Genomic DNA, 228,571 nt, shown 5'->3' with positions numbered 1-228,571 from the left:
GAGCGGTCGAGCTCGGGGCGCAGCGCCTCGATCAGTACGTCGCGCAGCACCGCGCGGGCGTCGTCGGTGGTGCGCACGCTGCGCGAGGCCATCTCCTCGCGCAGCCGCTTGACCACGGCGGCGGTGCTCGCGGTGCCGAGGTCGGCGAGCACCAGGGTGTCTTCTACCTCTTCCCACGAGTCGTCGTCGAGGTCGCCGCCGCCGAGCAGGCCGAGCAGGCTCTTGCCGACCGCGTTCTGGGAGCGGGACAGGCGGCCGCGCAGGCGGACGAGGCGGCCCGCGGTGGGGTCGATGTCTTCGAGGGGAATGGGGGCTTCGGCGCCGGCGGCGGTGTCGGGGGCGGCCGTCGCGGGCGGGGCCGCATCCGTTCCGCTCAGCGGGGCGGATGCTCCGGCCGGGGCCGCGCCCGTCTGAGGCGCACTCGTTGTGGTGGGAGCTGTGCCCGGCTCGGCCGAGGTCGATTCAGAAGACGCATTCTCCGACTCGGCGGGCGCGGTGCCGGATTCGGCGGGCGCGGTACCGGATTCAGCGGATGCGGTGCCGGATTCAGCCGGGGTAGTCGTACCCGTCGCTACGGACCCCGCGTCCGTTCCCGTCGGCGCGGCCGCCACGTCCGTGCTGGATTCGGTGTCCGGCACCTCGACGACGTCGGTCTCCGGCAGCGCGACATTCGTGATGCCGCGCTTCGGTGCGTCACGCGGGATGGCCGCGTCGTCACCGACGTGCGGCTGGCCGTCGGTGTCGGTCCGCTCGACCGGCTGCGGCTCCTTGGTCGCGGTGCCGCCCTGGGTGAAGCTGAAACCACCCGACGCCGAGTAACCACCGGACTTGTCGGTCAGTTCTTGGTCGGCGGGCGGCGGCGTCAGCGAGACCCGGGAGCGCTTGTACCGGACAAATCCGACAACAAGCACCACCAGCAGCAAGGCGGCGACGACGGCGATCAGGATCCAGGCTTCGGAACTCACGCGCCCATCCTTGCAGAACGAAGCGACCTGCTTTACCACGCCGCCCCGGGGCCGAGACACAACCCCCGAGATTTCTTGTCCTGCGGAACTTCTCGCACGGTGGCAATAGGATCGGCGACGTGACCGATCGAAACGTGCTTGGGGGGCCGCTGGAAGAGTGCGGCGCCGATCCTCTCACCGGCTTCTACCGGGACGGCTGCTGCAGCACCGGGCCGGAGGATCTCGGTAGCCACACCGTGTGCACCGTCGTCACGGCCGAATTCCTGGAACATCAGGCGTCCATCGGCAACGATCTCAGTACGCCGCGCCCGGAGAACAACTTCCCGGGCCTACAACCAGGAGACCGGTGGTGCGTGGTGGCCGTGCGATGGCTGCACGCGCATGAGGACGGTGTCGCCGCACCAGTGGTGCTGGCCGCAACGCACGAAAACGCCCTGGAAGTGATCTCGATGGACATCCTCCGCAAATACGCCGTCGACGTGCCCAACGACGTCAGCGACCTGTTGTAAACCGCCCATCCCCGGCGGCAGCCCGTGGCGCGAGCCGCGGCTGCCGACCGGCCCTGTCCACCCCCGCCCGTCTATGCCACGTCCAGTTTCGACCCCCGTCGCTTTTGCGCCATCCGATCTCCCCCTCGCACAATGAGATTCAGATCACTCTGCCGCCGCGCTCGTTGCCGTGAATTTGCATGTCCCTTAAGATCCGTGCCCACCGCGGGCGCCCAAACGGGTATCCCAGCCGCAGGCGCGGCAGTTGTCCACGGCTCATGCGCGCCGGGCGGCGGTGCGCTGGCGGTGCGCTTTCTGGCGGCAGGCCGCCGAGCAGTAGCGCGGGCGACGGCCGGTTCCGGTGTGCCGAACCGTCGAGTCGCAGACGGGGCAGTGCCGCTCGCCGGTTTCGTTACGTTCCGACAATTCGTTACGCGCATTGGCTTCCGCGACAGGATTCGTTATGCCCGGCGTGGCGCGCATGGCGTCGAGGACGATCGCGGCAGTGCGGTCGAGCTGCCCTTTGGACTGCTGAAGACGTTGGATGGCAACGCATCCGGTGAAGATGGCCAGCACATCGGACACCTCGATATCGGCGCGCACCGCGCCCTGGCGCTGCGCGGCCAGCAGCAGCGCACCCAACGCCCGATGGAAGCGCGCACCCGCGCTCATCAGCAAGGCGCGCGGCCAGCCGTCGTCGGATTGCACCAGTTCGCACAGCGCCTCGTTGCCGGGCGTCGACGCCACCACCTCGGTGCAGAAACCGAAGAACGCGGCACCGGGGTCGGGCGCGTCGAGGTGGTCGGCGGCGAGCTTGGCCAGCCGATCGACGCGCTGCTGCATAACCGCTTCCAGCAGATCGAATTTCGTCGGGAAGTGCCGATAGACGGTACCCGCGCCGACCCCGGCCCGACGGGCCACCTCGGCCAGCGACACCGAGGCGCCGTGCTCGGCGAACGCCCGCTGCGCGGCGGCAAGTACCAGTGCGCGATTTCGCCTGGCATCGGCTCGTGCCGCGGTGTTCGGCGCGGCGTCGACTGAAGCGGTCATTTCGTTACGGCCTTCCCTTGCCTGACCTGGTCAACCGGGTCATGGCACCCGTATGGTCGGAAATACGGGTTGTCCGACCCGATTCTATCGACAGAGAAGGCACGCATGTCCCCTCAGCACAACCTCGTCCTGGTCACCGGAGCCACCGGCAAGCAGGGCGGCGCGACCGCCCGCAGGCTGCTCGCGGATGGCCGGGCGGTGCGGGCGCTGGTCCGCGACCCACACGCACCCGCCGCGCGAACGTTGGCCGCCGCGGGCGCGGAACTAGCCGTCGGCGACTTCGACACCCCCGACACTTTGCCCGCCGCACTCGCCGGTGTCACAGCGCTTTTCGCGGTGCCACCGGCCGCGCACGGCCCGCGGGGCTGGGATGCCGACCTCGAGGCGCAACGCGGCGAGGCACTGGTCGACGCGGCCCGCCGAGCGGGCGTCGAACAGATCGTGTTCACCGGCATCGCCTCGTTCCACGGCGACGGCGACAACACCTGGGGCGCCAGTGGTAAGAACCGCATCGAGGCCGCCATCGCGGCCAGCGGCACCCGCTACACCCTGCTGCGCCCAGTCCGCTTTATGGAGAACTACCTGATGCGCGGCTTCCCGGTCGACGGCATCGTCGACGGCGTGCACCGGCATCTTTTCCCCGCCGATCAGCCGATGAAAGTCATTGCCCTGGCCGACATCGCCGCCATCGCCGCGCTGGCCTTCGCCGACCCGGATCGATTGCACGGCAAGACCCTCGAACTCGCGGGCGATGCCGTGACCCCCTCCAGCGCGGCCGAGGCGATCACCAACGCCACCGGCCACCCGGTCCACTACCAGGAACTCGACGAGGCGGCCGCCGCCGAACTCGGCGACTCGATCGCCCGCACCTGGCGCCTGATGCGCGCGACCGGCGGTTGGCGCGCCGACATCGCCGCCCTCCGCGAGATCCACCCCGCCTTGCGCACCTTCGACGCCTGGCTCGCCGAAACCGGTGCCGCCCAGATCAAGTCGTTGCTGGACAGCGACCAGGTCAGCGCGGCACCCTGACGCCACCCGCGCACCTGGCGGCGGGTGTGCGGCTCAGCTGGCGGCGGCACCCACCGGGGCCGTGTTCTGGCCGCGCAGACGCTGCGAGATGACCTGGGTGATGCCGTCGCCGCGCATGCTGACGCCGTAGAGGGCGTCGGCGATCTCCATGGTCGGCTTCTGGTGGGTGATGACGATCAGCTGGCTCTTCTCGCGCAGCTGCTCGAACAGGCCGATCAGGCGGCGCAGGTTGGTGTCGTCGAGCGCGGCCTCGACCTCGTCCATCACATAGAACGGGGACGGGCGGGCGCGGAAGATGGCCACCAGCAAGGCCACCGCGGTGAGCGACTTCTCGCCACCGGACAGCAGCGACAGCCGCTTGACCTTCTTGCCAGGCGGCCGCGCCTCCACCTCGATGCCGGTGGTGAGCATGTCGGACGGGTCGGTGAGGATCAGCCTGCCCTCGCCGCCGGGGAACAGCTTGGCGAAGACGCCGACGAACTCGCGCTCGACGTCCTCCCAGGCCTCGGTGAATACCTGCAGGATCCTGGCGTCCACCTCGGCGACCACGTCCAGCAGGTCCTTGCGCGCGCTCTTGACGTCTTCGAGCTGGGTGGCGAGGAAGTTGTAGCGCTCCTCGAGCGCGGCGAACTCTTCCAGCGCAAGGGGATTCACCTTGCCGAGGGTGGTGAGGTCCTTCTCGGCGCGTTTGGCGCGGCGTTCCTGGGTCGGCCGGTCGTAGGGCATCGGCGCGGGCGCGGTGACCTGTTCGCCGCGCTCCTTGGCCTGCTCGTACTCCTGCCATTCCAGGTCGGTCGGCGGCAACGGCACGTCGGGGCCGTACTCGGCGATCAGGTCGCTGAGCGCGATGCCGAACTGCTCGGAGATGGTCGTCTCGAGCTGCTCGATGCGCAGCGCCGCTTGGGCTTTCGCCACCTCGTCGCGATGCACCGCGTCGGTGAGCTGGGCAAGTTGGGTGGACAGCGCGCGCACCCGCTCCTTGACCTGCTCCACCTGGGCGGCGGCTTCGCCACGGCGGCGGACCAGGTCGTCGCGGCGGGCACCCGCCTCGGCGACCACCTTTTCCAGCTCCGCGGCAACGCGGGCACCGGATTCCGCCACTGCCGCAGCGACTTCGGCCGCCTTCTTACGCGAGGCCTGGGCCCGTTCGGCGCGGGCACGGGTCTCGCGTTCGGCGCGCGCGGCCCGGCGCAGCGAATCCGCCTTGCCACGAACGGATTCCGCGCGTTCCTCGGCGGTGCGCACCGAGAGCCGCGCCTCCACCTCCATCGACCGCGCCTCGGCCAGCGCGGCGGCGGCCTCTTCGCGCTCGCGGCCGGCGGTCTCGGTGCCCGCTGAGGTGCCGTCGGAGTCGATTTCGGTCTGTTCGAGTTCGGCGTTGCGCAGCCGGTCTTCGATTTCGGCGAGCGAGGTGAGCGATTCTTCCCGGCTCGCTTCGGTTTCCGTGCGCTGGGCGAGCAGTCGCTCGCTGTCGGCTTGCGCGGTGCGGGCCGTGTGGCCGAGCCTGCCGAGCCGGTCGTAGATGGCGACCAGGGACTGATCGGATTCGTGCAGCGCCAGCAGTGCCTGGTCGACGGCTTCCTTGCGATCGGCCTGCTCGGCGAGCGCGCCGGACAGTGCCGCCTCGAGTTCCTCGGCCCGGCGTTGCGCCGCGACCAGGTCGGTTTTGGCGCCGTCGATGTCGGCCTGGATCTCCAGCTGGCTCGGCGCGCGGTCGGATCCGCCGAGGAGCCAACCGGTTCCGGTGAGGTCGCCCTCGCGGGTGACCACCCGCAGGTCCGGCCGGGCCGCCACCACCGCCCTGGCCGCGGCCAGGTTGTCGGCGACGGCGATGCCCGCGGTCAACGCCGTGATCGCGCCGCGCACGCTGTCCGGGCACTCCACCACGTCGGCGAGCCAGCGCGCGGCATCCGGCAGCGAGCCGAGCTGCGGACGGCCGACACTCTCGGCACCGAATACCAGCGCGGCACGCCCGCCGTCGGCATCCTTCAACGCGCGGATGGCGTCGTGCGCCGACGCACCGGTGTCCGCCGCGACGGCATCGGCGAGCGGACCGAGCGCGGCGGCGACCGCGGCCTCGAACCCGCCGTGCACCCGCAACAGTCCGGACAGCGGTCCGAGCAGACCCTGCGATCGGTGCTCCACCAGCCAGGCGGCACCGTCGCGGCGGGCGAGTCCCATGCCGAGCGCCTCGATCCGCGCCGACAGCGACGCGACCCGCTTGCTCGCCTCGCGATCCTGTTCGCGCAGTTCGGTCACCCGCTGATCGGCCAGCGCGAGCGCCTGCGTCGCGTGCTCGTGCTGCGCGTCCAGGCCCGCCTCACCGGCGTCGAGTTCGCTGAGTTCGGTCTGCACCGTGTCGAATTCGGCCTGCGCGGCCTCGCCGCGCTGCCTGGCGTCGGCGATCGAGGTGGTCAGCCGGGAGATCTCGCCGTCGAAGGACTGTGCCCTGGTGCGCAGCGTGTCGACCTTGCCGACCAGCCGCGCCACGCCTTCGCGGCGATCCGCGATCGCGCGCACCGCGGCCAGGTGTGCCTGCTCGGCGGCCTTGGCGGCGTGCTCGCGTTCGCCCAGCGCGTCCCTGGCCGCTTCGAGGGTCTCGGTCGCGATCTCGACCGCCTCGCGCAGCTCGGCCTCCTCGGCCTCCACCCGCTCGGCCTCGGCCTCCAGCTGCTCCGGGTCGCGGCCGCTGCCGACCGGCGTTTCGGTGTGGAGGTGCCGGGCGCGATCCTGCGCGATCCGGATGGTCGCGTTGACCCGCTCGGCCAGCGCGGACAGCTGGAACCAGATCTGCGCGGCCGCCTCGGCGCTCGGCGTCAGCCGGGACAGCTGGAATTCCTGCTGCGCCAGTGCGGCATTGGCGGCGTCGAGTTCGCTGTGCACGTTGATGTGCTGCTCGCGGGCGTAGGCTTCCTTGCTCTGCTGGCTCTCCAGTTCGCCCCGGCGGGTCACCAGGTCGTCGGCCGCCAGGCGCATCCGCGCGTCACGCAGGTCGGCCTGCACGGTCTGCGCGCGCCGAGCCACCTCGGCCTGCCTGCCGAGCGGCTTGAGCTGGCGGCGCAGTTCGGTGGTGAGGTCGGTGAGGCGAGCCAGGTTGGCCTGCATGGCGTCCAGCTTGCGGACCGCCTTCTCTTTGCGCTTGCGGTGCTTGAGCACGCCCGCGGCCTCTTCGATGAACGCGCGCCGATCCTCCGGGCGCGATTCCAGAATGGCCGAGAGCTGACCCTGCCCGACGATGACGTGCATCTCGCGGCCGATGCCGGAGTCGCTGAGCAGTTCCTGCACATCCATCAGCCGGCAGGAGCTGCCGTTGATCTCGTATTCGCCGGCGCCGTCACGGAACATCCGCCGGGTGATGGACACCTCGGCGTAGTCGATCGGCAGCGCGCCGTCGGAGTTGTCGATGGTGAGGGTGACCTCGGCGCGGCCGAGCGGCGCGCGGCCCGCGGTGCCCGCGAAGATCACGTCCTGCATCTTGCCGCCGCGCAGCGCCTTCGCGCCCTGCTCGCCCATGACCCAGGTCAACGCGTCGACCACGTTGGACTTGCCGGACCCGTTCGGACCGACCACACACGTGATACCCGGCTCCAACCGCAGCGTCGTCGCGGACGCGAAGGACTTGAAGCCCTTCAACGTCAGGCTCTTGAGATGCAAGTTCGACGACCTTTCCGTGTTGGATCGGCGACCTTCGCCGCCCCACCGTGGTGACGCACGCTGCCTCTCGGCATGCCGAACGCTCACGTCACCGGTTCCGATGGGTGGCCTTCGCCGGTTCCGCGCGCCTACCCGTCGCGCATGCTCCCGTGTTCTGCCTGGTCAGCTGACGCGGGCGACCAGCCATGGTATCCGCCGAGTGTCGAATACCCCCGACGCGGGACGCCCAACGCGGACCGTATGGTGCTTCGGCGATACACGTAGGTTATCGAGTCATCCCGCGATATCGGGTATTTCGATGTGCCCGAGGTTTGCCGGACGCGTCGTCCTACTGTCTACCGCACCGGATCCGGCGCGGCGACCGACGCGCCCACCACACGCAGGACCATAGCGCGCCCAGACAGGGAACGTTGATGCCCGCAGGTAACGAACTCGAGACCTCAGCGGAACCTTTACACCAATAGACCGACGGACTCGCCGCACGCCCTGCCGCCCGGCGACGTCGCCGCATACGATCCAGTCTGATTCGCCAGCGGGAATGTTTGGAGCGCCACAGGATGCCAGCCCCAGCCGGGACCAGTACGGCGTTACGGCTTGCCCGAATCGCCGCGCTCGTGCTCGGCTGCCTGTTGTTTCTATACGCGTGTGAGAACAGCAAGAGTGCCTTGTTGGCGGACAAGTGGATCGAGGTCGCGATCGCGGGGGCGTTGTTGGCGGCCGGGCTCGGTGCGGCGTGGTTCGAGGTCAAGCTGACCGACTATCGCGAGTACGACGACGAGGAACCTCAGCCGGAGCGGGCGGGTATTCGCGGAGGTCCTGCGGACGGCCGCGGCAAAACCCATAGCCGCGAACGCAAAAGCCGATGGATACCGGCCGTGCTCCGCGCCGACGACGAACCCCACACCGGGGCGCACGAGTTCCTGGTCGAGTCCGAGGGCTGGTCGATGCGCGCGAAGATCGCGCGCTCCGGCGACCTCGTCTTCCACGGCCACGATCTGGGTGGCACCTACCCCGCCTACGAATGGATGTGGGTCTTCCACCCCGACACCTTCGCCGAGATCCGCGCCGCCCTCGGCGATGACGAGGGTGAGATCCTCGAACTGCTCGAAGAGGTTGTCCCGCAACTGGATCGGCACGGCCGCCACGACCCCGGCGCTTGGCTGCGCACCCACGACATCCCGGCGACCTATCGCGAGAAGGGCGTGAGCGCGACTCAGGAAACGCGCGAACTCCCGGTCATGCAACCCGGTCTCCCCCGTCCGACTCCTCGACGCGACGAGCCGGTTTCGGCGCGGTCGCACCGAAACGAGCTGCCGTCCAACCGCTCCCGTCGCGAACAGCGCAATGCCGACCTGCGGGACGAAGAGTCGGCCCCCATCCAGACTGCGCCCGCACGCTCGCGGCGAGATCCGGTCGCGCCCTCTAGATCCCGACACGAAGACGCGGAGCCGACGCGGTCGCCATACGACGAACCAGAACCCGCACGCGCACGACGAGATCCCCTCGCCCCCTCCAGATCCCGACACCAAGACCCCGAACCGACCCGGTCGACACACGACGAACCGGCACCCGCGCGCTGGCCTGTCGCCGCGCAAACACGCTGGTCGCCCGAAGACTTCGGGCCCGCGCGTTCACCGTATGAGGACGCCGCTGCTACCCCGACGCGCGATCAACCGGAACCGACACGCGCGCAGTGGCAATCCTCGGCACGCTCGTCGTATGAAGACTTCGGGCCTACCCAGTCACCGTATGAGCCCCCGGCTCAGACGGCGTGGGAGGACGAGCCCGCACCGCACCACGAGGACCCCGCACCGCATTGGCCGGTCCGGGACGAGAACACACGGCCTCCGCTCGAGCGCCGCAGACGGTCACAGTCGGCCCAGGACGATTCCGCACCCGCACAGTCGCCGCACGAGGACCCGGCTGACGCTTGGGCACGACGCCGCCGGCTCGATGCCATCCAGGCACAACTCGAGCAACCCTCGCTCGCCGCACCGGAGCAGCCGTCGCGGGCATATCGCAGGGAACCCGCACAGCCGCAGTATGATTCGCGGCACGGCGACCCCGATGAATTCCTGCCACGACAGCGCAGAGGCGGTTCGGCCGTGCCGCACGATTATGCGGAAGCTGGCCGATACGAGCATCTTTCACCGCCCCGGCAACGCTCCGAGCCGTCCTGGCCGGAGCGCTCCATGCCACGTCCGCGGCAGGCTCCGCGCGAACAGCCCGACGACTATCCCCGGTCATGGACCGACCAGCCCGCCGAGTACGACGAGTCGCCGCCCGCGCGCCGCCGCCGGTCGACCCCGCCGCCGAATGCCGCGGGCTCGGGCCGCCACGCGACATCGCACAGCGCTACGCCGCCTTGGCCGTAGGCGGTCGCGACCGCCGTCAGCCCATGTGACGTGAATACCGGCCGGACTCGAATCCGGTCAGCATCCGGAACACCAGCACCGCGCCCCACGGCCCGATCACCCAGATCGGCCACGGGTAGGTGAATTCGCCGACGCTCAGCGAGATCGCGCCCCAGATGAACAGGACGAGCACGCTCACGCCGAGCCAGCTCGAACCTTCGATCTTCTGCCAAATCGGCATGCGCGGACGCGAATCCGCCTTGCCCGCAGACTCTTTCGGCAGTTTGGGCAGATCCGACAGCACCAGCTGCAGATCGTCGGTGGTGGTGGTCGCGTACACCTGCGCGGTGCGCTGGTCGTACTCGGCGAGGTCGATCCGCCCATCCTCCATGTGCCTGGCGAGCAGGCGCACCACTTTCTCACGTTCGGCGTTCGAAGCGCGGGTACCAGTCGAGATTTCCATTGCAGTTCCCTGTCGACGGTTCCACCCTCCATAGTGGAATGTTCATCAAGAATGAACCCTCCATAGTGGAATGTCAACCCTGTGTGGTCCGACGGGCCCCGGCGCTGGTATCACCACACCGGACGCGGCAGTATGGACGATGCTCAGCGCGCGGGCGTCCAGGGTTCGCGTCGACGAAAACTCCTAGGAGGCATAGGTGTCGGAAACCGTGCGCGGTGTCATCGCCCGTAGCAAAGGCGCGCCGGTCGAGATCGTCGACGTGGTGATCCCCGATCCCGGCGCGCACGACGTGGTCGTGCGGGTACAGGCCTGCGGCGTCTGCCACACCGACCTGCACTATCGCGAGGGCGGCATCAACGACGAGTACCCATTCCTGCTCGGCCACGAGGCCGCGGGGATCGTGGAAACCGTCGGCGCCGCGGTCACCCATGTCGAGGTGGGCGATTTCGTCATCCTGAACTGGCGGGCCGTGTGTGGTGAATGCCGGGCCTGTAAGCGCGGTCGTCCCTGGTACTGCTTCGCGAGCAACAACGCGAGCAAGAAGATGACCCTCACCGACGGCACCGAACTGAGCCCGGCGCTCGGCATCGGCGCGTTCGCCGACAAGACGCTGGTACACGAAGGACAGTGCACCAAGGTCGATCCCGCGGCCGACCCCGCGGTCGCCGGGCTGCTCGGCTGCGGCGTGATGGCCGGCATCGGCGCGGCGATGAACACCGGCAACGTGTCCCGTGGCGACACCGTCGCGGTGCTCGGCTGCGGCGGTGTCGGCGACGCCGCCATCGCCGGCGCGCGGCTGGCCGGTGCGAAGACCATCATCGCGGTCGATCGGGACGCCCGGAAGCTGGCCTGGGCCACCGACTTCGGCGCGACCCATACCATCGACGCGACCAGCGAGGACGTGGTCGAGAAGATCCAGGAGTACACCGAGGGCTTCGGCGCCGACGTCGTCATCGAGGCGGTCGGCCGCCCGGAGACCTGGAAGCAGGCGTTCTACGCCCGCGACCTGGCGGGCACCGTGGTCCTGGTCGGCGTCCCCACGCCGGACATGACCCTCGAGCTGCCGCTGATCGACCTGTTCTCCCGCGGCGGCGCGCTGAAGTCCTCCTGGTACGGCGACTGCCTGCCCGAACGCGACTTCCCCACCCTGATCGACCTGCACCTGCAGGGTCGGCTGCCGCTGGAACGCTTTGTCACCGAACGCATTTCCCTCGACCAGGTGGAGGCGGCGTTCACCGCGATGCACGCGGGCGATGTGCTGCGTTCGGTGGTGGTCCTGTGAGAATCGACCGCGTCGTCACCTCCGGCACCTTCTCCCTCGACGGCGGCACCTGGGACGTCGACAACAACGTCTGGCTCATCGGCGACGACCACGACGTGCTCATCGTCGACGCCGCACACAACGCGGACGCGATCGCCGATGCGGTCGGCACCCGCAACGTCGTCGCCATCCTGTGCACCCACGGCCACAACGACCACGTCACCGTCGCACCGGAATTGAGCACCCGCCTCGACGCCCCCATCCTCCTGCACCCCGCCGACGACCCCTTCTGGCGGATGACTCACCCCGACGTCGACTACCGCTCCCTGGCCGACACGCCCCGAATCACCGTGGCCGACATCGACATCGACATCCTGCACACCCCCGGCCACTCCCCCGGCTCGGTCTCCCTGCACCTCCCCGAAGCCGCCGCCCTCTGCACCGGCGACACCCTGTTCTCCGGCGGCCCCGGCGCCACCGGCCGCTCCTACTCCGACTTCGACACCATCATCGCCTCGATCCGCACCCGCCTACTCACCCTCCCCGACGAAACAACCGTCCACACCGGCCACGGCGACACCACCACCATCGGCGTCGAAAAGCCTTCGCTGTCCGACTGGATCGCCCGCGGCCACTAAATCCCTTGCGGTCACGCGCGGTGCCGTTGCTATGGTGTCGATCGTGACTTCTCCAGAGGCGTCCAGACTCTAGCCACCTGTCGAACGACCAGGTGGCGTCTCTCGCCATGCGCGAAACGACCTGCCTGCCCGGTCGTTCGACCCCGCGTGTCGCCCGTACTGGGCGATATCAGCTCCGCCGCCTTCCGCTGCCGTGTGCCGGATGGGTGGCTCGGTGTCGAACAGAGTCTGGGAGTCTGTGTGCCTGTTGTCATTTTCGTGTTGGGTGTCGCCGTATTCGCGCAGGGGACATCGGAATTCATGCTGTCGGGCCTACTCCAGCCCATAGCGGCGGACGTCGGAGTTTCGCTCGGCTCAGCCGGGTTACTGACCTCGCTGTTCGCGGTCGGAATGGTTGTCGGCGCACCCTTGACCGCGATGGCCGCCAGACGCTGGCCTGCTCGGCACGCGCTGACCGGATGCTTGTCGTTGTTCATCGCCGCACACCTCGTCGGCGCGCTCACCACCACCTTCGCGGTCCTGCTCGGCACCCGGGTGGTCGCGGCGATAGCCAACGCCGGTTTTCTCGCGGTCGCCCTCGCCGCCCTACCCACCCTGGCAGGCCCACACCGCGTCGGCCGAGCCACCTCCATCATCCTGTCCGGCGTAACCCTCGCCTGCATCGCAGGCGTCCCCGCCGGCGCCTTCCTCGGTCAAACCCTCGGCTGGCGCTCAGCATTCTGGGCCGTCGTCGCCGTGAGTGTCCCTGCGCTGGTGAGCACTTGGCTCTTGGTTCGACCGGCCCCCGCGAAAACAGGCCCAGCGGACCTCCGGCTCGAGTGGAGCACGCTGGGTCTACCGCGCGTGCGAATAGCATCGATTCTCGGCGCCGTGGTGAACGCGGCAACGTTCGCCGCCTTCACGTATCTGGCGGTGATCACGACCACCGTCGCCGGGGCCGGGCCGGTATGGGTGCCGATCATGTTGGCGCTGTTCGGAATCGGATCTTTCCTCGGCGTCACGCTCAGCGGTCGCTATGCCGATCGTTATGCACACGTCATTCTCATGGCCGGATCGGTTGCGCTGCTGCCTATTTGGCTCACCGCGGCACTGATCGCGGGCTACCTGCCAGGTCTGCTGGTCATGGCAATCCTCGGCGGTGGCGTATCGTTCGCGGTCGGCTCCACCGTGATCGGCCGCATCGTCAGCACCGCGGCACCAACGGCCCCTCGGCTGAGCGGCGCCTTCGCCACAATGGCCTTCAACATCGGCGCCGCCCTCGGCCCGGCCATCGCAGGCCTGGCAATCAGCGCAACCGAAACAACCACAGCCGCACTATGGACCAGCGCGACGCTCGCAGGCACCGCATTCGTGATCGCCACCCTCAGCCGCCGCGACCGGACACCCGATCACCGCCTCGAGCAAGAAGCCAGCCCTCTCATCAACCCACACTGACCATGTGCCCATAGGTGGCACGTGGCCGTGGCAACATCGAGGAGCCCACTCGTCCAACCGGCGAATCAGCCCACGCGCAGTTGCTCGTCGCCGAAGTCGGCGACGAGCTTCAGCACCCCGCCGAGGGCGGATACGTACCGGTCCAGCACATCTCGGGTAGACACCTCGCCCTGTTCGATCTGCGACACTCGCGCCACGGATACGCCCATCTGCTCCGCGACCTGTTTCTGATTGAGGCCGCGGTGCTTACGCAGTTCCGCGAGCCGCCAGCCCCGGGCGCGATCCTGCAGCTTGTCGACGCCTTCCTCGAATGCTTCCGGCCCGCCCGCGGCGTCGATTGCGCGTTCGAGGTGTTCCGTATCGCGCCAGCGACGGTGTGTGGTCATCGGTGCAACTCCTCAGCTCGCTCGGACAAGTAAGCGTCGTACAGCCTTTCGGCTCGCGGTATCGCGTCCCGATACCACCGCTGCCACGCACCGGATTTGTCGCCTGCCACCAGCATGATGGCCGAGCGCCACGGGTCGAAGACGAACAGAATTCGGATCTCACTGTTGCCCGCGGACCCCGGCCGCAGCTCCTTCATATTCGCGATCCGCGATCCGGCGATGCTGTCCACGAGCGGCCTGCCCTGCGCGGGCCCCGTTCGCTCTAGCAGTAGGATCGCTTGGTTCACCAGCCTGTGTGTTGCGCGGTCGTTCTGCCATAACGCATCGAGGAACTGCTCCACCTCGTCGGTTATGAAGATCTCCCACTCGTCCATTGACGGTACCTCCCTAACGTCCGCGATTCAAGGATTTCCTTAAGACAGAATTGCTCGAGCGAATGCGGTCGCAGATTAGGTTGTGGGTCCGACAAGCAGTACTTGACCAGCAGCGTCGTATCGCGTCCGACGGATAGCGGCGAGAGGATGGCCGAGCGATGACGAGGTTAAGATGAGATCGACTCCAGCTGGATCACCCGCAGCCACTGCGAGGTCCGGAGCACGCGAGTGCTGTCGGCGAACAGGACTGTGGTCGGCGACATTGTCACCCCCACCGGTTATCGTGAAAGCCATGGCCGCCCCACACTCCGACCCGGCAAACACCCCCGTGCCCGCCGCGGAACCCGCAGCGCTGCGGGCAGCCCTCACCCCCGAACTACGTGCCGAATTCGACCGCGAATGGGATCTTGTCCTCGAACACGCCAAGGAATCCCACACCCTCGAATACATCCACGCGCTGCTCAACAAGTGGCAGCACACCGCCGTCATGGAGATCCGCGAGCCCGGCTCGTACCAGCGGATGCTCGACAAAGCCGCGCGGATCCAAGCCGACGGCGGCCGCTCGACGGATGTCTCCATCGACGACGTCCGCGTGCTACTGGCACACCGGTTGCAAGCAGGTTGAGGTAACACGCCGCGTGTACCTCATCGTCCCTGACACAGACACAACCGAACAGATCGCCGCACTTCCCACCGAGGTGCTGCGCGAGTTCGCCGAAATTCTCAGCGTCCTTCGAACTGACACCGTGGGCGGCCCAACCACAGAACGCCGACAACCCCGAGGGGGCGGTTCGGCGGTGGACATTCGGGCCCGCCCACGCCGGACAACTCGTCTATCTCATCGATGAGCGTGCGCGAGAGGTGCACCTTCTCATGGTGCAGTGGTTCGGCACCCTCGGCGACCTGTAACCGCCGGTTGGTCGACGCGGCCGACTACAGAATCGCGAAGGCTACTACCAAGCCGAGGGCGAAGTGGGCGGCGGCTACTACTAGGACTTCGGTGGTGTAGGTGTCGGCGTGGAGGGTGGCTCCGATGTCGATGCCGAGGGCTTTTTCGATGACGCGGACCGAGATCACCTGGGCGAGGATGCCGACGAGGCCGAAGATGAGGGCGGCGATGAGGCCTTCGGAGAGTTTGCCGCCGCCGCCTACCGCAAGGATGGCGAGGACCACGATGAAGGCCATGCTGATCATGCCCGCAGCGGCGACGATGATCGCGTTGGGCTTGCCCTGGACGACCAGTGCGCGCAGCTTGCCCGGGGTGGTCAGGTCGATGGCGTAGAACCCGACGAGCATCAGTGCCAGGCCGATGAGGGCGTAGAGGATGATCGCTCCCACACCCTCGCCGAGCGAGCTCCAGTACCCCGATTCGAGGGCGACTGCGGTCATCATGATCCTTCCGAGGAGGGTTGAGCGATGCGGTGCGGGACGAAGGCGGAGCCGTCGTCGGTGATCAGTCCGGCGGTTTCCCGGATGCCGAGCCCCGCGGCGGTGTCACCGACGATCCAAGCGCCGAGCACGGGGCGCATGTCATCGAATTCCGGTAGCGGATCGAGCAATTGGTAGACGTAGCCTTCTTCGCCGTAGACACCGCCGGTGGCCGTCTCCAGTCCAGCGCCGACAATGGTCATGTTGGCGCCCTCGCGGCCGAGCTTCGGCTTGCGGATGTATTCGGTGAGCTCGTTGGGCTGATCCAGGTAGGCGGGCAACAGATTCGGATGCCCCGGATACATTTCCCACAGGATCGCGAGGATGGCCTTGTTGCTGAGCAACGTCTTCCAGAGCGGTTCGATCCACATGGTCTGCGGCAGGCTGGCGACCACTCGCTTGCCGAAGTCGTCGTCGAGCGCCCACTCCCACGGGTAGAGCTTGAAGATCGCCTCGATCGGCGCCTCGGCCAGATCGACGAAACGGTCCAGCTCCGTATCGAATCCGACCTCTTCGATCGGCAGCGCGATGGTGTCGAACCCGGCCTCGGCCGCGGTCTCCTGCATGTAAGCGGTGGTGACGTTGTCCTCACCGGTGGCGTCGGCCCCCGACCAGCTGAAGTGCAGTTGCGCGGTCGGCAGGGTGTCGCGCAGCTCGGACCAGCGCTCGACGAGCTTCTCGTGCAACGAATTCCATTGATCGCCGCCCGGATACAATGCGGTCAGCCAGTGCCACTGCACGATCGCCGCCTCCAGCAGCGACGTCGGCGTATCCGCGTTGTACTCCAGCAGTTTCGCCGGGCGCCGCGCGTCGTAACGCAGGTCGAACCGGCCGTACACGTAAGGGTCGTTGCGCCGCCAGGATTCGGCGATCGGCCCCCAACTCCATTCGGGCAGACCGAAATCCTTGAACCGCTCGGTCAGCACGACCTGCTCGACCGCCTTCAGGCACATCGAGTGCAACAACTCGACATCGGCTTCCAGCGCGAGGATTTCGTCCATCTCGAACTCGTAATACACCGACTCGTCCCAGTACGGCCGTGGCTGACCGCTGGCGTCGCGGCCGGGCACGCCGTAGACGAGGCCCTGACTCTCGGTGATCTGCCGCCAATCCGGCCGGGGCGTACTGCGCACTCGCCGCACTACGATCCGCCGCCGGTGCTCTTGCTGCCGAGCCCGCCGCGCTGCACGGTGGTGCCGCTCTTCGTCTTGATCTCGGCGCTCTTGGGTTTGACGGTGGTGCCGCCCGTCGGCGGCTTGCCGATGGTCGGCGTGCCGCCGTAGTAATAGCGGTACTGTGGGCCGCCGCCGAGGATGATCAGGCCGGGTCCGATGCCGCCATCACTGACGAAGCCTTGACGGCCGTCGCCGCAGTAGCGGTCCTCGACGACGATCTCCTGACCGTTCTCGGTCTTCACACACGAGGCGGTGACCTTGTCGGGCGCGGTGAACGCCCGGTAGGCGAGGTACCCGCCGCCGACCAGCGCCGCGACCCCGACTATCGCGACCCCGCCGATCATCACCCGCTTGCGCGTGCGCTTCTTCGCCTCGCCTGCCGCGACGGCGGCTTGCTGCGCTTCTTCGGCCCGCTTGCGCGCCTTGTCCCTGGCCCGCGCCTCGGCCACCGTCGGCGGGCGCGGCTGGGTGATGCCTGGCTCTTGCCGCTGCACACTGCCGCGAGGCGGTGGAACCTCTTGCGGCGCTGAAGGTTCCGGAAAACCGGTAGGCAGTCCGGGCATAGGCGGTTGGGCTGGTGCGTCGGTACCCAGGGCGGCTGTATCGCCCGGCCCGAAGGCCGCCGTATCGCCCGGCCCGGGAGTGTTCGCCTCGTGCGCCCCGGCCGTGCTCGACGGTTGCTCCGCCGCGGCGGACTGCTCGTTCGGCTCGTGTCCCGGACGCTCGTCACCGGGATTGTGCGTGCTCACTGTCGAGTCCTCGTCCTATCCCGGCCCACCGCTACCCCTCCTCGAATCCGGTCAAATCACCCCGCGCGGGCTCCCAGCTTTCCACAACCAAGGTCACCCGACCAGGTGTGTCCCCGGAACCTAACAGTTCGAGCAACCGCTCGCAGTCGTCTCGCGGCCCCTCCGCGACCACGTGTACCCGCCCGTCGCGCGCGTTCGTGGCCTGCCCGGTCAACCCGAGTTCCAACGCACGCGACCGCGTCCACCAGCGGAATCCCACTCCCTGGACGCGGCCGTGCACCCACGCGCTCAACCGGACCAGCTCAGCGCCGTCGCCCATCAGGCTTCGATATCGAAGGACAAAGTCACCTTCGTCCCCGCCTGCAATGTCCGGCCCACCGTGCACGCCTTGTCGATGGCGCGCTGCACGGTAACCAGCAACCGCTCCCGCGCCTCCTGGTCCAATTCGCTGAGGTCGAGCTGGAACGTCTCGTCCAGCTGCGGGTACAGCTCGTTCTCCCGGTCCGCGTCACCGGACACCCGGATGGTCGCGTCGAAGGAGTCGCCGAGCTTGCGGGCGAGCGAGAAGTCCGCGCTCAACCCCGAGCAACCGGCCAGCGCGATCTTCAGCAACTCGCCGGGGGTGAAAGCGCCGGGCACGCCCTGCGAAGCGATCAATACCTCGGCGCCGCGCGAGCTGCGTCCGGTGTACGCCCGCGTTCCGGTGCGCTCGACCCATAGTTGGGTCGGTTGTGAAGCCGCGGTCGCGGGTGTCTGTTCAGCCATGGGTCGATCCTGCCAGTTCCGCCTCTCCGAGTCTTCAGGCCAGACTCGTGTGCCACGTGGGTTTCGTTGGCGACCGGCGGTAAAAATTGGGGTCGAGTCAGCCCGTACCCGGCGAGTTACCCATGTACTCCCGATATCAGTCGCTCTGTCGTGTCTTCAAAATCACTCCTGGAAGCGGTAACCCATCCCCGCCTCGGTCAGCAGGTGCTTGGGGTGCGAAGGATCGTCCTCGAGCTTGCGCCGCAACTGCGCCAAATACACACGCAGGTAATGGGTTTCGGTCGCGTACGACGGGCCCCACACCTCGCGCAGCAACTCCTTGCGCCCGACCAGCTTGCCTTTATTGCGCACCAGCATTTCGAGCATGCCCCACTCGGTGGGCGTGAGATGCACCGTCTCGTCGTTCTTGGTCACCTTCTTGGCGGCGAGATCGACGGTGAACGACGAGGTCACCACCACCGGGTCGGACGAATCGGTGTCGGCCGCGCCGCGCCGGACCGCGGCGCGCAGCCTGGCCAGCAGTTCGTCCATGCCGAACGGCTTGGTGACGTAGTCGTCGGCACCGGCGTCGAGCGCCTCGACCTTGTCCGCCGAGTCGGTGCGCGCCGAAAGCACGATCACCGGCGCCGACGTCCAGCCGCGCAACCCGGCAAGGACCTCGATGCCGTCGATGTCGGGCAACCCCAGGTCGAGGATCACCACGTCGGGGTGCTTGTCGGCGGCCGCACGCAGCGCGGCGCCGCCGGTGCCCGCGGTGATCACCTCGTAGCCGCGGACCGACAGATTGATCCGCAGCGCGCGCACGATCTGCGGTTCGTCGTCGACCACCAGCACCTTGATCGCCGGGGCATCCTGCTTCTTGTCGGTCATCACGGCTTCCTGTGCGGTCCGGGGCTGCGGTGCTCCCACTGTCGATGCATCCATCATCAGCTGCTCGCTTCCGTTTCGTCGGCAGGCAGGTCCACGATCATCGTCAATCCTCCGCCAGGGGTCGGTTCGGCGTGCACGGTGCCACCCATTGCCTCGACGAAACCGCGCACCACCGAGAGGCCGAGTCCGACACCGGTGGTGTTGTCGCGGTCGCCGAGCCGCTGGAACGGCTCGAAGAGTTGCTCCTCGGTGCCCGGCGGCACGCCGGGGCCGACGTCGACCACGGCGATGGAGATGCGGTCGCCCTCGCGTTCGGCGGTGACTCGTACTGGCGTGTCACGGGTCGCGTGCCGCAAGGCGTTGTCGATCAGGTTGGCAACGACCCGTTCCAGCAGCCCGGCGTCCGCACGCACCGAGACGTCGCCGACCTCGACCTTCACCCGATCCATCGCCGCGCGCCGCAACCCACGCGCGCCCATCCCGACACTGACCAGCGCCTGATGCACCACCTCGTCCATATACACCCGCTGCAGCTGTGGCTTCACCACGCCGACGGCCAGGCGGGACGAATCGAGCAGGTTTCCGACCAGCGCGGTCAACTGATCCACCGATTCCTCGATGGTTTCCAGCAATTCGGTGGTGTCCTCGGCGGAGAACTCGATGTCGTCGCTGCGCAGGCTGGACACGGCGGCCTTGGCCCCGGCCAGCGGCGTGCGCAGGTCGTGGCTGACCGCGGAGAGCAGCGCCCGGCGCAACCGGTCGGCCTCGAGCAACGCCGCGGCGGCGCTGGCCTCCTCGGCGAGCCTGGATTGACGGACCAGCCCGGCCGCCTGGTTGGCGACCGCGTTGAGCACCGGCCGGTCGGCGGCGGCCAGCGGCCGACCGGCCAGCAGCAGCAGACTCGACGCGTCGCCCGCCTGGATCACGGTCTCGGCGTCGGCGGCGCGCTTCGGTGCGTCAAGACCCACCGCGGCCACCACCACGTCGCCGCACAGCATGCTGACCGCGCGCAGACCGTAGGTCTCGCGGACCTGTTCCAGCAGATTGGGCAGGTCCGCGCCGTGCAGCACGGCACCGGCGAACAACGTCAGCAATTCGGCCTCCTGCGAGGCCCGGCGCGCCTGTCGCGTCTGCTTCGCGGCCGTATCGACCAGCGCCGCCACCGCGACCGCGACGAACAGCAACACCACCACGGTGACGAAACTGTCCGGCTCGGCAATGGTCAGGCTGTAGCGCGGATCGGCGAAGAACCAGTTCAGCAGCAGCCCGGACAGCAACGCCGAAAAGGCCGCGGGGACAACACCTCCGAGCAACGCGACGGCGACGACGCCGATGAAGAACACCGCGCTGAGACCGCCGAGCTGCAGGTAGCCGTCCAGGAACGCGACGCCGATTCCGCACACCGCGCTCGGCACCAGCACGGCCGCGAGCCAGGCCCTGATCGGCTGGCGCGGCATGAGCGAACCGCGGCGCAGGCCACGATGGGCTTCCTCGTGCGTGACCATGTGCACGTCGATCTTGCCCGACTGCTGCACCACCGTGGAGCCGATGCCCTCATCGACCATCCGCGCCCACCGGGAGCGGCGGGAGGTGCCGAGGACCAGCTGGGTCGCGTTCACCTCGCGGGCGAATTCCAGCAGCGCGGTCGGCACGTTGTCGCCGGTGATCGTGTGCAGCGAGGCATCCAGGCTGCCCGCCAGTTCGCGCAACCGGTTCAAGCGTTCGGTCGACACACCGGCCAAGCCGTCGCCGCGCACCACGTGCACCAGGACGAGTTCGGCGCTCGCCTTGCTCGCGATGCGACTGGCCCTGCGTACCACCGTCTCCGACTCCGGCCCCCCGGTCACCGCGACCACGACCCGCTCGCGGGCCTCCCACAGCTCGGTGATCTTGTGGTCGGCCCGGTATTTCGAGAGGGCGGCGTCGACCTGATCGGCCAGCCACAGCAGCGCCAATTCCCTTAGCGCGGTGAGGTTTCCGGGTCGGAAGTAGTTACGCAGCGCCGCATCCACCTTATCGGCCGCGTACACGTTGCCGTGGGACAGCCTGCGCCGCAAAGCTTCCGGCGTGAGGTCGACCAGCTCCACCTGATCCGCGCCGCGCACCACCGCGTCCGGCACGGTCTCGCGCTGCTGGATGCCGGTGATCTGCTCGACCACATCGTTGAGGCTTTCCAGATGCTGCACGTTGACCGTGGAGATCACGTCGATGCCGGCGTCGAGCAGTTGTTCGACATCCTGCCAACGCTTTTCGTTCGTACCACCCGGCGCGTTGGTGTGTGCCAACTCGTCGACGAGCGCCACGGCAGGCCGGCGGCGCAGTACCGCGTCGATGTCGAGTTCGGGCAGCTCGGTACCGCGGTACTCCACCAGCTTGGGTGGAATCCGCTCGATGCCCTCCAACAGGGCTGCTGTCTTGGCTCGCCCGTGTGTTTCCACTACCGCGGCAACCACGTCGCGGCCGCGCTCGAGCCGCCGGTGTGCCTCGCCGAGCATGGCGTAGGTCTTGCCGACTCCCGGCGCGGCGCCGAGGTAGATCCGGAGTTGGCCGCGTTTCACTCGTTCATCATTGCGCGTCGCGGGCGTCGAACCGAGCACCACGCGGCCGCACCGGCGCGGTGCGGCCGAAGCTCACGCATCGAGTACCCCCGGCTCCGTGCCGCGCAGACCACGGACGCGGTCGTCTTCGACGACTACGCGCGAGGTATCCAGCTCATCGCCCCGGGACCGCAGCGCGCGAATGAGCAGCGTGCAGCACACGAACCCGACAAGCAGGGCGACGGTGACAGCCGACATGACGTTCCCTTCTCCAACCGACTCGAACAACCGGTTGCGCTGGAATCGTCCGCCTGGCCGGCTCTCCACTACTACCCCCGTATCGGAAGATCACCTCGATCTTTACGGTGTGTTGACGGTATCGCCGCACTCTTTGACGGCATCCTTTCAGTTATCCCGAGCCGGGGTGTAAACGAAGCGCAAAGGCAAGCATTCGTCGCGCAAAGGAGTCGTAAGGAACCTCGGCTAGCGCCTTATCGAAGACTTGACTCGCCAAGGCGCGCTCCACAACACGAGCGCTTGATGGAGGTTGGTTGATCATGTCTGTCGTCGTGTTCGCGGTGCTTACCGTGGCGATCTTCGCCCTGCTGGGGCTGATCCAGCGAGGGGTGGAAAAGCTGTGATCGCGAACCTGATCGGTGTGGTTCTCGCCATCTCCGTCGCGGTGTACATGGTCGCGGCGCTGCTTTTCCCCGAGAGGTTCTAGGTGACCACGACTACGGCGGGGATCGCGTTCATCGCGTCCCTGATCATCGCGCTCGCCCTGGTGCATGTGCCGCTCGGCGATTACATGTTCCGGGTTTACAACAACACCAAGCACTCGCGTGCGGAGCGTGCCCTTTATAAGGCGATCGGCGTGCAGCCGGAAGTCGAACAGACCTGGGGCGTGTATGCCCGCAGTGTGCTGGCGTTCTCCGCGGTCAGCATTCTGTTCCTCTTCTTCTTGCAACTGGTCCAGGGCAAGCTGCCGCTGCACCTGAACGACCCCGGCACCGAGATGACCCCGGCGCTGGCCTGGAACACCGCGGTCAGCTTCGTGACGAACACGAACTGGCAGAACTACTCCGGTGAGTCGACCCAGGGACACCTGGTGCAGATGGCCGGGCTCGCGGTGCAGAACTTCGTCTCCGCGGCCGTCGGCATGGCCGTCGCGGTCGCGCTGGTGCGCGGCTTCGCCCGCAGGCACACCGGCGATCTCGGCAACTTCTGGGTGGACCTGGTGCGGGGAACCATCCGCATCCTGCTGCCGATCGCATTCGTCTTCGCGATCGTGCTGATCGCCGGCGGCGTGATCCAGAACTTCCACCTGCACGACCAGGTCGCGCAGACGCTGAACGGCACCGAGCAGACCATCACCGGCGGCCCGGTGGCCAGCCAGGAGGTGATCAAGGAGCTCGGCACCAACGGCGGCGGCTTCTACAACGCGAACTCCTCGCACCCGTTCGAGAACCCCACCACCTGGACCAACTGGCTCGAGATCTTCCTCATCCTGGTGATCAGCTTCTCGCTGCCGCGCACCTTCGGCCGGATGGTCGGCAGTAAGAAGCAGGGCGTGGCCATCGTCGCGGTGATGGGCACGATCGCGATCGTCAGCGTGACGTTGAGCAATATCTTCCAGCTCGCGCACCACGGCACCGTGCCGACCGCGATCGGCGCGTCCCTGGAAGGTGTCGAAACCCGTTTCGGCGTTGCCGATTCGGCGACCTTCTCCGGCGCGACCACGCTGACGTCCACCGGCGCCGTCGATTCGTTCCACGACTCGTACACCAGCCTCGGCGGCATGATGACGATGTTCAACATGCAGCTCGGCGAAGTCGCGCCGGGCGGAACGGGTTCCGGGCTCTACGGCATGCTCATCCTCGCGGTGATCACCGTCTTCGTCGCGGGCCTGATGGTCGGGCGTACACCGGAATACCTCGGCAAGAAGATCACCCCGCGCGAAATCAAGCTCGCCGCTTCCTATTTCCTGGTCAGTCCGCTGATCGTGTTGATAGGCACCGCGCTTGCGATGGCCATGCCGGGACAACGCGCCTCGATGGCGAACTCGGGACCACACGGCCTCTCGGAAGTGTTGTACGCCTTCACTTCCGCCGCCAACAACAACGGCTCCGCGTTCGCCGGCCTGTCCGGCAACACCGAGTGGTACAACACCGCGCTCGGCCTCGCGATGGTCTTCGGCCGGTTCCTGCCGATCATCTTCGTGCTCGCGCTCGCCGGTTCGCTGGCCAAGCAGGGCAACACCCCCGAGTCGATCGGCACGCTGCCGACGCACCGCCCGCAGTTCATCGGCATGGTCGTCGGCACCACCGTGATTCTGGTCGCGCTCACCTTCCTGCCCGCACTCGCGCTCGGGCCGCTCGCCGAAGGAATCCACTGAAATGACAACTCCCACTACCGAAGTCATTGTCCCGGACGAGTTCAACGAGTCCAAGCAGCAGCTGGCACAGCAGTCCGGCCGGGTCCCGCGCGGCGCGCTCGATCCGAAGATGCTGCTGACCTCGCTGCCCGATGCGGTACGCAAGCTCGACCCGCGCACCATGTGGCGCAACCCGGTGATGTTCATCGTCGAGATCGGCGCCGTCTGGTCGACGGTGCTCGCGATCAGCGATCCCACCTTCTTCGCCTGGGCGATCGTGGTGTGGTTGTGGCTCACCGTGATCTTCGCCAACCTCGCCGAGGCGGTGGCCGAGGGCCGCGGCAAGGCGCAGGCCGACACGCTGCGTAAGGCCAAGACCGACACCGTCGCACGGCGTTTGGTGGATTGGACGCCCGGCGGCCCGGTCGTCGAGGAGGGTGTCGCGGCACCGGAACTGCAGCGCGGCGATCATGTCGTGGTCGAGGCCGGACAGGTCGTCCCCGGCGACGGCGATGTCGTGGAAGGCATTGCCTCGGTGGACGAATCGGCGATCACCGGTGAATCCGCGCCGGTGATCCGGGAATCCGGTGGCGACCGCTCCGCGGTGACCGGCGGCACCACCGTGCTGTCGGACCGGATCGTCGTCAAGATCACCCAGGAGCCGGGCAAGAGCTTCATCGACAAGATGATCGCCCTGGTCGAGGGCGCGAGCAGGCAGAAGACGCCGAACGAGATCGCGCTCAACATCCTGCTCGCCTCGCTCACCATCATCTTCGTGTTCGCGGTGGTCACGCTGCAGCCGCTGGCGATCTTCGCCAAGGCGAACAACCCCGGGGTGCCGGACACTTCGGCGCTGGACGTCAACGGCATCACCGGGATCGTGATGGTGTCGCTGCTGGTGTGCCTCATCCCGACCACCATCGGCGCGCTGCTCTCCGCCATCGGCATCGCGGGCATGGACCGGCTCGTGCAGCGCAACGTGCTCGCCATGTCCGGGCGCGCGGTCGAGGCCGCCGGCGACGTGAACACGCTGCTGCTGGACAAGACCGGCACCATCACCCTCGGCAACCGGCAGGCCTCGGAATTCGTTCCGATACCGGGCATTTCGGCCGACGAGCTGGCCGACGCGGCCCAGCTGTCCAGCCTCGCCGACGAGACGCCCGAGGGTCGCTCGATCGTGGTCTATGCCAAGCAGGCGTTCAACAAGCGTGAGCGCACGCCTGGCGAGCTGAAGGGCGCGACCTGGGTGGAATTCACCGCACAGACCCGGATGTCGGGCGTCGACCTGCACGACGGGCACCAGCTGCGTAAGGGTGCGGCCAGCGCGGTCGTCGAATGGGTTCGCGCGCAAGGCGGCAACGTGCCGAGCGAGGTCGGCGTGACCGTCGACGGTGTCTCCGCCTCCGGTGGCACGCCGCTGGTCGTCGGCGAGGTCAGGGACGGCACCGCGCGGCTGCTCGGGGTCATCCACCTCAAAGACGTTGTCAAGCAGGGCATGCGGGAGCGCTTCGACGAGATGCGCCGGATGGGCATCCGCACCGTCATGATCACCGGCGACAATCCGTTGACCGCCAAGGCGATCGCCGATGAGGCCGGTGTGGACGACTTCCTCGCCGAGGCCACGCCGGAGGACAAGCTGGCGCTGATCAAGAAGGAGCAGGACGGCGGCAGGCTGGTCGCGATGACCGGTGACGGCACCAACGACGCACCGGCGCTGGCCCAGGCCGATGTGGGTGTCGCCATGAACACCGGCACCTCCGCGGCCAAAGAAGCGGGCAACATGGTGGATCTGGATTCCGATCCGACCAAGCTCATCGAGATCGTGGAGATCGGCAAGCAGCTGCTCATCACCCGCGGCGCGCTGACCACCTTCTCGATCGCCAACGACATCGCCAAGTACTTCGCGATCCTGCCCGCGCTGTTCATCGCGCTGTTCCCCGGGCTGGACGCGCTGAACATCATGCGGCTGCACAGCCCGCAGTCGGCGATCCTGTCCGCGGTCATCTTCAACGCGATCATCATCGTCGCGCTGATCCCGCTGTCGCTGCGCGGCGTGAACTACACGCCGTCCAACGCGTCGAAGTTGTTGAGCCGCAACCTGTTGATCTACGGCCTCGGCGGCATCATCGCGCCGTTCATCGGCATCAAGATCATCGACCTCGTCGTCCAACTCCTCCCTGGGATGTCCTGACATGCAGTTTTCAACTTGGATCCGGCAGCACTTCGCCGCGTTGCGTGCGCTGCTCGTGCTCACCGTGATCACCGGAATCGTCTATCCCCTAGCGGTTTTCGCGGTCGCTCAAATACCCGGCCTGCACGACAAGGCGGACGGCTCGCTGATCAAGGTCGATGGCAAGGTCGTCGGCTCCAGCCTGATCGGGCAGTCCTTCATCGATCCGGACGGCAAGGCGATGGTGCAATACTTCCAGAGCCGCCCGTCCGCCGCCGGCAGCACCGGCTACGACCCGATGGCCACCGCGGCCAGCAACCTCGGGCCCGAGAGCATCGTGGACACCCTCGACGCCGATCCGGCGAAGGTCAAGCTGAGCCTGCTGTCCACGGTGTGCGCCCGCAGCAAGGAGGCCGGCGACCGTGAGGGCGTCGATGGCGGCCGTCCGTTCTGCACGAAAGACGGTGTCGGCGCGGTGCTCTCGGTGATCGGGCCGCGCGACGCGGACGGTCAGGTCTCGCATCCCACCCGGGTGGTGAGCGTCAACCAGGCGTGCCCGGCGACGCCGTTCCTGGCCACCTACCACGGTGTCCAGGTCGACTGCGCCAAGCCGAGCGAGGACTACGCGGCCGGTCGGATCGTGCCGATCTTCGGCGACGCGTCCGTCGATACCCCGGTTCCCACCGACGCGGTCACCGCCAGCGGCAGCGGGCTGGACCCGCACATCTCACCCAGGTACGCGGACCTGCAGATCGCGCGAATCGCCAAGGCTCGCAATATCTCCGCGGATCAGGTGCGGGCACTCGTGGACGCGCACACCGGCGGCCGCACCCTCGGCTTCCTCGGTGAACCGCGCGTCAACGTGGTCCAGCTGAACCTCGACCTCGACCAGCGGTACCCATTCCCCGGCTGACCTGAAGCCCCAAGGAGCGCCGGTGACACATCGTCACCGGCCTCCGTCCATCGAGTGACAAACCATGGCGGGCCTTCGCGCTCGCGTTTCGCCGTCACCAGGTGCCACTGAATGAGAGTTCAGCCCTCTTCTTGCTTCTTCGGCTGAGGACCCAGGGGCAGCAACGGGGCGCGCGCTGTCAGGCAGAACGGGTGACCCGCCGGATCGAGCATCACCCGCCACTGATCCGGACCTGGCTGCACCTCGGCGAGGCGCGCACCCAATCGCACGGCTTCCGCCTGCGCGTCGTCCAGATCATCCACCTTGAGATCGAGATGGATGTGAATCGGTGTATCACCCCCAGGCCAGGTCGGCGGCCGATAGTTCGGCACCAGCAGCGCGCACAATGACCCACGCTCCGTGTGCACCACGGCCAAATCGTCTGCCCGATAAACGATCTCCCCTCCGAGCAAAGCGGCCCAGAAACCCGCCAGCTCTTCCTTGTCGGCACAGTTCAAGGTGATCAAACTCAACTGAGCGATAGCCACACGTCGATCGTACGACCGCGGCGCAGGGGCGCGACAAGGTTCGGCGCCGTCGAGTCCGCTCAGCGGACCGAACAGCCACGCTGGCCGGGCGGTGCTTCGCCGCCGCTGTGTCCCGTTCAGTAAGAGATCAGCGGTATTCGGGGTTTTCGAAGTCGAACCGGCAGCCGGCGTCCCATTCCGAGCGCTGGTTGCCGTGGGCGGGGATTCCGTCGGCGTCCTCGAGCATGCGGGCGAGGTGCAGGAGGTTCCAGGTCATGAAGGTGGTGTTGCGGTTGGTGAAGTCGTTGGCCGGGCCGCCGGAGTCCGGATCCAGGTAGGAGGGGCCGGGGCCGACCTCGCCGATCCAGCCCGCATCGGCCTGCGGCGGGATGGTGTAGCCGAGATGCTGGAGGCTATAGAGGACGTTCATGGCGCAGTGTTTGACGCCGTCCTCGTTACCGGTGATCAGGCAGCCGCCGACCCGGCCGTAGTAGGCGTATTGGCCGCAGTCGTTGAGGATCGAGGAATTGGCGTAGAGACGTTCGATGACCTGCTTGGTGACAGAACTGTTGTCGCCCAACCAGATCGGGCCCGCCAGCACCAGGATGTCGGCGTCCATGACCTGACGTTGCAGTGCGGGCCACGCATCGGTCGGCCAGCCGTGTTCGGTCATATCCGGCCACACGCCGAAGGCGATGTCGTGGTCGACCGCGCGAATGTGCGAGACCTGCACGCCGTTCTTCGCCATGATGCGGGCGCTGATATCGACGAGCCCCTGGGTGTTGCTCACCTCCGGCGACCGCTCGAGTGTGCAGTTGATGAACACTGCCCGCAGATCGTCGTAGCTGGTCATGGGGTACTCCTCGGTGTCGCGCCGCGCGGATTACGGGATCGGTGATGGCCGGTGCGTCGCAGCACCGCGGCGGCGACCACCAGCGTCCAGACCAGGATGAGGGCCACGGCGAGCCCGAGCGGGTAGTTCCGGTCGAGGACGCTCGGGTTGTCCGGCATGGCGTGCCCACGATCGAGCACGGGCAAAGCGATCGCGACCAACACGACCGTGCAAACCGCCCCGCAGGCCGTCGGTCCCCACCAGGTCCCGGGCAGGAGCTGCCGGGCGGTGGCACCGACGGCGGCGCACAGCGGCGCGAATACCCCGTCGTGCAACAGGATTCCACCGGCGAACCACAGGGCGATCGACCACACGTCGGCCCGGGGGAAGTCGAGCACCAGCGTGATTCCGTACCAGCCGAGCCACAGCCCGGCGAGCAGCAACAGGATTCGGATCGCGTTCATGGGCGTGCCTCGATCGTCGAAAGCCATTTCGTCTGCAGCACTCCGGGGCGACTCGGCGCGATGAGCCGGCATGGATAGCCGTGGTCGACATCGAGTGCCGCACCGTTCAGGGAGAGCGCGACCAGCGTGTCCGCATCGATGGCATGGCGGTGCGGCAACACCGAATTGGCATAGATGCCGCTGGTCTCCAGCGAACGGAATCGCACGTCTCCGCCCGGGTAGGGCCCGACGGCGGCGAGCAGATCGCGCAGTCGAACGCCCGTCCAGTCGGCGGACGCGCTCCACCCTTCCACGCAGGCGATCGGCAGCCGAGCATGCGTCTGCGGCATGGCCAGCAATTCGTCCCTGCTGAAACTGCGTTGCCGATCGCCGACCAGCACGCTCAGCCGGTAGTCGGAGGCTCGCGCCAGCTCGACCACCCCTGCGGCTTGCGCGGACCGGTTTACCGGAACCCCTTGTGGCCCTTCACCACTACGCGGCGCGAGCACGGCTGCCCAGCGCAGGAACGGCACGGTTTGACCCGCAACCGCCAAGCTCGCCGCGCCCGCGGAAACCCACGCCGCGGTCAGCACCGTACGTCGCGAAACATGACGCCGCGCAACGGCATCGGCACTGCTCTCCGTATCGACACCGGCCGTTTCCGAGTCGATCGGACGGCTCAAAGCGTCCCGAATCACCGGCAGTTTGACCGCCAAATGCACCGCCAGCGCACCGATCGCGACGAAGGCCACGGCGTAGTGAACGGGAGGGAAGAAGAACTTCCAAGGGTAGAACTGGGCGATGTTCAGGAGACCAGTGGACAGCTCGAAGAAGATCGCACCGACCAGCACGGCGATCGAGCCGCGCTCCAGCATGCGCAGCGGCGAGCCGATGACGGGCCGCTGGAACAGCTTCGGGTATACCGCCCACAGCTTCACCAGCAGTAGCGGAATCGCGGCTACGCCCGAAATGACGTGCAGGCCTTGGGTCAGGCGGTACAGCCACACGGGATGGACGGGCCACCAGAACCAGGTCGGCGGGTGTTGGATCCAGTGGCTCAGCAGTCCGGTGACGAAGCAGATCAGAATCGCCGAGCCGAGCGCGATCCCTACCCGGCTGGCCACCTCGGGCCCGCGCGCATCGGATCCGCGAAGCCACCGTGCCGCGAATGTCCGACCGCGCTCGATGGTTTCGTGCACGCTCATCGGACACCACCGGAAGCGACTGAGCGGCTCATGACGCGATCACCGCCTGCGAAGCGCGGCGGCGCAACCAGGCGATGTGCCTTCCGCCTACCTCGGCGGTGCTGAGCAACTGAAATCCGGTCGCGCGGGCAAGCTGTTCCGCGTGGTCGATCCCCACCGAGGCCCACGGAAACCAGGAGCCGACCCGCGACCGCGACTCCAGCCGAATCTGCCGGGTCACCGAACCACTTCCCGGAAGGCCGAATTCGACGATCGCCAGACCGTCGGGTGCCAGCAGATCGGCGGTGCGCGTGAGAATGCGCCCCGGATCGCCACCGATCCCGATATTGCCGTCGGCCAGCAGCGCGTACGACCAGCGCCCCGCTCCTGGCAAGGGCCCGAACAGATCCCGGCGTAACGCGGGCGCGCCACGAAACCTGGTGATGGCGACCGCCGTCGGCGAAATATCCACGCCGAGTGCCAGTACCCCGCGTTGCAGCAGAGCGGCGACCAATCGTCCCGGCCCGCAGCCGAGATCCACGGTCGGCCCGTCGCAACAGCTGGTGAGTGCGCGATCGGCACGACGATCGCCGACACCGGCGAGCCCTAGCCACCGTCTGGTCGGCAGCCGGTGCCTGGTGCCGTCCGCGGCACGCATCCAGCAGCGTTCCCCGGCCAGCGCACGATCGAAGATGTCGAAGTCCGCGCCGATCATCGGGCGACCGCCCCGTACCCGGGCCTACTGGCTACCGCACCGAGGCGGCGGCCGCCGTCGACGGCGCCGACCCGAGCCACGTAACCCGTTGTGTCCATGCCCGTCATCGCGATACCAACCCGCGCTCGTGTAGCCGGCGGAACGTCTCGGCGAAGCGCCCGCCGGATTCCGCTGCAACTCGGACAGCGTCAGCGAAGGTGTCGACATCGCTGAATTGCGGCAGTGAATTCACCCGATACCCGCAGTCCTGCAGCGCTTTCCGGGTCAGTTCTCCGGTTCGATCGGTGGACATCGGCACGTCGGCGAGTACGCGGGCAGGCTGTGCGGTCGGCAGTCCGAGCGCCCACCAGCCGCCGTCGTCGGCGGGCCCCAGCAGCGCCGTGTCACCGGCTGCGAGTTCGATTGCGGCCGCCGTCAGTACGTCCGGGCCGATCTGCGGGGTATCCATGCCGATTTGCAGGACCGGTGCACCGAGGCGAGCGGCGTCGGCATGGGCGTTGGCGAGCCGCGCACCGAACCCGTCACCGCGCTGCGGGATGACCTCGAATTCGCCTAGTGCGGTGGCCAATTCATGGCTGCACTCGGCGGCGGCGAGGTCACCGGTGAACGCGACGACTCGGTGGCAGACATCGCTGCGCAACACCGAGTCGAGGGTGTCGAGCAGTGCCGCGGCGGCCACCCGCGCGGCCTCCTGTGGCGTCAGCGGCGGGGTCAATCGCGTTTTCGCGAACCCGGCGATCGGCGCCTTCGCGATCACTAACAGTGTTGCCGGACAAGGGCTCATCGCAGCACCGCCAGGAAATCCTTGGTGGCCCGCGCTGTGCCGAGCCAGGAGCCGGACACCTTCGACACGCCCCCGGCCCGAGGCCGATAGGCGATGTCCCGCTCGACCACCTGCCACCCCGCGCCCGCGGCGCCGACGAGTAGTTCGAGTGGATATCCGGAACGCAGGTGCAACGGGCCGAGCGACAGCATCCGGCCGCGCCGCGCCACCCGCATCGCGCCGATATCGTGCACGGGCAGACCGTATTTGCGCCGCAGCCTGCGCGCGATGAGCAGATTGCCGAGGCGGGCGTGCCACGGCCAGACCCCGGCCCGGGTCGGGCGTCGGCGGCCCACCGCGAGATCGGCTCCGCCCCGGACCAATTCGACAAGGCCGGGCAGTTCGGCGGGATCCATCGATCCGTCGCCGTCGAGCACCGCGACCATCTCGGTGCGCGCCGCCGCGATGCCCGCTTGGACCGCGGCGCCGTAGCCCGGTCTGCTCTCCTGCACCACCGTGGCACCGCGGGCGCGGGCAACGGCGGCCGTCCCGTCGGTCGAGCCGTTGTCCACGACTAGCGCGTGGTACCCCGCCGGGATGGCGGCAAGGACTTCCGGCAACGCATCAGCTTCGTCTCGGCACGGAATCACCACGGTCACTCCGTCCGGATCACCCTGGGTTCGAGTCACGGCAATGACGCTAAGCCGTCGGACTCGCGATACGGCCGAAAAACCTGTGACGAAACAGTGACATCGTCAGAAAACACAGTCGGAACAGCGATAACCGGCCGACCGCCCACCTATCGTGATAGCCGTGCATGACGTCTCCGAGGTCGCGACCACTGATCCGCCGCGTGTCCGCAGCCGCGGCGACCTGATCGGCGCGGGCATCGCCGCCGCATTGGTCACCACGGCCTTTGTGGTGCCGCGAATTGCCAGCGAACAGTGGCGGAGCGCGCTCTATGCCGCCGCCGCGCCGATATTCGGTTCCTGGCTGCCGCACGTCGGTTGGGGCACCGGCCCCGCGATCGTCCTCGCGGCGCTCGTCGTCGTCCGCGGTCCCGCGTTGGCCCGGCGCCTACCGTGGCGGTCGTTGCTGGCGATCTCGTGGGTCACGGCGCTCGGCTGGACGTTCTCGCTGGCGATGATCGACGGCTGGCGGCGCGGATTCACCGCGCGGTTCAACGATCCCAACGAATACCTGCACGAGGTCGGCGGCGTGACCGACATCGGCGTGCTGCTGCGCGAATTCTCCGGCCGCATCCTCGATTTCCAGCCGGACTCCTGGACCACCCACGTGTCCGGGCATCCGCCGGGCGCACTGCTGTTCTTCGTGCTACTGGATCGCATCGGGCTCGGCGGCAGCGCCTGGGCGGGCTTGGCCTGCATGCTGATCGGCACCAGCGCGGTGGTCGCGGTCGCGGTCGCGCTGCGGGCGCTCGGCAACGAGGATCGAGCACGGGCCGCGCTACCGTTTCTGGCGCTGGCGCCCGCCGCCATCTGGATCGCCGTTTCCGCCGACGCGATGTTCGCCGGGGTCACGACGTGGGCGGTCGCGTTGCTCGCGCTCGCCGCCCGGCCGGGCGGCAGTTACGTCGCGGCGATCGCGGCGGGAGTGCTGTTCGGTTTCGGCAGCTACCTGAGTTACGGGTTGACGTTGATGGCGATCCCCGCGGCGGCGGTTCTGCTTGCGGGCCGGACCTTTCGGCCGCTGCTGCCCGCGCTGGCCGGCGCGCTGGTGGTGGTCGCGGCGTTCACCCTCGCCGGATTCTGGTGGCTGGACGGCTATCACCTGGTGGTCGAGCGCTACTACCAGGGCGTCGCCAAGAACCGGCCGTATTCGTATTGGTGGTGGGGCAATCTGGCCGCGACCGTCTGCGCGGTGGGCCTCGGCACCGCCGCGGCCCTGCATCGCGCGCTGTCGCCGCGCCTGCTGCGCGCCCTCGATCCGACGGCGCTGCTGGTTGCCGCGGGCGCGTGTGCGATCCTGGCCGCGGACCTCAGTGGGCTGAGTAAGGCCGAAACCGAACGCATCTGGTTACCGTTCGATATGTGGCTGCTCGCCGCGCCCGCTTTCCTGCCACGGTCCACCGTCCGCGGCTGGCTCGCGGTGCAGAGCATCGGAACGCTCGTGCTGGCTCACCTGCTCCTGACGAATTGGTGAAACGATGACCATCCTGATCGCCGACGACGATCCGGTTGTCCGGGACGTGGTGCGGCGCTACCTCGAACGAGACGGCTTGACCGTACGCGAAACCGCCGACGGCCCAGCGACTTTGGCGGCGCTCGCGGACTGCGGCGATCAGATCGAACTGGCCGTGCTCGACGTGATGATGCCCGCGCCGGACGGCATCGAGATCTGCCGCGCGATCCGCTCGGGGCCGCGCCCGCAGACCCCGGTCATCCTGCTCACCGCGCTCGGCGACGAGGACGACCGGGTGCTCGGTCTGGAGGCGGGCGCCGATGACTACGTCACCAAGCCGTTCAGTCCACGGGAGCTCGCATTGCGGGTCGCGTCGGTGCTGCGGCGCACCCAGGCGGTGCGCGAAGACGCCGCGCCGACGCTGCGCGACGGTGCGATCGAGGTGCGTCCCGCGTTCCGGCTCGCGCTGGTCGACGGCGAACCGGTGGACCTCACCCCACGCGAGTTCGATCTGCTGGTCTTCCTGCTCCAGCATCCGCAGCAGGTGTTCAGCCGCGAACAGCTGCTCGCCCAGGTGTGGGGCTGGGACTTCGGCGACCTGTCCACGGTCACCGTGCACATCAAGCGATTACGCGCGAAACTCGGCGCCCGCCACCGCATCGAGACGGTGTGGGGTCGCGGGTACGCGTGGGCGCGCACCGAACCGGGAAATGGAGCCGTCGATGCCTGAGGACACCACCCAGCTGATCCTGTACTCGCTGGCCTGCTCGGTGCCGGTGGTGTTGATCGGCGCGGTGATCCTGCGCGCCACCAGGAATCGCTCGGTGACCACGAGCATGGCTGTGCTGGTGTTGATTCCGACGCTGTCCACCCTCGCGGGCATCATCGGCGTCAGCGGCCTGATGTTCACCGAGCAACTCCAGCGCACCGCGGTGGTGCTCGGCATCGTCGCGGCGGTCACCGTGCCGGGAGCCGTCCTACTCGGCCGCGAACAGGCTCGAAAGATGGTCTGGGAGAAGCAGATCCGCGAGCAGGAGCGGGCGGCCGAGAAGTCCCGGCGCGAGCTGGTCGCCTGGGTGAGCCACGATCTGCGTACCCCGCTGGCGGGCATTCGCGCGATGGCCGAGGCCCTCTCGGACGGCGTGGTCAGCGGGCAGGCCGATGTGACGTCCTACGCCGAGCAGATCGGCATCGAGACCAACCGGCTGTCCCGCATGGTCGACGACCTGTTCGAGATGTCGAAGATCAACGCGGGCGCGCTGCGGCTCGAACTGGAACCGGTGGATCTGCGCGAGCTGATCGACGAGGTGCTCGCCGCGAACCGGCCGACCGCCGAACGTGCGCAGGTCGCGCTGCGGGCGGAGCAGCCGGACCGCCGAATCGTGGTGGCGGCCAACGATCAGGCGCTCGGCCGGGTGCTGACCAACCTGGTGTCCAATGCCATCGCGCACACACCGCCCGGCGGCGAGGTCGCCATCTCGGCGGGTGCCGCCGACGGTCAGGCGTGGGCCAGGGTCGACGACACCGGGCCCGGCATCGCCGAGGCGGATCTGCCGCGGATCTTCGAGGTCGCCTACCGCGGCACCGCGGCTCGTTCGCCGGTCGCCGCCGACGGCGTGCCCACCGGCAGCGGAATGGGTTTGGCGATCGCGGCCGGTCTGGTCGAGGCGCATCGCGGCGACATCACCGCCGAGAATCGGCCTACCGGTAGCCGTTTCGAGGTTCGCTTACCGCTGTCGGGTAATTGAGCGCGATCACAAGGTGGGCGCACAGACCCCCGCGCTACCGCGCAGCGGCGCGAAGGCGAACTCGGTCAGGCCGTCGACCGGATCCACCCGCGCCGCGAAACCCAGCGCGCGCCTGGCCTGGTCCGGATTCGCGACCACGTGGCGCACGTCGCCTGGGCGATAGCGCCCCGTCACCACCGGGTCCGGCCCGCCGCGCGCCGCCGCCAGCGTGACCGCGACCTCCCGGATGGTGATGGGACGTCCGGAGGAGACATTGAGCGGGACGAAGCCGGGCAGCGGCTGCTCCACCGCGGCGAGGTTGGCCGCGGCGATATCGGTGACATGCACGAAATCCCTTGTCTGCCCCCCATCTTCATACACCTGCGGCGCGTCTCCGGCTTCCAGCGCCGACCGGAAGATCGCCGCGACCCCGGAATAAGGTGTGTCCCTGGGCATATCGGCGCCGTAGACGTTGTGATAGCGCAGGGCGGTCACCGACGATCCGGTCACCGCCGCCCAGGCCGAAGCGTAATTCTCCTGTGCGAGTTTGCTTGCCGCGTACAGGCTGCGCGGGCGCAACGGCGCGTCCTCGTGCACGGAATCCCAGATGAGTATCTCGCCGCTATCCGGGCAGCGGTACTCGAACATTCCGGCGTCCAAGTCCTCGGTCCGGCGAACACCGACTTCGACTGCCCCGCAACGCTCGCCGCGATAGCGCCCCTCGCCGTACACGACCATCGAGGACGCGAGCACCAGCCTGCGGCATCCGGCACGATCCATCGCCGCCAGCAACACCGCGGTCCCGAAGTCGTTGTGACTCGCATAGGCGGGCGCGTCCTGCGCACTCACCCCATTGCCGACCACCGCCGCCTGATGACAGACGACGTCGACGCCGCGCAGCACCGTGTCCAGCGCCGCGCCGTCGCGAACGTCCACCCGCTCAACACCTTCAGGGGCCCGCGCGTCCGGCCCGTGTGCCGCGGACACCATCAGATCGAGCGAAATCACCTCGTGCCCGGCGTCGACCAGGTCGCGGCGGATGTGCGATCCGATGAACCCGGCCGCGCCGGTGAGCAGCACTCGCACGCCGATCACCCACGCTTCTTCGACTGCGGCCCGGCCGGGGCGACGATCACGACCACTTTCGCTCGAACTGGCGTCATACCCTGATCGTGCCTGGTCCGAGCCCACTCCAGGCCCGGCCACGCCGCAGCGTCAGACTTTCGTCATTCCTGCCTCGGGTGGTCAGGGCCCGGAATCGGTGTCAGCCGACTTCGGCGTGGCCGAAGTAGTAGGCCGAGGCGGCCAGGTATTGGCAGCATTCGGGGCCGTGGCCCGCGTGGGTGCTGCGGACGAATTGGGCGAGGTCCATGTCGAGATCCATGGGCTCGATCGTGCAGTCGCGGTGCTGTGTGCTCCACAGGTCCCGCATATCCAGCGATGTCTGCATGGTGCGCCTCCAGCCTGCGTTGTCTATCAGCCTGAAAAGCATGACCGAAATGCTTACATCGGTGGGGTACCCGATGCCGGGCTGTTCATACCAAGATCGCGCTCATCGGGTGATCAACTGCCAGTCGTCGGGTAGGCGGGCGGCGGTGACCTGCGCGCCTTCCACCTCCAGGTCGACGGTGATCGGGCCGAGGCGCAACGCGGACAACGTGATTCGGCCCCACTCCGGCGGCACCAGCGGGCGCACGGTGATGGTGCGGTTCGGCACGTCGGGGTCGAGGCCGAGGAACGCCCGCACCAGCAGCAGCGGCGCCGCACTCGCCCACGCCTGCGGCGAGCAGGAGGTGGGGTACGGCACCGGGGTCGGGAACCGCGCGCGCGGGAAGCCGCAGTACAGCTCGGGTAGTCTGCCGTCGAAAGCCGTTGCGGCGTCCAGCAATCCGGTGGCGAGCCGGGTCGCCAGGTCGACCGCGCCCGGCACGTGCCGGTAGCGCAGCAGCCCGGCCACCGCGATGGCGGTGTCGTGCGGCCACACCGAGCCGCAGTGGTAGCTCATCGGGTTATAGGCGCCCATATTCGAGGCGAGCGTACGCAATCCGAAACCGCTGTCCATCTCGGGGCCGGACAGTCGCTGCACCAGTTCGGCGGCGTGCGCGTCGCTGGCGATGCCGGACCAAAGACAGTGCGCCGCATTGCTTGTCAGCGCGTCGACGCGTCGCTTGCCCTTGTCGAGCGCGATGGCATACCAGCCGCGCTCGGGCAGCCAGAACTCTTCGCCGAACTTGCCGCGCAGCTGAGCGGCCTGATCACGCAGCTCCCCGGCCCGGTGCGAGTCGTCGAATGCCTCGGCGAGCTCGGCGCGGGCCAGCAGCGCGGCGTGCACGTAACCCTGCACCTCGCACAGCGCGATCGGCGCCTCGGTGACGTGGCCGTCCAGGTCGTTGACGCCGTCCCAGCTGTCCTTCCATCCCTGGTTGACCAGACCCCGATCGGTGGCCCGGCGGTACTCGACGAACCCGTCACCGTCGCGGTCGCCGTAATCCCTGATCCAGTCCAGCGCCGCGTCGGCGGCGGGCAGCAGCTCTCTGATCGCCTCCGAATCCGCGCCCCAACGATGACATTCGGCCAGCAGCATCACGAAAAGTGGTGTGGCATCGACGGTTCCGTAATAGATGTTGCCGCCCAACACCAATCCGCCCGCCGGGCCGCGGCGCATCTCGTGCATGATCCGCCCAGGCTCCTCCTCGGTGAGCGGATTAACCGTCTGCCCTTGCAGTTCGGCCAACTGCTGCAGCGTGCCGAGGGCGAGATCGACCTCGAGCGGTAGCGCCATCCACGCGGTCAGCAGGCTGTCGCGGCCGAACAGCGTCATGAACCAGGGCGCGCCCGCCGCGACGAACGGTCTGTTCTCGCCGGTGTCGTCATGAATCTGCAAAGCGCCCAGATCACTTTCGGTGCGCCGCAACACCTGACCGAGCTCCGGATGCGACGTGGCGACATCGGTCGCGGTGTGCCGCCAAGCGGCGATCTTGCGCCCGGGCGCGCTGACCCCGTAGTGCTCGCCCGGTGCCAGGGGCGCCTGAAATCGCTGGTTACCGAGGGTGGGCTGGGCGGTGATCTCGGTCTGCCAGATCTCGCCGACGGGTACCACCACACGCCACACTAAAGTGCCTGGCAATACCGTGGGTTCGACGGTCGCCGACACCGAGAGCCCGCGCGTCCGATCCGCCCGATCGTGGAACAGCAACTCGCCCTCGGCCACCGTCACCTCGGACCGGCCGTTTCCGGCGCGTCCCTCCTTGACCGCGAACAGGTCGACGAAGTCGGCGTCGACATGCAATTCGAGAGTGACCGCGGTGGGCTCGCGGCCCATGTTCTCCAGCGTGAGCACCTCGTGCATGCCGTCGGCGACGATCCGCTCGCGCACCACCAGCAGCGTGCTGTCGGCCAGCCCGGCCGTCGGTGGTCTTCGCAGCACGAACCGTGCCGCGAACGCCTCCGGACTGAGCACCGAAAGTGGTTCCGGCGGATGGCCGTCCACCAGCAGCTCCCATCGGGACACCACGCGCGCGTCCCGGAAGAAGAGTCCGTGCGGGCGGCCCGGCTCGACATCGCCGAGCCGGTTCGACAGGCAGAAGGTGCCGCCTTCCACCAGCGTCACCGCGCCCGCCCCACCGAAACCCGTTGGCTCACCGGAGTTCAGGGGGGCGGGGCTGAGCGCGGCGGTGGGATCCGCCGTCACGCGAGTCCGCTCGCCGCGGCCTGCATCGGCACGGCCTGATCCTCGTACCAACGGAATCCGGTCCGCTTCCGCGCCCGCATCAGCTTGCGGTAGATCTGCTCATAGCCACGACCCAGCGTGTCGGCGCCAAAATTTGCCTCGACGTGCGCGCGGCAGGCAGCTGGGTCCATGGTCTGCACCTCGGCGATGGCGGCGGTGAGTTCGGCCGGGTCGTCACATACGCGCCCGGTCACCCCGTCCACGATCACCTCCGACACCGCGCCGCCGCGCAACGCGACGACCGGGGTGCCGCACACCATGGACTCGATCATCACCATGCCGAAGGGTTCTTCCCAACGGATCGGGAACAGCAGGCACTTCGCTCCCGCCAACAGCTTTCGCTTCTCGGTGGCGTCGGCGAGGCCGAACACGTGATCCTGGTCGGTCAACAACGGGCGTACCTGCTCCTCGAAGTATTTGATCTCGGGCGGCTCGCTGCACTTGCCGGCAAGCACGAGCGGCATGCCCGCGGCGTGCGCGGACTCCAGCGCCAGATGCGGCGCCTTGCACTCGTTGAAGCGGCCGAGGAACAGCGCGTAGTCGTCCTTGTCGGCACGGTACGGCCACTCCTCGGGATGCAAAGCATTATGCACGCGCCCAGCCCAATTCAAATCCGAGGCCAGCTCTCGCTGCCGGTCACTGATCGCGACGAGCGAGACCTCATCGCCCATTTCCCGGTAGTACTCATAGCATTCGCCCTCGACCGGCCCGTGCACCGTCACCACGGTCGGCAAGCCAAGCCCCCTATACGCCGGCGCGTTCAGCGGGCCCGCGAAGGTGTGCTCGTGCACGATATCGATGCTGCCCGCGGCGGCCAGCTTCTCGATCGCCCGGCGCGCGCGGAGCGCGTGCAAGACCTCGGGGAACGGCTCGCCGAGCCGCTCGGGGCAGATCTGGTCCCACAGCGGAACGAACTTCGTCGCCTTGGTACCCGGCTCGCCCGCGCCGAGCAGCGTCACGTCGTGTCCTCTGGCCACCAGCGAATCGACCAGATCGGCGACGACGGCCTCGACACCTCCGTACGCCTTGGGCGGCACGTCGAAGTACGGCGGCACAACCATCGCGATCCGAAACCGGGAACCGCTGTGATCGATCGACAGCAAGTCCGACGTGGAAACCTGACCCGAACCCGACATGGGCAACTCGCTCATGACCCTCCTTCCAAAGGGCACACCGTGCAGGACACAACCATTTGCTTGGGCATAACCAATAGCAATTCGCAAGCTGGTGGCCGCCACGGCGGGGGGTGAAGCCGGTGCTGCACCGCCGGTCCGTCAGGCTTGGTTGGCCTGGTCGCTAGCCGCGCGATCAGGGGGGCCGCCAGTGATGTACCTCATTGGAGACTTCTCAAACCACGCAGTCGGATACGTTGCTGATCGATTGCCGAGATCGCCAGGTGGAGCGGCCTTTGCGAGTTTCAATCGAAGATGTCTACGGGACTGGATATCTACTCAGCCTTCGATAACGATCTTTCCGTCCTGACCGGGAACGACGAAAGTCAGCATGCGCTCGGCCTCGGCGCGCAGCTCCTCCGCGTCGGCCGAGGACAACGGATGCCACGGGGTAACCCGAATAGTGCTGTCGTCCAAAGACCACCGGCCGTGCACGAAACCGTCGACCAGGTACATCGGGACTCCGCCCGACGCCTCCTTGGCGATCCGCCGGTAATCCTCGTCGCTGATAATCCGGCGCCGATCCTTGTGGCCGAGTAGCGCATTGTCGAACGCGGGCAGGAAGCGCACGGGCACCGGCAGATTCGGGTCGGCCAGCGGAGCCTCCGGCAGGTCGAAGAGCACCCGATGCTGGTCGTCGGTGAAAACGCGTAGGCGGGTGCGCATCTCGTCGACCACCTCGGCGAGCCGGGTGACACCTGCCCATGCCTGCATGTCGGCGACGGTGGCCGGGCCGAACGCGGCCAGGTAGCGCAGGATCAGCGTCTCCGCGTGCGGTGTCGTCTCCATCGGCTCGCCGATCCACTCGTCGGCGAGGGCCACGGTGACCGAACGGTTGCGCCATTTGCCCCAGGCCCCGGTGACCGGGCTGTGCACCATGGGAACCAGCAGCTCGGCCGACTCGGCGAGCCTGCGCGGGTGCCTGCCCGGGAAGCGCTCGCCGAGCAGCGTTCCGAGATCGGCGCGGGACAGGATGCGCCCGGACAGCATTTCCCGGCCCGCGGCGGCGAGCTCGTCCAGATCGATGCCCTCGATCTCGTCGCGGTAGTACGCGGCCTGCAGCGCCGCGTGCACGACCGGGCGCACCGTGGGGCGCAGCCAGCGGAAGTCGTGCGCGTCGGCGAGGTGCACGGTGCGGCGGATCATGGCCGAGCGCACCAGCTTTCGTTCCCGCAGCAGCGCGGCCAAGTCGTCGTGCGCGAAGTCGGTGAGCCGGGTCCACATCCCCACATAGGGCCAATTCGGTTCTTGCCCCTGCACCGCGACCAGATGCCGCACCAGTTCCAACGGTGTCATCGCGACCCGCCGCGCCAGCATCTGACGCACCAGCAGGGTTCGGTTCAGCTCACGCAGCGATAGTTCCGTCATGCCTGACATCTTCGCCGATACCACCGACAGAACGGGGCCCTTCGACAGTCAGTCCGCATACGTATACGTACAATTAACCTATGTTCGATCCCATCACCCTGGCTGTCGGAGCCGGAATCCTCGGCGTCGGCTGGGCAGTCGGACGCTACGGCCACCGCGGCAACGCCGGCGGCAAGGCGATACGGAGCGTCGCGAAGTGCGGATGCGGGCACGACCTCGCCATCCACGACGCGCAGGCCGGCGAATGCCACGCCGAGGAGCGCCGCTCCATCGCCCCCGCCACCTGGGAATGGGTGCGCTGCCCCTGCCGCCGCTACACCGGCCCACTACCGGTCGAGGACTACTTCACTCGCCCGATGCTGCCCCCGACGGACTAACCCGGCCCACTTCCGACCGAAGGGGCCCTTCGGTCTGTCTGGTGGGATGAAGGGCACCTTCGGTCGGTTGGTTAGTCCGTGTCGGGCTGCATGCGGAGGGGGACGCCGATTCGGTTCCACAGGTTGATCATTGCGGTCACCGCGACCAGTCCGGCGGCGGCGCCTTCGTCGAAATGCTGCTCGACGGCGGCCCACACTTCGTCGCTCACGCCATGGTCGCCGAGCCTGGTCACCGCCTCGGCGTAGGCGAGGGCGGCGCGTTCGGCGTCGGTGTAGAGCGCCGATTCGCGCCAGGCGTTGAGTTGGAAGATGCGCTTTTCGGTTTCTCCGGCCAGCCTGGCATCGGTCGTGTGCAGGTCGATGCAGTACGCGCAGCCGTTGATCTGCGAGGCGCGGATCTTGACCAGTTCCCGGACCACCGGGTCCAGCGGGCCGCGGCGGATGGTGGCCTCGGCGGCGAACCACGCCTGGTACAACTCCGGTGCGACCTTCGCCAGCTTCATCCGTGACACGTCGTCGTCCTTTCCTCGGTCTTCTCCTACACCAGATGGACGAGACAAGCCTGGAAAGTGTGACGCGCGCTCACGAATCCGGCAGGCACCGGCCCGGGTCGGGCAGCTCCGCGCACGGCGCGTTACCGTGCGCGCGCAGCACGTCCTTGCCGGTCTGATCGACCAGGAAATGCAGGAAAGCCGCGGCCAGCGAATCACCGGGCAGCTCGCCGTAGCTGTAGCCGTATTCCACACCCCAGAACGGGTAGGTGCGATTGATCGCCGCGTCGCGGTTCGCGGTGACGCCGTTGATCGCGACGGTCGGCAGACCCGCGTCCGACGCCTCGGAGAACTCGGAATAGCCGATGGCGCCGGGGATTTCGCCGACCGCCTGCTGCATATCCTTGGTCACCTGAACGTCGCAGTGCGCCGCGCCCGAGGTCACCGTGCCCTTGATCGCGGTGCAGCTCACGTGCGGACGACCGGGCTGATCCGCGCCGAGTAGTCTGCGCTCGAACGTATTTCGGGTCCCGGATCCGGGGATCCGGTTCACCAGCACCACCGGCAGATCGGGACCGCCCACGTCGCGCCAGTTGCCGACCCGGCCCAGGTACAGGTCCCGGATCTGAGCTTCGGTCAGACTCCGCACGCCGACGTCGGTGTTGACGATCACGCTGAACAGCGACAGCGCCAGCGGGCGGTACAGCAGCGTGGGGTACCCGCTGCCCTTCGGCCCGTCAGTGATCGCCAGCAGCGCCGAATTGTCCTTGCCCTGCTCGGCGAGCCGGTCCAGCCCACGTTCGGTGCCCTCGAAGCCGAACGCGAATTGAGCTCCGGTGCACCGCTTCCCATACAGATCGGCCGCCTCCTGCACGACCGGCGCGAAGGCGGACGACCCGACAACGGTGAGCGTGCCCGAGACGCATTCCAGCGGGGTCGGCGCCGGCTCGAACGCCGCGACGACGAGTTGCACAGCGATCACCAGCACCAGGAAGATGGTCAGCCCCACCATCATTCGGGGAATGCCGGTCCGGCTTCTGGTTTCCAGGACGCGTCCGCCCTTGATGCCGCCGGTCAGCACCGGAACGGGATACTCCCCCGCGCCCTCGGAGCGCTGCAGGATGGCCAGGATCTTGTAGTGCTCACCACGATTCAACGGCACCTTGGGCAGATCGATGACGCCGATATGCCCGGCCATGTCCTCGCGCACCGCGATGCCGGAGTCACCGTCCAGGCTGTCGGCCAGGCCGGGATCGCTGAGTTCGGTCACCGCCATGCCGATCACCAGGCGCTGCGGGAAGCGCAGGTGCAGGCCGATCCGCGCCGGATCGGGCGCTTTGTAGTCGAGGGTGTCGATGGGGGTCGCGCCGCTGTTCTCGATGCGCACCAAGACAATCGAGAGATCCTTGAGATCCGGGCTCGCCCCGTCCAGCGCGGGCCGCAGCTGCGGCAGCACGCCGGGGAACACCGATTCGATCTCACCGGTGACGGGCGTGTCCATCTGCACGCGGTAGCCGAGGCGCTTGCGCCCGACGATCACGAACTCGTACAGGAACGCACCGATCGGCACCGCGATACCGATGAGCGCCAGCACGATTTCAATAGGAAAATCGCCCAACGGTCAACCCACCCCCACAAGATCTGTCTGACAGCCATTTTCAGCCGCGATCAGCCATGATCCCCAGAACGGCAGAACTATTCGGCAACAGTTAACCCGACGGCCATCACGCGCCGGGCGACTCGGTCCATGCCAGCAGGCCGGCCAGCGGCCAGGTGTTGATGACCCGTTCGGCCGCAACACCATTGGCGAGCGCGCGTTCGCAACCGTAGCCCTGCCAGTCCAATTGGCCGGGGGCGTGCGCGTCGGTGTCGATGGAGAAGTGGCAGTCCATCTCGACCGCGAGCTGGATCAAGCGGGACGGCGGGTCGCGGCGCTCCGGCCTGCTGTTGATCTCGACGGCGGTGCCGTAGGTCCGGCACGCCTCGAACACCATCTCCGCGTCGAAACTCGACTCGGGACGGGTGCCGCGCCCGCCCTCGACGAGCCGACCTGTGCAGTGGCCGAGCACGTCGACGTTGGGGTTGGCCACCGCGTAGACCATCCGCTTGGTCATCGCCGCGCTGTCCGCGCGCAGATGCGAGTGCACGCTCGCCACCACGATGTCGAGTTCGGCGAGTAGCTCGGCCTGCTGGTCGAGGGTGCCGTCGTCGAGGATGTCGACCTCGATGCCGGTGAGGATGCGGAACGGCGCCAGGCGGTCGTTGAGTTCGGCGACCACGTCGAGTTGTTTGCGCAGCCGGTCGGCGGACAGCCCGTTGGCGACGGTCAGGCGCGGCGAATGATCGGTGAGCGCACAGTATTCATGGCCGAGGGCGGCCGCGACACCCATCATCTCCGCGATCGGGCTGCCGCCGTCGGACCAGTCCGAGTGGGTGTGCAGGTCACCGCGCAGCCGCGCACGCAGCGATTTACCCGGTGCGCCGATCGGCTTGGCCGCGTTGCGCAGGTCGAGCAGCTGCTGTGGCAGCACGCCCGAATACGACTGTTCGATCACGCCGGCGGTCTTCGGCCCGATCCCGGCGATCTCGCGCCAGCTGCGCGCGGCCCGGTGCGCCGCGCGCTCCTCATCGGACAGCTCCGCGACGATATCGGCGGCCCGCCGGTATGCCTTGACCCGATACGTTTCGGCTCGCGAGCGTTCCAGCCAGAAGCCGATCTCGCGCAGCACCTCCACCGGACCCGGCGTTGTCGTCGGGTCCGCGGCGCTCGAATCGTCTTCCGCCACCGCGGCTAACGAATCCTGCTGTATTTCATGAAGGCCACTCCGTCGTCGAACACTCGGCTGGTGATCACCCGGAACTTGGCCGCATCCGGCAGCCGTGGGCCCGCGCCGAACAGCGACTTCCCGCGCCCGAGCAGCACCGGGTACAGCTTGAGGAAGATCTGATCGATCTCCGGCAGCAATTCCTGCGCCAGCTCACCGCCGCCGCAGAGCCAGATCCCGAGACCGTTGTCGCGCTTGAGTTCTCGCACCTTCGCCAGCGGGTCGGCGGCGATCAGCTCGACGTCGGGGTCGGGGTTCTCCGGCAGCGTCGTCGACACCACGTACTGCTTCAGGTGCGCGTACGGGCTCGAGGTGCCGGTACGTACGCCGAAATCGTGTGTCTTGCGCCCCATCAGCACGGTGTCGAAGTAGCGGTTGCGCTTGTCGATGCCGATCGACTCGCGCACCTTGGTCGGCAGCGTCTCTGGGTATTGCGCGGTGATCGCAGGCCCATGGTCGCCACCGACCGGGAAGAAATCGACCGATCCGTCCTCGGTGGCGATGTATCCGTCGATGGTCGACGCTACGTAATACGTGAGCTTGCGCATGTGTCCTTCCTCCACGGCCGGACCGACTTCCCGAACCGCCTACCTAGAAAGGTAGCTCGCGTCCGCTAACGACCGCGAGGCTTCGGCTGGCACCGCGGGCAAGAATACGAGGAACGATTCATGAACTTTTCCCGCTGCACCGGGGCGCCGCAGCGACGACACGGCTCGTCCTCGCGACCATAGACGGCGAGTGATCGTTCGAAGTAACCGGATTGGCCGTTGACGTTCACATACAGCGCGTCGAACGAGGTGCCGCCTGCCGTGAGCGCCTCCCCCATGACCGCGCCTACATCGGCGAGCAGGCCGCGTACCGCGGGGCGAGACAGGCCGGAGGCGATGCGGCTGCCGTGCAGCTTTGCGCGCCACAGGGATTCGTCGGCGTAGATATTGCCGATGCCGGAGATGACACTCTGATCGAGCAGCACGCGTTTGATCTCGGTCTGCTTGGCGCGCAGCGCGGTGACCACGGATTCGGCGTCGAAGCGCGGATCCAGCGGGTCGCGGGCGATGTGCGCGACAGGCTCGGGCACCAGGGTGCCGTCCATCTCGACCAGCGGCGCGAGCGCCCAGCCGCCGAACGTGCGCTGGTCGACGAAACGCAGCTGGGTGCCGTCATTCAGGGTCGCGCGGATGTGCGCGTGCTTCTCCAGCGGCGCGTCGGCGGGTTGCACGAGCAGCTGCCCGCTCATACCCAGGTGCACGACCAGCGCGGTGTCCGGCTCATCGAAGGTGAGCCAGAGATACTTGCCGCGCCGCTCGGCGGACTCGACTTTCCAGCCGGTCAGCCGCGCGGCGAGATCGGCGGAGCCCTCGAGGTGGCGCCGCACCGAGCGGGGATGGGTGATCGCGACCGATTCGATGACGCGACCGACCACGTGCTCGGCGACGCCGCGCCGGACGACCTCTACCTCCGGAAGTTCAGGCACGATCAGGATTCGGCGGTCAGCGCCTGGTAGGCGGTGCCCGCGGCCTTCTGCTCGGCTTCCTTCTTGGAGCGACCGACACCCTGCCCGTAGGCACGGCCGCCGACCACGGTGGTCGCGGTGAATTCCTTGTCGTGATCGGGGCCTGTCGAGGTGATCTCGTAGCTGGGCACACCGAGACCGCGTTCGGCGGTGAGTTCCTGCAGGCTGGTCTTCCAGTCGAGGCCGGCCCCCATCCGGGGTCCGCGCTCGAGCAGGTCGGCGAACAGCCGCAGCACCACCTCACGCGCGACGTCGATACCGTGCTCCAGGTGCACCGCACCGAGCAGCGACTCCATGCCGTCGGCGAGGATGCTCGGCTTGTCCCGGCCGCCGGTGAGCTCTTCGCCCTTACCGAGCAGCAGGTGCACGCCGAGACCACCCGCGCCGAGCTGACGCGCCACCTCGGCGAGCGCGTGCATGTTGACCACGCTCGCGCGCAACTTCGCCAGCTCGCCCTCGGACTTGTCCGGGTGCTCGTGGTAAAGCCGCTCGGTGATGCTCAGCCCGAGCACGGAGTCGCCGAGAAACTCCAGGCGCTCGTTGGTCGGCAGGCCGCCGTTCTCATATGCGTACGACCGGTGCGTCAGCGCCAGGCGCAGCAGATCCGGCTGCAGCTCGACGCCGAGCGCCGCGAGCAAGCTCGCGTGTCCATCGGACGAGTCGGGTTCGTCAATCACGTCGATACGACAGGTTGCACTGCTAGACAGCTGCTGTGACCTGACGGCCCTTGTACGTGCCGCAGGACGGGCACGCGATGTGCGGCAGGGTCTTCTCGCCGCAGGCGCGGTTCGGGCAGGTGATCAGGGTCGGCGCGGTGGCCTTCCACTGGCTGCGCCGCGACCTGGTGTTGGAACGGGACATCCGGCGCTTGGGAACGGCCACGACTACTTCTCCTCTGTCATATTGCTTGCCATTTCGGCTGACTGGTCTGCTGCTGTGGCCGCACCCTGGTCGGGGCTGCCGTTGCCGGGCGATGCAGTGGCGAATTTCGCCAGCCCGGCCCAGCGAGGGTCAAGTATCTCATGCGAGTGCTCAGATCCCGCAATCGCCATCCGGACGCCACATTCCGCGCACAGTCCGGCGCAGTCGGGCGTGCACAGCGGCTGCAGCGGGAGCTCGATGCCGATCGCGTCGATGATCACCGGTTCGAGGTCGATCGTGTCGTCGATCATGCGGTAGGAGTCGTCGTCATCGGTGGTCTGCTCGGTCGTGCTGTTCGGGTAGGCGAACAGCTCGGTGATGTGCACATTCACCGTGTCCGTGAACGGCTCGAGGCAGCGCGAGCACTCCCCCTCGATCGGCGCGCTCGCCGTTCCGATGACGAGCACACCCTCGGAGACCGCCTGCAGCTGCAGGCCGAGCTCGAGCTCGGCACCCACCGGGACCGCGATCAGATCGAGCCCGATCCGCTCGACAGTGCTGATGGTGCGCTGGAACTCACGCATCGTCCCGGCCCTGCGGCCGAGACTGCGGACGTCCAGCACGAAGGCCGCGTCGGGCTCTCGGCGCGCGACCGAGCCTTTACGCGAGGCGGAACTGGAACCGGCGGACATCACGAACTCACTTCGCTATCGAGGGGAATGGGCAACCACACCACGATACGCGAGGGTTCGCGTCGACCCAAATACAGCAGCCGGGGTCAGCGGCGGTAGTCGGCGGCGTAGTCGGGTGCGCCCGCGCCGGAGCGGAGCTGGTGGCGGCCGCGGCCGACGGTACGCAGGGTGTTGCTCAGGGTCTCCTCGAAGTCGGCGAGCTTGGAATCGACGTAGACGTCGCATTCCTCGCGCATCCGGTCGGACTCGCCGTGCGCGGCGTCGATCACCCTGGCGGATTCGGCGTGCGCGGCGCGCACCACCTCGGTCTGCGCGACCAGGCGGTCCCGCTCGGCCTCGCCCTCGGCGACCGAGCGCTCGTAGGAAGCCTTGCCCGCGTCGATCATGCGCTCGGATTCCAGGCGGGCCCGGCCGGTGACGGCCTCGAATTCGGCGTTGCCGTCGGCGACGACGCGGTCGGCCTCGGCCTGCGCGGTGCTGACGAGATGGTCGGCATGCGCGCTCGCCTCGGCGACCATCCGGTCGGCATGCGCCTTGGCGTCGGCGAGGATGCGGTCGGCCTCCTCGCGGGCGGCGCCGATGGTGTGTCCGGCCTGCTCGTTGGCACTGGTCACCGTGACGTCGGCGGCCGAGCGGGCATCCGAGACGATCTTGTCTCTGATGTCGAGCACGTCCTGGGCATCGTCGAGCTCGCCCGGGAGTGCGTCGCGCACGTCGTCGAGCAGTTCGAGCACGTCGCCGCGCGGCACGATGCAGCTGCGGGTGGGCGGAATGCCACGCGCCTCCTCGACGATGGCGACCAGCTCGTCGAGGGCTTCGAATACGCGATACATGCTGACTACCCCACTCTCCTACGACTCAATGGCGAACTGTCCGCCGAGACCAAGTGTGCCCCTCATCACGGCCTGTGCCGAGTCACCCTCCGGTGTGTCGGCACAGTGTCTTGTACGCCACACAAATCAAGTGGAGGATATGTCTCCGCTTCGTGTTATCGTCAATAGGAAGATCGACAAGGTCTTCATCCCGAGCGCGGCCCCCACCGGGACCGCGGGATTGTGGAAGCCAGAGGGAAGGGCTATCCGGTCCGCCGAGTGTTGACAGATCCCGACTGTGTGAAAGCGGGACCTATCAAGAGTCGGCGGGAAGGAAGCGATCACCGTCGCTGTTGTCCCACCGAAGGCTTGAGTTCGATCGGAAAAACAATGACTGTTCTGGATCTACAGAGATCGGCGGGAGTTAGCACCACCAGCTACTTCATGCCGTGGGTAGGCCCGTACCCGGTGCTCACCGCACCGCCGGCGCAGGCACGGTTCGAGCAGTTGATGACCTACCTGCGCGGCGACCGCGCCTTCGCCCAGCTGATTCGTTTCGCGCTGGTCGGTGGGTCCAGCAATATCGCCTACGTGCTGCTGTTCTTCGCCATGCACGGCATCGGCCCGCTGCTCGCCAACGTGGTCGGTTCGATCGTCAGCACGGTGATCGCCAACGAGCTGCACCGCCAGCTCACCTTCCACGCCAGCGGCCGGGTCGGCTGGTTCACCGCACAGTGGGAGGGCGGCGGCCTGGCCCTGGTCGGCCTCGCCATCACCACCGCGGGCCTGGCGGCACTGGACGTCTGGGCCCCGACCATCGGCGGCACCGCGGAGGCAACGGCCATCCTCGGCATCACCGCGGTCGTCGGTGGCATGCGCTTCCTAGCCCTGCGTGGCTTGGTTTTCTAAGCCTCGTCGAGTGAGGGGAATCAGCCCCGGTCCCAAATCCTTTGGGGCCGGGGCTGATTTGCGTCAGCTCACTGTGGAGCAGCACGCGACCGCAATGGTTCGCTACTCGACAACTGATCTCACGAGCACATGGGTAACTCACCGGGTACCGGCTAACCCCCGCCGACTATGACCGCCGGGCGCCAACGTCGCAGTCAACGCGCCTGAGTCTGGCCTGAATTCCCGGAGAGGCGGGCCAGCTCGGCCAGGCGAGTGAGCAGGCGCTTGTGCACGGACGGCGGGAGCATGTCGGTGACGTCGCCGCCGAAGGTCGCCACCTCCTTGACCAGTGAGCTGGACAGGAAGCTGAGGGCGGGGTTGGTGGCGATGAAGAAGGTGTCGACGCCGGAGAGCTTCTTGTTCATCTGGGCCATCTGCATCTCGTAGCCGAAGTCGGTCGCGTCGCGCAGGCCCTTCACGATGGCCGTGATGCCCTGCTCCCTGGCGAAGTCGACCGTCAGGCCATACCAGGACTCCACCCGGATGTTGGGCAGGTGTGCGGTCGCCTCGCGCAGCATCTCCATGCGCTCGTCGACGGTGAACATGCCCTGCTTGTTCTTGTTGATATTGACGGTGACAACGACCTCGTCGAACTGGGCCGAGGCCCGCGCGAAGACGTCGATGTGTCCGTTGGTCACGGGGTCGAAGGACCCGGGACACAGTGCTCCTGCCATGGTCAGACGCTATCGTGCGGCCGGGTCCCGCGGCACGGAGGGTGCGCGAAACCACACGGCTAGTCGAAAGTCGCCATCTCGATGCGCGTTTCGCCGTACTTGCGCGGCTTCATCGCCGAATAACCGGCAGGCCAGGCGATTTCCGGTGATCGACTGGACCGCTCGACGACGACCAGGGCGTCGGGGCGCAACCAGCCGTCGGCGAGCGCCCGCAGGTCGTCGAGCACGGCGTCGGTGTCGACCGCGTAGGGCGGGTCGGACAGGACCAGGTCGAATTCGCCCGCGCCACCGAGTGCCAGCACGCTCGCCACGGTCGCGAGGCGCAGCTCCGCGCCGGGCAGCCCGAGGTCGGCGATATTGCCGCGCACCACCGCGGCCGCCTTGCGATCGGCTTCGACGAGCAACGCGTGCGCGGCCCCGCGAGACAACGCCTCCAACCCGAGCGCGCCCGACCCGGTGTACAGGTCGAGCACCCGGATGCCGTCGAAGTCGATGCGCGCGTCGAGCGCGTTGAACAGCGCCTCACGCACCCGGTCGGAGGTCGGGCGGGTCCCGGCGGGCGGCACCCGCAGCCGCCGCCCGCCCGCCGTTCCGGCGACGATCCGAGTCATTCGGACTCGCGCACGGCCAGCTCGATCAGCAGGTCGCCACCCTCGACCTGCTGTACCTGGCCGATCGCGACCCGGCCGACGGTGCCCGCCCGCGGCACGGTGATCGCGGCCTCCATCTTCATCGCCTCGATGGTGCCGACGGTGTCGCCCGCCGCGATCGCATCACCCTCGGACACCGCCAACGTCACGACACCGGCGAACGGGGCCGCGATGTGACCGGCGTTGCCCTTGTCCGCCTTCTCCGCGGCGGGGATGTCGCTGGCGATGGAGCGATCACGGACGGCGACGGGACGCAGTTGGCCGTTGAGGATGCACATGACCGTGCGCATGCCACGCTCATCGGGTTCGGAGATAGCCTCTAGGCCGATGAGCAGGACGACGCCCGGCTCGAGTTGGACTCGGTGTTCTTCACCGTGACGCAGGCCGTAGAAGAACTGGTTCGCCGACAGGCCCATGGTGTCGCCGTACTTTTCCCGGTGCGCGTTGAATTCGGCGGTGGGAGCGGGGAACAGGAGCCGGTTGAGGGTGGCTCGGCGTTCCTCGGAGGTGCCCGCGAGCCCGGCCTCATCGGCCGCGGTGAGCGGGGTCTCCGGCTTGGCCGCACCACGTCCGGCCAACGCTCGGCTGCGGAACGGTTCGGGCCAGCCACCCGCGGGGGTGCCGAGTTCGCCACGCAGGAAACCGATTACCGAGTCCGGTATGTCGTAGCGACCAGGATCAGCGGCGAAGTCTTCGATATCGACGCCGGTACCCACCAGCGCGAGCGCGAGGTCACCGACGACCTTGGAGGAGGGGGTGACTTTGATCAGGCGGCCCAGGAGCCGGTCCGCGGCAGCGTATTTGGCTTCGACCTCCTCGAACCGGTCGCCCAGACCCAGCGCGATGGCTTGCTGACGCAGGTTGGACAGCTGACCGCCGGGGATCTCGTGGGTGTACACGCGGCCGGTCGGCGCCGGCAACCCGGACTCGAAGGGGGCGTACACCTTTCGCAAGGCTTCCCAGTACGGCTCGAGATCGCACACGTTCGACAGGTTCAACCCGGTGTCGTGTTCACTGTGCGCCGCGGCGGCGACGATCGCGGAAAGCGCTGGCTGGCTGGTGGTTCCGGCCATCGCGGCACTGGCGCCGTCGACGGCGTCGGCACCGGCCTGCCACGCCGCCAGGTAAGTGGCGAGCTGCCCGCCCGGGGTGTCGTGGGTGTGGACATGGACCGGGAGGTCGAAGTTGCTACGCAACGCGGTGACCAGGGTGGCGGCCGCGGGGGCACGCAGCAGCCCGGCCATGTCTTTGATCGCGAGGACGTGCGCGCCGGCGTCGACCATCTGCTCGGCGAGTTTGAGGTAATAGTCCAGGGTGTAGAGGGTTTCGTCGGGGTTGGACAGGTCCCCGGTGTAGCTCATCGCGACTTCGGCTATGGCGGTACCGGTTTCACGCACCGCATCGATCGCCGGACGCATCTGATCGACGTTGTTGAGCGCGTCGAAGATACGGAAGATGTCGATACCGGTCGCGGTGGCCTCGGACACGAACGCCCGCGTCACCTGATCCGGATACGGCGTGTAGCCCACGGTGTTACGGCCGCGCAGCAGCATCTGCAAACAGATGTTCGGCACGGCTTCACGCAAGGCCGCCAACCGCTCCCACGGGTCCTCGTACAGAAACCGCAGCGCCACATCGTAAGTCGCGCCACCCCAGGCCTCGATCGACAGCAGTTCGGGGGTCAGCCGGGCCACATGCCCGGCGACACCCAGCAGGCCTTTGGTGCGCACGCGAGTGGCAAGCAGAGACTGGTGCGCGTCACGGAAGGTGGTGTCGGTGACTCCCACGGCCTTCTGCGCACGCAACGCCTGCGCGAAACCCTCAGGGCCCAGCTTCAACAGACGTTGCCGTGAACCACCCGGCGGCGGCACCGACAGGTCGATGGCAGGCAGCTTGTCGTGCGGGTAAACCGTCGTCGGCCGCTCGCCGTGCGGCTTGTTCACCGTGATGTCGGCCAGATAGGTGAGGATCTTGGTACCGCGGTCCGCCGACCCCCGCTGGTTGAGCAGCTCCGGACGCTCATCGATGAAGGACGTGGTGACCCGCCCCGCCTTGAAGTCCGGGTCGTCGAGCACCGCGAGCAGGAACGGAATGTTGGTGGTAACACCGCGAATTCGGAACTCGGCGAGCGCACGCTGGGCTCGCGACACCGCGGCGCCGAAGTCGCGGCCACGGCAGGTGAGCTTCACCAGCATCGAGTCGAAGTAGGCGCCGATCTCCGCGCCGAGGTTGGCGCCGCCGTCGAGCCTGATGCCCGCGCCGCCCGGCGTGCGGTAGGCGGTGATGCGCCCGGTGTCGGGGCGGAAGCCGTTGTTCGGGTCCTCGGTGGTGATCCGGCACTGCATCGCGGCACCGCGAATGCTGACCGTTTCCTGGCTGAGCCCGAGCTGTTCGAGGGTCTCCCCCGCCGCGATCCGCAGCTGCGACTGCACCAGGTCCACGTCGGTGATCTCCTCGGTCACCGTGTGCTCGACCTGGATGCGCGGGTTCATCTCGATGAAGACGTGCTTGCCGCGCTCGTCGAGCAGGAACTCGACGGTGCCAGCGCAGCTGTAGCCGATCTCCTTGGCGAAGGCCACCGCGTCGGCGCAAATGCGGTCGCGCAGTTCGGGATCCAGGTTCGGCGCGGGCGCGAGCTCGATCACCTTCTGGTGCCTGCGCTGCACCGAGCAGTCGCGCTCGAACAGGTGCATCACATTGCCGTGCTGATCGGCCAGGATCTGTACCTCGATGTGGCGCGGGTTCACCACGGCCTGCTCGAGGAACACGGTCGGGTCGCCGAACGCCGACTCGGCCTCGCGCGACGCGGCCTCGATGGACTCGCGCAGGTGCTCGGCGTCGGCGACCCTGCGCATGCCGCGCCCGCCGCCACCGGCCACCGCCTTGACGAAGATCGGGTAGTCCAGCTCGTGCGACGCGGCGAGCAGCTCGTCCACGTCCGCGGACGGCGCGCTGGAGCGCAGCACCGGAAGCCCCGCGGCCTTGGCCGCGGCGATGGCGCGTGCCTTGTTACCCGCGAGCTCGAGCACCTCGGCCGACGGACCGATGAAGGTGATGCCCGCGCGAGCGCAGGCCGCCGCCAGGTCCGGGTTCTCGGACAGGAAGCCGTAGCCGGGGTAGACGGCGTCGGCGCCCGCCGACTTGGCCGCGTCGACGATCGCGTCGACCGATAGATACGCCCGGACCGGATGGCCCTGTTCGCCGATCTGGTAGGACTCGGCCGCCTTCATCCGATGGACCGAATTGCGGTCCTCGTACGGGAAGACGGCTACCGTCCCCACGCCGAGTTCGTAGGCCGCGCGGAAGGCCCTGATGGCGATCTCGCCGCGGTTGGCAACCAGAACTTTGGTGAACATGGGCCTAAGGTACCCGGACCCAGCCGCCGCACAGACACGGAAGGGGCCTTCGCAAGCTTGCGCACAGCCCGGTACCGCGGCGTGGTGAAGATCCGTTCACCGGGACGTCACATCGTCAGATCCAGTGCATCGTGCGATACCGGAAGCCGCCGCGGAACTGACCGACAGCGAGGCCGATCATCAGTCCGCGTTCCTCGGCGACTAATCCACGAGTAAAAGGCAGCCGAATCATCCGTAACAAAACTTCAGGAAGGTGCAGCTCAGGTAAACCATTATTGGGGAATTCGGCGTTCAGCCGCGCTAAACCGAGGCCCCTGCTGCGTCCCTGCCGATAGCCGGGACGGAAACCCCGACGGTACCGATAGGCGACGAGAGCCTCGGCCAGATAACCGAGGCGGTATCCCTCCCGATGCGCTCGCCAGCCGAATTCGAGATCCTCGTTGGCGGCATAGCTGACATCTTGGCCGCCGAGCTTACGGTAGACCTCCGCGCGGCATGCCATGCTCGTACCGATGATCACAGGCGCATAAACGCCAGGTGGCTGAAATTGGTCAGGTGCCGGGATGTTGGCGACGCGGCGCGGGTGCTCCGCGTTGAGCGAATCACCCTCGATCGCAGAACAAGTCAGGTCATAGCCCTCGTCGAGGAACTCGACCATGCGGCTGACCCAATTCGGGTACGCGCGGTCGTCATGATCACAGAACAGCAACACCTCACCCAGAGCACTGCTAGCTCCGACATTTCGGGCAAACGCGGCACCGGGCCCGCCTGACGCGTCAACATACCGAAGCTTCAGTCGCTCTCGGAGTGGGTGACTTTCGATATGACCGCGCACGTCGATCGGCGAGCCGTTGTCGGCGATGACTACGTCGAATTCCCCCGGATAATCTTGACGCGTCAAGGCGCCTAGTTGTATATCGAGCAGATCACGGCCGTCGGCCGTCCCGATATATGCCGGAATGACGATCGATACCGACCGTTCAGCCACCACAAGCACTCCTGCTATAGATCCCCGCGCCGGAGCCCTCCCCTGAGGGAACAACTTTAGACATAAATGCGAAAAGCGGGCTACACGCGACCTCGTGGGCTTCCTCACAGACTTGGACAGATGACCAAATGGGGTGTGCCTGCTGCTCGAGCGCCACTGCTCCCGCGCCCGGTCGCCCCGCGCTGTCGCCGCGCGCCCTATGCTGGTGGGTGCAGCTGGTTCACCGCGCACGTACGAGATGGAGCCCCGTCGTCGTGTTGCGGAGCCGAGTTCGGCCGCCTCGAAAGGGCGGACGGGCGAGAGGGAACCCGGTGAGAATCCGGGACTGTCCCGCAGCGGTAAGCAGGAACGACCGCCGTCACACGCACTGGACGCACAACGCCCGGGAAGCGACGGCCAGTAGGTCGGCCGACAAGGCCGGTGCCTGTGAGTCCGAAGACCTGCCAGCCGTGTCGGGTACGCCGTATCCGACGGCCACCGCCTCGTGGACCTGGGCGCGCGGTTCTACCAGTACTTGATGTGTCGGGGCTCCGTTGTCGGAATCTCCTGGCGTATCTCCGGTAGCCGCGTGGCCCGTATGGCGACGGCCCATGACACCAGCACTGGAGAGACAACGTGACTGTTGTAAATCAGACACCGTTCACCGCAACGGTTCTCGGGCTACCTAGGGTCGGACCGCGGCGTGAGCTCAAGCGGGCCACCGAGGCCTACTGGGCAGGCAAGATCGATGCCGATCAGCTGCATACTGTCGCGCGCGACCTGCGGCACGCTCAACTCGCCGAACTACAAGCGGCAGGCCTGGATTCGATCCCGGTGGGCACCTTCTCGTACTACGACCAAATGCTCGACACGGCCTTACTGCTCGGCGCGCTGCCGCCGCGGGTGGCCGGGATCGCCGATCCGCTCGACCGCTACTTCGCCGCCGCACGCGGTAACGACTCGATCGAACCCCTAGAGATGACCAAGTGGTTCGACACCAACTACCACTACCTGGTGCCGGAAATCGACCAGCACACCGCGTTCTCGCTGAACCCGGAGAAGCTGCTCGACGAGGTGCGCGAGGCACTCGCGCTCGGTGCGCCCGCTCGTCCGGTGGTGGTCGGCCCGATCACCTTCCTGAAGCTGGCCAAGGCCACCGGCGGCGCACCACTCGACCGGCTCGCCGACATCGTCCCGCTGTACCGCGAACTGCTCCGGCTGCTGGCCGAGGCAGGCATCGGCTGGGTGCAGATCGATGAGCCCGCGCTGGTCACCGACCTCACCGAGGCCGAAATCGAGCTGGTGCGAGGCACTTACACCGAGCTGACCGCGTCGGCCGAGCGGCCGGCCATCCTGGTGGCCACGTACTTCGGCCACGCCGATGCCGCGCTCAACGCGCTGGCGAGCACCGATATCGAGGGCGTCGCGCTCGACTTCACCTCCGGCACTAGCGTTTCCGATGTGGCGGGCATTCCGGCACTGGCGAGCAAGCTGCTGGTGGCCGGCGTGGTCGACGGCCGCAATGTCTGGCGCGCGGATCTCGACGCCGTGCTCGCCACCCTTGGCACGCTGCTCGGTTCCGCTGCGTCGGTGGCGGTTTCGACCTCCTGCTCGCTGCTGCACGTGCCGTACACGCTGGCCGCGGAGACCAAGCTGGACGAGCGGCTGCGGTCGTGGCTGGCCTTCGGCACCGAGAAGGTGGCCGAGGTTCGCCTGCTGGCCACCGCGCTGACCGGCGGCACCGAGGCGATCAGCACCGAATTGGCCGACACCCGTGCGGCATTGGCGGCCCGGCGGGCCGACACCCGGCTACACGACCCGCAGGTGCGGGCCCGGCTGGCCGAGCTCGGCCCAAACGCGATCCGGCGCGCACCCGCCGAGGAACGTCGCGTGCTGCAGCAGCAAGAGCTGCGGCTGCCGCCGCTGCCGACCACTACCATCGGCTCGTACCCGCAGACCTCGGCGATCCGGTTGGCCAGGTCCGCGTTCAACAAGGGCGAGATCGACGAGGCGGAATACATCCGCCGGATGCGCGCCGAGGTCGCCGATGTCATTGCGCTACAAGAGAAGCTCGGCCTCGACGTGCTGGTGCACGGCGAGCCGGAGCGCAACGACATGGTGCAGTACTTCGCCGAGCAGCTCGACGGCTTCGCCGCCACCGAGCTCGGCTGGGTGCAGTCCTACGGCTCCCGCTGCGTGCGGCCGCCGATCCTGTTCGGCGATGTGCGGCGGCCGACGCCGATGACCGTCGACTGGATCAGCTATGCCCAGTCGCTCACCGCGAAGCCGGTCAAGGGCATGCTCACCGGGCCGGTCACCATCCTGGCGTGGTCGTTCGTGCGTGATGACCAGCCGCTCGGCGACTCGGCACGGCAGGTCGCACTGGCGATCCGGGACGAGACGGTGGACCTGCAGGCCGCGGGCATCCGGGTCATCCAGGTGGACGAGCCCGCGCTGCGCGAGCTGCTGCCGCTGCGCAAGGCCGACCAGCAGGCCTACCTCGACTGGTCGGTGCAGTCGTTCCGGCTCGCCACCTCCGGCGTCGAGGACGCCACCCAGGTGCACACCCACCTGTGCTATTCGGAGTTCGGTGAGGTGATCGACGCCATCGCCGGGCTGGACGCCGACGTGACCTCGATCGAGGCGGCCCGCTCCCGGATGGAGGTGCTCGACGACCTCAACGCGGCGGGCTTCGACCTCGGCGTCGGGCCGGGTGTCTACGACATCCACTCGCCCCGGGTGCCCAGCGTCGAGGAGATCACCACCTCCTTGCGCGCGGCACTGAAAGCCGTTCCCGCCGAACGCCTTTGGGTCAACCCCGACTGCGGCCTGAAGACCCGCGGCCAGGTCGAGGTGGAGGCGTCACTGCGCAACATGGTCGCCGCCGCGGCCGCCGTGCGCTGATCGCCTCGACGGTTCGCTGAAGTTCAGCCCCCTTCGTGTTCTCGGAGGGGGCTGAACTATGCCCGGCCAGCAGTGCCTCTTGTTTATGACTGACCAGTCATTCATAATCGTGGCATGCCGAAGAAAGTCGACCGAGCGGCCCGCCGAGAGGAGATCCTCGATGCCGCGGTCCGCGTGTTCGCACGCAAGGGCTTCGCCGCCTCCCGCATCGAGGATGTCGCCGCCGAGGCGGGTATCGCCAAGGGCAGCGTGTACCTGTACTTCGACAGCCGTGATGCGTTGCTGGTCGGCGTCTTCCAGAGTTACACAGCACGCTCGGGGCAGGTGCTTGCCGAGCGCAGTACCGGAGCGGCGCTGGACCGCCTTGCCGAACTCATCCGAGGGACGATCGAACTGCTCGCCGCGCATCCCGACCATGCGCGCGTCCTGCTGGATGTCTGGGCGGCCAACCCGCCGCTCGATATGGCGGCGGTATATCGCGAATATCGCTCGGCCATAGGGGATCTGCTGCGGCAGGCACAGGCCGACGGCACCTTGCGACCCGGCATCGACGAACGGCATGCCGCGGTCATCGTCGGAGCTATCGAAGGCTGCCTCATCCAGGCTTTGGTCGACCCGACAGTGCCCCTGCGCACGCTGGCCGAGCCGGTGGTGCAGATATGCGTGGAAGGAATCCGTCGATGACACTCACAGATCGACTGATCGCCCCGAACGCTACGGCAGGCGAGGTCGCCGCCGGTTTCGGCGCCGCATTCCTCGGCGCCGCACTGGCTTTCGGCCTGGCATTGCACGCGGATCTCTCCTGGCTCGGCAGCGCCGTAGTCACCTTCGTCGCCTTCGACATGTTCGGCGGCGCGGTCGTCAACGCGACCGAGTCGGCGAAGCGCTGGTACCACCGGCCGGGCCGGACCGCCCTGCACCACCTCGGTTTCGTCGCCATCCACCTCCAGCCGTTCCTGCTCGCCCTGGTGGTCCCCGGATTCAGCTGGCTCGCGGCGGCCACCATCTATGGCCTGGCCCTGGCCGGCGCGTTACTCGTCACGACCGCCCCACGCGAGTTACGCCGCCCCATTGCCTTCGGCGCCACCGCCCTCGCACTCACCATCGCCGCCAGCATGCTCACCATCCCGCACGTGGTGGCCTGGTTCGCTCCCCTCTTGCTGATCAAACTGCTACTCGCGCATCTACTTCCCGAGAACGCCTCCCACTGAAGGTCGGTGCCGCCGCCCCAGCGGGAGGCACCGACCCCGCGCCTTACTCGGATTCAGGCTCCGGTCGTAGCGCCTGCCGCCGCCGTGATGTATACCGTTCGCACGGCTCTACGGCCCGCGTGACCGGTTGCTGCCGCGATCTGGCACTCATCCCTCGTCGCCACGCCGTGTGACACCCCGGGCACCGATCCATGCCAACCCCTCCTCGCACCTAGTGAAACCACTCCATGAATCGCCCCTATCCACCTTCGACGCGTGACGTGGCGGTTCGGTTCCGGCCAGGTGCCACGGATTTCCCGGGACTGGAGTCGGTCATCCTTCCAGGTTGAAGGCGCGGTTGATGGCGGCCATGTCGAAGTAGTCGCGCCAGGCGACGATGGCGCCGTCGGCTACCTCGAAGACGCCGGTGACCGGGAGCGGAATGGCCTTGCCCGCGGTGCGCAAGGTGTCGGTACGTTCGTTCATCACCACACTGCCGGAGGTGATCTGGTGGTGGATGTCGAAGTCGACGCCCTCGAAGGTGGTCAGGAAGCCGACGAGGAAGTCGCGGATGGCGGTGCGGCCGACCACCGGTTCCATCGGAATATTGTGATACACAGCGTCTTCGGCGAAGAAGGCGGCGATCCGGTCGGGGTCCGGGTCGGACCAGCTTCGGCACATATCGCGGACGAGTTCGTCGGGAGTCGGCATGGGCGGGGCTCACTTTCTGCTGCCGGGCGGGCGAACCGCGTTGTGCGCAACGCCCTCTCGATTGAACCAAGCAATTGCTCGGTTCGGAAGCCCTTGACCCGCAGCGACTGTCAGCGCCCCGCTCTAGGCTGGCAACATGGACGACCACCCTTTGCGTTACCGCCTGATCACCGGTGCCGATGACGCCTCTTTCTGTGAACGGATCAGCGGCCTGCTCGAGCAGGGCTACCGCCTGTACGGCTCCCCCGCGGTCACCTTCAACGGCTCCACAGTGATCGCCGCACAGGCGGTGATCCTGGACGACTGATAGCGAGCGCAGCGGATGCGTGTCTCCGCCACGCCCGCCCGATGTGGCTCTTCGCATGCTACGCAGCCGGGACATCGCGCAAAATACCTTGCAGCAGCATATTTCCAGGTAGAAGAACCTCGGAAATGCGATGATTGCGAAGACCCAGGACTACGATCTTTCCGTGCGGAAGATGTATGCGGGCGCTCGCTTACGGCGGTTGCGCGAGGAACGCAGACTCACCCAGGCGGCGCTCGCCAAGTCGCTTGATCTGTCACCTAGCTATCTCAACCAGCTGGAACGCGATCAGCGCCCGCTCACCATCCCGGTGCTGCTGAAACTCAACTCCACGTTCGACCTCGACGTCCAGTTCTTCGCCGCCGACTCGGACGCGCGCCTCGTGTCCGACCTGCACGAGGTGCTGATCGACGCCGCGGGCGGGCACACCGCGCCGCTCACCGAGGTGGAGGAGCTGGCGACCAGGCAGCCCGAGGTCGCCAGGATCGTCGTCGCGATGCATCGCAGGCTGCGCGCCGCCACCGACCAGCTCGATCTGCTCTCCGCCCGGGTGTCCGCGCCGACCGGCGCGCCGGGCATGCCCATGCCCTACGAGGACGTCCGAGACTTCTTCTACGACCATCACAATCACATCCCGCAGCTCGATATCGCCGCCGAGCAGCTGTTCGAGCAGTCCGGCCTGACCATCGGCTCGCTGGATCGCCAACTGGCCAGGGTGATCGAGGAACGCGCCGGGGTAACCGTGCTGGTCCGCGGCGACGGCGCGGATCCGGCCATCCCGAAACGGCAATACGATCCCGACAGCCGCACGCTGACCCTGGCCAGGCGACTCCGGCCGGGGCAGCGCGCCTTTCAGATCGCGACCACCCTGGCGTTCCTGCTGTACGGGACCGAGCTGGACGGCGTGCTCGCCGAAACACCCTCGCTCACCGGCGAATCCCGCACGCTGGCGCGGATCGGGCTGGCCAACTACTTCGCGGGCGCGCTGGTGCTGCCGTACGGGCGTTTTCTGCGTTCGGCCGAGGAATTGCACTACGACATCGACCTGCTCGGCCTGCGCTTCGAGGTCGGCTTCGAGACCATCTGTCACCGGTTGAGCACCCTGCAACGCCAGGGGCAGCGCGGAGTGCCGTTCTTCTTCGTCCGCACCGACCGCGCCGGCAATATCTCGAAACGCCAGTCCGCCACCGCGTTCCACTTCTCCAGGGTCGGCGGCAGCTGCCCGCTGTGGGTGGTGCACGAGGCGTTCGCGCATCCCGGCCGCATCCTGCCGCAGCTCGCGGAGATGCCGGACGGGCGGCGCTACCTGTGGATCGCGCGCACCGCGATGACCGCGCCGCACGGATTCGGCACCGCGACAAAGAACTTCGCGATCGGGCTCGGCTGCGACATCGAATACGCGGAGCGACTGGTGTATTCATCCGGGCTGCAGCTCGACGATCCGGCGACGGCGGTGCAGATCGGCGCGGGCTGCAAGGTCTGCGAGCGGCCGTCGTGCCCACAACGCGCCTTCCCGCACATCGGTAGCCCGCTCGCGGTCACCGAGAACACCAGCACCGACCTGCCTTATCCGCGCATCGGACGTCCGTAGCCCCGCTCAGGCTGTGACGCGTGATCGTAAGGCGGGCAGCAGTTTCTCGGCGACCAGGTCGAGCTGGCGGTGTACATCCAAAGATCCGAGACGCAGGATGAAGTGGGTCGCGCCCGCGTCCAGGTATCGGGTCAGCCAGTCCGCGCAGGCCTCGGCGGTGCCGCCGAAATAGGCTTGGATGGTGGACATTTCCGCCAGCGATCGGCGGTAGTACTGGCGTACATAGCCTTCCAGCTCGGTGCGCGCCCGCGCTGCGTCGGTGTCGAGCACGATCGTCGCGTACATCGCGGGGGTCACCGCGCGGGTCGCTTGCCGCTGGATCGTTTCCCAGGCACGGGCATACGCGGCCGGGTCCGGGAGGTACGGCAGCCAACCGTCGTAGTGACGAGCGACCCTGGCCAGCACCTTCGGGGTGTCACTCCCCGCTAACCAGAGCGGCGGGCCATCCGGCGTCGAGGTCGGCAGCGCCCGGGCCAGATCGTCTATCTGCCAATACTTTCCGGCGAAGCCGGGAGCGCCGGACCACGCCGCGCGCCAGATTCGCACCGTCTCGTCCAAGCGACCGACGCGTTCGTCGAACGGGACACCGATCGCGTCGAACTCGGCCCGACTCTCCGGCAGCGGAAATCCGGCGCCGAGACCGAGCATGAGCCTCCCGGGACCAAGCTGATCGACGGTCGCCGCCTGGTGCGCGCCGAGCAGTGGATGGCGCAACGTCGCGGTCCATGCCGCGGTACCCAGGCGAATACGGCCGGTCGCGGCCGCGACGGCCGCCAGCAGCGTCAGCGGATCGACCCTGGTGCGCGCCAGCGGCGAATCACCGGTCCACACCGAGTCGAATCCGGCGTCTTCGGCGACCTTCGCAAGACGCACCACCCCCGACGCGTCGTGCCGCCCGACCATCGCGGTTTCCCTGCTCGGCAACAGAATTCCGACCTCGATCACCCGTTGATCCTCGCGCGGGCGGTGAGTTGTGTCGATTACCCGGCAGGTAATCGACAAGCTCAGATCTTCTGACCCGATTGGCGGCCAGCCGGTTACGACTTGGCCAAATACTCCAGACGTTCGGAATCGACCGCGGCGTGCATCATGCTCGCCAAGCCGGGGTGTTTCTTCAGGCCGGGGTCGGCTTCGACCATCTCGCGGGCAAGTTCCTGTGCGGCGGTGATGACTTCGAGATCGTCGAGCAACGACAGCAGCTTCAGCGAGCGGGCGGTGCCGGACTGAGCCGCACCGAGCACGTCGCCCTCGCGGCGGGTGCGCAGGTCGAGCACGGCGAGTTCGAAGCCGTCGGTGGTGGCGGCGACCGCGTCCAGCCGCGCCATCGCCGAACCGTTGGGCGCCGAATCGGTGACCAGCAGGCACAAGCCGGGATGCTTGCCACGACCGATACGGCCACGCAGCTGATGCAGCTGGCTGACGCCGAAGCGGTCGGCGTCCACGATCACCATGACGGTCGCGTTCGGCACGTCCACGCCGACCTCGACGACGGTGGTACAGACGAGCACATCGACGGAGCCGTCGTTGAACGCGCGCATCACCTGGTCTTTTTCGTCCGCGGGCAGCCTGCCGTGCAGGAGACCGACGCGCAGCTCGGACAGCGGACCCGCGCTCAGCATCTCGAAGACGTCGAGCGCGGCCTGCGTTGTCGGGCCTTCCTTTTCGGGCTCGGCCGCCTTCGACTTGCCGTTGCGGGTCTTGCCGGCGGCCTCCTCGTCGTCACCGATGCGTGAGCACACCACGTAGGCCTGCCGACCGGCCTTGACCTCCTCGACAATGCGCTCCCAGGCCCGATCGACCCAGTTCGGATGCTGCCTGCGCGGCACGACCTTGGATGTGATCGGCGAACGCCCCCTCGGCAGTTCGGTGAGCGTCGAGGTCTCCAGGTCGCCGAGGGTGGTCATGGCGATGGTGCGCGGGATCGGCGTGGCGGTCATCACCAGCAGGTGCGGGCTGGTGCCCGCTTTCGCCTTGGCGCGCAAAGCATCTCGCTGCTCGACGCCGAACCGGTGCTGTTCGTCGACGACGACCATGCCGAGGTCGAAGAACTCGACGTTGTCCTGGATCAGCGCGTGCGTGCCGATCACGATGCCCGCCTCGCCGGTCATCGCCGCCAGCAGCGCGGCCTTCTTGGTCGCGGTCGACATCGAACCGGTGACCAGCACCACCTTGGTCGACTTGTCGCCCGCGCCGAGCTCACCGGCGTTGCCGAGATCGCCGAGCATCTTGCGCAGCGACCGAAAGTGCTGGGCGGCAAGAACTTCCGTCGGTGCGAGCAGCGCACACTGCTGACCCGCGTCGACGATCTGCAGCATCGCCTGCAACGCGACGATGGTCTTGCCGGAGCCGACCTCGCCCTGCAGCAGGCGGTGCATCGGATGCGTGCGCGACATGTCCGCGGAAATCTCCGAGATCACCTGCCGCTGGCCCGCGGTCAGTTCGAAGGGCAGGCGCTTCTCGAACTCGGCGGCGATGCCGTCCGGTCGCGGCGGGCACGAGCGCGCGGCCCGGCCGGACACCTCGTGGCGGCGTTCGGCGAGCACCAGCTGCAACGCCAGCGCCTCGTCGAAACGCAAACGCTGCTGGGCCTGCTCGATGTCGGCCTTGTGCTCCGGCAGGTGGATCAGGCGCAGCGCGTCGGAGATCTTCATCAGCGAACGGTCGTCCCTGATCGCGTCCGGCAGCGGATCATCGATCGGGTCCAGCTGATCGAGCACCTGGCGCACGCAGGCGAGCACGTCCCAGCTCTGCACCTTCGCGGTCGCCGGGTACACCGGGATGAACTCCCGCTCCATGAACGAGGTATCCACGCCCTCAGCGCCTTTCGCGCTTTGCGCGAGCCCGCGCAGAGCACCGCCGCCGCGCACGGTTTTCACCGCGCCGACCGTCTCGTCGTCGTTCTCGGGCAGGATCAGATAGCCCGGATGGTTCAGGTTCCACTGACCGGGCCGCCAGTAGTTGACGGTGCCCGACATCATCGCCCGAAGGCCTTCCCGGACAACGTATTTCACCTTGTCACCGTTGAAGAAGGTCACGTCGACGCCGCGGCCGCTGCCAGAACCGGTGTCCAGCACCACCTTCAGCAGCGAACCGCGCCGGTTGCGCATCGGCCGCAGCTCGGCCTTGGTGATCCGGCCGATCACGGTGATGTGCGTACCGTCTTCCGGCTCTTCCTCGGTGAGCGGCTGCCCCTGCGTCGCGTAGCGCAGCGGATAGTGCCGGAGCAGATCCTCCACCGTGTGCATGTCGAACGCGTCGACCAGCGAGCCCGCCGCCTTCACGCCGAGAATATGGTCGAGCCGATCACTCAGGGTCGCCATCTACTCCACTCCGATCTGCACCAGATCCCCGTGCTGCCCACCGGAATACACGGTGACCTCCACGCCGGGAAAGCCTTCGATGATGTGTGCGGCGAGTTCGCCGGCCAGGCCGTCCGGCGCCGCCGCACCCATCAGCAGCGTGACCAGTTCGCCGCCGAACGCGAGCATCCGGTCCAGCAGCGTGCGTCCGGCCGCGCGCACATCATGGTCGATCACTACGACATCCTGGCCGACCAGGCCGAGTCCGTCGCCCGCTTCGCAGGTGCCGACCATGGTGAGCGCCCGTTCCGGTGCGGCGCGCAGCGACCCCCACCGGGTGGTCGCGGCCGCTTCGGACATGGCGAAGGCGTCGTCGACGGCGATCCGGCCGCGATCGTGCACGGCCAGCGCCGCGAGCCCCTGCACCATGGATCCGCTCGGCAGCAGGAGCACGTCGCGGTGCACGTCACGGGCGGCGACACCGACGGCGACCAGGTCGTGCGCGGGTAACGCGCCGTTGGGCAGGACGAGCACCTCGCGGTTCGGCATGGCGCGGATCGCGGCGAGCAGGTCGGCGGCGGTCACCGCGCCGTCACCAGCGAGCACCACCGCGCCGGCGTCCTCGAACAGTTCGGCCGCACCGGCACCGGCCGCCACCGCCAGGATCCCGCGGTCGGCGGGTCCGTCGACTTCTTTAGCGGAGTCGATGGTGGTGTGCGTGACGAGATGACCGGAGCTCATGTCGTGCGGCGTCTCGCGTCCGGTGAGTGCGAAGCTCTCGATGCGGATCCCACTGAGCTTTCCGGCGGCGAGACCGGCTTCCACGGCGGCACCCGCGTCCGCGCAGTGCACGTGGGCGGACCAGCAGTGTGCGCCGTCGCCGACGACCACCACCGAGTCGCCGAGCTCGGTGAGGCGCGCGCGCAACCGCGCCAACTGGTCCTGGTCGGTGTCGGCGAGCAGGTACATCACCTCGTATTGCGGTGCTGCCGAGCTGGTTTCGCGATTGTCCTCGGCGAACCGCACGATGTCTGGGTCACGCGGGGTGTATTCCGGCCGGGCGGGGATCTCGCCGAAGGTGACCGCGACCAGGCTGTCCAGCAGCACCACCAGCCCGCGCGCACCCGCGTCGACGACCCCCGCCTCGCGCAGCACACCCAGCTGAGACGGTGTATCGCCGAGTGCCTTGGCGGCACCGTCGGCCGCCGCCAATGCCACCTCGGCGAGCGAGGTATCCGGACACGATGCCGCGCTGGCGGCCGCGCAGTCCAGGACAGTGAGGATGGTGCCCTCGATCGGCTCACTCAACGCCTCGCGGACCAGGACCGAGGCGCGGTTCAACCCATCGCGCAGCGTGGCGGCGGTGAGCGGCTCGCTCCGGACCGCCTCGGCGATGCCCCGCAGCACCTGCGACAGGATGATGCCGGAGTTGCCGCGCGCGCCGCTGGTCGCGCCCCGCGCCAGCGCGGCGGCGACGTCGTGCGCCGACAATGCCGCCACCGGACCACGCGCCGCCGCGGCGTCCATCGCCGCGCGCATCGTGGCGAGCAGGTTGGTGCCGGTATCGGCGTCCGGGATGGGGAAGACATTGAGTGCGTTGATCTCCTCGCGCCGGTTCGCCAAACCGTCGAGGCAGGCTCGGCCCCAGCGCAGCAGCGCCGTGCCGTCCATCACATCCCGCACTCCGGGCACCGTCACCCCTTTGATCGTCGCCACCTGCACCGCCCGCAAGGTTAGCGGGCGCGGCCGACATACTGGTGGTACCCGCCTCGGGTGCCAGTAAGGTCCGCGGCGCACCCGGTTTGGTGGATCGGGGGCGGTCCAGCTACCCTTGCAGGGTTGCCTCGCGTGGCCGTTGCCGGTTTGCGCTGGCCGATGTCTGTCGGCAGGGGTACGCCAAACATTGTTTCCGGACATGTTGCCCGCGGGCGACGGTCCTCCACATGACATGAAGGAGTTCGCGACTATGGCTGCCGTCTGCGACGTCTGCGCCAAGGGCCCCGGCTTCGGGAAGTCGGTCTCGCACTCGCACCGGCGCACCAACCGTCGCTGGAACCCGAACATCCAGACCGTTCGCGCCCAGGTTGCGCCGGGTAACACCCGTCGCATGAACGTGTGCACCTCCTGCCTCAAGGCGGGCAAGGTCGTCCGCGGCTGATTCGCCACGGCTGACCTGTACGAGACCGACGCACGCCCCGGCACCCTCACGGGTGGTCCGGGGCGTAGTCATCGATAGGCAAGAATGACCGAGCCCGACTGGCGCATCGCTCCGCTCGCGGCCGAGCACGCCTACCCCCTCGCCGAATGCCACATCGCCTGCTGGCGGGAGGCCTACCGCGAGCTGGTTCCCGCGCACGTACTGGACGCCTTCGACGTCGAGCAGCGAGCCGAGCAATGGGAGCGCAACCGGGTCAAGTACCCCGGACGCACCTGGGTGGCGCTGGCCGGTACCCAAGTCGTCGGCTTCGCCAGCGCGGGCGAGACGCACGACGATCCACCGGTGCCCGCCCATCAGCTCTACGCACTGTACGTTCGTTCGCCGTGGTACGGCACCGGCCTCGCGCACGAACTGCTGCACGCGGCGCTCGATCCATCGAAGCCGTACTCGCTGTGGGTATTCGAGCAGAACCCGCGCGCGCTGGCCTTCTACCGCAAACACGGTTTCGCACCGGACGGCACGAGCAGAGTCGAGGCCTTCTCGCCTTCGATCGAAGTCAGAATGGTGCGCGCGCCCGGCGCGGTGTGACGAAACAGGGGCCACCGCGCATCCGTCCGAGCCGTACATATCCACCCGCTAAGGTGCTTGATCATGACCTCCACCGAGCAAGCCGGGTACGTGACCTCCGTCGACGGCGTCCTGCAGATCACCATCGCGACCGCCGCCAACGGCACGTCCATGGACTTCGGCGGGATCGTCGCGGGCACCGCCGCGCTGCGCTCGCTCGGCTCCGAGGTCGGCGCGGTGCTGCTGACCGGCACCGGCGCGAACTTCTGTGCGGGCGGCAATGTGCGCGGCTTCGCGGCCGCGGCCGATCGGGCCGCCCACATCTACGGCCTGGCAACGGATCTGCACCACTTCGTCCGCGCGCTCGACGCGACGACGGTCCCGGTCGTGGCCGGCGTCCAGGGCTGGGCGGCGGGCGCCGGGATGAGCCTGGTCTGCGCCGCCGACATCGCACTCGGCGGGCCGAGCACCAAGCTGCGCCCGGCCTACCCCGGCATCGGCCTCAGCCCCGACGGCGGCATGTCCTGGACGCTGCCGCGCATCGTCGGACTCGGCCGGGCCCGCGAAATCCTGCTCACCGACGCGGTGGTGGACGCCGACGAGGCGGTGCGGCTCGGCATCCTCAGCAGGCTGGTCGCCGACGACGAAGTACAGTCCGCGGCGCTGAACCTGGCCCGAACCCTCGCCGCCGGACCACGTTCCACCTATGCGAGCATCAAAGGCCTACTGGCACAGTCCGCTTCGACGGCGCTCGGCGATCAGCTCGACCGCGAACGCGACGCGATCGCGGCCGCGGCCAACGGTGCGACCGGTCGCGAGGGCGTCGACGCTTTCGTCGAGAAGCGCAAGCCGAACTACGCGTAGCTCACTGATTGGTCTGCAAGACGAACTTCGCGACCGCGTCGGTGAAGGAGTCGTTGTCGTCACCGGCCGCGGTGTGGGCCGCACCGCCGATCTCGACCAGCTGCATGTGCGGCACCAACTCCTGAAACGCCGCGGCGCCTTCGGAACTCACCACGTCCGACTGCAAGCCGCGCACCAGCAGGACCGGGATCGTCAGCTTGCGCGCCGCGGCCTCCAGCTGATCGGTCATCTCGGAGGCGTCCTCGACCCTGCCGGACAGCATGTCCGGGTCCCAGTGCCAGTACCAGCGGCCGTCCCGCTCGCGCAGGTTGCGTAGCAGGCCGTCGGTGTTCTTCGGACGCGGCCGGTGCGGCAGGTATTCGGCGACGGCGTCGGCCACCTGCTCGAGGCTGTCGAATCCGTCGCGGTGCTTGCCGAGGAAGTCGATCACCCGCGCGACACCGGCCTTTTCCGGCCGGGTGACGATATCGACGAGCACCAGCGCGCTGATCGCCTCGCCGCCGGGGACGGCGGTGGCGAGCAGGCCGGTGATGCCGCCCATGCTCGCCCCGACCACGACGGCGGGCGCACCGAGCTGTTCGAGCACTAGTAGCAGGTCGCGCACCATGGTGTCGCGGCGGTAGTCGCCGTCCTCGGACCACGCGCTGTCGCCGTGCCCGCGCGCGTCCAGCGTGACCACGCGCATGCCCGCGGCGCCGAGCTTCGCGCCGGTCTGCTTCCACGAGTGCCTGGTCTGCCCGCCGCCGTGCAGGAAGACGACGAGCGGACCGTCGACCGGGCCGAACTGGTCGGCGGCCAGCTCGAGCCCACCCGAGCCGCGCAACCGCAATGGCGCAGGCTCGAGAAGATTGTTCGCATTACTCACAAACCGAGGATCGCATAGAACCGGTTACGGTTCGCAGCCGAGCCTCCCGAACGGGCTCAGCTCAGCAGTCCCACTTGCCGGAGGCGCTGAGGGTGCGCTGCAGCAGGCAGGCCACCTTGGCGTTGACCGAGGAGGAGATGGTGGAGGAGCCGTTGGAGGTGAATTCCTCACCGATCTGCGTCGACGAGGTACCGGCGGCCGGTGCCGAGGTGGTGTCGGTGGCCTGCTCCAGCGGCAGCCCCGAGGCATTCGCGGTCGCGGCGCCACCCGCGAGGGCGGCACAGAGGGCCAGGGTGGCGGTGGTGCCGCGCAGTACGCCGCGAACGGTGGTGTTGGGCATGGAAAAGCTCCTCACTCGAAATCAATCTAGAAAAATCACACACAGACACCGGCTCAGGGCAGGCGCCAGTCAACGGGTTCGGCACCCAGCTCGTCGAGCAGTTCGTTCACTCGGGAAAACGGGCGGGAACCGAAGAAGCCGCGCGACGCCGACAGCGGCGAGGGATGCGCGGATTCGATATAGGGGATCTCGGCCTCGACCAGAGTCGGCTTGAGGGTGGCCGCGTCGCGGCCCCAGAGGATCGCGACCAGTGGCTCGTCCCGCGCGACCAGCGCGCGAATGGCCTGCTCGGTCACCGCCTCCCAGCCCTTGCCGCGATGCGAGGCGGGCTGGCCGGGCGCCACGGTGAGCACCCTGTTCAGCATCAGCACGCCCTGATCCGACCAGGGGCTCAGGTCGCCGCAGGACGGTGTCGGGTGGCCGAGATCCTTGGTGTATTCGGCGAAGATGTTCGCCAGGCTGCGCGGAACCGGCGAAACATTGGGCGCGACAGAGAAACTCAGGCCCATCGCGTGACCCGGGGTCGGATACGGGTCCTGGCCGACGACAAGCACCCGCACCGCGTCGAAGGGGCGCTGGAAGGCGCGTAGCACGTTCTCACCGGCCGGTAGATACCCGCGGCCCGCCGCGTTCTCTTCGCGCAGGAACTCGCCCATGGCGGAAATCCGTTCCGCCACCGACTCGAGTGCCTTCGCCCATCCCGGATCCATAATTTCCGACAGTGGTTTCGCGCCCATGACCGCACAACTTATCGTGGTTCGCTCGCGACCGCCGAGTCCGCCCCACCGAACGATTCCCACCCGGCGCTGCCCGACCGCGCCGCGCCGTCGACCGTGACGCCGTGACCGGCGGACACGCGGCCGATCGGCAGCCAGCCTGCGGGCAGGTCACACTCGGCCGACCAGGTGCCGACGAACGCGTGATCCTCGCCGCCGGTCAGAATCCATTGCGCCGCATCGGCATCCATACGAGCGGCGACGCGCTCGAGTGATTGGTGATGCAATACGGACAAATCGAGATCAATAGCGACACCGGATAATTCGGCGATATGGCCGAGGTCCGCTAATAGCCCGTCGGATACATCGGTGAGTGCGTTCAGTCCCGTCTCGGTGTGCTCATTCAGCACCGCCGAATACGGCGGTTGCGGGACCCGGTGCGCGGCAAGCGCTTCGGCGAACTCGTCGGATTCGGCGCCCGCGGTCAGGATCGCGAGGCCCGCGGCCGACCAGCCGAGGCGGCCCGCGACGGCAACCGTGTCTCCCACGCGCGCACCGGCTCTCGTGATGGCCGGGCGGCCACGCAGGTCGCCGAACGCGGTGACCGAGATGACGAGGTCGCGGCTGCGGACCAGATCGCCACCCGCGATGGAGGCACCGGCCCGGGTCGCCTCGGCCCACATTCCGTCGGTGAGACCGTCGATCACCTCCAGCGCGGTGTCGGCCGGGCAGCCGAGTGCCACCACGAACGCGCTCGGCCACGCGCCCATCGCGACCACGTCGGCCGCGTTCTGCGCGATCGCCTTGCGGCCGATGTCCTCGGGACTCGACCAGTCGAGGCGGAAATGCCGGTCCTGCACGAGCATGTCGGTGGTGACCACGAACCGGCCGTCGGGCGCGGCGACCAGGGCGGCGTCGTCGCCGGGGCCGAGCAGCACGCCCGGCGCCTGGACCCGATCGCGGTTGATCCGCTCGATCAGCGCGAACTCCCCCAGTTCACGCACCGTCCTTGGTCCCGTGTGCTCGCTGATGACCGGTCCTCTCAGACGCGCTGCTGGCTGGAATCGACCCGAAGGTACCCTTTTCAGGGCAATCGACTGCTACCGGGCCGGTCACGGCACCGCCGCGCTTGCGCGGCCGCCGACCGCCCGATCGGCGCAACAGGAAGGATCGGTGAGCATGGCGGCGGAATCGTCGGACCACGATTCGGCGAAGGACACGACGGGACAGGTCGCCGAGGCGGCGAGCAGCACGCCCGGGGACAGTCCGTCGGACACCGAATCCGCTACCTCGGACACCGACACCGCGGCGAGCGGCACCGGCTCTGCCGCTCGCCAGCACTCCCCAGCGCTCATCGCGACCGCCGTGGCCTTGCCGGTCGCGCTCGTCGTCGCCGTGCTGGTGATCGCGATCTTCGCCCGCAACGCCCCGGTCGAACGCGAACCGCTGGTCCTCGGCCCGGTCCCGGCCCCCGCCGCGGACGGCCCGGCCTGCACCAACCTGCTCCCCGCGCTGCCGACCGAACTCGGCGAGTACACCAAATCCACCCTGGTGGAACCCTCCCCACCGGCGACCCGCGCCTGGCAGCACGCCGACGGCGGCGACCCGATCGTGCTGCGCTGCGGCCTGGACCGCCCGCTCGAGTTCAACCGCGCCTCGGCCCTGCAGATCGTGAACGGCGTCCAGTGGTTCGAGGCCCGCGACCAAGCCGCCAAGGCGAGCACCTGGTTCGCCGTCGACCGCGAGACCTACATCGCGCTGACCGTTCCCGACGGCTCCGGCCCCACCCCGCTCCAGGCGGTCTCCGACACCATCACCGCGAACCTGCCCGCCAAGCCGCTCGACCCGGGCCCGCTGCCCAACTGAGACCTAGCGAAGACCGGTGCCGCGCGCGAGCGCCGTGTCGATCAAGATGGACACCAGGTCCCGATAGTCGATGCCGGTGGCTTCCCACATCCGCGGGTACTGGGAGATCGGCGTGAAGCCGGGCATGGTGTTGATCTCGTTGATCACCGGGCCGTCGGCGGTGATGAAGAAGTCGACGCGGGCCAGGCCCTGACAGTCCAGCGCGCGGAACGCCCGGACCGCGAGTTCCCGGACATTGTCGGAGACGTCGTCGTCCAGCTTCGCGGGCACATCGAATTCGCAGACGTCGTCGAGGTATTTGGTCTCGAAGTCGTAGAACTCCGGGTTCGCGGCGGCGGAGCCTTCCTCCGGCATCCGAATCTCCGACAGCACACTGGCTTCCACTCGACCGTCCGGGAATTCCAGTACGCCGCACTCGACTTCGCGGCCGACGATGCCCGCCTCGACGATCACCTTCGGGTCGTGCGCACGGGCGGTGGCGATGGCCGCGTCCAATGCGGCCCAGTCGTCGACCTTCGTGATCCCGATCGACGATCCCCCGCGCGCGGGCTTCACGAACGCGGGCAGCCCGAGCCTGGTCCGGTCCGCCTCGCTCACCGTCGCGGTGCCGGGCCGCAACACCACCTGCTGACCGACCGGCAAGCCTTCGGCCGCAAGGAGTTTCTTGGTGAACTCCTTGTCCATGCCCGCCGCGCTGGCAAGCACGCCCGCGCCGACGTAAGGCACACCGGCGAGTTCCAACATGCCCTGCAGGGTGCCGTCCTCACCAAAGGGTCCGTGCAGCAGCGGGAACACCACATCGACCGAACCGAGGGCGGCGCCGGGATCGTCGAGTGCGACAAGCGCACCCGAACCGCCCGGCCCGGCGGTCAGGGTCAACGCGGTGCCGGTGCCGTCCACCGACGGCAAGGTGCGATCGCGGAAACCGAGGGCGGCGATGTTGGAATCGGCCAGCACCCAGGCTCCTTCGGCGCTGATGCCGATCGGCACCACGTCGTACTTCGCCGGATCCAGGTTCGGCAGCACGCTGCCCGCCGACACGCAGGAGACGGCGTGCTCATTGCTCCGCCCGCCGAAAACCACAGCCACCCGGATCCGCTTCGTCATGCCCCGAACCGTACCCGTCGCGGCGCATGGTCCCCACCGCTACCCAGTGGCGTAACTGCGGCGCGTGTCCGGTCGGCGACTACTCCGGCTTGATCCGTCGGCCGAGCAGATTGCCGACGGCTTCGCGGACGGCCATGCCCTCGTGGCACACCTGGTTCACGGCGGTGGTGAGCGGCATGTCGACATCGTGTTCGACGGCCAGCGCGCGAATGGACGTGCACGACTTCACGCCCTCGGCGACCTGTCCGTGCGTCGCCTCCTGCGCGGTCTCCATCGAGCCGCCCGCGCCGAGCGCGTGTCCGAAGGAGCGGTTGCGCGACAGCGGCGAGGTGCAGGTGGCGACCAGGTCGCCCACGCCGGCCAGGCCGGAGAGGGTGGCCGGTTCGGCGCCGAGTGCCACGCCGAGCCGGATGATCTCCGCGAGGCCGCGGGTGATGATGCTGGCGACGGTGTTGTCGCCCAACCCCATTCCGGAGGCGATGCCGCAGGCGAGGGCGATCACGTTCTTACAGGCGCCGCCGACCTCGCAGCCCACCACATCCGTATTCGTGTAAGGCCGGAAGTATCCGGTGGCGCTGGCGTGCTGCAGCGCCACCGCTCGTTCGGCATCGGAGCAGGCGATCACGGTGGCCGCGGGCTGACCGACGGCGATCTCGCGCGCCAGATTCGGACCGGACAGCACCGCGATTCGACTCTCGTCGGCCCCGGTGACCTCGCCGATCACCTGACTCATCCGCAGCAGCGAGCCGTTTTCGATGCCCTTGGCCAGGCTGAGCAGCGACGCGTCCGGCGCGATCAGCCCCTTCCATTCCACGAGGTTCGCGCGCAACGACTGGGACGGCACCGCGAGCACCACGATGTCGGCGCCATCGAGCGCGACGGCGGGGTCGTGGGTGGCCGCCAGCGGGGGCAGCGGAATATCGGTGAGGTAAGAGGGATTGCGATGTTGGGTGTGCAGTATCTCGGCGACTTCGGGTCGTCGCGCCCAGATGGTGACCTCGGTTCCCGCCTCCGCCAACACCTTCGCGAACGCGGTCCCCCATGATCCCGCGCCCATTACTGCCGCCCTCGTCATCTGCCCAATATGCCATGGAAGGATTGGACGCATGCGCCCGCACGCTGTGCATGCCGTGATCGCGGTGAAGAGCCTCGATCAGGCGAAGAGCCGACTGGCCGACCGGCTGCGCCCGGAACACCGGGCCCGGCTGGTCCTTGCCATGCTCGCCGACACCTTGACCGCCACCGCGGCCGTCCCCGGGATCGTCTCGGTCACCGTGGTCACGCCGGATCCGGTGGTCGCCGACCTGGCCCTGTCGATGGGCGCCGCGGCGCATCCCGAGCCACGCCCGGCCGGCCTGGACGGGCTGAATACCGCGTTGGCCGACGCCGCGGCCGGGTTGCGGCGTCAGTACGGAGCGGTCGATCTGCTCGCCCTGCAAGCCGACCTGCCCGCGTTGCGCGCGGCGGAACTCGCCGACGTGCTGACGATCGCGCCGCGCGGCCTGCGCTCGATCGTGGTCGATCACGCGGGCACCGGCACGGCCGCGCTACTTGTCCGCGACCCCGTCGCCGACCTCGAGCCGCGGTTCGGTCCCGGCTCGGCGGGCAAACACATGGCCGCGGGTGCGATCGACCTGATCGGTGATTGGCCCGGTTTACGGCTGGATGTCGACACGGCCGACGACCTGGACCTGGCCATTGAGCTCGGCGCGGGCGGTGCGACCAGCGTGGCCCTGCACGACATCGGCTGGCCGGATCGCGTTCACCAGCCGGTTCGCCGAGTGTGCTAGGAGATCGCCAGAGTGCGGTGATCCTCATGTCAATCATAGTGTCGGGCTCCACCGCACCCCGTTCGTAGGGGATGATCGTTGGCGTGAGTGAGCGAAGCGAACTATCCAACTGCCAGCGCGCACCGCGCGTGTCGGTGCCGAGCCCCAGCGAGGTAACGGCATGAGCGATACGGAAACCGTCAAGCAGCAGTTGCTTCCTACGCCGCCACCCGCGGCGACACCGGTGCAGACCGATACCACGGTCGAGCAGTTGCCACGTGATCGCTACCTCAACCGCGAGTTGAGCTGGCTCGATTTCAACGCCCGGGTACTCGCCCTGGCCGAGGACGCGTCGCTGTCCCTGCTGGAGCGCGCCAAATTCCTGGCCATCTTCGCGTCGAATCTCGACGAGTTCTACATGGTGCGGGTCGCCGGCCTCAAGCGCCGCGCCGAGACCGGTCTGCTGGTGCGTTCCGCGGACGGCCGCTCGCCCGGCGAGCAGCTGGAACTGATCGCCGCCCGCGCGCAGGAGATCGCCGACCGCCACGCGCGGGTCTTCCTCGACGACGTGCTGCCCGCACTCACCGCGGAGGGCATCGCGATCATCGACTGGACCGATCTGAACGACGATGAGCGCCAACGCCTCTCGGGCCACTTCCAGGATCAGGTGTTCCCGGTGCTCACCCCGCTCGCGGTGGATCCGGCGCACCCGTTCCCCTACATCAGCGGCCTGAGCCTGAATCTCGCGGTGACGGTGAAGGATTCCGCCACCGGCGGCGAGCACTTCGCGCGAGTCAAGGTGCCGGACAACGTCGATCGGTTCGTCCGGGTGCGCCGCACCGACGCCGGCTCGACCATCGCCGCCTTCCTGCCGATGGAGGAACTGATCGCGGCGCACCTCGATCTGCTGTTCCCCGGCATGGAAGTGGTTGAGCAGCACTCGTTCCGGATCACCCGCAACGCCGACTTCGAGGTCGACGAGGACCGCGACGAGGATCTGCTGCAGGCGCTGGAGCGCGAACTCGCGCGCCGCCGCTTCGGATCGCCGGTGCGGCTGGAAGTCTCCGACGACATGACCGAGCACATGCTCGAATTGCTGTTGCGCGAACTCGATGTCGACCCCGGCGATGTCATCCAGGTGCCCGGCCTGCTCGACCTGTCCTGCCTGTGGCAGGTGTACGGGGTGGACCGGCCCAATCTCAAAGACACGCCCTATGTGCCCGCCACCCCGCCCGCGTTCGGCGAGCGAGAGACCCCGCGCAACGTGTTCGCGGCGCTGCGCGAGGGCGACGTGCTGGTGCACCACCCCTACGACTCGTTCTCCACCAGCGTGCAGCGGTTCATCGAACAGGCCGCCGCCGACCCGCAGGTGCTCGCCATCAAGCAGACGCTCTACCGCACCTCCGGCGACTCACCGATCGTCAACGCGCTCATCGACGCGGCCGAGGCGGGCAAGCAGGTTGTCGCGCTGGTCGAGATCAAGGCGCGGTTCGACGAGCAGGCCAACATCAAATGGGCTCGCGCGCTGGAGCAGGCGGGCGTGCACGTGGTCTACGGCCTCATCGGCCTCAAGACGCACTGCAAGACCTGCCTGGTGGTGCGCCGCGAGGGCGCGACCATCCGCCGCTACTGCCACATCGGCACCGGCAACTACAACCCGAAGACCGCGCGGCTCTACGAGGACGTCGGATTGCTCACCGCCGCACCGGAAATCGGCGCGGACCTGACCGACCTGTTCAATTCGCTGACCGGTTACTCACGAAAAGAGAACTACCGCAACCTGCTTGTCGCGCCGCACGGGGTGCGCGCGGGCATCATCGAGCGGATCCAGCGCGAGACCGAACTGGCGGCGCAGGGCAAGGACGCCCGAATCCGGTTGAAGGCCAATGCGATCGTCGACGAGGAGATCATCGACGCGCTGTACCGGGCCTCGCTGGCCGGAGTCCCGGTGCAGATCGTGGTGCGCGGCATCTGCGGACTGCGCCCCGGTGTGCCCGGCATGAGCGAGAACATCGAAGTGCGCTCGATCCTCGGCCGCTTCCTCGAGCACTCGCGGGTGATGCACTTCCAGGCGCAGGATCAGTACTGGATCGGCAGCGCCGACATGATGCACCGCAATCTCGACCGGCGCGTGGAAGTGATGGCACAGGTGAAGGATCCGCGGCTGACCGAACAGCTCCGGCAGGTCTTCGACTCCGCGTTGCATCCCGACACCCGTTGCTGGGTACTCACCGCAGAGGGCAACTGGCTGGCCCGGCCCGAGCACGCGGGCGACGACGACGTCAAAGTGCGTGACCACCAAGAGTTCTTGATGCGCATGCGGAGGCCCGAACAGCAGTGAGTGGTGCTACGGGGTACGAGATGGAAGGGGGACCCTTCTGGGATCCCCGTATTACCGCCAATATTCACGCCGCGGGCGCGGTGGTGTGGCGGCGGGCGACGAACGGCGCGCTGGAGATCGCCGTCGTGCATCGCCCCAAGTACCAGGATTGGTCGCTGCCCAAGGGCAAGCTCGATCCCGGCGAGACACCCGTGCTCGCCGCGGTCCGTGAGGTCCGCGAGGAGACCGGGCTCGACTGCAAGCTCGGCCGCTACCTCGGCCACGTCACCTATCCCGTTCCGGGACACCGCAAGCTGAAGCGGGTCGACTACTGGGCAGCCGAGGTGGCGGGCGGCGAGTTCACCTCGAATGACGAAGTGGACGTGCTGAATTGGTACTCGCTGGATCGGGTGATGGAGCAGCTGTCCTACCCGATGGATCGGCAGGTGCTGCGCGCGTTCACCCGGCTGCCCGCGAACACCCGCACCATGCTGCTGGTGCGGCACGCGAAAGCTGGTCGGCGAGACCGCTTCTCCGGTCCCGATCCGCTGCGCCCACTGGATCGGTCCGGGCAGGCCCAAGCACGGGCCCTGGTGTCGAATCTGCTGGCGTTCGGGGCATCTGAGATCTACTCCGCCGATCCGGTGCGCTGCGTGCAGACGGTGACGCCGCTAGCCGAGAAGCTCGGTACCGAGATCATCCTCGAGCCGTTGCTTTCCGAAAGCGGTTATGCCGCAGCGCAGGACGAGACCAGGCAGCGGATCCTCGCCCTGGTACCGGATACCGAGGCGCCCGTTGTGTGCAGTCAGGGCAAGGTGATTCCCGATCTGCTGCAGTGGTGGGCCGAGCGCGACGGCATCACGCTGCCGTCCGCGCGCAACCGCAAGGGCAGTGTGTGGGTGCTGTCCTTCGTCGACGGCAGGCTGGTCGCGGCGGACCATCTGGACCGGTCGCTGAACGCCGACTTCGTGAAGTCCTGACCGGTCGATCGGAAAAACCGAATATCAGTGCTCTGAAAGATGGGCCTAGACAAGCGAAACGGCCCCGGAAGCTTGCTTCCGGGGCCGTGTTCGATCGGTACAGCGGATGATTCGGCCTTACGGCCGGTCATCCGGCGCCAATACCGTACTGGCGCAGTATCTAGCGGCGGCCGCGAGCGGGAGCCTTCTTGGCAGCCGACTTCTTGGCCGGAGCCTTCTTGGCGACCGTCTTCTTGGCGGCGGTCTTCTTGGCGACCGTCTTCTTGGCGGCGGTGACCTTCTTGGCCGGAGCCTTCTTCACCGCGGTCTTCTTGGCGACCGTCTTCTTGGCGGGCGCCTTGACCGCAGTCGTCTTGCGAGCAGCGGTCTTTGCGGGCGCCTTCTTGGCAGCCTTCTTCGCCGTGGTCTTGGCCGGGCCCTTCGTGGGGGTGGCCTTCTTGGCGGCGGTCTTCTTCGCTGCCGTCTTCTTGGCGGCCGCCTTCTTCGCTGCCACCGGGGCATTCACGCCGCGCTTGACGGCGGGACCGCTCTGGGCGAGCTTCTGCTTACCCGCGATCACGGCCTTGAACTGAGCACCCGGACGGAACGCGGGCACCGAAGTGGGCTTCACCTTGACGGTTTCGCCGGTGCGCGGGTTCCTGGCGACTCGCGCCGCACGCTTGCGCTGTTCGAACACACCGAATCCGGTGATGGTGACGCTCTGCCCCTTGTGCACCGCGCGCACGATGGTGTCGACCACATGCTCGACTGCCGCGGTGGCCGTGCGCCTATCAGTACCCAACTTTTCGGTCAGAACGTCGATCAGTTCCGCCTTGTTCATTGAATCCTCCGCAGACTAATGGCCCGTCGTCGGACCGACTAGGTACCACGGTAAACCCACAATGGGCAAGAGTCTATGTGCCACGCCAAAATTCATGTGGTTTAGCACACGTCCAGCTATCGGCCCCGGTGCCATCCAGCTAACACCCAAGGGTGTTTAGGACTGCGAAATACGTGCTGGGAGGGTAGTGGGTTTCCATGCTGGCCTTGCGTTTTCGAACTCGGCGATGGTGTCACTGCGGCGCAGCGTGAGCCCGATGTCGTCCAATCCTTCGAGCAGACGCCACCGTGTGTAGTCATCAATATCGAACGGCAACACGGCGGTTCCGGCGGTCACGGTGCGCGCCTCGAGGTCCACAACCAATTCGAGTCCGGGCTGTTCCTCGAGCAACTTCCAGAGCATTTCGACATCGTTCTGTGACATCTGAGCCGCCAACAGGCCGCCCTTACCGGCATTGCCACGGAAGATGTCGGCGAAGCGGGACGAGATCACCACCCGAAAGCCGTAGTCCGACAGCGCCCAAACGGCGTGCTCACGAGAGGATCCCGTGCCGAAATCGGGACCCGCTACCAGCACACTGCCCCGGTTGTACGGCTCGTTGTTCAGAATGAAGTCCGAATCGTTACGCCACGCGGCGAACAGTCCGTCCTCGAATCCCGTGCGGGTCACCCGCTTCAGGTACACAGCCGGGATGATCTGATCGGTATCGACATTGGAACGGCGGAACGGCACGCCGATCCCCTTGTGCACGGTGAAGGCTTCCATTGATTCTCCTGAGTCGGTAAGGGTATCGCGTCCGGTCAGTCCAGATCCGCAGGTGAGGACAGGGTTCCGCGCACCGCGGTCGCGGCGGCGACGAGCGGCGAAACCAGGTGCGTGCGGCCACCTTTGCCCTGTCGGCCCTCGAAGTTACGGTTCGACGTCGATGCGCAGCGCTGGCCCGGCTCGAGCTGATCCGGATTCATTCCCAGGCACATTGAGCAGCCCGCCTGCCGCCATTCGGCGCCCGCCGCGGTGAAAATCTCACCCAGTCCTTCTAATTCGGCCTGCGCGCGCACCCGCATAGACCCCGGTACAACCAACATTCGCACTGTATCGGCGACCCGTCGTCCTTTTAATACCTCGGCGACCGCACGCAAATCTTCGATGCGCCCGTTGGTGCACGAACCGACGAATACCGTGTCGACCGCCACCTCGCGCAGCGGCGTGCCCGGCGCCAAATCCATGTACCGCAGCGCTTTCGCCGCCGACTCACGTGCCGTCTCGTCCGCGATCTGGGCGGGGTCTGGCACCGATTCGCCAAGGGGAGCACCCTGTCCCGGGTTGGTACCCCAGGTGACGAACGGGGTGAGCTCGGCGGCGTCGATGTGCACCTCGGCGTCGAAAGTCGCGCCGTCGTCGGTCTTCAGCGCCTCCCAGGCGGCCACTGCTGCCGTCCAGTCGGCCCCCTGCGGGGCGTGCGGGCGTCCTTCGAGGAATTCATAGGTTGTTTCGTCCGGGGCGATCATGCCCGCCCTGGCGCCCGCCTCGATGGACATGTTGCAGATGGTCATTCGCGCTTCCATCGACATGGCGCGAATCGCCTCGCCGCGGTACTCCAGCACGTAGCCCTGGCCGCCGCCGGTGCCGATTTTCGCGATGACAGCCAGGATCAGGTCCTTGCTCGTCACACCGGGCGCCAACCTGCCGTCCACGGTGATCGCCATCGTCTTGAACGGGCGCAGCGAGAGTGTCTGAGTGGCAAGGACATGCTCGACCTCAGAGGTGCCGATGCCCATCGCCAGCGCGCCGAACGCGCCGTGCGTCGAGGTGTGACTGTCCCCGCACACCACCGTCATGCCCGGCTGGGTGAGGCCGAGCTGCGGGCCGACGACGTGCACGATGCCCTGGTCCAGATCGCCCATCGGGTGCAGGCGCACACCGAATTCCGCGCAGTTATGGCGCAGGGTGTCCACCTGGGTGCGCGAAACCGGGTCCGCGATCGGCTTATCGATGTCGATGGTCGGGACGTTGTGGTCCTCGGTCGCGATGGTCAGATCGGGCCGCCGCACCGGCCTGCCCGCCGCGCGCAGGCCGTCGAAGGCCTGCGGGCTGGTCACCTCGTGCACGAGATGCAGGTCGATGTAGATCAGGTCGGGCTCGCGCCCGACGCCCTCACCCGAACCGTGGGTCACGACGTGCTGCTCCCACACCTTTTCGGCCATGGTGCGCGGCTGTGCCATTTCTCGATCACCTTTCGACAAGCATCCGGTCGCGCTCCGGGCTGGGCGCGCGGCGGCGGCTGCACAAGTTTTCGGATATGTGCGAGGTCGGATGCCTCGTAGGAGATGCGACACCGCGCTGACCGCAGAGTAGATTTCCCAACATCCGAGACGCTAGTATCGTTCTATGAGACAGCATAGCGGCATCGGCGTCCTCGACAAAGCCGTGGCGGTGTTGTACGCCGTCGCCGAGCACCCCTGCGGTCTCAACGAGCTGTGCGCCCGCACCGGCCTGCCCCGCGCCACCGCGCATCGCCTGGCCGTCGGCCTGGAAGTGCATCGATTATTGGCCCGCGACAACACCGGAATGTGGCGCCCGGGCCCTGCCCTCGCCGAGCTCGCCGCCGGGGCCACCGATCCGCTCCTGGAAGCCGCGTCGGCCGTGCTGCCCCGATTGCGCGAGATCACCGGCGAAAGCGTCCAGCTGTATCGCCTGGACGGCAATGCGCGGATCTGTGTCGCCGCCCTGGAACCGCCCGTCGGACTGCGCGACACCGTGCCCGTCGGCGCCCGACTGCCACTCACTGCGGGCTCCGCCGCCAAGGTCCTGCTCGCCTGGGCCGACGCCGACCTGCAGCGCATCATCCTCGCCGACGCCGTCTTCGGCGAACGCGCACTCACCGAGGTCCGCAAGCGCGGCTGGGCGCAAAGCGCCGCCGAACGCGCGTCCGGTGTGGCCAGCGTCTCCGCCCCCGTGCGTGACGCCGGCGGCACCGTCATCGCCGCCGTCTCGGTATCCGGCCCGATCGACCGCATGGGCCGCCGCCCCGGCGCGCGCTGGGCCGCCGACCTGGTCGCCGCCGCGGAAGCACTACACAAGCGTCTGTAACACGTTCTAGAAAACACCTTCTAGAGTAGGCCCATGGGAGTCAACCAACGGGCACAGATCGTCATGTCCGACACCGAGATCAGCGAGTTCCTCGAGCGCAGCCGCGTCGCCACCCTGGCGACCCTCGGCCCCGACGGCAGACCGCACCTGACGGCCATGTGGTACGCGCTGATCGACGGCGAACTCTGGTTCGAAACCAAAACCAAATCCCAAAAAGCCGTCAACCTGCGCCGCGACCCCCGCATCACCTGCATGATCGAGGCAGGCCAAACCTACGATCAGCTGCGCGGCGTCGCCATCGAGGGCCACGCCGAAATCATCGACGACCCCGAAAAGCTCTACGCCGTCGGCGTCGGCCTCTGGGAGCGCTACACCGGCCCCTACAGCGAAGACGTCCGCCCCATGGTCGAAACCATGCTCCACAAGCGTTCCGCCATCCGCGTCGTCCCCGACCGCGTCCGCAGCTGGGACCACCGCAAGCTCGGCCTCCCCCAGCTCCCCCTCGGCGGCACCACCGCCCACCCCCTCGACTGACCTGCCTATGCGTTGCGCCACAGCCCTCCCGACGCGCCCCGATATCGGCCTGACATCACCCCCGCCGACGACTAACGTCGAACCGTTCGACACCAATCGGCCGGCCCGCCGCCCGCAAGGCGCGACCCCGGCCGCCACCACGAGGAGACGGCGATGACGGAATCTGATAGTTCCCACGGCTCAGGCACCCCCGAGGCCACCAGCGCCGAAGATGTAAAGCGCAAGTTCAAAGAGGCCCTCGACCGCAAAAACCAGCACAACGCCCGCACCGCCGACCACCTCGACGGCCGCTCCAAGGGCGCCAACGCCACCCACGGCAACGCCAGCACCAAGCGCGAATTCCGCCGCAAGAGCGGATAGCAAAAGAGACGAGAAGGCCCCCCGGTCACCAGACCAGGGGGCCTTCGTCGTACCCGGCCGAGGGCACCTTCGGAGCGAATCGAGCCAGCCGATGGCCCAAGCAAAAGCCAGGAAACGAGAGCTCCCCCGCATACCTACCCACATGCGCGCCGGGGGCGAAGCCTCCCGGCCGGGGGCGAAGCCTCCCGGCCGGGGGCGAAGCCTCCCGGCCGGGGGTCCGGGGGCGCAAGCCCGCCGGGCGGGGTTTGGGGGTTGCACCCCCAAAAAACACGCGGAACCAGAAAAGGCCCATGCCCCATGGGCATGAGCCTTGTATCTGGTGTAGCCCCGACGGGATTCGAACCCGCGCTACCGCCTTGAGAGGGCGGCGTCCTAGGCCGCTAGACGACGGGGCCAGGACTGCTTCTCGTTTGCATGAGGAGCACCTTTGGTTGATCTTTCGATCAGGAGGCTCGGCTAGCTTAGCTGGCCGGAGCGTGGCGACCAAATCGCCAGCTGCTGTGTTGATTTCGGCCGCGGGCCGATCTCTACAGCAATCTCTCCGCTGGGGTACCAGGACTCGAACCTAGAATGGCTGAACCAGAATCAGCTGTGTTGCCAATTACACCATACCCCAATGACCAGGCGTTTCAGCCTCGCGTCTGGGTGACTGCGAGGCCTTGTTCCGAGCCGAGAAGAAGAGTACCAAACCGCTATGGGTTAACTACAAATCGCCTGGTCAAAGCCATGTTTTCGGCCGATTCCGGAGTTTCAGGAGGCGGCCGACCACTCTTGTGCGGAGCGCAGCCGGGCCAGGGTGGTGTCGCGGCCGAGCAGTTCGAGCGACTCATACAGTGGCGGGCTGATGTGCGATCCGGTGACCGCGACGCGCACGGGCGCGAATGCCTTGCGTGGTTTGAGGCCCAGATCTTCGATCAGCGCGGTTTTCAGCGCCTCTTCGATAACGGGGGTCGACCACTGCGTCAGCGGCTCCAGCGCGGCAATAGCGGATTGCAATACCTGATTTGCTTCCGCACCGAGATTCTTGGCTCCCGCGGCGGGGTCGATCGCAAATTGTTCGGCGGGCGCCAACAGGAAACGCAACAGTTCCCAAGCGTCGGACAACACGACGATACGGGTCTGCACCAGTTCGGCCGCCGCGGCGAACATCTTCTCATCGATTTCGGCGCCGATATGACCGTGCTTGGTCAGGTACTCGCGCAGTCTGTTGCTGAAATCACCCGGTTCCAGCAATCGGATGTGCTCGGCGTTGAGCGCGTCCGCCTTCTTCTGATCGAATCGGGCCGGATTCGAATTTACTTTCGATATGTCGAACGCGGCAACCATCTCCGCCATGGTGAACACGTCGTGGTCGTCGGCGATGCTCCAACCGAGTAGTGCCAGGTAATTCAGCAAACCCTCGGGGATGAATCCGCGATCGCGATGGACGAACAGATTCGACTCGGGATCGCGCTTGGACAACTTCTTGTTGCCCTGTCCCATGACGAACGGCAGGTGGCCGAACTCCGGCGTGAAGTCGGCGATGCCGATGCGGCGCAGGGCACCGTAGAGGGCGATCTGGCGCGGGGTCGAGGAAAGCAGGTCCTCACCGCGCAACACGTGGGTGATCTTCATCAACGCGTCGTCGAGCGGGTTGACCAGCGTGTACAGCGGGTCGCCGGTGCCGCGGGTGAGCGCGAAGTCCGGCACGGTGCCCGCCTTGAAGGTGGTTTCGCCGCGCACCAGATCGTGCCAGGTGATGTCTTCGGCGGGCATCCGCAGCCGAATCACCGCGGGGCGCCCGGCATCTCGATACGCCTCGATCTGCTGCGCGGTGAGCTCGCGATCGTAGTTGTCGTAGCCGAGCTTCGGGTCGCGTCCGGCCGCCCGGTGGCGCGCCTCGACTTCCTCAGGCGTGGAGAAGGATTCGTAGGCCTCGCCGGCCGCCAGCAAACGCTGGACCGCGTCGCGGTGCAGATCCTTGCGCAGCGACTGGCGATACGGCTCGTAGGGGCCGCCGACCTCAGGGCCCTCGTCCCAGGTGAGGCCGAGCCAGCGCAGCGCGTCGAGCAGCGCGCGGTAGGAATCCTCGGAATCCCGTGCCGCATCGGTGTCTTCGATGCGGAACACGAATTTTCCACCGTGGTGTCGGGCGTAGGCCCAGTTGAACAGCGCCGTCCGGATCAGGCCGACGTGCGGCGTCCCGGTCGGTGACGGGCAGAAGCGGACCCGTACTTCAGTCATGGCTCTCTTTCGACTAGCTGACCGTTTCGAGTGACCTGCAAGCAGTCACTAGCGGTTCTTGGCGGCAACGGGATTGATGAGGGTTCCGATGCCCTCCACGGTCACGGACACCTGCTGTCCGGCCTGTACCGGACCGACGCCCTCCGGCGTTCCGGTGAGGATGACATCGCCGGGCAGCAGCGTCATCACGGCGCTGACCCATTCGATGAGCTTCGGAATGTCGTGCAGTAGAAGCGAAGTGCGGCTGCGCTGGCGGACTTCGCCGTCGAGCTCGGTGACGATCTCCAGATCCGAAGGATCCAAGGAGGTTTCGATCCACGGGCCGAGCGGGCAGAAGGTGTCGTACCCCTTGCCCCTGGTCCACTGTCCGTCGTGGCGCTGCTGATCACGGGCGGTCACATCGTTGGCGACGGTGTATCCGAGCACCACGTCCAGCGCGCGGGCGGCGGGCACGTCTTTACACGGGCGGCCGATGACGACGGCGAGCTCGCCCTCGTAGTCGACCTGAGAGGAGCTGGGCGGCAGGATGATCGGGGCGTTCGGCCCGATGATCGAGGTGTTCGGCTTGAGGAAGATCACTGGATCTTCCGGTGCGGGCCCGCCCATTTCGGCCGCATGCGCCGCGTAGTTCTTGCCGATACAGACCACCTTGCTTGCCAGGATGGGCGCGAGCAGGCGCACATCGGCCAGCGGCCAGCTCCGCCCGGTGAACGTCGGCGTACCGAACGGGTGTTCCGCGATTTCCTTCGCGATGCTGTCGCTTCCGTCCCCCTCGATGCTGACGAACGCGACCCCATCGGGACTGGCTACTCGACCTAGACGCATGCCGGGCAGTCTATCGACCGGCTTTCACCTGCTCGAACGCGCCCGACCGAGCGGTACACCCGGCCGCGCCCCGCCGATACCCGCCTGCTGTGAGCAGTTCGACATCCGGCCGCCGAAATCCACTTGCCCTTGCGGTGTAACGTGAGCCGCACTGTTCATCCAATGGGAATTGATTCCCAAATAATGAGATACAGAGGTGAGACCGATGGCTACCACTACACAGCTCGATGAGACTCGACGGTGGTCCATGCTCGGTCTCGGCGTCTTCGCGCAAGCCGCGAGCGCGGTCTTCGTGAACGGCGTCGCCTTCCTGTTGCCCGCGCTGACCGATCGCGGCCTGCCGCTGGCCACCGCGGGACTACTGGTGGCGATGCCCACACTCGGCCTGGTCTGCACGCTGATCGCCTGGGGCTACGTGGTCGATCGGATCGGCGAGCGCAAGGTGCTGATCGGCGGGCCGCTGCTGATGCTGATCGCCGGCGGCGCCGCGGCCGCCGCGACGAACGACATCGCTTTGGGCGCACTGCTGTTCCTGGGCGGCGTGGGTGCGGCGAGCACCAACGGGGCCAGCGGCCGCCTCATCGTCGGCTGGTTTCCGCCGCATCGGCGCGGGCTGGCCATGGGAATCCGGCAGACCGCCCAGCCGCTCGGCGTCGGCGTCGGCGCGCTGGCCGTGCCCGCCGTCGCCGCGACATACGGTGTGCCCGCGGCGATCTTGGTTCCCGCGGCGATGGCGGGCATCGCCGCGGTCGGCGCGCTGATCGGCATCATCGATCCGCCGCGTCCCGCGGGCACCACCGCCGACGATGCGGCGTTGCGCGCCAATCCTTATCGCGGCGATACGACGTTGTGGCGCATCCATGCCGTCTCTGTGCTGCTCGTCATACCGCAGGGCACAGTGTGGACTTTCGCACTGCTGTGGCTGCACCGCGACGTCGGCTGGTCGTTGGCCGCGGCCGGAATTCTGGTCACCGCCACCCAAATCCTGGGTGCCGCAGGTCGAATCGGCGTAGGCGCCTGGTCCGACCGGGTCGGCAGCCGGTTGGGTCCGTTGCGCACCGTGGCCATCGCGGCGGTGTTGTCGATGGCCGCACTGGCTTTGGCGGCCTGGACCCACATGTGGTGGGCCGCAATCCCGTTGCTGGTCGTCGCCTCGGTGCTCACGGTGTCCGACAACGGTCTCGCCTTCACCGCCGTCGCCGAAATCGCCGGTCCCTATTGGAGTGGTCGCGGACTCGGCATCCAGAACACTGGACAGAATCTGGCGATGGGCGCGGTCCCGCCGGTGTTCGGCGCGCTCATCAGCGCAAGCGGTTTCGCCGCCGCCTACCTACTGGCGGCAGCGCTGGCCATCGCCGCCGTCCCCCTGGTCCCGACCGACCGTCGGTCCCAATAACCGCCTGGCCCTGCTGGATTGACGCCCGCTCCGCACGCCGGAGCGGGCGTCCTTTGCCGGATGCGTCGGACGAGAATTGCGGGTTCACGCCGGGAACGACTAGGACACAACACTTTTGGTACGACAGCACCATTCAGCCCACTGGACAACTCCAACCACTGAACCGCGCACCCCGCCGGCGACGACCGCGATAAGACTGAAGCACGATCGAGTCAGCCATCCGCAGACCATGCCACTGTTGGCGACACGCTGTCGCCAACGAGTACAATAGAAACATTCCGTCGCTATCACCAGGAGTGCGATGCCGAGGATCGACGCACCAACCGTCGCCGAACACCGGGCGAACCAGGAACGCGCGCTGCTCGATGCCGCACGCATGGTGTTGCTGAAGAGCGGTCCGCAGGCGGTGACACCCGCCACGGTCGGCGCTGCTGCCGGGCTCGCCCGCAGCAGCGTCTACAAGTACTTCCGCTCCGGCGACGAAATCCTGTTCCGCATCGTGGCGGACGCGCTGATGGAATGGGGCGAGCGCGTGCGCGACACGGTCGAACGCGCCGAGACCCCGGCGGGCCAGGTCGAGGCATACGTGCGAACCACCCTGGCATTGGCCGCAGCTGGGGCGCACCGCATCGTCGTGCTCGGCAGTGCCATTCCCCGCGACGAGGCGGCCCGCCGCGATCTCGCCGACGCACATCACGACGCGGCCGCGCCACTGCGGGCGGCGCTCATCGCCCTCGACACCCCGAACCCGGACCTGACGGCCGATCTCATCGACGGCGTACTAGGCCGTGCCGTCGAACATCTCGACGCGGGCCGCCACCACGACGAGATCGCCAGGGAGACAATCGGATTCGTCCGCCGTGCGGTCGGCCTCAACCATCGCCCGAATCGCCACCACGGCATGGGATAACCGCGAACCTGCTCAAACCGCGAGCAGCGCAGCGGGATCGAAGGTGACATGGAACGGGATGTCGGCGTCGACGACCGCGTCGAAGACGCTGCCGGAACAGACAGCGGGATCGGCGCCATACCCGCCGTCACCCAACACCATCCGATGCAGCACGACCTCGGGCTGATGCTCGACGATCCAATACTGTGGAATGCCGACCGCCGCGTACTCGCGCACCTTCCGCACCCGGTCGGTACGTTCGGTCCCGCTGCCCGGTGCGATCACCTCGACCGCGAGCCGCACCTCGGATCCGGGAATCCGCTTCGGCACCTCCGCGACCACGGCGGCCCTGGCGACTTCGCGCGGAATCACCATGATGTCGGGCTTGCGCACCCCGCTGCGCGTGCTGACCTCCCAGCCGCCGCCGACACAGAGATGAACGGCGGCTCCGACGGCGCCGGCATCGATGAACCGGCCGAGCCGTTGCGTCACGTGATTGTGCCGAGCCCCGCAGGCCACCTCGACCAGCCAGCCGTCCTCGAGCTCGAAACCCTTGCCGCCGCCTGGCACATCACGCAGGTCCAGCCCGGCATACGGACCGACCGGCGATCTCCCGTTCCCGCGCTGCGCACTCACCGAACCTCCGTCTCACCAGGTAAGTCCGTCGATGGGCGGCAGAGTGCGGCACACGTTATGGACTCAGTCCATGGTTTACCACCCCACGCGCGTTTCACACGTGGCCATCGGTCCCGCGCCGGAGTTTGCTCCGGCCCGGGACCGATGCCGGTTTCGCTCAGACGATGGCGGCGATACGGTCGCCGACCTCGACCGTCGACGCCGCGCCCGCGCGTGACGCTAGATCCTTGGCGACGGCGGATTCGATGCGGGCCGCGGCCTCGGCATTACCGAGATGGTTGAGCAGCAACGACACCGACAGGATCGCGGCGGTCGGATCGGCCTTGGACTGGCCCGCGATGTCGGGGGCGCTGCCGTGCACCGGCTCGAACATGCTCGGGTTCACCCCGGAGGCATCGATGTTGCCGCTGGCGGCCAGCCCGATGCCACCGCTGACAGCGGCCGCGAGGTCGGTGATGATGTCGCCGAACAGGTTGTCGGTGACGATCACGTCGAATCGGCCCGGATCGTTCACCAGGTGGATGGTCGCGGCATCGATGTGCTGATAAGCCGTTGCGACATCAGGGAATTCGGCCGCGACCTCGTCGACGGTGCGCTGCCACAGCGAACCGGCGAAGGTGAGCACGTTGGTCTTGTGCACCAGCGTGAGGTGCTTGCGGCGGGCCTGCGCCTTCACGAAGGCGTAGCGCACCACGCGCTCGATGCCGAAGCGGGTGTTGGTGCTGACCTCGGTCGCCACCTCGTGCGGCGTCTCGACCCGAATCGCGCCGCCGGTGCCGGTGTACGGACCCTCGGTGCCCTCGCGGACCACCACGAAGTCGATGTCGGGGGTGCCGGCCAGCGGGCTGGTCACACCGGGGAACAGCTTGGACGGCCGCAGATTCACGTGATGATCCAGCGCGAACCGGGTGCGCAGCAGCAGCCCGCGCTCGAGCACACCGCTCGGCACCGACGGATCGCCGATCGCGCCGAGCAGGATCGCGTCGTGCTGCTTCAGCTCCGGCAGCACGGACTCCGGCAGGATCTCACCGGTCGCGTGGTAGCGCTTGGCGCCAAGGTCGTACTCGGTCTTCGCGACGCCGGGCTGGACCACGTCGAGCACCTTCAATGCCTCGGCGATGACCTCGGGCCCGATGCCGTCGCCGGGAATGACAGCAAGCTTCATTGCAACGCTCCGTTGTTCATCGGGGGCGCGCCCAGCCGTGGGCGCGCCCCCGTACGCGATCAGAACAGGTCGACGACGACGACCTTTGCGGCGCCGACGGATTCGGCGATCGCGGCCGCCACGGCGTCGGGCACCTCACGGTTGACCCGCAAGATCACCGTGGCGCCTTCCTTGTCGACGTCCTGGCTCAGCTGCGCGGCGAGGATGTCGATGCCCGCCTCGCCGAGCTTGGTGCCGATCTTGCCGAGCGCGCCCGGCTTGTCCTCGTAGTTCAGCACGGCCATGTTGACGCCCTCGGCGCGCATGTCGTAGTTGCGGCCGTTGATGTTGACGATCTTCTGCACCTGCTGCGGCTCGGTCAGCGTGCCCGCCACGTTCAGGGTGCGGCCGTCGCCGAACACCGCGCGCAGGTCGACGACGCTGCGGTGGCTCGGGCTGTCCGGCACGGTGTTCACCTGCGCGGTGATGCCGCGCTCCTTGGCCAGGGCCGGCGCGTTGACGAAGGTGACCTGGTCTTCGACCAGCGCGGAGAAGATGCCGCGCAGCGCCGAAAGTTCCAGCACCGCAACGTCGTGCGCCGCGAGCTCGCCGCGCACCTGCACCTCGACGCTGACCGGCAGTTCGTCGGACAGCGCACCGAGCAGCGCACCCTGCTTGCGCACGATGTCCAGCCACGGGGCGACATCGTCGTCGACGCTGCCGCCGGTGACGTTCACCGCACCGGGCACGAATTCACCGGCAAGCGCGAGCAATACCGACTTGGCGACATCGGTGCCCGCCCGGTCCTGCGCCTCGGAGGTGGACGCGCCGAGGTGCGGGGTCACCACAACCTGCGGCAGCTCGAACAGCGGGCTGTCGGTGCACGGCTCGGTCTCGTACACGTCCAGGCCGGCGGCCCGCACATGACCGGACTTGATGGCATCGGCCAGCGCCTGCTCGTCGACCAGGCCGCCGCGCGCGGCGTTGACGATGATGACGCCCGGCTTGGTCTTGGCGATGGCCTCCTTGCCGATGATGCCCTTGGTCTCCGGCGTCTTCGGCAGGTGCACCGAGATCAGGTCGGCGCGCTCGAGCAGTTCGTCCAGGCTGAGCAGCTCGATGCCGAGCTGGGCGGCGCGGGCGGGCGAGACGTAGGGGTCGTACGCGACGATCTTGGTCTCGAAGGCGGCGAGCCGGGCGGCGAACAGCTGGCCGATGCGGCCGAGGCCGACCACGCCGACGGTCTTGTCGAAGATCTCGACACCGTTGAACTTGCCGCGCTGCCAGGTGTGCTCGCGCAGCGTGGCATCGGCGGCCGGAATCTGCCGCGCGGCCGAGAGCAGCAGTGTGACCGCGTGCTCGGCGGCGGTGTGGATGTTCGAGGTCGGCGCGTTGACGACCATGACGCCGCGCTCGGTGGCCGCGGGCACATCGACATTGTCGAGGCCGACGCCGGCCCGGGCGACGATCTTCAGGTTCTTGCCTGCCGCGAGCACCTCGGCGTCCACCGTGGTCGCGGAGCGCACGAGTAGTGCGTCGGCGTCGGGGACAGCGGCGAGCAGAGCCGGGCGGTCGGGGCCGTCGACCCACCGAACCTCGACTCCGTCACCGAGCGCGTCGACGGTCGACTGGGCAAGCTTGTCGGCGATCAGGACAACAGGACGGCCTGCTTGGCTCACGGTGGAGTACTCCTGGGGAAAGGGGTCGGCAATTACCGCCGATCAGCTTAGTGGGCGTCGTTTCGGCATGTTCTACCCCCTGGTAAGGCGGCCGTCGTCAGTATGCCGCATTGGTCAAAATATGAAGACCGGTCTACAGTTACCGCATGGGTGCCAAGGGAACCGAGACGCGCTGCCGACTGATCAGTGCCACGCGTGGACTGGTGGAGAAGCACGGATACTTCGGCGCAGGCCTCAACCAGATCATCGAGTCCAGCGGCGCGCCGCGCGGTTCGCTGTACTTCCACTTCCCCGGCGGCAAAGACCAGCTCGTCGCGGCGGCGGTGGCCGAGGCGGGCAACGAAATCTCGGCGCTGATCGACGCGGTCGAGCCCGGCGGTACCGCCGCGGCGGCGACCAGTCTGCTCACCGCGTTCGGCGATCGACTGGAAGCCTCCGACTGGAATCAGGGCTGCCCGGTCGCCACGGTCACCCTCGATGTTTCGGCGACGAATGACGTGATCCAGGCCGAATGCGCGGCCGCGTACGCGAGTTGGGAAGAGGCGCTACGGATTCGGCTGCGGGCCGACGGACGTTCCGACGCGCAGGATTTGGCCGCCGCGATTCTCGCGATGATCGAAGGCGGCCTGCTCTTGGCTCGTGCGCAGCGCAGTCGTGCGCCGCTCGAGCGGGTGGCGCGCACGATTCGCGCGCTGCTCTGAGCTGAGTCAGTGGTTGTGCCAACAGTTTTCGCAGGGCTACTGAATATGTAGACCGGTCTATTAAGGAGATTTCATGTCCCACAGCATCGTGCTCGGCGCCGCCGGGTTCATCGGCCGCGCGGTGGTTGCGCAGCTGCTCGAGCGGGGCGAATCCGTCGTCGCGGCGGTCCGGCCGGGCGGCGAGGAACGGCTCACCGCCTGGTTGCGGGTCGGCGCCGTCGATCAGACCGGGCTCACCGTTGTCCCTTGCGATGTCACCGCGAAGGATCTCGGCTTGCCCGGCGACCTCGAGACCACCGACCTCCGCGACGTCTACAACTGCGCGGCGCGCTTCGCCTTCGGTCTCGGGAAGGACGACGCGTACGCCGTGAACGTCACCGGCGCGCTCCACGTGCTCGACTGGGCCGCGGCGCTGCCCGCCCTGCGTCGCGTCGTCCACATCACCGGCTATCGGATCACCGTCGAGGATTCGAGCGAACAGCATTACGACAGAGGGGCTTACGGCGCGTCCAAGTTCGAGTCCGATCCGATGCTGCGCAGGCATGCGGCCGAGCGCGGCATACCGCTCACGATCGCGAACCCGAGCAGCGTGCTCGGTCCTGGCCAATACGTCGGACTCGCCGGCATCGTCGATGATCTCTGGCACGGCAGACTCGCGGCGATCCCCGGCGGTCGCGAAACCTTCGTTCCGATAGTCGATCTGGACTACTTCGCGACCTTCCTGATCAGCCTGCCGGGCCAGGACGACACGGCGGGACGGTCCTTCACCGTCCTCGATCCCCGAACCCCGGTGCTGCCGGACCTGATTCGGATGCTCGCCGGGCATCTCGGCGTGCGCGCCCCGCGGTTCTCGGTTCCGGTCAGCGTGATCGAGAAGCTGCCGAGGTCGCTGACCGGCGCCGATCCCGAGTCGCTTCCATTCATCGCCGACGATCGGTACGACACCACCGCCGCGGATGACGTCGCGCGCGCGGCCGGAATCACCATGCCGCACGCCGAAACCGTCCTGCGCACCTGGGCCGATCATCTGGTGTCGAGCAGGTTCGGCGCCGTCGAGGCGGATCCGACTGCCGGATTCGTCGACGGCACTTGGGTTTCCGGAGATCGGGAGCATCCGGACTATGTCCTGCTACCCGGCTTGCCCGTCGACAGTGCGTCCTGGACCGAGGTACGGGCCGCTCTCTCGGCACCGAGCCTGGTGGCCGACCTGCCCGGGCTGGGTCGATCCGCGCCCGGCGAGATCGATGACGTACTACCGCGATTGATGAGCTCGGTACGCAGTCGTCCGGTATTGGTGGGCCATTCGCTGGGCTGCGACCCGGTGCTGAGATACGCCGCCGCACACCCGGATCGGATCTCGGGCGTCGTCCTGGTGTCGCCCGCGTTCCTGCAGCCACGGACCGGGTGGCTCCCGCGTTCTCCGCTGGCCGCCGTGGCATTGCGGCGAATGTCGGCCGCCGCCTTGGCAACACGGCTCGGCATCCCCGCAGGGCCCGCGGTCGACAGCGCGGCGGACAACTTGCGCAGGCCAGGGGTAGCGGCACGCACGACCGCCGCGCTGCGCCAGGCGAGTGCGCCCGAACGGCGAAACGAGTTGGCCGACCTGCTGGCGCGGGTGGCGGTGCCGGTCCGGATCATCGCGGGCACGCAGGACCCGCTCTCGGTGACCGTGCCGCACGGGCTGGCCGTGATCGAGGGCACGGGTCACTACCCACAGCTGACCCACCCCGCACGGGTCGCGGCCGAGATCGCACGGGTCGGCGCCCACCCGATCGACGCGACGGCGCGTTAGCGAAACGCGGAGGGCCCCGCACCACCCGGTGCGGGGCCCTCTCCGGAATCGCGCTCAGTGGGCGCGAGACCCGGTCGATCAATCGACCATCACGTTAAAATCAGCGGCCGCCGAAGGAGCCCGTCCACAGGGTGTTGAGGATTCCGTGGAAAGCGGCACCGAAGGTGTCCAGGAAACCGCCGAGGGCAGCGCTACCGGTGTCGATGATAACGGGGATCATTTAAATACCTCTTCATTGAAAGACAATCCAGTCGTACTGGCTGACACAAGACTCATCGGCGCCCGAACATGGACGGTTACGAAATACCGGCATTTAGTGATGCAGGTTACAGTCACATCACGAAGAACACCTGGTCAGGTGACCATTAGGGGTAGGTGCCCAGAGAACCAGGGGCTTGACCACGAGGTATGCCCTCAACGGGTGCCGCATGGGGCCAACGCGCGATAAACATAAAGATCTTCTAAGAAATCGATCGCAAGCGGATAAGACTCGCAAGACTCGGACATTTCAGACAGGGACGGCTCAACGTGTAACAACCGTCCGAATTTCTCGATTGCCTCTCATAGAAGGTGGCTTATGCGCATCGCCGCAATACGCAGTCGACAGTAATCCGGGTCGGCAACATCAGTGCGGGATAAACTTGGCGCGCACTATATTTCGCCGACCCGCAATGGCGATCAACCCACAGCGGCGACAGCTCGCGAAAAGGCCCGCACCCGGGTGGTTTCCCGGTTGCGATGCCAGACCAAGCCCAGTCGCGAATGCGCCAACCCGGTCACCGGCACGAAGTTGACCTCCGGCCGATCATGGAACACCGCGGTCGGGTGACACAGCAGCATCGCGCCCTCGCCTGCCGCCACCAACTCGATCCCCTCCCACAGGGTGCCGACGGCGGGACCGGCCGGAACGGGCCGCCCGCCCGGAGTGACATCCACCGACTGCGCCCGCCGCCAGTAGTGCGGCGCGGGCCCGTGGACGCCGATCAACGAGAACTCGGCCAGCTCTTCCGGCGACAGACTCGTCCGCGCCGCGAGCGGATGCCCCTTGTGCACCGCCAGCATTTGCGGCTGCTCCGAAAAGACCTGTCCAAGAACAAGATCGCTCTCCCCCATCGGCAAAAGCACCACCGCGATATCCACCTCACCGCGCTGCACCGGACCGAACGGATCGGCCAACGGGATCTCGATCACCTCGGTGACGCAGGCGGGGAACCGGTGCTCGAACAGTGCGAGCGCCTCCGTCAGGTTCTCGCCGGACGATCCCTGGACGCCGATGCGCAGCACCCCTTCCGTCCCGCGAGCGGCGGCCTTGACGTTGTCCACCGTGGCACGCAACGCCGCGTAGGCCGGCCCCAGGTCGGCCAGGAAGTCCTGGCCGAGCGGCGTCAGGGTCACCTTGCGGCTGGTGCGCTCGATCAACCGCGCGCCGACCCGCTGTTCCAGCGCGCGCAGCAATTGACTCACCCGGCTCTGCGAGACGTACAGCCGTTCCCCCGCCCGCCCGAAATGCAGTTCCTCGGCGAGGACGAGGAAAACCTCCAACTCGCGTACCTCGAGACTCATGACTCCGCCTCGCCGCGCTCGCTCATGGGCTCCCTCTCCAGCGTCGATGAGTTCAGCTCATAGAACGATGAGACCTTCGCCGTTGTTTCCGCCCGGGATGATCAGTTGGCTGGAGCCATGACACAGGTTCAAGGAATCGCGAGTCCAGCACCGGCAGCGCGCGATTCGGCGCTGCGCGGCTGGCTCGGCGTCGTGGCCGTGACCGGGGCCACCTTCACGGCCGTCACCTCGGAAATGCTTCCGGTCGGATTGCTCACCCCGATCAGCGGCACCTTGCGGGTCACCGAGGGTGCGGCGGGGCTCTCCCTGACCGCCACCGGCCTGGTCGCCGCCTTCTCGGCACCGCTGATCACCGCCGCGCTCGGCCGCACCGACCGCAGGCTGGTGCTCTGTGTGCTGCTCGCGGTGCTGACGCTCGGGAATCTCGGCGCGGCATGGGCGCCGAACTTCGGCGTCATGATCGGGGCCAGGGTGCTGATCGGCATCGGCATCGGCGGGGTGTGGGCGATCGCGGCGAGCATGGCGGCGCGGCTGGTACCGGCGCGGTCGATCGGGCCCGCCACCTCGCTGGTCTACAGCGGCGTCGCGGTGGCCTCGGTGATCGGCGTCCCCGCGGGGACCTACCTCGGCGCCATCGCCGGGTGGCGTGCGGCCTTCCTCGTCGCCGCCGGTCTCGCGGTGGTGGTGCTTGTCGCCACCGCCGCACTGCTACCGAGATCGACTGTTGCCCAGGCGGTTCCGCTCCGCGAGGTACTGAGATTGACCCGCAGGCCCCCATTGCGTACCGCGCTGGTGGTTGTCGCGTTCCTGGTGACCGGACACTTCGCCGCCTATACCTACATCCGTCCGCTGCTGGAGAAGGTGACTGGCGTCGGCGCGAGCACCATCGGCACCCTGCTCCTGGTGTACGGAATCGCCGGTGTGCTCGGCAATTTCGGCTCGGGCACCGCCGGCGTCCGCAGCCCGCGCCGGACGCTGATCACGATCAGCATCCCGCTGGCCGGCGCCGTGCTGCTGATCCCCATGCTCGGGGGCTCGCTTTGGCTCGCCGTCGTGCTGATGGTGGCGTGGGGTCTGTCCTACGGCGGCGTGTCGGTCACCACGCAGAATTGGGTCTTCGCCGCCGCACCCGATGCACGAGAGGCGGCGTCCTCGTTGAACGCGGGCGTCTTCAACGCCGCCATCGCCCTTGGCGCATCGGTCGGCGGACGCACCGCGGACGCGTTCGGCGTCACCTCGGCCATGTGGCTCGGCGGCGCGCTGGTGCTCGCCGCACTGACGATCGCTGCGGCAAGCCGCTCGTCGGAAGCCTCCAAGCTGCGGAGATAGCGAAAAACCAGGTGCGGTGTCGATCATGGGGGACCTAGCATCCATGGCATGGCCCTACGCGCGATCCCCGCTTCGATGGACCCGACGGTGGTCGGGTCCATCGACCTCGAGCTGGCCGGCATCGAGCGCGAGCGCCGCGTCTCGATTCGGCTCGCCATCGAAAGCGGCAGCCGGGCTTGGGGTTTCCCGTCACCGGATTCCGACTACGACTGCCGGTTCGTCTATGTCGCGAACCTCGATACCTATCTGTCGCCGTGGCGCACCCGCGACGTGCTCGAGACGCCGCTGTCCGGGCTGCTCGACGTGAACGGCTGGGACCTGGCCAAGGCGCTGCGCCTGCTGGTCGCGGGCAATGCCGTGCTCATCGAATGGCTGATGTCGCCGATCGTGTATCGCGGTGACAGCCGGTTCCGAGACGACTTGCGCGCCTTGGCCGATCAGGTCGCCGACCGCCACCGAGTGGCCAGGCACTACCTACATCTAGGCGGCAAGCAGTGGGAGTTGTTCGACCGCAACCGATCACTGAAGAAGGTCTTCTATTCGTTGCGCCCGGCAATGGCTTTGCGCTGGCTACGCGAGCACCCCGGTGTGGCGGTCGCGCCGATGCACCTGCCGACACTGATGGCCGAGTCCGACCTGCCCGCCGATCTTGTTGCGGCAGTAGCGGAGTTGACCGAGCTCAAGTCGCGAACCCGCGAAATGGGCAGCGGGACAGTGCCGATGCCGATCGCCGCGTTCATCGAGTCCGAATTCGAGCTGGCCGCAGCCGCTTTCCCGAAGACGGTGGATCCGGATCTCGACCGGGCCAGGAGTCTCACCGCCGAGTTCTTCCGGGCCGAGGCCACCGCACAGTCGTAACCGCGCATTTACGATTCGGCGACGGCCGCCGCGTACGCCTGCGCCAGCCGGTGCGTCGCGGTCGGCCGGTCCGGGTCAGGGCGGGGAATGCCGAGATGGGACTCGCGCAGCTCGTCCATGAACTCCGCCCACAGTTCGGGGCCGCCCTCCTCGAGCAGTTCGGCCCGCACTCGCAACTGCTTGGTGGTCGGCCGGTGCCGCAACCCCCACGCGCCGAGGTGCGCCAGCACCGGCACCAACTCGATGGCAGGCTCGGTCAGCCGGTATTCCGCCTTCTGACCGGGCCTGCTGTCCTCGCGACTGAGCAGACCCGCCGCGACCAGCCGTTTCAGCCGGTCGGACAGGATGTTCGAGGCGATTCCCTCCTCCGATCCGGCGAGCAGCTCCCGGAAATAGCGCCGGTTGCCGAACATCACGTCCCGCAGCACCAGCAGGGTCCACCGATCGCCGATCACCTCGATCGTCGCGTTGATCGGGCACCCCGAGCGTCCCACTTCGCGCATCTACCGCTCCTTCGCCGCGAAACCGATTCGAACTTCTGCTTGCAATATACAACCAGTTGCGCTTAGTCTCTACGCAAGCGATTGCAAACTGCAAGCAGTAGAGAGAAAGACGGCATCATGGCGAAGCTCCGCGTACACAACCTGGCCATCTCACTGGACGGCTACGTCGCCGGACCGAACCAAACCTCCGACAACCCGATCGGCGAAGGCGGCATGGGCCTGCACGAGTGGGTCTTCGCCACCCGAACCGGCCACGACTGGTCCGGCACCGAGGGCGGTGAGACCGGCATCGACGACGATTTCATCAAGGCGGGCGCTGTCGGTGTCGGCGCAACCATCATGGGCCGCAACATGTTCGGCCCGATTCGCGGCGAGTGGCAGGACGAGGAATGGCAGGGCTGGTGGGGCGACAACCCGCCCTACCACCACGACACATTCGTGATGACCCACCACCCCCGGCCGTCGCTGCCGATGGAAGGCGGGACCACATTCCACTTCGTCGACGACACCCCGGAGGAGGTGTTGCGGCAGGCGTTCAAAGCTGCCGACGGCAAGGATGTCCGGTTGGGCGGCGGCTCATCGGTCGTGCGCCAGTTCCTGCGGGCGGGTTTGGTCGATGAGATGCACCTGGCCGTGGTGCCGATCCTGCTCGGCGGCGGCGAGCGACTCTACGACGAGCTCGGCACGCTGCCCGGCTACGCGATCAGCTCGGTGGTCCGCTCCGCCGCGGTCACCCATGTGGTGTTCACCAAGGCGTAAGACGCCCCTGAAATGGGGAAAGACCCCGCACCATGCCGGTGTGGGGCCTTTCAAAGCTTAGGAGCGATCAGATCAGAGGACGCGAACGTCCTGCGCCTGCGGGCCCTTCTGGCCCTGGCCGATCTCGAACTCCACGCGCTGTCCCTCATCGAGGGACCGGAAACCCGCGCCGCTAACGGCCGAGTAATGCACGAAGACGTCGGGGCCTCCGCCGTCTTGCGCGATGAAGCCGAAGCCCTTCTCGCTGTTGAACCACTTCACAATGCCCTGAGCCATTTCATACCTTCTGTAGACGAGCCAGATTCTGCCAAATGGAATGGCCTGGTCTCGTGATCAACGATGCCATGATCCGACGAATTTCTCCACATGTTCCTCGGTCAACTGTGAGCAAAACAACGCTGACGAGGCAATGTTGTCTTCACCTCCCATGCTCTGACAGGCCAAGATCCGGGAAAACCACCCGGAACAGGCGTTCAGGTACCTGAGCTTCCTGCCAGGCGCGCTCGTCGTCCCCCTCCGACGAATCCGCCTGTGCCGCCTGCACCGCGTAGTTCGCCGCATGCACCGCGTGGCCCGCGGCATGCGCGGTCGCCGCCGCGTGCCCGGCCGACCGCGCAGCGGAACCGGCCGCGCCGTCGGTCTCCCGGGCGGAGTCGTGAGCGGCGAACGCGGCCTTGCGCGCCTCGGGCATCGTCAGGTCGCCGCGCACCCAGGCGCGGGCGGCCTCGATCGCCGCGGCCGGTCGCGCGTCGCCGGGGCGCGCGCGCTCGAAAAGCGGCAGCACGTGCTCGGCACACGCCGCCGCCCACAGCGCCAACGCGGTGTGGTCGACCCGGTTCAGGGTCACCGGCCCGCTCTGCTCGCCTCGGTCCGCACAGGCCTTCCCCTTCTCGACGCAGGTAGTCGCCGATGCTCGGCCACGTCCCAGTTATCTTGTGCCGCAAAGGCCATCGCTACCAGCGCACTAACGCGCCGTTAAGTCATCCTACGACTTTCCGCCGTATCGTGCAGCCCCCACGTCGTGTCTCGTATTCAGGGCCGCAGGTAACGCACCTGGCGCGGCTTCGCCTCGTCATGGGCGGCGCGACCGGCCAGATACTCGGGAACACCGACCTCCCACCAGGCGCCCGCCTCCGTCCAAGACGACGGCTTGGTGCGGATCACCAGCACGGCCGGGCGGGATTCGCGGACCGCGGTTTCCCGGGCTTCGGCGTAGGCACCGCGGAATTCGTCGAGATCGGCGGCGGTGAAGACGGCGCAGCCCAGCGCGCGGGCGTGCGCGGCGAAGTCCACTCGCGGCGGCTCGTCGTGGGTACTGCGGCAATCTGCGTAGAAGTTGTTGAACGGTGCGCCGCCTTGCCCCTCCTGCAGGCGGGCGATCACCGCGTAACCGTCGTTGTCGCAGACGACCGCGACGAATGGGTGGCCCGCGAAAGCCGCGGAGAACAGTTCGGAATTCAGCATCAGATACGAGCCGTCGCCGAGCATGGTGGTGACCACGCCGCCGGGGTGCGCCATGGCCGCGCCCCACGCTCCCGCGAGTTCGTAACCCATGCAAGAGAATCCGTATTCGACGTCCATGGTGGGTGTACCGCCCGCCGCGCGCCAACCGCCGACGAGTTCGCCCGGCATGCCGCCCGAGGCGGTCATGACGTAGTCGTTCGGTGTGCTGAGCTCGTTGACGATGCCCACGACCTGGGCGTAGCTGGGGGTGCCCGGAGTGTGGGCGCGCAGCTTGTCGATGTGGGCATCCCAGGTGCCGCGCTGGGCGGCGGCGCGTGCGGTCCATTCGGGTTCGACGCGCCACGTCTGGGTACGTTCGGCCAGGTCACGGACCGTGGCGTCGGCATCGCCGACTATCGCCAGCGCACCGTGCTTGACCGCGTCGAACCGGGCGGCGTTGATGGTGACGAGGCGGACCTCCGGCGCGAAAACGGTCCACGAAGCGGTGGTGAAGTCCTGCAGCCGCGTGCCGACGGCCAGGACCAGGTCGGCCTCGGCGGCCAGCACGTTGGCCGAGGTCGAGCCGGTGACGCCGAGCGGACCGGCGTAGAGCGGGTGGTCGTGCGGCACCAGGGTGCGGCCCGCTGTCGTCTCGACGATCGGAATGCCATGGCGCTCAGCGAATTCCAGAGCGATGCCGGCCGCACCCGAGTAGCGGACGCCGCCGCCGAGGACGAGCAGCGGCCGCGTCGAGTCGCGCAGCGCAGCGGCGGCGTCGGTCAGCGCGCGCTCGTCGGCGCGTGGACGCAGGATGCGGTGGACGACCGGCTCGAACAGCGCGTCGGGGAAGTCGTAGGTCTCTGCCTGCACGTCTTGCGGCAGCGCGAGGGTGACCGGGCCGGCCTCGGCCGGGTCCGTGAGCACCCGGACCGCCTGGGGCAGCGTGGAAATCAGCTGTTCGGGGCGGGTGATTCGATCGAAATAGCGGCTCACCGCGCGGAAGGCGTCGTTGACCGTCGCGGTCGCGTCGCCGAAGTGCTCGACCTGCTGCAGCACCGGATCGGGTGCGCGCGTGGTGAAGGTGTCGCCCGGAAGCAGTAGCAGCGGAAGGCGATTCGCGTGCGCGACGCCCGCGGCGGTCACCATGTTCAGCGCGCCGGGGCCGATCGACGAGGTGGCCACCCCGATCTGCCGACGATGGGTCGCTTTGGCGTACCCGACGGCGGCCAGGGCCATGCCCTGCTCGGTATGCCCGCGCCAGACCGGGATTTCGTCCCTTCGCTCCTGCAGAGCGGTGCCGAGGCCGAGTACGTTGCCGTGCCCGAAGATGCCGAAAACGGCAGGGAACAACGGTACTTCGCGGCCATCGAGGGTCTCCGAGCGCTGGGCGACCAGCCAGGCCACCAACGCCTGTGCCGCAGTCAGTTTCATCCGAGCCGTCCTTTGTGGTTGGTGACCGGGCAGCGCGGGTCGAGGGGTTCGTCGTCCCAGCTGCCGCGCACCCAGGTATGCGCCGGGTCGTCGCAGAAAGCCATCGAGCGCTCCGCGGCCGGACCGGCGAGCACGTTGAGGTAGTACATCGGGTAGCCGGGCGCGGCGATGCATGGGCCGTGGTAGCCGTGCGGGACCAGAAAAACGTCGCCGCCGCGCACCGCCACGTTTTCGTCGAGGGTGCCGTCCGCGGTGTAGGTCCGATGCATTCCGAATCCGTCACGTGACGGATTAATGCCGTCCCGGCCGGCGATCCGGAAGTAGTAGATCTCCTCGTTGACGACCTCGCAGTCGCTCGCCTCGTCGTGCTTGTGCGGCGGGTAGGAGGACCAGTTGCCGTCCGGGGTGATCAGTTCGCAGGCGTTGAGTTTGTCGGCGTGGTCCCAGCTGCCGGGGACGCCGAAGTTGGTGACCTGGCGGGTGGCTTGCCCCGCACCGCGGATGTCGACCGGAACCTGTTCGGCGGGACCGTATTTCGGATCCAGGCGGTTCGTACAGCGTGCCATGGGGAGCGCGAGCTCCACATCACCCTCGGCTACCAGCTCGACATGCGCGTCACGCGGGACGTAGGCGAAGTCCGTCACGCGGGTGAAAACCGAGTCCCTGCCGGACAATTCGAACGTCATGCCGTCTACGCGCACTGTGCAGGACCCCGCCAGGGGCAATACGAACGCCTCGAACTCCCCCGTCTCGAGCGTCCGGGCCGCACCGGCGCGCAGGTTCAGCACCCGCAAGCCCGTGTAGGTCCACCCGGCGTCTTCCGGGGTGAGGTGGACCGAATCGCCACTGCCGCTGAGCGTTCCCGCCGGTCGATGCAGCTTCATCGCGCTCCTCCGTTTCGGCCGGTGGCCGCCGACCCTGAGCCGAGCGCCGCCCAGGTTGCGCCGCGATGATTCGTGCGCGGCGAACGGCCAATGCCGACGTCCACGAGGCGGCTGTGGCTCATCGGGTCTCCTTCAGCATCTTGGCCGCCGCATCCACCGCGGTGCCGACGTCGCCGTCGGGCGGGTAGAGCAGGGTTCGGCCGACTACCAGGCCGCGGACCACGTCGTGGCCGAGAGCGCCGTCCCAGTACGCGATGTCGGCGACCTGGTCGCCGGAAGGGGCGCCACCGAGGACGACGACCGGCAGAGTCGTCGCATCGAGGACCGAGATATCTTCCGGGGCAGGGATCTTCAGCCAGGTGTAGGCAGAGGTGACGCCGAGACCGGAGGCGACCGTGATGGCACGGGCCAGTGAGGCCGCGTCCTTGCTCATCACCAGGACACCGGATTCGTCGCGGTGGTACGGCAGTGGCTCGACCATGGCCATCAGTCCATTGGCCGCGAGCTCGGAGACCGCCTGGGCGCAGGCTTGCAGCGTCGGCACCGTGCCCGCGTCGGAATCGACAAGGCGCAGCAGCATTTTGCCGCCATCGAGGCGGAATCTGGCGAGCGAGTCCGCGTCGTATCCGGTGAAGCGGTCATCGATCTCCCACTCCGCGCCCGCCAGTCCGCCGCGGTTCATGGAACCGATCACGACCTTGTCGTCCAGGGCGTCCAGCAGCAGCAGTTCCTCGACCACGTCCGGCGAGCCGAGCACGCCGTCGACGTCCGGGTGGGCCAGCGCGATCAGCAGCCGCTCCAACAGCGCGCGCCGGTCCGCCATCGCGGTCAGGTCCGAGCCGACCCCGAGGGCGCCGCGGGCCGGGTGGTCCGCGGCGATCAGGAACAGGGTGTCCTTGTCCGCCAGCAGGTTAGGGCGCCGGACCCGTTTCGCATATGCCCGCTCGACCGCCGCCGGGTCCGTCGCGCGGACGCGCAGCAGCTCGCGCCAGCGTTCGTCGGTCAAATGCACCGTAGTTCCTCCAATTTTGTGCATGCCGGCCGCTTCAGCGGCACAGCAGTTCTTCGATCTCCGAGTTCGTCGGCATGGCGTCCGCGCACGCCAACCGTGACGCCACCAGAGCGCCGGCGGCATTCGCGTAGGTGGCGATGCGGTGCGGGTCCCAGTCCGAGAGCAGGCCGTGGACCAGCGCACCACCGAAGCCGTCACCGGCCCCGAGTCCACACACCACCTCGACGCGGCACGGTGGCACCGTCCAGCGTTCGTACTCGGTGGCGACGAGCACGCCCTCGGCGCCGCGCTTGATCACCGCGAGACGGACGCCGCGAGCCAGCAGCCGGTCGGCGGCCTCGTCGGGATCGGCTGTGCCCACGGCGACTTGGACCTCGGTGCGGTTGCCGACGACCACGTTGACGTGGTCGACCATCCAGCCGATCTCGGATCGGGCGGTCTCGGCGTCCGGCCAGAACATCGGCCGGTAGTCGAGGTCGAGCACGGTGTGCCCGCGCCGGTCGCGCCGTTCGAGAATCCTGCGCTGGGTGGTGCGTCCAGGCTCGGCGCTCACCCCGGTACCGGTAACCCACAGCAGCGGAACCGAATCCACCAGATCCCACGGCACCTCGTTCTCGGTGATAGTGAGATCCGGCGCGAGGGGCGCGCGGTAGAACAGCAATGGCGGGTCGGCAGGCGGGTTCAGTTCGCAAAACACCACCGGCGTCAGCAGATCCGGCGCAGTGGAAACATACTGCGGCGATACACCGAAGTCCGCCAACGCCGTTCGGACGTAGTCGCCGAAACCGTCAGGGCCCACCTTCGTCAGCACCGCGCTGCGGCGACCGAGCCGGGCGGCCGCCACCGCGACATTGGTCGCGGTGCCGCCGAGGAACTTCGCGAACGACTGCACCTCGGCCAGCCTGACACCGCTCTGCTGCGGGTAGAGATCGACTCCTACCCGCCCGATCGTCAAGGCTTCCACACCGGTCATCGCACCGCCCCCCGTCGAGGCACGGCGACCGGTCGTTGCCTTAGATCTGGTCCACATCGCTCGGCACCGAGAGCGTCGTGCCGAAGCGGTCCAATGCGGCTCGGGGACGGACGTCCGGCCCGCCGCCCGCCAGACCTCGCTGCAAAATCCTTCACGACACCACCCGCTCCAGTTCATGCTGCAACGCGTCCAGCTCGGCGCCGCCCGCCATCTGCCGGGTGAGCTCCGGCAGGTCGATCTGGTCCTTCTCGTACGAGCCGAGCACCGTGCCGCGTTTGAGCAGCAGGAACCGGTCGCCGACCGGGAAGGCGTGGTGCGGGTTGTGCGTGATGAGAATGACGCCGAGGCCACGATCACGGGCCTGGACAACGTATTTCAGCACCACCCCGGCCTGCTTCACGCCCAGCGCGGCGGTCGGTTCGTCCAGGATCAGCACCTTGGCGCCATAGTGCACGGCCCGCGCGATGGCGACGCATTGCCGCTGACCGCCGGACAGCGTGCCGACCGGCTGCTCCATGTCGCGGATCTCGATGCCCATGTCCGCCAACCCTTGTCGGGCGATATCCCGACCTTTGCGGCGATCGAGCAACCGGAACGGTCCGGTCGTCGGCTCCGAGCCGAGCACGAAGTTACGCCAGACGCTCATCAGCGGCACCACCGCCAGGTCCTGATAGACGGTCGCGATGCCATGGTCCAAAGCCGCACGCGGCGAGGACAATCGGACCGGCTGGCCGTCGATCCGCAGCTCGCCGCGATCGTGCTGGTGCACGCCCGCGAGGATCTTGATGAGCGTCGACTTGCCCGCGCCGTTGTCGCCGAGGATGCAGGTGACCTGCCCCGCGTTCACCACGGTGGACACGTCCTGCAGCGCGACGACCCCGCCGTAGCTCTTGCCGATACCAACGGCCTCGATCAGTGGTGCACTCATCGGCGTACCCTTTCGGCTCGCTTCTGGAATCTGTTGTTGACCAACACCGCTGCCAGCAGCAGCACGCCGAGGAACAGCATGAACCAGTCACTGTCCCAGCGCGCGAACACGATTCCCTGCCGGGCCATGCCGAAGATGAGAGCACCGATCGCGGCACCGACGGCCGAGCCGAAACCACCGGTCAGCAGGCAACCGCCGACAACCGCGGCGATGATGTAGTGCAGCTCGAGGCCCACCCCCTGATTCGCCTGCACGCTGGCGAATCGCAGAATGCTGCAGGAGCCGACGACCCACCCGGCGAACGCCGTGGTCATGAAGAGCACGATCTTCGTCCGATTCGCTGGGACGCCCACCGCCCGCGCATTCTGCAGCGCGCCGCCGACCGCGAAGATCCAGTTGCCGAACCTGGTGCGCACCAACACGATCGAGGCGATCACGGTCAACACGACCCACCAGATGACCGACGCTTGGATCCGGGCGTCACCGATGTTCAGCGTCGAGGCGAACACCCAGCCCGCCGAGTTGTAGCCGTCCGCGCTCCGAATCCCCGACACCTGAACAGTTCCGGTGACCATTCGAGTCACGCCGAGGTTCAGGCCCTGCAGTGCAAGGAAAGTGCCGAGCGTGACGATGAAACTCGGCAATCCGGTGCGCATCACGAGCCATCCGTTGAACGCGCCGACGAGCAGCGCGAGCACCAACGAGGCCAGCAGTGCGAACCAGACGTTCCAGCCCGCGTGCACCGCGAGCAGCGCGGTGACCAACGCGGTCGACGCCGTCATCACACCGGCCGACAGGTCGAATTCACCGCCGATTATCAACAGCGCCACCGCGACCGCCATGATGCCGAGCGTGGACGAGTCGTCCAGCCAGGTCACGACGCCGAGCGGACTCAGGAATCGATCGGTGATGATCGAGAAGAACACGAACACGAGTAGCGCGCCGAGCGCGGCACCGATCTCCGGCCGGACCACCATTCGCTGCATCAGCGTCGGCCCCTTCGGTTCGGCTGCCGGATCGGTCTCGGATGCCTTTGTGGCAATAGTCATTTCATCCACTCCCTGGCCTCAGCGCGTGCCCTGCGCCACGAGCGCGGCGACGGCATCGACGTTGCTCTTGTCGACGAAGGCGGGACCCGTCTGCACCGGTGTGCCACCACCGACGGTGTTCAGGTTCGTCCGGTATGCCTGCAGCAGCACCACGGGCAGATAGCCCTGCTCGTACTGCTGCTGGTCGACGGCGAACAACAGCTTGCCCGCGCGAATAGCCTCGACCACATCGGTATTGAGGTCGAATGTGGCGACCGTCGCGCCGGACTGCGCCTCTTTCACCCCGTCCACCGCGCGAGCGGCGACCTGCGAATTGAGTGTCAGCACAGCGTCGATGGACTTGTCCGCCTCCAGCGCGCCCTTGATGCGGGACTGCGCGTCGGTCGGGTTGTTGATGTCCACCTGCAGCGTCGTACCGTTGCCGAAGGCCTTTGTCGCGCCCTCGCACCGCTGGTTGGCGCCGATATTGCCCGCCTCGTGGATCACGCAGAGCAGCTTGGTCTTCTTGGCGTCGGCGAGGCGCTTGCCCGCCGCCTGCCCGGCCAGCGACTCGCTTTGTCCCACATGGCCGATGGCGCCGTACTTGACGCTCTCGCTCTCCCCCGAGTTGATCGTCACCACCGGGATCCCTGCGGCCCTGGCCTTTTCGATGGAGGGCCGTAGCGCGTCGGGGTTGGCCATCGAGACGACGAGTCCGTCGACGCCCTGCGCGACCGCGTTGTCGATCAGCTTCGCCTGTTGGCCCGGATCGCCAGCCGAGTTGTATTCGACTCGGACGCCGAGGTCTTTGCCCGCGGCCTCCGCACCGTTCTTGACCACGTTCCAGAACGCGTCACCGGGGCTGCCGTGCGTCACCACCGCGACAGAGTTCAGTTTGCCTGCGGCGACAGGCGAATTGGTCGGGGCGGGCACGTCAGCGCCCGGCCCGCTACACGCGGCGAGCACCGCGGCGGCGGCGAGCCACGGCACCAACCGGCCCGATCGCTGCCACCCTCGGCGTACTCGAAGAGACATCGTTGTCATCACTTCCCAACTAGATTCGTGCGGCGGAAGTCGCGAGCGCCGCGAGGTGGCGCAGGCTGCGTTCGGTGTCCCGGCTCGGCAGCTCTGCCGAGTCGGTCGGCCGCAGGGCGGTGTCCTGCTCCATCACGTACCAGCCGTCGTATCCGGCGGCCTGCATGCTGTGTACCAGAGCGGCGATGTCGACATCGCCCTCGCCCAGGGGGGCATACAGCCCGCGGCGCACGGCCTCACTGTATTCCAGTGCACCGCCACGTACTTCGTCGGCGACCGCGCTGCGCACGTCCTTCAGGTGGATGTGCCCGATCCGGTCGGCATATCGCCGCGCGAGCAGCACTGGGTCGGTGCCGCCGATCAGCAGATGACCGGTGTCGAGACAGAGGTCGAGGTCCGAATCGGCAAGGAAGCGTTCGACTTCGGCTTCGGTCTCCACGTGCGTACCGACGTGCGGATGCAACACCGCACGCAGACCGTGCTCGGCGGCGATGTCGCGGATCGCGGCGGAAGTGTCGATGAGCGTGCGCCACTCGTCCGCGCTGAGCTGCGGGCGAGCGTCATATCCACCGAGCCCGGTCGCGGCGGCGAGCACCAGCACATCGGCCCCGGTCGCAGCGAACAACGCGGCGTTCTCCCTCGCCGCCGCGATCGCGCTCTCCGGATCCTCGTGCAGCACCAGCGCCAGGAATCCGCCGACCGCGGAAATGCCGAATGTCGCGAGGAACGAGCGCAATTCGTCCGGGTCGCGCGGAAGATAGCCGGGCGGGCCGAGTTCGGTCGCGGACAGGCCGAGCGCGGCCATCTCTGAGAGCACGGTGTGCGCGTCGAGCACGTGACCCCAGCCGGGAACTTCGCACACTCCCCAGGAGATGGGGGCGGCCGCGAGGCGCAGCGGGTAGAGCGGTTCGGTCATCAGGACTTCTCCGACCTTCGATGTCGAGTTGAACGCTCCAAGCGATTGGAGCGCTCCAACTATGTAACGTGGGTCATAGTGTGTCAAGAGGCGCACCGTTGGCCAGAATATCGCTACTACCAGGTAATATCCGATCATCCAGCGGAAACGTCGAGAACTCGGATAGTGAAGAAAGTCCGATTAGAGCGCTCTATTGATTCGCGCCCGACAACCTTGTAACGTCCGACACTGCACGGATCATCGAACGCGGAACGGAGGCGGCATGGCGCGACCGACCATGGAAGACGTCGCCGAGCGCGCCGGCGTCTCCCGCGCCCTCGTCTCCCTCGTGATGCGCGACTCACCGAAGGTGAGCGATCACCGGCGCCGCGCAGTGCTGGCGGCTGCCAAAGACCTCGGCTACCAGCCGCACATCATGGCCCGCTCGCTGGCCAGCCGAACCTCGAACATCGTCGGCGTCATGGTCTCCGACCTGCACAACGCCTTCTTCGCCGATGTCGTCGAGGGAATGGACAGCGCCGCAGAGGAATCCGGCCTCGAGCTGATCCTCAACACCGGCCGCCGCAGCGCCGCCCGCGAGCGCACCGCCCTGGAGAGCCTGCTCGCGTTCCGCCCCGGCGGCATCATCCTGCTCTCCCCCATCCTGCCTGCCGGCGCCATTCGCGATGCGGCACAACAGGCTCCGCTGGTCCTGGTGTCCCGCAGCTCCAGCCTCGCCGACGTCGACACCGTCAACGACGACGGCGAGGTCGGTGCCGGTCTCGCGGTGGATCACCTTGCCTCCCTTGGCCATCGGCGCATTGTGCACCTCGACGGCGGCACCGCGTTCAGCGCCGCCCCCCGCCGCAAGGGCTACCGCACCGCGATGGAACGGCACGGCCTCGAACCGATGGTCGTCCCGAGCGAGCACACCGACTCCGCAGGCATGGCCGCCGTGCAGAAGCTGCTGAACCTCTTCTCCCGCAACAACTTCCCCACCGCCCTGGTCTGCGGCAACGACTTCAACGCCGTCGGCGCCATGTCCGCGCTGGAAGAGGCCGGATTGCACGTCCCCGGCGACGTCTCCATCGTCGGCTACGACAACACCTCCCTAGCCGCCCTGCGCCACGTCTCCCTGACCACCATCGACCAGCCCCGCGTCCAAATGGGCCGCCTGGCCGTCGAAGCACTCGTCGAACGCCTACGCGCCGACCGCACCGACCCGGTCCGCCACCGCCTCCAGCCCTCCCTCGTCGTCCGCTCGACGACGAGCGCGCCCACCCGCTGAAACATCCTCTGCCCCAGGCAGTTCCACATCGCACGTCGTGATTTCACCAGGAGGAAGCTCGATGACATCCCACAAAGCCGTCACCCTCGGCCTCGCAGGCACCGGCCGCATCGGCACCTCCCACGCCGAAACCCTCAAAAACTTCTCCAACGTGGCCAACGTCATCGTCGCCGACGCCGACCCAGACCGAGCCCGCACCACCGCCACCAAACTCGGCCTAGAATTCGCCCCCGACCTCGACACCCTCTTCGCCGCCGACCTCGACGGCCTGATCATCACCACCGCCACCGACTCCCACCCCGAGCTGATCACCAGGGCAGTCGACGCAGGCATCCCCGTCTTCTGCGAAAAACCGGTCGCCGCGAACATCGAAGGCACCCTAGCCGTCCTCGAACACCTCCAAAACACCACAGTCCCAGTACAAATCGGCTTCCAACGCCGCTTCGACGCCGGCTACCAAGCCGCCAGAACCGCCATCACCTCCGGTTCGCTGGGCTGGCTGCACACCCTCCGAGCCACCACCCTCGACCCAACCCCACCCCCCGCCGACTACATACCCCGCTCCGGCGGCATCTTCCGCGACTGCGGCGTCCACGACTTCGACATCATCCGCTGGGTAACCGGCCGAGAAATCACCCAGGTCTACGCCACCGGCACCAACCAGGGCGACCCCATCTTCACCGAATCCGGCGACATAGACACCGCCGCGGTGCTGTTGCGCCTCGACAACAACACCCTCGCCACCATCTCCCTGACCCGCTATAACGGAGCAGGCTACGACGTCCGCCTCGAAGCCCTGGGCTCCAAGGGAAACGCCATCGTAGGCCTAGACGACCGCTCCCCCCTCACCTCAGTCGAACCCGACTACCCCGCCTCCCCCTACCCCGCCTACCCCGGCTTCATGGACCGCTTCCGCAACGCCTACACCGAAGAACTAGCCACCTTCATCTCCCTCATCAACGGCACCTCCGAAAACCCCTGCACCCCCACCGACGCCCTAGAAGCCTTCTACGTAGCCGAAGCCTGCGAACTCTCCCGCAGGGAACGTCGCACCGTCGAGGTCGCCGAAGTCCGCCACTAGCCACGTATCACTATCAGGCCAGGCAGTCAGCGCCGCTTCTAACGAGCCAAACTAAGTACGAAGCCGCGCCCGCAGAGTGTCTGCGCAGAGGTCCATCTCATCGTCGGTAGGCAACGCGACTGTGCCGAATTCTCCGGGTTTTGCCATTCGCAGATCAACGAAGTTGAAGCGGCGCTGATCTTCGAGGTAGTACTGCGCCGAATGTTTGCGACCTTGCTTACCGCTACGGTAGTGGGGGTTCTCGATGTAGATGCCAACAACGGAACTGCCGCACCAAAGGTCGGCACGGAAGAGCGCATCGGCGAGCGGATGCGACAACGCTGGCAGGCCCTGCTTGCGGAGCCAGCTCAATGCGTAGGCCTCGCGGAGGAATGAGTAGTAGAAGGCGCCGATGCGCCACTGCAACGCGTCGCGTGCGGCTGCCAGCGCCCTGTCTTCGGTAAAACCTTTGCGCTGGACGAGGTGGGTTGCGGCCTGATGTTGTATATCCCTGGCGGGATTCCACAGCCAGGGCTTCCTAGACGGCACCGTGCACCAGCCGTCTCGAAACTCTTGCCAACTGAAGACTCTGCCCAGGTCTTCCAGGCAGAAGTGAAACAGGTGCGAGAACGCGAAATCTGGACGCCAGTCCCTGATGAGTTGGACTGTGTTGTCGTAGTCTTCACGCAAGTCACCGAGCGGATGCTCGGTTTCGAGCTCACGGACCGCTTCAGGTTCGATGTCGAAGATGGCGGAGCTGACGTGAGAAAGGACCTCCTCCGCGACATACTCGCGGCCCGGCAGTGTCTTCCACCACTGGAGCCTGCTCTTGGCCTTCCCTGCGGAACCGAAGAGCTGTGCGACGTCATCGCCGCTAACTTGCACTGTCATGTCAACCACCTCGAGCTCGGGGCCCGCTCTACTCATTCGTTTGTGTCGGCCAAGCTACGGCAGGGCACCGACACGAAGCCCTCAACTACTCTGCGGGCGAACAACGTTCGACAGCCAGCGTCCGGGTTCAAACCCTGTTCCGTGGCGCTAACCGACCATCACCAGACCGCTAAATAACGGGTGCAGGCACCGTCGGATCGCCGGGTCGGGCGACCGACCACATCGAACCGTCAATCTCAGCAACAGGATCGTCCCTGTCGATACGGGCCGGTGTCACACGAGCAGCAACGAATTCGCCCTTGCTCGGAACCGGCAAGCCGAGTTTGGCGGCCACTTCCCGTTCCTGATGCCCGAGTATAATTACGCCATCGCCTTGCAAAACCGTGCGTGATCCACCATTCGTTCGGACACGCTTCATGAAGTCATCCTGCTGCGCCACCGTGGCAATCTCGGCCCGCCTAATTATTCTCCCATGAACCGATCGGAACAGCTCATTGGTCCGCGCCTGACCGTGCCGGTTGCCCACTCGTGACTTTGCCGAGAATATACGATCTCGAGTGACCCCATCCAGTTGGATATAGATATTAGGTGCCAAGAATCTGACATCCGGCCACAACTCGCGCACTTCCGCTCGACCTCCCAATGAAAGCGTCGTCTTCGCATCTCGATTACGCCCCAGGTTGAGATACGATTCTTTCACTCTAACCAATCCAGCATTCCATGTGGCATGATTGTCGTCAGCGGTTATAAGTAACGCTATGTGACCGACCACTTCAGGCGGCAAGGTCCAACCGCCATACCGCATAGAATATTTGCAGTCTACCTCAATCCCCGCAATTCGATAATCCGTCGCGTCTCCGTCTTCGAATTCGAATTCACGCTGCAGATTTATCTCGACCAAGGTTCCCATGTGGGTCTTCTCGGTCTTGAACAGCTGCGAGAAGTTCCACCGCCCCGTTCGCTGTCCGTCGTACAGCTGATCCAACGTGTCACGAAGAACCCTGGCTACCCGCGCTCCGGTCGGATCAAGCCGATACAGCTCGAACCGGACTGCGTCGAGCTCCTCATCATGCTCTTCACCTGTGAACCCGAGTGGTAGCTGACTGCTTGACATCGTATGACTCCCCAGACATCCGGATGTGTAGTCAAAGCATAGCCCGCGTAGCAGAGGTATCGTCGCTACCGAGGGCGGCGGTGCTAAAGCACCGCGATCAGCGCAATTCCGATCAATAGCGTCGTGCCGAAGGCAGCGCCACCGCACATCACAGCCTTGGCAAGCGTGGCGGCGTCAATCCGGCTCAGAATCCCCGTCACCAAGCCTACGACGAGAGCCACAGTGAAAACGAGACAGAGGGACAGCACCAGGACAGGTCCGTTGCCCGCTACTTTGGCCTCGGTTGTACTCGACGGCTGCGCGGTGCGCGCCTCGCCAATCGAGATGGCTACGCTGTTCATGTGAGCTCCGTTCTAGTTCGTCTATGGAGGTAGGCCGGGGTTTCCACAGCTGCTCCCACCCCTAGCCCGGGTGGGAGCAGCACCATTTCGTTGTGGCCGCTACAAGGCCAGGCAACAAACCGCGCTGCTTGAATATTTTGGCGGTGAGAGCTGCCCGATCGGATAGATCGCGATCCCGCGCGATGTCGGTGAGAACCGTTCAGGGACTCACCTAGTTGGACTCCGCCCGACAGGGAGACGCGTCGAGGTGCCGTAGGAGTGCACGCACATCTGCTGCGTCCATGCCGACACCAGCTGCCGGCTCCTCCTGCAGATCGGCGAGCTGCTGGACACCTGGGTCATCGAGGATGCGCCCCATGAACTCCAGCTTCTCGTCCAGCCGCAGCTTCACTACCTCATCAACCGTGCCGCGGGTCGCGAGGATAGTCACTCTTGTCTCGGTGCCGGGGGCAAGGCCAAGGCGATGAATGCGGTCCAGGCTCTGCAGGAACCGCCCGGCCATGAAGTCACGGTCGACGTAGACGGCATCGTGGCAGACCTGGTGGAGGCTGATGCCCTCACCGAGAGTGGCAGGGTTGGAGATCAGAACATGGCAATCGGACTCCTCGCGGAAACGACGTAGTTGCTCGTCACGGTCGATCGTGCCACCGTAAACGACAGCCGGGTTGTACCCCCCCAACAGCTTCTCGAGGGTGGTAAGGCTGCGCACGAACGTTGTCCAGACCAAGGTCTTACGACCGGCGGCAGCGTTGTCCGCGACGATCTTCAGAGTCTCTTGATACTTGGGTGAGAGCTCGAGGCGCGGGAGCTTCTGGAGCAGCTCGTACAGAGAGTCGCCGGGGTGGGGATCCAATGGAGGAAGCTGATACTCCAGCGGCTCGTACTGGCTGGTTCCCTGTAAAAGCAATGCAGGACTGATCGCCGCCATCAGCAGCCGCAGCATCGCCCGGCCCAGAGCCTCGATGTTGCCGCGCGAACCTTCTGCACGAGCGGAGAAGTTGCCTTTGAGAGCCTCATAGACCTCCGCATGGATCGCAGGCATGTCCAGGTAACGAACCTTCGGCTCGAACGGTGGCAGACCGAGCTCATCCTTGGTCGTACGAGTGAACAACGGGCGTAGTACCGAGCTCGCATAAGCGAGGTCGCCGCCACCCACCGCCTCGGTAACCACGCGTTTGCCGTGGCCCGGCCATACAAACGACAGTAGGTTCTCCAGGTCCTTGGCTCCATTGGGGGCCGGTGTGCCGGTGAGGATCAATCGTCTGGCCGCCAGCGGACCAAGTGCCAGGCAGGCGGCGCCGTAAGTGCCGCTAGCCCCGAGCTTCATTCGATGAGCCTCGTCCAGCACGACCATCGAGGGCTCCGCGCGCAGCCAGGCAGCGAGACTGCTCAATGAGCGATCCAGCCGCTCATAGTTCATGATGCGAAGTTCAGCGAGGGGGTCGTCCGAACGCCCCGTCACCGTGGCTCGCAGCGCAGCCTTGAAACAAGTCGAGCTCTCGAACTCCCACGACTCATAGGCCGACTTCGGTCCAACGACCAATAGCCGCTGTGCTTCTCCGCGTTCACGCATCACGGCGTAGATCGCGAGTGCCACCCGGGTCTTACCGGCGCCAGGGACGCTGAAGTTGGCGCCGTGGCGCAACGACAACAGCCGCGCTATGTCACGCTGTTGGAAGGTTGTAAGGTCAGCGATCCATTGTGCGCCTAGCAGGCCGACGACGTCAGACGGCTGGACTGCATCAGCTGCGCTTCCAGCAAGCCCATTGTCAAGACTTCGCTCCACGGTGTCGGCGTCATCGAGTACTCCGTTGACAAGCGCCACAAGGTCTGGATCCCAGGCAACGTTAGGGTGAGTCCAGGCCGCCAGCTCGCTGAGATTCACGAGGAAATCATCGAGATCTACTTCAGCAGACAACGCGCCGCGCTGGCCGCCTGTAGCAACTCGCGCCGTCAGCTGGGCAAAGTCACTCTGAAAGATCGCCGAAGAAGTCCTCAGTTCTACACGTGTACGTGTCACATCGAAGGCCAGACGCAACGATGGTGTGCTCTCACCATCATTCACAACCGTGGCTGCTTTATATCCGTCGCAGCGATCAGCCAGGTCAGACCGTCTCCCGGCAGGTCGATACTTCGCTGGGCCTCAACCGCCAACTTGTCAAGGACAATGCGGAGCTGCTCAAGAGCATCATCAAACGCTCCCTCATCAAGACTGGCATTGCCCCGAGAAAGGACTAGGTCGGTGATAGACTGCTCCAAATCTTTGCAAGCTTCGTTGATCCGGTCCGGTGCAGCCAAGCGTTTCTTCCGCAATCGAATGTCCCGACCTACACTCTCGATCGCCTGGTCGAAAGAGTTCTTGTACGAGGTTATGACGGCCAATGCAGCTGAATGCTCAGCAGACGAGCCAGCCCCGCCGACTGTTTCGACGGCCTTCGCCCGTAGCAGTGCATCAGTGATGCCGCGCGCGGCGACAACTCCCGCTCCAGCCGCCTTCACTTCTCTGTTCAGTCCAGGAATCTGAACTGTGGCCGGAGCATCAGAATCAGTCACCTTGTACTCCTCAGGCAGGGTTTTATCCAAGTACCGAATGTAAAAATCGGCATCGATATTCCGAACATCAGTCTTGGAAAAATCGAGCACGATCGCGGTCAAGCGAGCCTCTCGAAGTAGATCGGCTCTCTCCTTGCTTTTTAGATGCTCACTTTCGTAGGCGCGGTAAAGCTCGGAAAGCTTTTCTTTGGAACCCTCGAAGTCCATCAATCGCAGTGACGCCCCGCCGACAGTCGTACTGCGCTGGATCAGGTCGCGCAGCTGCGCGAGGACCCAGAGGTCGCGATCACAGGACTTCGTGGTCGTGTGGAACGCTTTGGCGATCACCGGCAGTTCGCGGTTGAGCTGGACTCTCTGCTCATCGATTGCGAGCAGCCTATTGATATAGGAATAGTCGCGCCGCTGATCGGGACGCAGCTGCAGAGACAGCTCAACATCATTGATGTCGTCCCACGTGCAAGATTCGGGCAGCACACCCACTCGCATGCTGGCAATACCGATTTCACGAAGCGCCGCGCATCGCGTATTGCCATTTACGAGAATTCCATCGTAATTGATCAGGCCAGGCTCAATTTGTTTGTGTTGCTCAAGGCTATCTGTCAGCTCATCGAATGCAGGGTCGCGGTGATCCGGCTCCGAGGGACGGACCGTCAACAGATGCCGCAGGTAGTCCTGCCCCTCGGAACTCCACGGATCTACGGTGAGGACAGCATCGCGACCTGAATCGAGACTGCGCTGCGCCCGGATACGGTGCGTACCCGGGTTGTAGACCAAAGCATCCAACGGCATGTCGATGACCTCGACATGCAGAGGCCGACCGCGCCACTCTACGGTCAAGGTCTCCGGGATCCCGTTACTCTCTCGCTGCTCCTTCACTCGCTGCTCGACCAGCGCGCGTGTGCTGGCGGCATTCGGCGGGCTTCCGAAATCCGTGAACATATCTCAAGTTCTCCTCAGCGGGTAGGAAATAAAGCGGCAAGGCTGCCCATAGAATCGGTAGGCTGTTAGGCCGGATCATCCAGAGATATGGGCACGGGCTCCACCAGGGCCGCGCGGATCTGGTCCCGCGAGTCCGCTGGCAACGTTCGATAGGCCGCCCAGAGGTTTTCGGCATCGCTAAAGCTGCGAGCATCCTGCTCAATCCAACCGGCCAGCATCTTTCGCTCGTAGGCAGGCAAGCGGTCGATGCGTGTGAGGACGTCGCCTAGGTCCGCGATCAAATCACGTCTCCCGACGCGGCAACGGTTACATTCGATCACCAGCTGCACACTGATCTCACCGGAAGGCAAACGGACCGGACGGCGAGCAACATCAAGCTGCGAGGCGACATAGGTCCCGGTGTACTGCTCACCAGGGCCGATTCCACACGAACGGCACTTGTGGCTATCACGGGTCAGCAAGGCGTGACGGTCAGCAGCCGTAACCGTGACGCCGACCTTCCTCGTCGCCTTGCCCGGCTCCCACACAGGGTCCCCTTGTGTGACGAACCTCTGCTCGTGCGAACCCAAGGCCGGGTCTTCACGGTTGGTGTCGATGCGCCACCCGAAGTCACGCAGGTCACGCATACGGCGATCGATCTGTGACGTCTCAGGGAATGCTTCGCGAAGCTGAGATTTAGTGAACAGCTCTCCGATGCCGACGTTCTGCACCAACCACAGTGCCACACGCTTCATTGCACCGAGCTTCGGATCTTCCCACGACGGCACAGCCATGTGGAACCCACCTTTCCAGGGCGAAGGATCAGCAGACTTCATTCAGCGCCGATGGTGCCATGCTCGTCGGTGCCAGCTTCCCAACTACTGAACAGCATTGGCTCCGGAATCGGTAGCGCGCCGGTGTCCCAGGTTCTGCTGTCCCGAAATCAGGACAGCTGCAGCACGTGGAACCTATTGCCAGGAACGTTCCAGCAAGGAGAATGTGATGGTTCGGAGGGCAACGTTGATGGAGGCGAATCATGCTGGCACAGAGACGAAAACAGTTTGCCGACCTTGATCCCAGCAAGTTGTCACCTGCTCGGCTGGTCCTCGCCGAGGCCGTCCGTGTCCTGATCCGTCAGACCGGCTGTTCGTCGCTGCGGGCAATCGAGAGGGACCTCGCGGAGATGCTGGATGAACTGCGGAAAGAGGCTGGGGCAGATAAGTACAAGCTCCGGTTCGAGTACGGATATCTGACCAAGTCTGTTCTGTGGGACTGGGCATACGGCAACCGTAAGGGCGCCCCTAAGGAAGCACAGCTCTGGGAGCTGCACAGTCTCGCGTCGGCCAGCGCTGGAAGTGCTGAGGAGGTTATCTCATGGGACGAGCTCGACGAACTTCGGCGCAGGGTGGAGAGTGAGCCGGCCGAGACCGGCCGAGTCGTATCGCCTGGTGTTGCGCCGGTCCCCCGTCCCGAAGAGGACCGGCGCAACAGCGCGACCGTCGGGGTGCAATGGGATGCCGCCGACGACCTTGCTGCGTATGCCGCGGTCGGCAACCGCGAGGGCGCCATCGGCGTTATTCGCCACGTCGGCGCCACAGCCGCCCCTGTAGAGACGGCGAATGCCGTCATCGCCTGCCGTGATATGGGCCTGATCGAGGAGACCGAAGCCATCATCAGCTACGCCGGAAACCGGTCTGAGCGCGATGTGCTGTATATCCTCCGCTACCTCCAACAGCACAACCGGCGGGTCGACGCAGACGCTCTGCTTGACCGCGCGCTCGCCCGAACAAGCTGATCGGTATTAATTGAACGTGCCAGCTACCAGTCCACCAACGACCTGGCCAGACTCCGGTAATCCAGAAGTCGCCCTTGTTTGGTTACCTCTTCCCACGCCGCCTTCTGCTCCGAACTGCCGTGTGCAGCAACAGCATCCGCAAGCTCTTCGTAGGCAATGTGGTAGGTCGCGTCAACCTCGCCCGTTCCGCGCGCGATCGAGGCGAGCCGCGTCGGCAACGGCTCGGCTGTCACCGTCACCAGGTGAGGCAACCGCCCACGTCTGTGCCTGATCATGTTGCTGTTCTCGTGGCGAATGTTCTGGACCCGGTCGGAGCGAATCGTCCACTTGCATGCGATCGCAGCGTGCAGCCATGGATGCTTTGTGCTGGTTGGTGTACCGCAAACTCCAACCAGCACGTCAGGTTTGATCAGATAGTCGGTGCCCAACGTCACCCGAAGGTTCGGATCTTGCTTGATCGCGGCGGTAACACCAGCTAAATGCTGGTATTGCGCGTACCCGACGATGCTCCTCCCACGAGCAAAATCCCATGCCCGCCGCGGATCCAACTTCGGCAATTCGCTGGCCAAGTTAGTGAGCACCTGCACCTCTAGCAGCGCGCCTGGATTCGCTGGCGGTGCATCAGGCGTCAACTCGGTCAAGTTCGGATTCGGCTCACCGAGTCGCTCAAGGATATGCGCAGCGAGGCGCAGGCTCGCGACGTTGTCGGTGTCCGCAGAATTAGGTACCGACTTCCAGCCGAGCTTGTTCTTCTTGTCCTTCTTGCCCGGCGGCTTCCATCCCAGCAACTCTGTCCTGAATGAGGCGCTCACGGCTAGCAAATCTAGCTTGTCCGGAGCGTCCCTCGATCAACTTCCCGCTGATCCCATATGATCGCTCACATGTTCGGGTCCGCCATCCAAGATGCTGGTGACTGCAGTCACACTGTTCTCCAGAGTCTCGTGCTCCCACAGGCGGACCACCTGCCAACCCGCCTCCGCCAGGGCAACATCCGCGGCTCGGTCGCGCTCGATGTTCCGGCGAAGCTTTGGGGCCCAATACCATTCGTTGGTTGTCGGCTGTCGGCCGTGCTCCGGGCAAACATGCCAGAAGCAGCCGTCCACGAAGACGGCGACCTTGCGGGCCGTGAAGACGATGTCAGGTCGGACCTTGATCGATCCGAGGTCGAGTCTGAAGTCCTTGCGGTAGCGATACCCCAGCCGATGAAGCGCACTGCGCAGCACGATCTCCGGTTTGGTGCCGGATCTGCGATTGGCCCGCATGTTGCGGGAACGTCCCTCGTTGAGGGGAGCCGGATAGAGGCCCCGCTGGTGGGCCTTACTCCGAGCTTCTTCCGATCGTCCCTCAGTCACATCTGTCCCAGTTCGAGGCAGGCGAGTGTCATACGGAAAGATACTCGCGCACACACCACTACCCGAACTTGGCCTCCGCATCGAAAGGCATCAGCGTGACCGATCTTCGCGTCATACAGAGTTGCGCCAGCAAACAGATCTCCGGATGCGGAGTGGTGCTCGAGCGCACGGTGCATCTACTGACCTGTGATGACGGGCCGAAGGCATGACACGTGACGCACCGAAGCGCACCTCCGCAACTTCAAACAAGCCCGAGTTCACATCGATCGAGATCTGCGCCGGCGCAGGCGGCCAAGCCGTCGGCCTTCATCAGGCAGGCTTCGGCCATCTAGCACTGGTCGAGATCGACCAGTACGCGGCCAAGACCCTCGAACTCAACATCAACGACCACCGGTTGTGGGCTTGGGAGCGGGAGAACTGCGACATCCTCGGAACCGATGTCAACGAGTTCGATCCCCATAATCCCGAGGTCATGAAAAAGAGCCATGATCTGCTCCAACAGCATGGGCTGGACCTTCTGGCCGGCGGCGTACCATGCCCGCCGTTCTCGCACGCAGGAAAGCAATTAGGTGAAGACGACGAGCGAGACCTCTTCCCTCGAATGCTAGAGCTGGTCAAGATCCTCAAACCGCGAGCAGTAATGATCGAGAACGTCCGCGGACTCATGGATCCAAAATTCGACGAATATCGCAACCGGATCAAGAGCAGGCTGAAACGCCTCGGCTACAGCGAACCCGCATGGGGAATATTGGAAGCCGCCGACTTCGGCGTGCCACAACTTCGACCTCGCGCAATCCTGGTCGCATTCCGTAAAGAAATCCTCGGCAATCTCACGTACGAATTACCCACAGGAACAGACACAGAACCAGTCAGCGTCCTGGAAAAGCTCGAACCATCGATGCGTGAACGTTTCGAACCCTACTTCGACGGCGTTCGCTCGGAGGAAGCTCACGCGGCTTTCGAGCGGTGGCACGACAAAGCGAAAAGTCGCAATGCTGAGCTCAAAGGTAAGGGTGGAGCTATCGCACCCACGCTCGTCGGCGGGTCGAAGAAGCATGGCGGTGCGGACCTCGGACCCAGCCGAGCGAAAAACGCATGGAAGCAGCTGGGGATCTCAGGCATGGGTGTCGCCAACGACATCAAGACCTGCGCAGAGAAACAAACGGAGAACCGAGATCTTTTCGGCCCTGATGGCCCCATGCTCACAGTGCGACAGGCTGCGATCATCCAGGGCTTCCCGCTCGAATGGGACTTCTCAGGTGGAAAGACAGCGCAGTACCGCCAGGTGGGGAATGCGTTCCCGCCGCCTGTGGCAAAGGCCGTGGGCGAGTCGATAATCAATGTCCTGAAAGCCGCGCGAGAACGGGACCAGAGCATTAGCGAGCCGGTCGACATGCACGAGCGCCGCCTCAATCTAAAATCTTCAGGACCCGCACACCTGAAACGTCAGGTGAAGAGCGCACCCGTTTCTGAAAACTCTCCCCAGGGCCAATTTGACCTATGGCCTATAGAAGACGCGGCAGCACAACGCTGATCCAGCGGATTGGCTTATTAATTAACGGCTAGCAGTTGCGGGCTACAAGCCCCATCAAAGAATATCGTCTCGACGAGCCTCTAAAGAGATGCCGGATACGATGAGATCCGAATCCTCATCACGTTGGCAGGAGTCGACCGACGACCTCGGCCAACTGCTTGACGTTGCGGCACTCGTGCATGGTGATGTGTTCGGCGTAGACGTTGGCGGCGGAGTCGCCGGTGGACCAGGAGCGGGAGGGCTCGGGGTTGAGCCAGTAGGCGTGTTTGGCTTGGTCGCACATGGTTTGGAGGGCGGGGAGGTTGGGGGCGGTGCGGTTGGTGCGGGCGTCGCCGAGGATCAGCAGGGAGGTGCGGGGGCCTAGGGCTTCGAGGTAGTTGTCGGCGAAGCTTTGGAGGGCTTCGCCGTAGTTGGAGCTGCCGTAGCGGGCTACGTTGGCGTCGCGGACTATTCGGGCGGCTAGGCCGGGGGTCGGGGGTTCCCCGGGGGTGAAGAAGTTGGTTATTTCGTCGCAGGTGTCTATGAAACCGAAGCTGCGGACCTTGGTGAATTGGTCTTGAAGGGCTTGGATTAGTTGGAGGGTGAATTCGGCGAAGCCGGTTACTGAGCCGGAGAGGTCGGCTAGGACTACCAGGTCGGGGCGGCCGTGTTTGCGGGAGCGGAGGACGGGGGTGATGGGGACGCCGCCGGTGGACATGGAGTGGCGGAGGGTGCGGCGCATGTCTATTTGGCCGCGGACGGATTTGCGGCGGCGGGCGGCTAGGCGGGTGGCCAGTTTGCGGGCCAAAGGGTGTACTAGGCGGCGCATTTCGGCTAGGTCTTGTTCGCGGGCGCCGAGGAAATCGATCTGGTCGGGGCTGGAGTCTACGCCGCGGCGGGCTATGTATTCGGTGCCGCGGAGTTGGGCGGAGCGTAGGCGAGCCTCGGTTTGGACGGCGGTGCGGAATTGGGTGAGGCGGCGGTTGGCTTCGATGGTGCGGACGGCGGCGTCGAGTTCGGTTGCGCCGCTTGTGCCTGCGACTATGCGGGCAATGAGGTCGTCTGGGTTCAGGGCTCGCATAGTCAGGTAGGGGGACCAGCCTGCGCCGGAGGCGGTGGTGACGGGGGTGTCGGATTGGCCGGTGCCCGCTCCCCCGTACGCGCCGAGTTCGGTCAGGGCTTGGCGGGCGAGGTCGGTGGCGGCGGACGGGTCGTCCTCGATCAAGGCAGCTGCGAGTCGATCTCGAAGTGACTCAATGGATTCTGGCGTTGCGGGCGCGGTCGGCTGCGGCTGTTCAGCCGTCAGGAAGTAAAGATCGAAGAGTTGGTCGAAGACGGCGCGCTGACCGTCGCGACGGAGCAGGCAGGCGGCCATCCCCGAGCGCAGTCGGTTTCGGTCCGACAGTCCGAGGGCGAGCATTGCCTCTGCGGCGTCGATGGTTTCGCTAGGACCCGCGGTGATTCCGTGGTCGCGGAGTAGTCCGACGAACTCGACGAGACGATTGGTGATCGTGTCGGAGGGCTGTTGCGGAGCAGCTGGCCCGCGGTGGGTAGAGGTCATGCCGCGGCCTCCATTCGGACCACGGCATTCGAGGACACCGTGAATCGCTCGGCCACGCGGTCATCGACGGTCTCTGCACTGCCACGGCGTGGCGACGCAGTCATGCTGTCTCCACAGGAATCCACGGCGTACTTCGCAGACTTGCTTGATCGCCGGCACAGGCTTCGAACGTTTGCCAGACGTGCGAAGGACGGACCGAATGTGCGAAGTACGGCGTCGGTTGCACGGCCTGCGTTCGATGCGCCGGCCGCTGTCCGACCTAGGGCGTCCGCATCCAAGAGTGCGAGTTGCTCGGCCGCGCGGAGACCGACGGTCTCTGCACTGCCACGGCGTGGCGACGCAGTCATGCTGTCTCTGTCGGAATTCACGGCCGGCTTCGCATACGCTCTTGATTGCCGACCCAGGCGACGGATGTCTGCCCGAGGTGCGAAGTACCGACTAAATGCGCGAAGTACGGACTCGGCGTCGAGGCTCGCGTTCGATGCGCCGCCCGCTGTCCGGCCTCGAGCGGCCGCGTTCACGAGCACGAGTTGCTCGGCGGCGAGGTCGGCGGTCAGCAGGCTGTCACAGCTCACACGTTCCGACTTGAACGACTCCGACAGCGCGGTGCGTGCGTGGCGCGAGATCGGAAACCGGCCCGGTGAGGCGCTGATGATGTCGTGATGATCGTCCAGGCGGGTGATCTCTTTAGCGTGGGGTTTATGAAGCGAGTTCTGTTCACGTTCTTCGCCGTGGTGGCTACCCTGCTGACCGGCATCGGGTCGGCTCACGCCGATTCCACCTCTGGAAGCTGTTCCGGGTCGGGGGGGTCGCGAGGCTACTTTTACGCGCATACGTACCAGTCGGCGTTCCCTGACTTCGATGGCACCGTCGGCTCTTGGGAGACCCACGACTTCTCTTTCATGGGCTTCCTCGATGCCGCCGAGAACGCGCGCATGTTGGGTGCCCGGGACAGCAAGTGGGTCATCTACCGCGCCACCGACTTCGACCTCGCCGTGCCGTACGTCGAGGGTGCCGGATTGTTCTTGCTCGAAAGTCGGGGCTATTCCAGCAATCTCGACGACCGCAACGGAAATTTCGAATGGGTCAAGCTCTGCGACTACTGAGTGACCACTCACCGCTCTGTCCCCTCATCGGGGTCCAACGACAGGCGTTCGGACGCAATGCGGTGGTCCGCTCGATATTTCAGCAGGACGCCGAGGGTTGAGCGGACAACTGTACCAGTCAACGAGCGGGTGCCGAGGGCCACGAGAGTTCTTGCCCAGTCGACGGTTTCGGCGATGGAGGGCGGCTTGCGCAGGGATAGTTCACGTAACGCTCCGGCGACGCGGACCACCGGCTCGCCGAGGGCTTCGTCCAGTTCGGGAACCTTCATGCGGACGATGGCTCGTTCCAATTCGGCTGTGGGGTAGTCGATGTGGAGGTAGAGGCAGCGGCGCTTCAGGGCTTCGGAGAGGTCGCGGTTGGCGTTGGAGGTGACGATGACGAAGGGTTTGCGGACGGCGGTGATGGTGCCGAGTTCGGGGATGCTCACCTGGTAGTCGCCGAGCACCTCGAGGAGCAGGCCCTCCAGTTCGACGTCGGCCTTGTCGAGTTCGTCGATGAGCAGCACAGTGGGGTCCGGGTTGCGGATGGCGGCCAGGAGCGGACGGGCGAGAAGGAAGTCCTCGGTGAAGACGTGGTCGCGGGTGTCGTCCCAGCCCGCACGCTCGGAGGTGATGCGGAGCAGTTGTTTGGCGTGATTCCACTCGTAGAGGGCGCGGGCCTCGTCGATGCCTTCGTAGCACTGCAAGCGGATGAGGTCGGCGGTCGACGCGGTGGCGACGGCCTTGGCCAGCTCCGTTTTGCCCACGCCCGCAGGCCCCTCGATCAGGAGGGGCTTGCCGAGGTGGTCGGCGAGGAAGACGGCGGTGGCGATGTCGATGGACGGGAGGTACCCGGCATCGGTGAGCCGCGGGGTCACCTCGTCGACAGAGCCGAAGAACTTACTCATCAGTAACAGTCTAGATCGCCTGGACTCGGTGCCTTCAAGATCCGCGCGGTGTCGCGAGGGTTGATCTGAACTGCGATTGAGGTTCTAGGGTCGCCTTATGAGTTTCACCGACATCGAACGCGCCTACCTCGCGAGCCAGAGTTTGGCCCGCCTCGCCACCGTCTCACCCGAGGGGGCGCCGCAGGTCAGCCCGCTCGGGTTCCGCCTCAATCCGGACGACACCATCGATATCGGCGGGCCGAATCACGCTGCGACACAACGCTATCGCAATATCCTGGCCAACCCGCTGGTCAGCCTCTTGATCGATGACATGACTCCCGACGAACCCGGCGCCGTCAAGCCGGGCTGGGGCCGCGGCGTCGAAATCCGTGGCGTGGTAGAGACCCTGACGGTGGACGTTCCCCCGGTCGCGCCCGAGTGGTTCTCCAACGACATCATCCGCATCCACCCCCGCCGCATCAGGAGCTGGCACCTCGATCCGGCCGACCCCGACGGTGGTGCGCGCAACGTCGAGTAGGTCACCACCTCGGTACCCACGGCGAGGCACGACGTGTTCTGGCATGTTCCCTGCCAGCGTCGGCCTCTTCACCGTGCCTGCGGTGCCCTTATCAATGGGACGTAGTGGAGCGCCTACTCGCACGACACTGCCGCATCCCGTCGATCACGCCAGATCCACCAACTCCAGCTACGTCGTTGCACGTCAGCTGCGCCCGGCTACCAAGAGGTCGGCAGGTCAACGCTGGAACGGGACATGGTGGAGCGCCTCTCGCACGACGGCACTGCCGTATCCCGTCGATCACGCTAAATCTATCGACTGCAGATACGTCGTTGACATCAGCTGCGCCCGAGCACCAAGAGGTCGACAGCCCAACACTGGAACGGGACATCGCGGAGCGCCTGCTCGCACAACAGCACTGCCGTATCCCGTCGATCACGCCAGACTCCAGGGTCTACCCGATCCCGATCCCGGCCACGGCGTCGGCACATCGCAAGCGCGGGTGCGCCGAGACACCAGCCAACACTCGGCGGGACTCTCGCACAACGCCGTTGACGATGTGGGATCCGCCCTACCGAACCCGGCCACACGCCGCCGGGCACATCGCAAGCGCGGGTGCGCCGAGACACCAGCCAACACTCGACGGGACATGACGGCGCGTTCACTTGCGCAATGCCGCTGACCATGTGCACGCGCTCACCAAACCCGGCCCCACGCCGTCGGGCACACCACCAGCGCCGGTGCGCCGAGAGACCCGCCAACGCTCGAACGGGACATTGCGGCGCGTGCACTCGCACAACACCGTTGAGCATGTGCGATCCGGCCTACCGAACCCGGCCACACGCCGCCGGGCACACCATCAGCGAACAGTCGGCCAGCATGCTCGAGCGGGACACGACGGAGCGTCCACCCGTACCAGGCAACCACGCTGCCCCGTTGATCTTGTTTCCTGATAACGTCCGTCACGCTCGCCCCTTTCGGGTAACTATTCGCGGAGGACTCGCATGGAAACGATGCTTGCGGCCCGATTGCACATTCCCTCGCGCACCCTATCCCTGGAGCAGGTCCCGAAACCGGCCCCCGGCCTGGGTGAGGTCTTGATCAAGGTGGAAGCCGCCGGGGTATGCCTGTCCGACGTGCACCTCATCGACGGCGGCCTGCAGCCACAGCTACTCGCGGGCGACACGGTCACGCTCGGGCACGAGGTGGCCGGTTCGATCGCCGAGGTGGGGCCGGAGGTCACGGGGCTCGCCCTCGGCGACCGGGTGGCATTGCAGGCGGGCGAGCTGCGTAAGGGCGTGGTCTACACGCGGGGTGTCGACTACGACGGCGGATGGGCCGAGTACGCGCTCGCGACGGCGGAGTCGGTGATCTCGATCCCGGACAGCCTGCCGTTCGAGCAGGCGGCGATCATCCCGGACGCGGTCTCGACACCGTGGGCCGCGATCACGGCAACGGGCGACGTCCGCGCCGCGCAGGCCGTCGCGGTGTGGGGTGTAGGCGGACTCGGCGCGCACGCGGTGCAGTTGCTGCGCATCGTCGGCGCCTATCCGATCATCGCGGTCGACCCGAATGCCGCCGCCCGGGAGCGAGCAGTCGAGCTCGGGGCCGATTTGGCGCTCGATTCGACCGACCCCGAGCTCACGAAGAAGGTCAGGGCGGCCACCCGCGGCGTAGGGATCGATGCCGCGTTCGACTTCGCCGGCGTACCCGCGGTGCGCGAGCAGGCGGTCCGCGTGCTGGCGCACCAAGGACGACTTGTCCTGGTCGGCATCGTCAATCAGCCCTTGACCATCGAGTACAGCGCGCCGTTCGTGGTGTCTCAGCAGCAGATTCGCGGACACTACGGTTCGGGTCCGACGCACGTGCCGCAGTTGATTCGGCTGACCGCCGGTGGGCGCCTTGACCTTTCGCGCTCGATCAGCGGGGTGTTCCCGCTCGCTGAGGCGCCCGCCGTCGTCGACCGGCTCGTCCGCAAAGAGGGCGATCCGATCCGACTCATCCTGCGTCCCTGACGGATCGGGGTCTCCATGCTGCTTGCGATCGCCGCGACGATGACCGTGATCCTCATCTGGTCGAGCCTGTCGAAATCGATGGCCCGCTGGAAGGTCACCGCCCCGCTGGCAATGGTGGTAGTCGGCATGCTGGTGGGCTGGAGCAGCGACCACTGGCTGGCCGCGGCTATCAATACCGATGCGGCGCTGAAGATCGTCGAATTCCTGCTGGCGTTGTTTCTGTTCAGCGACGCCACCGAGGTCCGGAACGGATTGTCCGAACGCAGGACCGGGGTCGTTCGGCTGTTGTTCCTCGCCTTTCCGTTGAGCCTTGCGGCCGCGTTGCTGCTGGGAAACGTACTGCTGCCTGGCAATTCGTGGCCGTTGATCCTGCTGATCGCCTGCATCGTTGTGCCGATCGACCTGGTGCCGACGCAGACATCGGTCCGCGATTCCCGGGTACCGCAACGGGTTCGGCACGCGCTCAACGTCGAGAGTGGATTCAACGACGGGCTGGTCGCGCCGATTTTCCTGTTCGCCTTGGCCGCTGCCGAACTGAGCCCCGGTTCGGATCAGGCCATGCACGCTCTCGGGCAGGCAGTGCCTGCGGTGCTGAAGGCGGTGCTCGTAGGCGTTCCGCTCGGTGCGGCCGCCGGATACTGCATGTCCGTGGCAGTCGGCCAGGGTTGGACGGATTCTCGGGCCGTCCGCATCGGGACACTCGCGGTGCCCGTGCTGACCTTCAGCCTCGCCGTCTGGCTGAACGGCAACGGATTCGTGGCCGCGTTCCTCGCCGGTGTCGCGTATCGGGAAACGCGGCGCGACATCCCTGGTGAACCCTTGGAACTGACGGAGGACGTGACCGAATTCCTGAGCCTGGCCATGTGGTTCGCGGTCGGCAATGTCGCGGCCGCGAGCCTCACCTGGCTTACCTGGCAGGTCGTGCTGTACGGGGTGCTCGCGCTGACTTTGATCCGCAGCGTACCTGTGGCGATCTCGATGCTCGGCTCGAATTTCACCCGACGCGAACGGACCATGCTCGGCCTGTTCGGCCCGCGCGGGGTGGCGTCGATCGTCTTCGCGCTGATCGCGTTCAACAAGCTCCAGCAGGACGAAGCCGCCTACCTCGTCATCGGAACGACCCTGGTCGTTGTCGTCGGCAGCGTCGTCCTGCACGGCATCGGCGCCCCGCTGCTCGTCGAGTGGTACGACCGCCGAAAGACCCGCGACGACAACCCCGAGCCGACGATCTGATCCGCACCGTGATAGCACCGACCTGCGAGGCCCTGACATCGGTGCCATCGATATTCGGGGCCTGTTGCGCCACTGAGGGTTAACCCCTAGTACCCCAGGTTGAAAATTTCCGTAGACGTGCCAACACCCGTGACCTTTCGGGCGAAATGCGCGAGAGTGAGACCGTGCAGTCGGTGCTGTGCCGGGTTTGCCGGGGGCGCTCGCAAAGCAGCGGCGACACAGTTGATCCCGACCTGCCCACGCGACCGCCGTGCGCTCGCGTGGGCAGACCGCAGCGGGGGATGGTGAACGAACAGTTCACCGCAGAGTGAAAGGATCCATGTTGTTCTCCACAACCAAGTCCACTAATTCGCGCCGCATGCTGGCTCGAGTGGCTGTCGCCGGTGCGATCGTCGCGGTTCCGTTGACCGCGTTGGCTATTCCAGCGTCGGCCGACGCGCAGCTCGGCGTGCCGGGCGTTACCCAGGTCCGCCACCATCCGCACCATGACCGCAACTGCGACTTCGGCCCGTTCAAGGACTGGAGCTGCAACAACGGCCCGTTCTCGGACCGCGGCCACGGTCAGGATCCGTTCTGGCAGTTCCGCCAGAACCGTCCGCACGGACTGTTCGGCAGCAGCTAGAACATTTCGGCCCGGCACCGATTCGGCGCCGGGCCGTCCCGTTCGTTGGCCCTTCGAACGCCCTGGTTGCGACTCAGCTCACGAATTCGGTGAGCGACAGCACGTTTCCGTCCGGATCGGTAAACCACGCGACCATGTCGCCGCCCGGTGTGGTCCATACACCGTTGTCGCCCTGGTCCATTCCCTCGTATCGAACGAATTCCACACCGCGCGAGGCAAGTTCAGCGACGGTGCCCGCGATATCGGAGACCGCCCATCCCAGCACCGTGAAGGCCTGCGGAACAAGTTTCTCCACCGCGGTGACCCGAATCATGGTGCCCCCGTTGCGCACCACACACGCGAACGGTGTCACCTCGACGACCTCCAGCCCGAGCACCTCGCCGAAGAACCGGCGCGACCGAGCCAAGTCGGTCGACGGTGCGAACGCGATGACTTCGGCGGCAGCGAGTGACGTCATAGGTGAAGGCTACGGACGCCACCCGTCCTGCGAACAACAAACGGCCCGGCACCCCTCGGTGCCGGGCCGTTGATCAGCTGAAACTCAGGCGGTTTCGGTGATCGGCCGGTCGACCCAGCTCATCAGCCCGCGCAGCTTGGCGCCGGTGACCTCGATCGGGTGCTCGGCGTTGGCCTTGCGCAGACCCTCGAGCTCCTTGTTGCCGCCCTCGACGTTGGCGACGAGGCGCTTGACGAAGGTGCCGTCCTGGATGTCCTTGAGGATGTCCTGCATGCGCTTCTTGGTGTCGGCGTCGATGACCCGCGGGCCCGACAGGTAGCCACCGAACTCGGCGGTGTCGGAGACCGAGTAGTTCATCCGGGCGATGCCACCCTCGTACATCAGGTCGACGATGAGCTTGAGCTCGTGCAGCACCTCGAAGTACGCCATCTCGGGCGCGTAACCGGCCTCGACCATGACCTCGAAGCCGGTCTTGACCAGCTCTTCGGTGCCACCACAGAGCACCGCCTGCTCACCGAACAGGTCGGTCTCGGTCTCTTCCTTGAAGGTGGTCTTGATGACGCCGGCGCGGGCACCACCGATCGCCTTCGCGTAGGACAGCGCGAGCGCCTGGCCCTCACCCTTCGGGTCCTGATCGACGGCGATCAGCGCGGGCACACCCTTGCCGTCGACGAACTGACGACGCACCAGGTGGCCGGGGCCCTTCGGGGCGACCATCGCGACGGTGATGAACTCCGGCGCCTTGATCAGGCCGAAGTGGATGTTGAGGCCGTGGCCGAAGAACAGCGCGTCGCCGTCCTTGAGGTTGGGCTCGATGTCGTTGGTGAAGATCGACGCCTGCGCGGTGTCGGGGGCCAGCACCATGATCACGTCGGCCCACGCCGAAACCTCGGCCGGGGTGCCGACGGTCAGGCCCGCCTCTTCGGCCTTCGGCCGCGACTTCGAACCCTCCGCGAGGCCGACCCTGACCTCGACACCGGAGTCGCGCAGGCTCAGCGAGTGCGCGTGGCCCTGGCTGCCGTAGCCGATGACAGCGACCTTGCGGCCCTGGATGATCGACAGGTCGGCGTCATCGTCGTAGAACATCTCGACTGCCACTTGGTTGGTTCCCTTCTGGATACTTTGCTTAGGTCTGAAAGTTGTTTAGTTGGAAGCGATTTAGCAAAAAACAGCGCGGGCACCGCGGCGAGCGCTAGCCGGTCAGCCCGCCCTTTGGGCTGACCCAAAGAACACAGCGCGGGCACCGCGGCGAGCGCTAGCCGGTCAGCCCGCCCTTTGGGCTGACCCAAAGAACACAGCGCGGGCACCGCGGCGAGCGCTAGCGAGTCGCGGTGATCGATTTCGGACCACGGCCGACCGCGACGACACCGGACTGCACGATCTCCCGGATTCCGTACGGTTCCAGCATGCGCAGCAGCGCGTCGAGCTTGGACCGGGTTCCGGTCGCCTCGACGGTGAGCGCGTCCGGGGAGACGTCGATCACTTTCGCCCGGAAGAGCGTAACCGCCTCGATCACCTGGGTCCGCACGCTGGCATCGGCGCGGACCTTCACCAGGATCAGTTCGCGGGCCACCGAGCTGTCGGAATCCTGCTCCACGATCTTGATGACGTTGATCAGCTTGTTGAGCTGCTTGGTGACCTGCTCGAGCGGCAGGTCCTCGACGGTGACGACGATGGTCATCCGGGAGATCTCCGGAATCTCGGTGCCGCCGACCGCGAGCGATTCGATGTTGAAGCCGCGCCGGGAGAACAGCGCCGCCACTCGAGCAAGGACACCCGGCTTGTCCTCCACGAGGACGCTCAGGGTATGCGTGGTGCTCATGCCTCAGTCACCTTGTTCTTCTCGTGCGACATCGCCTCGTGGATGACGGCGGGCTCGGCGGCCTGCTCGTCGTCGTCGAACAGCGGGCGGATGCCGTGGGCGGCCATGATCTCGTCGTTGCTGGTGCCCGCGGCGACCATCGGCCACACCTGGGCGTCCTTGCCGACGATGAAGTCGATCACCACGGGACGGTCGGTGATGGCCTGCGCCTGCCGGATCGCGTCCTCCACGTCCTCCTCGCGCTCCACCCGGATGCCGACGCAGCCGAGGGCTTCCGCGAGCTTCACGAAGTCGGGGATGCGCAGGGTGTGCGTGCCGAGGTCGGTGTTGGAGTAACGCTCCTGGTAGAACAGCGTCTGCCACTGGCGGACCATGCCGAGGTTGCCGTTGTTGATCAACGCGACCTTGATCGGCACGCCCTCGACGGCACAGGTGGCCAACTCCTGGTTGGTCATCTGGAAGCAGCCGTCACCGTCGACCGCCCACACCTCTTTGTCCGGCGCGCCCATCTTGGCGCCCATGGCGGCCGGGACGGCGTAGCCCATGGTGCCGAGACCGCCGGAATTCAGCCAGGTGCGCGGCTTTTCGTACTTGATGAACTGCGCGGCCCACATCTGGTGCTGGCCGACGCCGGCACAGTAGATGGCGTCGGGTCCGGCCAGGCGGCCGAGCGCCTCGATGACGAACTCGGGCGAGAGCGAGCCGTCGCTTGGCTTGGTCCAGCCGAGCGGGTAGCTCTTGCGGATGCCGTCGAGGTACTTCCACCATTCGGTGAGGTCGAGCAGCGGAGACTTGGCCGCCGGGTCCGCCTTCAACGTCTCGATCAGCTCGACGATCACCTCGCGGCAGTCGCCGACGATCGGCACGTCCGCGTGCCGGTTCTTGCCGATCTCGGCCGGGTCGATGTCGGCGTGGATCACCCGCGCGTCCGGCGCGAACGAGTCGAGCTGGCCGGTGACCCGGTCGTCGAAGCGGGCGCCGAGGGTGATCAGCAGATCCGAGCGCTGCAGTGCCGCAACGGCTCCCACCGTGCCGTGCATGCCGGGCATGCCCATGTTGAGCTGGTGGCTGTCCGGGAACGCGCCGCGCGCCATCAGCGTGGTGACCACCGGGATGCCGGTCATCTCGGCCAGCTCGAGCAGCTCGGGCGAGGCATCGGCCTTGATCACGCCGCCACCGACGTAGAGCACGGGCGACTTGGCTTCCAAGATCATCCGGGCGGCTTCGCGCACCTGCTTGCCGTGCGGCTTGGTGACCGGGCGGTAGCCGGGCAGCCGCATCTCCGGCGGCCAGCTGAAGGTCGTCTGCATCTGCAGCACGTCCTTCGGGATGTCGACGAGCACGGCGCCCGGGCGACCGGTGGAGGCCAGGTAGAACGCCTCGGCGATGATCCGCGGGATGTCGATGCCCTCGGTGATGAGGAAGTTGTGCTTGGTGATCGGCATGGTGATGCCGGAGATGTCCGCCTCCTGGAAGGCGTCCGTGCCGATCAGGCCGCGGCCGACCTGGCCGGTGATCGCGACGATCGGCACCGAGTCCATCTGCGCGTCGGCGATCGGCGTGACCAGGTTGGTCGCGCCGGGACCCGAGGTCGCCATGCAGACGCCGACCTTGCCGGTGGCCTGGGCATAACCGGTCGCGGCGTGGCCCGCGCCCTGCTCGTGCCTGACCAGCACGTGGCGCACCTTGGTCGAGTCGAACAGCGGGTCGTAGACCGGGAGAATCGCGCCGCCGGGAATGCCGAATACGGTGTCGACGCCGAGCTCCTCGAGCGTGCGGACGACCGACTGCGCGCCGGTGACCCGCTCGGGCGGGAGCTGGCGGCGGTTGGCCGACGTCGTCGAACTGCCAGCGGGCGCTGCCGGCTGATTAGCCGAGGGCGCTGGCCTGCGGGCCGATGGCCCGGGCCGTGCGGTTGGTGCACTCACCGTCTTCGTTCCTAACTGCTTGTCGTTCTGACCCCGGATTTGTATCTGACATGCGGTGTCTTGCGACTTGCCACGTGCGGATATTCACCCGAACACAAAAAAGCCCCCGACAGCGCATGGCTGTTCGAGGGTGGCGCGTCGCAACGCGAGCTGACGTATTCGACTCAGATAGTCAGGCTCAACGCTGGACGCGCCGGCCGATTACGAGAAGCTCGTTTCGATTCACGCGCATGACGGTATGTGTGCGTGAGCCGAAGAGTCAAACAGGTCCCATTATGTGGGATAGTGCGGCTGCTTGGGTCCTTCACCAGGATGCGAGGATGGTGGTGTGTCATCACCGCATCAGTCCGTGCCACCGGCTAAATCGTCCCACACCGCGCCCGAGGGATCGGACACGGGTGGCGGCTCGGCCGCCACTGTGATCCGCATCCCACGCCTGGCCTTCCTAGGCGTGTTCATCCTGTTCATGTGCGTGTTCTTCATGTTCGTCGGCTGGCCGATCGGATTGTGGTGGTTGCTGCTGATTCCCGTGGCGGTGACTGTGTGGGTGCTGCGGACGCAGACCACGGTCTCCGAATCCGGGCTGGATTTACGGACGGTTTTCGGGTCGCGACACCTCGACTGGTCTCAGCTGAAGGGTGTGCGTATCCCGAAACGTGGATACGTCCGAGCGGATCTGATCGACGGCACCGAGATGAAATTGCCCGCGGTGAGTTACGACCGGGTGCGTGATCTCGCGCTCGCGTCGCAGGGCCGCATCCCGGATCCGTACGCGGTGCCGCCTGCCGCGCCGAAGTCGGACGAGGCCGCGACGGAGGACAGCACCGACGACGTGGCCGAGGCAGACACCGACGGGACCGCGACCGACAGTCCGGCCACCAGCGATGGCGGCGAAGACACCACGAAGTAGCCGGCTCGCCGCCGTCACCTGACCGGCGCAGGCGGCACGCGCGCCGGTTTCAGGAACAATCACCGCCGGTAGGATGTTGTCGGCGAAGCAGTGCCCGTGTCGGGAGGACCGATCTCCGGCTCGCACACCGCTGCCCGACGGCCCGGCAACTCCGGCGACACCGTCAGCGTCGACGAACACCCTTCGCGGCGACACCAGCACGGACTGACACCGAGAACGGTTCACCGGCGACGGCCACGAGCCGCACTGACCGGCAGGTAGGCCGATACCCACGCGGGAGTACCGTGGAGCGGCCGCCGAGCTAACTCTGCGCAGTCGCACCCCAGCCCCCGCGACCCCAGATCGAGGACCATCAATGCCACCGCTTCGTTCACGCACCACCACCGTCGGCCGCAATGCCGCAGGCGCCCGCGCACTCTGGCGCGCCACCGGCATGACCGACTCCGACTTCGGCAAGCCGATCGTCGCCATCTCGAACTCCTACACCCAGTTCGTGCCCGGCCACGTGCACTTGAAGAACGTCGGCGAGATCGTGGCCGAGGCGGTGCGCGCCGCGGGCGGCGTGCCACGAGAGTTCCACACCATCGCGGTCGACGACGGCATCGCGATGGGTCACGGCGGCATGCTCTACTCGCTGCCGTCGCGCGAAATCATCGCCGACTCGGTCGAATACATGGTGAACGCGCACACCGCCGACGCGCTGGTGTGCATCTCCAACTGCGACAAGATCACCCCGGGCATGCTGAATGCCGCTATGCGACTGAACATTCCGACGGTGTTCGTGTCCGGCGGGCCGATGGAGGCCGGTAAGGCCGTCGTCGTCGGCGGTGTCGCGCAGGCGCCGACCGACCTGATCACCGCGATCTCCGCGAGCGCGAACCAGGCTGTGTCCGAAGAGGGTTTGAGCGAGGTCGAGCGGTCCGCGTGCCCGACCTGCGGCTCGTGCTCGGGCATGTTCACCGCGAACTCGATGAACTGCCTCACCGAGGCGCTCGGACTCGCGTTGCCCGGCAACGGTTCTACGCTGGCCACCCATGCCGCGCGCCGGTCGTTGTTCGAGCGGGCGGGCACCGTGGTGGTCGACATCGCCAACCGCTGGTACCGCGAGGACGACGCGTCCGTGCTGCCGCGGAACGTGGCCAACGCCAAGGCTTTCCGCAACGCGATGGCGCTCGACGTGGCGATGGGCGGCTCCACCAACACGGTGCTGCACACCCTCGCGGCCGCGCAGGAGGGTGAGGTCGACTTCGATCTGCACACCATCGAGGAGACCAGCCGCCGGGTGCCGACCCTGTCGAAGGTGTCACCCAACTCCGACTACCACATGGAAGACGTGCACCGGGCCGGCGGCATCCCCGCCATCCTCGGCGAGCTGCGGCGCGCAGGCCTGCTGGAAACCGACGTCAGCACCGTGCACACGCGCAGCTTCGACGAGTGGCTCGACGCCTGGGATATCCGCTCCGGCAAGGCCTCTGAGGAAGCGATCGAGCTGTTCCACGCCGCGCCGGGTGGCGTGCGCACGATCGAGCCGTTCTCCACCGAGAACCGCTGGTCCTCGCTCGACACCGATGCCGCCGGCGGCTGCATCCGCGATTTCGAGCACGCCTACACCCGGGAGGGTGGCCTGGTTGTGTTGCGCGGCAACATCGCTCCCGACGGTGCCGTGCTCAAGACCGCGGGCATCGATGAGGAGCTGTTCACCTTCCAGGGGCCCGCGCTCGTCGTGGAATCCCAGGAGGAAGCCGTTTCGGCCATCCTCGGCAAGAAGATCAAGGCGGGTGACGTGCTCGTGGTCCGCTACGAGGGTCCCGCGGGCGGTCCGGGCATGCAGGAGATGTTGCACCCCACCGCCTTCCTGAAGGGCGCCGGTCTCGGCAAGCAGTGCGCGCTGATCACCGATGGTCGCTTCTCCGGCGGCACCTCGGGCCTGTCCATCGGCCACATCTCCCCCGAGGCGGCCAGCGGCGGCACCATCGGTCTGATCGAAACCGGCGACCAGATCCGCATCGACGTCAGCACCCGAGCCCTCGAGGTCCTCGTCGACGACGCCGTGCTCGCCGAGCGTCGCGCCAAAATGGAAGCCTCTGAACGGCCTTGGCACCCGCTCAACCGCGACCGCACCGTCACCACCGCCCTGCGCGCCTACGCCGCGCTGGCTACCTCCGCCGACAAGGGGGCCGTCCGCCACGTGCCGTAAGCACACCTCAACCCCAACCACCCATCCGGCGCCCTTTCCCCGAAGGGCGCCGGATCGTGTTCTCCCCCAAAGCAGACCCTCCGCTCCACTTCTGCCGCACCGTCAGCGGTACACAGGGGAGAGCGCTACTCGATGTTTACCGCAGCCGCGTACCACGCATGCTTCCGCGAGGACATACACGAGTCAGCGAACGAAACGTGATGGGCGGCACGACAATGCCGCAGCCACACTCCGCTCGACCCAGCCAACCGGCGTCGTGTGGTGACGAACGGCACGTGGCGAGCCGCCACTCGATATTTGCTTCGGCGATGTCCCATTCGACGCCGGATAGACGAACGGCGCCCCTCGGGAGTGCGAGGGGCGCCGGAGGTTTGGGGGTCGGGCAGGTTAGTCGAACGGGCCGATGCCGGTGAATGGGTTGCCGCCGTGGAGGTACCAGTAGGTGCCGATGGCGGCGGCGACGGCCAGCACCAGGATGACGAAGGACCCGGCAAAGGGGCGGGTGGCCCAGCCTCGGTTGCGGTCGAAGGCCCAGCGGCCGGGGCCCGTCAGGATGATGACGGCGGCGGTGCCCGCGAGAATGCTTTCGAGTTCGACGCCGGTGGGGACCGCGGCCTTGAACTGGAAGCCGGGGATCATGCCCTGCTTCCAGGCCCAGGCGTCGAGGATGACCGCGAGCACCGCGCCCGCGGCGAACGGGGTGGCCAGGCCGAGGACGAGTAGGACGCCGCCGCCGAGTTCGCCGATGGTGACCAGAATGGCGGCCAGCGTCTGGTGGTCCCAGCCGCCGCTGGCCATCATGTCGCGGGTGCCGTCGAGGCCGGGGCCGTTGAACCAGCCGGTCAGCTTCTGCAGGCCGTGATAGATGAAGACGCCGCCGACGATCAGGCGCAGCAGGAACAGGCCGAAATCCAGTGTGCCGCGGCGACTGTCGCCGTTGCGGCGGCGCAGCCTGCCGGTCTCGTTCGGCGCGTTCGCGGCGGGCGGGATGCTGGCGTAGGCGTAGGCGGGGGGCGCGTCCGGCGAGTCGCCGACCGACGGCACCTGCGGGTCGAGGCCGAGTTCGTCGTCGGTGCGCGGGACGTCCTTGGTCAACTTGGGAAACTGCTCGGTCGGCGAATCAAAAGGAGAACTCACACCTCGACCGGTGGACGACACCGCCGACTGCTCAGCCGTGGACGGCACAATACTGCGGGCCGCCGAGGGGTCGGATGTGTCTTTCGGCTTCTCGGTCACGGCCAATACCCTATGCTGCGCCGCCCTACAGCGGGCCCCTAACACCACGGCGTGGTGGTCGACAAATTTCCGCTGACACGAGCCGGTGAACGTGCCGCTTCTGTCGCAATTGGCATTTGTGCTGAGTACAAGCCATGCCGGTAGACGCCAGGGATTTTGCGGGACATAGGACGGCACCGGCCGATGTCAGCAAAACCCGTTGGCCCGCATCGGTGGGCCGGAGGGGCGGTGCCGGACGGTTTTCCGTAACGTCTGAGCTATGAGGTTGGTTGTCGTTGGTCGCGTTGCGGTGAGCTTGGCGCTCGGATCGGTCCTGGTGACCGGATGTGCGCGGTTCGATGATTCGGCGTCGAGCCCGTTCACGCCGGAGCCGACGCTGCACGGGGCGAACATCGACCCGAAGAAACCGTCGCAGCCGCCGACGTCGACCACCCGGCCCAGTGGGCCATGCATCGACCCGGATCCGGCGGTGGTGGCGACCTGCCTGGACACCACGGGTGGATTGGTCGCACTCGGCGACGGCGCGCTGGTCGCCGAGCGGCGCACCGGACGCATCCTCAAGGTGGCGCCGGATACGCCGCCGTCGGAGTTCGCGCGGGTGGATGTGGACGGCTCCAGTGACGGCGGGCTCAACGACATCGCGCTCTCCCCGACCTTCCAGGAGGACGGGCTGATCTACGCCTACATCACCACGCCCAGCGACAATCGGGTGGTCCGCATCGCCCCCGGCGGTGGTGCGCCCAAGGATATCCTGACCGGAATTCCGAAGGGGCCCAGCGGAAACCACGGCGCCATCGACTTCGCCACGCCGACCCAGATGCTGGTGCTCACCGGCGACGCGGGCAATCCCGGTGCCGCGAACTCCCCGTCCTCGCTGGCGGGCAAGCTGTTGCGGGTGAACTCCCCCGCGCCGGGCGCCACCGCGGAGGTCGCGGTGTCGGGCATCGGGGTCGCGGGTGATGTCTGCCGGGACAGCAAAGACAGCGTCTGGATCACCGACCGCACCGCCGTCGAGGACCGGCTGCAGCGGCTCGGCGCCGACGGTGTGGTCACCACCGCGTGGACCTGGCCGGACCGTCCCGGTGTCGCGGGCTGCGCCGCCGCGACCGACGGCGTCGCGATCGCACTCACCAAGGTCAAGGCCCTCGCCATCGCGGCGGCCGACGCGACCACCCACGCGGTTACCGCCGCGCCGACCCTGGTCGCGCAGGACAAGTACGGCCAGCTCGGCGGCGCCGCGGTCGGCGCGGACGGCACCATCTGGGTCGGCACCGTCAACAAGACCGACGGCCAGCCGACCCCGAATGATGATCGGGTAGTGCGTATTCCGCCGCCGCAGGCCGGTGGCAACGGCCCGGACTAGTCTGCGGGGCGAACGACAAAGGGCCGACTCCGCGGAGTCGGCCCTTTGCGCTATCGGTTGTGCGCGAACAGGTTCAGTCGGCGCTGTACCCGAACAGCAACGCGCTGAGCACCTCAGCTGCAGGCGGCCAGCACCAGCTCGCGGACGCGCGCCGCGTCGGCCTGGCCGCGGGTGGCCTTCATGACGTCGCCGACGATCTTGCCTGCGGCCTGGACCTTGCCGGAACGGATCTTCTCGGCGATGTCGGGGTTGGCAGCGAGCGCCTTCTCCACCTCGGACTGCAGGGCGCTGTCGTCGCTGACCATGCCGAGGCCCTTGGACTCGATGATCTGGGCGGGCTCGCCCTCACCGGCCAGCACGAAGTCGACGACCTGCTTGGCGACCTTGTTGTTGACGGTCTTCGCCTCGACCAGCTTGATCACCTCGGCCACCTGCGCGGGGGTGATCGGCAGGTCCTCCAGCGAAACCTCGCGCTCCTTGGCCTTTTCGGTGAGGTAGTTGACCCACCAGGAGCGCGCCTCGCCCGCGGAAGCACCCGCGTCGACGGTCGCGATGATCAGATCGAGGGCGCCCGCGTTGACCAGGTCGCGCATCACCTCGTCGGACAGGTTCCAGTCGGACTGGATGCGGGTCCGGCGCAGCCACGGGTATTCCGGGATGGTGCCGCGCAGCTGCTCGACCCACTCCGCTTCCGGCGCAACGGGTTCCAGGTCCGGCTCGGGGAAGTAGCGGTAGTCCTCGGAGGTTTCCTTGATCCGGCCCGACGAGGTGGAGCCGTCGGACTCGTGGAAGTGCCTCGTCTCCTGCACGATGGTGCCGCCGTGCGCGAGCACGGCGCCCTGGCGGCGCATCTCGAACCGGACGGCGACCTCGACGCTCTTGAGCGAGTTCACGTTCTTGGTCTCGGTGCGGGTACCGAATTCCTTGGCACCGATCTCCATCAGCGACACGTTGGCGTCGCAGCGCAGCGAACCCTGCTCCATCTTCACATCGGACACACCGAGCGACTTCAGCACCTCGCGCAGCGCGGTCACGTACGCCCGCGCCACCTCGGGCGCGCGCTCGCCCGCGCCGGTGATCGGCTTGGTGACGATCTCGACCAGCGGCACGCCGGCCCGGTTGTAGTCGAGCAGCGAGTGGCTGGCGCCGTGGATGCGGCCGGTGGCACCGCCGACGTGCGTCGACTTGCCGGTGTCCTCCTCCATGTGCGCGCGCTCGATCTCCACCCGGAAGGTGCTGCCGTCGTCGAGCAGCACGTCGAGGTGGCCCTCCGTGGCGATCGGCTCGTCGTACTGGCTGATCTGGTAGTTCTTCGGCTGATCCGGGTAGAAGTAGTTCTTCCGGGCGAACCGTCCCCACGGCGTGATCGAACAGTTCAGCGCCAGGCCGATGCGGATCGCCGACTCCACACCCTTTTCGTTGACCACCGGCAGCGCGCCGGGCAGGCCGAGGCACACCGGGCACACCTGGGTGTTCGGATCGGCACCGAATTCGGTCGGGCAGCCACAGAACATTTTGGTCGCGGTGTTCAGCTCGACGTGGACCTCCAGGCCAAGCACCGGCTCGAAGCGGGCGATGACATCCGAGTAGTCCATCAAGTCGAGGGTGGGTGCACTCATGCCGAACATTCTATGTACAGCTCCGCGCGGGAGCACACGGGCTCCTCGCCGCCTACTTCGGCTGGATGCGCTGGGTCAACCAGCCCGTGACGAAGGTGAGGACCTCCGGCGAGACGGTCGTCTCGATGCTGCTGTACTCGCTGGGCAGGCCGGTCTTGGTGGGTTGCATCAGGTGGTTGAGGCCGGGGAACACGTGGACGGTCGCGTCGGGGTCGGCGGCGAGGTTGTCGCGCATCGGTTGTTCGCTCTGGCTGGGTGGTACCTGGAGGTCGTTCCCGCCGTAGAACGCGAGCACCGGAATGCGCAGGGCCTTCAGCGCCGGTGCCGGATCGTAGGAGACCAGGGCGGCCAGGTACGGGTTGATTCTGGCGTCCACCTCGGACTCGGGGGCACGCTTCTCGGGCGGCAAGGCGGCGTTCTGCTTGCGCGCCACGTCCTTCGCACCCGCCAGGTCACCCACCTTCAAAATGGCTGCCAGCTCAGTGGTTTGCCGCACCTGAGTGTCCACCTCGTCGGCGGGGGCACCACCGGCGGCGGCAATCAATCGGGTCTGCTCGACCAGCACATCGGCGCCCGGCACACCCGGACCGGCCATCAGGATGGCGAACGCGACACCGCTGTCGGGACGCGAGGCCACCAGCGGCGCAAGATAACCGCCTTCGCTGTGCCCGAACAGTCCGACGCGCGTCGGGTCGATGTCCGGGCGGCCACGCAGGAATCCGACGCCTGCTGCCGCGTCATTGGACAGGTCCGGGTAATTCGCGTCGCCCAGCTTTCCGCCGGTCCCGCCGACGCCTCGGTCATCGGAGCGCAAGACGGCGTAGCCCGCGCGCGTCAGCGTGTCCGCGACCAGCAGGAAAGGCTTGTGGCCGAACAGTTCTTCGTTGCGATCCTGCGGTCCGCTGCCGGTGATCAGCAGGACCGCGGGGAACGGGCCGCTGCCCTCGGGCTTGGTCAGCGTGCCCGCGATGGCGATGTCGCCGCTGCGATAGGTGACGTCCTCGGATTTGTACGGGAACGGCTCCTTCGGCGTTTGCGGACGATTCAGCGGAGCGATCTTGCCGCGCTGCAGCGACAGCTTGAATGTCTTTCCGCTCTGGGTGAAGTCACCCGCGATCCGATCGGCGCCCTGGTCGTAGGTGCCGTGGAATTTCGGGTCGCCGGGGACATCGGCGATCGCGAAGGACACCCCCTCGCGGCTGGACTGCACGTCCTTCAACTGCGTGCCGGTCATGCCCCGCAACGGGATATCGATGGTCGCCGTGTCCTTGCCGGTGAACGTCACGCCGACCGCGAGCGGCCCACCAGGGATCTCGATGTCCCCGTGCCAGTCACCGGTGGTCGGCTCCGGCGGGTTCGAGTCCGACGAGCAACCCGCGACCAGCACACCGACAACGAACAAGACCAACGCGATCAGTCGCCCAGTGCGCATGAATCAACAGTACCGACCGCCGGTGACAACCTCGCTCGAACGCGTGCCGCCGACGCGGGGACTGTCCCGGTGCGAGCAGGCCAGACCCGAGCCAGGTCCAGCAGCTGGCGGAGTTCGGTGTCGAAATCCTGCGCGGCCGGAATGGGTTGCGGCACAACCACTGAGCCGGGCGGCACGGCTCCCGTCCGCCGTGCACGAGCCGCCTCCGCAAGACGGCAGGCGTAATCCCTCAGCCGCACCTCGGATCCGTCCTGGTGGGCCACCGAGGGCCCCGCACCGGGTGGCATGGCGGCCAGGTAGGGACCGAGATGCAGTAGCGCGTCACGTATCTCGACGGTCATGCGCAGCAGGCGGGCGGTCGTGTCGCGCCGGGACAGCCCGCCGGCGGCCGGGTACATCACGATCTCCGGTACCGCGCCGGTGACGTCTCGCCACAGCGGCCGCAGGCGGTGGCAGATTCGGCCGTCACGATCCAGGCCCGCGAGTTCCATCAGATGGCCGACCATCGGGCCCGCGACGAGCGTGGTGGCGACGCCGCCGATGATGACGAAGGCGACTTCTTCCCGAACGATATGTGGATAACGCAGCTGCCACCCCAAGTTCATTTCGCCCGCGCAGAGCACAACATCCAGATAGATCGGCACGAAGTCCAGCAGCATCAGCACGTACAGCGCCCGCACCAGCGGCCTCGGGTTCTCCATGCGCAGTTCTCGCATACACAACCGGCTGAACACCAGCGTCATTGCCATCAGCGGAGCACTGTTCGCAGTCCAGAAGACGAGCCCGCCCCAGTTCAGGTTGTGCTCGACCAGCCGCCCGCCCTGTCCGGCGAATGGACCGGCGAGCATCGTCACCACCGTCGAGAGCACCGCGACCGCGCAGTAGACGCGCTGGCGCCGCCAGGTCATTTCCGGATCGGCACCGGCCTCTCCCAACCGGGCCAGACCGTAGAGATGCATGCTGAGCACCACGACGCACCCCAGCGCCAGCTGGTTCGTCACACTGCTGACGCTCGGCGTCGGTGTGCACCGATACAGCATCAAGCCGATCAGAAACCACAGCAACGCCCGATTGACCAGCTGGTCGATGATCGTGTCCCTGGTGAGCAGCAGTCTGCCGACCCCGATGACCACGACATAGCCGACGACCGCCCACCCGATGCCCCCGGATATCGGCGATACCAACACTGCCTCTCCCGGCTGAACCGATCCGCTACCGAAGCGTACCCATCGACCTATCGGTCCGAATCACCTCTGCGCAGAAGGCAACTCGTCACTCCGAGAGCCACGCAAGGTCGCGAAACACGCAAGTGCCGAGAAGGCCCGGTTTCAGTCATCCAACCGGTCTGCACCGAAGACTGCGTCGATTTCGGCGATGATCGATGCTCCGCTCGGTCCATCGGCGAAACGGGCCATCCGCCGCCGAAGCTCAGCGGTCGGGAGTTCCGGCTCTGGTTGCTCGACCTGGCGACCATCGCTGGTGGTCACATGGGTGCTCACTCCCCGCGCGCGTAACGGACCGAGGCGGCGACGGATTCCAGGTCGATGTTCAAGCTGGGGTCGCGGTCTTGGGCTTCGTGGAATTCGAGCATCACGTCGTCGAAGGTGCTGCGGCGGGCGGAGGTGATGAGGGCTTGGCGGACGTAGTCGCTGAGCGGGTGGCCGGTGGCGAAGGCGCGGCGGCCGAAGGTGCGCAGGGCCGCGGCGGGCAGGTCGTATATCTCGATGAGGGCGATGGCGGCGGTGTCGATCTCGGGGATGAGTTCGCGGCCCTCGGACTCGAGGAATTCCACGACCGTGTCGTCGGCGCAGCGCCGGTCGGCCAGCGCGATCAGTTCCTCGCGCACGTAACCGAGCAGCGGGAGTCCGGCGGCGCGGGCCCGACGGCGCAGCACGGCGACGTCGGGCTCCGGCAGGTCGTTGACGTGTAAGTCGGCCATGCCCGCCAGCGTAACCCGGCGGGCCGGACGGCACGGCCGGGGCTGCGCTGATCGGCTGTGGCCCTGGCGAATTCGACCGATCAGCCGAAGAATGCCTCGGCCTCGCGGTAGCGCTCGTCCGGCACCCGCTTGAGCTGCTTGGTGGCTTCGGCCAGCGGGACGAGATCGATGTTGCTGCCGTGCAGCGCGACCATCTGCCCGAACTGTCCGGCGTGCACCGCCTCGGCGGCGTGCAGGCCGAACCGGGTGGCCAGCACCCGGTCGTACGGGGTGGGGCTGCCGCCGCGTTGCACGTGGCCGAGCACCGTGGTGCGGACCTCCTTGCCGATGCGGCGTTCGATCTCCGCGCCGAGCTGCTGGGCGACACCGGTGAACCGCTCGTGCCCGAATTCGTCGATACCGCCCTCCCGCAACGCGAAACCGGAATCCTCGGCGGGATGCGAGCCTTCGGCGACGACACAGATGAAGTGCTTGTCGCCGCGCTGGAAGCGGCGCTTGATCATGGCGCACACCTCGTCGACGTCGAACGGCACCTCGGGCACCAGGGTCAGATGCGCGCCCGCCGCCATGCCTGCGTTCACCGCGATCCAGCCCGCGTGCCGCCCCATCACCTCGACCAGCATCACGCGCTGGTGCGATTCCGCGGTGGTGTGCAGCCGGTCGATCGCCTCGCTGGCGATGCTGAGCGCGGTGTCGTGGCCGAAAGTGACGTCGGTGCAGTCGATGTCGTTGTCGATGGTCTTCGGCACGCCGACGACCGGGACGCCCTCGTCGGACAGCCAGCTCGCCGCGGTGAGCGTGCCCTCGCCGCCGATCGGGATGAGCGCGTCGATGCCGTTGTCGTCCAGCGTCCGTTTGACCTGGCCGAGCCCCGCGCGCAGCACGTCGGGGTTGGTGCGGGCGGTGCCGAGGATGGTGCCGCCCTTGGTGAGCAGCCGGTCGGTGCGGTCGTCGTTGTGGATCTGGATCTTGCGATCCTCCAATAAACCGCGCCAACCGTCCTCGAACCCGACGATCGCGTCGCCGTAGCGGCCGTTCGCGGTGCGAACGACGGCACGGATGACCGCGTTCAGTCCAGGGCAGTCTCCGCCGCCGGTCAAGACTCCGATGCGCATGGCCGCTATCTTGCCCCGCCCGGCCGCACATGGCAGGACGACCCCCGGGAAGCCTGGGTAAGTACCACGCCGCTGATTCACTCAGAAGGCACGCGAGTGTCGGCGGCACCGACAGATTCCGAGGTTCGGCGAACGTCGATAATTCACCGGAAAACGTGGGTGGACCACGATCTTTCGTGAGCGTCAGAAGTAGAGGTAGACGAACGCGTTGTCCCCACCGGTGCAGGTGACCAGGCCTTCGCGGGTGACGCACTCCATCGTGTAGTTCTGCTGGGTGGCCGGGCTGAACGCGATCACCTGGCGGTGGCCGTCGGCGTCGGAACCCTCGCCGTAGGCCTTGCGAAGTTCCTCGGCAAAGTCGCACGACGTGACGCCGTTGCCGATCGCCGAGTAGGTGAAGCGGCCCGCGGGCGGGTATTTGGTCGCGCATCCCCTGGCGGTGGCGGGCACCGGCGCGAGGGTCGGGGCGGTGGGGCCGGAGGTAAACGCGTCACGCTTGAGCCAGCCGACGACGCCCGCGAGCGCGAGCACGACGAGCAGCGCACCGGCCACCCGGAACCACTTGGCGCGGGACCGGCGCTTCGGCGGTGTCGCGGCGGGCTTGTCCGCCGCGGCGGGCACCACCGTGTCCGGGCGCGGACTGGTATCCGGGCGTTCGACGCGGTTCGACTCCTGGGCCCGAAGGGGTTCGCGCCGAACGACTTCACTGCGGCGGCTCACCTCGCGACTCGGTTCCGGCGGCCGCGTGATCCGGCTGGATCCGAGTTGACTGTCGCCGGGCCGACGCGGAATCGCGTCCGTCGGAGGGACATTCGCGATCGGCTGGGGCCCGACGGCCGGGAACACCACCGTCGGAGGTGCCTTCGGCCGCACCAAGCCCATCCGGTCGGTCGGCAACTCCGTCACCGCGACCACCGCCCGCCCGGTGAGCGCCGACTTCGCCGCGGACGCCAACCCACCCGCGGTCGAGTAGCGGTCCGTCGGCCGCTTGGCCATGCCGCGCGCGATCACCTCGTCCAATGCCGCTGGTACGCCTCGCCTGATGGTGCTCGGGCGCGGCGGCGGCATCGAAAGATGCGAGCGGATGAGCACACTCATCTCATTGGCCTGGAAAGGCTGTGTGCCGGTGAGGCATTCGAACAGGACGCAGGCGAGCGAATAGACGTCGGCGGTGCCGGTGATCGGCCCGTTCTCGAAGCGTTCCGGCGCGATGTAGCTGTAGGAGCCGACCGCGGCCGCACCGGTGGCGGTCATCTCGGAATCCTTCGCGGACCTGGCGATGCCGAAGTCGGCCAGGTAGGCGAAGTCCGACGCGGTGACGAGGATGTTGGCGGGCTTGACGTCGCGGTGCACCAGACCCTCCGCGTGCGCGGCGTCCAGCGCGGCACCGATCTGCTCGATGATGCCGATCGCGCGGGCCGGGGTCAGCGGCCCCTCGCCGCGCAGCACCGAACGCAGATCGTGGCCGCGGACCAGCCGCATGTCGATGTAGAGCACGTCGTCGATCTCGCCCCAGTCGTGGATCGGGATGACGTGCGGTTCGGCCACCCGCGCGGCCGCCTGCGATTCGCGGCGGAACCGCTCCTGGAACATCGGGTCTTTCGCCAGCGCGGGCGGCAGCAGCTTGACCGCGACGACCCGGTCCTTCACCGTGTCGTAGGCCTCGTAGACCTCGCCCATGCCGCCGCGGCCCAGCAGCGAGCGCAGCTCGTATGGACCGAATCGAGTCCCGATCCTCGTTCGCGGTCCGTCCACCCCGACACCTCCACCTCACGTGCGCGACCCGGCACATCGTCGCACCCGGCGCCCTACATCCGATAAGTCGGGATTCTCAGGGGTACCCGTTACCCGGTCAAGTCCGGCGGATCAGGCGGGGCAGCGACCGCCGGACAGCTCGTCCAAGTGCTGGGAAATAACGGTGGACAGCTTGTCCAGCATTGTCATCCCGTCGGAGAACGCGCCGGAGTCCGGCTGCGCGGCGAACGCGATCGCGATCTGTCCCGACGGGGTCGAGATCAATCCGAACTGCCGGACCAGATACGCGCCCGCGGTGTCCGGACCCCAACCGCCTTTGAACTCGGCGCCGGTGAAGGCGCCCAAGCCCCAGCGCTGGGCCGCCTGGATCTGTTCCATCAGATTGATCACGGGCGCCGACTCCGGCAGGCACGGCAGGTGCGCGGCGAACCGCACCTGGTCGGTGAGTGACCAGTCCGCCTGACCGAAGGCCGAATTCTCGGGTCTGGACCTGGTGGCGGGCACGGTGGTCTTGGCGTCACCGCCCTCGCGCAGTACCTGCTGCACCGCCTGTGCCGCTTGCTGATTGCCGCCGAGCGACTGCCACAGCGTGTCGGCGGCGGCGTTGTCGGAGGCGGTGATCGCGGCCGTCGCGGCGTAGCTGGGATTGCCACCGCTGAGCCGCAACGCGGCAATGGCCAACGGCACCTTCATCGTTGACCAGGCGGGCCCGGAGGTCCAGTCACCGAAGCTGACCACCTGGTCGCCGCCGACCGGCATGATCGCCATGCCGACCTTGCCGCGCACACCGGCCTGTAGCTCGGCGACGGCGGCGGCCAGGGTGCCGGGAACCGTGATGGACAGGCCCTTCTGGTCCGCGTGCGACGCGGCCGCCGTAATGCTGGTCTCGTCCGAGGCGGAACCGTCGCTGCCGGATCCGCATCCGGCCACCAGGAACATGGCTAATGCCGCACAGCCCAATGCTTTTCGCACTCGAGCCGCACGGGATCGATCAATATACATACACCACCGCGTTTTCGCCGCCACTGCATGTGACGAGCTGGCCTTCGCTGAGGCAATTCATCGTGTAGGTCCGTCCGGTCACCGGACTGGTCGCCGTCACGGTGCGCGGCCCCTCCCGCGAAACCGTGTTCGCGGTAGTGGTTTCGGCGTACGCCCGCCGGACTTCCTCGGCGAACGCACAGGTCGTCGCGGCGGATCCGGTGGCGGACTTGGTGAACGTGCCGGAGGTCGAGGTGCCCTGGATGCACGGCTTGGCGCCGGCGGGCAGGGTGACCGTCGTCGGCTTGGCCGGGCTGGACGCGACCGGCGGCGCCGACGAGCTGCCCGGTGCCGGGGCCTGCGGGCTCGCGGTCGGCACCGGAGCACCGGCTTGCTGCTCGGTCGGCGGTGCGACGTTGCGGGAGCTGAACACCTGCCAGCCGATCGCACCGACGACGGCGACCACCACGATCACCACCACACCGATCAGGATGGGCAGCAGGACGGATCGGCGCTTGCCGGTCGAGGCGTATGGATCTTCCTCGGGCTCATAGTCGTCGTAGTCGTCCGCGTAGCCCTGATCCGCGTACTCGCTCTGGGCCGCGTAGTTGCTCTGCGGCGGATGGTCGGGGCGCGCATGGCTGCCGTGCGCGGAATAGCCGCCGGATCCGTAATACTCGTCGGGCTCGGAATATGCCTCCGGGGCGGAGTACCCGGCCGGGGCCGAATACGCCTGGGTCGCTGAGTAATCGGGGGGATTGTCGTCGGCCGGTGGCGGATGGTTGCCCGGGGCGTCCGAATACGCTTGCCCGCCTACGTAGGGATCACTCTGCGAATACGCCTTCGCCCCTGGATGTTCCGTGAACGGCACGTCCACGGGCGGTTCCGCATACGGGTGCGCCCCACGGCCGCCCGAAAACGGTGCGTCGGGCTCGTCCGAATACGGCTGTTCCCCACGCTGATTCGGGTAGAGCGGGCCGCCTGGCTGATCCGGGTACGGCTCATTTCCCGGTCGCCCTGGATACGGTTGTCCCCCAGGCCGATCCGAGAACGGCTGTTCCGAATACGGCCGCCCGCCGGGCTGCTCTGGATACGGCTGGTTTCCCGGTCGTCCTGGGTACGGCCGCTGATCCGGATACTGCTGTCCCCCGGCGCGATCCGGATACGGCCCGCCACCGGGATGCGCCGAATACGCCTGCCCCCCGGACTGCTCCGAGTACAGGTGCGCGTCGGGGAACGGCCGCACCGGCGGCAGTCCCTGCTCGGGTGTCCAGCGCGCGGGTGGCCCGAACGGCGGCGCGGGCTCCTGCGGCGAGGACAGCGTCGTGAACTGGATTTCGGTCGGCCGCACCACGGTCGGCGCGCCGGGCAGGATCACGGCGGAGATCTCCCCCGTCGATTCCGGCGGCACCGCGCCCGGCGCGCGAACGACCAGCATCGGTCCGGTCGGCGGCGGCACGTTGGCCGCGGGCGCGTCCGCCGGAGCGGAGCCGGTCGAAGGCGACCCTCCCGGAGGCGTACTCGTCGGGGGCGCGCTGGCGAGCGCGGCCCGCGCGGCCAACGCCAGCGCGGCCGCGGTCGGCCATCGATCGGCCGGGTTCTTGGCCATACCGCGGCTGATCACCGCGTCGAGTCCGGCCGGGATGCCCGCCTGCTGCGCGCTCGGCCGCGGCGGCGGATCGGACAGATGCGACCGGATCAGCACATTCATGCTGGCCGCGGGGAAAGGGGATGCCCCCGTCAGGCACTCGTGCAGCACACAGGACAGCGAGTAGATGTCCGCGCGGCCGGTGACCTGGGCGACGTCGAAGCGTTCCGGCGCCATATAGATGTAGGAGCCGACGGCCATGCCGACCACCGTGACGGCGCTGTCGCCCTCGGTGTGCGCGATGCCGAAGTCGGCGAGGAAGGCGTAATCCGCCGCGGTGACCAGGATGTTCGCCGGTTTCACGTCGCGATGCACCAGGCCGCCCGCGTGTGCGGCGTCCAGCGCGCTCGCGATCTGCTCGATGATGCCCACCGCGCGAACCGGACTCAGCGGACCTCCCGAACGCAACAGCGTGCGCAGGTCGACGCCGGGCACCAGTTGCATGTCGATGAACAACACGCCGTCGATGACGCCCCAGTCGTGAATGGGGACGATGTGCGGCTCGGCAACCCGCGCCGCCGCTTGCGATTCGCGCCGGAACCGGACTTGGTAGGCGGGGTCACCGGCGAGTTCCTCGTGCAGCAGCTTGACCGCCACCACCCGGTCCTTCACCGTGTCGTAGGCCTCGTATACCTCGCCCATCCCCCCCTTGCCCAGCAGTGATCGCAATTCGTACGGCCCGAACCGTGTACCGGTTCTCGGCCCAGGTGACTCCACCCCGTCAATCCTCCACATCCCGGGCCAGGAGTGCACGCATAACTCTCGCGACGCCTGCCCGTCAAAGGTTGGATTCTCCGGGTGTCACCACCCCGTGGTCAAACGCAAAGACGATCGCGGCGGCCCGATCTCGCAGCTCGAGCTTGCCGAATATGTGTCCGACATGGCTTTTCACGGTGACTTCGGAAATACCTAGTTCGCGGGCGATCTCCGTGTTCACCCGGCCGCGTCCGATCAATTCGAGCACCTCGTACTCGCGCGCGGTCAGCTCCGACAACCGCGTGTTGGCGCGTGTCGGGCTCGGCCGCACGGTGCGATAGGCCGACAGCACGTGTCCGGTGACCGACGGGTCGAGCCAGGCGCCGCCGCCCGCGACCATCCGCACCGCGCGAATCAGATCCTCGGCGGGCGCGTCCTTGAGGATGAAGCCGGCCGCGCCCGCCCGCAGCGCGCCGGAGAGCAGCTGATCGTCGTCGAAGGTGGTCAGCACCAGCACCGGCGGTGATCCGTCGCGAGCGCGCAGGACGCGGGTGGCGTCGATGCCGCCGACACGTTTCATCCGCAGATCCATCAGCACCACGTCGGGCCGCTGAGCCACCACCGCGGCGAGCACCTCGTCGCCGTCGGCGCATTCGCCGACCACGAATCCGTCGCGGCGCCGCAGGATGCGGCGCAGGCCGCCGCGGACCAACTCCTGGTCGTCGACCACCAGCACGGTGACCGCGTCGTCGGCGCTCGACGGCGATGCCGCTGTCACAGGGACTCCTTCCAGTCGCGATGGTGTCTCATCACGATTCCCGTATCGCCGACGAGCCGCCGTGCGACATCCCGGCCCACGCTGCGCACCCGAACCCCGCGCGAGCCGGAGCGAGCGGAATAGCCACCCGGACCGACCAGCCGCCGTCGCACGGACCCGCGATCATTCGGCCGCCGAGCAGTTCCGCGCGCTGCACCATCCCCGACACACCCATCCCGGCTCCCCGCTGCGCGGGCAGACCGCCGGGCAGTGTGTTGTCCACCGTCAATATCGCCGACGCGCTATCCACCGCGACCTGGATCGACGCGGCGGCACCCGGCGCGTGCTTGACGACATTGGCCAGCGACTCCTGCCCGATCCGATACAGCGCGAGACCGACCGCCGGCGTCACCGCGCGCAGATCCTCGGCGCACACGTAGCGCACCTCGAGCCCGGCCCTGGCGAAATCGCCGACCAGACTCGCGATGTCCTCGACGCCGGGTTCCGGCTGAAGTTTCGACGGCCGCGCGTCGAGCAGCCCGACGGTGCGCCGGATGTCGGCCATGGCCTGCCTGCCCAGTTTTTCGGCCTCGGTGAGCGAATCCACCGCCTCGTCTACCTCACGATCGGTCTGCAGGGCGTGCCGCGCCGCGGTGAGATGCAGCAGGGTGATGCTCAGCGAGTGCGCGATCACGTCGTGCACCTCGCGGGCGATCCGGCGGCGTTCCTCGTCGGCGGCCTGGGCCGCGCGGATGTCCTGATAACCACGTTCCTGATAGAGGAATCGGCGTTGATACTGCAGCAGCAGCCCGGCCATCCAGCCGAACGCGACGGTGACCAGCACGGTGACCAGGTAGGTCGGCAAGCCCTCGGACAGATGGCCGTACATGTCGAACAAGACCAGTTCGAGCATCATCGCGGCGGTGATCGGCACGCTGACCCGCAGTCCGGTGAGCGCCGCCACCTCGCCCGCCGCCGCGACTAGCACGAACGGCGCGAAGTCCGGCGAGACCGGTTGCAGCAGGAACAGCGCCTCGGCCCCCATCGCGAGCAGGGCGAGGGTCACCGGCCGCGGTATCACCCCGAGGAACGCGTACATCGGTCCGAAGGCGGTGGTCAGCAGCACGGCAAGGATCGGAAGGGCGGTCGGGAAGTAGCTGTGCCGCTGGATCGCGGCCACAATGGCGACTAGGCACACCGCGATATCGACCACGAAGATGACCGACGGCGGATAGTCGAAAGGGAGTTCCTCGACCCGGCGCTGGAACACAGTCACCGGGTGTCGGGCGAACTCGGCGACGCGGTCGCCGGAGCGGCGCAGACCGAGCACCACGCGCCGGTACGCGCGGGCCACCAGACTCGATGCACGCGCCGGGGTGGGCACGCCGATCACACCCATCCGGTAAGGCTAACTGCCCGGTCCTGGCCCGTACATCGTTCCGGGAGCGGGTCGTTTCTCCTACCGTGGGCGGAGATCGATTCGGGTCTCCGGCACGAAGACAGCCGGACCGGCTCGGCCGTAGCGTGAGTCGCAGCGTCACACGGAAAGGCGAGGCTCATGTCCTGGAAAGATCAGCACGCCCGCACCGAAATTGTGCACACCGTCCTGGCTCGCGCCGCCGTCGATCCAGCCGATCCACGGCTGTTCACCGAAATCCCGGAGCTGGAGCGGCTGTTCGGCGGTGCGGACGGAGTGTTACTTGCCCTGCGCTATCGCTGGAACATCCATCTCGACGCGAAGCTGGATCAAGCGCTGGCACAAGGACAGTCGGCGATCGATGCTTACCTCGAGCTGGCCGCCGAGCAGCCGGTGCTGCGCGCCGTCCTGGATGCACAGTATCGTCGCCGCAACCATGAGGCAGCGGTGCTGGCGCGATAAGTGCGCGACACTGAACTGGTGACCGACCGAACAAGGTGGGGGGACAACGATGTCGAATACCGCGATGCTCGAATTATCCGGGGTGACCAAGGAATATCGAGTCGGTGAGCAGACGGTCCGCGCGCTCGACGAGATCAGCCTGCGGATCGAACCCGGCGAATTCACCTCGATCATCGGGCCTTCCGGCTCGGGCAAGAGCACGCTGCTGCACCTGCTCGGCGCCCTCGATACCCCGGACGCGGGTTCGATCCTGTTCCAGGGTGAGGAGATCGGGTCGCTCGACGATGAGCGCCAGTCCGAGTTCCGCCGCCACCGCGTCGGCTTCATCTTCCAATTCTTCAACCTGCTGCCCACGCTGTCCGCGTGGGAGAACGTCGCGATCCCGAAGTTGCTGGACGGCACCGGGTTACGCAAGGCCAAGCCGCGCGCGCTGGAGCTGCTCGACCTCGTCGGGCTGAGCGATCGGGCGAGTCATCGGCCTGCCGAGCTGTCCGGCGGTCAGATGCAGCGGGTCGCGGTGGCCCGCGCGATGATCATGGATCCGCCGCTGATCCTGGCCGACGAGCCCACCGGCAACCTGGACTCCAAGACCGGCGCCTCGATCCTCGAATTGCTAGGCGAGATAGCCGGATCCGGCAATTCGGTGGTGATGGTGACCCACGACAACGACGCGGTCGCCCATTGCGACCGGGTGATCACGTTGCACGACGGGCGGATCGGCTCGAACGATCGCACCGAGCGATCGGTCCGCGCGTGATCGGCGCCGCATGGGATCGACTGCGGCTGTTCAACGTCGGCGAACTGCTCGGGCACCGCGGGCGTACCACCATGTCGCTGGTGGTGATGGGGGTGTCGGCGGGCCTGCTGGTCGCGGTGCTCAGCATCTCGGGTTCGGTCACCGGGTCGGTGGACCGGCTCACGCACAGCCTCGGCGGCCGGGCCGCGCTCGAGGTCACCGGCGTCACCGACGCGGGCTTCGATCAGCAACTGCTGCCACGGATCGCGACCGCGCCCGGGGTCGAGAAGGCGGTGCCGATGCTGCGCGCGCAGATCGGCTCGGGTTCCGATCGGGCGCTGCTGATCGGGGCGGACCAGAATATCGGCGCGCTGGGCAGCGAGCTGGCCGGGCCGATGACGGCGCAGATCGGCAAGCTGCTTGCGGTGCCCAACGGCGTCCTGGTCGGTGCCGCGATGGGGCACGCGGAGGGCGAGCGGTTCACCCTCGGCTCCGGAACCGTCACTGTCGCGGGGATTCTCGACAAGGCGACCTCGAAGCAACTCAACGGCGGCCATCTCGTCGCGGCACCGCTCGGACTGGCGCAGCAGGTCACCGGGCGGGTCGGGCGGCTCGATTCCATTCAGATCATCCCGGCGCCGGGCACCCCGGTCGACACGTTGCGTGCCGAACTCACCAAGGTCGTCGACGGTCGTGCCGTGGTCGCGGAGCCGAGCCTGCGCACCGCGCAGGCGGGCGGCGCGGTGCAGCTGGTGCGGTACTCCACCATGATGGCTTCGGTTGCGGCGCTGATCGTTTCGGCCTTTCTCATCTACAACGCGATGAGCATGGCGATCGCCCAGCGCAGGCCCATGCTTTCGCTGTTGCGCGCGATCGGCGGCAAGCGCGGGCCGATGGTGCGCGACCTGCTCGCCGAGGCCGCGCTGCTCGGCGTGCTCGGCGGCGGCGTCGGCGCGCTGCTCGGAATCGTCATGGGGCGCATGGCGATCGGCCAGCTGCCCGCCGCCATCGTGTCGTCGGTGGAGGCGCGCACCGAGTACCTGGTGCCCGGCTACGCGATTCCGGTCGCGATCGGCGCCTGTGTGGTCGCCAGCGTCGCCGCGGCCGGCCTGGCCGCGCGCCAGGTGTACAAGGTGGAACCCATCGAGGCGCTGGTACCGGTCGGCGTCGGCCGCACCGACGTGACGAGCCCGCTGCTGCGCTGGGCCGCGACCGTCGCGGGCCTCGCGCTGGCCGCGCTGGCGATCGTGATCGCCGAGTTGGACCTTGGCCGCTATTCGCTGGCCGCCATCTCTTCCGCGTTCACCGCGGCCATCGTGCTCTGTTTCGCCGCGACCGGTCCACTGGTCCGGGCCGCCGCGGCGACCGCCCGCCTGTTCGGCGCGCCCGGTGCCCTCGGCGCGACCACGCTGGAGCGGGCGCCGCGCCGGGTGTGGGCGACCGCGATGACCGTGCTGATCGGCGTGGCGGCCACGGTCACCATGGGTGGTGCGTCGCGCAACATGGTCGACTCCGCAACCGCCTCTTTCCAAGACCTGGCCAAGGATGATCTGTACATCAGCCCCGCCCCGATAGCGGAGTTCCCGACGGGTCCGCTGCTGCCCGCCGGACTGGTGGACCGGATCGCCGCGGTCCCCGGCGTCGAGCGGGTCAGCCCGGCGCAGATGGCCTTCGCCACGCTCGGCACCGGAAGGGTGATGCTGCAGGGCTATCCGGCCAACGCGCGCGAATCCCAGATGGGCAAGCTGGACGACGCGGTCGTCGCACAGCTGTCCGCCGGTGATGGCGTGGCGGTATCGCGTGATGTGGCGAAATCGCTCGGCGTCGGAGTCGGCGCCCAGCTGCGTTTGCCGACACCCACCGGCGAACACACCGTCACTGTGCGGCAAGTGATTCCGTACTTTTCGGCGGTATCGGGCGTGGTCATGATGGACGTCGACGTGCTGCGGCGATGGTACGAGCGGCCGGGCGAGACGGTCGTGACGGTCGACTTCGCGCCCGGCGCCGACCACGCGGCGGTGCAGGCCGCGGTGCGGCAGGTGGTGCCGCCGGAGATCCACGTGGATACCGGCGCGGCCGCGGTCACCGCTGTCTCCGCCAGCATTCGGCAGGGCTCGGCGATGAGCAACGCCATCCTCTGGATCGTGGTGCTGGTTGCCACGGTGGCCCTGTTGAATACGTTGATGCTGTCGGTGCTCGAACGCCGCAGGGAACTGGGCGTGCTGCGGGCGATGGGCACGAACCGCAAGTTCCTGATGCGCTCGGTGCTCGCCGAGGCGGCCGGGATCGGATTGGTCGGCGCGGCACTGGGTCTCGTCGTCGGCGCCGCCGTGCAATACCTGGCCACCGTCGCCATGGCGCACGCGCTCACCATCGACATCGTCTATCAGCCGAGTCCGATGCTGCTGGTCTACGGTTCGGCAGCGCTCACGCTCGCCCTGCTCGGTTCGATACCGCCCGCACTGCGCGCGGGCCGGATGCCGATCGTGGAAGCGCTGGCCGTCGACTGAATTCCGTTGGCTACAAAGGCAGGTCCGCGAACCAGGCCTTGAACTTCTGCTGCGTCATGCCGAATCCGGAGTCCGGTTGGCTGTCGGTGAGCGTCACCTTGGCGAAGAACAAATAGCTCGACCGCGCCGGATCGGCGTCGAAGCTCACGACCAGGAACCCGTCCGGGAAACCGCTTGCCGACTTCTGCCACCGGTACGTCGGGTAGGACTTGCCGCCGTTGCGTTCGGTCGCCTTGGTGTTCGACGGCAGGTCGCGCACAGCCGCTTTGGCGTCGTCGGGCGTCTTGAAGGCGACCACGATGAAGTCGGGCTCGTTGATCGGGACGCCCCAGCAGTTCCAGCCGGACTGCCAGTTCGGGAAGTCGGGGGCGTTGTCGTCGCTGGATATTTTTCCGCCCGCCTTGGCGGTGTCCAGGAAGCAGGTCTTGTCGTGATAGCCCTTGCCGCTGCCGATCCCGAATTGGGTGTCGACGCCCTGCGGGAGAATCTTCGGGAAGGCCTTGGCGACGGCCGCCGGATCCGCGGGCGTGCCCGATCCGGGTGTCTTGCCGAAGTCCAGTGGCGACGCCGGATCCGACTTTCCCAGTTTCGCTATCGCGATTCCGGCGACCGCCAGCACGACCACGACGATCAGCACGAGTACCACGATCAGGCCCGTGTTCGAACGGCGCGCGGGCGGCGGGTAGGCCGGGCCGGGGTTCGCCGGGGCATAACCCATCGGCGGCGGCGAGAAGGATTGCCCGGCAACGGGGTTAGGCGGCGAGTAACCACCGCTGGCCGGGGTGAACGACGGTCCGGCAACGGAGTTCTGTGCTGGCGCGGAATAACCGGCGGACGGAAACTGCTGCCCGGCAACCGGGTTCGACGCGTACTGCGGCGGTGCCGCGTAGGTAGGGGCCGACGTGGCGTAGTTCGGCGGGTACTGGCCTTGGCTCGACGGCTGGGCGAGCACCGTCGGGGCCGGCGGCGGGGTGTACGGCGTGGCGGGCACCGGCGCGGTGAGCGCTTGCCGTGCGGCGGCGGCGAAGTCGAGGCAGGACGCGAACCGCTGGTCGGGACGTTTGGCCATCGCCACCGCGATCACCGTGTCCAGCGCGGGCGGCAGGCCCGCCCGCCGCGCGGCCGCGGACGGCGGCGGCAGCTGCAGGTGGCCACGGATGATGTCGGCCGGTGCGGGCGAGTCGAACGGCGCTATGCCGGTCAGCAGCCAGAACAGCGCGCACGCCAGCGAGTACTGATCGGAACGGTGATCAAGATGCGCGCCGGTCATCTGCTCCGGCGACGCGTAGGCCAGCGTCGCCGTGAACATCCCGGTCTGCGTCAGGTGCGTGGAATCCTCACGCAGCCTGGCGATTCCGAAGTCGGTGAGGAACACCCGCTCCTTGTGCCCGCCGCTGGATCGGGCCAGCATGATGTTCGCCGGCTTCACGTCGCGGTGCAGCACGCCCATGCCGTGCGCGTAATCCAGTGCCCCGGCAACGCCTTCGATGATCTGCACCGCCCGCTCCGGCGGCAGGTTGCGCGGGGTCACCGTTGCCGCGTCGACGCCGTCCACGTACTGCATGGAGATCCACAGCTGATCGTCCTCGGTGCCGCGGTCGTACACCGCGACGATGTTCGGATGATCGAGTTGCGCGGCCAGATCGGCCTCCCGCTCGAACCGCGCCCGCACCTCGGTATCGGTGAACAGCTCCCGGTTGAGCAGCTTGAGCGCGGTTTGCCGTGGCAATCTGGGATGGCGAGCCAGGTACACCGATCCCATGCCACCCTGACCGAGCAGCTTCTCGATGGTGAACCCGGCGAAAACCGCACCGCTGGTCAGCAACACAATCCCTTCCATCGAACCGCGGCCCCCGGATGTCACGTCCGAGCGCGTCATACAGAGCTTGGAGCATAGCCGGTAACCCCGTGGCCACGCGGTTTCGAATTCTCGGGGAAAATCGGTGAAACTATGGGAGAGACATCATGGTCACGTCAACGAAGTACGGCGCGTTCATAATGGCCTTACGCCCGGTTACCGACCGGGTCGGACCGATGAGCTAAATTTTGCACCGCCGACTGACAGCGATGACACGCAGTGATGGGTGGTGGGGAGGACGCGTGGTGAAGTCGACGGGTACCGGTGCTGCGTTGCGCGGTGTGCTGCGCGCCACGGCCCTGGTCGCGGTGTTCGGCCTGACCTCGTGCGCGCTGCTCCCCGGCGACCGGCACAAGTCCGACCGGCCCGCGGTCGTCGTCGATACCGCCGGATCGTTCCGCCCTGGCCTTTCGGTGTCCATCCCCGATTCGCTGGCCGCCGACTTCACTCAGCTGCAGCCCTCCCTCGGCGGCCAGGTCGGCCTGGCGATCATGCCGGTCGGCGGCGGCCGGATGACCATCTTCGGCGACTGGACCAGCGGCATCGCCTGGTCGACCATCAAGGTCCCGCTGGCCATCGCGGCACTGCGGCACGACTCGGACACCAGCATCTTCGAGGACGCCGAGGCCGCGATCACCGTCTCGGACAACGATGCGGCAGAGGAACTCTGGCAATCGCTCGGTGACGGGCAGGCCGCCGCCGAGGCGGTGCAGGAAGTGATCGACGAGGGCGCCGACTCCACCACCACCGTGGCCGGGCCGCGAACCAAGTTGGACTACACGGCATTCGGGCAGACCGAGTGGACGCTGGCCAACCAGGCGCGGTTCGCGTCCCGGCTGCCGTGCCTGCCGCAGACGTTCAAGGTGACCGAGCTGATGTCGGAGATCACCCCCGATCAGTCCTGGGGGCTCGGCACTTTGGCGGGCTCCGCGTTCAAGGGCGGCTGGGGACCGGACGACGACACCGGCATCTACACGGTCCGCCAATTCGGCGTGGTGCCGACGCAATCCGGCATGGTCGCCGTCGCCCTTGCGGCACAGGCCGATTCGGGCACCTACGAAGACGCCACGGCCATCCTCAGCCGGATGGCCGTGCTGCTCGGCAGGCACCTGGCCGAGCTGCGCGGCGGCACCTGCGCGCAGTGACGGGCCGCGCGTCAGCCCGGCGTGACCAGACCTGATTCGTAGGCCAGCACCACCGCCTGCGCGCGGTCGCGCAGGTTCAGCTTCGAAAAGACCTTGGAGACATGCGTTTTCACGGTCTGCTCGGCGACGAACAGCGACTCCGCGATCTCGGTGTTGGACATGCCCTTCGCGATCAGCTCCAGCACCTCGCGCTCGCGCGGCGTCAGCGAGGCCAGCGCGGGCGCGGGCTTCGCGCGGGTGGCGGAACGGCGGCGGGTGACGTCGGCGATGAGGCGCCGGGTGACGGTCGGGGCCAGCAGGGCCTGACCGTCGGCGACCACCCGGACCGCGCGCACCAGCTCTTCGGCGGGCGCGTCCTTGAGCAGGAACCCGCTCGCGCCGATGCTCAGCGCCTCGTACACATAATCGTCGATGTCGAACGTGGTGAGCATGAGCACCCGCACCGGCGGGTCGAACCCGGCGGCCAGGATCAGGCGAGCCGCGTCGAGTCCGTTCATCTCCGGCATCCGCACGTCCATCAGGACCACGTCGGGGCGCAGCCGCTTGGCCTCGGCCACCGCGATCTTCCCGTCCGACGCGTCCCCCACCACGCTGATGTCAGTCTGGGCGGCGAGCAGGGCGCCGAAGCCCTGCCGCACCATCGCCTGGTCATCAGCGATCAACACGGTTATTGCCACAGCCCTACCCTAAGCGGACGCGGGCGCGGCGAGCGAGACGGCTCAGTTACCGGCTTGACCGAGCAGCGCCGGGTCGAGTGTCACCGACTGGCTCAGCGGAATGCGCGCGTGCACCTGGAACCCGCCGTCGGCGCTCGGGCCCGCGGTCAGCTCGCCGCCGACCGCGACTGCCCTGGCCTGCATGCCCGCGATGCCGTGCCCGCCGTTGCCGACGGGACGTGCCACCGTGGCGGTGGGGCCGTTACTGACGACGAGGTCCACGATCGGGCCGACGCTCAGGTGCACCTGGATCGATGCCTCCGGCGCGTGCCGTGACGCGTTCGACAACGACTCCTGGGTGATCCGGTAGAGCGCGAGACCGGCGGTGTCGGGGACGGTCTCCAGCACACCGTCGACCGTCCAGGCGATCCGCACACCCGCGCGCAACGCGCCCTCGAACAGGCTCGGCACATCGGCGGCCTTGGGTTGCGGCGCGTGCTCGGGTGCCTGGCCGTCGCTGCGCAGCACGCCGAGCATGCCGCGGATCTCGTTGAGCGCCTCCCGGGCGGTAGCGCCGATGGATTCGAATTCGGCACGGGCGGCAGGGGTTACCCCCTCCACCCGGTAGGGCGCGGTCTGCGCCTGCACTACCACCAGCGACATGTGATGCGCAACCACGTCGTGCAGGTCGCGGGCGATGCGGGCCTTCTCCTCCAGGATCGCCCGGCGGGCCCGCTCGACCTCGGTCACCTCTTCCTGCTGCATCAACTGCTTGCGCGACTGCACCAGCCAGCGCACCAGCAGGCCGAACAGCACCACCGCGCCGAGTGCGATCGGCCAGCCCCACACCGAATTTCCGCCTGCCTCGCTCGCCATCGTGGTGCCGAGCAGCAGCGACGTCGCGGCCCAGGCCACACCGATGATCGGCACCGTCCCCCGCACCGCCACCGCGAGCAGCAATACGAACAGCGTCAGCACATGCACGACCTGGATCGGCATATCGTTGTTCGGCTGATGCGGGATGGCCAGGGAAATGAGCAACCCGGACCCCGCCGAGATCGCCCAGCCGAGCGCCGGGTTGACCCGGACCAGCAGCACCGGGAACGCGGCAAGGGCCGCGATGAACGGCTGCACCGCGACCGGCACCGCATGGGTGAGGTGCAGCGTCGGCCACGCCACCGCGAAGAAGATGAGGGCGACGATCACCGTCAAGGCGTCGAACCGCATCCGTCCGCTCATTCGCTTGTTCCGGGCACGGATCTGCTGCTTCATACCTACGACCCTAGAAAGTCCAGCGTGCTGCCACGTCATACCCCCGGGTGATTTCGTACCCCGTACCCAGGTGCGAGGCCGTGACCGGGCTCCCCCGGCGGCATGGCCACCGATACCGCTCTCCGGCGTGAGGCCCGCGAGCGGGGCGGATCCCTAGCTTGTAGATCATGAGCACACCGACCAACGCGAGGTCCGCGGCGGCAACGAGTTTCGCGATGCGGCGCACCGCGGCACTGACCGCCGTGGCGTTGACCACCATGGCGGCGGGCGTCTTCCTGGCGCCCGCGCCGCAGGCCGCGGCCGCGAGCGCACCGATCGAGAGCAGCATGGCCAGCGCGGCGGTCGCCGAGCTGACCTCGGGTGGCCCCGGCTCGACGGCCGCCATCTCGGACGACTTCACCGCGCAGTTCGGCTATCGGCCGAGCACCGTCGACGGGTTGGTGGTGAATCCACGGGGTGACTGCTCGTCACCGGTGACCCTGCCCGCCGAGTTCGAGACCGCGTGCAAGGCGCACGACCTGGGGTACGACCTGCTCCGCTACGCCGAGCAGCGCGGCGAGCCGCTCGGGCCGTGGGCGCGCCAGGCGCTGGACAACACCCTCGAACGGCATATGCACGAGGCTTGCGACAGCCGGGGCGATTCGTTCTCGCGGGCTCGGTGCAATGCGATGGCCTCGATCGCTTTCACCTTCGTCGATCTGAATTCGCGGCGACAGGGATATGGCGCGCCGGTCGTCGAGTCGGTTTTCGGTGCGGCCGACGCTGATTCGGCGACCAGCTGGACGATGCTCGGAGTGCTCGGGGCGGGCATGGCCGGTCTCGGGGCGGTGCTCACGGTGCGGAACAAGAAGCGGGTTCGACCGGTCGCCGGTTCGGGTCGGGCGCTGAATGGTGCTGCGGTGCTGGGGGTTCAGCGATGACGAGCACGCATTCGAGGCCGGTCGGTGTGGGTACGACGTTCGGCTTCGATGATCTGCGGGCGCGAACTGCGCTGCGTGACGATCGTCGGCCGAAGTGGGCGATTGCCACGGCATCGACTGCGGTACAGCGCTTCTCGCGGCCGCGGATCGGGTCGGCGCTGGCGTTCGGGGCGGGCACGCTGGCATCGCTGGCGCCGGGGCTGCTGCCTCGGACGCCGGATGCGCAGGCGGTACTGACCGGATTGCTGGTTGCGCTGACCTTGGGTATCGCGGGGATCGTCCGATTCGTGCTGCGGCGCTGGGGTTTCGATATCAATCAGCGGTTGCCGCGGGTGCGGCAGCCGTTGCTGATCGTGATGTCGGCATTGGTGATCGGCGCGGCGGCACTGGCCGGACATTGGCAGAACATGGTGCGAGCGGCGATGAGCACGGCGCCGATCGGGGCCGATTACTGGCCGCGGTGGCTGATCGAGGCGGTGCTGATCACCGGCGTGTTCGTGGGGTTCTCCCGTGGGATGGGTTGGGTGCTACGCAAGTTGGGGTGGGCGCGTGGGGTTTCGCTGGTCGCGGCCGTGGCGGCGTTTCTGTACCTCGTCGCGACGCCCATGGTGGTCGGCTGGCGGCAGACGGCGTATGCCGGCGCCAACGCGGCACTGGATCCTGCTCTGGTGCAGCCGATCTCGGACGCCTCGGGTGGTGCGGAGTCGGCGGTGCGCTGGTCGTCGCTCGGTGCCGAGGGACGAAAGTTCGTCAGCGGTGCGGGACCGGCTCGGGTCTACGTCGGGGTGGAGTCGGCGCCGGATCTGGAATCCCGTGTCGCGCTGGCCGTTCGGGAGCTGGATCGCACCGGCGCCTTCACCCGGTCCAACCTCGTGGTGATGGTGCCGACCGGTTCCGGCTGGATCGACAGCAACGCCGTGCGCGGCTTCGATCAGCGCTTCGGCGGCGACGTCGCCCTCGTCGGCCTGCAGTACTCGTACGCCCCGAGCTGGGTGACCTTCGTCTTCGGTCGCGATGACGCGGTCACCGCCGCGCGGGCGCTGTTCACCGCCGTCGAAAATCGAATCCGCACACTCGACCACAAGCCCAACCTCTACCTCTACGGCCAGAGCCTCGGCGCCATCGGCGGCAGCTCGGTCTTCGCCGACGACGCGGACCAGGATCGCCGCACCTGCGCCACCCTCTGGGCCGGCCCACCCGCCGGACAGGTACACCGCGCCGGCGCGACCGTACTGGCCAACAGCTCGGACCCGGTAGTCCACTGGTCCCCCGCCCTACTCTGGCGCGCCCCCGCCCTGACCGGCGCCCGCCTGGACGCCCCACTGCCCCGGTGGCTCCCGATCCTGAGCTTCGTCCAAACCACCGCCGACCTACTCGCCGCCCTCAACGCCCCCGCAGGCCACGGCCATCGCTACGGCATCGACCAGGGCACCGCGATGGGCACGTGCTGACAGATGCTCCGCGAGATCAACAACCCTTAGAACGTGTTCTAATTGGCGGCATGGCCTTTGTCATCGACGCCACCGTGGACATCGACGCGCCCGCCGAGCTCGTCTGGCAGGTGCTCACCGACTTCCCCCGCTTCGGCGAGTGGAATCCGTTCGTCAGCGAATGCAGTAGCTCGCTGGTCCCTGGCGAGCCGATCGACATGCTGGTTCACCTCGGCGCCCGCCCCCGCCGCCAACGCGAATTCATCCGCTCGCACACCCCGGGCCACGAACTGAGCTACGCCATGAAGCCCGTCCCCCTCAACACCCTGCACAGCCTGCGCTCCCACACCCTCACCCCCCTCGACACCAACCGCACCCGCTACGAATCCCACTTCGAACTCGCGGGCTGGCTACACCCCGTAGTGGTCGCTCTACTCGGCAAGCACCTGCAACGCGGCTTCGCCGCCATGACCACAAGCGTCAAAGACCAGGCCCAATACCTCCGCACCACCTGACCCCCGCCACCACCGGCAAAATCCGCACTTTTTCTAGGGAGCCGCACCCGGACCAGGGCCCTATTCCGAGTGCGGGATCCCAAGAGGGAGTGCGGATTTCGATGTTCTGCGGCACGGTCGCAGACCTACGTCGAGGACGTCTGCGAAGTCGCATCTGCCCTCGCGGGCATCAGCCAGGACTGCTTCGCACACCCCGTCGAGACTTCGCATACGTGTCAGCTAGCTGGCCGGTGTGCGAAGTCTCGAGCAGGTGTGCGAAGTTCGACGACCCGTCAGGCGATGGGGCCGCGGGCGGCCTCGTAGGCCGCGCCGACGCGGTACAGGCGGTCGTCGGCGAGGGCGGGGGCCATGATCTGGAAGCCGACCGGGAGGCCGTCGTCCTTGCTCAGCCCCGACGGGACCGACATGGCGGGGTGGCCCGCCAGGTTGGTGGGCAGGGTGCACAGGTCGGACAGGTACATGGCCAGCGGATCGTCGACCTTTTCGCCCAGCTTCCACGGGGTGAACGGGCTGGTCGGCGAGACCAGCACGTCGACCTGCTCGTAGGCCTTGTCGAAGTCGCGCGCGATCAGCGTACGGACCTTCAGCGCCTGGCCGTAGTACGCGTCGTAGTAACCGGCCGACAGCGCGTAGGTGCCGATCATGATGCGGCGCTTGACTTCCGGGCCGAATCCGGCGGCGCGGGTGGCCGCCATGACCTGCTCGGCACTGTGCGACCCGTCGTCGCTGACGCGCAGGCCGTAGCGCATCGCGTCGAAGCGGGCCAGGTTGGACGACACCTCGGACGGCATCACCAGGTAGTAGGCCGACAGCGCGTATTCGAAGTGCGGACAAGACACTTCGATCACCTCGGCGCCGAGTTCCTTCAGCACCGCGACCGCGGCGTCGAAGGATTCGAGCACACCCGGCTGGTAGCTGTCGGAGTGAAGTTCCTTCACCACACCGACTTTCACACCGCTCAGGTCACCCTTGGCGCCTTCGCGGGCCGCGGCGACGACCGGTGCCACCGGCACGTTGCGCGAGGTGGAGTCGCGCGGGTCGTACCCGGCGATCACCTCGTGCAGCAGCGCGGTGTCGAGCACCGTCCGCCCGCACGGGCCGCCCTGGTCCAGCGAGGACGCGCAGGCGACCAGGCCGTAACGCGACACCGTGCCGTAGGTCGGCTTGGTGCCGACGGTCGCGGTCACCGCGGCGGGCTGACGGATCGACCCGCCGGTGTCGGTGCCGATGGCCAGCGGCGCCTGGTTCGAGGCCAGCGCGGCCGCGGAACCACCGCCGGAGCCGCCGGGGATGCGGGTGGTGTCCCATGGGTTACGGGTGGGGCCGTACGCGGAGTTCTCGGTGGACGAACCCATCGCGAACTCGTCCATGTTGGTCTTGCCGAGGATCGGGATGCCCGCCGCGCGCAACCGGGTGGTCAGCGTCGCGTCGTAGGGCGATACCCACCCCTCCAGGATCTTCGATCCACAGGTGGTCGGCATGTCGGTGGTGGTGAATACGTCCTTGAGCGCCAACGGAACTCCGGCCAGCGGCGACGCGGGCGCGGCACCGGAGCCGATCGCCGAATCGACCGCGGCGGCCGCTTCGAGCGCCTGCTCCCCCGCGACGTGCAGGAACGCGTGGTACTCGCCGTCGACCGCGCCGATCCGATCCAGATGTGCCTGGGTGACCTCGACCGAGGACACCTCGCCGCCGTGAATTTTGTCGGCAAGCTCGGCAGCAGAAAGCGTGGTCAGGTCGGGCCCACCCGTCTCCCGGCCACCGCCCCCCATCGGATCGCTACGCGATGCGGCGTTCATTCGGCCTCTCCCAGAATCTGCGGAACCACGAACTTCTGCTCCTCGGCCGCCGGGGCGCCGGACAGCGCTTGCTCCGGGGTCAGGCAGGGCACGACCACATCGGGCCGGGTCACGTTCGTCGTCGGGTTCGGCGACGCGGTGGCCGGGACATCGGCGGCGGCGACCTCGGAAATGGTCCGCACGTGGCTCAGGATCGAATCCAGCTGACCGGCGAACTGATCCAGTTCGGCTTCGGACAGCGCGAGCCGGGACAGCCGGGCGAGATGTGCTACCTCGTCACGGGAGATGGCGGGCACCGCGGGACCCCTTTCGGCTTCGGTGTCAACAGTGGGGATCGCGTCGCAGGGACGCAACAGGATACGGCCCACCCGAAACGGACACGCCATATCCAACCGGTACAGCCTAGCCACCGCCGCCGACCCAACCCCCGCCGCCCATGCCTCGGCCCACACGATCACGCCGCACGGCCGCACCCGGATACCGCTACTTCGATGCAGGATCGGAGCTGCGATATCTCGACCCCAGCGCGATCGCGACCTAGGGACACAAAGGAATACGGCCTAATCGCCCGAACATCGCATATCGGACGCAGCCTAGCCACAACAGTGCGACACCGGACGCTCATGTCCGAACCCGGCGGTAGGCTTGGCGGGCCGCGCACGGCAATGATTCGGTCGATCCGGTTCGACGACACGGTTTCCCAACTAGCTCGACACGCCGTATTGTCACGAAATCGCCGCGTGGCGTACATCACTGGCCGTACTTCGAGTCGTTTACCGGGGCGCGGGGGTGTAAGTATTGCGTGACCCGGGTATCCGTTCAGAGCCTCGGCCGCCCTAGGAAAGGAACGCACGTGTCGTATCTGCTCCGCGTGCAACTTCCGGATCGACCGGGAAGCCTCGGTGCCCTCGCGCTCGCACTCGGCTCCGTCGGCGCCGACATTCTCTCGTTGGACGTGGTGGAGCGCGGCGCCGGTTTCGCCGTCGACGACCTGGTCGTCGAGGTGCCGCAGGGCGCGCTGCCCGACACCCTGATCACCGCCGCCGAATCGATCGGCGATGTGCGCGTCGACTCCATCCGCCCGTACTCCGGCGTGCTGGACACCCATCGCGAACTCGAACTCATCGACCAGGTGGCCAGCGCCAAGGACGACCGGCTGCAGGTGCTCGTCGACGGCGTGCCCCGGGTGCTGCGCGTCGGCTGGAGCACCATCATCGACATGGGTCCGCAGGGCGCCTACCGGGTGGTCGGCAGCCCGAGTGCGCCGGAGACACAAGCGGGTTCGGCGCCGTGGATGCCGTTGGAGAAGCCCGCCATCCTCGATCCCGAATCCGAGTGGGTCCCCGAGATCTGGCGCGACATGGATACCAAACTGGCCGCCGCACCCCTGGGCAACACCGGCAAGGTGCTGCTGCTCGGCCGCCCCGGCGGACCCGACTTCCGCCCGTCGGAAGTGGCTCGACTCGGCTACCTCGCCGGCATCGTCGCCACCGTCCTCGGCTGACTTTTCGCGGTCGAAATATCGCACTCCCAACGAGACAACCGCACGAACAGCGGTGCCGTTGGGCGTCAGTTCTGGAGGTCCAGGCGCAGGACGGTGAGTAATTCGCCCGAAGGGGTGTGCCAGTCGCGGTCCGGTGTCGGGACGAAACCGAAACGGTCGTAGATGCGGCGTGCATCGATCATGGCGGGCATCGTGGTGAGGGCTACGGCGTGGAACCCTTCCGCCTTCGCGATGTCGATCACGGTGCGCACCAACGCCGTTCCCGCACCGAGCCCACGCGCCGACTTCGACACGGCGAGCATGCGGAACTCGAGTTCGCCGGGACGCGCGATCTCCGCGTAGGGAGTACCGGGGCGGGCGACGGTGAGCGAGCCGACGATCCGGTCGGCGTGCGTGGCCACCAGGAGTTGCGCGGAGGCGCCGCGATGCGCGGTGTCGGCCAGCTCGGCCGCGTACGGGGTGTCCGCGTGCACGAAACCGTCGCCGACGTAGACCTCGACGGTCAGCTCACCGATCGCCGGGTACTCGTCCGGCCGGGCCGTCCGGATCACCAAACCCGCGTTCTCGACACCGATACCTGCCTTCGCATCCATACCTGGCATGGTGCCATTCGACGTAGCACGGTCTACGTCACACATGCCTTCGTCAGGATCCGAGACCAGGCCGGGCGCCGGGATGCACGATCTGCCAGCGCTCCGGCTTGCCCGCCGGGTAGGCGACGGTGATCAGATCGCCGATCGACGGCCACGCGTTGACGTCCCACGCGAAGCGCCCGTACACGACGGTCCCCTGCACCGTCGGGCCGGTCACGTTGCCGGTAATGGTCACGAACTGCTCACCCGCCAGATCATCCGGACGCGGGCTCACACCGGTGACGTAGAGCGTGCCGGTCTCCCCCGTCGCGGGCCGAAAGCCGCCGCGACCGCGCAGATAGACCGCGACCACCCCGGCCAGGGCGATGATCATGATCAACAGCATTCCGAACTCCAGCATGTGCCCATGCTATTGCGCCCGGCGGGCGATCTCGCACATCCGCCGGTCGCTACACCGTGGCGAGCTCGCTGGTGCCGTGCTCGGTGCGGCGGACCTGCCAGACCGCGCTGCGGGTGCGCGAGGAGCGCCCGTTGCCGCGATCGATCAGCGCGCGGTTGTTCGTGGTGTAGATCAGTTGGGCGCCATGGGAATTGGTTTCCGGATTCTGGAAAAGCTGGATCAGCCGGTCGGTCTCCTCGGCGGGCAGCCGCGCGCCGATGTCGTCGATGGCGAGCACCCGGCCCGAGTCCAGGGCGTCGAGCATGGTCGGCAGCACCCGCAGCAGCGACTGGGTCGCGGCGGATTCGTCGGTGATGTCGAACGGGTTCGCGATGCCGTCGTGCACCAGGCCGAGGCCCACCCCGCGCCGGGCAACCATCCGCGCGTACAACGCGTCCCTGGCGGCCTTCAGATTGGTCAGCTCGCGCTCCAGCAGCACCGGGGTGAAGCCGTTCTCCTGCAGCAGCCGGTCGGCGAAGCCGGGCGAGGTGGCGCACAGTTCGATCTGTTTGCCGAGCGCGGCGATGTCGGCGTCCAACTCGCGCAGGTAATCCGCGTACATCGGATCGTTCTCCGCGATGAGCAGATCGGCGATGCCGAGTTCGGCGGTGCGCAACAGCATGAGCAGGCGCGCCGCGTGCTCCGGCGACCGGGAGATGTGACCGCCGAGCCGGTGCGCGATGGCGGCCGGGTCGGCCGGACCGAGCTGCACCTCCAGCATCGACTCGAACCAGCGGTAGGCGGGCACCAGCGCATCGGCGTACATCTGCCCGGCGAGGCTGAGCAGCAACGCATTCGGGCGCACCAGCGGCACCAGCGCGGCGATCCCGTAGCGCGCCGCCTCGAACATCGGCCCGATCTTGATCTGGTCGCCGTTGCGCTCGAACACGATTCGCTTGCGCGAGCGCGGCTGGGTGTACAGCCATTCGGCCGTCACGTCCGCGTTGTCGAGGCGGAACCCGTAGGTGTACGGCACCCCCTCGGCGACGAATCCGGCGACGAATTCCGAAGGGCGGTCCGGGAATCCGAGATGCGGCGAACGCGCCGGTCCGGCGTAGGGATCCCAGCCGGTCACCGAGTGCAGCACCGCGTCGCGCATCTGCGCGAGCGCATCGATCAGGTTCGTCTTGCCCGCCGCGGCGGCACCGTGGATGGCGGTTACCGGCACGGCCACCGGTCCACCGCCCTTGGTCAACCGCAATTCCTGCCCCTCGGCCAGCGATCTGTGATTCGTCACCTGAAAACTGCGCAGCATCCCGACATCCTTTCGTCCCCGCCGCTATGCCGCGACAGCAGGGCTTACCCGCGCGTACCGCGAACAAGCCCGGAAAGGATTCATAGCTGATGCGCATAGTGCCCGCATTAGTAGTAGGAGCGGACCGATCCCCGACAAAGACGCTGGTTACGGGTTAGCATGCTGGACGCCACGACTTGTTCGTGTGCCGTTATTGCTGGAAACGTTCGACACTGATGGGTAACGATAGGTATGACGGTTCGTCGTCTGGTATTCCGAAGCTCCGTCGCCGCCGCCATCGGCTTGGGGTCGATTGTGGTCGTCGCGCCACAGGCCGTCGCCGAGACGTGCGCGGACGGCTCCGCTCGAATCTTCTTCTCCAATGCCGAGCCCCGCTGTCAGACGGGAAGCGCGAGCTACAGCGCGGAGACGATCTCGAAGGTGTGCTCGATGACGGGGGCCGATGTCGTCGCCGAGGCCATCTACCTGAACGCCAAGAAGCAGCCGGTCCCGACGCGGCTCGAACTGAGCAATGGCACCTGCGGGCGATTCATCATCGGGGGCCAGCAGAGCGCCACCGTCTCCGTCACCCCCAACTGACACCGCCCACCTGCCCCGGCCCGCACCGCCCGCGCAGTAGCAAGGCACTGTCGCCGAACTCGTGCCAGAGATACCCCGTGTCCAATGCCGCCGAATAGGCCGCGTGCACGGCGTTTTCGCCGGCCACCGCGACCAGCAGATCCAGGTGCGAGGCTCCGGGCGCGTGCCAGCCGGTGATCAGCCCGTCGACCACGTGGGCCGGGCGATCGTCGCCGAGGACCAGCTCGGTCCAGCCGCGCGCCGCGCGCACCCGGCCCGACGGATCGGCCGCGGTCTCCAGCGCACGGGTCACCGTGGTGCCGACCGCGATGATGCGACCGCCCGCCGCCTTCACGTCGTTCACCGTGCGGGCGGTCGAATCCGAGACGACGAAGCGTTCCGGGCTCGGCGGTTCACCCGCCTCCGGCGAGGACACCCCGGTATGCAGGGTGATCGGCGCGATCCCGACACCGGCGGCGATCAGATCGAGCACCAGACGTTCGGTGAACGGCCTTGCCGCGCTGGGCATTTCCGCACTTCCAGGAACGCGACCGAAGACCGTTGCGTAGTACGAGACGGACCATCGTTGCGGGACATAGGAATAGGTGATCGGGTAGCCGTAAACCTCGAGCAGGCACCGTGGATCAGTGCTGACGTCGACGACCCACAGGCGCCGCGCACCGGCCAGCCAGGGTGCGCGGAGCGTGGCTCGCGCGCCCTCCGGCAGCTGAATGACCATTCCTGCCGAAAGCTCCTCCGCGGGATAGGGAGTGCGCGCGGTGGTGCGCACCTCCACCACCCAGCCGCCGTCGTCCAGCCAGGTCGCGAAGTGCAGGGCGATCGGCTTGCCGCCCGTTCTGCCGTCGACTGCCGCGGCGAGGGTGGCCGAATTATTCACCACCACAAGGTCTCCCGGACGCAGGTGCTGCGGAAGTTCCCGAAACTGCGCGTGCGTGAGCTGATCTCCGGCCACCAGCAAGCGGACCTCGTCGCGGGCTAGTCCGCGCGCCTCCGGCGGGGCGACGGCATTGCGTTCGGGCGGCAGGACGAACGAGCGCTGCGCCAGCGTGACCGTCATGAGGCGCGGCCCACCGCGAAATCGGCTGCGACATAACGCGCGTTCTTGGGTTTCTCGTCCAGTAGTCGCAACAGCGCGGGCACCACCGTGTCCGGTTCGGGCCGGTCGGAGATGTCGTCGGCGGGGAAGGCCGCCTGGTGCATCTCGGTCCGCATGTCGCCGGGATCGAAGGCATAGATGGACAGCTCGGGATGCTCCGCGCCCAGGATCGCGGTGAGCTGATCGAGTGCCGCCTTCGACGAACCGTAGCCGCCCCATTCGGGATACGGCTCGATCGCGGCGTCGGAGCTGATGTTCACCACGCTGCCGCCTGGCGCCAGCAGCGGCAGCGCGAACTGCAGCACCGCGAGCGGGCCGAGGACATTCGTCCGATAGACCAGGTCGAGTTCGTCGAGCGGGTAGTCGGCGAGTCGGACCAGCGGGCTCGGCCCGAGCCTGCTCGCATTGTTCACGACCAGCGCGAGTTGCCCTGCGCTCCTTGCGGTTTCGGCCAGCAGCGCCCGATGCGCCGGGTCGGTCACATCGCCGGGAATCGCGATGAACGCGGCGCCGAGTTCCTCGGATACCCGCGCCAACCGCTCGGCCCGCCGGGCGGTGCCGATCACCCGCCAGCCGCGTTGCACGAGTGTGCGACCGAGCGCCAGCCCGAATCCGGCGGACGCGCCGGTGATCAGTGCGGTGGGACGAACCATGAGAACCTCCTGGTAGTTGCCTACCGCTCCATCCTCATACCTGAAGTGAAGTTCAGGTCAAGCGCTGTTCGCCGACGGCACACATCGTCGGCGAAGACCGGTTGCTCGCTTACTCTTCCGCGTCCGCGTCCGCGTCCGCGTCGGCGTCGGCGTCGGCGTCGGCGTCGGCGTCTGTCGCCGGTGCGACCGCTTCCGGGCCGGCCTCCAGCAATAACCGAAACCCGTCCTCGTCGAGAATCGGCACGCCGAGCTCCTCCGCCTTCGCGGCCTTGGTCCCCGGCGAGTCACCGATCACCACGAACGCGGTCTTCTTCGACACCGACCCGGCGGCCTTGCCACCGCGAACCAGGATCGCTTCCTTGGCGCCGTCGCGGGAGAACCCTTCCAGCGAGCCGGTCACCACGATGGACAAACCCTCCAGGGTGCGTTCGATGGACTCGTCGCGTTCGTCGGCCATCCGCACGCCGGCATCACGCCACTTGTCCACGATCTCGTGATGCCAGTTGGCGGTGAACCATTCCGCGACCGCGGCGGCGATGGTGGGGCCGACGCCGTCGGCGGCGGCCAGCTCCTCGGACGAGGCGTGCTGAATGCGGTCGAGGCTGCCGAATTCGCGGGCGAGCACCCTGGCCGCGGTGGGGCCGACGTGCCGGATGGACAACGCGACGAGCACCCGCCACAGCGGCCGGTTCTTGGCCGTGTTCAGGTTCTCCAGCAGCCGCTTGCCGTTCGCGGACAGCTCGCCGTCCTTATTGGCGAACAGCGTGGTGGTGAGCAGCGCCGCCTCGTCGAGGTCGAAGAGGTCGCCCTCGTCGGTGATCGCGTGCGACTTCAGCAGATCATTGGCGGCCTCGTAGCCGAGCGATTCGATGTCGAACGCGCCGCGGCCGGCGACATGGAACACCCGCTCGCGCAGCTGCGCCGGGCAGAACTGCTGGTTGGGGCAGCGAATATCGACGTCGCCCTCTTTTTGTGCCGCCAATTCGGTGCCGCACGCCGGGCAGTGCGTCGGCATCACGAATTCGCGCTCCGCGCCGGTGCGCGCGTCGACCACCGGGCCGAGCACCTCCGGGATCACATCGCCCGCCTTGCGGATGGTGACCGTGTCGCCGATCAGTACGCCCTTGCGCTTGACCTCCGAGGCGTTGTGCAAGGTGGCCATCGAGACCGTCGAGCCCGCGATAGAGACCGGTTCCATCACCGCGAACGGGGTGACCCGGCCGGTGCGGCCGACGTTCACCTCGATGTTCAGCAGCTTGGTGGTCGCCTCCTCGGGCGGGTACTTGTACGCGATGGCCCAGCGCGGGGCCCGCGAGGTGGAGCCGAGGCGACGCTGCAGCGCCATCTCGTCGACCTTGATCACCTGGCCGTCGATCTCATGCTCGATGTCGTGCCGGTGCACGCCCCAGTACTCGACGCGCTCGATGACGGCGTCGATGCCCTGCACCAGCCTGGTGTGCTCGGACACCGGCAGACCCCACGCGGCGAGCGCGCGGTAAGCCTCGTGCTGCGAGGCAGGGGCGTAGCCCTCGATGCGACCGAATCCGTGGCAGATCATCCGCAGCCTGCGCCGGGCGGTGACCGCCGGATCCTTCTGCCGCAGCGAGCCCGCCGCGGTATTGCGCGGATTGGCATACGGCGGTTTACCTTCGGCCACGATGGCCGCGTTGAGCGTCTCGAAATCTTCTAGCCGCATGTACGCCTCGCCGCGCACCTCGAGCAGCGTCGGGAGCGGGAATTCGGCGGTCGGCGTGAGCTCGCCGGGGATGTCCTCGATGGTGCGGGCGTTGAGCGTGACGTCCTCGCCGGTGCGCCCGTCGCCGCGGGTGGCGCCGCGCACCAGCCGCCCGTTCTCGTAGACCAGGTTGAGCGCGACACCGTCGATCTTCACCTCGCACAGATAGTGCAGATCGGATCCGGTTTCGACCTCCACCCTGGCCGCCCAGGTGCGCAGCTCGTCGAAGTCGAACACGTTGTCCAGCGACAGCATCCGCTCGAGATGATCGACCGCGGTGAAGTCGGTCGCGAAGCCGCCGCCGACCAGCTGGGTGGGCGAATCCGGGGTGAGCAGATCGGGATGCTGCTCCTCCATCGCCTGCAACCGCCGCAGCAACGTGTCGAACTCACCGTCGGTGATGATCGGTGCGTCGCGCACGTAGTAGCGAAACTGATGCTCGCGCACCTCGTCCGCCAGCCGCTGCCACTCGACGCGCTGTTCCGCCGTCGCCGGGGCCGCCGCGCTCGCGCCATCGTTCACCGCACCACTGTCACTCACCCAACGCACATTAGCGGAGGCCACCGACATCCCACGGCAGTGTTAGCGCACGTCGCAGCACTGGATGTCAGGTGCGGGCCTACGACGACCACCAGCGGGTCAGGCGATCCCCGACGGCTCCTCGAAGGTGAGCGACTCGGGGTCTTCGGCGTAGGCGCGAGCGACCTCGGCAGTCAGGCTGACGGCCTTGCGGGCCCAGGTCAGCGACGCGGTGCCGAGGCCGCAGGCGGGACTGACCAGGACCTGAGTGGCCAGCGTGGTGCGCGCGAAGCCGAGGCGGTCGATGAGCCGGACACCCGGTTCGGCGATGTCGCGCCAGGTCGGCGGGCTGGCGGGGGCGGTGGTCGGGACGAGGCCGAGAACCAGATGTTTGCCGGCGTCCAGAATTTCGCCGATGCTGTCGAGGTCGCGGGTGCCGATCGTGGCGACGTCGAATCCGATCGCGGCGGCGGTACTTCGGCGCAGGAAGGCGAGGGCGGGCGGTTCGGCGCAGCTGTGGATCAGAACCGGCGCGGACTGCGTGGCGATCATCGTGTCCAGGATGGCGAGCGCTTCGGGCTCGGGCATCGACCGGACGCTGTCGAGCATGCTGACGCCACTGAGGGCGCCTTCGAGTACGGCGTTCAGCGACGGTTCGTCCAGTTGCAGCACAACTTCCGCGCCGAGTCTTTTGCGGACCTCGGCGACATGATTCACCAGGCCTTCGGCCAGGGATTCCGAAAGATCGCGCAGCGCACCGGGATCGGTGACCGCCAGGTGTCCGTTCGGCAGCTCGACCTGAGCCGCGAGAGTCAGCGGACCGGCCACCTGCAGCTTGATCGGACGGCCCGAGCCCGCCGAACCCGCTGTCTCCCATGCCTCTTCGAGGGCGTCGAGGTCGCCGCGGAGCAGATCGCGAGCGCGTCGGGACACCCCGCCCGGACGCGGCGCGAGCCGATAGCCCCGGGTGGTGGTGTCGAATCGCATGTCGACCAGCAGCGCCGACATCCGGCCGATCATGTCCGCGCCCGCGCCGCGACCCGGAAGTTCCACCAGATGTGGCAGATCCGGCAGTTCGCCGAGCACGGTGGTGGCGGCCTCGCGGGGCTCCACTCCCGGCCAGGAACCGACGCCGGTCGCGATCCCGCCGCGCAATCCGCTCGATGCGGGGTGGTCCTCGGCGTCGCTCACTCGGTCGATGTCAGTGCCTTTCGCGTTCTGGTACACCGTTGTTCGCTTCCGTCAGTCGATCGTGGTGCGCCACCGGAGGCCCGATCGCGGTCTGATCAGTGTGCGAGGCAGACTCGCCGACCGGCCGCGATCCGGTGCGAATCGCCGCCCTGCGACGCGGCCTCGGGGTAACCCTCGCACATCGGCGCGCGGGCCGGGCTCACCGCGTGGCGGCGGACCCGACGTCGCTGCCGAGCGCGGCGCTCTCGACGCCGCCGGTACCGGAGATGGTGCCGCTGCCGATCACCAAGTCTCCCAGCTCATCCGGGCGATACAGCACCACCGCCTGGCCGCGCGCGACGCCGGTCAGCGGCGCGCGCAGGCGGACGGACAGCCCGTCGCCGACCGCCTCGGCGATGGCCGGCGCGGTGCCACCGTGCGCGCGCACCTGCACGACGCACTCGATCGGCCCGTCCGGTGCGGCACCGGAGGTCCAGATCGCGCGCTCCGCCTCGATGCCCCACACCTGCAGGTCCTCGACCGAGCCGACGCGGACGGTGCCGGAATCGGGATCGATGCCGGTCACGTAGCGCGGCTTACCGTCAGCGGCCGGGCCTGGCAGCCCAAGCCCCTTGCGCTGACCGATCGTGAACCCGTGCACGCCTTCGTGATCCGCGAGCTTCTGGCCGTCGGCATCGACCACGGCACCGGGCCGGATGCCGATCTTCGCGCCGAGGAACGCTTGGGTGTCGCCGGACGGGATGAAGCAGATGTCGTGGCTGTCCGGCTTGTTCGCGACGGCCAGCCCACGCTCGGCGGCTTCTTCGCGAATCCGCGGCTTCGGGGTGTCGCCGACGGGGAACATGGCGCGCGACAGCTGCTGCGCGTTCAGCACCGCGAGCACGTAGGACTGGTCCTTGTCCGCGTCGACGGCCCGGCGCAGCACGCCGTCGTCGAGCCGCGCGTAGTGACCGGTGACCACGGCGTCGAAGCCGAGGGCGAGCGCGCGATCGGCCAGTGCGGAGAACTTGATCTTCTCGTTGCAGCGCAGGCACGGATTCGGCGTCTCACCGGCCGCGTAGGCGGCGACGAAATCGTCGATCACGTCTTCCTTGAAGCGATCGGCGAAATCCCAGACGTAGAACGGGATGCCGAGCACGTCGGCGGCCCGCCGCGCGTCACCCGCGTCCTCCTTCGAGCAGCAGCCACGCGACCCGGTACGCAACGTGCCCGGCGACGCGGACAGCGCGAGATGCACGCCTACCACCTCGTGCCCGGCTTCGACGGCACGCGCCGCCGCCACCGCCGAATCAACACCACCACTCATCGCGGCAAGTACTCGCATCAAACACCTCCCTTCGCACCGGCCAGACCCGCGGCCCTGGCCCGCTCAACCACCTGGGGCAAGACACCCAACAACGCGTCCACATCGGCGCGAGTCGAGGTGTGCCCCAACGAAAAACGCAGCGACCCGCGGGCCTGCCACTGTTCGACACCCATCGCGATCAACACGTGGCTCGGCGACGCGACACCCGCGGTGCAGGCCGACCCGGTCGAACACTCGATCCCCGCCGCGTCCAGCAGCATCAGCAGCGAATCGCCTTCGCAGCCGGGGAAAGTGAAGTGCACGTTGCCGGGCAGCCGCCGGTCGCCGGGGGCGCCGTTGAGCACCGCGTCCGGCTCGATGGCCAGCACGCCGTCGATCAGCGCGTCCCGCAACGCGGTCAATTCCGCGGTGCGCGTGGGCAATTCGATCGCCGTCTGGCGCAGCGCGGTGGCCAGGCCGACCGCGGCCGCGGTGTCCGACGTGCCGGAACGCAGGTCACGTTCGTGCCCGCCACCGTGCAGCAGCGGCACACACGGCACCTGCCTGCCGAGCAGCAGCAGGCCGACGCCGTGCGGCCCGCCGACCTTGTGCCCGGCGAAGCTGGCCGCCGACAATCCGCTCGCGGCGAAGTCGATCGGCAGTTGGGCCGCGGCCTGCACCGCGTCGCTGTGCATGGGCACGCCGAATTCCTGTGCCACGGCGGCCAATTCGCCGATCGGCTGGATGCTGCCGACCTCGTTGTTCGCCCACATGACGGTCACCAGCGCGACGTCGTCGGGGTTGGCCGACAGCGCGGCGCGCAGCGTGCTTGGCGAGACGACGCCCTCGGCGTCCACCGGCAGCCAGGTCACCCTGGCGCCTTCGTGCTTCTCCAGCCACTCGACCGCGTCGATCACCGCGTGATGCTCGACCGAGCTGACAATGATCCTGGTCCGGCGCGGGTCGGCATCCCGGCGCGCCCAATAGATGCCCTTGACCGCCAGATTGTCGCTCTCGGTCCCGCCGGAGGTGAAGATGACCTCCGAGGGCCGGGCGCCCAGATCGGCGGCGATCGACTCGCGCGCCTCCTCCAGCGTCCGCCGGGCGACGCGGCCCGAGCCGTGCAGCGACGACGCGTTACCCGCCGTGCCGAGCGCAGCCGTCATGGCCTCGATAGCGGCAGGAAACATCGGAGTGGTGGCCGCATGATCGAGGTAAACCGTATGGGCCGCCGCACCGTGGCCCGGACCCGAGTAACCCGCCTTCATGACCAAATAAGCCTATCCCAGCGTTGACCTGCACACCTTGGGGGTGCCCCTTGCCGTATACGTGGTATCGACGATTCACCCACGATGCGCAACCCGCGGCCGGCCCGCCGGTATTCCCGGTACCGGCGCGTCCTTGCCACACGGCCATCGTGTCCCGAACCGCTCGAGTAGTTCCGAGTGGAACTCGCTGTGCCGGGATGCGGGCCATGGGGCCCGTTGCTGTTCTCGGTGGTCAGCCTGCTGGCACTGGGCGTGTCCGGGTATCTCGTTGGGATGCTCGCTTATTGCTTCTGCGTGCGGGTCGCAGACGAGAAGACGCGGGCCGCCGGATACCGGAACTCGGCGTAATCCGAATTCCGTGATGCCGCGCCGATCCGCAACACCGTGCCGGAATAGATTGCCGAGTAACCTATTTCGGCTGGTCAGCACAATTAAAGCGTCCGGGTTGCCAATACTTGCCGATTCGAGATTGTGTCGCATGGGTGTTCCCGCATCGGGTATCCGGCGGGCATATCCCCACCCGTGGAAGGTGTTTTCAATGGCTTCTTGGCTTACTCGCTTCGCTTTGCCCGTGGCATTGGCGGGAGCGGCAACGCTTGCGGCGACAGGATCGGCGTCGGCAGAGCCTGCCAGCGTGTCGATCAACGGCAACATGCAGGTAATAGGAATGAACATCCTGCACATCGAGGCACAGGGGCAGGGTGACGGCCCCGCAACCGGCACCTATATGGCCGCTGGTGAGCTCGGGAGCATGCCGCTCCCGGTGAAGGTAACCGGCCCCGTCACGTGCCTGACGGTCAACGGCAACACCGTGTCGCTGGTGTATCCCATCACCACCGTCCAACCGGTGATGGTCTTCGCACCCGATGCCATGGCGATCCAAATCACTGTCGCCAAGGGCCAGAACGGCCAACCGAACATGATCGGCTACGGCGTCCCCATGCCGACGAGCATGCTCCAAACCTGCAACCCGGGCCCGACCCCGCTGATGTTCGACGGAACGATCGACATCCGCTAGCCCGAAGCCGCTGGATCGGACCGTATTTCGTGGCGGGATACGGTCCGACGCCAGCGCACGCGATTCCCCGGCTAAGCCTGCCTCACCCTGGCGCTACAACTCGCTCGGTAGCGCGCAGCGACTGGTCACCGAACATCCCAGGCCATGGCTTGCGGATGTTCGCGGTCGTGATCGATCGCCCCGACGCCGCGCGGGCCGCAATTCCGCAGAATTGGCTACCGCATAGTTACCCTTTGTGGGTGGCTCAGGAGACCAAGGTCGCTCCATCGGGTAAATCGTATGCCCGGTGGCTTTGGGTGGTATCGCTCACGCTGACGGCGCTATTCGCTTGCGGCACAGTGTATTCTTGGCGTAACGCCGGACACCACCAGATGACCGACAGCCCGGTTGGCGCGGTCGTGCACAACGACGACGAGGTAAACCGCACTGTTGCCGAACGCTTCCCCAGCGACACGACGGTGTATCGGCTACCCACCGGCGTGATGTTGAATTCGATCGAGTTCAACAATGCCTACACCGTCAAGGTCTCGGGATATGTCTGGCAGGTCATCCCGCCCGGATTGCCCGACAATGTCACCCACGGTGTCGTGTTCCCCGAAGCCGAGGACCAGATGGCGGCGGCGAAGCGGGCCACCGGCTTCACCGTCCCCTACGGTCGAGTCGATGTCTTCCCGTTCACCGCGCGGATTCGCCAGCAGTTCGACTATCGGAACTATCCACTCGATCATCAGAACGTCTGGCTGCGCATGCGCTCGGCCGATCCGTCGCAGCCGGTTCAGCTGGTACCGGACTTCAAGGCGATCCCCTCGCACCTGTCGAAGTCCGACGAGTTCGTCGGCTTGACCCGCACCATCGTGCTCGGCGATTGGACGCCGAGCTACACGGCTTTCAGCCTGTTCCACGAGGCGAACGAATACTCCGGCAACGACTCCGGATTCCAAGCTGCCGAACTGTATTTCAACGTGGGTATCGAGCGAAATATCACCGGCCCGCTGATCGGGCGAATCGTGCCGGTAGTGCTGTTGGCGCTGTTGCTGTTCCTGTCGCTGTTCGTCATCACCACCGACCCCGACCGCCGCACCATCTCGGGCTTCACCGCGTTCGCCATCATCGGCTTCTCCGTGAGCACCGTCCTTGTCGTCGCCGTCAACGACAATGCCGTCCGCGCCGAGACCGGCTCGACCGGCATCGCCTACATCGAATGCTGGTATTTCGCGCTCTATCTGATGACCCTGCTCATCGCCGTCAACGCCACCTTGCTCATCACCGGGGCGCAACGTCGCATAGTCACCTGGCACGAGAACCTGCTGCCGAAACTACTGTTCTGGCCGTTGTTCACCGGCGTGATGTGCGCCAGCGCGTTGTACGTGCTCCGCTGACGGTTCGCCGTGCCCGCTTACCCGCCGACCGCTTCGACCCGGCGGCCTCGACCGCGCAACACGGGACGCAGCCGACGAGGCGGCCTGCGGACCTCTGGTACGTCCGAGGCGACCGACGGGTCCTGGACCCTGGTCTTGCCCGCCTCGATCCACACCGTGGCGTCGAGGGCACCGTGCCGCGACAGCTCCGCGCCGCGGATCGCGGCCGCACAGCGACGCGCCAGATCGCGTCGATCGGAACCCGGCTGCTGCACCGGTTCCAGGACCACCTCGGCGACCATGCCGCGCGAACGCAGCACCCGACGGGCGGACGAGGCGAAGGTGTCCTCGCCGACGAATCCGGGCACCGTGCACTGGGCCCCGTGCCGATCCAGGTAGCGCAGCCGCACCGGCTGGGCCGGAGTCGCGGTGTCGATCGCCGCTTGGAACAGCGCGGGCCGCATGCTGCCGTACGCGCGACCACACCAGGTGGTGCCCTCGGGGAACACCGCGATCCGCTCGCCCGCGGTGAGCCTGGCACTGATCTGCGCGATCACCCCGGGCAGCGCGCGCAGCTTTTCCCGTTCGATCGGGATGACCCGCATCAGCGTCGCCAGCTTGCCGAGCACCGGCCAATCGACCATGTCGGCCCGAGCGACGAAGCCGAGCGGCTGCACCGCGGCGAGCGCGACGATATCGGTCCAGCCGATGTGCCCGACGACGACCATGACGCCGGTACCGGAGGGCCCATAAACGGCGGGCGCGGTGCTGCCCTCATCGACAGCACCGCGCTCGTCCGGGTCGATCCGGCGATCGACGACCCGCAATTCCATGCCGAGGCAACTCAACAACGTTCGCGCGTAACCGCGCTGCAGTCGTTCGCGTTTACCTTGTGGCGTAACCAGATTCACCATCGGAAAGCTGACGAGCAGCCCGGCGACGCCGAGCAGCCTGCCGATCACCCGGCCGGTGCCGACCTGGTCGATCGGCTCGATGCAGCCGAGCCCACACGGGCTCGACGGCATCCACGCGTGTGCGGTGGCCTGTGCGGGCGGCGCGTCGAAGACCACAGTCTCACCGTCCCCCGTCGAAGGTCGCGGCGGCGTCTTGTAATCGGTTCAGGTAGCGGGTGTTGATGGTGTCCAGGCCGAGGATGGCCACGAAGTCGGCCACCCCGAAGTCCGGGTCGTGCGCGGGCTCGCCGCAGATCTCCGCGCCGAGGCGCAGGTAGCCGCGCAGCAGCGGCGGCAGCTTGGGGCGGGCGGGCGGGGTCATGTCGTCGAGGGTTTTGCCGTCGACGACCACCGGGCGAATCGGGTGCACCCGCTGTTCGGGATCGGAGGCGTGCCTGCCGAGCAGCAGGTCGCGCACGCCGCGCACGTTCACGCCGGGTTCGTCGGTTGGGCTGTCCTGCATGGGCACCGAGACGCAGCCCATCACCCAGTCGTAACCGGTGAGCTGGATGTAGTGCAGGATGCCCGCCCACATCAGGGTGAGCACCGAGCCGTTGCGGTGGTCGGGGACGACGCAGGCACGGCCCATCTCGACGATCCGGCGCCCTGCCGGATCCAGTTGGGAGAGATCGAATTCCGTGGCCGTGTAGTAACCGCCCGCCGCGGCGACCTGGTCCGGCGGCAGCATTCGGTAGCAGCCGACGAAGTCGTCGGTGCGGTCGTCACGGACCAGCAGGTGATCGCAGTGCTCATCGAACCGGTCGGCGTCCAGGCCGGTGCCGTTGTCGGGGATATGGAATCCGGGCTCGCTCGCGAACACTCCGTAGCGCAGTCGCTGCGCCGCCGCGCGGTGTTCTGCGTCGGACGAGACGACCAGCGAGTACCGTGACCGTTCCACCCCGGAGTCCGTCGAGCGCGCCGGGGCTGTCAACACGGACGTAATAGTCATATCGTCAATGAACCCAGCCGCACACTGCGCTGGAGCAACCCCGAAGTGTCGCCGCGATGCCGGTTCGGTGAACGAGATGCTGATCACACCGAGCGTTCACCGGACCGTCGCGCCCCGTTCGTGCCCGCGCGCCGCTGCCGCGTCTTTTTCCTGATTAAACCCTTTTCGGCGAACACATTTCGACCTGCGGCGCCATCGCGAAAGAGCCGCATCGCGAAGACTTCGCGATGCGGCTATCGACGGAGGAGCTACCTCAAGCGGCCGTTCGCTCCACTGCGCGGGCCGGCTCGGCGGTCTTGTTCACCTCGGCGAAGCCGGGGCGGCCGGTGCCGATGAAGGCGACCAGCCAGGAGGCGACCGCGGCGAAGCGGTTGCGGAAGCCGACCAGGTAGAACAGGTGCACCGCGAGCCACATGAACCAGGCGATCAGGCCGCGGAAGGTGATCTTGTCGTTCAGCTTGGTCACCGCGCTGAACCGGCTGATCACCGCCATGCTGCCCTTGTCCCAGTACTTGAACGCGGTGCCCGCCTGCTTCTTTCGGCGAATGATGTCGGCGGCGTGCCTGCCCTCCTGCATGGCCACCGGCGACTGGCCCGGGTAGCCGTTCAGCGAGGTCATGTCGCCGATCGCGTAGATGTCGGCGTAGCCGCCGACGGTCAGGTCGGGATTGATCAACAGCCTTCCGGCCCGGTCGGTTTCGACGCCGGTGGCCTCCGCGAGCACCTTCGCGAACCCGCCGACCTGCACGCCCGCCGACCAGACGATGGTCTCCGCCGCGATGCCGCGTTCGACACCGCTCTTGTCCTTGACGGTGACCTTGTCCTCTTCGATGTCGGTGACGAAGGTGCCGAGCAGCACGTCGACACCGGTGCGGGTCAACGATTTCTTCGCGTATTCGGACAGTCCGCCGCCGAACGGCGGAAGCACCTCGCCGGCACCCTCCACCAGGGTGACCGAAACTTCTTGGTGGTAATACCTTTTCGCGAGTTCCTTCAGCTGACCGGCCACCTCGACGCCGGTCGCGCCCGCCCCGACCACCACGAAGCTCAGCAGCCTGCGCTTGGTCTCCTCATCGGCGCCCGCGGCCTCGGCGAAGACCCGCTGGATCTGCGCGCGCAGCAGCTTCGCGTCGTCGATGGTCTTGAGCGAAAAGGTCTTCTCGGCGAAATCGTCGCGGCCGAAGTAGGACTGGCTGGCGCCGGTGGCGGCGATCAGCGAGCCGTACCGGATCCGGCGCTGCTCGCCGTTGTGCTCATAAGTGACGATCGCCTTGTCCGGATCGATGGCGACCACCTTCCCGAGGCGCACGTCGGCCTCGCGGTGACGGCGCAGAATGGTAGCGATCGGCGGCGCGATCTCCTCCGATGCCAGCACACCGGTCGCTACCTGGTACAACAACGGTTGGAACAGGTGCTCCGGCGTGCTGGAGATCAGCACGTAATCGATACCCGACTTGGCAAGTTGCTTGGCGGCGGAAAGTCCGCCGAACCCCGATCCGACGATGACGACACCCGCGGTTTCGATTCCCGCATCCACGTACTGCATGACAGCCTCCTTCTCTCATTACCAACCGTCATCGGGAACGAAGATATTTCAGGAGTTAGGGCGCATAATTCAGATGACTCTTATCTCGATCCGTCATTAATCGGAGGCGCTGTGGAACTTCGGCAGCTCACCTACTTCGTGGCCGTCTGCGAGGAGCTCAGCTTCAGCGGAGCCGCCGCGAGGTGCTTTATCTCACAGTCGGCGATCAGCCATCAGATCTCCCGGCTCGAGCGCGATCTCGGCGTGCAGTTGTTCGAGCGCTCGACAAGATCAGTAGTGGCCACCGACGCCACCGCACGGCTACTTCCCCTTGCGAAACAGATGCTGAGCCTCGAGTCGGCGATCCGGGCCGCGGTGCGCACCGCCGGCCCGCGGATCCGGCTCGCCGCGAACATGTCCTTCGCGACCCGATCGCTGTCGGCGATCGCGGGCGCCCGCGCGACGCATCCCGAGGCGGAGATCGAGTTCGTGATCAAACCGTTCCGGCAGCGGATAACCGCGGTGGCCGACGGCGACTGCGACCTCGCGCTCATCCGCGGCAGCGTCGACCAGCCGGGCCTGGAGGTGGAGCAGCTGTGGGTCGAGGATCTGGTGATCGCCACCTCCAGCGCGCACCCGCTGGCCACCAGGGAGACGGTGACGCTGTCGGATCTGAGCCGGCATCCGCTGCTGCTGCCGCCCGAACAGGAACAGGTGCTGCTGCACACCGTGATTCGGTCCGCGTTCGCCGAGCTGCCCACCGGGCCGACCTTCGGGCCGCCGATCCCGCCCGATCACACCGCGACCTTGGAGCTGATCAATCGACCCGACGCGTGGACGGTCCTCTACGCGGAAAGCTCCACCGAGGGCTTGGTCGTGCTCGAACTGGCCGACCAGAAGTTGCGCATCCCGGTCTCCGCGGTGCTGCGCAGCGACGTCCGCCGCTCACCGATCCTCACCACGCTGCTCGCCGGACTCCATCGCTGAGTGACGGGCGAACGACCCCGAGCGGACTCAGGGTCGTTCGCTATCAATCCTTCAGTGCACGAGCGTGTTTCGCTCAGGCGTTCTCCCCGGCGAAGCTGCGGGCACCGATCACCATGAGCACCAAGGCAACCGCCACGGTAATGCCGGTGCCGAGGTAGACATCGGCACTGCCGAAGTCGCCGCGGAACAGCGCTCGTGCGGCATCGACGGTGTGCGAGAACGGGTTTACCTTCGCGATGTACCGCAGCCAATCCGGCCCGACAGCCATCGGCAGCAGGATCCCGGACAGCAGCATGATCGGCAAGGTCAGGGTGTTGAGCACGGAGGCAAGCGTGCCCTCGTCCCTGGCCCAGAGCCCCAGTGCGTAGGACGCCGACGCGAGACCGGCCGACATCACCGCGATCAGCAGCACCGACAGCACCAAACCCAGTGGGTCCGGCCGCAATCCGAACGCCAGCACCGCGACGCCGACCAGGACCAAGGCCTGCACGATCAGCACGACCATGTCCTTGAGCACCCGGCCGAGCAATAGCGCACCCCGGTCCGCGGGCGTAACCCGTTGCCGCTCTATGACTCCCGCACGCAGCTCGGAGATGATGGCGAATCCGGCATACAACGAACCCATCAGCCCGGTTTGAATGACCAGGCCCGGCGTAAGGATCTTCCACGGGTCGATATCGGTGCCGAGCGAGGGTGCGATCCCTTTGATCAACGGACCGAACAGCACCAGATACAGCACCGGTTGGGACAGCCCGATCATCACCCACATGGGGTTGCGCAGGTTGGCCCGCAGCTGAGACCAGAAGATCAGCCCGGTGTCGTGCGCGAACCTCATGATCGATTCCCTTCTCGCAGTGAACGTCCGGTGATAGTGAGGAAGACATCGTCGAGGCTCGGCCGTTTGACGGTGATCGCACCCGCCGCGATCCCCCGCTCGTCCAGCGCCCGCAGCAACGGCACGACCGCGGCGTCACCCCGCTCGACGGTCAGGTGCACCACCGTCACGCCCGCGTCCTCCGCGCGAACCGCCGACCGCGGCTGGAGCACCGCCTCGGCCACCTCGAGCGCGAGATCGGCTTGCTCGTCGGCGATTTCGAGGCTGACCACATCGCCGGAGATCCGCCGCTTGAGTTCGTCGGGCGAGCCCTCGGCGACGACGACGCCGTGGTCCATCACCAGCAGCCGGTCACAGAGCGCGTCGGCCTCGTCCAGGTAGTGCGTGGTGAGCACGACCGTGGTGCCCCGATCCCGCAGTCGCCGAATGTGTTCCCACAGGTTGGCCCGGCTCTGCGGATCCAGGCCGCTGGTCGGCTCGTCCAGGTAGATCAGCTTCGGGCCGTGCATGAGGCCGAGCGCGATGTCGACGCGCCGCCGCTGGCCACCGGACAGCTGGGCGCACTTGCGCCCGGCGAGGCCGTCCAGCTCGAGCGCCGCCATCAGCTCTTCGGCATTGCGCAGTGCCTGCGCCTTGTCGAGGCCGAAAAGCCTTGCCTGCAGCACTAATTCGTCAATGACGAGTTCTAGGTCGTTGGTCATGCCGCCCTGCGCGACATACCCGATCCGCGAACGCACGGTCCGCGCCTCGGTGCGCAGGTCGGCGCCGGAGATGGTCGCCTCGCCCGCGGAGGGCTCGATCAGCGTGCTGATCATCCGCAGGGTAGTTGTCTTGCCCGCGCCGTTCGGGCCTAGGAGACCGAGGATTTCGCCGTCGTGCACGGCGAAATCGACCCCCTTGACCGCCTCGACCGGACCGGTTCTGGTGTTGAAGGTTCGGGCAAGCCCACGCACCTCGATGACCGCGGTACGGGTGCGGCCACGAACAGTGTCGATTGTTTCCACGCCGCTTACGGTAGGAACAATCGACTAAATAGTCAAGCTTTACTATTCAGGCTTGATCATGACATCGGTGGTTCCCAGGTACTCATCCGGTCGTTCACGCCACCCCACACATCGAGTTCACCGGTTTCGATGCGTTCCAACGTCTTTCGCGACCAGTTCAGATCTGCTTTGATGTGGTCGGCGGTCAAGCGCATCGCATCGGCTACGTGGTGCGGCTCGGCCTCCGCGGGATTGCCACTGCCGGCCAAGATCCGAACCACGTCGCGTTCGACGAACACCAGCTCGGCCTCGAACTTGAGAATCCGGCTGCGCAACGCGGCGATGACGTCATCGCGCGGCGCGGCCGGAAAGAGTGCGACCGCGGCGAAGTACGGATTCTTCGGCTGCTCGGCGGAGAACAACGACTCGCGCAGCATCTCGCCGAACTCCTTCTCCCCCTCCCCGGTGAGCCGATAGGTGGTCCGCTCCGGCCGGGCCCCCTCCTGCGCGACCCCCTCGATCGCGATCAACCCGTCACGCTGCAAGGTATTCAGCGCGCCATAGATCGATCCCGGTTTCACATTCGCCCAATCGTCGGCATGCCAGGACAGCAGCTCACGCCGAACGTCGTACCCATGCACCGGTTGCAGCAGCCGGACGATGGCGAGCACCAGCATCCGAGTAGTAGGAACAGCCATACCCGCAGGCTATCGCACCTGCCGTGCCGCATTGGAACACGTTCCCCCACAACCAGTCCGGCCGACTGGAGACTTGGCCCCAAGTTTCGGAGCATCTATCGACACCGGCCGTTAACCGCCGACCGCGGTCAGATCCCGCGGTCCAGAAAGTTGGGATCTACATTGATTGTTCCGGTCAGCCGCCAAACACCACGCTCGAATATCAGATCGCCTGACACCACAATTGGCTGCTTGCTCTGATGCGCACGAATTGCCGACGCATAGTCCTCGCCGGTCAGCGGAACATGGACCTTTCGCGGGCGGCCGTCTACATGAGTAGACAACACGATACTGCTGGCCTCTTGATCCTCATCACCGGAATCATCTCGATTAAGGGTACGAACCGTTCCGAGCAGCGTCACATAACGAGGCGGCTCCTCGCGCCGAACCAACCGTTCCCGTACGCGGGGCAGACCTGCCATTGCATTGCGATCGACGATGATTCGCGAAGTACCGACGTCAGGGCGTGGCTCAGCGGCCGCCCAATCGAACGATAACTCCAGTGCGCGTAGCGTTTCTGGCTGGGTGAGCTCCTGCACAGACTCCACCAAACTTGCGCTCAAGCCCAGTTGCGCGGCCCGGTCGAGTGCACCTTCGTCCCAGTCGAGTGCAAGCTGTCGAGTCGACTGCAAACCAGTGGCCAGCGTCGTCATCACCTTGCGCGGAAAAGGCACAGTAGGCGACCCGTCCTCGTCTGACGGCAGAACTTCACCCAGACGAGTTACGACGGTGAATACGAAACTGCCCCGTTTCGTGTGTCCCAACCGGATGTCATCTTCGAGAAATTCGGTGACAATGGCTGACCTCCGACCGCGGTGCGAATTAGTTGGATCATCAGCAGTTGTAGCGGCGGCCCGCATCATAGTAAAAAGTGCTTCTAGAGTCTTCTCGGCTTGCCGAAAAGGGATTGTCCCATCCGTCATTTCCTGATCGAGCCGCACGAAGAAAAGATCGGCACGGGCCGCAACGATACGCTCGGCCAGCTGCCCGATATTCCAATCATAAATGGCGGCAAGAGCTTGAAGCGTGTCACGAAAACGCACAGGAAAGTCGGCATAGTCAGTAGCCAGCGGCAACATGACACGGCCCAGCGGACCGTCCGCGCCCGGAAGCCGCCAGATCTCTCTGACGTCTTGGTCCCGGGCCTCGAGCTGCCAATCGTGGCTCGCGAGGTACTGAGACACGGCGGGCGGCGACAAAGTGGAGGCGATCTCCTGGAGACCGTCGAGCGGAACCTCTTTCACCACTGACCTCCTTCCCCGATTGCGTGCATGATGCCTCGAAGGCTGTCCACATCAAACAGGTTGCCCTAGGCAGATGGACCGTCTTGCTGGCCTTACCATCCTCGATCACGCCGAGTTCTCTCGCATGTTGCCAGTACATTCGGCTCGAACTGGTCAAACCTGCTTCAGAGATCCAGCAGTTGTGCAGGATCCTCAGGGACGAGAAGGACGCCGAGCAGCGCCGGGGCGAACCGTTTCGGGTTTACCAGCTTGAGAAACCGATCGCGCTCCAGCGACCATGCCAGGTGTTCCGCACCGAGCAACCGCCACTGTGTCGTGCATTTGAGCTGCATCTCGAACTCAGGGCAGTAGTACCGCACGTACTCAGCAGACGACGCAATCGTGATGTCGACTCCGTCGTAGTCAGTCAGGTGACTCTTGATGGAACAGCCTGCCGCAGCGGCAACCATATGTATGAAAGCGAGGCTGAATTGTTCCTGTCGAGCGGTCATCGGCAGACCGCCGTCCAGCGCCGATGACACCGAGCCCAGGGGCGTACTCCCGTTGCCGTCGACGTCCACCATGCAACCCCCCTGATTCCCCAGAATATGCACCGTGCAGCGCCCCACAAAGACAATAGCTGCCGTGGTCCGACCGTCACCCAGCAACGAAAAAGGTGGCCTCGACTGAACTTCCAGTCGAGGCCACCAATTATCGCGCGAAGCGAGCGATCAGCCCTTGTGCGATTTGACCGCTTCGGTGAGCTGCGGGGCGACGTTGAACAGGTCGCCGACGATGCCGTAGTCCGCGATCTCGAAGATCGGGGCCTCTTCGTCCTTGTTGACCGCGACGATGGTCTTCGAGGTCTGCATGCCTGCCCGGTGCTGGATGGCGCCGGAGATGCCGAGGGCGATGTAGAGCTGCGGCGAGACCGTCTTACCGGTCTGGCCGACCTGGAACTGGCCCGGGTAGTAGCCGGAGTCGACCGCGGCACGCGAGGCGCCGACGGCGGCACCGAGCGAGTCGGCCAGCTCCTCGACGACCGAGAACTTCTCGGCGGAACCGACGCCACGACCACCGGAGACGACGATGTTCGCCTCGGTGAGTTCCGGACGGTCACCGCCGACGATCGGCTCGCGGGCGGTCACCTTGACGATGCCGTCTTCCTGCGCGGGCACCTCGACGGTGACCTTCTCACCGGCACCGGCCTGCGCGGACGCCTCGATGGCGCCGGGGCGCACCGAGATCACCGGCACGTCGCCGGTGGCCTTGGCATCGACGGTGAACGCGCCACCGAAGATGGAGTGCACGGCGGTGCCGTCGGACTTCACGTCGATTACGTCGACCAGCAGGCCGGAGCCGATGCGGGCGGCGAGGCGGCCCGACACCTCCTTGCCTTCGGCCGAGGCGGCGACGATGACGGCGGCCGGGGAGACCTGCTCGGTCAGCGCGGCGAGCACGTCGATCTTCGGGGTGAGCAGGTAGTTCTCCACGTCGTCGGATTCGGCGATGTAGATCTTCTCCGCGCCGGCCGCGGCGAGCGCGTCGGCCAGCTTCTCGCCGGTGCTCGCGGTGCCGAGCACGACGGCGGCCGGCTCGCCCAGGTTGCGGGCGGCGGTGAGGAGTTCGGTGCTGACCTTCTTGATCGCACCGTCCGCGTGCTCGATGAGCACAAGTACTTCAGCCATTTGTGTTCTCTCCTAAGCAGATCGGCGGGATCAGATGATCTTCTGACCGACGAGGTACTGGGCGATCTTGGTGCCGCCGTCGCCCTCGTCCGCGATCTTCTCGCCCGCGGTGCGCGGCGGCTTCGGGGTGGCCCCGGTGACGGTGGTGCCCGCGTTCGCGACACCGACGGTCGACGGGTCGACGCCCAGATCGGCCAGCGTGAAGGTCTGCACTTCCTTCTTCTTCGCGGCCATGATGCCCTTGAAGGACGGGAAGCGCGGCTCGTTGATCTTCTCGGTCACGCTGACGATGGCCGGGAGGGTGGCCTCCAGCTTGAAGACGCCATCATCGGTCTCGCGCTCGCCGGTGATCTTGTCGCCGTCGATGGTGAGCTTGCGCAGGTGAGTCAGCTGCGGCAGGCCGAGGTACTCGGCGATGATCGCGGGGACCGCACCGGCGCGACCGTCGGTCGCCTCGTTGCCCGCGATGACCAGCTCGACGCCTTCGACCTGGCCGAGCGCGCTCGCCAGCACCCAGGCGGTCTGCACCGCGTCGGAGCCGTGGATCGCCGGGTCGTTGATGTGGATGGCCTTGTCGGCGCCCATGGACAGCGCCTTGCGGATGGCCTCGGTGGCCCGGTCCGGACCGGCGGCAAGCACGGTGACCTCGCCGCCCTGCGCCTCCTTGATCAGCAGCGCTTCTTCGACGGCGCGCTCGTTGATCTCGTCGAGGACGGCGTCGGCGGCTTCGCGATCGAGGGTGTAGTCACCATCGGTCAGCTTGCGCTCGGACCAGGTGTCGGGAACCTGCTTGATGAGTACGACGATGTTCGGCATCGGTCTTCGTCGACCTCCTGTTCTGGTTACACGTATGGAGTGGTCGCACAGGCGGCGCCGTACGTCCGGGTGAGTAGCTCAGGGCGTGACACTACCCTACGTTAAGTTACTCGTGGGTAACTTAGCCGCTTCTCTCTCATAACGCCAGACCCAGCGATATCGTGCCGGGCTGGAGCACCCATGCCGAACGGTCTATCTCGACCGGGCAGGGGCATCCCGGTGACCGGGTGCGGGTATCCCGCAAACACTCAGTACCAGTAACGTCGGAGCGATGAGCGAGGCTGTGATCCCTGCCGCAATGGACGACCTGACGGGCATGACCGGCGCCCGGGAGACGACCAACGGCGCCGTCGAACCGCTGCCGTTGACCGGCGAACGGACCGTCCCCGGCATCGCCGAGGAGAACTACTGGTTCCGCAGGCATGAGATCGCCTACGCCCGACTGCTCGACCGCTGTGCCGGAAAAACCGTGCTGGAGGCCGGATCCGGCGAAGGCTACGGCGCGGACATGATCGCCTCGGTGGCCACCAAGGTCACCGGCGTCGACTACGACACCGGCGCGGTCGAGCACGTGCGCGCCAGGTACCCGCGGGTGGAGATGATCCAGGGCAACCTGGCCGCGTTGCCGCTGCCCGACGCCTCGGTCGACGTCGTGGTGAATTTTCAAGTGATCGAACATCTTTGGGATCAGGGCCAGTTCCTCCGTGAGTGCCTGCGGGTGCTGCGACCCGGCGGCGAGCTGCTGATCAGCACGCCGAACCGGATCACCTTCTCGCCCGGTCGCGATACCCCGCTCAACCCGTTCCACACCCGCGAACTCAATGCCGCCGAGCTCACCGAGCTGCTGGTCGAGGCGGGCTTCGAGGTCGCGCAGATGACCGGCGTGCATCACGGCGCGAGCCTGAAGGCGTTGGACGCCAAGCACGGTGGGTCGTTCATCGACGCGCAGATCGAGCGCGCGCTGGCCGGCGAACCGTGGCCCGCCGATCTCACCGCCGACGTCGCGGCCGTCACCATCGACGACTTCACCCTGATCGCCGACGACGTCGACGCGAGCCTGGACCTGGTCGCCATCGCGGTGAAGCCTTGAGCGACGCTGCGGTTCCGGGTCAGTTCAGCCTGGTCCTGCACTCCCATCTGCCCTGGTTCGCGCACCACGGCCGGTGGCCGGTCGGCGAGGAATGGCTCTACCAATCCTGGGCGGCGTCTTACCTTCCGGTCGCCGAGGTACTGAGAACGCTTGCCGCCGAAGGACGTTCGCATCTGCTCAGCCTCGGCATCACGCCGGTGCTCGCGGCGCAGCTGGACGACCCGCATTGCCTCGCGGGCATGCACCACTGGCTCGGCAACTGGCAACTGCGCGCCGACGAGGCGGCGATGGCAGGCAACGTCGCCCTCGGTAGGCACGAACATCGTTTGGCCACAGCGGCTTTGGCGGATTTCGAGGAGCATTGGCGGCACGGCGCCGCTCCGGTCTGGCGCGGGCTGATCGACGCGGGCACCATCGAATTGCTCGGCGGCCCACTGGCTCACCCGTTCCAGCCGCTGCTCGATCCGCGGCTGCGCCAGTTCCAGCTCACCGAGGGACTGAGCGACGCGCGCCACCGTTGGGGGCATACGCCCACCGGCATCTGGGCGCCGGAGTGCGGTTACACACCGGGCATGGAGATCGGTTACGCCGACGCCGGTGTGACCCATTTCATGGTCGACGGACCCGCGCTGCGCGGCGACACCACCCTCGGCCGCCCGGTCCGCGAGTCCGATGTGGTCGCGTTCGGGCGCGATCTGCAGGTGAGTTACCGGGTCTGGTCGCCGAAATCGGGCTACCCGGGCCAGAGCGCCTACCGTGACTTTCATCACTACGACCATGCGACCGGTCTCAAACCGTCCCGGGTCACCGGCAAGACGGTGGCCGGTCCGGACAAGGCGCCCTACGACCCGGAACTCGCGACCGCGGCGATCGGCCGCGACGTCGACGACTTCGTCCAGACGGTGCGCCAGCGACTGATCAGCGAATCCGCGCGGATCGGCAAGCCCGCGCTGGTGGTGGCCGCGTTCGACACCGAACTGTTCGGCCACTGGTGGCACGAGGGTCCGCAATGGTTGGCCCAGGTGTTGCGGGCGCTGCCCGAGGCCGGCGTCGATGTCGGCACGCTGGCCGATGCGCGCGAACGCGGATTCGTCGGTGCGCCGGTGCCATTGGCCGATTCGTCCTGGGGCTCCGGCAAAGACTGGCGGGTCTGGGCCGGGGATCAGGTGCAGGACCTGGTCGAGCTCAATGACGACATCGTGCGGCTCACCCTGGACACGGTCGACAAGATGCGCCCCGCCGACGGTGCGCCCGCGCTGCGCGACAACGTCGCCGACCAGTTGCTGCGCGAAGCCATCCTCACCGTGTCCAGCGACTGGGCATTCATGGTCAGCAAGGACTCCGCCGCGGGCTACGCGCGCGACCGCGCGCACCGGCACGCGCACGCCGTGCGGGAGATCGCGGCCGCCGTCGGAGCGGGTCAACTCGCGAAAGCACAGCAGTTGGCGGCAGGATGGGGGTCGGCTGACGGACTCTTCCCCGGTGTGGACGCGCGACGACTCGGCAAGGCCGGGCCCGGAGGAAGCTACGCCGCGGCCGCCGAGCACGCCGCGTCCAGCGCAGAAGGACATGCATGAAGATCTTGATGGTGTCGTGGGAGTACCCGCCGGTCGTGGTCGGCGGGTTGGGCAGGCATGTGCATCACCTGGCGACCGAGCTGGCCGTGGCGGGCCACGAGGTGGTCGTGCTGGCCCGCCGCCCCTCCGGCACCGACTCCTCGACCCATCCCACCCACTCCTTCATCGCCGAGGGTGTGCTGGTGGTCGCGGTCGCGGAGGACCCGCCGTGCTTCGACTTCGGCGAGGACATGCTGGCCTGGACGCTGGCCATGGGGCACGCGATGGTGCGGGCCGGGATCGCGCTCGGCAAGCCCGGCATCGGTGACGGCTGGGCGCCCGACGTGGTGCACGCGCACGACTGGCTGGTCGCTCACCCCGGCATCGCGCTGGCCGAGTACTACGACGTGCCGCTGGTCTCGACCATTCATGCCACCGAGGCCGGACGGCACAGCGGCTGGGTCGCGGGCAAGGTCAATCGGCAGGTGCATTCCGTCGAGTGGTGGCTCGCCAACGAATCCGACGCGCTGATCACCTGCTCGGCCTCGATGCAGGACGAAGTGGAACGGCTCTACGGCCCCGAGCGAGTGCCGATGACGGTGATCCGCAACGGAATCGACGTGGGCGCCTGGACATTTCGGCCACGCTCGCCGCGCACCGGGCCGCCGCGCCTGCTCTATGTCGGCAGGCTCGAATACGAGAAGGGCGTGCAGGACGCGATCGCCGCGTTACCGCGCATCCGCCGCGCGCACCCCGGCACCACGCTCACCGTCGCCGGTATCGGCACCCAATTCGAGTGGCTGCGTGAGCGCGCTCGGGTGCACCGGGTGGCCCGCGCGGTGCATTTCGCAGGCCAACTCGACCACGCCCAACTGCTCGGCTGGCTGCACGGCGCCGACGCCATCGTGCTGCCGAGCCGCTACGAACCCTTCGGCATCGTCGCGCTCGAAGCGGCCGCCGCGGGCACCCCGCTGATCACCTCCACCGCGGGCGGACTCGGCGAGGCCGTCATCGACGGCGTCACCGGCGCCTCCTTCGCCCCCGCCGACGTCGACGGCCTGGTCGACGCCGCCCGCGCCACCCTCGACGACCCCGTCGCCGCCCAAGACCGCGCCTACGCCGCCCGCGAACGCCTCACCGCCGGCTTCGCCTGGGACGTCGTAGCCGCCGAAACCGCCCAGGTCTACCACTCCGCCAAACGCCGCGTCCGCAACCCCCTCGGCCGCCCAACCATCGTCGAACGCCCCCTCCCCGAGCGCGACCCCAAGTAGCGCGAATACCGCTAGGGCGCCATCTTTTTGACGATGCGCTGGACGGTGAGCCAGGTGCGGGTGGTGATGTTTTTGCCGTGGGTTTTTTCGAGCCAGCTCATGAAGTCCGGGGTTTTGCCGGGTTCGCTGTTGTCGATCACCGCGAGGTAGGTGCCGCACTGCTTGTCGTAGCCGACCACGCGGGCCAGCGGATCGGGCTGGTCGGGCAGCTTGCGGGCGACCTTTTCGCGGTCCTTGAGGAATGTGGCGATGAGGTAGGTGCCGCGGCCGTGGGTGAGGCCGGGGAACGGATCGGTGTCCAGCAGTGCTTGCAGCTCTTCGTAACTGCGGATGATGGTGCCACCGGCTATGCCCAATTCGGCGTTGAGCGCCTGCTGAATCCGATCCTCGAGATCGCCGACGTCGGTGTCGGCGCTCTGGAAGACGATGTTGCCGCTCGCCAGCACCGAGGCGACCTGCTCGAACCCCAGCTTCTCGAACACGCCGCGCAACTTCTCGTTGCTCATATTCGGGTTGCTCGGCGCGATCCCGCGCAACAGTGCGGCGTAGCGCGTCATGCCGTCTTGGCGCCGTTCTTTTTACGCTCGATATCTTCCAGCGCCGCAAGGTATTTCGCGCGCTCCTCGGCGCTCGCCTCCCAGGCGTCCTTGCGGTTCTTGACGACCTTGGCCGGCGCGCCGACCGCGATGCTGTAATCCGGGATCTCGCCCTTGACGACGGCGTGCGCACCGAGCACACAGCCGCGGCCGACCCGCGTCTCCCGCAGCACCGTGACCTTGGCGGCGATCCAGGTGTCGGGACCGATCCGGACGGGACTCTTCACGATGCCCTGATCCTTGATCGGCAGGGTGATGTCGTCCATCTTGTGGTCGAAGTCGCAGATGTAGCACCAGTCGGCGACCAGGGTGGATTCGCCGATCTCGATGTCGAGGTAGGTGTTGACGACGTTGTCCTTGCCGAACACCACCTTGTCGCCGATGCGCAGCGAACCCTCGTGGCAGCGGATGGCGTTGCCGTCGCCGATGTGTACCCAGCGGCCGATCTCCATCCGGCCCAGCTCGGGGGTGGCATGCACCTCCACCCGCTTGCCGAGGAAGACCATGCCGCGCAACACGATGTGCGGGTTGGCCAGCCGGAACTTGAGCAGCCGGTAGTAGCGCACCAGGTACCAGGGCGTGTACGCCCGGTTCGCGAGCACCCAGCGCAGCGACGCCGCGGTCAGAAAGCGCGCCTGCTGCGGATCCCGGCGGCGCGATCCTCGCCAGCGCGAGCGCAACGGTGCGCCCCACATGCTCGTCACGAACGGTTCTCCTGTCGTGGTCCAACGGCTCGTCGCCACCTCGATGACGACGGGTAGAGCATAACGGGCGCGGTCGGCGTCGATTCGGGCGCGGACCGCGCACGCGCGCGAACCGCAACGGCAGGACTCGTACACTCGCGCGGGCCCCTACCGTACAGTGACTGCTGCGCCGCGGGCGGCGCCCCCGAATCCACACGCGTACACCCGAACCGGGTCGCTCCAGAGTTGTGGGTCGGCACGCTTTAGTCTCGTGCGAGCGGAAACGACGACAGGAGTGCAGCAGGTGCGAAGTGGCGTACTGGCTAGTTCCATGTGGCGACCGTCCCGGCTGCGGGTAGTTGCGTCGCTGGCCGCGGTCGGTGCGCTGGCAGTGGCAGGCTGTGGCACCGATGTCGATGACATCGCGGTCGGCCCGGGTAAGGGCTGGCCCGCCGCGTATCACGACGGCCGCAACGGTGGCAGCAGTCCGGTGACCGGCGCCAAGAAGATCGGGCTGAGCTGGTCGCGCCCGATCGGCGGCCCGATCGCCGAGCCGGTCACCATCGGCCCCGACGGACAGCTGTTCCTCACCACGAACACGCCGACCTGCACCCTCTACTCCTTCCAGATGCTGACCGGGCGCAAGCGTTTCTGCAGCGGGCTCGGCCCGACCGCGATCGCGACGCCGTCGGTGGTGGACGGCATGACCAATGTCTATGTCGGCGACGACAAGGACAACGTCGGCGCGGTGATCTCCTTCAACTACCTCGGCCAGCCGAGGTGGCGCACCACGGTGGCGGGCGCCCCGATCTCGGCGCAGTTCACCGGCGACGGAAACCTGTTGACGGTCACCCAGTCCGGTCAGGTCGACGTGCTCTCCCGGCAGACCGGCCAGCGCGTCGTCTCCACCGTGCAGCTGCTCGGCCAGCCGGACTTCCTGAACAACCCGAACCTCACCTGGCCGGATGCCGGGCAGGGCCTCGGCGATTGCCACGCCGGCGAACCGCAGTGCCCGGTCGCGAACATCTCGGCCCTGGACACCGCCACCGGGCGCTTCTTCGTCACGGTATGGCAGCCGGGCAAGCCGACCGCCGCGCTCGTCGCACTCCGCTACGCGGACAACAAGATCCAGCAGGAGTGGAGCGCAGACCTGCTGTTCGGCGGCAGCGCCACCAGCCCGACCCTTTCCACCGACGGCAAGACCGTCTACGTGGGCGACAACACCAACCGGCTGATCGCCGTCGACACCGCCGACGGACGCACCAAATGGGTGCAGCCGCTGGAATGGACGCCGCGCGGCGGCATTTCGGTGTCCAGCGACGGCCTGATCATCCCGTCCGGCGACGAGGGCTACCTGCTCGCGCTGCGCGACAAGGGTGACGCGCCGGAAATCGCTTGGGAGCGTAAGGACCTCGACCTGCGCGGCACCCCGGTGCAAACCGCGGGCGGCACCGGCTACACCGCCGCGGCGATCGGCGAGGGCCTGAACCTCATCACCTTCGACACCAAGACCGGCAGCACCATCGATTCCGATGTCCTGCCCGGCGCGCAAGGCAGCACCACCGGCACCTCGATCGGCGCACAGGGCGAGGTCGTCGTCGCCACCCGCATCGGCGAACTGTTCGTCTTCAAACCCGAGCGCTGAGGCAGCCGCCGGTCAGCGCGCGGCTGCGACGGCGGTGCACAGGAAAGCCGTTGGCGTGCGGCCTATTCGGGTGATCACCAGGGTGAAGGGGTGGGCGCCTTGGGGTTTGAGGGTGCGGCGGAGTTTGTCGGGGTCCACGTCGACGCCGCGGATCAGGATTTCCAGGGGGCCGCAGTCGTGGCGGCGGAGTTCGGCGCGGAGGGTTTTCTCGCGGTAGTCGAGACGGTCGACAATGCGGAAGCCTCGGGTCCCCGGCGGGACGGTGTTGCCGGTGAGGTAGGCGATGCGTGGGTCCAGTTGCCAGAGGCCGTGTTTCGCGGCGTAGTGGCGGACCAGCCCGGCGCGGACGACGGCGCCGTCCGGATCGATGATCCAGTCACCGGGGTCTTGTTCGGGAATCTCGTCGGGGTTCGCGTCGGTGAGGGTGAAAGATGTTCCGGCCGAGGACGATACGGTCGCGCGGCGGGTGATCCCGGGTTCGGTCAGGCCCGCCGACCACAGGCACGCCTCGCGGACCGCGCCGTCGAGGGAGACCACCTCGATTTCACCAGCCCAGTCGAGTCGGTCGAAATCCAGTCCGGGGGCGCACTTTACGGCGAGATCACGGTCCGGGTACGCGGCGAGCAGGTCGGGTAGCGGCGGCTGCAACTTGGCCGGGTCGTGCGTGCGCCGACCGTCCGCGCGCCGCGCGGGATCGGCGATGACGACGGTGCCCCTGCTCACCGGCACCAGCGCATCCGCCTTGGCCAGCAACACGTTTCGGCGTCCGGTGAGGTTGTGCGCGGCCATCGACAGCCGCGCGTCATCCAGATCGCTGCCTATGACGGCGGGACACACCCGCGCCAGCTCGGCCAGCTCCGCACCGATCGAACACGTCACATCGTGCACGGCCCGCCCGGCCAACCGGGCAGCCCGCTGCCGGGCGACCAACGTCGGGGTCGCCTGCTGGAGTGCGTCGTCGGTGAACAGCCAGTCCCCCGCGTCGATGAGCTTGGCACCCGCTTTGCGGCGCAACCGCACCGTTTCGACGAGCGCCGCCGCCCACGCGCCGTGTTCGCGACGCACCCGCTCCAGATCACGCAGGTGCGTCGCTGGGGACAGCTCCAGCCGATCCACCTCGGTCAGCGCGGCAGTGCCCGCTGTGCTCCCGAGAAAAGCGACATCTTCTCGACTGAAGCTGTAGCCCACTACTCGGCGGAAAGGCTGAATTCATCCGCCCCGGCGGCTCCGCCGCCTTCCAGCCCCCTGGGCTTCACGCCGGTGATCATCGCGTTGTAGAAGAACTGACGCGGCACCACCCGGCGCATGACATTCTCGTCCAGCCAGCTCAGCCGCTGCCAAGCCTTGAACATGGCCAGCCGGTAGCCCATGGTGAGCTTCTCGTCGGGCACGGCCGCCTCGAAGGTACGCACCGGCCAGCCCCACAGCGCGGCCGCGAACTCCTCGGTGGTCGCCTTGACGTCGACGGCACCGGCCGAACCGGCCATCCGCTCCAGGTCGCGCGGATCGAAGGTGTGCAGGTCGACGACCGCCTCGAGCGCCGCGGCCCGCGAGGACTCGTCGAGCTCGGTCTGCGGACGCCGCCACCCGGCCAGCTGCGGCAGCTTGGTGACGGTGGTGGTGGCCTTCCAGGTGGCCCGGCCGAGCCAACGCGCGTAGAAGTTACCCGCGGTGGTCGGCTCGCCCGCGAAGACGAAGCGCCCGCCGGGCTTGAGCACGCGCAGGCATTCCTTCAGCGCGAGTTCGACGTCGGGGATGTGGTGCAGCACCGCGTGCCCGCACACGAGATCGAAGGTGTCGTCCTCGTACGGGATGGTTTCGGCGTCGGCGACCCGGCCGTCCACGTCGAGGCCGAGGTGCTCGGCGTTGCGCAGCGCGACCTTCACCATGCCCGGCGACAGGTCGGTGACGGAGCCGGACTTGGCCACACCGCCCTGCATCAGGTTCAGCAAAAAGAAGCCGGTGCCACAGCCGAGTTCGAGGGCCCGGTCGTACGGCAGCGGCGCCGGGCCGACGGCCGCGTCGAACCGGCCGCGGGCATATTCGATGCAGCGTTCGTCATAGGAAATCGACCATTTGTCGTCGTAGGTCTCCGCTTCCCAGTCGTGATAGAGCACCTGGGCGAGCTTCGTATCCTTGCGCGCTGCTTCGACCTCTGCCTCGGTTGCGTGCGGGTGAGGCGCGGGGTCGTCGGGACGTACCGTCATGGAGGCCAAGCCTAGCGTGTCTGCCTCTGCGCCTATTTTGCCGGTCGGGTGTACAACTCGATTCCGCCACCGGCACGGCGGTCAGGTGCTAGCCCAGTTCCGGGCGCACCCGACGAGCTACCCCAGTACTCACGAAATCAGGCGTAACGGCGGGCAGCACGAAATAGACCGGTGTGCAGTAGCAACACGCGTGCCATCAGGCACCACTCACCGACCGACGAACGCGGCCGAGCCCGGGCCGTCTGCCAGGTAGGACTCGGTCCCGATTCGACGGTCCTCGGTGCCGAACAAATCAGACCATTCGGTCTGTGCACGGTCGAGCCCATGCGGGCCCGCCTCGAAGACCGCCTTCGCGGCGGCGAGGGCGCGGGCCGGGCCGGCGGTGAACTGCTGAGCCCACGTCAGCGCGGCGGTGTATACGTCGTCGGGCGGCACGACCTCGTCGACCAGACCCAGCGTGCGAGCTTCCTCGGCGTCGACGAAGCGGCCGCTGTAGACGAGATCCTTGGCCGGTCCCGGCCCGACCAGCAGGGACAGCCGCCGGATCCCGGCCAACGGGATGAGCCCGGCCTTGATCTGCGGCAGGCCGAGCTTGACGTTGTCGCCGATGATCCGCCGGTCGGCGCCGAGCGCGAGTTCCAGGCCGCCGCCGAGGCAATAGCCGCTGATCGCCGCGACGGTCGGCTGCGGCAGCCGGGCCAGGCAGCCGAGGTCGCGCTGCAGGTCGCCTGCCATCGCGCGGGCCTGGTCTTCGCTCAGCCCGGCCAGCTCGGTCAGGTCGTCGCCCGCCGAGAAGACGCGCTCGTCGCCGTAGAGCAGCACCGCGGCGACCGCCGGGTCCGCGGCGACGATGTCGGCCGCTTCGGCCAGCTCCCGCACCAGCTGCGCGTTCACCAGGTTCATCGGCGGGCGGGCGATCCGGAGGACGGCGACGCGGCGCGCGGTATCACCCTCGAGCAGATCCAGGGTCACGAATTCGGCCATGGGACGCCACGCTACCGGCCGTCCGCTGCCTCACTTGCGGACGGATCCCTTGAGCCTGCTCGCATCCGGGAGACCGGCGAAGTAGCGCTCCCCGTCCGGGAAACTCAGCATTCGCGCGCCGGTGTCGGCGGACAGGACCGGCATGATCGGCTCGATGACCGGCTCGGCGGCGAAAATCGCGGCGGTGGAATCGAATTCACCGAGCGCGTCCAATTGCGACCAGGTGGGCGGCAACAGGATGTCGGTGCCTGCCCGCCAGCGGTCCAGCGCCTCGGCCGGCGTACGCCACTGCACCTCGGCCGCCTCGGAGGTGGCACCGTCGGCCAGCTGCCCGGCGGGCAGTACCGCGACGAAGAATCTGGTGTCGTAGCGCCGCGGCTCGACCACCGGAGTGATCCAATTCGCCCACGGCCGAAGCAGATCCGCGCGCAGCACCAGTTTTTCCGCGGCCAGGAAACCGGCCAGCGAGAGCTCGCGGCGTTCCAGCTGGCCTCGCGCCTCGCGATAGCCGGTGGTGTCGGAGACGACAGTGTCGGCGGTCGGACCGGCAAGCAGCACACCGCATTCCTCGAACGTCTCACGCACGGCGGCGCAGACGAGCGCCTTGGCACGCGGCTCGGTGGTGGCGAAACGCTCGGCCCACCAAGCGGGTTCGGGCCCGGCCCACTCGATATCGGCCGTACCGTCCGACAGATCCACCCCGCCGCCGGGAAACACCGTCATGCCTGCGGCGAAGGCCATCGCGCCAACCCTGCGCTGCAGGAATATCTCGGGTCCGGCAGCGCCATCGCGCACCAGCATCACCGTCGACGCGTCCTTGGGCGACGGGACCGGCTGAGAGTCAGCCTGCGCATTTGTCTCACTCACCCCTGCACCCTAACGCGCGCTTGGTGAGCGCCGTCACGGGCAGCGGGTCAGCGGGTGCGGTGCTTTCCGGCGCGGCGAGCGCGGCGGGCGAAGTAGCGGCCGTCCACGCGGTCCAGCGCGATGGACTGACGGAAGGCGTCGCTCAGGTTTTCGGAGGTCAGCACGTCGGTGAGCAGACCTTGCGAGACGACTTCGCCTTCGTTGAGCAACAGCCCGTGCGTGAAGCCGGGCGGGATCTCCTCGACGTGATGGGTGACCAGGACGATGGCGGGCGAGTCCGGGTCGGCGGCGAGATCGCCGAGGCGCTCCACCAGTTCCTCGCGGCCGCCGAGGTCGAGCCCCGCGGCCGGTTCGTCGAGCAGCAACAGTTCCGGATCGGTCATCAGCGCGCGGGCGATCATCACCCGTTTGCGCTCGCCCTCCGACAGCGTGCCGTAGGTTCGGTCCGAAAGATGTTCCGCGCCTAGGCTTTCCAGCATGTCGACGGCGCGGTCGGTGTCGACGTCGTCGTAGCGCTCGCGCCAGCGGCCGAGCACCGCGTACCCCGCCGACACCACCAGATCGCTGACCTTCTCGTCCCGCGGCACCCGCCCCGCGACCGCGGCGGACGACAAGCCGATCCGCGGCCGCAACTCGCTGATGTCGACCTTGCCGAGCACCTCACCGAGCAGATGGGCGGCGCCCGAGGTCGGGTGCATCTCGGCAGCGGCCATGCGGAGCAGGGAGGTCTTGCCCGCGCCGTTGGGGCCGAGCACGACCCAGCGTTCGTCGAGCTCGACCTGCCAGGTCACCGGGCCGACGAGCGTGTGGCCCGAACGGCGAACGGTGACGTCGGTGAAATCGATGAGCAGATCGGGATCCGGTTGCGGCACGCGGTCCATCTTGGCCCACCCGCCCGGCTACTCGCCAACGCGGGCGGGTCTGAAAAGCGTGTCGCTTGGGTCAGCGGCGGCGGCCGAGCGCGAAGAGATCGCGAACGCGCTGGTCGTCGGGTTGGTCGGGATGGTGATGGTCCTCATCGTCCGACTTGTGTAGCAGCCGGGCCACGATGAGAGCCAAGGGAACCGACAGGAGCACCCACAGGGCGAGAATCACCAGCAGCGTCGTCATAGCTGGTCCTTCCTTCGGTCGGCAAGGCCGCGATGCCGATATATTCAGCCTCCGCCCAGCGGGCTCAGCGAAGGTAGGGCACAACGTCCTCGGTGAAGTTGCTCAGAGTGATACCCCATTCCGACCCGCGCAACGCTCATTCAGCGCGGGCGTTTTCCGGCGGCTACGTCGACCGGGCCGGCGCCGCGATCACCGTCATCGAGCCGGGCGCCACCTCGGTGAACCCGGCGTCGCGCACCGCCACCGCCGTGCCGCGCGCGACCTCATCGACTAATGCCTTCCATTGTCGCGCATCGGCTTCCCTTACGGAGCAACGGAATTCCTGCTCGGCCCAGCGCAATGCCTGCTGCGCGGTCAACGCACCCGCCAGCAACATGCTGGCGTGACCCACCTGCGCGGCGGCCTTGCCCAGTGTCATGCCCAGTTCGGCGGCGACCCACAGCACCGGCAGTTCGGGATCGGCGGGACCCGGGTCGTCGTGCTCGAGGTCGGTGCCACCGATCTGCAAACGCCTGATCCGCGGGTCGAGGTCACCGACCGGCCCCGGCACGAACGCTCGTGCCTGCGCACCGTCGAAATCGACTGTGACACCGTCCACCTCGTTCGCCACGAGCCACTGGGCACCGCGGGCGCGCCGGGCTACCTTGCGGATGCGTGAGCGCTTCCAGGCCAGGTAGCGCGGCGCCCACTCGCCGCCGGGACCGACCCGCGCGTCCAAACACAGCGCCACCGACGCGGTCGCCGCCGCGGCAAGCAGCGCGCTACGCGGCGGCGGATCCAGTTTGGGTAGGTGCAGCACGATCTGCATGGCTTGCACCATGGCCGGATCGTCCGGGTCGCCCGCGCCGCCGTAGCCCTGTGCCAGTTCCGCGTGCCGGACGCGGAACCCCTCCTCATCGAATTCGACCGGCGGAGCCGGGCTTTCCCGCTCGTCCCGGACTCCGGCACCACATTCCGGGATGCTCGACATCACTCCACCTTGACCGTCAATGAATACGTTTGCGCGGGCTCGACACCCTGCTCCCACGGCCGCAGATAGTCCATCGAGAGCTTGGTGATCCCCGCGGCCTTACCGACGAAGGTCCACACCGCGCCGCCACCGGAGCCGGGCGCGACCGGCACGTCCGGATCCGGCTTGAACCCCGGATCACCTTGCGCCTGAAGCAGATTCGCGTCCAGCCCGGTGATCTGCCACAGGTATCCGGTGGACGGATTCGAGGGCAGCGTCACCACCAGGGACTGCCCGACGGCGACCTGTCGTTCCTGTCCGTTGTCGCCCTCACCGGCCGTCACCGGGGCGGGCCCCTGGCTCGAGCTCGGCGCGGCCGAGGAGGTCGCGTCCGAGGACGAATCGTTCTTGCCGCACCCGACAACAGCCAACCCGAGCAGCAGCACAAGCAGAGATTTCCGCAACGCACCCTCCGATTTCGCCCTGACGATCCTGGTCGGCGCCAGCTTACCGACGGTGCCGACCGGATCCGGCCATTGGTATCGGGTGCGCCCGCCGGGTGGCCGCTCCGGTGCTACTGGCCGTTCACTGCTCGACGAGTGGCACCCGCCGCACCCCTCCGTCGCGGGCATCGGCGGCCTCTACCTCGTGCCTGGTGACGCCGAGGACGTACAGCACCGCATCCAGATAGGGGTGCGACAGTGCCGCGTCGGCGATCTCGCGCAACGCTGGCTTGGCGTTGAACGCCACCCCGAGGCCGGCCGCGTTGAGCATGTCGATGTCGTTGGCGCCGTCGCCGACCGCGACCGTCTGCTCCATCGGCACCCCGGCCTCGGCCGCGAACTTGCGCAGCGCGGTGGCCTTGGCCGCGCGGTCGACGATCTCGCCGACGACCCGGCCGGTCAGCTTGCCCGCCTTGATCTCCAGGGTGTTGGCCTGCACGAAGTCCAGCTCGAGTTCGTGCGCCAGCGGCTCGATCACCTGACGGAAGCCACCCGACACCACGCCGCAGCGGAAGCCGAGCCTGCGCAGCGTGCGAATGGTGGTGCGCGCGCCGGGGGTCAGCTCGATCCGGTCGGCCACCTCCTCGATCACCGACTCGTCCAGGCCTTCGAGGGTCGCGACCCGCTGCCGCAGCGATTCGCCGAAGTCGATCTCGCCGCGCATGGCGGACTCGGTGACCTTGCGGACCTCCTCCTCCACGCCCGCGTGCGCGGCGAGCATCTCGATCACCTCACCCTGGATGAGGGTCGAGTCGACGTCGAACACGATGAGGCGCTTGGCCCGGCGGGCCAGCCCGGCCCGTTCCACCGCGACGTCGACCCGCTCGGCCACCGCGACCTCGGCCAGCGCCGTGCGCAGCCGGTAGTCGGCGCCCGCCCCGGTGTCGGTCGCGGTGACCAGCAACTCCATCCCGGTGACCGGGTAGTCCGCGATCCCGCGAATGGTGTCGATATTGGCGCCGAGGGCAGCCAGTTGCCGCGACACCGCGCTGAACGCGTGCGCGGTGACCGGGGCGCCCAGGATGACCACCGCGTGGGTGGACATCGGCTCCCGGCCGATCGCGGCGTCGACCTCCACGTCGACGTGCACGCCGACGGTATTCATTGCCTCTTCGAGCTCGTCCTGCAGCGACTCCGGGTCGCCCGGACAGGTGACCAGCACGCCGAGGGTCAGCCGGCCGCGAATGACGACCTGCTCGACATCCAGCAGGCTCACGTGGTGCCGCGACATCGCCGCGAGCAGCACGGACGTCACACCGGGACGGTCGGGTCCGGTGACGGTGACGAGAACGGTGGTGTCGGCCAACTGATCCACTCCAGGCTAGAAGTTGCGCTTGACCTCGTTGTCACGTCGCTCCGGTACTGCAACTAGCTCCAGCAGCGACCTACACCTCGGCACCAGCGCCCGCCTAACCGAAGCACCTCGCGGCGAGCAATTGACACATGCGAAGGGCCGTATGCGTAACCATTTGCAGAGTAAACGCGCATGCACCCGCCGTTGACCAGCAGGTGCACACTCGTCGTCGTTACTGAGTCCTACTTGGTGACCACTGCGCCTTCGTGGACGTCGGTGGCGTGCTTACCCGAGCCCCAGCCGACGTGCGCCTCGGCGCGCATCCGCTCGACCATGTGCGGGTAGTGCAGCTCGAACGCCGGACGTTCGGACCGGATCCGCGGCAGCTCGTAGAAGTTGTGCCGCGGCGGCGGGCAGGTGGTCGCCCACTCGAGGGAGTTGCCGTAGCCCCACGGGTCATCCACGGTGACAACTTCGCCGTAGCGGAAGCTCTTGAAGACGTTCCAGAGGAACGGCAACATCGAGGCACCCAGGATGAACGCGCCGATCGTGGAGATCGTGTTCAGGGTGGTGAAACCGTCGCTGGGCAGGTAGTCGGCGTAACGACGCGGCATGCCCTCGGCACCCAGCCAGTGCTGCACCAGGAACGTGGTGTGGAAGCCGACGAAGGTGGTCCAGAAGTGCCACTTGCCGAGGCGCTCGTCCATCATCCGGCCGGTGATCTTCGGGAACCAGAAGTAGATGCCTGCGAAGGTGGCGAACACAATGGTGCCGAAGAGCACGTAATGGAAGTGCGCGACAACGAAGTACGAGTCGGTGACGTGGAAGTCCAGCGGCGGGCTGGCCAGAATGACACCCGAGAGACCACCGAAGAGGAAGGTCACCAGGAAGCCGATCGACCACAGCATCGGCGTCTCGAACGTCAACTGCCCGCGCCACATGGTGCCGATCCAGTTGAAGAACTTCACGCCCGTCGGAACCGCGATCAGGAACGTCATGAACGAGAAGTACGGCAGCAGCACGGCACCGGTGGCGTACATGTGGTGCGCCCACACCGCGATCGACAGCGCGGCGATGCCGAGTGTCGCGTAGACCAGCGTGGTGTAACCGAAGATCGGCTTACGCGAGAACACCGGGAAGATCTCGGACACGATGCCGAAGAACGGCAGCGCGATGATGTAGACCTCCGGATGCCCGAAGAACCAGAACAAGTGCTGATAGAGCAGCACGCCGCCGGTCGCCGGATCGTAGATGTGGCCACCGAGGTGGCGGTCGTAGGCGAGGCCGAACAGCGCGGCGGTGAGCAGCGGGAAGGCAAGCAGGACAAGCACGCTGGTGACGGCGATGTTCCAGGTGAAGATCGGCAACCGGAACATGGTCATGCCGGGGGCACGCAGGCAGACGACGGTGGTGAGCATGTTGACGCCGCCGAGGATGGTGCCGAGGCCGGAGACGGCGAGGCCGAGGATCCAGAGGTCGGCGCCGACACCTGGCGAGTGCAGGATGCTGGTCAACGGGGTGTAGGCGGTCCAGCCGAAGTCGGCGGCGCCACCCGGGGTGATGAAGCCCGCGGTCGCCATCGTGCCGCCGAACAGGTACAGCCAGTAGCTGAACGCGTTCAGGCGCGGGAAGGCGACGTCAGGGGCGCCGATCTGCAGCGGGAGCACGATGTTCGCGAAGCCGAACACGATCGCGGTCGCGTAGAACAGCAGCATGATCGTGCCGTGCATGGTGAACAGCTGGTTGAACTGTTCGGGCGAGAGGAACTGCAGACCCGGGCGCGCGAGCTCGGCTCGCATCATCAGGGCCATCAGACCGCCGACGAGGAAGAAGCTCATCGCGGTCACCAGGTACATGACCCCGAGCACCTTGGGGTCGGTGGTGGTGACCATCTTGTAGAGATACGAACCCTTCGGCCCGGTCCGTGCCGGATACGGCCGAGTCGCTTCCAACTGCTGGACTGGCTGGGGCTCTACCGCAGTCACTGATCCTCCTGAAGGTGCCTTTAGGTTCGCTCCGCAGGCTCCGCTGCTTGCATCCATCCCCATGTCGGAACAGACGACAGTTCGCTTGCGCTTCTGGAATCGTAAACCGTGCTGCCGCAGCAATCCGCACGGGTCCTACTCTGTGTCGTATTTCGTTGGTGGGCGGACCCGGCGGCAGCGATGAGTTTCGTTCGCGGCAGACGTCTATATCGGTGACCAGTGTTCCACCCCTGCCAAGGAGACCAGCGATGACCGACCAGAACCAGCCCAAGCCCGGCGATCCCTGCTGGGTCGATCTCTACTCTTCCGATCTCGACCGCAGCATCGCGTTCTATGGCGAGCTGTTCGGGTGGACCGCCGAGCGCGCACCCGAGGAGTTCGGCGGATATGTCACGTTCCGGCAGCAGGGTCTCGCGGTCGCGGGCGCGATGGGACACACCGAGGGTGACACCGACGCGCCCGAGCAGTGGACCGTCTACCTCGCCAGCACCGATATCCAGGCGACCGCGGACAAGGCTGTCGCACAGGGTGGCTCCGTGGTGGTGCCGCCGATGCAGGTCGGCGATCTCGGCAGCATGGCCGTACTCGGCGACGCGGGCGGCGCGGGCGTCGGCGTCTGGCAGGCGGGCACCTTCCGTGGCATCGAGACCGCTGCCTTGGTCGCCGGTGGCAAATGGGGCGACAACGAGGGCGTGCCGTCCTGGTTCGAGCTGCACACCCGGGCCTACGGCACCGCGCTCGATTTCTACCGTGACGTCTTCGGCTGGCAGGACCCGTTCACCATCTCGGACGCAGAAGAGTTCCGCTACACCACCATTCACTCAAACAGCCCGATGCTGGGTGGTGTCCTCGATGCCTCGGCGTTCCTGCCCGAGGGTGTCCCCGGGGCCTGGGGTGTGTATTTCGGCGCGAACGATGTGGACAAGACGGTCACCAAGGTCGTCGAGCTGGGCGGTGCGGTGGTCCGGCCGCCCGAGGACAGCGAATTCGGCAGGCTGGCGACGGTCACCGATGTCACCGGCGCGCGGTTCAGCATCGGCGGGGACAAGGGTTGATCCCGCGGTCGCGCGGAATTCCCTGTCCGACAGCGGGATTCCGCGCGGCCGAGGCCGGTGTGCGGCATACCGGCCGCCCGCCGACTCGTGCACGCCATGGAATACGGCACGCGGCGGCGCTGACCTCTCCCCCGCCGGCCGCGTCCACGCATGTACCCTCACCCGCATGCCGCTGAGCGCCTTCGTTCGTACCCGAAACCGCACAGCTTCACCCCGATCCGGCACCGCCCGCGTGGCGCGCCGGATCGTCGCCGTCGCGGCGTTATGCGCGACCGTCGTCGCGGCGGGCTGCAGCAGTAAGCCCGACGACGCGAGCAGCATCGTCCACACCACCACCAACATCGCCGGTGCGGGCGTCATCGGGCTCGAGCGCGACACCACCAAGGCCTGCGCGCTGCCGAGCGCACCCGATCCGGCCGGTGGCAGCACGCGCAGCGTCACGCACGCCGCCGGCGTCTCGGAGGTGCCCGCCGACCCGCAGCGCATCGTCGTACTGACCACCTCGGCGCTGGACGCGGTGTGCGCGGTCGGTCTGTGGGAACGCGTCGTCGGCGCGGTCACCCTCGACGGCCCGGTCCCGCAACCCGCCTACCTCGGCACCGGCGTGCTGAAGATTCCCGGCGTCGGCACGGCCGCACAGCCGAATCCGGCGCTGATCGCCGATCTGCACCCTGATCTCATCCTCGGCGACATCCCCACCGCCACCGTGAGTTTCGACGCACTGCGGGACATCGCACCCACCGTGCTGGTCGGCTCGAACAACAGCTGGCAGGCCGAATTCACCGCGCTCGCAACGGGATTGGGCCGAAAGGCGGCCGCGGACACCGCGCTGGAGAACTACCGCACCGAGGCGACCGATATCGGCAACGCGATCTCCGCCCCGCAGACCCAGGCCTCGCTGCTGCGGTTCACCGCCGATACCAACGAGGTTCAGGGCAACAACAGCTTCGCGGGCCAGATCCTCGGTGACGTGGGGGTGCAGCGCCCCGCCGCGCAGCGCGGCCCCTCCTTCGACGTCGCCCCCGACCAGTTCGCCACCAAGGTGGAGGGCGACCTGATCTACGTGATCCTCGCCGGCGAACAGGGCAAGAAGCACGGCGAGACGGTGATGCGCACCGACGACTTCAAGGACCTCGGCGCCGCGACCGACAAACGCGTCTTCGCCGTCGAGGACACCGTCTGGCACGGCAACGGCCTCGTCGCCGCCCGCGCCCTGCTCACCGATCTGAACGGCACGCTCAACGGCTTCGTCACCGATTGACCTGCCGCGACAGCAACCGACAGGTGGTCTAGTTCCGCAGTACCCCCAGGGTGCAGATTTCTCCACCCTGGGAGGTACCACCACCAGCGCTTGGGTTGCTGTCGAAGTTTCCCCTCGTAGACGAGATTTAGAGGTACGCAAGAGAACCTCTTCACCGAGACTTCGAGGGACGACCACAATGCACACGCTGACCGATACGCTCGCCGGCAACATCCGCCACCTGCCGCTCGCGCGGCCCGTCGCCGAGGTCGATCCGAACGCGGTCGTGGTGTCCACCGCCGACTGCGCGCTCACCTACGCCGAGCTCGATCGCTGGTCGAACCGGCTGGCCAGGCTGCTGCTCAGGATCGGCGCCCGCACCGGCACCCGGGTCGCCATCGCCATCACCGACGAGATCGAGTCCGTGGTCGCCGAGCGGGCCGTCGTCAAGATCGGCGGCACACCGGTACCGGTCGCCGTGGACGGGACGTTCATGCTGGGGACCACCGTCGGCGTGACCACCAAGGCGCGGCGCGGTGAACTCACCGACGCGATCTCCTGGCTGGTGCTGGACGATCGCTCCACCCTGCAGCGCTACCTCGCCGGTTCCGACGCACCGCTCACCGAGGCCGACCAGCTGCCCATGTCGGCCTGATCCCCGGGCGCACCCCGACGACGTTCGGGCGCGCCTGGCGGCATGTTTGCCCGACATGCGGCAAACGGCATCGGTGCACACGTCATCGGTTCAGAATGAATCTTGTCGCGAGCTGTGCGGCAGGGTACTACCACTACCCCGGTGGCTGGCGGCGGTCACTCCGCGACGGCTGCGGGCGGTAAGAACGTAGGACTATTCATGCAACAGCCTCTCCCCTCGCCCCTCGAGACCGGCGGAGCTCTGCCCGAAGGCGCCTTCGCGTTGTCCGCGGCTCAGCGCGGCATCTGGTTCGCCCAGCACATCGCGGGCGACACCCCGATTTCCATCGCCCAGTACGTCGAATTGCGCGGACCGATCGATCTGGACGCGCTCGGCGGCGCGGCACGGCAGGCCGGGCGCGAGTTCGGCACCGGGTATCTGCGGCTGATCGAGGTCGACGGCCATCCGTACCAGTTCGTGGACACCTCCCTGGATGACAGCCTGCTCACTCTGGACCTGCGCGGCGAGCGCGATCCGGCGGCCGCCGCGCACGCTTGGATGCGGGCGGAATACGAGGCACCGCTCGAGCTGACCAGGGACCGGCTGGTGTGCGTCGCGATGCTGCGGCTCGCCGACGACCGCTGGTACTGGTACTCGCGGATTCATCACATCGTGCTGGACGGCATGGGCGCGCTGACCGTGGTGCAGCGCACCGGCGAGCTGTACAACGCGGCGGTCGAAGGCAAGGAGCCGCCCGCCGCGAAGGCCGAGGATCTGCGCAAGATCGTCGAGGCCGATCTGGCCTATCGCAATTCGGATCGTTTCGGTGCCGACCGGGAGCACTGGCTCGACCATCTGGGCGGGATGGCCGATCCGGTGAGCCTGGCCGGGCGCACCGCCGATGTCGACGCGCACCCGAGCCGGGTTGCCGGCGCGTTGCCGCAGGAGACCACGGCGCTGCTCGACACCGTCGCGAAGGCCGCCTCGTCGGGGGTCGCGCCGACCGTGGTCGCGGCGTTCGGGGCGTATCTCGCCGCGATGACCGGTGCTCCGGAAGTGGTGCTGAGCCTTCCTGTTTCGGCGCGCACCACCGCGATTCTGCGTCGGTCCGGCGGGATGATCGCCAATGTCGTTCCGCTGCGGCTGACCATGACGCCGACCACGACGGTCGGTGCCGTGATCCGGGCGGCGCAGGGCGAGCTGACCGGGGCGCTGCGGCGGCAGCGCTACCGGCAGGAGGATATCTTCCGCGATCTCGGCTGGCCGATGGACGAGGCCGCGTCGTTCGGCCCCTCGGTGAACCTGATGATGGTGGACACCAGGATTCAGCTCGGCGCGGTCACCGGGCGGCTGCATGTGCTGACCTCCGGGTTGATCGATGATCTGTTCGTCAACGTCTATCCCGGCGTCGGCGGCGAGAGCACCCATATCGACTTCCAGGGCAACGGAAACCTGTACAGCGACGCCGAATTGGCGGCACAGCATCGCCGGTTCCTGTTGTTCCTGCACGCGTTTCTCGCCGCCGGAACGGAGGCCGCGCTGTCCACGGTGCCGGTGGTGTCCGGCGACGAGCAGGCCGAGCTGGTGCCTGCCCGTGGGCCTGCGGGCGGCACGCCTTGCACGCTGCCCGAACTCCTTTCGGCCGGTGCGGCATTGGATCCCGAGGCAGTGGCGATCCGTGCGGGGACGACCTCGTTCACCTATCGGCAGGTCGACGAGCAAACGAATCGGCTGGCCAGGGTACTCATCGCCACCGGCGCCGGACCTGAACGCGCCGTGGCCATTTCGATCCCCCGGTCGGCGGAGTCGGTGCTCGCGATGATCGCGGTCGCCAAGACGGGCGCGGCGTTCGTGCCGATCGATCCGACCTATCCGGCCGACCGGATCGAGCACATGATCGGTGACAGCGGTGTGGTTGCGGGCCTGACCGTCGCCACCGCACGGAAGTCATTGCCGGACAAGGTGAACTGGCTGATCCTCGACGACGAGGCAACCGCGCGCAACGTGCGCGAACAGGATGCGAGCGCCATCAGCGTCGCCATGCACCTCGACCAGGTCGCGTACATCATCTACACCTCGGGATCGACCGGATTGCCCAAGGGCGTGCTGGTTTCGCATCGCGGACTGGCGAACCTGGCGACCGGCTCGGCCGCTGGCTTCGGGGTGACCGCCGATGCTGTGGTGGCACACGCGGTATCGCCGAGCTTCGACATTTCGGTCGAGGAGATCCTGGTGACCCTGGCCGCCGGTGCCACCCTCGCCGTCGTACCGCCCGCCGCGTACGCGGGCGAGGAGATGGCGCAGGTGCTGCGCGCCCACCGCGTCACCCACCTCAATGTCACGCCGGTGGTCGTCGGGTCACTCGATCCGGCGACGCTGCCCGAGCTGCGCACCGTGATCGTCGGCGGCGACGCCTGCCCGCCCGAGCTGGTGGCCAAGTGGGCCGGCCGCACGCTGCTGAACGGGTACGGGCCCACCGAAACCACGGTGACCGTGACGTTGAGCGAGGCGCTCGTGCCCGGCGCACCTGTCACCATCGGCAGTCTGGTGCGCGGCGTCTGCGCCGTGGTGCTCGACCCTTGGTTGCGGCCGGTTCCGCCCGGCACCACCGGTGAGCTGTATCTGGCGGGGGCCGGACTCGCACGCGGCTATCACCAGCGCAACGGGCTCACCGCGGGCCGGTTCGTCGCCAACCCTTACGAAGCCGGAGCGCGGATGTACCGCACCGGTGACCTGGTGCGCTGGCGCACCCGCGGCGGGCGGCTCGAGCTGGAGTACCAGGGCCGCAGCGACTTCCAGGTGAAGGTTCGCGGCTTCCGCATCGAACTCGGCGAGATCGACGTCGCGCTGCAACGGCAACCGGACATCGACTTCGCGATCACCCTCGGTGCCGAGACCGGCGCCGGTGCCACCGCATTGGTGTCGTACGTGCTGCCGAAGCCCGGCGCCGAAGTTCACCCCGAGGCACTGAAAGCCGCTGCCGGGGAGACACTTCCGGCCTACATGGTGCCCGCTGTGGTGATGGTGCTCGACCATATCCCGCTGACCCCGCTCGGCAAGGTGGACCGCAAGGCGTTGCCCGCACCGAATTTCGGGGCGCGGACCATCGTCAGCCGCCCGCCTTCCACACCGCGCGAGGAGGCGCTGGCGGCACTGTTCGCCGAGGTGCTCGGGCTGGAAACGGTCGGCGTCGACGAAAGCTTCTTCGCACTCGGCGGTGACAGCATCGTATCCATCCAGCTGGTGTCGCGGGCGAAGGCGGCGGGCATCGGGCTCAGCGCGCGGGATGTGTTCGAGCGCAAGACCGTTGCCGCGCTGGCCGCCGTCGCCACCGAGGTGCGCGCGCAGGTGGTGCACGAGCTGCCCGGTGGTGGGGTCGGCGCGGTCGAACTCACGCCGATCGTGCACGCCATGCTGGATCAGGGTGACAGTTGGCCGCGGTTCAGCCAGGCGGTGCTCGTCGGCTTACCCGTCGGCTTCCAGCGCGGGCACCTCGTCCCGGCGGTGCAGGCGTTGCTCGACCATCACGATCTGCTGCGTTCCTCGCTGCGGCGGGGTGACAACGGCTGGGAATGGACGGTGGCCGAGCGCGGCGCCATCGATGCCGAATCACTGGTGGAGGCCGTCGCGGCCGGTGCGGATGCGGCGGAGACGCGCGAGCGTGAATTGCAGCGTGCCGCAGACCTGCTCGACCCGGCGGCCGGCGTCGTCGCGCGCTTCGTGCTCATCGAAGAGACCGAGCCGGTGCTATGGCTCGTGCCGCATCATCTGGTGACCGACGGTGTTTCGTGGCGCATCCTGCTGCCGGATCTGGCGACCGCCGCCATGGGCGGCGTACTCGCTCCCGTCGGCACCTCGTTCCGGCGCTGGGCACACGGTCAGGCCGAGCAGGCCGGTGAGCGTGCCGCCGAACTGCCGCTCTGGCAGGGCATCCTGGCGACGCCCGATCCGGCACTCGGCACAGATCTGCCCGATCCGGCCGTCGATGTGGTCGCAACCATGGCCCACCATCAGACGGTGATCGCTCCGGCGATCGCACAGATCGTGCTGAGCACCGCGCCCGATCGATTCCATTGCGGCGCAGACGATGTACTGCTCGCCGCGCTTGCGATGGCGGTCGGCCGGTGGCGCGGCCGGACCACGACGCTGTTCACCCTGGAGGGGCACGGGCGCGCCGAGGAGATCCTGCCCGGCGCCGATGTCGCGCGCACGGTCGGCTGGTTCACCAGCGTGTACCCGGTGGCGGTCGACCTGGCGGGCATCGATCTCGCCGACGCGTTCGCCGGTGGTTCGGCGGCGGGCGCTGCCATCAAGACGACGAAGGAACAGCTTCGGACGGTGCCGGATAAAGGCATCGGCTTCGGCATGCTGCGCTACCTCGCCGCCGAATCCGCTGCGGCACTGGCCGATAGCCCCATCCCGCAGATCAGCTTCAACTATCTGGGCCGGGCGAACACCGGCTCCGAAACGGCACCTTGGCTGCCGCGACGCTTCGCGGCCACGCAAGACGATCGCGCTCCGCTGGCCGCCGTCGTCGACATCAACGCCGTCCGCACCGACGCGGGCCTGGAGGTGACCTGGGCCTACGCCTCTCGGCTGCTCGACGCGGACGACGTGGCGCGGCTCGCCGAACTGTGGACGGAGGCGCTGCGAGCACTCGCCGCGCACGCGGAGTCCAAAGGCTCGGGCGGGCGCACGCCCTCCGACTTCGACCTCGTGCCGCTGACTCAGCCGCAGATCGACACGTGGGAACGCGGTTACCCCGACCTCGCCGACGTGTGGCCACTCTCGCCGCTGCAGTACGGCCTGCTCTTCCACGCGCTGTACGACTCCGACACCGCCGACGGTTACACCGTGCAGTCATTGCTCACCCTGGCCGGCACCGTCGATGCGACCCGATTGCGCACCGCCGCACAGGCATTGGTGACCCGGCACGAGAACCTGCGGGTCGCCTTCGTGGAGACCGACGACGGCCCGCGCCAGCTCGTCCTGGCCGACGCCGAGATCCAGTGGCAGGACGTAGATCTGACCGATTTGGCCGATCCCGAGTCGCGGCAGCGGGAACTGGACCGGGTGATCGCGCTGGACGCCCGCACCCGATTCGAGCTCACCCGGCCGCCGCTGATCCGGTGCACGCTGATCCGGACCGCCGCCGACGCGTACCGGTTCGTCCTCACCAATCACCATCTGGTGCTGGACGGTTGGTCGACGCCGCTGCTCGTGCGCGAGCTGCTCGCGCTGTATGTCACCTCGGGTGACGCGTCCGCGCTGCCACCCGCGCATTCCTATCGTGAGTTCCTGTCCTGGCTGGACGAGCGAGACGACGCCGAATCGATTGCCGCATGGGCGGAATCGCTGGCCGGGATCGACGCCCCGACCCGCGCGGTGCCCACTCTGGCGGGCATCGAATCGACCGAGACCGGGATGGTGTCGACCGAGCTGTCCGCCGATACCGTCGGGCGATTGGCATCGACCGCTCGCGAATCCGGTGCCACGGTCAACACACTCGTGCAGGCGAGCTGGGCGATGTTGCTGGCCATGCTTACCGGCCGCACCGATGTGGTGTTCGGCGGCACGGTGTCCGGCCGGCCGCCGGAGCTGGCCGGTGTCGAAGAGATGGTCGGCCTGTTCATCAACACGCTGCCGGTGCGGGTGCGGCTCGACCCCGCCGAGGAGGTCGTCGATCTGCTCGCCCGCCTGCAGGCCGAGCAGGCCCGGCTGATGGATCACCAGCACGTCGGGCTGGCCGCGATCCACCAGGCCGTCGGGCTCGCCGAATTGTTCGACACCCTCACCGTTTTCGAGTCTTACCCGATCGACCGCGCGGCCATCTCGCAGGCGCTCGACATCGCGGGCATGCGGGTGCTCGACGTCGAAGGCACCGACGCGACGCCATACCCGTTGAACCTCATGGTCATTCCGCTGCGCGGCACGGACGGCAACGACACGCTGCGCGTCAGCGTGAAATTCATGGCCGATCAACTCGATCCCGCCGCGGCACAACCGCTACTGGATCGCTTCGTCGGGCTGCTCACCCAGCTCGCCGACAACCCGCGTGCCCTTGTCTCACAGCTGCAGTATTGCGACGACATCGAACGTGCCGCGCTGCTTCCGGTCCGGGGCCCGGAGTCGCTGCCCGCGCGGACGCTGCCCGAGATCCTGGCCGCCGGTGCCGCGATCGACAGCGACGCCATCGCGGTCAGCACGGGCGAGCTCACCATGTCCTACGGCGAACTCGACGCCTGGTCGAACCGGTTCGCACGGTTGCTGTTGAGCCGGGGTGTCGGGCGGGAGGTTTTCGTCGTGCTCGCCCTCACCCGATCGCTGGAATCGGTAGTCGCGGTGTGGGCCTTGGCCAAGTCGGGCGCGGCCTTCGCGCCGCTGGACCCCAACTATCCGGTCGAGCGGATCGAGCACATGCTCACCGACTCGCGGGCGCCCATCGGCGTGACGGTCACCGCGACCGGCGAGACGCTGCCCGGCAGCATCGACTGGCTGCTGCTCGACGACCTGAACACCATTCGCCGGGTCATGACCGTTTCCGCCGACCCCATCACCGACGCGGAGCGCGGTGGTCCGATCGATATCGACCAAACGGCGTATTTGATCTATACCTCCGGCTCCACCGGCAAGCCGAAGGCCGTACTGCTCAGTCACCGTGGCATCGCGAATCTGGTATCGACGCAACGCGATTCGCTCGACCTCGATCCGACGGCGAGCACGTTGCAGGTGGCCTCGCCGAGCTTCGACGCCTCGGTATTCGAGCTGCTGACAGCGCACGGCTCGGGCGGCAGGCTGGTGGTCTCGCCGCCGGATGTCTACGGCGGCGCGGAACTCGAACGACTGCTGCGCATCGAGCGGGTGACCCATGCGGTGATCACGCCGTCCGCACTGGCCACCATGGAACCGACCGATCTCGACCACCTGCGGGTGCTGTCGGTGGCCGGTGAGGCGGCGACACCGGAGCTGATCGAGCGCTGGTCGGCCGGTCGGCGAATGGTGAACCTCTACGGTCCGACGGAATTCAGCATTTGGGCCACCGGCCCGGCGGAACTCGTTGCGGGCGAACCGATCACCATCGGCGGCCCGATCCGCGGCGCGGCGAACATGGTGCTCGACACCTGGCTGCGGCCGGTGCCCGTCGGCGTCGCAGGTGAGCTGTATCTGGCGGGACCGGCGCTCGCCCGTGGCTACTTCAACCGTTTCGAGATGACGGCGAGCCGGTTCGTCGCCGACCCGTTCGGCGAGCCAGGCGAGCGGATGTACCGGACCGGCGACATGGTGCGCTGGGTTGCCGGACGCGACGACTATGAGCTGGAGTATCTGGGGCGCAGCGACTTCCAGGTCAAGATCCGTGGCCTGCGCATCGAGCTCGGTGAGATCGACGCGGTGCTCTCGCGCGACGAGCAGGTCGAGTACGCGGTGACGATCGGCCGGGCCGGGCCCACCGGTGCGACCGTGCTGGTGTCGTATGTGCTGCCCGCCGAGGGCGTCGAGCTGGATACCGAGCGACTGCGCGTGCGGATCGCCGGTGAGCTGCCGGGGTACATGGTGCCCGGCTATCTCGTGGTACTCGACGCCATTCCGCTGACACCGGTCGGCAAGCTGGACCGCAAAGCCCTTCCGGTGCCGAACTTCTCGGACACCCACCGGCCCTACCTCGCGCCGCGCACTCCGGTGGAGCAGGCGGTGGCCGCGGTGTTCGGCGAGGTGCTCGGCAGCGAGCGGGTCAGCGTGGACCAGTCGTTCTTCGAGCTCGGCGGCAACTCGCTCAGCGCGACCAAGGTTGTCGCCCGGGTGAATTCGGCGCTCGGCTCGACGATCGCGCTGCGGGATCTGTTCGACGCGCCCACCGTCGCGCAGCTGTCCGGGCGGGTGGTCCCGAGCGGCGGTCAGCCGGGCCGCCTAGCGCTCGCGCCGCGGATCCGGCCGGATCGCATTCCGTTGTCGCCCGCGCAGCAGCGGATGTGGGTGATGAATCGACTCGATCCCGCCTCGCCCGCCTACAACATCGCGGTCGCCCTGCGTTTGACCGGCGTACTCGACGTCGATGCGATGCGCCTGGCCTTGGCCGATGTCATCGAACGGCACGAGAGCCTGCGCACGATCTATCCTGCCGACTCCGAAGGTCCGCGCCAGGTGATCATGGGCGTCGAGCCGGCCGCGCCCGCACTGGCCGTGGTCGAGACCGAAGACGGTGCGCCTCTGCGGGATCGGATCAATGCGCTGGCGGGCAAGGGATTCGACATCGCCAAGGAGCCGCCGCTGCGCGTCGGATTGTTCCGAATCGCGGCGGGCTCCGAATCAAGAGACCCCACGGCGCACGGGCCCGCGGCGACCGCTGGCGCAGATGTGCCGGTTCCGTCCGCTCGCACAGCGGGTTCCGGGCCGGTGTCGTCAGGACCGTTCGCCGGTACTCCCGCCGTATCCTCCAGTCCGTCGGCTGGGGTAGCGGCCGTGTCATCCGGCCATTCCGTGGATTCGGTGCGTGGCGCTCCGGTATCCGCCGATGCCGGTTCGGTGCATGTTGTCGTGCTGGTGGTGCACCACATCAGCGCGGACGGCGCGTCGATGGCACCGCTGGCCGCCGACCTCGTCGCCGCCTACTCCGAACGCACTGCCGGCGCGGAAACAATTAGGGTGCCGTTGGCGGTCCAGTATGCCGATTTCGCGCTGTGGCATCGCGAGGTGCTGGGCAGCGAGTCCGATCCGGAATCGGTGGCGGGGCGGCAGGTTCGGTTCTGGACCGACACCCTCGCCGGGGCGCCCGATGTGCTGGAGCTGCCCGCGGACCGGCCGCGGCCCGCCGTGCAGACGATGCGCAGCGCCGACCTCGATTTCGCCGTCGAGGCCCAACTGCACAGTGCCCTGGTCGAATTCGCCGGTGCGCACAACGTCAGCGTGTTCATGGTCGTGCACGCCACACTCGCCCTGCTGCTGGCCCGGCTCGGCGGCACCGACGACGTGGTCATCGGGACGCCGGTGGCCGGGCGCGGCGAGGAAGCCCTCGACGAGCTCGTCGGCATGTTCGTCAACACGCTCGCCTTGCGCACACCCGTCGAACCCGGTGCCGGATTCCTCGACTTCCTCACCGCGGTCCGCTCGGCCGATCTCGACGCCTTCGCCAACACCGATGTGGCCTTCGAACGGCTGGTGCAGGCGTTGAATCCGGCCCGGTCGACGGCGCACCATCCGCTGTTCCAGGTGTCGCTGTCGCTGCAGAACTTCGTCGAGCCGGTGCTGGAACTGCCCGGCCTGCGGTTCGAGGTGGAGGACTTCGACCGGGGCGCTTCGCAATTCGATCTGACGCTGGACCTGCGTGAGCGTTTCGACGCGGCCGGCCCGGCGGGGCTGGCCGGTGTGCTCACCTACGCGACGGACTTGTTCGACGAGGCGACGGTGGCGGCGTTGGCCACCCGTTGGCGAGCCGTGCTCGCGACCGTGCTTGCCGAGCCGGAGGTGCGCCTAGCCGATATCGACATCCTCGACGACAGCGAACGAGCGACGCTGGTCCCGGTGCGCGGCCTCGAAAGCGTCGCGACAACAACACTTCCCGAGTTGCTCGCCGCGACCGTGGCCCGCTATCCGGATCGTCCCGCCGTTGTTGCCGCCGGGGATACGACGACCTACCGGGAACTCGACGCGCACGCCAATCGGCTCGCTCGGCTCCTGCTCGAAGCGGGCGCGGGGCCGGAAACCGTGGTTGCCCTCGGCCTGCCGCGTTCGCCCGACCTACTCACCGGCATGTGGGCGGCCGCGAAGGTCGGCGCGGCATTCCTGCCGGTCGATCCGAAGCATCCGATCGAGCGGATCGATCACATGCTGACCGATTCCGGTGCGCGAGTGGGCCTCACGACGGTCGCCTACCGATCGATGCTGCCGGACAGCACGCAGTGGCTGGTGCTCGATGAGTTGCGTTTCGTGGAACGCTGGTCCGCCGCGAGCCCACGCCCCCTGCGCGACAGCGAGTTGCCGCGACCGATCCGGCTGGACAACGCCGCCTGGCTGATCTATACCTCCGGATCGACCGGCACGCCCAAGGGAGTCTCCGTCCCGCATCGTGGTGTCGCCGACTTCGTTGCGGCGCAACGTGACCTGCTCGACCTGGATTCGAGCTCCCGCGTGCTGCATGTCGCCTCACCGAGTTTCGACGCCTCGATTCTGGAGGCGCTGATGGCATTCGGTTGGGGTGGTGCTTCCGTGGTCGCACCCGCGGCGGTCTTCGGTGGTAGCGCCCTGGCCGAGTTGATCGACTCGGAGCAGGTCACGCACGTGATGATCACCCCGTCCGCGCTTGCCACCATTGATCCCGCGCAGGTTTCGGGAGTACGGGTGCTCGCGGTGGGTGGCGAGGCGGTGGGTGCCGAGCTCATCGAGCGTTGGATCGGCTCCGACGCGATCGATCAGGACGGTCGCGGTAACCCGGCACGGCGGCGCGGGGCACCGCACCGGCAGATGGTGAATCTATACGGGCCGACCGAGTTCACCGTGGTGGCAACGGGTTCCGCTTTGAACGCCGGCGCGTCCGTCTCCCTGGGTCCGCCGATTCGTGGGGCGGCCGCCATGGTGCTCGATGGGCGGTTGCATCCGGTTCCGGTCGGCGTCGCGGGTGAGCTCTATCTCGCGGGGCACGCGCTGGCGCGGGGTTACCACGCCAGGCATGGCCTGACCGCGGGCCGCTTCGTCGCGAATCCCTATGGCGCACCGGGTGAGCGGATGTATCGCACGGGCGACCTGGTGCGCTGGACGCGCTCGTCGTCCGACGCGGAACGCGAGCTGACACTGGAATATTTGGGCCGCACCGACTTCCAGGTCAAGGTGCGCGGTCAGCGGATCGAGCTCGGCGAGATCGATGCCGTGCTCGGCCGGGTGGATGGCGTCGATTTCGCCCTCACCCTGGGTGTCGCGGGGCCGGCGGGGTCGACCGCATTGGCGGCCTACCTGGTGCGAAAGCCGGACGTGGAGCTCGATATCGCCCGGGTGCGCGCCATCGCGGCAGAGACGTTGCCCGGCTATATGGTCCCGTCCGCCTTCGTCGTCCTCGACGAGATCCCGCTCACCGCGGTCGGCAAGCTCGACCGGAAAGCGTTGCCCGCGCCGCAATTCAGCGCCGACGAGACCAAGTATCGGGCGCCCCGGACACCGACCGAAGAAGCACTGGCGCAGATCGTCGCCGAGCTCCTCGGTCGCGACAAGGTCGGTGTCGATGATTCGTTCTTCGAGCTCGGCGGTGACAGCATCCTCGCGATCCAGCTGGTGTCCCGGGCGAAGCAGCGGGGCATCTCCTGCACAGCGCTGCAGGTGTTCGAGCACCGCACCGTGGCCGCCCTGGCCGCGGCGGTGGACACCGATGGCACAGCGGTGACACTGACCGAGCTGCCCGGCGGCGGCATCGGCGACGTGCCGCTCACGCCGATGATGCGATACCTGATCGAGCAAGGCGGGCAGCTCCGTTCGTCTCGGACGGCGGTGCTAGAGCTGCCGATCGGCATCGAGCGGACACAGCTGGTCGCCACCCTCGCGGCGGCCGTCGACCGGCACGACATGCTGCGCGCACGGCTGGTGAACGAGGTGGCTGGTTGGCGGCTATCGGTGCGCGAGCCCGGCTCGGTCGATGTCGACGCACTGGTGCGCCGGATCGAGTTCGATGGCGCCGCGGATCCGGTCGAGCTGCGTGAATACGTTGCCGCGGAACTGCGTTCCGAGTCGAATCGACTGGATCCGGCGAATGGCGTTGTGCTGCGGTTGATCTGGCTCGATCCGGTAGGTGATGCCGGTACGCGTACCAGGGCGGGCCGTCTCATCGTGCTGGCGCACCGGCTGCTGATCGATGACGCATCCTTGGGCATTCTGCTGCCGGACCTGATGGCCGCTTGGGCGCAGGTGTCGGTCGGCAACGCCCCGGTGCTCGCCGAAACCGGCACGTCGATGCGTCGGTGGGCGCACGCCCTGGTAGATGAGTCCCGTTCGGCGGAGCGAGTTTTCGAGCTCGGACACTGGCAAGGGGTGCTCGCGGCCGCGGACCCGCCGCTCAGTGCTCGTGCGCTGGACGCGACCGTTGACCAGGCACACACGCTGCGCACCGTGCGTTGCGAGGTGTCGGAGGAGGTCACCACCGCGGTACTCACCACGTTGCCCACTCAGTTCGCGGGCGCCGTCCACGACACCCTGCTCGCCGCGCTCACGCTGTCGCTGGGGCGCTGGCGTGCGCGGCGATCCGGGGAGACCGGGACGGGCGTCACGATCCGGCTCGAGGGGGACGGCAGGCGGGACGGGACGATCCCCGGGGCCGCGCTGTCCCGCACGATCGGCTCCTTCACCACCAGCTACCCGGTGCGACTCGAGCTCGACGACATCGACGTCGATGACGCGTTCGCGGGTGGTCCGGCGATGGGCGCGGCGGTCCGTGCGGTGAAGCATCAGCTGAAGTCGGTGCCGGACAAGGGGATCGGGTTCGGACTACTGCGCTACCTCAACGCCGATACGAGATCGCCACTGGGCGTGGCCGATCTGGGGCAGGTCAGCTTCAGCTACCGCGGCCGGAGTTCGGCGGGTGCTGTCCCGGCCGGGCTCGACGGCCTGGGCTGGACATCGACCGATGAGTTCGGCGACCTGTCCACCGTTGCCGATCCGCGGACTCCGGCGCTGGCGGTGCTCGAGGTGAACGCGGTGCTAGTTGGTGCGCGATTGCGTGCGGACTTCACCTATCCGAAGACGCTGCTGGACCGTGGTGCGGTCGCCGAGCTGGCGGGGTTGTGGGTCGATGCACTCCGTGCGGCAGCCGAATTCGCCGGAACTCCCGCAGCGGAAGCCGCTGCGGCAGAGGAAGCCGCTGCGGTCGCGGCGAGTCAACCCGCGCTAGAAGCCACGCTCGGACTCGACGTGGTGTTGCCGATCCGAACGGAGGGCACCGGGCCAGCGCTGTTCTGTATCCACCCGTCGTCCGGAATCTCGTGGAGCTACCTCGGATTCGCGCAGGCGCTGCGGCCAGGCCGCCCTATCTACGCCTTGCAGGCACCGGATCTCAGTGGCTACGAACCGCCCCTGCGCTCGATCGAGGAGTTCGCCGACCGGTACGTGCGCGAGATCCGCGCGATCCAGCCGTCCGGCCCGTACCACCTGCTCGGCTGGTCGTTCGGCGGGCTGATCGCGCACGCGATCGCGGTACGGCTGCAGCAGACCGGCGACCAGGTCGGCCTGGTCGCGCTGCTGGACTCGGAGTCGGCCGACATCGACAGCGCCGACGTCGAGCAACTCACCGCGGGGGCCTTCGTCAACAGCTTCGGCGCGATCTTCGGGATCCACGACGTGCCCGCCGAGGCCACCGCGGCCGAGGCGGCGAACCTCATCCGCGATCGGCTCGGCGGCGTGACAATCGTCGACGCGGACATGATCGAGCGACTGACCGAGTCGTACAACGTCGCGGCGCGCGCTCGATCGGGGTATCAGCGACCGGTATTCGACGGTGACCTGTTGTATTTCAGCGCGACCGTGGACAGCTCCGATGCCGTCGGGCCGGACGGCTGGGGGCCGTACGCGACCGGCACGGTCATCAACTACGACATCGACGTCACCCACAACGAGCTGACCGCACCGCACGTGCTGCCGATCATCGCGCGCGTACTCGATGAACAGGCGAAGGGACAGGCATGAATTCCGATCAGGGCGTTGTCGTCGAGGGAGTAGAGAAATCCTTCGGCGCCGTAAAGGCATTGCGCGGAGTCGATTTCACGGCGGCGCCGGGCGAGATTCTCGGCATCCTCGGCCCGAACGGCGCGGGCAAGACCACCATGGTGAACATCCTCTCGACGCTGATCGCGCCGGACCGGGGACGGGCCGTCGTCGCCGGGCACGACGTCGTCGCCGATCCCGCGGCGGTGCGTCGATCGATCATGCTGACCGGGCAGTATGCCGCGCTCGACGACATGCTCAGCGGCTACGAGAATCTCGTGATGTTCGGCAGGCTGATGGGGTTGCGCAAGCGGGCCGCCCGGGCCCGCGCGGACGAGCTGATCACCGAGTTCGATCTCGCCGGCGCGGCGAGTCGCCGGGTCGGCACCTATTCGGGCGGCATGCGGCGGCGTATCGACATCGCCTGCGGTCTTGTCGTCCGGCCGGACGTGGTGTTCCTCGACGAACCGACGACCGGGCTGGATCCGCGCAGCAGGCAAGGGGTGTGGGATCTGGTGCGCAGTTTCAAGAAGGCGGGCATCACCACGCTGCTCACCACCCAATATTTGGAAGAGGCTGACGCGCTGAGTGATCGGATCATCGTCATCGATCACGGTGTGGTGATCGCGCAGGGCACCGCGGACGAACTGAAGTCGCGCACCGGTGGCAGTTATTGCGAGGTGGTGCCGCTGGACCTACAGGATCTGGACGTGATTGCCGAAGCGCTCGGATCTCTTCTGCCGGAAGACAATCGGGCCGCGCTGACGCCGGACTCGGACCGCATCACCATCCCGGCGCCGGATGGCGCGAAGACACTCGCGGAGGCGTTGCGCCGCTTGGACGGAGCGGAGGTGGAACTGGTCGATATCGCGCTGCGCAGGCCGTCGCTCGATGATGTGTTCCTCCAATTGACCGGGCACCTCGCCTCCACCGACGGAGCGAAAGCGGTTGATGTGGAGGCGGTCTCATGACCGCTGGCACCTGGCTGGCCGATGTCGGAGCGACACCGGACCGGGCGCGGCAGTGGTGGGTACTCACCACGCGGCTGATCGTGCCCTCGCTCAAGACCGGTGAGGTGCTGACCTCGCTCTTGGCTCCGGCGACCTTCACCGCGGGGTTCTACATTCCGCTCAAGACGGTGATGACGTTCGCGGGCACCGGATTCAGCAGCTACGCGCAGTTCATGATGCCGCTCGTGGTGCTACAGGCCGCCGCGTTCACCGCCATCTCGGCCGCCTTCCGCTCGGCCACCGACTCGGTGGCGGGCCTCAATCGGCGCTTCGGATCGATGCCGGTCGGGCGGCTCGTGCCCGCCGGGGCACGGATGTCCGGCAACGTCTTCCGGCTGGCGCTCTCCCTGTGCGCCGCCATCGCCTGCGGCTACGTCATCGGGTTCCGGTTCTACCTGGACACCGCGCACACCATCGGCTTCCTGCTGTTGTCGATGCTCATCGGCACCGCGTTGACGCTCGGCGCGGACGTGATCGGCACGGTGTCGCGCAGCCCGGAGGCGGTCACCCAGGCACTTGTGCTGCCGCCCTTGATCTTCGGCATGCTGTCCGCGGGCCTGGCTCCGGCACACCAGTTTCCGGCGTGGGTGCAGCCGTTCGTGCGCGATCAACCGGTGTCGCAGTTCGTGCTCGCCCTGCGCGCGCTGGCGGGCGACACATCGGGGAACGCGGGACAGGTGACGTGGTCGCTGATGGGGCCGTCGTTGGCTTGGACGGCCGCGATCCTCGTCCTGAGTATTCCGCTGACCCTCCGGCTGAGCTCGGGGAGGGCGTGATGGCACTACTCGCCGATCGCACCGAAGAAATCCACGGCGACTCGGAGGTGTCGCCCGCATCGCTGGTGCGGCACACACTGATTCAGACGCAACGCCTCTTGCTGCGCTGGGTGCGCAACCCGATCACGCTGCTGGAAGCCCTGATCATCCCGTGTCTACTGCTGATCATGCTGGAAACGGTGGTCGGCGGCCAGATTCGGAAGTTCACCGGCGACAGTGCGCTGTACGGTTCCGTGCCGATGGTCACCATTACCGGTGCCGTGTCCGGGGCCATCTCCTGCGGTGTCCTGCTCGGCCGCGAACGCGAAGCGGGCCTGCTCGCCCGCTTCTGGGTGTTGCCGGTGCACCGCGCCTCCGGCCTGGCGTCCCGCATCCTCGCCGAAGGCTGCCGCATCTTCGCCGGAACCCTGACCATCATCCTCGTGGGCTACCTGCTCGGCTTCCGCTTCCACCACGGCGCCCTGCCCACCCTCCTATTCCTCGCCATACCAGTACTTTTCGGCCTCGCCTTCGCCACCGTCGTCACCTCGGTGGCCGTCTTCACCGCCAAAGCCGCCCTGGTAGAAGGCATTACCATCCTCACGTCCCTGATGATGTTCTTCAGCACCGGCTTCGTCCCCCTAGCCGCCTACCCCCAATGGATCCAACCGGTAGTCCGCAACCAACCCATGTCGGTAGCCGTAGACGCCATGAAAGCCCTTGCCCTGGAAGGCCCCTTGGCCCGCCCCCTGACCCTCACCCTCGCCTGGTCCCTCGGCGCCATCATCCTGTTCGCCATCCCGGCCACCATCGGCTACCGCCGGGCCAGCAGAAGGTAACCGTTAATCGCC

Annotated in this window: 206 protein-coding genes, 2 tRNA genes and 1 riboswitch (2 of these 209 cut by a window edge); of the genes, 75 read left to right on the top strand and 133 right to left on the bottom strand. The window is 67.4% G+C overall.

What is annotated here, in order from left to right:
• A protein-coding gene (ftsY, locus tag ACIBCN_RS15520) for a signal recognition particle-docking protein FtsY (protein ID WP_396992205.1) crosses the window boundary here: on the bottom strand, positions 1–965 show its 5' portion. The gene continues 631 nt to the left of window position 1, outside the view; 965 of the gene's 1,596 nt are visible here — the first part of the coding sequence; it begins with the start codon at positions 963–965; its stop codon lies beyond the left edge, outside the window.
• A gap of 119 nt (positions 966–1,084) precedes the next feature.
• Here ftsY and ACIBCN_RS15515 point away from each other — a divergent pair, with 119 nt between their 5' ends.
• Positions 1,085–1,474, top strand: a complete 390-nt coding sequence (locus tag ACIBCN_RS15515; RefSeq protein ID WP_396992204.1) for a DUF2237 family protein — start codon at positions 1,085–1,087, stop codon at positions 1,472–1,474.
• 255 nt (positions 1,475–1,729) lie between these two features.
• On the opposite strand, the gene ACIBCN_RS15510 is transcribed toward ACIBCN_RS15515, so the two are convergent.
• Positions 1,730–2,503, bottom strand: a complete 774-nt coding sequence (locus tag ACIBCN_RS15510; RefSeq protein ID WP_396992203.1) for a TetR/AcrR family transcriptional regulator — start codon at positions 2,501–2,503, stop codon at positions 1,730–1,732.
• 105 nt (positions 2,504–2,608) lie between these two features.
• On the opposite strand from ACIBCN_RS15510, the gene ACIBCN_RS15505 reads away from it, so the two are divergent.
• Positions 2,609–3,532: an NmrA family NAD(P)-binding protein gene (locus tag ACIBCN_RS15505; RefSeq protein ID WP_396992202.1), complete on the top strand. Its 924-nt coding sequence runs from the start codon at positions 2,609–2,611 to the stop codon at positions 3,530–3,532.
• 33 nt (positions 3,533–3,565) lie between these two features.
• Here the strand turns inward: ACIBCN_RS15505 and smc are convergent, their stop codons facing one another.
• Positions 3,566–7,186 carry a chromosome segregation protein SMC gene (gene smc / locus ACIBCN_RS15500; protein ID WP_396992201.1) on the bottom strand — a complete coding sequence of 1,207 codons (3,621 nt, stop codon included), beginning with the start codon at positions 7,184–7,186 and terminating at the stop codon, positions 3,566–3,568.
• A gap of 557 nt (positions 7,187–7,743) precedes the next feature.
• Between smc and ACIBCN_RS15495 the strand changes: the two genes are divergently transcribed.
• Positions 7,744–9,561 (top strand): hypothetical protein, encoded by a 1,818-nt coding sequence (locus ACIBCN_RS15495; RefSeq protein WP_396992200.1) that lies wholly within the window; start codon positions 7,744–7,746, stop codon positions 9,559–9,561.
• A 16-nt stretch (positions 9,562–9,577) separates the two neighbouring features.
• Here ACIBCN_RS15495 and ACIBCN_RS15490 read toward each other — a convergent pair whose 3' ends face one another.
• Positions 9,578–10,003 (bottom strand): DUF1707 domain-containing protein, encoded by a 426-nt coding sequence (locus ACIBCN_RS15490; RefSeq protein WP_396992199.1) that lies wholly within the window; start codon positions 10,001–10,003, stop codon positions 9,578–9,580.
• Between the two features lie 196 nt (positions 10,004–10,199).
• On the opposite strand from ACIBCN_RS15490, the gene ACIBCN_RS15485 reads away from it, so the two are divergent.
• The 3 genes from ACIBCN_RS15485 (at position 10,200) to ACIBCN_RS15475 (ending at position 13,336) form a co-directional block, all read left to right on the top strand.
• A complete protein-coding gene (locus ACIBCN_RS15485; RefSeq protein WP_396992198.1) occupies positions 10,200–11,285 on the top strand; it encodes an S-(hydroxymethyl)mycothiol dehydrogenase in 1,086 nt (361 codons plus the stop codon).
• Positions 11,282–11,902: an MBL fold metallo-hydrolase gene (locus ACIBCN_RS15480; RefSeq protein WP_396992197.1), complete on the top strand. Its 621-nt coding sequence runs from the start codon at positions 11,282–11,284 to the stop codon at positions 11,900–11,902. Before ACIBCN_RS15485 ends, ACIBCN_RS15480 begins: the two co-directional genes overlap by 4 nt.
• 240 nt (positions 11,903–12,142) lie before the next feature.
• Positions 12,143–13,336 carry a Cmx/CmrA family chloramphenicol efflux MFS transporter gene (locus tag ACIBCN_RS15475; RefSeq protein ID WP_396992196.1) on the top strand — a complete coding sequence of 398 codons (1,194 nt, stop codon included), beginning with the start codon at positions 12,143–12,145 and terminating at the stop codon, positions 13,334–13,336.
• A gap of 65 nt (positions 13,337–13,401) precedes the next feature.
• On the opposite strand, the gene ACIBCN_RS15470 is transcribed toward ACIBCN_RS15475, so the two are convergent.
• Together ACIBCN_RS15470 and ACIBCN_RS15465 are read right to left on the bottom strand one after the other, a co-directional pair.
• Entirely contained in the window at positions 13,402–13,722 is a 321-nt protein-coding gene (locus ACIBCN_RS15470) for a helix-turn-helix domain-containing protein (RefSeq protein ID WP_396992195.1), read from the bottom strand.
• On the bottom strand, positions 13,719–14,096 hold the full coding sequence (locus tag ACIBCN_RS15465; protein ID WP_396992194.1) for a type II toxin-antitoxin system RelE/ParE family toxin: 378 nt from the start codon (positions 14,094–14,096) through the stop codon (positions 13,719–13,721). The genes ACIBCN_RS15470 and ACIBCN_RS15465 overlap by 4 nt, the downstream gene beginning before the upstream one ends.
• A 292-nt stretch (positions 14,097–14,388) precedes the next feature.
• Between ACIBCN_RS15465 and ACIBCN_RS15460 the strand changes: the two genes are divergently transcribed.
• Positions 14,389–14,721 (top strand): DUF6247 family protein, encoded by a 333-nt coding sequence (locus ACIBCN_RS15460; RefSeq protein ID WP_396992193.1) that lies wholly within the window; start codon positions 14,389–14,391, stop codon positions 14,719–14,721.
• 308 nt (positions 14,722–15,029) lie between these two features.
• On the opposite strand, the gene ACIBCN_RS15455 is transcribed toward ACIBCN_RS15460, so the two are convergent.
• The 8 genes from ACIBCN_RS15455 to ACIBCN_RS15420 form a co-directional block, all read right to left on the bottom strand.
• The gene (locus ACIBCN_RS15455; RefSeq protein WP_396992574.1) at positions 15,030–15,485 is read right to left on the bottom strand and encodes a DUF350 domain-containing protein; all 456 of its coding nucleotides are present in this window, start codon (positions 15,483–15,485) and stop codon (positions 15,030–15,032) included.
• Positions 15,485–16,666, bottom strand: coding sequence for a glutathionylspermidine synthase family protein (locus ACIBCN_RS15450; protein WP_396992192.1), 1,182 nt, complete (start codon positions 16,664–16,666; stop codon positions 15,485–15,487). Before ACIBCN_RS15450 ends, ACIBCN_RS15455 begins: the two co-directional genes overlap by 1 nt.
• Positions 16,666–17,448 (bottom strand): hypothetical protein, encoded by a 783-nt coding sequence (locus tag ACIBCN_RS15445; RefSeq protein WP_396992191.1) that lies wholly within the window; start codon positions 17,446–17,448, stop codon positions 16,666–16,668. Before ACIBCN_RS15445 ends, ACIBCN_RS15450 begins: the two co-directional genes overlap by 1 nt.
• A gap of 31 nt (positions 17,449–17,479) precedes the next feature.
• Entirely contained in the window at positions 17,480–17,767 is a 288-nt protein-coding gene (locus tag ACIBCN_RS15440) for an acylphosphatase (RefSeq protein ID WP_396992190.1), read from the bottom strand.
• Entirely contained in the window at positions 17,767–18,213 is a 447-nt protein-coding gene (locus ACIBCN_RS15435; RefSeq protein ID WP_396992189.1) for an OsmC family protein, read from the bottom strand. The genes ACIBCN_RS15440 and ACIBCN_RS15435 overlap by 1 nt, the downstream gene beginning before the upstream one ends.
• 162 nt (positions 18,214–18,375) lie before the next feature.
• Positions 18,376–19,083, bottom strand: coding sequence for a response regulator (locus tag ACIBCN_RS15430; RefSeq protein WP_150405534.1), 708 nt, complete (start codon positions 19,081–19,083; stop codon positions 18,376–18,378).
• Between the two features lie 56 nt (positions 19,084–19,139).
• Positions 19,140–21,641 (bottom strand): ATP-binding protein, encoded by a 2,502-nt coding sequence (locus ACIBCN_RS15425; protein WP_396992188.1) that lies wholly within the window; start codon positions 21,639–21,641, stop codon positions 19,140–19,142.
• 72 nt (positions 21,642–21,713) lie between these two features.
• Positions 21,714–21,878, bottom strand: a complete 165-nt coding sequence (locus ACIBCN_RS15420; protein WP_396992187.1) for a hypothetical protein — start codon at positions 21,876–21,878, stop codon at positions 21,714–21,716.
• 299 nt (positions 21,879–22,177) lie between these two features.
• Here ACIBCN_RS15420 and ACIBCN_RS15415 point away from each other — a divergent pair, with 299 nt between their 5' ends.
• The 5 genes from ACIBCN_RS15415 (at position 22,178) to ACIBCN_RS15395 (ending at position 27,077) form a co-directional block, all read left to right on the top strand.
• Positions 22,178–22,261 (top strand): potassium-transporting ATPase, encoded by an 84-nt coding sequence (locus ACIBCN_RS15415; RefSeq protein WP_396992573.1) that lies wholly within the window; start codon positions 22,178–22,180, stop codon positions 22,259–22,261.
• Entirely contained in the window at positions 22,258–22,344 is an 87-nt protein-coding gene (locus tag ACIBCN_RS15410; protein WP_396992572.1) for a potassium-transporting ATPase subunit F, read from the top strand. The genes ACIBCN_RS15415 and ACIBCN_RS15410 overlap by 4 nt, the downstream gene beginning before the upstream one ends.
• Positions 22,345–24,015 (top strand): potassium-transporting ATPase subunit KdpA, encoded by a 1,671-nt coding sequence (gene kdpA / locus ACIBCN_RS15405; RefSeq protein ID WP_396992186.1) that lies wholly within the window; start codon positions 22,345–22,347, stop codon positions 24,013–24,015.
• A gap of 109 nt (positions 24,016–24,124) precedes the next feature.
• Entirely contained in the window at positions 24,125–26,185 is a 2,061-nt protein-coding gene (gene kdpB / locus ACIBCN_RS15400) for a potassium-transporting ATPase subunit KdpB (RefSeq protein ID WP_396992571.1), read from the top strand.
• A 1-nt stretch (position 26,186) separates the two neighbouring features.
• Positions 26,187–27,077: a potassium-transporting ATPase subunit C gene (locus ACIBCN_RS15395; RefSeq protein WP_396992185.1), complete on the top strand. Its 891-nt coding sequence runs from the start codon at positions 26,187–26,189 to the stop codon at positions 27,075–27,077.
• 119 nt (positions 27,078–27,196) lie between these two features.
• On the opposite strand, the gene ACIBCN_RS15390 is transcribed toward ACIBCN_RS15395, so the two are convergent.
• The 7 genes from ACIBCN_RS15390 to ACIBCN_RS15360 form a co-directional block, all read right to left on the bottom strand.
• Complete coding sequence (locus ACIBCN_RS15390; protein WP_396992184.1) at positions 27,197–27,604, bottom strand: VOC family protein; 408 nt, start codon at positions 27,602–27,604, stop codon at positions 27,197–27,199.
• A 127-nt stretch (positions 27,605–27,731) separates the two neighbouring features.
• Complete coding sequence (locus ACIBCN_RS15385; protein WP_396992183.1) at positions 27,732–28,436, bottom strand: flavodoxin family protein; 705 nt, start codon at positions 28,434–28,436, stop codon at positions 27,732–27,734.
• A complete protein-coding gene (locus tag ACIBCN_RS15380) occupies positions 28,433–28,879 on the bottom strand; it encodes a hypothetical protein (RefSeq protein WP_396992182.1) in 447 nt (148 codons plus the stop codon). Before ACIBCN_RS15380 ends, ACIBCN_RS15385 begins: the two co-directional genes overlap by 4 nt.
• Complete coding sequence (locus ACIBCN_RS15375) at positions 28,876–30,063, bottom strand: molybdopterin-dependent oxidoreductase (protein ID WP_396992181.1); 1,188 nt, start codon at positions 30,061–30,063, stop codon at positions 28,876–28,878. Before ACIBCN_RS15375 ends, ACIBCN_RS15380 begins: the two co-directional genes overlap by 4 nt.
• Before the next feature lie 28 nt (positions 30,064–30,091).
• Positions 30,092–30,757, bottom strand: a complete 666-nt coding sequence (locus ACIBCN_RS15370) for a methyltransferase domain-containing protein (RefSeq protein ID WP_396992180.1) — start codon at positions 30,755–30,757, stop codon at positions 30,092–30,094.
• A 103-nt stretch (positions 30,758–30,860) separates the two neighbouring features.
• Positions 30,861–31,541, bottom strand: coding sequence for a DUF2064 domain-containing protein (locus tag ACIBCN_RS15365; RefSeq protein WP_396992179.1), 681 nt, complete (start codon positions 31,539–31,541; stop codon positions 30,861–30,863).
• Positions 31,538–32,209: a glycosyltransferase family 2 protein gene (locus ACIBCN_RS15360; protein ID WP_396992178.1), complete on the bottom strand. Its 672-nt coding sequence runs from the start codon at positions 32,207–32,209 to the stop codon at positions 31,538–31,540. The genes ACIBCN_RS15365 and ACIBCN_RS15360 overlap by 4 nt, the downstream gene beginning before the upstream one ends.
• A 124-nt stretch (positions 32,210–32,333) precedes the next feature.
• On the opposite strand from ACIBCN_RS15360, the gene ACIBCN_RS15355 reads away from it, so the two are divergent.
• Genes ACIBCN_RS15355 through ACIBCN_RS15345 form a run of 3 tightly spaced genes read left to right on the top strand, consistent with a single transcriptional unit; the run spans position 32,334 to position 35,410 of the window.
• Positions 32,334–33,683: a hypothetical protein gene (locus ACIBCN_RS15355; RefSeq protein ID WP_396992177.1), complete on the top strand. Its 1,350-nt coding sequence runs from the start codon at positions 32,334–32,336 to the stop codon at positions 33,681–33,683.
• A gap of 4 nt (positions 33,684–33,687) precedes the next feature.
• On the top strand, positions 33,688–34,392 hold the full coding sequence (locus ACIBCN_RS15350) for a response regulator transcription factor (RefSeq protein WP_396992176.1): 705 nt from the start codon (positions 33,688–33,690) through the stop codon (positions 34,390–34,392).
• Positions 34,385–35,410 (top strand): sensor histidine kinase, encoded by a 1,026-nt coding sequence (locus ACIBCN_RS15345; RefSeq protein ID WP_396992175.1) that lies wholly within the window; start codon positions 34,385–34,387, stop codon positions 35,408–35,410. Before ACIBCN_RS15350 ends, ACIBCN_RS15345 begins: the two co-directional genes overlap by 8 nt.
• 6 nt (positions 35,411–35,416) lie before the next feature.
• Here ACIBCN_RS15345 and ACIBCN_RS15340 read toward each other — a convergent pair whose 3' ends face one another.
• From ACIBCN_RS15340 to ACIBCN_RS15320, 5 genes are all read right to left on the bottom strand, one after another.
• Positions 35,417–36,484: an NAD-dependent epimerase/dehydratase family protein gene (locus tag ACIBCN_RS15340; protein ID WP_396992174.1), complete on the bottom strand. Its 1,068-nt coding sequence runs from the start codon at positions 36,482–36,484 to the stop codon at positions 35,417–35,419.
• 169 nt (positions 36,485–36,653) lie between these two features.
• Positions 36,654–36,839, bottom strand: coding sequence for a hypothetical protein (locus ACIBCN_RS15335; RefSeq protein WP_396992173.1), 186 nt, complete (start codon positions 36,837–36,839; stop codon positions 36,654–36,656).
• A gap of 102 nt (positions 36,840–36,941) precedes the next feature.
• Positions 36,942–39,080, bottom strand: a complete 2,139-nt coding sequence (locus tag ACIBCN_RS15330) for a glycogen debranching N-terminal domain-containing protein (protein ID WP_396992172.1) — start codon at positions 39,078–39,080, stop codon at positions 36,942–36,944.
• Positions 39,077–40,255: a glycosyltransferase family 4 protein gene (locus tag ACIBCN_RS15325; protein ID WP_396992570.1), complete on the bottom strand. Its 1,179-nt coding sequence runs from the start codon at positions 40,253–40,255 to the stop codon at positions 39,077–39,079. The genes ACIBCN_RS15330 and ACIBCN_RS15325 overlap by 4 nt, the downstream gene beginning before the upstream one ends.
• Positions 40,256–40,570: 315 nt before the next feature.
• A complete protein-coding gene (locus tag ACIBCN_RS15320; protein ID WP_396992171.1) occupies positions 40,571–41,659 on the bottom strand; it encodes a winged helix DNA-binding domain-containing protein in 1,089 nt (362 codons plus the stop codon).
• 80 nt (positions 41,660–41,739) lie between these two features.
• Here ACIBCN_RS15320 and ACIBCN_RS15315 point away from each other — a divergent pair, with 80 nt between their 5' ends.
• The gene (locus ACIBCN_RS15315) at positions 41,740–42,036 is read left to right on the top strand and encodes a hypothetical protein (RefSeq protein WP_396992170.1); all 297 of its coding nucleotides are present in this window, start codon (positions 41,740–41,742) and stop codon (positions 42,034–42,036) included.
• Positions 42,037–42,107: 71 nt separating this feature from the next.
• On the opposite strand, the gene ACIBCN_RS15310 is transcribed toward ACIBCN_RS15315, so the two are convergent.
• From ACIBCN_RS15310 to ACIBCN_RS15270, 9 genes are all read right to left on the bottom strand, one after another.
• Entirely contained in the window at positions 42,108–42,539 is a 432-nt protein-coding gene (locus tag ACIBCN_RS15310) for a carboxymuconolactone decarboxylase family protein (protein ID WP_396992569.1), read from the bottom strand.
• A 79-nt stretch (positions 42,540–42,618) separates the two neighbouring features.
• The gene (locus tag ACIBCN_RS15305; RefSeq protein ID WP_396992169.1) at positions 42,619–44,121 is read right to left on the bottom strand and encodes a PstS family phosphate ABC transporter substrate-binding protein; all 1,503 of its coding nucleotides are present in this window, start codon (positions 44,119–44,121) and stop codon (positions 42,619–42,621) included.
• 130 nt (positions 44,122–44,251) lie between these two features.
• On the bottom strand, positions 44,252–45,313 hold the full coding sequence (locus ACIBCN_RS15300) for a PHP domain-containing protein (protein ID WP_396992168.1): 1,062 nt from the start codon (positions 45,311–45,313) through the stop codon (positions 44,252–44,254).
• A 5-nt stretch (positions 45,314–45,318) separates the two neighbouring features.
• Positions 45,319–45,900 carry a dihydrofolate reductase family protein gene (locus tag ACIBCN_RS15295; RefSeq protein ID WP_396992167.1) on the bottom strand — a complete coding sequence of 194 codons (582 nt, stop codon included), beginning with the start codon at positions 45,898–45,900 and terminating at the stop codon, positions 45,319–45,321.
• Positions 45,901–45,965: 65 nt separating this feature from the next.
• Positions 45,966–46,826 carry a bifunctional DNA-formamidopyrimidine glycosylase/DNA-(apurinic or apyrimidinic site) lyase gene (gene mutM / locus ACIBCN_RS15290; protein ID WP_396992166.1) on the bottom strand — a complete coding sequence of 287 codons (861 nt, stop codon included), beginning with the start codon at positions 46,824–46,826 and terminating at the stop codon, positions 45,966–45,968.
• A 2-nt stretch (positions 46,827–46,828) separates the two neighbouring features.
• Positions 46,829–47,542, bottom strand: a complete 714-nt coding sequence (gene rnc / locus ACIBCN_RS15285) for a ribonuclease III (protein WP_396992165.1) — start codon at positions 47,540–47,542, stop codon at positions 46,829–46,831.
• Between the two features lie 22 nt (positions 47,543–47,564).
• The gene (gene rpmF, locus ACIBCN_RS15280) at positions 47,565–47,747 is read right to left on the bottom strand and encodes a 50S ribosomal protein L32 (protein ID WP_014987105.1); all 183 of its coding nucleotides are present in this window, start codon (positions 47,745–47,747) and stop codon (positions 47,565–47,567) included.
• 2 nt (positions 47,748–47,749) lie between these two features.
• Positions 47,750–48,418, bottom strand: a complete 669-nt coding sequence (locus ACIBCN_RS15275) for a YceD family protein (RefSeq protein WP_396992164.1) — start codon at positions 48,416–48,418, stop codon at positions 47,750–47,752.
• An 86-nt stretch (positions 48,419–48,504) separates the two neighbouring features.
• On the bottom strand, positions 48,505–49,251 hold the full coding sequence (locus ACIBCN_RS15270) for a DivIVA domain-containing protein (RefSeq protein ID WP_396992163.1): 747 nt from the start codon (positions 49,249–49,251) through the stop codon (positions 48,505–48,507).
• Between the two features lie 369 nt (positions 49,252–49,620).
• Here ACIBCN_RS15270 and ACIBCN_RS15265 point away from each other — a divergent pair, with 369 nt between their 5' ends.
• Positions 49,621–50,139 carry a GtrA family protein gene (locus tag ACIBCN_RS15265; RefSeq protein WP_396992162.1) on the top strand — a complete coding sequence of 173 codons (519 nt, stop codon included), beginning with the start codon at positions 49,621–49,623 and terminating at the stop codon, positions 50,137–50,139.
• A gap of 194 nt (positions 50,140–50,333) precedes the next feature.
• Here the strand turns inward: ACIBCN_RS15265 and coaD are convergent, their stop codons facing one another.
• The 4 genes from coaD to ACIBCN_RS15245 all read right to left on the bottom strand — a co-directional run bounded on the left by coaD (position 50,334) and on the right by ACIBCN_RS15245 (position 55,846).
• Positions 50,334–50,852, bottom strand: a complete 519-nt coding sequence (coaD, locus tag ACIBCN_RS15260; RefSeq protein ID WP_396992161.1) for a pantetheine-phosphate adenylyltransferase — start codon at positions 50,850–50,852, stop codon at positions 50,334–50,336.
• Between the two features lie 59 nt (positions 50,853–50,911).
• Positions 50,912–51,463 (bottom strand): 16S rRNA (guanine(966)-N(2))-methyltransferase RsmD, encoded by a 552-nt coding sequence (gene rsmD / locus ACIBCN_RS15255; protein ID WP_396992160.1) that lies wholly within the window; start codon positions 51,461–51,463, stop codon positions 50,912–50,914.
• Entirely contained in the window at positions 51,460–54,858 is a 3,399-nt protein-coding gene (locus tag ACIBCN_RS15250; protein WP_396992159.1) for a pyruvate carboxylase, read from the bottom strand. Before ACIBCN_RS15250 ends, rsmD begins: the two co-directional genes overlap by 4 nt.
• Before the next feature lie 115 nt (positions 54,859–54,973).
• Complete coding sequence (locus ACIBCN_RS15245) at positions 54,974–55,846, bottom strand: glycosyltransferase (protein ID WP_396992158.1); 873 nt, start codon at positions 55,844–55,846, stop codon at positions 54,974–54,976.
• 255 nt (positions 55,847–56,101) lie between these two features.
• A riboswitch (cobalamin riboswitch) is annotated at positions 56,102–56,309 on the top strand.
• 152 nt (positions 56,310–56,461) lie between these two features.
• Between ACIBCN_RS15245 and metE the strand changes: the two genes are divergently transcribed.
• The 3 genes from metE to ACIBCN_RS15230 all read left to right on the top strand — a co-directional run bounded on the left by metE (position 56,462) and on the right by ACIBCN_RS15230 (position 59,940).
• Positions 56,462–58,729 carry a 5-methyltetrahydropteroyltriglutamate--homocysteine S-methyltransferase gene (gene metE / locus ACIBCN_RS15240; RefSeq protein ID WP_396992157.1) on the top strand — a complete coding sequence of 756 codons (2,268 nt, stop codon included), beginning with the start codon at positions 56,462–56,464 and terminating at the stop codon, positions 58,727–58,729.
• A 114-nt stretch (positions 58,730–58,843) separates the two neighbouring features.
• A complete protein-coding gene (locus ACIBCN_RS15235; protein ID WP_396992156.1) occupies positions 58,844–59,413 on the top strand; it encodes a TetR/AcrR family transcriptional regulator in 570 nt (189 codons plus the stop codon).
• Positions 59,410–59,940: a hypothetical protein gene (locus ACIBCN_RS15230; protein WP_396992155.1), complete on the top strand. Its 531-nt coding sequence runs from the start codon at positions 59,410–59,412 to the stop codon at positions 59,938–59,940. Before ACIBCN_RS15235 ends, ACIBCN_RS15230 begins: the two co-directional genes overlap by 4 nt.
• Positions 59,941–60,252: 312 nt before the next feature.
• On the opposite strand, the gene ACIBCN_RS15225 is transcribed toward ACIBCN_RS15230, so the two are convergent.
• Positions 60,253–60,630 (bottom strand): nuclear transport factor 2 family protein, encoded by a 378-nt coding sequence (locus ACIBCN_RS15225; RefSeq protein ID WP_396992154.1) that lies wholly within the window; start codon positions 60,628–60,630, stop codon positions 60,253–60,255.
• Positions 60,631–60,766: 136 nt separating this feature from the next.
• On the opposite strand from ACIBCN_RS15225, the gene ACIBCN_RS15220 reads away from it, so the two are divergent.
• On the top strand, positions 60,767–60,937 hold the full coding sequence (locus ACIBCN_RS15220) for a DUF1737 domain-containing protein (protein WP_396992153.1): 171 nt from the start codon (positions 60,767–60,769) through the stop codon (positions 60,935–60,937).
• 163 nt (positions 60,938–61,100) lie between these two features.
• Positions 61,101–62,525, top strand: a complete 1,425-nt coding sequence (locus tag ACIBCN_RS15215) for a short-chain fatty acyl-CoA regulator family protein (RefSeq protein ID WP_396992152.1) — start codon at positions 61,101–61,103, stop codon at positions 62,523–62,525.
• Positions 62,526–62,531: 6 nt separating this feature from the next.
• Here ACIBCN_RS15215 and ACIBCN_RS15210 read toward each other — a convergent pair whose 3' ends face one another.
• The 3 genes from ACIBCN_RS15210 to ACIBCN_RS15200 all read right to left on the bottom strand — a co-directional run bounded on the left by ACIBCN_RS15210 (position 62,532) and on the right by ACIBCN_RS15200 (position 67,495).
• A complete protein-coding gene (locus tag ACIBCN_RS15210; protein ID WP_396992151.1) occupies positions 62,532–63,470 on the bottom strand; it encodes an LLM class flavin-dependent oxidoreductase in 939 nt (312 codons plus the stop codon).
• Positions 63,471–63,562: 92 nt separating this feature from the next.
• Complete coding sequence (gene recG / locus ACIBCN_RS15205) at positions 63,563–65,845, bottom strand: ATP-dependent DNA helicase RecG (RefSeq protein WP_396992150.1); 2,283 nt, start codon at positions 65,843–65,845, stop codon at positions 63,563–63,565.
• Positions 65,846–67,495, bottom strand: coding sequence for a DAK2 domain-containing protein (locus tag ACIBCN_RS15200; protein WP_396992568.1), 1,650 nt, complete (start codon positions 67,493–67,495; stop codon positions 65,846–65,848).
• Positions 67,496–67,790: 295 nt separating this feature from the next.
• Between ACIBCN_RS15200 and rpmB the strand changes: the two genes are divergently transcribed.
• The 3 genes from rpmB to ACIBCN_RS15185 all read left to right on the top strand — a co-directional run bounded on the left by rpmB (position 67,791) and on the right by ACIBCN_RS15185 (position 69,413).
• Positions 67,791–67,982: a 50S ribosomal protein L28 gene (gene rpmB / locus ACIBCN_RS15195; RefSeq protein ID WP_011210730.1), complete on the top strand. Its 192-nt coding sequence runs from the start codon at positions 67,791–67,793 to the stop codon at positions 67,980–67,982.
• Positions 67,983–68,066: 84 nt separating this feature from the next.
• Entirely contained in the window at positions 68,067–68,570 is a 504-nt protein-coding gene (locus tag ACIBCN_RS15190; protein ID WP_396992149.1) for a GNAT family N-acetyltransferase, read from the top strand.
• 63 nt (positions 68,571–68,633) lie between these two features.
• Positions 68,634–69,413: an enoyl-CoA hydratase/isomerase family protein gene (locus tag ACIBCN_RS15185; RefSeq protein WP_396992148.1), complete on the top strand. Its 780-nt coding sequence runs from the start codon at positions 68,634–68,636 to the stop codon at positions 69,411–69,413.
• 1 nt (position 69,414) lies between these two features.
• On the opposite strand, the gene ACIBCN_RS15180 is transcribed toward ACIBCN_RS15185, so the two are convergent.
• The 4 genes from ACIBCN_RS15180 to ACIBCN_RS15165 form a co-directional block, all read right to left on the bottom strand.
• On the bottom strand, positions 69,415–70,278 hold the full coding sequence (locus ACIBCN_RS15180) for an alpha/beta fold hydrolase (RefSeq protein ID WP_396992146.1): 864 nt from the start codon (positions 70,276–70,278) through the stop codon (positions 69,415–69,417).
• A gap of 61 nt (positions 70,279–70,339) precedes the next feature.
• Positions 70,340–70,618 carry a hypothetical protein gene (locus ACIBCN_RS15175; RefSeq protein ID WP_396992145.1) on the bottom strand — a complete coding sequence of 93 codons (279 nt, stop codon included), beginning with the start codon at positions 70,616–70,618 and terminating at the stop codon, positions 70,340–70,342.
• A gap of 53 nt (positions 70,619–70,671) precedes the next feature.
• Positions 70,672–71,355, bottom strand: coding sequence for a uracil-DNA glycosylase (locus ACIBCN_RS15170; RefSeq protein ID WP_396992144.1), 684 nt, complete (start codon positions 71,353–71,355; stop codon positions 70,672–70,674).
• Between the two features lie 11 nt (positions 71,356–71,366).
• Positions 71,367–72,338 carry a thiamine-phosphate kinase gene (locus ACIBCN_RS15165; RefSeq protein WP_396992143.1) on the bottom strand — a complete coding sequence of 324 codons (972 nt, stop codon included), beginning with the start codon at positions 72,336–72,338 and terminating at the stop codon, positions 71,367–71,369.
• 175 nt (positions 72,339–72,513) lie between these two features.
• Between ACIBCN_RS15165 and ACIBCN_RS15160 the strand changes: the two genes are divergently transcribed.
• Entirely contained in the window at positions 72,514–73,200 is a 687-nt protein-coding gene (locus tag ACIBCN_RS15160; RefSeq protein ID WP_396992142.1) for a DUF3515 domain-containing protein, read from the top strand.
• A gap of 3 nt (positions 73,201–73,203) precedes the next feature.
• On the opposite strand, the gene ACIBCN_RS15155 is transcribed toward ACIBCN_RS15160, so the two are convergent.
• Both ACIBCN_RS15155 and ACIBCN_RS15150 read right to left on the bottom strand, forming a co-directional pair.
• The gene (locus ACIBCN_RS15155) at positions 73,204–74,307 is read right to left on the bottom strand and encodes a D-alanine--D-alanine ligase family protein (protein ID WP_396992141.1); all 1,104 of its coding nucleotides are present in this window, start codon (positions 74,305–74,307) and stop codon (positions 73,204–73,206) included.
• 79 nt (positions 74,308–74,386) lie between these two features.
• Positions 74,387–75,382, bottom strand: coding sequence for an NAD(P)H-dependent glycerol-3-phosphate dehydrogenase (locus tag ACIBCN_RS15150; protein ID WP_396992140.1), 996 nt, complete (start codon positions 75,380–75,382; stop codon positions 74,387–74,389).
• A 31-nt stretch (positions 75,383–75,413) separates the two neighbouring features.
• Here ACIBCN_RS15150 and cofC point away from each other — a divergent pair, with 31 nt between their 5' ends.
• The 3 genes from cofC to ACIBCN_RS15135 all read left to right on the top strand — a co-directional run bounded on the left by cofC (position 75,414) and on the right by ACIBCN_RS15135 (position 79,376).
• A complete protein-coding gene (gene cofC / locus ACIBCN_RS15145) occupies positions 75,414–76,097 on the top strand; it encodes a 2-phospho-L-lactate guanylyltransferase (protein WP_396992139.1) in 684 nt (227 codons plus the stop codon).
• A 160-nt stretch (positions 76,098–76,257) separates the two neighbouring features.
• A complete protein-coding gene (locus ACIBCN_RS15140; RefSeq protein WP_396992138.1) occupies positions 76,258–78,417 on the top strand; it encodes an RNA degradosome polyphosphate kinase in 2,160 nt (719 codons plus the stop codon).
• Positions 78,418–78,437: 20 nt separating this feature from the next.
• Positions 78,438–79,376 (top strand): NUDIX domain-containing protein, encoded by a 939-nt coding sequence (locus ACIBCN_RS15135; RefSeq protein ID WP_396992137.1) that lies wholly within the window; start codon positions 78,438–78,440, stop codon positions 79,374–79,376.
• Between the two features lie 160 nt (positions 79,377–79,536).
• Here ACIBCN_RS15135 and ACIBCN_RS15130 read toward each other — a convergent pair whose 3' ends face one another.
• The 3 genes from ACIBCN_RS15130 to leuC form a co-directional block, all read right to left on the bottom strand.
• The gene (locus ACIBCN_RS15130) at positions 79,537–80,196 is read right to left on the bottom strand and encodes an HU family DNA-binding protein (RefSeq protein ID WP_396992136.1); all 660 of its coding nucleotides are present in this window, start codon (positions 80,194–80,196) and stop codon (positions 79,537–79,539) included.
• A gap of 156 nt (positions 80,197–80,352) precedes the next feature.
• Entirely contained in the window at positions 80,353–80,961 is a 609-nt protein-coding gene (gene leuD, locus ACIBCN_RS15125; protein ID WP_150405484.1) for a 3-isopropylmalate dehydratase small subunit, read from the bottom strand.
• Between the two features lie 35 nt (positions 80,962–80,996).
• The gene (gene leuC, locus ACIBCN_RS15120) at positions 80,997–82,418 is read right to left on the bottom strand and encodes a 3-isopropylmalate dehydratase large subunit (protein ID WP_396992135.1); all 1,422 of its coding nucleotides are present in this window, start codon (positions 82,416–82,418) and stop codon (positions 80,997–80,999) included.
• A 166-nt stretch (positions 82,419–82,584) separates the two neighbouring features.
• Between leuC and ACIBCN_RS15115 the strand changes: the two genes are divergently transcribed.
• The 3 genes from ACIBCN_RS15115 (at position 82,585) to ACIBCN_RS15105 (ending at position 84,180) form a co-directional block, all read left to right on the top strand.
• On the top strand, positions 82,585–83,286 hold the full coding sequence (locus ACIBCN_RS15115) for an IclR family transcriptional regulator (RefSeq protein WP_396992134.1): 702 nt from the start codon (positions 82,585–82,587) through the stop codon (positions 83,284–83,286).
• 33 nt (positions 83,287–83,319) lie between these two features.
• Positions 83,320–83,820: a PPOX class F420-dependent oxidoreductase gene (locus ACIBCN_RS15110; protein WP_396992133.1), complete on the top strand. Its 501-nt coding sequence runs from the start codon at positions 83,320–83,322 to the stop codon at positions 83,818–83,820.
• 153 nt (positions 83,821–83,973) lie between these two features.
• Positions 83,974–84,180 (top strand): DUF5302 domain-containing protein, encoded by a 207-nt coding sequence (locus tag ACIBCN_RS15105; RefSeq protein WP_396992132.1) that lies wholly within the window; start codon positions 83,974–83,976, stop codon positions 84,178–84,180.
• Between the two features lie 322 nt (positions 84,181–84,502).
• Here the strand turns inward: ACIBCN_RS15105 and ACIBCN_RS15100 are convergent.
• The 4 genes from ACIBCN_RS15100 to ACIBCN_RS15085 form a co-directional block, all read right to left on the bottom strand.
• A tRNA-Glu gene (locus tag ACIBCN_RS15100) sits at positions 84,503–84,575 on the bottom strand.
• Between the two features lie 149 nt (positions 84,576–84,724).
• Positions 84,725–84,796, bottom strand: a tRNA-Gln gene (locus tag ACIBCN_RS15095).
• Positions 84,797–84,930: 134 nt separating this feature from the next.
• Positions 84,931–86,403 carry a glutamate--tRNA ligase gene (gltX, locus tag ACIBCN_RS15090; protein ID WP_396992131.1) on the bottom strand — a complete coding sequence of 491 codons (1,473 nt, stop codon included), beginning with the start codon at positions 86,401–86,403 and terminating at the stop codon, positions 84,931–84,933.
• Between the two features lie 48 nt (positions 86,404–86,451).
• A complete protein-coding gene (locus ACIBCN_RS15085) occupies positions 86,452–87,228 on the bottom strand; it encodes a fumarylacetoacetate hydrolase family protein (RefSeq protein ID WP_396992130.1) in 777 nt (258 codons plus the stop codon).
• A gap of 205 nt (positions 87,229–87,433) precedes the next feature.
• Between ACIBCN_RS15085 and ACIBCN_RS15080 the strand changes: the two genes are divergently transcribed.
• Together ACIBCN_RS15080 and ACIBCN_RS15075 are read left to right on the top strand one after the other, a co-directional pair.
• A complete protein-coding gene (locus ACIBCN_RS15080) occupies positions 87,434–88,624 on the top strand; it encodes an MFS transporter (RefSeq protein WP_396992129.1) in 1,191 nt (396 codons plus the stop codon).
• Positions 88,625–88,925: 301 nt separating this feature from the next.
• Positions 88,926–89,534, top strand: coding sequence for a TetR/AcrR family transcriptional regulator (locus ACIBCN_RS15075; RefSeq protein ID WP_396992128.1), 609 nt, complete (start codon positions 88,926–88,928; stop codon positions 89,532–89,534).
• 12 nt (positions 89,535–89,546) lie between these two features.
• Here ACIBCN_RS15075 and ACIBCN_RS15070 read toward each other — a convergent pair whose 3' ends face one another.
• From ACIBCN_RS15070 to serA, 3 genes are all read right to left on the bottom strand, one after another.
• Positions 89,547–90,149 carry a Uma2 family endonuclease gene (locus tag ACIBCN_RS15070; RefSeq protein ID WP_396992127.1) on the bottom strand — a complete coding sequence of 201 codons (603 nt, stop codon included), beginning with the start codon at positions 90,147–90,149 and terminating at the stop codon, positions 89,547–89,549.
• Between the two features lie 157 nt (positions 90,150–90,306).
• Positions 90,307–91,314: a 3-isopropylmalate dehydrogenase gene (locus ACIBCN_RS15065; protein ID WP_396992126.1), complete on the bottom strand. Its 1,008-nt coding sequence runs from the start codon at positions 91,312–91,314 to the stop codon at positions 90,307–90,309.
• Positions 91,315–91,373: 59 nt separating this feature from the next.
• Positions 91,374–92,972, bottom strand: a complete 1,599-nt coding sequence (serA, locus tag ACIBCN_RS15060; RefSeq protein ID WP_396992125.1) for a phosphoglycerate dehydrogenase — start codon at positions 92,970–92,972, stop codon at positions 91,374–91,376.
• Between the two features lie 146 nt (positions 92,973–93,118).
• On the opposite strand from serA, the gene ACIBCN_RS15055 reads away from it, so the two are divergent.
• Both ACIBCN_RS15055 and ACIBCN_RS15050 read left to right on the top strand, forming a co-directional pair.
• Entirely contained in the window at positions 93,119–93,673 is a 555-nt protein-coding gene (locus ACIBCN_RS15055) for a TetR/AcrR family transcriptional regulator (protein ID WP_396992124.1), read from the top strand.
• 73 nt (positions 93,674–93,746) lie between these two features.
• On the top strand, positions 93,747–95,465 hold the full coding sequence (locus ACIBCN_RS15050; protein ID WP_396992123.1) for an alpha/beta fold hydrolase: 1,719 nt from the start codon (positions 93,747–93,749) through the stop codon (positions 95,463–95,465).
• Between the two features lie 678 nt (positions 95,466–96,143).
• Here ACIBCN_RS15050 and ACIBCN_RS15045 read toward each other — a convergent pair.
• On the bottom strand, positions 96,144–97,028 hold the full coding sequence (locus ACIBCN_RS15045; protein ID WP_396992122.1) for a LysR family transcriptional regulator: 885 nt from the start codon (positions 97,026–97,028) through the stop codon (positions 96,144–96,146).
• Positions 97,029–97,145: 117 nt separating this feature from the next.
• On the opposite strand from ACIBCN_RS15045, the gene ACIBCN_RS15040 reads away from it, so the two are divergent.
• The gene (locus ACIBCN_RS15040; protein ID WP_396992121.1) at positions 97,146–98,357 is read left to right on the top strand and encodes an MFS transporter; all 1,212 of its coding nucleotides are present in this window, start codon (positions 97,146–97,148) and stop codon (positions 98,355–98,357) included.
• Between the two features lie 48 nt (positions 98,358–98,405).
• Positions 98,406–99,215 (top strand): DNA polymerase beta superfamily protein, encoded by an 810-nt coding sequence (locus ACIBCN_RS15035; RefSeq protein WP_396992120.1) that lies wholly within the window; start codon positions 98,406–98,408, stop codon positions 99,213–99,215.
• 8 nt (positions 99,216–99,223) lie between these two features.
• Here the strand turns inward: ACIBCN_RS15035 and ACIBCN_RS15030 are convergent, their stop codons facing one another.
• Complete coding sequence (locus ACIBCN_RS15030; protein ID WP_396992119.1) at positions 99,224–99,718, bottom strand: winged helix-turn-helix transcriptional regulator; 495 nt, start codon at positions 99,716–99,718, stop codon at positions 99,224–99,226.
• Between the two features lie 117 nt (positions 99,719–99,835).
• On the opposite strand from ACIBCN_RS15030, the gene ACIBCN_RS15025 reads away from it, so the two are divergent.
• Positions 99,836–100,477 (top strand): dihydrofolate reductase family protein, encoded by a 642-nt coding sequence (locus tag ACIBCN_RS15025; protein ID WP_396992118.1) that lies wholly within the window; start codon positions 99,836–99,838, stop codon positions 100,475–100,477.
• A 72-nt stretch (positions 100,478–100,549) separates the two neighbouring features.
• Here ACIBCN_RS15025 and ACIBCN_RS15020 read toward each other — a convergent pair whose 3' ends face one another.
• From ACIBCN_RS15020 to ACIBCN_RS14975, 10 genes are all read right to left on the bottom strand, one after another.
• Positions 100,550–100,753, bottom strand: coding sequence for a cold-shock protein (locus ACIBCN_RS15020; RefSeq protein WP_054814460.1), 204 nt, complete (start codon positions 100,751–100,753; stop codon positions 100,550–100,552).
• Between the two features lie 142 nt (positions 100,754–100,895).
• Positions 100,896–101,324, bottom strand: coding sequence for a putative immunity protein (locus ACIBCN_RS15015; RefSeq protein ID WP_396992117.1), 429 nt, complete (start codon positions 101,322–101,324; stop codon positions 100,896–100,898).
• Between the two features lie 185 nt (positions 101,325–101,509).
• On the bottom strand, positions 101,510–103,351 hold the full coding sequence (gene iolD / locus ACIBCN_RS15010) for a 3D-(3,5/4)-trihydroxycyclohexane-1,2-dione acylhydrolase (decyclizing) (RefSeq protein WP_396992116.1): 1,842 nt from the start codon (positions 103,349–103,351) through the stop codon (positions 101,510–101,512).
• Positions 103,348–104,235: a 5-deoxy-glucuronate isomerase gene (gene iolB, locus ACIBCN_RS15005; RefSeq protein ID WP_396992115.1), complete on the bottom strand. Its 888-nt coding sequence runs from the start codon at positions 104,233–104,235 to the stop codon at positions 103,348–103,350. Before iolB ends, iolD begins: the two co-directional genes overlap by 4 nt.
• A gap of 118 nt (positions 104,236–104,353) precedes the next feature.
• Entirely contained in the window at positions 104,354–105,271 is a 918-nt protein-coding gene (locus ACIBCN_RS15000; RefSeq protein WP_396992114.1) for an aldolase, read from the bottom strand.
• 10 nt (positions 105,272–105,281) lie between these two features.
• Entirely contained in the window at positions 105,282–106,220 is a 939-nt protein-coding gene (gene iolC / locus ACIBCN_RS14995) for a 5-dehydro-2-deoxygluconokinase (protein WP_396992113.1), read from the bottom strand.
• A 151-nt stretch (positions 106,221–106,371) separates the two neighbouring features.
• Positions 106,372–107,148 carry an ATP-binding cassette domain-containing protein gene (locus tag ACIBCN_RS14990; RefSeq protein WP_396992112.1) on the bottom strand — a complete coding sequence of 259 codons (777 nt, stop codon included), beginning with the start codon at positions 107,146–107,148 and terminating at the stop codon, positions 106,372–106,374.
• Positions 107,145–108,197, bottom strand: a complete 1,053-nt coding sequence (locus ACIBCN_RS14985; RefSeq protein ID WP_396992111.1) for an ABC transporter permease — start codon at positions 108,195–108,197, stop codon at positions 107,145–107,147. The genes ACIBCN_RS14990 and ACIBCN_RS14985 overlap by 4 nt, the downstream gene beginning before the upstream one ends.
• An 18-nt stretch (positions 108,198–108,215) precedes the next feature.
• Positions 108,216–109,211, bottom strand: coding sequence for a sugar ABC transporter substrate-binding protein (locus tag ACIBCN_RS14980; RefSeq protein ID WP_396992110.1), 996 nt, complete (start codon positions 109,209–109,211; stop codon positions 108,216–108,218).
• Between the two features lie 19 nt (positions 109,212–109,230).
• Positions 109,231–110,127 carry a TIM barrel protein gene (locus tag ACIBCN_RS14975; protein ID WP_396992109.1) on the bottom strand — a complete coding sequence of 299 codons (897 nt, stop codon included), beginning with the start codon at positions 110,125–110,127 and terminating at the stop codon, positions 109,231–109,233.
• A gap of 262 nt (positions 110,128–110,389) precedes the next feature.
• On the opposite strand from ACIBCN_RS14975, the gene ACIBCN_RS14970 reads away from it, so the two are divergent.
• Both ACIBCN_RS14970 and ACIBCN_RS14965 read left to right on the top strand, forming a co-directional pair.
• Positions 110,390–111,394, top strand: coding sequence for a LacI family DNA-binding transcriptional regulator (locus tag ACIBCN_RS14970; protein ID WP_396992108.1), 1,005 nt, complete (start codon positions 110,390–110,392; stop codon positions 111,392–111,394).
• A gap of 61 nt (positions 111,395–111,455) precedes the next feature.
• On the top strand, positions 111,456–112,475 hold the full coding sequence (locus ACIBCN_RS14965) for a Gfo/Idh/MocA family oxidoreductase (protein ID WP_396992107.1): 1,020 nt from the start codon (positions 111,456–111,458) through the stop codon (positions 112,473–112,475).
• 51 nt (positions 112,476–112,526) lie between these two features.
• On the opposite strand, the gene ACIBCN_RS14960 is transcribed toward ACIBCN_RS14965, so the two are convergent.
• The 6 genes from ACIBCN_RS14960 to ACIBCN_RS14935 form a co-directional block, all read right to left on the bottom strand.
• The gene (locus ACIBCN_RS14960; RefSeq protein WP_396992106.1) at positions 112,527–113,345 is read right to left on the bottom strand and encodes a hypothetical protein; all 819 of its coding nucleotides are present in this window, start codon (positions 113,343–113,345) and stop codon (positions 112,527–112,529) included.
• A gap of 169 nt (positions 113,346–113,514) precedes the next feature.
• A complete protein-coding gene (locus ACIBCN_RS14955) occupies positions 113,515–114,459 on the bottom strand; it encodes a NaeI family type II restriction endonuclease (protein WP_396992105.1) in 945 nt (314 codons plus the stop codon).
• Positions 114,460–114,542: 83 nt separating this feature from the next.
• The gene (locus ACIBCN_RS14950) at positions 114,543–114,800 is read right to left on the bottom strand and encodes a hypothetical protein (RefSeq protein WP_396992104.1); all 258 of its coding nucleotides are present in this window, start codon (positions 114,798–114,800) and stop codon (positions 114,543–114,545) included.
• 211 nt (positions 114,801–115,011) lie between these two features.
• Entirely contained in the window at positions 115,012–116,865 is a 1,854-nt protein-coding gene (locus ACIBCN_RS14945; protein WP_396992103.1) for a DEAD/DEAH box helicase, read from the bottom strand.
• Entirely contained in the window at positions 116,862–118,292 is a 1,431-nt protein-coding gene (locus ACIBCN_RS14940) for a transcriptional regulator (RefSeq protein WP_396992102.1), read from the bottom strand. The genes ACIBCN_RS14945 and ACIBCN_RS14940 overlap by 4 nt, the downstream gene beginning before the upstream one ends.
• 65 nt (positions 118,293–118,357) lie before the next feature.
• Positions 118,358–119,065 (bottom strand): hypothetical protein, encoded by a 708-nt coding sequence (locus ACIBCN_RS14935; protein ID WP_396992101.1) that lies wholly within the window; start codon positions 119,063–119,065, stop codon positions 118,358–118,360.
• Positions 119,066–119,307: 242 nt separating this feature from the next.
• Between ACIBCN_RS14935 and ACIBCN_RS14930 the strand changes: the two genes are divergently transcribed.
• Positions 119,308–120,066, top strand: a complete 759-nt coding sequence (locus tag ACIBCN_RS14930) for a hypothetical protein (RefSeq protein WP_396992100.1) — start codon at positions 119,308–119,310, stop codon at positions 120,064–120,066.
• Between the two features lie 23 nt (positions 120,067–120,089).
• On the opposite strand, the gene ACIBCN_RS14925 is transcribed toward ACIBCN_RS14930, so the two are convergent.
• Together ACIBCN_RS14925 and ACIBCN_RS14920 are read right to left on the bottom strand one after the other, a co-directional pair.
• On the bottom strand, positions 120,090–120,878 hold the full coding sequence (locus ACIBCN_RS14925; RefSeq protein WP_396992099.1) for an NgoMIV family type II restriction endonuclease: 789 nt from the start codon (positions 120,876–120,878) through the stop codon (positions 120,090–120,092).
• Positions 120,879–120,914: 36 nt separating this feature from the next.
• Positions 120,915–121,418, bottom strand: a complete 504-nt coding sequence (locus tag ACIBCN_RS14920; protein WP_396992098.1) for a very short patch repair endonuclease — start codon at positions 121,416–121,418, stop codon at positions 120,915–120,917.
• A gap of 205 nt (positions 121,419–121,623) precedes the next feature.
• On the opposite strand from ACIBCN_RS14920, the gene ACIBCN_RS14915 reads away from it, so the two are divergent.
• Positions 121,624–122,952, top strand: a complete 1,329-nt coding sequence (locus tag ACIBCN_RS14915; protein ID WP_396992097.1) for a DNA cytosine methyltransferase — start codon at positions 121,624–121,626, stop codon at positions 122,950–122,952.
• Between the two features lie 118 nt (positions 122,953–123,070).
• Here ACIBCN_RS14915 and ACIBCN_RS14910 read toward each other — a convergent pair whose 3' ends face one another.
• Positions 123,071–124,492 carry a VWA domain-containing protein gene (locus tag ACIBCN_RS14910; protein ID WP_396992096.1) on the bottom strand — a complete coding sequence of 474 codons (1,422 nt, stop codon included), beginning with the start codon at positions 124,490–124,492 and terminating at the stop codon, positions 123,071–123,073.
• A gap of 662 nt (positions 124,493–125,154) precedes the next feature.
• On the opposite strand from ACIBCN_RS14910, the gene ACIBCN_RS14905 reads away from it, so the two are divergent.
• The gene (locus ACIBCN_RS14905) at positions 125,155–125,598 is read left to right on the top strand and encodes a hypothetical protein (RefSeq protein WP_396992095.1); all 444 of its coding nucleotides are present in this window, start codon (positions 125,155–125,157) and stop codon (positions 125,596–125,598) included.
• Between the two features lie 8 nt (positions 125,599–125,606).
• Here ACIBCN_RS14905 and ACIBCN_RS14900 read toward each other — a convergent pair whose 3' ends face one another.
• On the bottom strand, positions 125,607–126,485 hold the full coding sequence (locus tag ACIBCN_RS14900; protein WP_396992094.1) for an AAA family ATPase: 879 nt from the start codon (positions 126,483–126,485) through the stop codon (positions 125,607–125,609).
• 97 nt (positions 126,486–126,582) lie between these two features.
• On the opposite strand from ACIBCN_RS14900, the gene ACIBCN_RS14895 reads away from it, so the two are divergent.
• The 4 genes from ACIBCN_RS14895 (at position 126,583) to ACIBCN_RS14880 (ending at position 130,851) form a co-directional block, all read left to right on the top strand.
• Entirely contained in the window at positions 126,583–127,002 is a 420-nt protein-coding gene (locus ACIBCN_RS14895; protein WP_396992093.1) for a PPOX class F420-dependent oxidoreductase, read from the top strand.
• 983 nt (positions 127,003–127,985) lie between these two features.
• Positions 127,986–128,996 (top strand): zinc-binding dehydrogenase, encoded by a 1,011-nt coding sequence (locus tag ACIBCN_RS14890; protein WP_396992092.1) that lies wholly within the window; start codon positions 127,986–127,988, stop codon positions 128,994–128,996.
• Positions 128,997–129,011: 15 nt separating this feature from the next.
• Positions 129,012–130,229, top strand: coding sequence for a cation:proton antiporter (locus tag ACIBCN_RS14885; protein ID WP_396992091.1), 1,218 nt, complete (start codon positions 129,012–129,014; stop codon positions 130,227–130,229).
• Between the two features lie 319 nt (positions 130,230–130,548).
• On the top strand, positions 130,549–130,851 hold the full coding sequence (locus ACIBCN_RS14880; protein WP_396992090.1) for a hypothetical protein: 303 nt from the start codon (positions 130,549–130,551) through the stop codon (positions 130,849–130,851).
• 73 nt (positions 130,852–130,924) lie between these two features.
• Here the strand turns inward: ACIBCN_RS14880 and ACIBCN_RS14875 are convergent, their stop codons facing one another.
• The 4 genes from ACIBCN_RS14875 to ACIBCN_RS14860 form a co-directional block, all read right to left on the bottom strand.
• Positions 130,925–131,308, bottom strand: a complete 384-nt coding sequence (locus ACIBCN_RS14875) for a VOC family protein (protein ID WP_396992089.1) — start codon at positions 131,306–131,308, stop codon at positions 130,925–130,927.
• 84 nt (positions 131,309–131,392) lie between these two features.
• The gene (gene ilvC, locus ACIBCN_RS14870) at positions 131,393–132,394 is read right to left on the bottom strand and encodes a ketol-acid reductoisomerase (RefSeq protein ID WP_378719792.1); all 1,002 of its coding nucleotides are present in this window, start codon (positions 132,392–132,394) and stop codon (positions 131,393–131,395) included.
• Between the two features lie 232 nt (positions 132,395–132,626).
• Positions 132,627–133,130 (bottom strand): acetolactate synthase small subunit, encoded by a 504-nt coding sequence (gene ilvN / locus ACIBCN_RS14865; RefSeq protein ID WP_396992088.1) that lies wholly within the window; start codon positions 133,128–133,130, stop codon positions 132,627–132,629.
• On the bottom strand, positions 133,127–135,058 hold the full coding sequence (locus tag ACIBCN_RS14860) for an acetolactate synthase large subunit (RefSeq protein WP_396992087.1): 1,932 nt from the start codon (positions 135,056–135,058) through the stop codon (positions 133,127–133,129). The genes ilvN and ACIBCN_RS14860 overlap by 4 nt, the downstream gene beginning before the upstream one ends.
• A gap of 328 nt (positions 135,059–135,386) precedes the next feature.
• On the opposite strand from ACIBCN_RS14860, the gene ACIBCN_RS14855 reads away from it, so the two are divergent.
• Together ACIBCN_RS14855 and ilvD are read left to right on the top strand one after the other, a co-directional pair.
• Positions 135,387–135,968 carry a PH domain-containing protein gene (locus ACIBCN_RS14855; protein ID WP_396992086.1) on the top strand — a complete coding sequence of 194 codons (582 nt, stop codon included), beginning with the start codon at positions 135,387–135,389 and terminating at the stop codon, positions 135,966–135,968.
• Positions 135,969–136,323: 355 nt separating this feature from the next.
• The gene (gene ilvD, locus ACIBCN_RS14850) at positions 136,324–138,165 is read left to right on the top strand and encodes a dihydroxy-acid dehydratase (protein ID WP_396992085.1); all 1,842 of its coding nucleotides are present in this window, start codon (positions 136,324–136,326) and stop codon (positions 138,163–138,165) included.
• Positions 138,166–138,552: 387 nt separating this feature from the next.
• On the opposite strand, the gene ACIBCN_RS14845 is transcribed toward ilvD, so the two are convergent.
• Positions 138,553–139,401 (bottom strand): DoxX family membrane protein, encoded by an 849-nt coding sequence (locus ACIBCN_RS14845; protein WP_396992084.1) that lies wholly within the window; start codon positions 139,399–139,401, stop codon positions 138,553–138,555.
• A 259-nt stretch (positions 139,402–139,660) separates the two neighbouring features.
• Between ACIBCN_RS14845 and ACIBCN_RS14840 the strand changes: the two genes are divergently transcribed.
• Positions 139,661–140,764, top strand: a complete 1,104-nt coding sequence (locus ACIBCN_RS14840) for a PQQ-dependent sugar dehydrogenase (protein ID WP_396992083.1) — start codon at positions 139,661–139,663, stop codon at positions 140,762–140,764.
• Positions 140,765–140,877: 113 nt separating this feature from the next.
• Here ACIBCN_RS14840 and gatB read toward each other — a convergent pair whose 3' ends face one another.
• The 10 genes from gatB to ACIBCN_RS14790 form a co-directional block, all read right to left on the bottom strand.
• Positions 140,878–142,383: an Asp-tRNA(Asn)/Glu-tRNA(Gln) amidotransferase subunit GatB gene (gene gatB / locus ACIBCN_RS14835; protein WP_396992082.1), complete on the bottom strand. Its 1,506-nt coding sequence runs from the start codon at positions 142,381–142,383 to the stop codon at positions 140,878–140,880.
• A gap of 52 nt (positions 142,384–142,435) precedes the next feature.
• Positions 142,436–143,815 carry an alpha/beta hydrolase family protein gene (locus ACIBCN_RS14830; protein WP_396992081.1) on the bottom strand — a complete coding sequence of 460 codons (1,380 nt, stop codon included), beginning with the start codon at positions 143,813–143,815 and terminating at the stop codon, positions 142,436–142,438.
• The gene (locus tag ACIBCN_RS14825) at positions 143,797–145,002 is read right to left on the bottom strand and encodes an MAB_1171c family putative transporter (protein ID WP_396992080.1); all 1,206 of its coding nucleotides are present in this window, start codon (positions 145,000–145,002) and stop codon (positions 143,797–143,799) included. The genes ACIBCN_RS14830 and ACIBCN_RS14825 overlap by 19 nt, the downstream gene beginning before the upstream one ends.
• Positions 145,003–145,310: 308 nt before the next feature.
• The gene (locus tag ACIBCN_RS14820; RefSeq protein ID WP_396992079.1) at positions 145,311–145,754 is read right to left on the bottom strand and encodes a hypothetical protein; all 444 of its coding nucleotides are present in this window, start codon (positions 145,752–145,754) and stop codon (positions 145,311–145,313) included.
• Positions 145,755–145,834: 80 nt separating this feature from the next.
• Positions 145,835–146,869: an ATP-dependent 6-phosphofructokinase gene (locus ACIBCN_RS14815; protein ID WP_396992078.1), complete on the bottom strand. Its 1,035-nt coding sequence runs from the start codon at positions 146,867–146,869 to the stop codon at positions 145,835–145,837.
• A gap of 183 nt (positions 146,870–147,052) precedes the next feature.
• Positions 147,053–148,624: a protein kinase gene (locus ACIBCN_RS14810; protein ID WP_396992077.1), complete on the bottom strand. Its 1,572-nt coding sequence runs from the start codon at positions 148,622–148,624 to the stop codon at positions 147,053–147,055.
• A gap of 111 nt (positions 148,625–148,735) precedes the next feature.
• Entirely contained in the window at positions 148,736–149,596 is an 861-nt protein-coding gene (locus ACIBCN_RS14805; protein WP_396992075.1) for a hypothetical protein, read from the bottom strand.
• 19 nt (positions 149,597–149,615) lie between these two features.
• The gene (locus tag ACIBCN_RS14800) at positions 149,616–151,988 is read right to left on the bottom strand and encodes a protein kinase (protein WP_396992073.1); all 2,373 of its coding nucleotides are present in this window, start codon (positions 151,986–151,988) and stop codon (positions 149,616–149,618) included.
• Between the two features lie 43 nt (positions 151,989–152,031).
• Entirely contained in the window at positions 152,032–152,727 is a 696-nt protein-coding gene (locus tag ACIBCN_RS14795) for a response regulator (protein WP_396992071.1), read from the bottom strand.
• 31 nt (positions 152,728–152,758) lie between these two features.
• Positions 152,759–154,105 (bottom strand): sensor histidine kinase, encoded by a 1,347-nt coding sequence (locus tag ACIBCN_RS14790; RefSeq protein WP_396992070.1) that lies wholly within the window; start codon positions 154,103–154,105, stop codon positions 152,759–152,761.
• Positions 154,106–154,264: 159 nt separating this feature from the next.
• On the opposite strand from ACIBCN_RS14790, the gene ACIBCN_RS14785 reads away from it, so the two are divergent.
• From ACIBCN_RS14785 to ACIBCN_RS14775, 3 genes are read left to right on the top strand one after another with little or no spacing between them, the layout of a single operon-like run.
• Entirely contained in the window at positions 154,265–154,585 is a 321-nt protein-coding gene (locus tag ACIBCN_RS14785; protein WP_396992069.1) for a hypothetical protein, read from the top strand.
• Between the two features lie 49 nt (positions 154,586–154,634).
• Positions 154,635–155,342, top strand: a complete 708-nt coding sequence (locus ACIBCN_RS14780) for an ABC transporter ATP-binding protein (RefSeq protein WP_396992068.1) — start codon at positions 154,635–154,637, stop codon at positions 155,340–155,342.
• Entirely contained in the window at positions 155,339–157,831 is a 2,493-nt protein-coding gene (locus ACIBCN_RS14775) for an FtsX-like permease family protein (RefSeq protein ID WP_396992067.1), read from the top strand. The genes ACIBCN_RS14780 and ACIBCN_RS14775 overlap by 4 nt, the downstream gene beginning before the upstream one ends.
• A 10-nt stretch (positions 157,832–157,841) precedes the next feature.
• On the opposite strand, the gene ACIBCN_RS14770 is transcribed toward ACIBCN_RS14775, so the two are convergent.
• Positions 157,842–159,671 carry a protein kinase gene (locus ACIBCN_RS14770; protein WP_396992066.1) on the bottom strand — a complete coding sequence of 610 codons (1,830 nt, stop codon included), beginning with the start codon at positions 159,669–159,671 and terminating at the stop codon, positions 157,842–157,844.
• Positions 159,672–159,931: 260 nt separating this feature from the next.
• Between ACIBCN_RS14770 and ACIBCN_RS14765 the strand changes: the two genes are divergently transcribed.
• The gene (locus ACIBCN_RS14765) at positions 159,932–160,834 is read left to right on the top strand and encodes a hypothetical protein (RefSeq protein ID WP_396992065.1); all 903 of its coding nucleotides are present in this window, start codon (positions 159,932–159,934) and stop codon (positions 160,832–160,834) included.
• 11 nt (positions 160,835–160,845) lie between these two features.
• Here the strand turns inward: ACIBCN_RS14765 and ACIBCN_RS14760 are convergent, their stop codons facing one another.
• Both ACIBCN_RS14760 and ACIBCN_RS14755 read right to left on the bottom strand, forming a co-directional pair.
• The gene (locus ACIBCN_RS14760; protein WP_396992064.1) at positions 160,846–161,511 is read right to left on the bottom strand and encodes a response regulator; all 666 of its coding nucleotides are present in this window, start codon (positions 161,509–161,511) and stop codon (positions 160,846–160,848) included.
• A 42-nt stretch (positions 161,512–161,553) separates the two neighbouring features.
• On the bottom strand, positions 161,554–162,762 hold the full coding sequence (locus tag ACIBCN_RS14755) for a sensor histidine kinase (RefSeq protein WP_396992063.1): 1,209 nt from the start codon (positions 162,760–162,762) through the stop codon (positions 161,554–161,556).
• Between the two features lie 167 nt (positions 162,763–162,929).
• Here ACIBCN_RS14755 and ACIBCN_RS14750 point away from each other — a divergent pair, with 167 nt between their 5' ends.
• Genes ACIBCN_RS14750 through ACIBCN_RS14740 form a run of 3 tightly spaced genes read left to right on the top strand, consistent with a single transcriptional unit; the run spans position 162,930 to position 165,627 of the window.
• On the top strand, positions 162,930–163,682 hold the full coding sequence (locus tag ACIBCN_RS14750; RefSeq protein WP_396992062.1) for a hypothetical protein: 753 nt from the start codon (positions 162,930–162,932) through the stop codon (positions 163,680–163,682).
• The gene (locus ACIBCN_RS14745; RefSeq protein ID WP_396992061.1) at positions 163,679–165,133 is read left to right on the top strand and encodes an alpha/beta-hydrolase family protein; all 1,455 of its coding nucleotides are present in this window, start codon (positions 163,679–163,681) and stop codon (positions 165,131–165,133) included. Before ACIBCN_RS14750 ends, ACIBCN_RS14745 begins: the two co-directional genes overlap by 4 nt.
• A gap of 50 nt (positions 165,134–165,183) precedes the next feature.
• The gene (locus tag ACIBCN_RS14740; protein WP_396992060.1) at positions 165,184–165,627 is read left to right on the top strand and encodes an SRPBCC family protein; all 444 of its coding nucleotides are present in this window, start codon (positions 165,184–165,186) and stop codon (positions 165,625–165,627) included.
• 272 nt (positions 165,628–165,899) lie between these two features.
• On the opposite strand, the gene gatA is transcribed toward ACIBCN_RS14740, so the two are convergent.
• Together gatA and gatC are read right to left on the bottom strand one after the other, a co-directional pair.
• A complete protein-coding gene (gatA, locus tag ACIBCN_RS14735) occupies positions 165,900–167,426 on the bottom strand; it encodes an Asp-tRNA(Asn)/Glu-tRNA(Gln) amidotransferase subunit GatA (RefSeq protein WP_396992059.1) in 1,527 nt (508 codons plus the stop codon).
• Complete coding sequence (gatC, locus tag ACIBCN_RS14730) at positions 167,423–167,722, bottom strand: Asp-tRNA(Asn)/Glu-tRNA(Gln) amidotransferase subunit GatC (protein ID WP_396992058.1); 300 nt, start codon at positions 167,720–167,722, stop codon at positions 167,423–167,425. The genes gatA and gatC overlap by 4 nt, the downstream gene beginning before the upstream one ends.
• A gap of 557 nt (positions 167,723–168,279) precedes the next feature.
• On the opposite strand from gatC, the gene ACIBCN_RS14725 reads away from it, so the two are divergent.
• Positions 168,280–168,930 (top strand): amino acid-binding protein, encoded by a 651-nt coding sequence (locus ACIBCN_RS14725; protein ID WP_014987212.1) that lies wholly within the window; start codon positions 168,280–168,282, stop codon positions 168,928–168,930.
• Positions 168,931–168,995: 65 nt separating this feature from the next.
• Here ACIBCN_RS14725 and ACIBCN_RS14720 read toward each other — a convergent pair whose 3' ends face one another.
• The 3 genes from ACIBCN_RS14720 to ACIBCN_RS14710 are packed head-to-tail and all read right to left on the bottom strand — an operon-like array spanning position 168,996 to position 171,217.
• Positions 168,996–169,523 carry a GNAT family N-acetyltransferase gene (locus ACIBCN_RS14720; RefSeq protein WP_396992057.1) on the bottom strand — a complete coding sequence of 176 codons (528 nt, stop codon included), beginning with the start codon at positions 169,521–169,523 and terminating at the stop codon, positions 168,996–168,998.
• 52 nt (positions 169,524–169,575) lie between these two features.
• Positions 169,576–169,923: a hypothetical protein gene (locus tag ACIBCN_RS14715; RefSeq protein WP_396992056.1), complete on the bottom strand. Its 348-nt coding sequence runs from the start codon at positions 169,921–169,923 to the stop codon at positions 169,576–169,578.
• Between the two features lie 49 nt (positions 169,924–169,972).
• Positions 169,973–171,217 (bottom strand): ATP/GTP-binding protein, encoded by a 1,245-nt coding sequence (locus ACIBCN_RS14710; RefSeq protein WP_396992055.1) that lies wholly within the window; start codon positions 171,215–171,217, stop codon positions 169,973–169,975.
• 231 nt (positions 171,218–171,448) lie between these two features.
• On the opposite strand from ACIBCN_RS14710, the gene ACIBCN_RS14705 reads away from it, so the two are divergent.
• The gene (locus ACIBCN_RS14705; RefSeq protein ID WP_396992054.1) at positions 171,449–171,796 is read left to right on the top strand and encodes a hypothetical protein; all 348 of its coding nucleotides are present in this window, start codon (positions 171,449–171,451) and stop codon (positions 171,794–171,796) included.
• Here ACIBCN_RS14705 and ACIBCN_RS14700 read toward each other — a convergent pair.
• The 6 genes from ACIBCN_RS14700 to ACIBCN_RS14675 form a co-directional block, all read right to left on the bottom strand.
• Positions 171,783–172,853 carry an S-adenosylmethionine:tRNA ribosyltransferase-isomerase gene (locus ACIBCN_RS14700; RefSeq protein ID WP_396992053.1) on the bottom strand — a complete coding sequence of 357 codons (1,071 nt, stop codon included), beginning with the start codon at positions 172,851–172,853 and terminating at the stop codon, positions 171,783–171,785. The two genes, ACIBCN_RS14705 and ACIBCN_RS14700, sit on opposite strands and share 14 nt — an antisense overlap.
• Positions 172,850–173,545, bottom strand: a complete 696-nt coding sequence (locus ACIBCN_RS14695; protein ID WP_396992052.1) for an SDR family oxidoreductase — start codon at positions 173,543–173,545, stop codon at positions 172,850–172,852. The genes ACIBCN_RS14700 and ACIBCN_RS14695 overlap by 4 nt, the downstream gene beginning before the upstream one ends.
• Before the next feature lie 109 nt (positions 173,546–173,654).
• Entirely contained in the window at positions 173,655–175,802 is a 2,148-nt protein-coding gene (ligA, locus tag ACIBCN_RS14690) for an NAD-dependent DNA ligase LigA (protein WP_396992567.1), read from the bottom strand.
• A 117-nt stretch (positions 175,803–175,919) separates the two neighbouring features.
• The gene (locus ACIBCN_RS14685) at positions 175,920–176,990 is read right to left on the bottom strand and encodes a methionine synthase (protein ID WP_396992051.1); all 1,071 of its coding nucleotides are present in this window, start codon (positions 176,988–176,990) and stop codon (positions 175,920–175,922) included.
• Between the two features lie 199 nt (positions 176,991–177,189).
• Positions 177,190–178,314, bottom strand: a complete 1,125-nt coding sequence (gene mnmA, locus ACIBCN_RS14680; protein ID WP_396992050.1) for a tRNA 2-thiouridine(34) synthase MnmA — start codon at positions 178,312–178,314, stop codon at positions 177,190–177,192.
• Positions 178,314–179,543 carry a cysteine desulfurase family protein gene (locus ACIBCN_RS14675; RefSeq protein ID WP_396992049.1) on the bottom strand — a complete coding sequence of 410 codons (1,230 nt, stop codon included), beginning with the start codon at positions 179,541–179,543 and terminating at the stop codon, positions 178,314–178,316. Before ACIBCN_RS14675 ends, mnmA begins: the two co-directional genes overlap by 1 nt.
• Positions 179,544–179,720: 177 nt before the next feature.
• On the opposite strand from ACIBCN_RS14675, the gene ACIBCN_RS14670 reads away from it, so the two are divergent.
• The 3 genes from ACIBCN_RS14670 to ACIBCN_RS14660 all read left to right on the top strand — a co-directional run bounded on the left by ACIBCN_RS14670 (position 179,721) and on the right by ACIBCN_RS14660 (position 181,940).
• Entirely contained in the window at positions 179,721–179,891 is a 171-nt protein-coding gene (locus tag ACIBCN_RS14670; RefSeq protein WP_396992048.1) for a hypothetical protein, read from the top strand.
• A 130-nt stretch (positions 179,892–180,021) separates the two neighbouring features.
• Positions 180,022–180,561, top strand: a complete 540-nt coding sequence (locus tag ACIBCN_RS14665) for a hypothetical protein (RefSeq protein ID WP_396992047.1) — start codon at positions 180,022–180,024, stop codon at positions 180,559–180,561.
• Between the two features lie 371 nt (positions 180,562–180,932).
• Positions 180,933–181,940, top strand: coding sequence for a hypothetical protein (locus ACIBCN_RS14660; protein ID WP_396992046.1), 1,008 nt, complete (start codon positions 180,933–180,935; stop codon positions 181,938–181,940).
• Between the two features lie 17 nt (positions 181,941–181,957).
• Here the strand turns inward: ACIBCN_RS14660 and ACIBCN_RS14655 are convergent, their stop codons facing one another.
• The 3 genes from ACIBCN_RS14655 to ACIBCN_RS14645 form a co-directional block, all read right to left on the bottom strand.
• A complete protein-coding gene (locus ACIBCN_RS14655; protein ID WP_396992566.1) occupies positions 181,958–182,944 on the bottom strand; it encodes a lysophospholipid acyltransferase family protein in 987 nt (328 codons plus the stop codon).
• A gap of 49 nt (positions 182,945–182,993) precedes the next feature.
• Complete coding sequence (locus ACIBCN_RS14650; RefSeq protein WP_396992045.1) at positions 182,994–183,821, bottom strand: GNAT family N-acetyltransferase; 828 nt, start codon at positions 183,819–183,821, stop codon at positions 182,994–182,996.
• Between the two features lie 253 nt (positions 183,822–184,074).
• On the bottom strand, positions 184,075–185,367 hold the full coding sequence (locus ACIBCN_RS14645; protein WP_396992044.1) for an NAD(P)/FAD-dependent oxidoreductase: 1,293 nt from the start codon (positions 185,365–185,367) through the stop codon (positions 184,075–184,077).
• Positions 185,368–185,478: 111 nt separating this feature from the next.
• Here ACIBCN_RS14645 and ACIBCN_RS14640 point away from each other — a divergent pair, with 111 nt between their 5' ends.
• On the top strand, positions 185,479–186,333 hold the full coding sequence (locus ACIBCN_RS14640) for a LysR substrate-binding domain-containing protein (protein ID WP_396992043.1): 855 nt from the start codon (positions 185,479–185,481) through the stop codon (positions 186,331–186,333).
• Positions 186,334–186,406: 73 nt separating this feature from the next.
• Here ACIBCN_RS14640 and ACIBCN_RS14635 read toward each other — a convergent pair whose 3' ends face one another.
• From ACIBCN_RS14635 to ACIBCN_RS14605, 7 genes are all read right to left on the bottom strand, one after another.
• A complete protein-coding gene (locus ACIBCN_RS14635; RefSeq protein WP_396992042.1) occupies positions 186,407–187,168 on the bottom strand; it encodes an ABC transporter permease in 762 nt (253 codons plus the stop codon).
• Positions 187,165–188,172, bottom strand: coding sequence for an ATP-binding cassette domain-containing protein (locus ACIBCN_RS14630; RefSeq protein ID WP_396992041.1), 1,008 nt, complete (start codon positions 188,170–188,172; stop codon positions 187,165–187,167). Before ACIBCN_RS14630 ends, ACIBCN_RS14635 begins: the two co-directional genes overlap by 4 nt.
• Positions 188,173–188,228: 56 nt before the next feature.
• Positions 188,229–188,849 (bottom strand): PadR family transcriptional regulator, encoded by a 621-nt coding sequence (locus tag ACIBCN_RS14625; protein WP_396992040.1) that lies wholly within the window; start codon positions 188,847–188,849, stop codon positions 188,229–188,231.
• A gap of 128 nt (positions 188,850–188,977) precedes the next feature.
• Complete coding sequence (locus tag ACIBCN_RS14620; protein ID WP_396992039.1) at positions 188,978–190,132, bottom strand: hypothetical protein; 1,155 nt, start codon at positions 190,130–190,132, stop codon at positions 188,978–188,980.
• A gap of 164 nt (positions 190,133–190,296) precedes the next feature.
• On the bottom strand, positions 190,297–190,695 hold the full coding sequence (locus ACIBCN_RS14615) for a hypothetical protein (protein WP_396992038.1): 399 nt from the start codon (positions 190,693–190,695) through the stop codon (positions 190,297–190,299).
• A 147-nt stretch (positions 190,696–190,842) separates the two neighbouring features.
• Positions 190,843–191,799, bottom strand: coding sequence for an electron transfer flavoprotein subunit alpha/FixB family protein (locus ACIBCN_RS14610; protein WP_396992037.1), 957 nt, complete (start codon positions 191,797–191,799; stop codon positions 190,843–190,845).
• 30 nt (positions 191,800–191,829) lie between these two features.
• A complete protein-coding gene (locus tag ACIBCN_RS14605; protein WP_396992035.1) occupies positions 191,830–192,615 on the bottom strand; it encodes an electron transfer flavoprotein subunit beta/FixA family protein in 786 nt (261 codons plus the stop codon).
• Positions 192,616–192,913: 298 nt separating this feature from the next.
• Between ACIBCN_RS14605 and ACIBCN_RS14600 the strand changes: the two genes are divergently transcribed.
• Genes ACIBCN_RS14600 through ACIBCN_RS14590 form a run of 3 tightly spaced genes read left to right on the top strand, consistent with a single transcriptional unit; the run spans position 192,914 to position 196,532 of the window.
• Positions 192,914–193,705: a methyltransferase domain-containing protein gene (locus ACIBCN_RS14600; protein WP_396992565.1), complete on the top strand. Its 792-nt coding sequence runs from the start codon at positions 192,914–192,916 to the stop codon at positions 193,703–193,705.
• A complete protein-coding gene (locus ACIBCN_RS14595) occupies positions 193,702–195,282 on the top strand; it encodes a 1,4-alpha-glucan branching protein domain-containing protein (RefSeq protein WP_396992034.1) in 1,581 nt (526 codons plus the stop codon). The genes ACIBCN_RS14600 and ACIBCN_RS14595 overlap by 4 nt, the downstream gene beginning before the upstream one ends.
• Entirely contained in the window at positions 195,279–196,532 is a 1,254-nt protein-coding gene (locus ACIBCN_RS14590; RefSeq protein ID WP_396992033.1) for a glycosyltransferase family 4 protein, read from the top strand. The genes ACIBCN_RS14595 and ACIBCN_RS14590 overlap by 4 nt, the downstream gene beginning before the upstream one ends.
• Before the next feature lie 11 nt (positions 196,533–196,543).
• On the opposite strand, the gene ACIBCN_RS14585 is transcribed toward ACIBCN_RS14590, so the two are convergent.
• Together ACIBCN_RS14585 and ACIBCN_RS14580 are read right to left on the bottom strand one after the other, a co-directional pair.
• Positions 196,544–197,089, bottom strand: coding sequence for a DUF1697 domain-containing protein (locus ACIBCN_RS14585; protein ID WP_396992032.1), 546 nt, complete (start codon positions 197,087–197,089; stop codon positions 196,544–196,546).
• The gene (locus tag ACIBCN_RS14580; protein ID WP_396992031.1) at positions 197,086–197,832 is read right to left on the bottom strand and encodes an acyltransferase; all 747 of its coding nucleotides are present in this window, start codon (positions 197,830–197,832) and stop codon (positions 197,086–197,088) included. The genes ACIBCN_RS14585 and ACIBCN_RS14580 overlap by 4 nt, the downstream gene beginning before the upstream one ends.
• Before the next feature lie 310 nt (positions 197,833–198,142).
• Here ACIBCN_RS14580 and ACIBCN_RS14575 point away from each other — a divergent pair, with 310 nt between their 5' ends.
• Positions 198,143–199,456 (top strand): PQQ-binding-like beta-propeller repeat protein, encoded by a 1,314-nt coding sequence (locus ACIBCN_RS14575; protein WP_396992564.1) that lies wholly within the window; start codon positions 198,143–198,145, stop codon positions 199,454–199,456.
• A 12-nt stretch (positions 199,457–199,468) separates the two neighbouring features.
• Here ACIBCN_RS14575 and ACIBCN_RS14570 read toward each other — a convergent pair whose 3' ends face one another.
• The 10 genes from ACIBCN_RS14570 to ctaD form a co-directional block, all read right to left on the bottom strand.
• On the bottom strand, positions 199,469–200,644 hold the full coding sequence (locus tag ACIBCN_RS14570; protein ID WP_396992030.1) for a class I SAM-dependent methyltransferase: 1,176 nt from the start codon (positions 200,642–200,644) through the stop codon (positions 199,469–199,471).
• Entirely contained in the window at positions 200,644–201,663 is a 1,020-nt protein-coding gene (locus ACIBCN_RS14565; protein ID WP_396992029.1) for a class I SAM-dependent methyltransferase, read from the bottom strand. Before ACIBCN_RS14565 ends, ACIBCN_RS14570 begins: the two co-directional genes overlap by 1 nt.
• A gap of 207 nt (positions 201,664–201,870) precedes the next feature.
• A complete protein-coding gene (locus tag ACIBCN_RS14560; RefSeq protein WP_396992028.1) occupies positions 201,871–202,647 on the bottom strand; it encodes an enoyl-CoA hydratase-related protein in 777 nt (258 codons plus the stop codon).
• 30 nt (positions 202,648–202,677) lie between these two features.
• The gene (locus tag ACIBCN_RS14555; RefSeq protein WP_396992563.1) at positions 202,678–203,448 is read right to left on the bottom strand and encodes an NUDIX hydrolase; all 771 of its coding nucleotides are present in this window, start codon (positions 203,446–203,448) and stop codon (positions 202,678–202,680) included.
• Positions 203,449–203,561: 113 nt separating this feature from the next.
• Positions 203,562–204,395 (bottom strand): ABC transporter ATP-binding protein, encoded by an 834-nt coding sequence (locus tag ACIBCN_RS14550; protein WP_396992027.1) that lies wholly within the window; start codon positions 204,393–204,395, stop codon positions 203,562–203,564.
• 61 nt (positions 204,396–204,456) lie between these two features.
• The gene (locus ACIBCN_RS14545) at positions 204,457–204,624 is read right to left on the bottom strand and encodes a hypothetical protein (RefSeq protein WP_396992026.1); all 168 of its coding nucleotides are present in this window, start codon (positions 204,622–204,624) and stop codon (positions 204,457–204,459) included.
• Positions 204,625–204,787: 163 nt separating this feature from the next.
• The gene (locus ACIBCN_RS14540) at positions 204,788–205,594 is read right to left on the bottom strand and encodes an aminoacyl-tRNA hydrolase (RefSeq protein ID WP_396992025.1); all 807 of its coding nucleotides are present in this window, start codon (positions 205,592–205,594) and stop codon (positions 204,788–204,790) included.
• A complete protein-coding gene (locus ACIBCN_RS14535) occupies positions 205,594–206,037 on the bottom strand; it encodes a protease inhibitor I42 family protein (protein ID WP_396992024.1) in 444 nt (147 codons plus the stop codon). Before ACIBCN_RS14535 ends, ACIBCN_RS14540 begins: the two co-directional genes overlap by 1 nt.
• Before the next feature lie 121 nt (positions 206,038–206,158).
• A complete protein-coding gene (gene serB, locus ACIBCN_RS14530; protein ID WP_396992023.1) occupies positions 206,159–207,382 on the bottom strand; it encodes a phosphoserine phosphatase SerB in 1,224 nt (407 codons plus the stop codon).
• 230 nt (positions 207,383–207,612) lie between these two features.
• On the bottom strand, positions 207,613–209,355 hold the full coding sequence (gene ctaD, locus ACIBCN_RS14525) for a cytochrome c oxidase subunit I (protein WP_396992022.1): 1,743 nt from the start codon (positions 209,353–209,355) through the stop codon (positions 207,613–207,615).
• 248 nt (positions 209,356–209,603) lie between these two features.
• Between ctaD and ACIBCN_RS14520 the strand changes: the two genes are divergently transcribed.
• The 7 genes from ACIBCN_RS14520 to ACIBCN_RS14490 all read left to right on the top strand — a co-directional run bounded on the left by ACIBCN_RS14520 (position 209,604) and on the right by ACIBCN_RS14490 (position 228,559).
• Entirely contained in the window at positions 209,604–210,410 is an 807-nt protein-coding gene (locus ACIBCN_RS14520) for a VOC family protein (protein ID WP_396992021.1), read from the top strand.
• 166 nt (positions 210,411–210,576) lie between these two features.
• Positions 210,577–211,671, top strand: coding sequence for an ABC transporter substrate-binding protein (locus ACIBCN_RS14515; protein WP_396992020.1), 1,095 nt, complete (start codon positions 210,577–210,579; stop codon positions 211,669–211,671).
• A gap of 178 nt (positions 211,672–211,849) precedes the next feature.
• Positions 211,850–212,305, top strand: a complete 456-nt coding sequence (locus tag ACIBCN_RS14510; protein ID WP_396992019.1) for an AMP-binding protein — start codon at positions 211,850–211,852, stop codon at positions 212,303–212,305.
• A 198-nt stretch (positions 212,306–212,503) separates the two neighbouring features.
• Positions 212,504–225,937, top strand: coding sequence for an amino acid adenylation domain-containing protein (locus tag ACIBCN_RS14505; RefSeq protein ID WP_396992018.1), 13,434 nt, complete (start codon positions 212,504–212,506; stop codon positions 225,935–225,937).
• Positions 225,934–226,926, top strand: coding sequence for an ATP-binding cassette domain-containing protein (locus ACIBCN_RS14500; protein WP_396992017.1), 993 nt, complete (start codon positions 225,934–225,936; stop codon positions 226,924–226,926). The genes ACIBCN_RS14505 and ACIBCN_RS14500 overlap by 4 nt, the downstream gene beginning before the upstream one ends.
• Entirely contained in the window at positions 226,923–227,741 is an 819-nt protein-coding gene (locus ACIBCN_RS14495) for an antibiotic transporter (RefSeq protein ID WP_396992016.1), read from the top strand. Before ACIBCN_RS14500 ends, ACIBCN_RS14495 begins: the two co-directional genes overlap by 4 nt.
• Complete coding sequence (locus ACIBCN_RS14490; RefSeq protein ID WP_396992015.1) at positions 227,741–228,559, top strand: ABC transporter permease; 819 nt, start codon at positions 227,741–227,743, stop codon at positions 228,557–228,559. Before ACIBCN_RS14495 ends, ACIBCN_RS14490 begins: the two co-directional genes overlap by 1 nt.
• Before the next feature lie 3 nt (positions 228,560–228,562).
• Here the strand turns inward: ACIBCN_RS14490 and ACIBCN_RS14485 are convergent, their stop codons facing one another.
• Positions 228,563–228,571: the end of a hypothetical protein gene (locus ACIBCN_RS14485; RefSeq protein ID WP_396992014.1), read on the bottom strand. The gene runs 1,206 nt beyond the window's last position; only the last 9 of its 1,215 coding nucleotides appear in the window; the start codon falls outside the window, past its right edge — the gene reads right to left on this strand; the stop codon is at positions 228,563–228,565.

This window comes from Nocardia sp. NPDC051052 (assembly GCF_044456045.1).
Lineage (GTDB): Bacteria > Actinomycetota > Actinomycetes > Mycobacteriales > Mycobacteriaceae > Nocardia.
This window is presented reverse-complemented; position numbering and strand designations above follow the sequence as displayed.

Coding starts and splice junctions, on each gene's coding strand:
- ACIBCN_RS15510 (WP_396992203.1), bottom strand. CDS start 2,503: ATGACCGCTTCAGTCGACGCCGCGCCGAACACCGCGGCACGAGCCGAT.
- ACIBCN_RS15505 (WP_396992202.1), top strand. CDS start 2,609: ATGTCCCCTCAGCACAACCTCGTCCTGGTCACCGGAGCCACCGGCAAG.
- ACIBCN_RS15495 (WP_396992200.1), top strand. CDS start 7,744: ATGCCAGCCCCAGCCGGGACCAGTACGGCGTTACGGCTTGCCCGAATC.
- ACIBCN_RS15490 (WP_396992199.1), bottom strand. CDS start 10,003: ATGGAAATCTCGACTGGTACCCGCGCTTCGAACGCCGAACGTGAGAAA.
- ACIBCN_RS15470 (WP_396992195.1), bottom strand. CDS start 13,722: ATGACCACACACCGTCGCTGGCGCGATACGGAACACCTCGAACGCGCA.
- ACIBCN_RS15465 (WP_396992194.1), bottom strand. CDS start 14,096: ATGGACGAGTGGGAGATCTTCATAACCGACGAGGTGGAGCAGTTCCTC.
- ACIBCN_RS15460 (WP_396992193.1), top strand. CDS start 14,389: ATGGCCGCCCCACACTCCGACCCGGCAAACACCCCCGTGCCCGCCGCG.
- ACIBCN_RS15455 (WP_396992574.1), bottom strand. CDS start 15,485: ATGACCGCAGTCGCCCTCGAATCGGGGTACTGGAGCTCGCTCGGCGAG.
- ACIBCN_RS15440 (WP_396992190.1), bottom strand. CDS start 17,767: ATGGGCGACGGCGCTGAGCTGGTCCGGTTGAGCGCGTGGGTGCACGGC.
- ACIBCN_RS15435 (WP_396992189.1), bottom strand. CDS start 18,213: ATGGCTGAACAGACACCCGCGACCGCGGCTTCACAACCGACCCAACTA.
- ACIBCN_RS15430 (WP_150405534.1), bottom strand. CDS start 19,083: ATGACCGACAAGAAGCAGGATGCCCCGGCGATCAAGGTGCTGGTGGTC.
- ACIBCN_RS15420 (WP_396992187.1), bottom strand. CDS start 21,878: ATGTCGGCTGTCACCGTCGCCCTGCTTGTCGGGTTCGTGTGCTGCACG.
- ACIBCN_RS15415 (WP_396992573.1), top strand. CDS start 22,178: ATGTCTGTCGTCGTGTTCGCGGTGCTTACCGTGGCGATCTTCGCCCTG.
- kdpB (WP_396992571.1), top strand. CDS start 24,125: ATGCTGCTGACCTCGCTGCCCGATGCGGTACGCAAGCTCGACCCGCGC.
- ACIBCN_RS15395 (WP_396992185.1), top strand. CDS start 26,187: ATGCAGTTTTCAACTTGGATCCGGCAGCACTTCGCCGCGTTGCGTGCG.
- ACIBCN_RS15385 (WP_396992183.1), bottom strand. CDS start 28,436: ATGACCAGCTACGACGATCTGCGGGCAGTGTTCATCAACTGCACACTC.
- ACIBCN_RS15380 (WP_396992182.1), bottom strand. CDS start 28,879: ATGAACGCGATCCGAATCCTGTTGCTGCTCGCCGGGCTGTGGCTCGGC.
- ACIBCN_RS15375 (WP_396992181.1), bottom strand. CDS start 30,063: ATGAGCGTGCACGAAACCATCGAGCGCGGTCGGACATTCGCGGCACGG.
- ACIBCN_RS15370 (WP_396992180.1), bottom strand. CDS start 30,757: ATGATCGGCGCGGACTTCGACATCTTCGATCGTGCGCTGGCCGGGGAA.
- ACIBCN_RS15365 (WP_396992179.1), bottom strand. CDS start 31,541: ATGAGCCCTTGTCCGGCAACACTGTTAGTGATCGCGAAGGCGCCGATC.
- ACIBCN_RS15350 (WP_396992176.1), top strand. CDS start 33,688: ATGACCATCCTGATCGCCGACGACGATCCGGTTGTCCGGGACGTGGTG.
- ACIBCN_RS15345 (WP_396992175.1), top strand. CDS start 34,385: ATGCCTGAGGACACCACCCAGCTGATCCTGTACTCGCTGGCCTGCTCG.
- ACIBCN_RS15335 (WP_396992173.1), bottom strand. CDS start 36,839: ATGCAGACATCGCTGGATATGCGGGACCTGTGGAGCACACAGCACCGC.
- ACIBCN_RS15325 (WP_396992570.1), bottom strand. CDS start 40,255: ATGTCGGGTTCGGGTCAGGTTTCCACGTCGGACTTGCTGTCGATCGAT.
- ACIBCN_RS15320 (WP_396992171.1), bottom strand. CDS start 41,659: ATGACGGAACTATCGCTGCGTGAGCTGAACCGAACCCTGCTGGTGCGT.
- ACIBCN_RS15315 (WP_396992170.1), top strand. CDS start 41,740: ATGTTCGATCCCATCACCCTGGCTGTCGGAGCCGGAATCCTCGGCGTC.
- ACIBCN_RS15310 (WP_396992569.1), bottom strand. CDS start 42,539: ATGAAGCTGGCGAAGGTCGCACCGGAGTTGTACCAGGCGTGGTTCGCC.
- ACIBCN_RS15295 (WP_396992167.1), bottom strand. CDS start 45,900: ATGCGCAAGCTCACGTATTACGTAGCGTCGACCATCGACGGATACATC.
- ACIBCN_RS15275 (WP_396992164.1), bottom strand. CDS start 48,418: ATGTCCGCCGGTTCCAGTTCCGCCTCGCGTAAAGGCTCGGTCGCGCGC.
- ACIBCN_RS15270 (WP_396992163.1), bottom strand. CDS start 49,251: ATGTATCGCGTATTCGAAGCCCTCGACGAGCTGGTCGCCATCGTCGAG.
- ACIBCN_RS15265 (WP_396992162.1), top strand. CDS start 49,621: ATGACTGTTCTGGATCTACAGAGATCGGCGGGAGTTAGCACCACCAGC.
- coaD (WP_396992161.1), bottom strand. CDS start 50,852: ATGGCAGGAGCACTGTGTCCCGGGTCCTTCGACCCCGTGACCAACGGA.
- rsmD (WP_396992160.1), bottom strand. CDS start 51,463: ATGACTCGGATCGTCGCCGGAACGGCGGGCGGGCGGCGGCTGCGGGTG.
- ACIBCN_RS15250 (WP_396992159.1), bottom strand. CDS start 54,858: ATGTTCACCAAAGTTCTGGTTGCCAACCGCGGCGAGATCGCCATCAGG.
- ACIBCN_RS15235 (WP_396992156.1), top strand. CDS start 58,844: ATGCCGAAGAAAGTCGACCGAGCGGCCCGCCGAGAGGAGATCCTCGAT.
- ACIBCN_RS15230 (WP_396992155.1), top strand. CDS start 59,410: ATGACACTCACAGATCGACTGATCGCCCCGAACGCTACGGCAGGCGAG.
- ACIBCN_RS15225 (WP_396992154.1), bottom strand. CDS start 60,630: ATGCCGACTCCCGACGAACTCGTCCGCGATATGTGCCGAAGCTGGTCC.
- ACIBCN_RS15220 (WP_396992153.1), top strand. CDS start 60,767: ATGGACGACCACCCTTTGCGTTACCGCCTGATCACCGGTGCCGATGAC.
- recG (WP_396992150.1), bottom strand. CDS start 65,845: ATGGCGACCCTGAGTGATCGGCTCGACCATATTCTCGGCGTGAAGGCG.
- ACIBCN_RS15200 (WP_396992568.1), bottom strand. CDS start 67,495: ATGGACGGCACGGCGCTGCTGCGCTGGGGCCGAGCCTGCCTCGACGGT.
- rpmB (WP_011210730.1), top strand. CDS start 67,791: ATGGCTGCCGTCTGCGACGTCTGCGCCAAGGGCCCCGGCTTCGGGAAG.
- ACIBCN_RS15190 (WP_396992149.1), top strand. CDS start 68,067: ATGACCGAGCCCGACTGGCGCATCGCTCCGCTCGCGGCCGAGCACGCC.
- ACIBCN_RS15185 (WP_396992148.1), top strand. CDS start 68,634: ATGACCTCCACCGAGCAAGCCGGGTACGTGACCTCCGTCGACGGCGTC.
- ACIBCN_RS15175 (WP_396992145.1), bottom strand. CDS start 70,618: ATGCCCAACACCACCGTTCGCGGCGTACTGCGCGGCACCACCGCCACC.
- ACIBCN_RS15170 (WP_396992144.1), bottom strand. CDS start 71,355: ATGGGCGCGAAACCACTGTCGGAAATTATGGATCCGGGATGGGCGAAG.
- ACIBCN_RS15160 (WP_396992142.1), top strand. CDS start 72,514: ATGGCGGCGGAATCGTCGGACCACGATTCGGCGAAGGACACGACGGGA.
- ACIBCN_RS15155 (WP_396992141.1), bottom strand. CDS start 74,307: ATGACGAAGCGGATCCGGGTGGCTGTGGTTTTCGGCGGGCGGAGCAAT.
- ACIBCN_RS15150 (WP_396992140.1), bottom strand. CDS start 75,382: ATGACGAGGGCGGCAGTAATGGGCGCGGGATCATGGGGGACCGCGTTC.
- cofC (WP_396992139.1), top strand. CDS start 75,414: ATGCGCCCGCACGCTGTGCATGCCGTGATCGCGGTGAAGAGCCTCGAT.
- ACIBCN_RS15140 (WP_396992138.1), top strand. CDS start 76,258: ATGAGCGATACGGAAACCGTCAAGCAGCAGTTGCTTCCTACGCCGCCA.
- ACIBCN_RS15135 (WP_396992137.1), top strand. CDS start 78,438: ATGGAAGGGGGACCCTTCTGGGATCCCCGTATTACCGCCAATATTCAC.
- ACIBCN_RS15130 (WP_396992136.1), bottom strand. CDS start 80,196: ATGAACAAGGCGGAACTGATCGACGTTCTGACCGAAAAGTTGGGTACT.
- leuD (WP_150405484.1), bottom strand. CDS start 80,961: ATGGAAGCCTTCACCGTGCACAAGGGGATCGGCGTGCCGTTCCGCCGT.
- leuC (WP_396992135.1), bottom strand. CDS start 82,418: ATGGCACAGCCGCGCACCATGGCCGAAAAGGTGTGGGAGCAGCACGTC.
- ACIBCN_RS15115 (WP_396992134.1), top strand. CDS start 82,585: ATGAGACAGCATAGCGGCATCGGCGTCCTCGACAAAGCCGTGGCGGTG.
- ACIBCN_RS15110 (WP_396992133.1), top strand. CDS start 83,320: ATGGGAGTCAACCAACGGGCACAGATCGTCATGTCCGACACCGAGATC.
- ACIBCN_RS15105 (WP_396992132.1), top strand. CDS start 83,974: ATGACGGAATCTGATAGTTCCCACGGCTCAGGCACCCCCGAGGCCACC.
- gltX (WP_396992131.1), bottom strand. CDS start 86,403: ATGACTGAAGTACGGGTCCGCTTCTGCCCGTCACCGACCGGGACGCCG.
- ACIBCN_RS15085 (WP_396992130.1), bottom strand. CDS start 87,228: ATGCGTCTAGGTCGAGTAGCCAGTCCCGATGGGGTCGCGTTCGTCAGC.
- ACIBCN_RS15080 (WP_396992129.1), top strand. CDS start 87,434: ATGGCTACCACTACACAGCTCGATGAGACTCGACGGTGGTCCATGCTC.
- ACIBCN_RS15075 (WP_396992128.1), top strand. CDS start 88,926: ATGCCGAGGATCGACGCACCAACCGTCGCCGAACACCGGGCGAACCAG.
- ACIBCN_RS15065 (WP_396992126.1), bottom strand. CDS start 91,314: ATGAAGCTTGCTGTCATTCCCGGCGACGGCATCGGGCCCGAGGTCATC.
- ACIBCN_RS15055 (WP_396992124.1), top strand. CDS start 93,119: ATGGGTGCCAAGGGAACCGAGACGCGCTGCCGACTGATCAGTGCCACG.
- ACIBCN_RS15050 (WP_396992123.1), top strand. CDS start 93,747: ATGTCCCACAGCATCGTGCTCGGCGCCGCCGGGTTCATCGGCCGCGCG.
- ACIBCN_RS15045 (WP_396992122.1), bottom strand. CDS start 97,028: ATGAGTCTCGAGGTACGCGAGTTGGAGGTTTTCCTCGTCCTCGCCGAG.
- ACIBCN_RS15040 (WP_396992121.1), top strand. CDS start 97,146: ATGACACAGGTTCAAGGAATCGCGAGTCCAGCACCGGCAGCGCGCGAT.
- ACIBCN_RS15035 (WP_396992120.1), top strand. CDS start 98,406: ATGGCCCTACGCGCGATCCCCGCTTCGATGGACCCGACGGTGGTCGGG.
- ACIBCN_RS15030 (WP_396992119.1), bottom strand. CDS start 99,718: ATGCGCGAAGTGGGACGCTCGGGGTGCCCGATCAACGCGACGATCGAG.
- ACIBCN_RS15025 (WP_396992118.1), top strand. CDS start 99,836: ATGGCGAAGCTCCGCGTACACAACCTGGCCATCTCACTGGACGGCTAC.
- ACIBCN_RS15020 (WP_054814460.1), bottom strand. CDS start 100,753: ATGGCTCAGGGCATTGTGAAGTGGTTCAACAGCGAGAAGGGCTTCGGC.
- iolD (WP_396992116.1), bottom strand. CDS start 103,351: ATGAAACTGACTGCGGCACAGGCGTTGGTGGCCTGGCTGGTCGCCCAG.
- iolB (WP_396992115.1), bottom strand. CDS start 104,235: ATGAAGCTGCATCGACCGGCGGGAACGCTCAGCGGCAGTGGCGATTCG.
- ACIBCN_RS15000 (WP_396992114.1), bottom strand. CDS start 105,271: ATGCACAAAATTGGAGGAACTACGGTGCATTTGACCGACGAACGCTGG.
- iolC (WP_396992113.1), bottom strand. CDS start 106,220: ATGACCGGTGTGGAAGCCTTGACGATCGGGCGGGTAGGAGTCGATCTC.
- ACIBCN_RS14990 (WP_396992112.1), bottom strand. CDS start 107,148: ATGAGTGCACCACTGATCGAGGCCGTTGGTATCGGCAAGAGCTACGGC.
- ACIBCN_RS14985 (WP_396992111.1), bottom strand. CDS start 108,197: ATGACTATTGCCACAAAGGCATCCGAGACCGATCCGGCAGCCGAACCG.
- ACIBCN_RS14980 (WP_396992110.1), bottom strand. CDS start 109,211: ATGTCTCTTCGAGTACGCCGAGGGTGGCAGCGATCGGGCCGGTTGGTG.
- ACIBCN_RS14975 (WP_396992109.1), bottom strand. CDS start 110,127: ATGACCGAACCGCTCTACCCGCTGCGCCTCGCGGCCGCCCCCATCTCC.
- ACIBCN_RS14970 (WP_396992108.1), top strand. CDS start 110,390: ATGGCGCGACCGACCATGGAAGACGTCGCCGAGCGCGCCGGCGTCTCC.
- ACIBCN_RS14965 (WP_396992107.1), top strand. CDS start 111,456: ATGACATCCCACAAAGCCGTCACCCTCGGCCTCGCAGGCACCGGCCGC.
- ACIBCN_RS14960 (WP_396992106.1), bottom strand. CDS start 113,345: ATGACAGTGCAAGTTAGCGGCGATGACGTCGCACAGCTCTTCGGTTCC.
- ACIBCN_RS14955 (WP_396992105.1), bottom strand. CDS start 114,459: ATGTCAAGCAGTCAGCTACCACTCGGGTTCACAGGTGAAGAGCATGAT.
- ACIBCN_RS14950 (WP_396992104.1), bottom strand. CDS start 114,800: ATGAACAGCGTAGCCATCTCGATTGGCGAGGCGCGCACCGCGCAGCCG.
- ACIBCN_RS14940 (WP_396992102.1), bottom strand. CDS start 118,292: ATGTTCACGGATTTCGGAAGCCCGCCGAATGCCGCCAGCACACGCGCG.
- ACIBCN_RS14935 (WP_396992101.1), bottom strand. CDS start 119,065: ATGGCTGTGCCGTCGTGGGAAGATCCGAAGCTCGGTGCAATGAAGCGT.
- ACIBCN_RS14930 (WP_396992100.1), top strand. CDS start 119,308: ATGCTGGCACAGAGACGAAAACAGTTTGCCGACCTTGATCCCAGCAAG.
- ACIBCN_RS14915 (WP_396992097.1), top strand. CDS start 121,624: ATGACACGTGACGCACCGAAGCGCACCTCCGCAACTTCAAACAAGCCC.
- ACIBCN_RS14910 (WP_396992096.1), bottom strand. CDS start 124,492: ATGACCTCTACCCACCGCGGGCCAGCTGCTCCGCAACAGCCCTCCGAC.
- ACIBCN_RS14905 (WP_396992095.1), top strand. CDS start 125,155: ATGATCGTCCAGGCGGGTGATCTCTTTAGCGTGGGGTTTATGAAGCGA.
- ACIBCN_RS14900 (WP_396992094.1), bottom strand. CDS start 126,485: ATGAGTAAGTTCTTCGGCTCTGTCGACGAGGTGACCCCGCGGCTCACC.
- ACIBCN_RS14895 (WP_396992093.1), top strand. CDS start 126,583: ATGAGTTTCACCGACATCGAACGCGCCTACCTCGCGAGCCAGAGTTTG.
- ACIBCN_RS14890 (WP_396992092.1), top strand. CDS start 127,986: ATGGAAACGATGCTTGCGGCCCGATTGCACATTCCCTCGCGCACCCTA.
- ACIBCN_RS14885 (WP_396992091.1), top strand. CDS start 129,012: ATGCTGCTTGCGATCGCCGCGACGATGACCGTGATCCTCATCTGGTCG.
- ACIBCN_RS14880 (WP_396992090.1), top strand. CDS start 130,549: ATGTTGTTCTCCACAACCAAGTCCACTAATTCGCGCCGCATGCTGGCT.
- ACIBCN_RS14875 (WP_396992089.1), bottom strand. CDS start 131,308: ATGACGTCACTCGCTGCCGCCGAAGTCATCGCGTTCGCACCGTCGACC.
- ilvC (WP_378719792.1), bottom strand. CDS start 132,394: ATGTTCTACGACGATGACGCCGACCTGTCGATCATCCAGGGCCGCAAG.
- ilvN (WP_396992088.1), bottom strand. CDS start 133,130: ATGAGCACCACGCATACCCTGAGCGTCCTCGTGGAGGACAAGCCGGGT.
- ilvD (WP_396992085.1), top strand. CDS start 136,324: ATGCCACCGCTTCGTTCACGCACCACCACCGTCGGCCGCAATGCCGCA.
- ACIBCN_RS14840 (WP_396992083.1), top strand. CDS start 139,661: ATGAGGTTGGTTGTCGTTGGTCGCGTTGCGGTGAGCTTGGCGCTCGGA.
- gatB (WP_396992082.1), bottom strand. CDS start 142,383: ATGAGTGCACCCACCCTCGACTTGATGGACTACTCGGATGTCATCGCC.
- ACIBCN_RS14830 (WP_396992081.1), bottom strand. CDS start 143,815: ATGCGCACTGGGCGACTGATCGCGTTGGTCTTGTTCGTTGTCGGTGTG.
- ACIBCN_RS14820 (WP_396992079.1), bottom strand. CDS start 145,754: ATGGCCGACTTACACGTCAACGACCTGCCGGAGCCCGACGTCGCCGTG.
- ACIBCN_RS14815 (WP_396992078.1), bottom strand. CDS start 146,869: ATGCGCATCGGAGTCTTGACCGGCGGCGGAGACTGCCCTGGACTGAAC.
- ACIBCN_RS14800 (WP_396992073.1), bottom strand. CDS start 151,988: ATGTGGAGGATTGACGGGGTGGAGTCACCTGGGCCGAGAACCGGTACA.
- ACIBCN_RS14790 (WP_396992070.1), bottom strand. CDS start 154,105: ATGGGTGTGATCGGCGTGCCCACCCCGGCGCGTGCATCGAGTCTGGTG.
- ACIBCN_RS14785 (WP_396992069.1), top strand. CDS start 154,265: ATGTCCTGGAAAGATCAGCACGCCCGCACCGAAATTGTGCACACCGTC.
- ACIBCN_RS14780 (WP_396992068.1), top strand. CDS start 154,635: ATGTCGAATACCGCGATGCTCGAATTATCCGGGGTGACCAAGGAATAT.
- ACIBCN_RS14770 (WP_396992066.1), bottom strand. CDS start 159,671: ATGGAAGGGATTGTGTTGCTGACCAGCGGTGCGGTTTTCGCCGGGTTC.
- ACIBCN_RS14755 (WP_396992063.1), bottom strand. CDS start 162,762: ATGAAGCAGCAGATCCGTGCCCGGAACAAGCGAATGAGCGGACGGATG.
- ACIBCN_RS14750 (WP_396992062.1), top strand. CDS start 162,930: ATGAGCACACCGACCAACGCGAGGTCCGCGGCGGCAACGAGTTTCGCG.
- ACIBCN_RS14745 (WP_396992061.1), top strand. CDS start 163,679: ATGACGAGCACGCATTCGAGGCCGGTCGGTGTGGGTACGACGTTCGGC.
- ACIBCN_RS14740 (WP_396992060.1), top strand. CDS start 165,184: ATGGCCTTTGTCATCGACGCCACCGTGGACATCGACGCGCCCGCCGAG.
- gatA (WP_396992059.1), bottom strand. CDS start 167,426: ATGAACGCCGCATCGCGTAGCGATCCGATGGGGGGCGGTGGCCGGGAG.
- ACIBCN_RS14720 (WP_396992057.1), bottom strand. CDS start 169,523: ATGGATGCGAAGGCAGGTATCGGTGTCGAGAACGCGGGTTTGGTGATC.
- ACIBCN_RS14715 (WP_396992056.1), bottom strand. CDS start 169,923: ATGCTGGAGTTCGGAATGCTGTTGATCATGATCATCGCCCTGGCCGGG.
- ACIBCN_RS14710 (WP_396992055.1), bottom strand. CDS start 171,217: ATGCTGCGCAGTTTTCAGGTGACGAATCACAGATCGCTGGCCGAGGGG.
- ACIBCN_RS14705 (WP_396992054.1), top strand. CDS start 171,449: ATGACGGTTCGTCGTCTGGTATTCCGAAGCTCCGTCGCCGCCGCCATC.
- ACIBCN_RS14700 (WP_396992053.1), bottom strand. CDS start 172,853: ATGACGGTCACGCTGGCGCAGCGCTCGTTCGTCCTGCCGCCCGAACGC.
- ACIBCN_RS14695 (WP_396992052.1), bottom strand. CDS start 173,545: ATGGTTCGTCCCACCGCACTGATCACCGGCGCGTCCGCCGGATTCGGG.
- mnmA (WP_396992050.1), bottom strand. CDS start 178,314: ATGCGAGTACTTGCCGCGATGAGTGGTGGTGTTGATTCGGCGGTGGCG.
- ACIBCN_RS14675 (WP_396992049.1), bottom strand. CDS start 179,543: ATGAAGGCGGGTTACTCGGGTCCGGGCCACGGTGCGGCGGCCCATACG.
- ACIBCN_RS14665 (WP_396992047.1), top strand. CDS start 180,022: ATGGGTGTTCCCGCATCGGGTATCCGGCGGGCATATCCCCACCCGTGG.
- ACIBCN_RS14660 (WP_396992046.1), top strand. CDS start 180,933: ATGACCGACAGCCCGGTTGGCGCGGTCGTGCACAACGACGACGAGGTA.
- ACIBCN_RS14655 (WP_396992566.1), bottom strand. CDS start 182,944: ATGCCGTCGAGCCCGTGTGGGCTCGGCTGCATCGAGCCGATCGACCAG.
- ACIBCN_RS14650 (WP_396992045.1), bottom strand. CDS start 183,821: ATGACTATTACGTCCGTGTTGACAGCCCCGGCGCGCTCGACGGACTCC.
- ACIBCN_RS14645 (WP_396992044.1), bottom strand. CDS start 185,367: ATGCAGTACGTGGATGCGGGAATCGAAACCGCGGGTGTCGTCATCGTC.
- ACIBCN_RS14635 (WP_396992042.1), bottom strand. CDS start 187,168: ATGAGGTTCGCGCACGACACCGGGCTGATCTTCTGGTCTCAGCTGCGG.
- ACIBCN_RS14625 (WP_396992040.1), bottom strand. CDS start 188,849: ATGGCTGTTCCTACTACTCGGATGCTGGTGCTCGCCATCGTCCGGCTG.
- ACIBCN_RS14615 (WP_396992038.1), bottom strand. CDS start 190,695: ATGGTGGACGTCGACGGCAACGGGAGTACGCCCCTGGGCTCGGTGTCA.
- ACIBCN_RS14610 (WP_396992037.1), bottom strand. CDS start 191,799: ATGGCTGAAGTACTTGTGCTCATCGAGCACGCGGACGGTGCGATCAAG.
- ACIBCN_RS14605 (WP_396992035.1), bottom strand. CDS start 192,615: ATGCCGAACATCGTCGTACTCATCAAGCAGGTTCCCGACACCTGGTCC.
- ACIBCN_RS14600 (WP_396992565.1), top strand. CDS start 192,914: ATGGACGACCTGACGGGCATGACCGGCGCCCGGGAGACGACCAACGGC.
- ACIBCN_RS14590 (WP_396992033.1), top strand. CDS start 195,279: ATGAAGATCTTGATGGTGTCGTGGGAGTACCCGCCGGTCGTGGTCGGC.
- ACIBCN_RS14585 (WP_396992032.1), bottom strand. CDS start 197,089: ATGACGCGCTACGCCGCACTGTTGCGCGGGATCGCGCCGAGCAACCCG.
- ACIBCN_RS14575 (WP_396992564.1), top strand. CDS start 198,143: ATGTGGCGACCGTCCCGGCTGCGGGTAGTTGCGTCGCTGGCCGCGGTC.
- ACIBCN_RS14565 (WP_396992029.1), bottom strand. CDS start 201,663: ATGACGGTACGTCCCGACGACCCCGCGCCTCACCCGCACGCAACCGAG.
- ACIBCN_RS14560 (WP_396992028.1), bottom strand. CDS start 202,647: ATGGCCGAATTCGTGACCCTGGATCTGCTCGAGGGTGATACCGCGCGC.
- ACIBCN_RS14555 (WP_396992563.1), bottom strand. CDS start 203,448: ATGCTGGTGCGCGATGGCGCTGCCGGACCCGAGATATTCCTGCAGCGC.
- ACIBCN_RS14550 (WP_396992027.1), bottom strand. CDS start 204,395: ATGGACCGCGTGCCGCAACCGGATCCCGATCTGCTCATCGATTTCACC.
- ACIBCN_RS14545 (WP_396992026.1), bottom strand. CDS start 204,624: ATGACGACGCTGCTGGTGATTCTCGCCCTGTGGGTGCTCCTGTCGGTT.
- ACIBCN_RS14540 (WP_396992025.1), bottom strand. CDS start 205,594: ATGTCGAGCATCCCGGAATGTGGTGCCGGAGTCCGGGACGAGCGGGAA.
- ACIBCN_RS14520 (WP_396992021.1), top strand. CDS start 209,604: ATGACCGACCAGAACCAGCCCAAGCCCGGCGATCCCTGCTGGGTCGAT.
- ACIBCN_RS14515 (WP_396992020.1), top strand. CDS start 210,577: ATGCCGCTGAGCGCCTTCGTTCGTACCCGAAACCGCACAGCTTCACCC.
- ACIBCN_RS14510 (WP_396992019.1), top strand. CDS start 211,850: ATGCACACGCTGACCGATACGCTCGCCGGCAACATCCGCCACCTGCCG.
- ACIBCN_RS14505 (WP_396992018.1), top strand. CDS start 212,504: ATGCAACAGCCTCTCCCCTCGCCCCTCGAGACCGGCGGAGCTCTGCCC.
- ACIBCN_RS14500 (WP_396992017.1), top strand. CDS start 225,934: ATGAATTCCGATCAGGGCGTTGTCGTCGAGGGAGTAGAGAAATCCTTC.
- ACIBCN_RS14495 (WP_396992016.1), top strand. CDS start 226,923: ATGACCGCTGGCACCTGGCTGGCCGATGTCGGAGCGACACCGGACCGG.
- ACIBCN_RS14490 (WP_396992015.1), top strand. CDS start 227,741: ATGGCACTACTCGCCGATCGCACCGAAGAAATCCACGGCGACTCGGAG.